This window comes from Cognatiyoonia sp. IB215182, assembly GCF_033963905.1.
Classification (GTDB): Bacteria; Pseudomonadota; Alphaproteobacteria; order Rhodobacterales; family Rhodobacteraceae; genus Yoonia.
Genome location: NZ_JAXBMB010000007.1, coordinates 111757 through 342442, shown reverse-complemented (window position 1 = coordinate 342442; position 230686 = coordinate 111757). Strand labels below are relative to the sequence as shown.

Genomic DNA, 230686 nt, shown 5'->3' with positions numbered 1-230686 from the left:
GCACCGGTGCGACCGAAGCCGACATTGCCGAGGCGTTCCAGCACGTCGCGATCTATGCAGGTGTGCCGCGCGCCAACCACGCGCTGAAACTCGCCAAGCAGACCCTTGCGGAGATGTGCGCTGATGACTGACACCCCCTTCAAACCCCGCGATCTCAGCTGGCATCCGCCTGCGCTCTCAGAACGCTACCGCTCCACGCATTTGCGCGCGCCGCGTCAGCCGCTACTCCACATGCCGCAGACCGAGACAGAACTGACCGGGCCAACCTTTGGTCAAAACGATCTTGGTCCGCTGGATGATGACCTCATCACCAACTACGCAGCACCTGGCGAAACAGCGCAAGGGCCGCGCATTATCATCCATGGCACATTGCGCGATGAAGATGGCCGCCCCGTGCCCGGCAAGCTGATCGAGGTGTGGCAGGCCAATGCAGGCGGGCGCTACCGCCATGTGAATGATGGCTATCTGGCGCCACTGGACGCTAATTTTGGTGGCTGCGGGCGCTGCATGACCGACGATGAGGGTCATTATAGCTTTCGAACGATTCTGCCCGGGCCATATCCGTGGCCAAATGGCGGGAATGACTGGCGCCCGGCGCATATCCACTTCTCTGTCTTTGGTGACGGGTTTGCCCAAAGGCTGATTACGCAGATGTATTTTGAAGGTGATCCGCATATCGCGCTATGCCCCATCGTCCAATCGATCCCGTCTGATGACGCCATTGATCGCCTTGTTGCGAGGCTGGATATGGAGCGGACCATACCGATGGACATCCGCGCCTATCGTTTCGATATTGTCTTGCGCGGGCGCGATGCGACGATCTTTGAAAACCAGATGGAGGGGACGTGATGGCGTTAAAGGAAAGCCCGTCCCAGACAGCCGGGCCTTACGTGCATATCGGCTGCGCACCGAAAGCAGCCGGATTAGAGCCGCGCGGGATGGGCGAACCGCTGGGCGAAAACATGGTTCCCGTGGGCGGCGAGAGAGTGACGCTCGATATCAAGGTGTTTGACGGTGAAGGTGCACCTGTCAAAGACGCACTTATCGAAATCTGGCAGGCCGGTCCGGACGGGCGCTATGCGCCTTCTAGCAGGTTCCAAAACTGGGGCCGCCAGCCATCAGACCTGTCCACTGGCGTTGCACAATTCAAGACCTTAAAGCCCGGTGCCAGCGGCGATCAGGCGCCCCATATCCTCGTCTGGATCGTGGCACGCGGCATCAATCTGGGCCTGACGACCCGCATCTATTTCCCCGACGAAGATAATAGCACCGATCCGGTCTTTGCCTTGGCAGGTGAACGCGCCGAAACTCTGCTGGCGATCCAGACGGATACGGGCTACGCCCACACCATTCGCCTTCAAGGCGAAAACGAGACGGTGTTCTTCGATGTCTGATGTCGCGGGTAAGCCTTGTATCCTCTGCTGCGCCATCACCGGCTCCGTGCCGAAAAAGGCCGACAACCCTGCTGTCCCCATCAGTGTCAGCGAACAGATCGAAAGCAGCCACGCGGCGTTTGAGGCCGGGGCGAGCATCATTCACGCCCATGTCAGGAATGCGGACGAAAGCCCATCCAGCGATCCCGATAAGTTCGCGGCACTCAAGGAGGGCCTTGAGAAACACTGCCCCGATGTGATCGTCCAATTCTCGACCGGCGGGCGCTCTGGCGCGGGACAGGAACGTGGTGGCATGCTGCCGCTGCGGCCCGACATGGCCTCGCTCTCGGTCGGGTCGAACAATTTCCCCACGCGCGTCTACGAAAACCCACCTGATCTGGTGGCGTGGTTGGCGGGGGAGATGCAGCGATTTGACATCATGCCCGAGATCGAAGCCTTTGACCTTAGCCATATCCTGCAAGCGCAAGCGATGCATGGCAGCGGCGCTCTTTTTGGGAAGCTCTATGTGCAGTTCGTGATGGGCGTGAAGAACGCGATGCCTGCTGATAAAGAAGTCTTTGACTTCTATGTTCAAGTGATGCAATCGCGCGCGCCACAGGCTGAATGGTGCGCTGCAGGGATTGGCGCGGCCCAGATTGTTGTGAACGAATGGGCGATTGCCGCAGGCGGACATACGCGTGCGGGACTTGAGGATAATGTGCGGCTCGACAAGTCAACGCTCGCGCCATCGAACGCCGCACTCATCGCGCGGGCGGCAGCGTTGTGCGCCAAGTATGACCGCCCCGTTGCCACCCCAAGCCAAGCCCGCGACATTCTGGGCCTGCGCCCCGCATGATCGACATCGCAACCCATCCTTGGATGAGCGGTCTGCTCGGCGATGAAGAGATGGCTGCGACTTTCGCGCCCGCGGCAGAGTTGCAACGTCTGTTAGGGATCGAAGCGGCATGGACCCGTGCCTTGGGCGAAATCGAGGGTAACGCCGATGCTGAACACATCGCCCTATCCATCGAAGCCGCGCCGATTGATCCCAGTGACCTGAAAGCAGGTATGGCAAAAGATGGCGTGCCGATCCCGGCCCTGGTGCGCCTTTTGCGAGAGCATGTAGGGCCGGATCTGGCCAGCCATGTTCATACAGGTCTGACATCACAAGATGTGGTGGATACCAGTCTTGTTTTGGCGTTGCGGCAGGTTCTGTCGCTTCTTGGTACAAGACTGGACCTGCTTGATCAGCGCCTCACAGATCAGCAAAACACGTTCGGCTACCGCTCCATGACTGCCTATACGCGGATGCAGCCCGCGATGGAGACATCGGTCCACGTGGTCATCAACCGGTGGCGGCAACCGCTTTCGGCTCTGATCTCGGACATCAATGACGCGCAGAACAAGATTGGCATCGTGCAATGGGGTGGTCCGATTGGTGTGCGTGACCATGCCGAAGCCGACGCACTGGGTGTCGCCTTCGCCCGGCATCTCGGGCTAAGGGATCCGGAGAAGGCCTGGCATACCGACCGAACGGTTCTTCTTGAGGTCGCGCAGCTTCTGTCACGCGTTTCGATTGCAACCGGCAAGATCGGGGAAGACGTGGCCCTGATCGCTGTCGCCGGAACAGGTGATATTGCGTTCAAGGGCGGCGGCTCCTCGGCGATGCCGCACAAGAACAACCCTGTCAAAGCCGAAGCCCTGATCGCCTTGGCGGATTATGTCGCGACACTCTCTGCAACGATGCTTCGTTCAGCCCGCCACGAGGGTTTCCGTTCTGGCCGCGCGTGGCTCCTTGAATGGCTCACCTTGCCCCAAATGTGCGTTGCGGCTGGCGCAGGAACCCAACTGGCGGCGTGTCTGGTTAAAGAGGTAACTTGTATCGGCTCGACTGAGGAATCCGAACGAAAAGACCAGTAGACTATATTAGACCATCCATCGTCACGTCTTATGGAGCTAAGGCGACTTAGCTAATAAAGAGTTCTGCTCATTTTGTTGCTTTGATTAAGTCGTTGATTTCATGGTGCACCGGAGCGGAACAACCTAGAACCATCTGAGTGCGATCAGATCCTGGCGGAGTTGGAAGACTGGACCAGGATTCTTCGGGCTGAGCCGGACGTTATCCACAGGTTGGCGGCGTTTGCTGAAGTGGCGGAAAGTGCGTCGGCCGAGGAGTATGACACTCCGGGATTGGGCGTTTCCTTTGAGGAGCCAGCGCCATGACCCGCCTCGCATCCTCACATGAACCCAAAGTTAAGCCCGTGTTTGCGAAAGCGTCTTCTGGCAAAAGGCGCACGACGTTGTCACCACTTACCCTGCGCCTAACGCCGGAAGAACGGACGCGATTGGAAGAACTTGCCGCTGGCATGACGCTCAGTGCTTATGTGCGGGCCTGTGTATTTGCGGAAAATGCAAGTCGGCCAAAGTCGCCGGTCCAAGACAAGAAGACGGTTGCGGAGGCCTTAGCACTGCTCGGGCAGTCGCGGATTGCCAGCAACCTCAATCAGCTTGCCTATCACGCCAATATCGGCGCCCTCATGGTTGGTGAAGCAGAAAAGGCGCAGATCGCCGAGGCGAATGCCCATCTTGCCGCCATCCGCACGCTATTGTTGGAAGGTCTTGGGAAGAAACGGCGGGCGTCGTGATCCTCAAAGGCAATGAACGAGGCTATGGGGCGGAACTTGCGCGGCATCTGATGAACCCGCGCGACAATGACCACGTCACCCTGCATTCCCTGCGGGGGTTCCTTGCTGACGATTTGCTGGGCGCATTTGCCGAGGCCGAGGCGATCTCGAGCGTAACCAAGTGCCAGAAATATCTGTTTTCGCTGTCATTCAATCCGCCACCGAATGCAGACGTGTCGGTCACCCAATTTGAAGCCGCAGTCGGTCAGGCCGAGGAGCGACTTGGACTGACGGGTCAGCCCCGCGCCATCGTCTTTCACGAGAAGAATGGACGGCGGCATGCCCATGCCGTTTGGTCGCGGATCGATGGGCATGAATTGAAGGCAATCAACCTCCCGCACTACAAGCGCAAGCTGTTTGGCCTGTCGCGGGAAATGTATCTCTCTCATGACTGGGACATGCCCCAGGGCTTCAAAGATGCCAGCAAGCGTGACCCGTTGAATTATCAGCAACAGGAGGCCGGTCAGGCCAAACGTGCGCAGCGTGATCCCAAAGCACTCAAGGCGATGTTCCAAGGCTGCTGGGAAAGCTCAGACTCGCGGGCGGGATTTGAAGCTGCGCTGAAAGAACAAGGCTTTGTCCTGGCGCGTGGTGACCGACGCGGGTTTGTCGCTGTGGATGCCGAAGGCAAGGCCTGGTCGCTATCCCGCTGGTGTGGGGTGAAACCCAAGCAAATGCGCGCCCGGCTCGGCTCTGAGACAGCGCTGCTGTCGGTTGATGAGGTCGCGCATCAGACCCGTGACTTACCAAAGCAATCTGTAGAGCCGCAAAATGTTGCCTTTGAGGCGCGGCGGGCCAAGCTGGTCGCGGCGCAACGAGAAGAGCGTGCCGCTCTGTTGCAGCAGCAAGAACAGCAACGGGTTGCGGACTTCGCCACGCGCCGGGCAAGGCTGCCTAAAGGTCTGCGCGGTTTGCTCTCGCGTGCAACCGGGCAATATCAAAAGAACCTCGAAAAGATCGCAGAGGATGCAAAGGCCGCTGAGCTCCGCGATCGCGAGGCCCAGCAAGCGCTGGTGTCTAAGCACTTGGAAGAGCGACGCGCGCTCACCCGAGATGGTCAAAGGCAGGGACTTGCTTCGGCCTTCCACGCGCAAGTCAAACCCGATCCAAAGCAAACGCTTGTTCTGAACCACGATCAGCTGCCGCAGAGCAGCGCGCAATTGATTGCAAAGCCCGATTTGGTTCTTGGCCATATCTCCGAGAAAAAAGCCAGTTTCACCCGTGTCGATGTGTTGCGGGCGCTGGCGCAAAAGATCGACGACCCGATGGTACTGCAAAACGCGGCGCATCGCACGATGGCATCGCCGCAACTGGTAAGACTGTCAGAAGATGGCTGCACACCGCACTTTACCACCACAGACTATCAGGCAGCGGAAAAGACCTTGGATCGATCCGCACAGGCTTTGGCGACACAGCGCGGGCACAGCGTTGCCAATCATCACCTAACGTCAGCCGTCAGAGTGCAGAACGCAAAGATGAAGAGTGCCTTTGGCGGCCAATTGAGCCGTGAACAGCAGGCCGCCTTGCGTCACGTGCTCGGCGAAAAACAGTTGTCATCGGTGGTTGGTCTTGCAGGTGCAGGCAAGAGCACCATGCTGGCCACAGCCAATGACGCCTGGGCACGTCAAGGCATCACGGTGCATGGGGCGGCCCTCGCAGGCAAAGCCGCTGAAGAGTTACAAAGTGCTTCAGGCATTCAAAGCCGAACCCTCGCCTCACTAGAGCTGTCATGGAAAAACGGCCACGCGCCCATCAAACCGGGCGACGTGCTGGTGATCGATGAGGCAGGCATGATCGGCACACGCCAAATGGCGCGCATCACTGACAAGATGAACGAGATTGGTGCGAAACTGGTCCTTGTTGGCGATCCTGACCAGTTACAACCGATTGAGGCTGGGACCCCATTCCGGAGTATCGTCGATACCCACGGCACCGCGCGCCTGACTGAAATCCACCGTCAAAAGGCGGACTGGCAAAAACAGGCATCCCGCGACTTGGCCAAGGGTGACATATCAAACGCCGTCGACGCGTATCGTAAACGAGAGGCCGTCACCCAATCCGACACCCGTGCAGATGCCATCGAAGCACTTGTCGAAACCTACGCGATGGATGTTGCGGCACATGGAACTGCTAAGTCTCGCCTCGCATTCGCACATAAGCGCAAAGATGTGCACGCGCTGAACCAAGCGATCCGGGCCGCCTTACGCAGCGGGACTGACGCCCCGCCGCCGGAAACCCTATTCTCGACCGATACAGGACCTCGTGTTTTCGCAGAACATGACCGTCTCGTCTTCACCCGCAACGACAAGGATATCGGTGTCAAAAACGGCATGCTCGGTACAGTCACCAAGGCTCAAAACGGCGAAATCACTGTCGCACTTGATGGAGAGAACGAGCGCATTGTTTGCTTCAACCCGTCCGACTTCCGCAGCTTCGACCATGGCTTTGCCGTCACCATCCACAAATCACAAGGAACCACAGTCGACCAATCCTATGTCCTCGCCTCCCGTTCGATGGACCGCCATCTCGCCTATGTCGCCATGACCCGCCACCGCGACGACATGCGATTGTTTGTGAACACCAGAGACCGCCCCATCTGGGCGACACAACAACGACGCCATATCCAACCGACCCGCACGCGCAACCGCGATGGGCCATCTATGAGTTAAGTCTGTGATGGCCGTTTGGGGGCCATTCATAAAAATGCAGAGAAGGCTAACTTGAGCCCATGGCGGTCATCGTGATTTCTTGCTGCGCGCGCTCGCGGCACGAAAATTGATACAGTTGCTCGATTTCAGCCCTGAGCGGCAGCGTATGATCGGCTCTATCCAAGTTCGCGCGCAACTTGCACAATTCGTGGCAACAATTCTGAGCTAACACAACCTCTAACACTATGAACCGTTGACATGAATTCGCAGCTAATCGATGGTGAGGCGCATTTAGAGCCTCAATGTTGATGTCAATGAAAAAACAGTCCTTGATTAAGCATGTTTGGGTCCCAATCTTGAGTGACCACATTGGGACTTCGGTTGTTCTCATCTGCCTTGGTGTTTTGTTTGGATTGTTTGGTGTGTCTAGATTCCCAGCATTTGAAGGGTTCCTGCAGGCTGAGCTTTCTTGGCCAGCATATGCAACTCAGATTTTGTTCATGTCTTTCTTTTCATTTCATATCGTCTTTTCTAAATCAAAAGAGAACTATCTGAGTGTTAAAGAAGCAAGATTTCCGACCGTTATTTTTTTGTCTTTGACGACGCTGCTCTCAGTCACACTTGCTATTTATACTATCCAAGAAGACTGGCCCTGTGAGTTTAACTGGCCCGATTTCCGATCGTTTGTATTCCGAAGCGTATACTCTGGATGTGGAGCTGTTTTGGGACTAGTACTTCTGGGGTGGTTCCTCAAAACGTCATATCCTACGTTGCTTCAGCTTGGGCAAACAATGCATAGGATTGACGGATCCATTGCTGAATACAATAAAATTCATGAACCCTCTATTGAACAAATTCGAACTTATAGGGATGTATTAAACAGCGAGTTCTCAACGTTTTTTGTTCAACTGATGGACTTTCACAGCAAGTACCCAAATTTCGAAGTCCGCTTCTTTGATGAAATCAAGAAATTGGACCAGATACGAGGTTACACACAGCCTGATGTGTCCCCCACAACCTTTAGCAATTCAGTCGCGCAGATCAAATCTGATGCTGACGCACTCTTTGAGAGTATCCGAGAAAAGTTAGTTTAATGGTCGGTAATCCGAAACCTCCCAAAGTGCTAACCATAGTGGTTTTTGATGGAAAAACCCCCAGTACCTGGTCGCCATTTGAATGGCGTGGTGGCACAAAATCCCTTGCAGTGCTCGCGAATGAAGCTCTCGGTGGCTCCACTCTTACAAGCAAATCGGACAGTTCGAAAACATACTCGTGTCAGATCGAAGCCGTTCACAATTCAAGTATCGAAACATCTGAACTAAACAGTGTGGTTGGCTTCATTTTTGACTGCAAGAGAGATCAGGAATATCTGAAGGAAGTTGTGTTGACGGAGTTTAGACAGTTCTGTGCTAGAATGGCGGTGTGTCCTGGAGCAATTTACCGTCTTTTCGGTTTGCGTATCTACATGATTGCAGAGAATGAAGATGAAGAGATACAGCAGTTCACCGAGGTTGTGCGCGAAATTGCTTTTGCCAAACTGCACGTCGGGCCGGTTACAGAGCGCCTTATCGCAATGACTTCTGAAGAGATTGTGGATGAGGAAGACGTTTTGAAAAGGAAGATGTTCGAGCTTGCAAGACACTACAGGGATAGAGAAGGGTATTTCAGTCAAGGGGTCACATGAGCACCAAAGATATCAAATTTAACGGTGACGCCCAAAAGCGTATGCTTAGGGGTATCGACATTCTTGCTGAGGCGGTTGGCGTAACTCTGGGTCCAAAAGGCCGCAACGTATTACTGGAAAAGTCTTCTAGCGCACCACGGATCACGAAGGATGGTGCGGCGGTCGCTAGAGAAATCGAACTCTTGGACAAATTCGAAAACATGGGAGCTCAGATGGTACGCGAAGTCGCCGCGCGTACCAACGAAGAGGTAGGCGATGGTAGCACTACAGCTACCGTCCTTGCCTATGCGATCGTCAAGGAAGGTATTCGTCGTGTTGCCGCTGGCATGAACCCTATGGACTTAAGACGTGGTGCCGATATCGCCGCTAAGGCAATAGTAAAGTCTCTTCAAGGTCATGCTTGCCAAGCGGCAAACTTAGAACAGATTTCTCCTGTGCGTCTGATTGATTTTTGCGATGAGGCGGATGCTGCGTCGTTGTTAATGAGCATTCTACGCCAGAAAAATTTGCTCGAAGTAGTCCCAGCGGATGAAGCCGCAAAACTGAAGCGCTTTGAAGAGTTTTCTGTTGAAATCAGCGAATTTTTACTTGGCGGGCCAATAGAGCTGCCTCCTATGTTCTATGCAAAAGGTAAAGCAGCAGGATTGTCCACGAAACAATTATTCGGTTTGTCTGATTTTATTCTAGATGCGTCAGAGTCACTGACCGAAAAACAATTTGAGCAAGCCAATCAACCAGCCCTGTGTAGGTCAGTTTCTACACGAGATGAAATTCTTTTGGTCGCTACTTTGGCAGCGAATGGTGACGCCGACATCGGACGGATAGTCACTGACGCGATACAAAAGGTTGGCAAGGACGGTGTGATCAGCGTCGAAGTAAGTGGGGGCTTAGAGAGCGACACCAGCGTCGTCGAAGGAATGCAGTTTGATCGAGGATACTTATCGCCTTACTTCGTGACAAACGCCGACAAGATGATAGCAGAGCTTGAAGACTGCAAGGTGCTTTTGTACGAACAGAAGCTGTCGTCGTTGCGATCTATGGTGACCTTACTCGAATCGGTTATCGAGAAGCAGAAATCACTCTTAGTTGTCGCCGATGATGTAGAGGGCGAGGCGCTGAGTACTTTGGTTGTCAATAAGCTGCGCGGTGGCCTTAAGATTGCCGCGGTTAAAGCTCCCGGCTTTGGCGATCGTCGTAAAGCGATGCTTCAAGACTTAGCTATATTGACAGGCGGCGATGTCATTTCAGAAGAACTTGGTACTGACTTGGAAAATGTCACAATCGATATGTTAGGATCGGCCAAATCTATCTCCATCAGCAAAGAAGAAACCACAATCGTTGACGGAGCAGGCCACAGAGATCGAATAGACGAACGCGTATTACAGATCAGACGGCAGATTGAGAGCACAAAATCGGAGTACGATCGGGAGCAGCTGCAAAACCGTTTGGCAAAACTGTCAGGTGGTGTCGCAGTCATAGGCGTGGGTGGCATGACAGAGACAGAAGCGAGAGAACGTAAGGACCGCATCGATGATGCATTGAGCGCAACCCGCGCGGCCATGGAAGAGGGTGTAGTCGTCGGTGGTGGTGTTGCGATAGTACATGCTGCCAAGGTTCTGGATGGATTGACCGGCGCAAACCAAGACCAGCAAGCAGGCATAAACATGATCAAAAGGGCGATTGAAGCGCCCCTTCGCCAAATTGCCGAGAATGCTGGCTTAGACGGCGCCCTTGTAGCAGGGAAAGTTCGCGAAAGTGCTGACACCACGTACGGGGTCAACGTTTTGACAGAGGAATATGGTGATTTGTTCGCCTTAGGTATTATCGATCCGGTAAAAGTCGTCCGAACTTCGCTAGAAGACGCAGTCTCAATTGCGGGCATCTTGATTACGGCCGAAGCAACAATTGCGGATAAAGTCACCACAACGCACACAGCGCGAACGCGGTAACTCGGACTTCGTAATGCGGATATAGACGGGGCCATTTATTGCTGGCATCGCCATGGCTACTTTCACTAAACTGGCTGCAGCGTGGCAAATTATCCACTGCACCTGCGATCGAATGCTGCGCCAGCGAAGCGCAAGGACCCAATGTCGTAAATGGCCGCAAACTGGCGATTTAAGAATCATCAAACAAACGTCCGCAAACGCGCTCACGGCCTACTGATGATATCCTGATGTTTGACGATCGCACGGATTTCGACGGCTCAGTCATCAATGACATAGTAGATCGCATGTTTTTCGTAGACGGATCGCCGATAACCAGTGCGGATATGGTCGACTGTAGGGTACATCTTCGGATGTTCGCAAATGTGCGTGAAGCGTTCCAGCAAGCCATCATAGTAGCGGTCCGCCTGCGCTTCGCCCCATGTTTTGAAGCCTTCGCTGTAAAGATCGTCGAGGTCCTGATCCGCGACTTTGGTAATGCGGAGTGCCAATGTCGTCATACAGAGCTTTTCAGGCGCTCCTTCGCAGCAGCACGAATGTCGGTCGGGGTGCGATCACTCAGACCGCTTGCTTCGGAGGCCACCAGTTTCGCGCGCAAAGCATCAATTTCTGTCACACGCAGCTCTTTTTCCCGCAGAGCCTCGCGGATCACCTCGCTGTCAGTCGCGTAGCGACCAGACGCGACTTGACCTTGAATGAACGCGTCCTGACTGTCGGTGACGGTAATGCTCTTTTTGATCAAACTCATCATTGGGCTCTGCTGGCTTATACTATTTTATCCTACTTTATCGTACCATACGTTGATGATTAAGTGCAAATCCAACGCGGACAAGTCGTGAGAGCTGTCCGCGCGATTTTTATTCATCTACTTGGGCCACTCGGGATCAATGGGCACCAGCCTCCCGCCCAAGTCATGTGTGACATGGGCCCTAAGGATGCGACGTACTAAGCCGTCCACCATCAAACCCGGCACCGGCGGCACCGTGCATCCCAGAAAGCTGCGATAGCCCGTTGCACTCAGAAACGGTTTTGTCCGATCAACTGCGCGCGCGGCAAAGCCAAGGTACGGCATTGCGGTGGCACCAATGCCAAACATGCCACCCATCGTGACACGCACCTGCATGCCTGCCGCCTCAATCGCAAATGTGCCGCTTTGGCCCCACATCGGAATCAGCCCGTCTTGCGCTGCGGCTTGCCGATCCAGCTTGCAGCCCGGTGCATCATTTCCCGCCAGAATGCCGGGGTTGCCGTTGTTCAGTTTCTTGGCGAGCAGATGAGCTTCTTTCCTGATATCGATTGCGAGGTCCAGATCGCTGTTCAGCATGGCGGCGTGATGATTGGCAATCTGTTGGTTGTGGTAGTCCAGCGCTTCTGCCCATGTTCCGGGTAGATGTGTGGTCTCTTTGTCGAAGGCGCGGGCGGCGTTGTCACGCGCTGCATTGTGCAACATGTCGGCAAAGCCGAGTTGTTCGCTACTCATGCCGGCACCTGCTGGGCTTGGAACCGGGCCACACCTACCAGACGGGCTTTCCCCGTGACAACATGTTTGGGATCAATGTCGATACCGAGATAGTCGCGACCACAGAGCGCTGCCGCAACAGACGTACTCCCCGACCCGCTGAATGGATCGCAGACCAGATCACCGGGTATGGAGAAACTGCGGATCAGTGGGGTGATAATCTCGACGGCTTTCTCTGTCGGATGCCGTCTGTTCCCCGAATAGACCCAATCCATCACGCTCGGCAGCGGATGTGCTGGTTTGCGTGGATTGCCTTTCGCCAGCACAAAAGCACTTTCATGACGGTATTCTGTGAAGCTCTTGCGTGAGGCATAGCGCTTTTGCCAGATGATCTGGCTGACAATCCGCAAGCCTGCTGCGTCCCAAGCGGCGGTGAATTGCGGCAAGGCGGACCACCCGGCGAAGCAAACCGCATAGCTGTCCGGCTTCATGACACGGGCCATCGGGACAAAGACGGGCATCACGCCAGTTGCGTCATTATCGTTTCTGAGGGTGCGTCCATCACGGTCACGATAGTTCACCAGATAAGGCGGATCGGTGACAACCAAATCCACCGACCCTGCGGGCAGGTCCTTCAAGACTTGGGCGGAGTCACCTGCGATAATCTGATTTCTCTTCATCTTTCTGTCCTTCCTTGGATCAGGGGTTGCGTTTGCAACCCTTGGCCCTCGCCGAGAGTGGAGATGGGAGGGGACAAGAAAAATCGGCGCAAGGTTCTCTTCGTTGTGGGAGGGACCCGCCACTAGTGGGAGGAACCGGCAACGCAAGAACCTGTGCGATCTGTTTTTCTTGCGGGGAGAGAAGAGGCAAAGCCTCTCGGCCTCCCCGTCAAAATAAAGGGAGTGGCGACAACGTCGTCTCAGAAAAATGCGCGAAGGATCGATGCCGAATGGCCAAGACCGCTTGCGGGTTTGGTGCTTGCACAAGAGCCTGATCGGCACTGCCGATGCGCCAAAGAAAAAGGGCGACCCCACCGGATCGCCCTCTCCCCACGCAGTAAACTGGAAAACTATTGCGGTGTGCGGTCCAGAACCTCACCGGACTGACCGTCTTCGCGATCCCTGACGGTTCTCAAGACGACCCGCCCGTCTACCGGCAGCGCGTCCATCCGAACTTCATATCCTTGGCCATCTTTATGCGCCCAGGCCGCACCGATTTTGCTCCAGATGGCGTTCTTGCCGTCGTCAATGGGTTTGACACTATAGGCCAACATAAACGGACGCTTCAGTCCTGCTGCCTCACCCGCCGGGCGTTCTGTTTTCTTTTGTGCACTCATAAAATCTCCTTACTCAGTACAGTTCAACAAATAGGAACATATCAAGAACATACTGCAGAACAGAATGCAAGATCTGCATACAAGCGTATGATTTATCGAGGTATTTTATGCATGGAGGGCGGATTGCGGGCATTCGCTGCTACCGCAAGGCGATAAACCGAAAGAAGGAAAGCAGCCATTCACCGCCGGTGGGATCAAGACAATGATGCGATGATGCGCGTCAAACTCGGCAGCTCGCAGAACGTTAACTTTGGAGACTTCGCATGGAGGTGCAGATTTCCCTTGCATTTAAGAAATGCGACATCATATGATGTGGAAAATCTTAAAGGGGCTGAGCATTGCCGACATTCAACACCGTGATAGTCTCCACGCTGGTGGACGTAGAACACCGCCTTGAGGCCTTTGGCTTCACGCGCCACCAGATCATGGCTATCGGACAAACTGCCCGCGCCTACGCTGACGACGCTGGCCCTTCCATGCCGCTGAACGCGGCTGGCATGTTGTCCTACATTCACGGCGTTGGCGAACTCCGCCAACAGCTTGTCGGGTCCGACTACCTCCCCGACCGAGCCTGTGGTGTCGAATCCGTAATGCGTCGGGATCGTAGCGTGCGGATTGCGTTCCAAAATGTTGACAAGAGCTGCGCGGACATGCCGCCGCTGCCCCGGTCTGAAAAGGGTAGCGGTGCTGCTGCGCTATCGTCTCCCACTCTCTTTGAACATGCTGGCGTTGAACCCGGTCCCCTGACCGGGGTGCATGACGGTGTGCGGACATACTATGTTATGGTCGGTCTTGACGGCAGCGTTGAGCTTTCCTGCCCCGTTATCGAGAAGGGCAAGTACGTCGATTGGATCGAGCGCATCTACATCTACTCGCCCGACGGCGATTGGGAGGCAGCGCCGGATACCGATACCGGCCCCGTTGAAGATTTCGAAGTCCACGTTTCGTTCAAAGACTAATGTTCAACGCAGACCGTCTCAAAACAGCCCGCGAAAGGCGGATGCTGACTTCGAAGGGACTCGCAGAGCGCGTAGGCGTGTCTGCGGTCACTCTCTCGAAGTATGAAAACGGGCATCCGCCCGATGAAACGACGGCAAAGCGCCTTGCTTTGGCGCTTTCCTACCCCCTAGATTTCTTTTATAGGGACGCACCAGAACGCATTGATACCGATGCGGTGAGTTTCCGCAGTCTGGCTCGGATGAAGGCGAAAGAACGCCGCGCGGCGGAAGCGGCAGGATCGTTGGGAATCGAGCTTTACGAATGGATTGATTCCCGCTTCAATCTGCCCGCCGCTGACCTTATCGACCTGAGCAAAGAGCGCCGCCGCCCGTTTGTCGCGGCGCGCCTTCTGCGCCAGCATTGGGGGCTTGGAGACCGGCCAATTGGCAATGTACTCAAGCTGATCGAGTCCAAGGGTATCCGCGTCCTGTCTCTATCGGAAGCGACCAAGAACGTTGATGCATACTCTTTTTGGCGCGGGGAACATCCTTACGTTTTCCTAAACCAAGAGAAGACGGCGGAACGGTCCATCTTCGACACGGCGCATGAGCTTGGACACCTTGTCTTGCATCATCACGCGGACTCGAAGACTGATAAGGAAGCAGAGACTCAGGCCGACAGGTTCGCATCGGCGTTCCTAATGCCCGAAAGCGATGTAATGGATTATGCGCACTTGTTCACGGCGGGGCAGATCATCGCGGCAAAGAAACGGTGGAAAGTATCCGCCATGGCTTTGGCTTACCGGCTCAACTCGCTAGGCTACATCAGCGAATGGAACTACCGTTCATTGCTGATTGAGCTTGGGAAGCGGGGTTATCGCAGCGGCGAGCCTGACGGGATTGAGCGAGAGGTTTCGACTGTGCTCGCCAAGGTCTTGGCCGCTCTTTGGTCCAAGGGTATGACGAAAGAAGACATTGCTAAAGATCTTGGGATTCCGCTGGAAGAAATTGAAGCTCTGATTTTCCGACTATCGCCAGATAAATATGCCTCAATTGAGGTTCGCAAGCCTTCCCTGCGAGTGGTTAAGTAGAAGTATCGCGGTGGAGCAACGTAGCATTAGGAAATGCTCACTTCTGGGCTTCCACGCTAGCCGCAGGTGCCACGTTCTTCGCCGTCCGATACACAAACAAAGATGCCAGTGAGAACTCATGCGAGATCAGAACTTACTGTTTTTCGAAGAAGACTTGGATGGACAGCTGCGTGCCCGCCAGGGGCACGTCTCTGGGGCAACAGATGGTGTGCCCAAAGATCAATTCCTTGTTTCCAGCGACGAGGAGTTAATTGAGCACATCGCTGGATCCGTTCATGTGGAGCCATTGGTGCTGCACGAAGAAGCAATGTCCATGAGCCAGACCGAGACACAAATTGACGTTTCTGGAGATTCAAATAGGTATTTCAGTCGAGGTGGCGAACCTTTCCACATTCCTGGAACGCGAGTTGATATTACCATTCCTTTCACAGGTGATGAATGGATTTTTCGATATCGCACAAACCCATGGTCAACCGTCTTTCCGAGAGCAATCGTTCAGCGTGGCCACCTGAAAATGACAATTTCGCAGCCGCATGACGCCGATCCCAATTCGTTCAAGTCGTCTTACGATCGTGAAATCAATTTGATACGGGAGTACGTTGAACGCTCGCAGAAACAGGTCGAGGGTTATAACGCTAGCCTGCCGAACATAATACGAAGCGCCATTACACATAGGCGCGAACGCTTGACACGGCACGACAACATCGCAGCTCTTCTTGACATTCCTCTCGCAGCGAAACCGGGATCGCCTTCAATTGCCCCTGTGAGAATTGAGGTTCGCAAGCCACCGAAGCTGCCCGTACCGCCGAAGACTGGGCTAGCTCCAGAGCCCGGCATCACTGACGAAACCTACGAACAAATTCTGCGCTTCATTCGACATCAGGGACGTACCTTTGAACGCACGCCAAGCACCTATGCTGTTCACGGCGAAGAAGACCTCCGCAACATAATGCTGGCCCAGCTCAACGGTCATTTTCAAGGAGATGCCGTAGGAGAAGCATTTCGAGGCAAAGGCAAGACGGACATTTGTATTGAGCAAGACAACCGCGCCGCCTTTGTTGGAGAGTGCAAACTATGGTCCGGCCCGGCTGGCCTCACAGCAGCTCTCGATCAGTTGCTCGGCTATTTGACGTGGCGAGATAGCAAGGCAGCGCTGATCATGTTCAATTCAAAGAACAAGGACTTCACCAAAATTCTAGAGGCAATGCCCGAAACCCTAAGGGCGCACCAATTGTTCCTGCGTGACCTGCCCTGCAATGAAGCCGGTGAGTGGCGAATGCAAATGCGAAGCGAGGAAGATGCGGGGCGCCGCGTCACAGTCCACGCATATGTCTTCAACCTCTACCAGGGTGGCGAGCCGCGCATTAGATCGCTCTAATATCCGACTTTGACCGTTAAAGATCTTTTAGTTTCTTGCGTTGGTGCGAGCTTCCGTATCCTTCTCGAGGCGTTTTTCGCCACTGTCGAGTTGCTCTAGAGCCGCCAAATAGATCAGAGAGGTCAATGGATTTAACGCTCAAGTCAAAGCAGGCATGTCGACCTTAGGACGAAGACTCTTTGCTCCGCCAAGGTAACCCCGCGATGCAGAAGTGCGTTCAAGTAGCGGCGGCGCTTGTGACCCTCAACCAAAAAGTAAGGTGTTTGAATTTAGTCCCCTATGCAGTCGATGAACCCTTCTGGGGTTTCCAACACTACCAGCGGAAAGCCCCAATGACCTGAGTCCAGCGCCTTTGCCGTAAGAAGTTTTTCGCCAGTTTTTTGCCCGCTAAACACCTCGAAATCATGCTCTGGGTCCAGGGCCTCTTTGCCTCTCACGGTTCCAACTTGTGTGACGAAATCATCAGGAGGCCAAGTATCTTCGCGACATATCAGTTCTTCGATTGGGATGAACGAGGCTACGGAATCGCACCAATGCCGATGTATCCATTGTTCAGCGAGACGTTCCGGCAGGTGCTTGAGTTTCTCGCGATTTCGTTCCCACCAATTTCGGAAATCCTAAACGTTGAAGTCGCCATAACCCTCAGGTTTCAAGTCGTCAGGCCAGACGCAATCTTCGCCAATCTCTCGTAAATCAATCATAAGCTGTGATTTTCCTGCAGTGAGTAGCCGAGAACCCATTTAACGTACGCGAGATTAACTGGGAATGTCCGCTATGCTGAAGCTGCGCTGCCGCATGAGAACGTGAGGCGAAAGACTGGTATGGGCCGTTGTCGGTTCCTCTGACCAGCGCTAGGCTTCGAGTCACTTGGAAGGAGGCATGGCCTTGGCGGTTTCTAGAGTTGAAGTGGGAAGCCTGATAGTAGCAGCTGTCGCCGTGGTTGTGTCTATAGGTGTTGCGGTTCACCAATCCAATCAAACTCGAGATGCATTGTTTGAGTCGCGAATCCAATCAAGGGTAGCGTCTTGCGTTTCTCTGGGCGCGCTATACGCGAGCCAGAGTTGGGCGTATGATCCAATTGCCGAGGATGAGTACGAGAATTACGGCATCGCCTCGAACACACCGTATGATCCAGACGGTCCTAACCTCTTACTGGCCGGTTATAGCCACAGGGCGATAGCGACTGGGCGTGCGCTCCAACTGTGCCTCGTGGAGGCAGGCAACGTAGAAGCCTTGGAAAAATGTATTGCCACAAATGTCAATGGCGTTGATGGCCACAAAGTAGACGATAGCGTTCCACCAGATGGCACGTTGGACAACTTGATCTGTTGAAAAACGGGTATTCGCTTACGTTGAGATTTTGCAGTCGCAGCGAATGGCGGCTCTGACGGGCCGCGCCGCAGCATCTTGACCCATTGGCCAACGGCAGGAATGGGCAGAGTTTGATTGACTTAGAGAAAGTTCTAAAGTTCAGTATGGACAGATCGAATTCTAAAACTGACGTCTTATTAATAGAAAGAAATTTTTATCTATGGCAATTGTCAATAGCATCGAAGACATCCAAAAGAACGCTCGAAGTTATTGGTTGGCATTGATGCTAGTTTGTGCATATGCGCTCCTGACTTTGGGTACCATTGTCGACTCTCAGGTCATACTTGATAGTTCTTCATTCAAACTACCCGTTGTTGGAGCAGAAGTTAGGCTACGTGCATTCCTTTTGTTGACACCTTTGCTTCTATTGGGGCTACACTGCTTCTTCCATCTCTATCTTCAGCGTCTTTGGTGGATCATTTCGTCGGCCAACAAAGATGCAGACGCCGACACTTCGCGTGATGCGATATACGCATGGTCAACAGTCGATATAGTAAATGTTCTAAAGCCTTCTGATCCTCCCCTTATGCGAAGGGGAGAACTCACTTCTGTATTCGTTGCATTTTTTCTTGGTTGGGGATTGGTTCCTTTCACGCTGCTATTCATCTGGCTCCGGAGTATAGCTTTTCGAATGGATACTTTGACCGTCCTCCAGTCTAGCAGCATCTTACTCGCAATTCTTGTGAGTATCATCAGCTTTCGAGCAACAGTTTTGACGCTTTCGGACGGTGAGTTATCAATTCTCTGGCGGCATCGCATCAATAACAAACTACTTCCAACTGCTGCTTTGTTTTCACTCATTGTGTTTGGTTTATCCGTTATAGTTTTGAGATCTGATCTGCCTCCTGGAAAGTTGTTCAAGTTGGATCTCGAACAAGCGGAGCTAGCGCCACGCCCATCTGCGTGGTTCTCGCTTGATAGGCGCGACGCGGGATATCGACTCCAGTTTCGCAGGATAGGTGCTTTGCGCTCATCCGAGCAAGACCCACTTCCCTCCCCGCGTTCCGAGCAAGCTAGGCTGGCGATGGCGCAGCTACGATCACGGGTAGAAGCCGAATGGCGAGGCCTTGTTGTGCAAGTGCAGGCGCCATTCTTACAGTCACAGGACCTGCGTTATGCCAATCTAACTGGTTCCTTTGCTGTTCGTACCAACCTTGCAAATTCTCGATTTGACCATGCAGTCTTGGTAGGCACTTCACTTGAGTTCGCAAAACTATCTGGTTCGACGTTTAATGGCGCCCTACTGAGACAAACACAGTTTTACGAAGCGGATGCGACCGTTGCCAACTTCCGCGAAGCAACGGTGGAAGGCGCCAACTTCGAACGTGCACGTCTTGTAGGTGCTCGGTTTGCTAGTTCGCAAATTATGGCAGCAATCTTTGATGGTGCTGAATTGGCTGGCACGGATTTCACAAATGCTGTGTTTGTATCAACCAACTCTTTGACTGAGAGTGCGGTCTTAGGCCAGCCACAAAGTACGTTCAACAACACGCGTTTTAGCAATTTAAGTGTTTCGATTGAGGGAACACAACGCCGAATTCCAGTGATTTTCGCCGGTGCAGATTTAAGTGGCGCGCGGCTGTCAAAAAGTCAAATAATGGCATCCTGTGGCGATGAAAACACAAAGCTGCCACCAGGCATTGTTGAAATTCCGCATTGTCGGGATGTGATTGGTGTTTGGCCAATAGGTGAACGTGATTTTCAAAGCTATAGTAGCTTCTTACGGGAATCGCCATGAAATTGGACCTCGACCTGAGAGCAAGCAGTCGGGCCGATTGTTCGCCAATTCCGCCTCTGAAAAATGCGTGAGCCGCCGATTTTTTTCCTCATTTGGGGATAGTCTTGTTCACATCCCGTGAATTGACTTCCTTAGCGATTATCCCACCGCTATGAGCGTCGGCTATGACGAGCCGCGCCGCATCTCTAAGCAAGTCAGTTGGACGGCAGGAATGGGCCGTAACTGAGAAAGTGGCTGTGCCCGCGGCCAGATTTTAGATCTGTTTTCGTTGATGGTAATTCTCGAATATGTTTCGCTTTCGACAACTTGAGGGGACTACAAAGTTGCCAACGCGTTCTAGAAGCCATCAGTTAGAGGACATATCAATCCGCGAGTTTGAACGCCTTCTGCCAGATGCATGGGCCCTTCAGGCCGATCATTCAGCGATGCTTGGGCAACAATCCAAGATCAGTTACAACTCTACCTAAGAATGAGTCATGCGCCTCAAGGAACTCGCCTCGACTCACCCGGTCGGCGGACGGTACGAAGCGATCCCGCCAGTCCTCTGTCCAGTCTGACCTTTCCGCGTGCATCTCCACGTTGGCTTTCAGCTGCATAACAGTGCCCCGACCACGCCCTTCAACGAAGGCGACTAACGCGAAGCCGTCGTAGGCAGCCAAAGTTTCTTCCGACCACAAAAAACTGTTTCCACGAATCAAGCGGTCCAAGCGCCGTTTCGTTGCGATGACCGCATCGGGCGCCATCGACCTCCATTCACCCACGTAGGTGTAAAACTGCCTCAGCTCGTTTAACTCCATGGAGAGGTCTCGAAATACCTCTAACCGCCATTCGGCGGCAATGCGGCTCCGCGCCCGCCGATCCTCCACCCGCGCGCTATGCGCCGTGTAGCCCCAGCCAAGGAACAAGAGAATGATGGGTAAAGCTAGATCCCCGGCTAGCCCTAGCAATGTGATCGTTTCCTCAGACAACTGCACGGACGAACACCTTGTTGCGGCCACCGTTGCAAGATGCCTCTCTGAAAGCGCCTGGAAACACCTCATCGAGCCACGCGCCGACACGGTAAGCCGCAGCTCCACTTGGTGTTACCACCTCCTTTACGTACTCAAAGAAGTGGCCACCTCGGGGGCCGACCAGTACGACGCAGTCGTCCAGGATCGCTTCTTTGAAGTAACTCTGATCCGATCCATGCAGTGCGCGCCTTAAGTCTAGCCGATCCGCTTCTGTCTCAGAAGGGATCGCAGGATCCCCCTTACGCGCTGGTCCTAATGGCACCACGTTCAAATGAGCCCCATATCCACGAGTGATCCGCCATTCGCGTTGCTCATAATAAGCAAGGCTTCCCACCGAAGTCGCCGAGTCCGCTGTCTGCATCGCATCCATCAGCATCTCTAGATTGTCGGCCATCCGCCATGCCGCCGGTCGATCTGTTCTGACCAAATCGACGAAAGCTTGCAATAGGCTTGGATCAGCTTGCGTAATCCGGCTAATCGCGTCGGCCCCATGCGACGGCAAAAGGCCACGATCGTGCAGTGTGTTAATATCTACCGCGTCTGGCACACCAACTCGCGCTTCTAGCACTGCGAGGATCGTGAACAGTTCGTGGAACTCGCGGAGCCGGAACAGCATCTCATACGTCCGGTTCGCATCCTCAACGCCAGAATAGTAGTAGCTTACAGGCGTCAGACCAAAGAGCCGCGCGTCGACTGGGTCAAGCCCAATAGCGAAGGCTCCAAACAATTCTGCATGAGATTTCCCTGCTGACCGACCTGTCTTGGCGGAACCAGGCGCCCATAGCTCTTCTCGCTCGATGAGCGTGAAACAAGCACGGCACTGCGTGAAGCTTGTTTCCGCCGCGCCCACATTCGCAGTCGCCCGTGGATTGGCCGGGATGACTAAAGGTTCTGGCGTTAGAAGAAGACCATAGCCCGCGACAAAGCCCAATTGAAACAGCGCAGCGTGCAGTGCGTCGTCCGGCTGCGCGTTAAGAGAACGGCGCGGAAAGCTCTGATATAAAAGCATTCGCCGTCCTCAGCGTTCCAGCTCTGGGTAGAGTTCACCCACCGAGGCCGTATAATCCTGCCAGGGTTCAGGATTGGCTACAACGAGCGCTTCCGCAGAAAGCGATGTCAAAAATGCGACGAACGCCTCCTCGTCATGCGCCCGGGCTGATCGCAGAAGCGCAAGTGTTCCGAACAGATCGGTCATCTCATTCAGCACAGTCAGATCGTCCGCGTCGCAAGCAACCGGATCGTAAAGCTCAATATCAAAAACAGTTGCCACTGTTCCAGGCAAAGCACTCCAATAGTAGCGATGTAAAGCACCATCTAAAGAAACGCGGCCATTGGATATGGTGAGCTGAAATGGTCGCGCTAGGTCTGAAACGATATAGCTGTCATCGGATACTTCGAAAACAAACTCCGGGTCATTGGCCTCGGCTGCGAGCGCTTCGTTCAACTTCTCCAAAACGGATTGAGCCTCCGTGGGAACAATGCACGATTCCAATTCGAGGTCGAGTAGATAGAGGTTTCTACTATATTCCGCTGTGCGGAACTCAACCGCAATCATACCCTCCTCCGGCACAGCCGCAAGAAAACCGGCATCGCGTGCGAAGCCGTCTGGCAGAACTCCGTCGTCTTCGTCCCAGTAAGTGTAGAGAGACGTCCGGCCGCCATCTATGAATAGAGCAGCCCGTACCAGTTCGTCATATGTAACTTCCAAACTGCCTGTCATGCCTCCTATTGTGACGGAAATCTGTCCCGTGTAGCTTGCGGGGTCTGGTAGGCTGAGCAAGATGTCAGACATGCCACCTGTGTTTCGGGCGACGCCCTGAGCGACTACACCACCGATATTTGGAGCAACCAAAGCGTTGAAGACGGAAGCGCCCGACGGATGAAAACTGCCCGAATGCTGCCCAACATTTCTGGTCAAGAGGGTGTTGAGACCTTGGGCGACTGCAGCTGTCGCGCAAAAGGCGACCGCAATGCCAAAGAACAATTTTCGAAGTACTGCATTGGTCATAAGAAATTTCCCCTAAAAATTACCTCTACATAGTACCGATCAATTCCGATTTGGGAGGCTCGCGGTTTAATGTGATGGCCGCTGCCTGAATTGTATCACTCTCACTCGTCAGAGATGCCGCCGGGACTGGGTGAGAAACCCGAATTCTTTCGCCGAAAAGCTATAGAAATTCTCCTACTTTAGCCTCGATATGGTCAGCATGCGTATACGTCAGACCGTGCCCAGCACCGATGATGTCATCGCTGACTCCGCTAGGGTGCCATTGATCAAATCTTTTCCTGGCCCAGGGTGACGGAATCGTTCTGTCATTCGTTCCAAATATCGCGCGAACCTTCACGTTTGAACTAGCGATCTTAAGGTGCTCCATCTGCATGCTAGTGGCCAAAATACCCTTCAGGGATGACAGCAGGGCTGGTACATATCCCTGGTACAGCAGTTCGCGCTTCTGCATGCGAAGAATTTGCGCGACCTCAAGTACATTTTTGAAACCTTCCGCCTCTGAATCAAACTGTTTGGGCAGAAAGCGTGGTATGCTGTTTAGAATGTGTGGGTCGTTTGTTTTTGGCACAGCCCTCGCGATGAAGCGCGAAATCGGAAGTCTAACCACCATACCAGCGGGTGCGAGCAGTAGAAGCCGATCTACGCTTGCTAATCGCTGGCTAACGAAGCGCGCAGCAATTGCTCCCCCCATTGAATAGCCCAGAACGTTCAGCTTCTTGTCAGCAAGGTCCAAACGGTTGAGAAGCTGCGTTAGTTGGCATGTATAAAGTTCAGCGGTATGCGACACGCGCGGACGATCCGAAAAACCTCTCCCGTAGAGGTCGTAGGTCAATAGGCGGTATCCTTGTTTGCGAAGGAAAGGTCGCAATGGCTCCCACACATAGCTTGAGGTTGACCAACCATGAATACATATCAGCAAGGGTTTATTCGTGTCGGCGTCTAATTGATAGTGGGTCTGACCGTGGCGAAGCTTCATGAGCTTGCCAAGTCGGGTACTGCGTGCAGCGCCCGTCATCATCTTGAGACTTTGTTCACGTTCACGCCATGCGCGACTACTGAAGAGTGCCATAGTCTACCTGACCGAATTACCGAAGGAGGCGGCGATGTTTCATCCTGTTGAAAGCTCTGTAATGCATATCGCTACTATCTATATACGCGAAACTATGACGTCCGCTCCACCTTTAAGGTAACGCTTCCCTTATTATTAAAATAGAACTTCCAAGCGTCATTCGCATAGCAATAAAGGTATCCGCCTCTTGCTACGGTTTTTGCGACCTCGTCACCGATAAGAAAAGTATCATGTTCATTGATTTCGTTGGTGTTCTGGTCAACACCGGACCCATCTGCAACGACACCAATGAGTGCAAACCAGTTTGCGTATTCAAATCGACGAGCTGGTGAGTAGGTGCTGGGCTCTGCAGTAACGCCCGCCCAACGTCGTTCGACCTTGGCCCAAAAATCTCCAATCTTATGCCCACCCTGCCGCTTATTTCTTGGCGTTCCGGATGGTCCGTGCGCGACCTTTGCATCATACCATTTTCCATGAGCGGTAAACCGGTATGTCGCGCCGCCTTCCAAATAAAGGTTGGTTCGTACCCATTGCTCTTTTGAGCTTACCTCAAGCAAAATGCTTTCATCCGGTGCAAGGGTCGTAGTGGCCCAATAACCTTGGTTAGCCTGATGTCTAACGTGCGCCTCTTTCGCGATTTTCTCGCCGGCATCATGAAAATTTGGAACAGATCTAGGGCGTGACTTCAGCTTTCCGAAAAAGCCTGTATGCGAGTCCTCCAATTGCCCCATCGGTTTCGGATTCAAGGAGTCTTTGTATGAGGGATGAACCAATAGCCCGGCCGACTTAGCCTCATCAATCATCCATGTCAGCGTGATATCTGACAGGTCCCGAATGGCATAGCCCCCGCCAACATTCGCATGAACGCCGCTGAACCATACTTGCTTCATGTCCCTGTTGTTTTCGTCTTCCGCTTCATCCCACAAAGTTGGTGCGTATGCCCGGCGCTGTTCGTCAATTGACACCGCGTGCCGCGCCATCACCACGTTGTCGGATAGCTTAGTATTGTTGAACCGATACCTTTCTGGCTTAAGCCATTTCCGAATAATATTGACCTCGTCGGGTATGCCAAGTGCTCCAACAGTGTCCCAGCACCCCAAGAAATGGATATCGGGGGTTTCATGCGTTGCTGCACCAGCCAATTCTGATTGATCTCGCCCTCGGTCCCGGTATTTGGAGAATGCAATTTCAGATAGTTTACGCTTCGCCGATTTGGAAAGATCGTCGGATGAAAGATCCAAAAAACCTGAGCTGTTGATCATACCCACAAGACTGCGAACGGTATATGCTCCACGACTAAACCCTATTAGGATAATCCTATCTGAAGGTTTGTAATTGGAGGCGAGCCATATGTAAGCATCAATGATATTGTCGTCGAGGCCCTTAGCAAAGGCACCTCCAGTAAGGCGAGAGATGAAACCGCCCTCTGTTCCAACGCCGGTCTGATACTTCACTACTTGGGCGGATTCTGGAACGTCGGCATCCCGACACATCTTCCAAAGGAGATTGACGTTTGTGATACGCGAAGGATTGTCGTTGTCATTCCAAGTACCATCCGCAAAAAAAACCAAATTTCTCATCAAATCATGTCCACTCGCCAAAATAAATTGCATCGACAATAAGCCTGAGCCGACGGAACTTCACCACTATCTAAAGAGGTGCACTTGATTCTCAAAAATTACACATCTGATTATGCCTCGTCAGAACGCGTCTTCCAAGCCTAATCCGACCTGTTGACCTATCGCGAGGCGAAACTTTCGGTCCCGCCAATAGATCTAGTTTATCGACAAAGACTGTTTGCTCGTTTTCACAAATTTGCACCAAAAGCACGCTTTCTGGTATAATATTTGTGTGGAAATAACGAAAGACCAGAGAGAGTTAGCCGCAGCGCGACGCCGTGAATTTGATGATCTTCAGAACGAGATTGCGGGGCGCGAAACGGGGCGCAGAGCGCGTTTTTTGAAAGATGGCGCCGGCTCTGATAGCGAGAAGAAAAAGAAGCGTGAGGAGCAGCAAGCGTTGACGCGTTTGGCCCAACTGCTGAACGATCCCGTTTACCGCGCCAAATACGATAGTGTGGTGCACCTACTGGCCGAGGCAGAGCGTGCGACAGAAACGGCTATCGCACGGATCACAGATCAAATACGCGCTGCAGAAGCCGATCTAAATGACATTATGGAGCGCGCAGCACGCCTGCCGGATGGTACACGGGTCTACCGAGATGCAGAGGGCTTTGTGAGGCGCGAAGATGGCTCTGTGGTGGAAGATTACCTTGTCGATACGATCATCTGGACGGGCGATGAGCCGAGCTTTGAAGACCTACAGTCTGCGAAGACGCAGCTAGACGGTTTGCAAGCGGCGTTGGATGACGTCCAAGGCTATCAATACGATATCCTCGGTCCAGCGCGCGACGAGATCTCAGATCCTGACGATCCACCTTCGCTTAGCGATCTGGACGATATCGAAAATGCCATTCAGTCCCAGATGCCAAAAGCGGTACAAGAACAGATGCCGCAAACAAGCGCTGCCACACCCGAGGTAGCCACCCAGAGTATTGGACTACCCAAGCTGGGCGGCTGATCTTCAGTTCAAGGGTCCGCAGGCCTCGAGCAAGATCGCCAGAATTGTCCCACTAGGATGATAGCTGCCATATTCCGCAATGGTGTTGCGAATGTATGTGTTGCGATCAGCTTTCTGTGCCTCACCAAGATACCAGTTATCAATGCAAGCAGATTTCTCGGGATCAACTTGGCTGAACACCACCCCAGCCATGGTCAGCGATGTCTGGATGTAACTATCCTGGGCGGAGGTTTCCCATGTCGAAAAATCTGCGCCCGTGAACGCTTGCGCGTAAATTTCCTGTGGATGGATTGTCAGGGTTGCCCCCAACACTGTTGCCGTTGCCCATGACCTTATGCTGTTCATAAATCATGGTTTTTGTTCATACGTCACCGATAGGGGATTCCGCTCACACGGTAAATCACGTACCAATGAAACAGCGGTTTTGCAGGCGCAGCTATGTGCGCATGGCGTCGAACGGCGACCAGATCGGAAAGGATCGTTTTCGATCATCCAAGACGCCCGATCCGCGCCGCCTTGGCTACATTCGTGTCTCGACCCGCACGCAAGCCCCTGATCGTCAGATTGAGGTTCTGCGGGATCAATGCGATGAGTTGCATATCGAGCATGTGTCCGCGATTGCATCTGAACGGCCCGTCTTTGATGAGTTGCTCGCCGACCTCGAGCCGGGTGATACCTTCGTGGTGGTCGATCTCGACCGCGCGTTTCGTTCTGCAGTGGATGCCATCCTCACCAGCAGTGCGCTGGGTCAGCGTGGCATCAAGTTCAGAATCCTGAGCTTTCCGTTGGATACAACGAGTGATGAAGGCGAGCTTTTCTTCGGTATCGTCGCGCTCTTTGCCCAGTTTGAGCGTCGGATCATTTCACGCCGCACCCGAGAAGGGCTGGATGCCGCGCGCGCAAGAGGCGTTACGTTGGGACGCCGCCCGAAACTGACTGAGCAAGAGGTCCGCGCAGCTTACGATCAACTGACGACAACGAATTGCAAAGAGATTGCGTCCCGTCTTGGCGTCGCCCGGATCACCCTGCAGCGCAGCTTTCGGCGTTTAGGATTGCATTATCCCGTCCATGCAGCACACTCCAACAATGGAGGGCCGCATGCGTAAGGCGATATGCATATCGATGTCGATAATCCTGTTTCTGCTAGCATGTGCGCCAACCGGCAAGGTCGCCCTTCGTGTCATCGACGGCGACACTGTCGATGCCGGTCTCGAAACCAATGTCAGGCTGACGTTGAACGATGGGAGTGGTTTTGATACGCCGGAGACGTTTCGTGCGAGTTGTCCGGCAGAGGCAGACCTTGGGGTCCGCGCAACTCAGCGATTGAGGCAGCTTTTGGATGATGCGGTCACTACTGATCTCAAACTTGGTAGCCGGTCATGTGGTTTTGGCAGATACTGTGGTGTGCTCACGGCTGATGGGACCAATGTCGGAGAGACACTGATCAATGAAGGGCTGGCTAAACGTTCGCAAAACTTTGACTGGTGTAGTGCGATCTAAGACAGAACCGCGACAGCTCCGTATCCAACTCCTATTATATCCCGCATATATCCCCGACAGGGTAGAGCATCGATAACGTTACGCCTCTATTCCATCCTGTAGAGATTCATGGTGTATCTCGCGCCACTATTCATAAGGGACAAACAAATGAAACATGATCTGAAAGCGATGACGCGCAAGGAGTTGGAAAAACTCCTCGCAGATATAGACAAACAATTGGCACGGGTTGAAGGCAAAGAGAGGAAGTTGGCGTTGGCTGCCGCCGAAAGAGCCATGAAGAAGCATGGCTTTTCCTTGGCGGATATCACTGGTACCGACGGCACGCCTAAGAAGGCAACTCGCAAAACCGCGAAGAAGCCAAAGAATTCTGGGAAACCCAAATACGCCAATCCCAATGACAAGAAACAGACTTGGACAGGCAAGGGTCGTCGCCCTGATTGGTTCCTCAAAGCCATGGAGGCGGGCAAGACACCAGAGGAATTGACAGTTTAGACGGTAAACTGGTCAAGGGAAGGTGAACCCTTCCTTGGATGGCTTCATCCAGGATTGAACCAGCCCTCGTTGGAAGCGACGATTGACATGCCCGTCTCGACATTTGAACGGAACTTACGCCGGTCCGAGAAACTGTGGAAGGTTCAATTTCAAGCCATCTCAGCCAGTCATCCAACAGCGGGATGCAACGGGTCGCAGACCCTTGCCAAGTCGTGGACGTATTACGTCCACACATCTTGCATCATTTCTTAAGGCCCAGTTTTTGCAACAGTTCGGTCGCCGAGTTGACCGCTTGGCGCATGATTTAGCAGTGATACTTTAACCTCCAAGTCTCTGAGCGTAAGAAGGATCGGAACCGATGGCTGCATGGATTTCTGGACTACTAAAACGAGAAGAAAAAGAGCTGCCCCGAAGCGGTTCCAACGGACAAATTCTCATTGTATGTTGCTAGAGCAGTAGGGACGCTGTCGAGAGTTAGCATATGGAGTAAGGTGCCTGTCGAAGCGTCCCAAAGCCGGGCTGTACCGTCCTCGGAAGCGGTCAGGACATGGCGGCCATCTTTGGAGAAGACCGCGCTCGGCCCCCTGCCTAGATAGCCTTTGAAGCTACGGACTTCTGCGCCAGTCTCTGCGTCCCAAAGCCGGGCTGTGCCATCGGTGGAAGCGGTCAGGATGTGGCAGCCAACTTTAGAGAACACCGCACTCACGACGGGGCGTTTGTGGCCCTTGAAACTGCGGACTTCTGCGCCGGTCTTGGCATCCCAAAGCCGAGCCGTGCGGTCGGTGGAAGCGGTCAGGACATGGCGCCCATCTCGGGAGAGGATCGCGCTTAATACTTGACCGTCATGGCCCTTGAAGCAGCGGATTTCTACGCCGGTCTCGATATCCCAAAGCCGGGCTTTGAAGTCTTCTGAAGCCGTTAGGGCATGGCGGCCATCTTCGGAGAAGACCGCACTATGTACAAAGCCATCATGGCTCTTGAAGCATCGGATTTCTGCGCCGGTCTTGGCACCCCAAAGCCGGGCCGTACGGTCACCAGAAGCGGTCAGGACATAACGGCCATCTTTGGAGAAGACCGCACTGAATACCCCGCCTTGATGGCCCTTGAAGCAACGGATTTCTGCGCCGGTCTTGGTATCCCAAAGCCGGGCTATACCGTCCTCAGAAGCGGTCAGGATACTGGAGGCATCTTCGGAGAAGACTGCGCTCATGACCTCGTCTTTATGGCCCTTGAAGCAACGGATCTCTGCGCCCGTCTTGGTATCCCAAAGCCGGGCCGTACTGTCGCTGGAAGCGGTCAGGACATGGCGCCCATCTTCGGAGAAGACCGCGCTCCGTATCACACCATCCTGGCCCTTGAAGCTGGGGGTTTCCCCGCTGGCCTCGGTATCCCAAAGCCGGGCCGTTCGGTCATCGGAAGCGATCAGTATGTAACGACTATCTTCGGAGAAGACCGCGCTCCGCACCCAGTCATCATGGCCCTTGAAGCTGCGGATTTCCGCGCCGGTCGCGGTATCCCAAAGTCGGGCTGTGCGATCGGTGGAAGCGGTCAGGACATGGCGGCCATCTTTGGAGAAGACCGCGCTCCATACCCAGCCATCATGGCCCTTGAAACTGCGGATTTCCGCGCCGGTCGCGGTATCCCAAAGTCGGGCTGTGCGATCGGTGGAAGCGGTCAGGACATGGCGGCCATCTTTGGAGAAGACCGCGCTCCATACCCAGCCATCATGGCCCTCGAAGCTGCGGATTACTGCGCCAGTCTCGGTATCCCAAAGCCGGGCTGTGCGATCGGTGGAAGCGGTCAGGACATAGCGGCCATCTTTGGAGAAGACCGCACTGCGTACCCCGCCTTGATGGCCCCCGAACCTACGTATTTCTGCGCCCGTGTTGGTATCCCAAAGCCGGGCCATTCTGTCATCGGAGGCGGTTATGACATAGCGTCCGTCTTCGGAGAAGGCCGCGATCATGACGTCGTCTTCATGGCCCTTGAAGCTGCGGATTTCTGCGCCGGTCTCGGTATCCCAAAGCCGGGCCGTACTGTCGCTGGAAGCCGTCAGGACATGGCGGCCATCTTTGGAAAAGACCGCACTAAATACGATGCTTTGATGGCCCTTAAAGCTGCGGATTTCTGCGCCGGTCTCGGTATCCCAAAGCCGGGCCGTACTGTCATCGGAAGCGGTTACGATATAGCGGCCATCTTTGGAAAAGACCGCGCCATTTACGGTTCTGTGATGCCCCACGAAACGCATTTTCTCCGAACCGATCGGGGACAAATGGGGCCGGAGTGGGCTAGGAAAGCAGTCCGGGTCCTCATGCGCGGCATTGGCTATTGCTTTCAAGCGGGCCAAGTCATGGTGTCCGAGCCTGCCATAGAGTTGACTTGCAAACTCATTGCGACGTTTTGAAATGACAGCCAATGACAAAGCGATAGCTCGCCCAGCTTTCGCCGCATCGGCTCGCTTAGGTTCCGGAATGAAGGATCGGTATAATTCCTGAACACCAACGGCATTCAGCTTGCCTTTCAGCCAACGGAAATCGGTTCGGCAGTCGTCGGCAAGGTCACGTTGATCAGCTGCCTCAAGGTGGGCAAGTAAAAAATTCCATCCATACTGATGGTCAGTCGCCAAGGTTTCCCACTTGCCGCCGCAGTGGCGGGCAATTGCATCGACCATACTCTGATGAGAACGCCGTTTCGTTTCATCGTCCATCCGACGAGCCAAATAGTCGATAATGTTATCATGTAGAGCTACCTGACCGTTTTCGCCCAGCGTAAGCTGCAATAGAGACATATCGGCAAAAACCTCTAATAGTTCCCGGCCCTCATCGGCCACCGTCTCTTTTCCTTTTTTCCAGTAATCTGTAACCACATGGACCGGAATATCAGCGTCCTTTGGAAGTACGCCCAGTGCTTCGAAATGGTGCAATTCACGATCGTTCAGCATTTCTAAGCTCGCGTCCACGCAGAGGCGCATTGCGATTGCGCGGGCTTCGTTGGCTGACCCAGACAAGTCTCGACTGTCCGCGACAACAATGCCCCGCTTGTCGAGAAGGCTTAGATAATCTGATACGACGTCGCTGAGCGCTCCTCCATTTCTGAAACTGGTTCGTATGCGTCCGTTCGCGAGCGCAAGAAGCTGCGCCCAATATCCTAACCGCTTGGCTAAACGCTTAAGATCCGCAATTTCTGCATTCGATAGCTTTACCTGTTTGTCGTCATATTGAAGGTTGGCCAAAAGGCTGAACGCTTCGTCTGGCTGCATCGCATCTACGAAGATCGCTGACATCCCATCCGGAGCTAAATGCTTCATTCGAGTGGTCATCAAAACGACACAAGACGGGGGAAGGCCTCGAAATATTTCAGCGTGTGCATCGTACCAAACGTCATCGACGACGAGCAGCATGTGCTTGTCTCCGATGGCTCGCATCAGCTCCCGTTTAGCAGTGACTGGATCCGAAATCGCTCCCTTGTCCCGATCAGGGGCGAACACGTCTAAAAAAGACCCAACGATTGCTTCCGGTTTTAGCGTCAGGCTTTGCTGGCATTGAACCCAAAAAACGCCGTCCGTGAAGGAGGCTCGCACCACAGGATCGTTGTAAATCTCTTTGGCGAGCGTTGTTTTGCCGAAGCCTCCAAACCCGTGAAGAACCGTGGTTAATGCCACGTTTCGTGTTTTGCTTCCCGTCGCGAGGAGAGCTGACTTGATCTCCTCAAACTTCTTGGGGCGTGCGACGCAATCCGGTGTGGGTGCAATGAAATCGAGCTGCTTCGCTCCCGCTAGCTTTGCCCCATCAACTTTTTCTGGTCCCTGAACTTTCTCAGGTCTCAAATCTGCGCTTCGATGGCTCAACAGGTGTTGGAGCTTCGCCGGATCTGTGATCCGTCCCAAGTGATCCAGTAGGTTCTTCCTTTTTGTGAGAAATTCAAACGCATAGAGTGGCGGACTATCATCGATGCTTCGTTCACCTGCTTGGCACTGCCTCAAAAAATGTGTAGCACTTATGAAGTCTTGCTCGGCGTTAAAATACTCGGTCTTGTCCTTCTGTCTTTTGAGTTCCTCGAAAACATACGCGGCAATGGTACGGAGGCTTCCGTCGCGAGGCATCTGTTTGCCCGAAAACCAAAGACTCAGAGTAGTCTCGTTAGTTATTTTTGGCGCGATCCTAGACTGATTTGTGTGACCAGCCGTCTTAAAAACCATGTATTCTAGAAACTCGCCGTCGAGAGTTGCCAAGCCGACACCCAAAAATCACTTTCCGTTTCTGGAATGATTCACCGAATGAGTGGCAGCGGCAAGATTTAGTCTCGTTGACGCCCGGGAAAGCTGTCACCCAAGTCAGAGATCGGGCTGTCTAGATCATGATTGATCGAACCCATCGCAGCTTCGTAACCTGCCCTAAAGTCGGTCCGGAACTCCCCAAGATTTGCATCTGCCAAGTTGCGGTAAATTTCTGAGATCTGATGAATCCTGAGCAGGGTTTCATCACTGCAACCATCCTCCATCATTGTTTGTTCAAAGTGCGCTAAGAACCCGCCAAGCCTAGATCCAAGTGTACCATTCATAAACCTCTCACTTTCTAATATCCTGAATTATAACATGTTTTCGTCAAAACACAAAGGAAGCACAAAGGTTCTGTCGGCCAACGTAAATGCTCTCATCCCAGTTTCATGCCACCACAGAAGGGCAAAAACGACGGAGAAGCCCATGGACCAACCCAAACGCAGCATTCGGCTAGACACAACCGCACGGGTATCGGACCCGATCTGCCGCGCCCGGTTGAAGATTGCAGCCAGCAATATCGGGATCAGCGACCGCGAGTGGCCCACTGAGATCCAGAACATGCTCATGCAACTTGACCATGAGAATGTGGAAATCTGGACCCAGCCCGAGCGAATGCCGGTGCCGCTTATTGACGATGTGTGGAAGTCAGAACGCTACGTGCGTGACTTCCTGGCCAGCGAGACTTGCGAGTATCCCGAACGAGACCGCTGGTTGCTGCTGTACTTCAAAGTGATGATGCCGCGCATCTACCAGCACATCGTTCGCTGACCTTCTGCGCCGCCGCCGAAACTGTTGGCGGCGCAGCAATCCCACCTCGCTGACCGAAGCTGGCTAAGGTGGGTCGCAAGAGCTGAGTCGCCGACCTGGTCGGGCCAACCAACCGCAGCTCTTAATCACATCATACCCCAACCAACATGCCGAGGTGGCTTCGCCGCTCCTTTCGGCATGGGAGGACGGTTCTATGTCTACACCCCCAGAAATGTCACAACTTTGGCGGTCAATCTGGCTCTACAACTTTGCCGTTTGGTTCGACTCAGTTGCCAAGCCCGGTCTCGCGGGACTTGCGATCATCTCTTCTGGTACTGCCGTCATCGGCTTTGCCAGCCAATTCGAAGCTCCAGATCTCGGCATCTATCTGCGATGCGCCGCCATTGGCTTTGCGCTTTGGCTTATTAGCCGGACCTTCTGGGCTGGGAGCTGGATGATTCCTGCCTTTGAGACGAAACAGCCTTTGCTGATCTATGCAGGCGTTTCTACTGTCGGCTTCCTGATGTTCGCGACGGTATCGGTTCTCGGCAGCCTCAGCGCAACAGGCGGTGATATCAGTCGTGGACTGACCCAGAAGCAGGAAATCAACCAGTTCGAAAATACCGGCCAAAAATTCGTCGTCTATGTCGGTGAATTGTCGGTTGTGGGCGCTGCCTTGTCAGATCGCGCCGATCAAGCCTTCGCGTTTGAGGATGCAGAGATTGCGGGCGAAGGCCCAACGGGCCTTCCTGGCAAAGGATCGGTCTCCAACTCCTTCGGAGCATCGGGCCGTGCCTATCTTCAGGCGTCAGATTTGTTGGCCGACACGTTAGATCGCGCAAACGCGCACGTTAGTACACTTGAGGCTGCTATCGCTGAGGCGCGTTCTGTTCAAATCGATATTGAACTATCCGCTTCGGAACGCGATGCGCGTCTCAAAGTGCTTTCTGGCAAAGCTATCTCAGAAATGCGTGCATTGCTTGCTCTTGATCCTGCGCGTTCGATCCGGGCGGCGGCGGCCAAGATCGCAGAAGGTGTTCCGCCGCAAAGCCGGGCCAATGCCCAATCGCAGGCACGCATCCGGGAAATCTCCGCTTCCATGCAGACCGTCGCGAATGGCTTGATGGTCGAAGCGGACCGCATCGCCGGACTGGTACCAACGCTGCCGGAGCAAAAGTCCCTCAGCCCCGCTGAACGGCTGATCCAGACGATGTGGCGCATGCCTGGACTCACGATGGCAGCGATCCTCTTAGACGCCTGCGGATTCATTGCCATCGGTTTTCGGATCGCGATCTATCGCGCGCTGCGGGCAAAGCTAGCGGAAGAGAACGACCGGCCCGTTCCATCCTTCGTGACCCTCGAAGACTTCTGGCGCGTGGAAGAGTTCGTTGCGCGTGCTGAAGAGGCCAAGACGCGCGTGGAGACGGCGAAGGGCGCGCCAAAGCGTGGGCGGCCACGGGTGACCCGCCAGAATTCCCTGCCAAAGTCAAAACCTGCACCAAAAACATCCCGCAAGCCAAAAGGTGGCTCCAATGCGTAAACTGACTAGCGTTCTCAACGCATGGCCCATTCCAGCTGCTGCCATGATCAGTTGGGCGATGATCGCCGCCACGGTGTCCGAAGACGTTACCTTCCCTGACTGGATGGTGGAGGCGCTCGAAAATTGGTGGGAAGGCCCTGAACGAGGCGTTCCAGCACCCGATGCATCCTTGGCGATCCCTTACGCACCAGCACCGTCTCGGGACGACCGCACACCCATCGCGTACATCAGCCATGTGTTTGGTTTGGGTGATCCGGACCTGCCCACGAAGTTGAGCGGCATCGACCCGGTCTACTGGGATCATGGTGGCCGTGGGTCTGGCGCATTAATTGCCCCCAACTTGGTCCTCACCACCGGTCACCTCTTTGCCGATAGCGGAAAGTGGGAAGGCCCGTATGGTCTCACCCATAAGCCACCAGCGCCATCCGACGGGGACTTCTATGTGGAGGCCTGCGGCCAATCCTATGACCTCAAGGCCATCCATCTGGGCAGCATGACCCCCCGTGTGCGGCTGGGTCTCGACTATGCGATTGTCGAACTCGCGACGCCTGTGTGTGAGGAAGCAACGGCATTGACCGTAGCACGCACGCCCGACGACCTAGTCGGTGCGGAGGATCAGATCTTTCTCAACATCGGGGCATACGCCTTCGATAAAGTAGACCGGTATGCAGACCATCCCCTCTTTGCTGAGAGGGCGGTCAAATCGGCCCACCGCGAACGACAAGCTGTCTTTGGTGTGCGTTGCGAACCAACAGGCCGGGTTGGCACAGGCCGTGTCGCTGATGGCGACACCGGCGTCATCATCACCGAGGGCTGCGACGGTGTGCCCGGCGGCAGCTGCGGGCCAGTCATTCTTAGCCGCGATGGCGGTGCGACCTACAGCATCGTCGGCGTGGCCAACAGCTATCGTCCAAACACCGAATACAACAACTACACCCGTATCGAAGGCGCCTTTGCGGCGCATCTCGCCAGTTTTGTCGATGTTGGCGAATTGCCAGCGGCGTCCACGTTCTCCATTGCCCCATCCCACAGCGACTCTGCCGACGCGCTAGGCCCGTGGCAGGAAATCTCTCTATCGGAGGATCTGCAATGAACTGGTTGATGGGCATAGGTGGTGGGGGTCAGCGTCCACCAAACCCGCTGATTGCATCGAGTGGCAAGTGGTTGGCGACCTGTGTGGGCATCTATGCGGCAATCTTCTGGACGCCTGATGCCTGGGGTGCTTGGGAAGATACGATCACCACGGCCATCCTGGCCCGCTACGACGGCAATGCTGCTAGCTTCGTTTATTGGCTGCTGAAGATCGCAGCCTATCCGCTGATGTTCTTTGCCGTCCGTATGGGGCTGGGCATCGCTTTTGTCTCGCTTGTCATCTGGATCATGACTAATGTGTTTGGGCGTCACAAATGAGGTGGCGGTCGAACAACGCTGAGGATCGGCATGGGTCTAGCCAATGGGCCGATACCTCCCATCTCGCAATGGCGGCCCTCTTTGATCAGCAGCCAATGTCGATTTTCGTGGGCTATTTCCGGGGAAGGCGGGTCTATTTCCATGGTCCTGCGGGGCTTTGTATCACCGCAGGTGCAAGGGCCGGGAAATTTCGGGATGTGCTCTGCAGGAATCTGCTCTCAGGCACCTGTAAACACACGATCCTGATGCTCGATTTGAAAGGCGAAGGGGCTTATGTCAGCCAAGACCAGACGCGGGACGGCAAGTCACTGGCCTTCTGGAACCCAGCTAAGCTGCATGATCTTCCGCAAGACCGGATCAACTTCTTGGCCCATATGCGCCTTAAGAGCCCGGTGGTGGTCTCTGACGTTAAGGTGCTCTGGGAAAACCTGATCGCCCATGGCAACAGCTATGGCACCACATACTTCAAGGATCGTGCCCGCGCGTTTGGTGAGGCGCTGTCCCTCGCGATTATCGAACTCACAGGTGAATTGAGCTTTCCCGCTATCTATGAAGCCATCAATCTGATCCCCGGCGGGAATGATCAATGGCTCGACTTTGCCTTCCATATGTCCAAATCGCGCTTTCCCAACGTGCGCAGTATTGAAGCTGAGATTGCCGCGGGACGTGGGGAAAGTGGGGATGGCTTCCGGGGCATTCTCGGCGAGCTGATGCGCGCCGTCGCTTGCCTGTCCGACCCCCTTCTCATGGAGTCTGTCTCACCGCCATATACGACCACCATGGAAGAGATTGTCACCGGTGAGGCTGTCTGGCAGCTCTATTTGATGCCGCCAGCAGAGTTTGTCTCTGCCTGGGCACCTGTCATCAAATCCGCCTTTGTCTCAGCGATGCTTTTGAAAAGCCGCGCACCCATGGCGAAGCGCATCAGCTTCTTTCTGGATGAATGCGGCCAGCTAGGCGGGGAGAATGGCTTTCCACTTGCTCCCAAGCTCTTCACCTATGGAGCAGGAATCGGAATACAACCTATAGCTGTATTTCAGTCGAATGGGCAGATGAAGGGGTTAGGCCCCGGCGCAAAGGAGTTGATCCAGTCCAGCAGCGCTGCAACCCTCATGTTTGCCCTGCGCGGCGATCTGGAGAGCTGCCAGGATTGTTCGGCACGCCTCGGTACTCAAACACTGCGCTATGACGACACCCTAGCTCAGGAGCGCGCAGCACATCAGCGTAACCAAGCCTTGCAATCAGTCATCCAAGGCGGTGACCCGCTACAGGCGGCTCTGACGATGGCGCAGAGCGGCTTTGAGGAAACCCACCAGACCAAGCAGAGCCGTCCGCTACGCACCATCGACGAAGTGATGAATATGCCCAACGATCGGGCGTATTTCTTCCATGAAGATGTGCCGTTTCCGATTGAGTTAGAGCGGCAACCTTATTGGTTCTCCCGGGACTTGGCAGGTCTCTATCATCCGAACCCGTATCACCCACCGCTCATGGCGGTGAACGTCCAAACCCGTTGGGGGCAGCAGACCCGTCCGGTTGTTGTGGAGACGGTTCCAGCACGTTTTGCGCATCTGCCGCAGTACCGCGACGGGCTGTGGTCGCACGTAAGGATGTAAGCAATGCCAAAACGTGAACCCATCACCTATGCGGACTCCGTCCCTGACTTGCCGCAGAGCGACTTTGCCAAGCGGTTACAAAAGGTGCGCATCGCGCGGGTCTTCGCGATGAAGAGCGCGGCCAATGACAATCGCGGTCACGGTGTCACCAGAAGCCCAACCCACATCGCGGAAAAGACGATGGTAGAGAAAGATCATTCCCATCCCGTGTTGAAACCCTCACTCGGTCTGGCCGCAGACGTTGATGCCGCCGGGTTCAACGCGCGGTGGGAGGCCGAGCGCCTGCGCGCCACACAATCGCATTCACGCCAACCTCAAACAGGAGAAAATCCCATGTCTGATAATCAAGACGAAACTCGCCGTCCGGAAGAGACCTTGCGCGAAGGCCCACTCAAGGCTGCTATTTGGCGCAATGAAGGTGAGTCTGGGACCTATCACTCCGTCACTGTCGCCCGCACCTACAAGGATCGTGAGGGCAATCTACAAGACACCCAAAGCTTCCGCCCCAAGGACATGTTGGGGCTGTCAGAGCTGGCCCGCCGGGCGCATCACAATGCCCATGAGCTGGACCGGGAAGTCTTCAAAGAGCGTCGCATCGCCCAACAGGAACAGGGTCAGTCGCGCAAGCAGGGTCACAGCCACTAGCCCTCAAGCTTCTGGAAAATAGGAAAATATTCCTTGGCAGACAGCACAATAACGTATACGTTGTTCCTCTTTTGTTCTCATCAAGGAGGAACAACACGCATTTAGAAAGGACCGCATATGAAAGACACACCGCCAACACCGCCGCCAAAGCCAAGCATTCATCTGGATTGGGAGGAATGGGCCGTTTACCTCACCGAATGTGATGCAACCGACGAACAAAAGCGCGCCCTGATCGAAGCCGTATGGGGCATCGCGATGGGCTTCGTTGACCTCGGCTGGGACATCACCTCCGGTGAGAAAACCAGTGGACAAGAGATCGATCTTGCCGACCTTCTCCGTCATGCTGTGCTAAACTCAGACGACAAAGAAGAACAGCAAGAGGAGGAGGTATGAGCCAGAAGAAAGCCCTGATTTATTGTCGTGTCAGCGACATCAAACAAGCCAATGTGGGCGACGGCCTGAAGTCGCAAGAAACACGCTGTCGAGAACACGCGGAGGCCAATGGCTATGACGTCGTCATGGTCTTCCCAGATATCATTACCGGCGGCGGGGACTTCCTGAAACGCACCGGTATGGTCTCGCTGCTCGCTTTCATGGATGAGCACCCGGACGAAGAATTTGTCATCATCTTTGATGACCTGAAGCGCTTTGCCCGTGACCGTGATTTTCACTTTAAGTTGAGGGAGGCTTTCCGTGATCGCCGAGCGACCCTGGAGTGCCTCAACTACCGTTTTGATGACTCCCCGGAAGGTGAGTTTGTCGAGACCATCTTTGCGGCCCAGGGCCAGCTTGAGCGCAAGCAAAACGCCCGCCAGACACGGCAGAAGACCGAAGCCCGCATGAAGAATGGGTATTGGGTACATTCCGCGCCGCTTGGATATGCATATAAGGCCGTCAAGGGTCGCGGGAAGATGCTCTTCCCCGATGAGCCCGTGGCATCGATCGTCAAGGAAGCCTTCGAAGGGTATGCTTCGGGGCGCTTCGGGTCACAGGCCGAAGTCACACGTTTTTGTGCCAGCTTTCCCGAATTCCCACGCAACGGCAAAGGTAAGGTTGTGCAGGAGCTGATCTCCAAGATGCTCACCCGCCCCATCTACACAGGACACATCTGTTCGGATCACTACGACATTCACTGGCTCAAGGGACAGCATGATGCGCTGATCTCCATGGAGACCTTTGAGAAGGTCCAATCGCGCCGTGCAGGTGCCACCTACGCCCCTAAGCGCGCCAACATCGGTGATGATTTTGCGCTGCGTGGTGCGGTCGCATGCGGCTGCTGTGGTGTGGCTCTGCGGTCCTCTTGGACTAAAGGCAGCACAAAGAGATACCCTTACTACCTGTGCCAAACCAAAGGATGTGAGGCCTACGGCAAATCGATCCCACGTGACAAGCTGGAGAATGAAGTCGGTGAGATTATTAAGTCGCTTCAGCCCTCCAAGAGCCTTCTTGCGATGGCCGAGTCGATGTTCCGGTACATCTGGGAAGCTCGTCGGTCACAGGCCAAAGATGCCGTTGCGTCAGGCAAGCAGGAGATTCACCGACTAGAAAAGGAGATCAGTGGTGTTCTGGACCGGATCATGTCCGCCAGCAACGACACGATCATCCGTCGCTACGAAGACAAGGTCGAAATGCTAGAGCGGCAAAAGGCTATCATGGTCGAAAAACTGGGAAAGCAAATCGAACCCAAGGGTGCCTTCGACGAAAAACTAGAACTCGCCTGCAAATTCCTCTCAAACCCTTGGAAAATATGGGAGAACGGGACAACATCAGCACGTCGATTGGTGCTGAAATTGGCCTTCACAACGCCAATCCAATACTACCGAAATGAGGGTGCTAGAACTCCCGATTTGTCGTTACCGTTCAAAGCGTTAGGGGGGACTTCAGGATGTCAGTTCTGTTATGGTGCCCGGGGGCGGAATCGAACCACCGACACGAGGATTTTCAATTAGCCTTGATGTCCACGCAGGCTGTCTCAGGATCGCTCAACCTGTAACGCAGACGATTGAAAACCTTGATCTTTGGGCTTGGCACATCGTCTCGACCTGCCTCACGCCGGATCATTCAAGCACGCTGCTCCTGCTACCCCAGTGATACCCACGGACACCGAAGACCATACGGGTATCACGTTCCAGCGCAGGCCGATCCAAAACTCTGCAAACCTTCTAGGGTTGTCCCTGACGTGGCTCATCCGCCCATCTTATCATGGGCATCCCATGGGTGAGTTTTTCCAGCTTGATGACGAGGACATCACCGACACCCGTCAGCGACTGCTCATGCAGTTGAATACGTTGGTTTCCCAAATGGATGATCGTCAACTGAACTAATTGTTGAAGTTGGGTCAGGTGCTGCAGGAAGATGGCAAGAACTGACTTCGGCATGTATACTTATTCTTTAGAATGCCAAAACTATAGGCCAATGCAGCTCATAAGTTACTAGTCTATTCGATACATTGAGGCTTACTAGCTGGTTTATTTGTAAGCCTTTCTTGGACGGGGATAACTTTCCAAAAATTTCAAACCTAGCGACTGCAACCCACAGGATATACGCTATGACGACACCAGCAAACCAAAGCAGATTATGGTGCAGGTCAACTTTTTATACTATGTAAGCTGTCAAATTTAATTGACACTGTGTGTTTATGTGATTTTATTGCACTCGCTTTAAAAGTTACTTTTTACAGGAGATTGCTATGATCACCGTTACAATTGATGTTGCAGGCTTTTACTATGGGCGCGAGGTTCAAGTCGAAGAGGGAGCAACTGTTGAAGCGGCCATGCAGGCCGCAACTAATTTACCAAACACACCTAGCCTTTCATTCACTACAGAGACGCTGGCGAACAAGGTCTTTCTAGACAGCATAACAATTCAACACAATTACGGCTCTGCAAAATCGAGACAGTCGATACCCGAGCAAGGCGAACCAGACCTGCAACGGGTTTACCCTGACGGAATATATTCTGGCGCAGACGATGCAGTCGATTTTGACACCGCAGTCACGCCACCTCGGCTAGTGGCATTCGACCAGAATGCAACAAAAGTGAATGCTTGGCAGTACTATGTGTATGATCAGGACTTTGTTGATATAAACCGCAAAGCAGGTAGCCGACGAATTGTCCCATTTACCGAAGTTTTGACTGTTGATGGTGAGCCACGCGGACTGAAGAATAAAGATACCGTTGTATGGCGCAGGGTTACCATTTGCACCCGACCCGACGGCGGGCTTGGCCCAAAATTGAATTCGGCGGTTATGACCAACAGCTACCTTAGTTAGACTGATGAGAAACAAGGGGTCGTCTTTACTACCAAAGCAAAAAGTGCCGTCGGCCCCTTCCTACTTATCAACAAAGAGTATCCCCCCCAATCGTTAAGGATTGGTGGCCGCACTTGGCACAGCATAACGCTGTGCACTAAGCAATTAAGGGACGCTTTGTGCTCAGGGTACGGACATACTTTGCTGATTTGTTGCCGATCTTCATCCGAATCGTAGGAAAAGCTAAGAATGCCTGAGCTGGAAGCTCCACAATCAATTTTGACTTTGCTAGATGCAATCCGAACTCAAATTGATGTAATTACAACGCTCTCTTCAGGAGGACTTGGCGCAGTCATACTGACTTGGGGCCGCATACTGGGTATTCTGGATGATGCGGATTTGTCATCATTCAAGCGACCCGGGTTGCTGATTTTGCCAGCTCTCTTACTGCTTTGTGCGATTGTGTTGGGATACCTGACAGGTGCACAAACAACCGGATACCTAACCGAAGTTGCACAAGGCAGCAGCGCAAGCGGAACCGCGATCACTGATGCAAAGGAGCACTATTTTTTCGACTATCGCAACAAATTTGATAAAATGATGCAAGTGCAATTCTATGCCAGTATAACTGGTATCACTTTGTTAAAGCGTGTGGCCTGAAGTCTGAATCGTTTATGGCTTCCCCTGTTTGTGCTGGTGTGATTCAAGATGTTTAGGAGGACGTCTTATGCCAGCAGCCTTACCATCAGCGCTTCGGGCGCGTTTTGAAGAGTGCATTTCGGAGGGTCTGATCTGAGCGGTCGCGCTGCTGCAGCGCGGCTGAAGCTTTCAGCTGCGACTGGGGTCAGGTGGAAACGCAAGCTCCTCGAAACCGGGGCAATTGAACCCGCGCCCCGCGGCCGTCCCAGAGGGCATGGAAAGCTCGCGCCTCATCAGGCCTTCCTCGAAAGCCTGGTGGCCCAGGACGGTGACATCACATTGCCTGAGCTGGCAGGCGCGCTTGAGATGGCCACTGGCGTTGTCGCACATGCGGCTTCCATCGGGCGCTTTCTGCGCAAACTGGGGTACACGTATAAAAAAAATCGCTGGTGGCAGCCGAAAGGCTTCGCGCACGTGTGAAGCGTCTCCGACAGGGTTGGTTCAAACACCGTATGCCTGCCATGCGCGCACAGCCCGCGAGGCTTGTGTTCATCGACGAAACCTCCGTGAAAACCAACCTGACCCGGTTGCGAGGCCGCTGCCCTCGTGGGGAACGGTTGGAGATGAATGCTCCGTTCGGCGCATGGGGGACCCAGACCTTCATCGCGGGTCTGACACACCAGAGCCTCATCGCGCCGTGGGTCATCAGGGGGGCTATGGATGGGGCGGCTTTTGCAGCCTACATCCGCGAGGTTCTGGTTCCGGAACTGGAGCCGGGTACCGTGATCATCTGCGACAACCTCGCGACGCACAAAAACGTCGAGGCCGCCGCCGCGCTCAGAGCGCATGGCTGTTGGTTCCTTTACCTGCCGCCATACTCGCCCGACCTCAATCCGATCGAGATGGCCTTTGCAAAGCTCAAGGCGCATCTCCGGCGGATCGGAGCCAGGACATTCGACCAGATGTTCGGCGCCCTCGCCGAAGTCTGCGACCTCTTCACTCCAGATGAATGCTGGAACTACTTCCGACAGGCAGGATATGCGTCAAATTAAAGGCGCTATGCTTTAGCTGGGTGGTTTATCGGGAACGTGGCTTTTAGACCAAGGAGCTGGAAATGAGTGTTATTCGTTTAGTATTCAAGAGCTTTATGTGCATACCCTCATTAGTTGCAACGCAGGGTTCATCACAGGAAGCCCAATTGATAATTAACCAATATAAAACTGGCGCCCTACCGATCGAAGCAGCGGAGATTCCGCTCTTACTTCCCTTTGCTACAGAGTGGGACAGAGTGGCTAGAATGACAGAACCCAGCAGTGGCGCCGTGCAACTTGGCCAGTACCAAGCCTTGTCCATACCAAGCGATGACCGATTGAAGGAGGCAATGTCTGCACTTTCAAATAACGCACATGCCATAGAGTTTTTCACAAATGAACAGACCATTGCAGCCTTCAACCAAGCATACGAAGCAGCCCAAAATGATGGGTCACCAGTAGGGATGATCCCACACGATCAAGCCTTACGATTTTGGATGACCTCGAGAGCTATAACCGCCGGACCTGAAGCTATTGCTGCCTTTCCTCGTAACGGCCCTTCTGCTCAATGGTGTTTACCTCCATTAATCTTGTGCACACCTCCTACTCCAGTCCCTTCCGAAGACTGAGAGTTGTAAGCGCCAAACACTCTTCTGCTTTGCTGCAATCGGGTCGATTCATTGGTTTGTGCCGACGGCAATCTAGAGGTGGATTTTCATGAAACGCAACGGAATTGCTGTACTGCTTTCCTACGTGCTGAACTAAACTAGGAAAGTGTTCGGAATTCCCCAAGAAAACCCTTATCAGAACGTTCCTCACGAAAGGCTCTGTGAGTTCTTACGCGATGAGTTCACCACTCCTCAGCCAGCATGCTAAGGTCAGATGGGTCGTCGAAGCCTTTGGAATAGTTAGCGTCGCAGCAATCAACCTTCCAAAAAGTTGCTCACTGCGGAACTCTAACACACCGAAGTCATGTTGAGCCTTTGGCCAGTGTCTCACAAGGGAAGTGAACGTAAGAAGCATCGGTTGCCCCGGATGCGATTGACAATCAACGCATCACGTGTGCTGCTTTATTCAGATCTTTCCAAAGCAGGTTCCCCGTGGCAAACACCGATCAAGACCTCCTTGATAAGCTCAGCTTCTGGCACAAGCTTGAATTCTTTATCCCATTCGACCTCAAAGGTCGCGCAGAACCACAGGAGAACCGTAAAAAGTTTTGGCGATGCTATCGGGATACGTCACCTGTCGGTCTTACCGCCGTGCCGAAGGGCATGAAGGTAGCAGGCTATACACTTTTTCTCGGTGTTTTCGACAAATCAGAAATCAATGGAGTCGTCCCGAAGCAGGACAACTATTCTGACAACGACAAACTGGATGACGAGCAAGGCGCAGACTTAGAGGGCGAAACCTGCATGGCGAGCATAGGATTGTCTGCTGCCGGGGTTCCTATTTTTGACGATTTCCAAATCTCGACATTACCGTGGGCCATAGGCTGCAGTCGGAACCAGGGGGTTTCCTCTTTATCCAGTGAAGCCTTTAGTCGTGCGCGAGAGAAGCTAAAAAAGAAACTACAAAACTTCTCAGCCAATCGACCTGAGAATAATCAGACTGTTGACGGAGAAAATATCAAGGATATGTCTCTGTCACCCAACGAAGTCGATGACTTAGTTGACCTGTTATCAGATTGGAGTGGATTTCGTCCATCTGGAGAACACCCTGCCGCTCTACTTGAGGTCAGGCTTCAAAAGAAAGAACCAGAGACGAAGTCCGAAACTTCGGATATTTCCAAGAGTGAAAACGAAGAAGACGGCGAGGAAGAGGAAGAAGACAGCGAGGAGGAGGTAGAAGAAGTCCCAATTGAGATTGGCATCCTAAACAGCTTCTACATCGAAGATATTGAAATTGCGATCAAACTCGTTCGGGCCGGAGATGCCCCGACGGCACTGCGACAATACTTGTCCCCCTTGGACAAAGACTTGCGCTTTGATCTCTATTCCGAAGTCGGCTTGCAACACATCGTCAACGCTTTGAGTCCGGAGCGGATGAACGCTGGCCGTTGGCCCACTAATCCAAAACACTCAATGAGCCTGATGCAACAATTTGCAATCAACACTGGGCTGGATCAGTTGCGCGATGAAGGGTTGTTTTCAGTCAACGGGCCACCCGGTACAGGCAAGACAACGCTATTGCGTGATATGATTGCTGAAAACATCACTCTACGCGCTGCTGTTTTGTCAAACTTGCGCAAACCTTCCGATGCATTTCAGTCTGGTAGCGATGGAATACGACGGCTCATCCCAGAGCTGACCGGCTTTGAAATGGTGGTTGCATCATCAAACAACGCCGCCGTAGAGAACATATCTCGAGATTTGCCCAAAGGAGAGGCAATTTGGGGAAATGATCTGCGATATCTTCAGCCGGTTGCTCACAACATTGTCGGACGGGATAAGTTGGGAAAGCGGCGCAATCTATCCGATGCCGAGCGTCCTTGGGGCCTGATCTCGGCAGTTATGGGCAGGCGTAGCAACCGGTCTCAGTTCGTGAGCAAGTTATTCTTTGACAAAGCTTCTCGATCAGCTTGGCCAGAGGGAAACCGTCCACTTACATTATGGGAATGGCGTAGTGAGACTAACCCCGGCATCGATAAAAAACAGAATTTTCAACAAGCTAGTGCTGCGTTTAAAGCAGCACAGTCTAAAGTCAACGCAGCCATTTCTGTCATGCAGAAGTTTCACGAGTTGGCGCATCTGATTAAGGAACACACTGAGGAAAGCTGGTGTCACTCGGCTCAGCAAGCCGTCGATAAAGCCGAGCTTTCTGTTTCTGAAGGAAAATCACAACTCGAGGCGGCTGAGCAGGAATATGATGAGCTTCGAAGTGCTCTTGAGGACCTAGTCACGGAAGGTCAATTGATCGAGAAAACAGCGCCAACTTGGTGGAAGCGTTTACTCTCTACCAAAGACGCCCGCATCTACAAAAGACGCCAAATTCAGAACGCCGAGACACAGATCGAGCTATACCGTAAATCAAGAGCGCTTGCTTTGCACATTAAGGGCACTCTTTCGCCTGACGTCGAGTGCGCCAAAACGGCGCATACAACTGCACTTGAAGGCCTGAAATCCGCGCGTGCTGATTGGAAGCATAAGAGTGGCACCCATTCCGAACTAACGAAGCAGTTTGGTGACGTTGCTCCGCCATCAGACCTCAATGATCTGGAAGGTGACGAGATTCAAATCCGCGGAGTCTGGCATACGCAAGATCTTGCAGCGTTGCGTTCAGATCTGTTCAAAGCAGCATTGCGATTACATGAAGCATGGCTTCTGGCTGTGAGCCAAAAGGGCGGCGGTTTTGGTGCCAACCTCGGGGAACTCAAGGCCGTTTTGGCGAACCAGCACGATAACGATCCTGATATCTGCTTGGCTTTGTGGCAGAGCCTTTTCATGGTTGTACCGGTCATTTCCAGTACGTTTGCGTCGGTCTCTCGGCAATTCGGTGGGGTCCGGGAAAACAGCATCGGATGGCTTTTTGTTGACGAAGCTGGCCAAGCCGTGCCTCAGGCTGCCGTTGGCGCTTTGTTCAGGGCAAAACGTGCAGTTGTCATTGGAGACCCTCTACAGATCGAGCCGGTTTTTACACTACCTAAGAAACTGATTTCCGCGCTCGCGGAGACCTCTCCCATCACTGAAAACGGCGAATACTCCCCTAGTCGCGTTTCTGCACAGGTTCTGGCGGATCGCGCAAATCGCTTTGGTGCCTATGTGGACACTGGTGATGATGAGCCAACTTGGATCGGGAGCCCTTTGCGTGTTCATCGCCGCTGCATTGATCCCATGTTTAGCATTGCAAACCATATAGCATATGAAGACCAGATGGTGTTTGGTTTGCCCTCCCGCTCATCAGAGCCGGACCGGGCCCCGTTTTGGGGAGAGTCTTGTTGGATTGATCTTCGCGGCGCCGTTCAGGGTCGCCAAGTCGTTCCTGCGCAAATTGATTTTGTTGCGCAACTGATAGTTGATTATTGTTACCGACGTAAAAGTCTTCCGAAAATATACGTCATCTCACCATTCAAAGAAGTAAAGGAACATCTAGTCACCAAGCTACGCGCACCCGGCACCTGGTCAGGTTTGGACACTGCGATGCGAACAAAGAGAGCAATAAATGGTTGGGTATCAAAGCGCGTCGGCACTGTTCATACTTTTCAGGGCAAAGAAGAAGACGCTGTAATCATGATCCTTGGAGCAGACGACAAAAGACAGGGTGCTGCCATATGGGCAGCATCGAAGCCGAACATTCTCAATGTTGCACTGACAAGAGCGAAGCGTCGGTTTTATCTGATTGGAGATCGAAGTCTTTGGGGAAATCTGCCTTACTTCCAGGCTGCATCACGCGTTTTACCGATCAAGGAGGCGCAGAGTTTCTTGGAAGGCACTAGGCTTGAGCAGGATCCGTAAACAGGAGGCGAAGATTTGCACGTAAAACCGCGTAAGAACTGTAAGCGATTTTCAAAGAAAGCTCTGCCGCAAACTTTTGTGACGAAGGAAAAAGCGTCTTGACCGACAGTTGGGACAGATGACGCGAAAAACAGATGTCGTCCTATGAAATCAGAATCCTAGCTCCTATGCGTGCCTCTCTAACCACAATCAATAACGTCAGCATATAATACGTGCAGCACTATAAACACGGCAAGGAGCGTTGCTAGCGCGCTGTCCGACCTATGTAGACGGTATTGGTCGGGTCGCGCGAAGCATTCAAGCACGCTGCTCCTGCTACCCCAGTGATACCCACGGACACCGAAGACCATACGGGTATCACGTTCCAGCGCAGGCCGATCCAAAACTCTGCAAACCTTCTAGGGTTGTCCCTGACGTGGCTCATCCGCCCATCTTATCATGGGCTTATGAAACGCAAACTCACCAACAAGTTCATCGAAGGGCAGAAGCCTGATCCGTCTAAGCGTCTCGATTTTCGGGACGAGTTGGTGCCGGGTTTGGTCCTGCGCATCAGCACGTCCGGCACCAAAACGTTCTGCCTGCACAAGCGCATCAACGGCAAGATGCGTCGCCTGACCATCGGACGGTTCGGCGTCGTGTCACTGGCCGAGGCGCGCGAACGGGTGCGGCAGGTGCTCTACGAAATCGAGACTGGCCGGTTTGAGGCCAGCACCGGCATCGAAGTCGAAACGAAGCCCAGACTGAGCGATGTGATCCCCGATTATATCGAAAAGCACGCCAAGGTTCACAACCGGGACTGGAAGCGCAAAGAAGCCCTGCTGGCGAAGTTCACGACCCTCCACGGCAAACGCATAGACCAGATCAAGCGCGCTGATGTCGTGAAAGCCTGCGACGTGATCCACAAATGCGCGCCGATCAGCGCGAACCGGGCGCTGGCCCACCTCAAGCACCTGATGGGATGGTGCGTCGAGCGCGGCATGATCGATACCTCGCCCATCGCCGGGATGAAACCTTTGTCCAAGGAACGGTCGCGCGAGCGCGTGCTGACCGACGACGAGCTGGGCGCGCTGTGGGCGACCTGTGACGCCGAAGGCTATCCTTTCGGGGATTGCATGAAGCTGTTGATCCTCAGCGGCCAGAGACGCGCCGAGGTCGCCGAGATGCGCTGGTCGGAAGTCGACCTCGAAAAACGCTTGTGGACCCTGCCTTCGCAGCGCGCCAAGAACGGCAGACAGCACACTGTGCCGATCACCGACGCGATGCTGGACGTGCTGCGGAGAGTGCCGAAGTTCCTCGGGTCCGACTACGTCTTCACGACCACTGGCAAGTCGCCCGTTTCCGGCTTCGGTCGCGTGAAGAGGCGGCTTGACAAAGCGTTGCCCGAAAGCGCGGAATCTTGGATCATTCATGACCTACGCCGCACGATGTCCACGAACATGGCGATGCGGGGTGTCCCCCAGCCCGTGACCGAGGCGTTGCTGAACCACAAGACGGGTGTGGTCTCGGGCGTGGCCGCTATCTACAATGTTTATTCATACGCAAACGAAAAGCGCGAAGCGCTTGAGCTTTGGAATAACCATGTTGAAAACGTCACCAGATCAGCCGTACTACCTGAAATATAGCGACTTGGGATGGCTGGATCGGCCGCTCCCACCAGCGCCTGAGTTCTTTCCCCAGAAAACAATCGACCGGTTGTGTCGCATTGGTGGGGCGGACGATGAATCCGACCGGCCTCGCCTAGCTGATGAGCTTCGAACCATCGCCGATATCTATTGGGTCGCGGCTATGTCCAGCCCTCTCGGCGTTCGGGGTGGGGCAGAAGCACTAACGCCCAATGCCAGAAAACGAAAGATCAAGGGTTCGATTTTACATCCTGCCGAAAAGCTGATCGAGGCACTTTCCGATGAAAGCCTGCCCGTGCTTTCAGAATGGCCTGATGAATTGCCATCGCCTCCGCCGAACCGGCATGCACTGGTTGAAGAATTGACCAAACTCAGTAACCGAACCCGTGATCTGCTCGAGGTCTTGGACGATCGAAAACGAAAAGGTTCAGCGGTTTCGCAGGAATTCAAGATCGATTTTGCAAACGCGCTGGCAGGCGTGTTTGAACGTTACTTTCCACACGCGCAACCGTCACGCGGTGGCTATGATCGAACACCGAACCCCAGTAGCGAATATCAGGCTTTTCTGACGGCCTGTGCGCAGGAAGTGTTCGGCGACGACTTCAAGTTTTCGGGGAATATCTTGGACGAAGTCGCCAAGCTTCGTGGCAACCGTTAAACCTGCGCACCGAACGCGCAGCCTTGGCTACACCTTTGATTTCGCTGGATTTCATTCCGTCGTATATGTCCACACATAAGGTCGGCCCCTTTGTCAAACTGACGAAGGGGAAAATCCATGAAGGACGAAAGAGGGAGGAGGCGTCTATCTACAATGTCTACTCATATGCCGACGAAAAACGCGAAGCCCTGCAACTGTGGGCCGAAAGGATCGAGAACCTTCTGAATGAACGAAAAGCAATCAAAAACAAGACTATCAACAGGTCAGCTTCGACGTGTCTTCGGACCGCACAATAAGATCAACGTCTTTGATCTCTATTCTCCCAAAGATGTAAAGTCGATTGGTGCGGCCGTCGACTTAGATGACTCCCGAGAACTCGCTTTGCTTCGACGTGAGCTTCGCGGCGCTGCTGTTGCTTGTCTAGTGCATCGCAACCGCTTCGCTCGCAAAGAGACACCTACAGATCGAAGCAATTGGCTTCAGTCCAATATTATTAAGCCAGCCAAAGCGCTAAGGGCGTCAATTGCTAAGCTTGAATCCCCTTCCGATGGGTATTTGCAAGATTTGGTTAATTCGAATTCATACGGCGACAGCATGGGAGCGGCAGGCTTGTTTCTGCTTGACTTAAAAAAGAGTATTGTGAAATTGGAGCGCCTCGCGCAAATAGCAAGAGAAGATCTTAGGCCAAATGGTCAAATGACCTTTAAATCCCAATACCATCAATTCATCGTCGACCAGTTTTCGAAGGTTTATCTGCGGTACAAGCCTCAAGACAGCGTTGCGTTGAACAAGCGTTATCCTAAAAACAACCCCTACATGCAGTTCATAAGAAAGTCCGCAAAACCACTCATTGGATACGAGCACGGGCTGGTTGACCAGATGAAGGCGTTTCGCCGCAGCCTTTCATAGCGTAGGCAAAAACCACTTCTGGTTTCGGAAAAAACAACCACCCACGGGTCCGTTTATTTGTGCTTTTCAGGTCTTCAGGATCGTTTGAGGAGTCAAAAATGGACCAAGCTACATCAAAGCCCAACAACTTATCTGACACGTCTCAAAAGCGGCTCGCCACGCGCGCCGACTTAAAACGCATGGGCATCACACTGAGCAACACAACGCTGTTGAGGCTTGAGGCGCGGGGACGTTTTCCACGCCGCATCAGGATTGGCGGTACAAGTGTCGCGTGGCTCATGTCAGAGTTGAACGTCTGGCTTTCGGAACGTGCCGAGGAACGCGCCCGCACGCACTACGCCGACTACTGATCGACACCCCAATCAACTAGCTGGCACTACACCGGTTTTACCGAGCCGTGCCGCTATTCCTATGTGAGGAAATCAGCATGAACTATTGCTTGGACGACTATGCCACCCCCGCCCTTTGGAATGACGGGTGGCCGGAGCGCGTTGTTATCAAGGACCAAGAGGAATTTCTCGCCGCTCTTTGGGAACTCCATCTTGAATGCCCGGATGAGCTTTTCGTGAACCTGTGCTTTCGAAAGAGGGGAGCGCAAAGGATGATCCAAAAGTTTCGCCCCCTGAAACCGGACATGCGGCTATCAACGCTCTTATGGAAGTATGACCGGCACCATTATGATCAGTATTTCAGTCCGAACGTTTACGTGCGTCGGGACCGCCGCCTCGTCAGCGTCGCAGACTCATGGCTGGGCTGGTCTGATGTAGACAGCGCTGACCCATATGCCTTCCAGCCGCATCCTTCGGTGATCTGGCAGACGTCACCGGGGCGAACGCAGGCTATTTGGTTCTGGGACGCCTTTCACGACTCCACGGAGGCCTCGGCATTCTCCAAGGCGCTTGCCTACCGGCATGGCGGCGACAAAGCGGGAAGCGCTGCCAACAAGATCTTGCGCCTCCCCGGTTCATTCAACCACAAGCCGGAATATGGCAAGCCGTTCATACCGATGTTGCATTTTGCATCTGATCTGATCTCCGAACGGCCAACGCTGCTGGCATCGAGTATTAAGCAAAAGGCCGGAGCGGTTCCGCGCGGCAGTCTTGACCCATTCGAGCATGACCGGATGTCAGTTTTCAAAAAGTATCGAAGACACTTGAGCGCGTCCACCCGGTCACTCATCAGGCACACGGAAGTGAGGGCGGAAAACCGTTCCGACCGCATCTACGCGATGGTGGCTGGACTCGCAGAAGCGGGTGCTACACCCAACGAAATTGCGGCTGTGATCTGGGGCAGTCCGTATTTTCAAGACAAATACCATAGCAACCACGGCAAGCTGGAAGAGGAAGTGTTCCGCATTCTCGATAAGGTTGAGGTGGGTCGATGACAAAGGATGACACATTCCGCACACTCGCCGAAATCGAAGCCAAGGAAATCGATTGGCTATGGCCTTCGCTTATCCCTTACGAGAAGACCACAATCCTCGAAGGGGACCCCGAACTCGGCAAATCGTATTTATGTATGCACATCGCCGCGCTGGTAACGCGGGGCGGCAAGTTGCCGGATGGGTCACGCATTCAGAAGGGTAATGTCCTCTACATCAGTTCAGAGGATGACGCTGCCGACACAATCAGGCCACGCATGGAGCAAATGGGGGCGGACCTTACCCGGGTCCGCGTCCTTGATGACTTCATCGTGTTTGACGACAAGGGGCAAAGGCGTTTGCGGCAGGAACTGGAAGACCACACGCCGGACCTCGTGGTGATCGACACGCTCTATTCCTTCCTGTCGGACAAGGTGGACCTGGGAAAGCCCACCTCGATCCGGGCCGGGCTTCACCAACTCGACAAGCTGTTCAAGGAATACGGCCCGGCGGTCATCGTAATCCGCCACTGGACGAAGGGCGGCAAGGGGAAAGCCATATACCGGGGCGTCGGGTCAATCGACGTGATCGGGGTGGCCCGTACGGCACTTGCGGTGGCCAAGCACCCCGAGAACGAAAACTTGCGCATCCTTGCGCAGGTCAAGAACAACATCGGCGCGAAACCCCAAAGCTATGTCTATGAGATCGTGGCGCAGCCAGTTGGCCTGCCGGTGATCGAATGGCGCGGCACAACGCACTATTCCGCCGATGATCTTGAGCGGCAGGGCCAGGATGACCAGAGCGAGGAAGCGCGCGCCGTCGAGTTCTTGCGCGAGGTGCTGGCAAAAGGGCCGTTGCCGTCGGCGGAACTTTTCATTCGAGCCGCTGACGCCGAAATCTCGCGCCCGACGCTGAACCGGGCAAAGCGCGAGGCGGGCGTTAAATCCGAGAAGAATGGGAGGACGTGGGTTTGGAAACTCGCCAAGTCCTAGCGTCGAAGATGCTCAAGCTGATCAACTTTCTCAGAAATATCGTGAGCAACATCGAAATCGAAGGTTGTCACGTAATTCAGTGAGAAAGATGAGAAGCTTGAGCATCTTCATTTCGGGTGGCAGCAGCGGCTCAGGGCCGAAAATCTCGGCAGTCGATATGACCCCTCGTCTGCCTGAAGGGCGCATGCCGTTAAAAAAACGCCTCCCCCCAAACGCGAAATCTACAGCAACGCAAATGCCATACGCAAAGTGATCAAAGATGCGTTTATGGCCGCTGACCTGCAGACCTTCACTCCGCACGCTTTCCGCAAAACACTTGTGAAGTGGGGCAGAGAAACCTACCGGACCATCGAAAACTTCAAGGCATTTTCGCAGAACATCCGGCATTCCAGCGTGGTGACAACCGCCAGCGCTCACATGCCCGTTTCACTGGAACGCCAAGCCGAACTGATCAAGAAAGTGAATGAGCCGTAGCATTTCGGCTTTTCCCCATACCGCTAACGCGGCAAAATGATCAAAACAAAGGTGCGGGCATGTTCGAGCAAACCTTCAAGAACCTAGACGACATCATGTTTCAGGAACCGGGCTGTAACTCGGAACTGGACTATGCGGAGCAGACCTCTTGGATGCTGTTTCTCAAGTATCTCGACGATCTGGAACGCAACCGCGAACTGGAAGCGATGATGGACGGCACCACCTACCAGCCGCTGTTCGCCCCCCAATACCGCTGGTCAGAATGGGCCGTACCCAAGGACCAAGACGGAAAGCCCGACCTCGACAATATGCGGATCGGCCAAGACCTCGTGGATTTCGTCAACAATGACCTGATGGCCTATCTGCGCGGCTTCAAGCAAACCGCCACTGACCCCAATTCGATCCGATCCAAGATCGGGGAAATCTTTGGCGAGGTCCGCAACAAGTTCGGCAACGGCTACATGCTGCGCGACGCGCTCGACAAGGTCGACGAGTTGAACTTCGGCACACAGGACCAGAAATCCGAACTCTCCGACCTTTATGAGACCCGGATCAAGAACATGGGCAATGCGGGCCGCAATGGGGGCCAGTACTACACGCCACGCCCGCTGATCCGCGCCATGATCAAGGTGATCAATCCCAAGCTGGGCGAAACCATCTACGACCCCGCCGCTGGCTCTGCGGGCTTCCTGTGCGAGGCCTTCGAATACCTGCGCGACAAGGTCAAAAGCCCCGATGACCGCCAGACGCTGCAACAGCGCACCTTTTATGCTAAGGAACAGGCCCCGCTGGCCTATGTCATTGGGCTGATGAACATGATCCTGCACGGGGTCGAAGCCCCGAACTACCTGCGCACCGACACCCTGTCAGAGCGGATCGCGGATATCGAGGAAAAGGACCGCCATAACGTCATCCTTGCCAACCCGCCCTTTGGCACGAACAAGAACCGGCAGCTGCAACAGAACTTCCCGGTGAAGTCGTCGGAAAGCGCCTACATGTTCATGCAGCATTTCATCGAAAGCCTGAAAGCGGGCGGGCGCGCGGGGGTTGTCATCAAGAACACGTTTCTAAGCAACACAGACACCGCGTCGATTACCTTGCGTCGTCAGCTTCTGGCCGATTGCGCGCTGCACACTATTCTGGATTGCCCCTCTGGCACCTTTCTGGGGGCCGGGGTTAAGACGGTGGTGCTGTTTTTTGAGCGCGGGCGCGAGACGCAGGATATCTGGTACTACCAGCTTGATCCGGGCCGCAACATGGGCAAGACGAACCCGCTGAACGATGCCGATCTGGCGGAGTTTGTCGAGATGCAGCGCAGCCGCGCGCTGAGCGAAAAATCATGGCTGGTGAAGGTGGGTGATCTGGACGAGGCGACGGTTGATCTGTCCGTCAAGAACCCCAATGCACCCGAAGAAGCCCCCCTGCGCGCCCCGGAAGAGATCATCGCGGACATGTTGGCGCGGGATGCGGAGACGGCGAAGATTTTGGAAGACATCCGGGGGATGCTGTGAAGGTGGACTGGCGTTCGGAAGAGATATCGAGTCTATGCCTCGAATTCACTGACGGAAACTGGATCGAAACCAAGGATCAGTCAGACTCAGGTATTCGACTTGTTCAAACTGGTAATGTAGGTGAGGGCGAGTTTAAGGACCGTCGCGACAAGGCGCGCTGGATAAGCGAAGGAACCTTTCGGCGTTTGAAGTGCTTTGAAGTCTTGCCCGGTGACTGCTTGGTTTCAAGATTGCCTGACCCTGTTGGGCGTGCATGTGCAATCCCCGAGACTGGCGACAAGATGATCACGGCTGTAGATTGTACGGTCATTCGCGTAGATGAAGATCGGCTAAACCGCGATTTTTTCCTCTATTTTTCATTGTCCAAGGATTACTTGCGCGATGTGGACGACCGATGCACCGGGACGACTCGTCGAAGGATAAGTCGAAAGAACCTTGGCAAAGTGCCCATCCCCCTCCCGCCGCTGGAAGAGCAAAAGCGGATTGTTGCGGTTTTGGATGCGGCGTTCGAAGGTCTCGCCCGCGCGCGCACCCATATCGAATCCAACCTCCAAAACGTCCAAGAGTTGTTTGAGGGTTTCGTTGGAACATACTTCGAAAGTCAGACTGCCATAGATAGGGGGTATCGCATCGCTCCGCTTTCTAGCGTTGCTAAGCTATCATATGGATTTACAGAGAAGGCGGTCATGGAGCCCGTTGGCCCAAAGTTCCTCAGGATCACTGATATTCAAGATGGCCATGTGGACTGGGAAACTGTTCCACATTGTCGCATTCCCGAAGACATAAAGGAAAAATACCTGCTCAAAACCGGAGATATAGTTTTTGCTCGGACGGGTGCTACCACTGGCAAGAGTTACTTGATTGGCGAAGTAACTGATGCGATTTACGCGTCGTACCTTATCAGATTACAAACCATCAGCGACGAGTTGAATCCGGAGTTTTTGTCGTTCTATTTTCAATCGGCGAAGTATTGGGACGATGTTCGGGCCGGTACAGAGGGTGCTGCACAGGGTGGGTTCAACGCCAGTAAACTCGGAGCCATGGCTATTCCGATACCACCAATGTCTTATCAGTTGGAGATAGTAGGGCTGCTGAAAAATCAGGCCCATAAGAACGAGGAACTCAAGTCCTCCTACACTGCCAAGCTCCAAGACATCGACGACCTCCGCCAATCTCTCTTGAAAAAAGCCTTTGCGGGTGAACTCATCTAATGGTCATCAGTTCCACTATTTGTTCGAAATTAAAATGAAAGGTTGTCCTATTCATGTCTAAGCGAACCGTTTCTGAGAGAATGAAGCTTTTGGCAAGACTGGAACACATCGTTGGCAACAACTGCTACAACGGCAATATCCAAAACTGGGGGCCGGGTGGGCGATACGAAGGAGAGGGGCGTAGCTTCCGTTATCCGCTGACAATGACTGATGAGGACGGCAACAAAGCAAAGCGGAAGTATCCGGTTGCAAGTGATCTTCCTACAGAATTAATCGCAACAGGTCATTACGTCATGGGGGCTAATAAGCTTCACATCATCCGCGCATTGGACGACGTGCTAAAGTACCTAGAAGACAACAAGGGTCTGAAGCTTTAACCTCGCCGCATGGTCGATTACTCCAAAATTCATTCCGAGTTCATTCCAACGGAATCTGAAACAGACACCCGCGCCCGCCGGATCGACCCCGCGTTGCGTGACACCGGTTGGGACGTTGCCCAAGGCACCCGGATCGACCGGGAGGAAATCGCGCCGGGCCGTATCACTGCCACCGGCAAACGCGAAAACCCGATGGCCTGCGACTACGTGCTGGTCTACCGTGACCAGAAACTCGCCACCATCGAGGCCAAGCGCGCCGGGATCAGCGCCGCTGAAGGGGTCGCCCAAGCCAAGGAATACAGCCAACGCCTCCGCACCCGCTTCACCTATGCCACTAACGGGCTGGAGTGGTACGAGATGGACACCGTCTCCGGGGCTGAAGGCACGATCCCCGGCCCACCAAGCCCCGGTGACCTCTGGGCACGGACCTTTGAGTCCGAGAACGAATGGCGCAACCGCTTCGGCGCGGTCCCGTTTGAAACCGGCGGTGGCAAGTGGCAACCCCGCTACTACCAGCACAACGCCATCACCGCGGCGCTAGAAGCCATCGCAGAGGGCCGCGACCGCATCCTCCTGACGCTGGCCACCGGCACCGGCAAGACGGGCATCGCCTTCCAACTCTGCTGGAAGCTGTTCCAATCCAACTGGAACCTGACCCGCGACCCCACACGCCGACCGCGCATCCTGTTCCTCGCCGACCGCAACATCCTCGCCAATCAGGCTTACAATTCCTTCGGAGCCTTCGACGAAGGCGCGCGCATCCGCGTCGATCCGAAAGAGGTAGCGAAGCGCGGGCAGATGCCCACCAATGCCTCGATTTTCTTTACGATCTTCCAGACGCTCACCACCACGCAAAGCGACCGGCTAGGCTATGAACATTACGCCCCGGATTTCTTCGATTTCATCATCATCGACGAATGCCACCGAGGTGGAGCAAATGCTGAAAGTTCATGGCGGGAAATCCTGCAGCATTTCAGTCCCGCCGTGCAGCTTGGCCTGACGGCAACCCCCAAGCGCACCGACAACGTGGATACCTACGCCTATTTCGGCGAACCAGTGTACGAGTATTCGCTCAAAGAGGGGATCGAAGATGGCTATTTGACCCCGTTCCGCGTGCGCCAATTCGCATCCAATGTGGATGTCTACGAGTTCGACGGCAAGGACGAGGTTGTGACGGGAGAGGTCGACGACGGCACGCGGTTTGAGGAAAAGGATTTCAACCGGATCATCCAGATGCGTGAGCGAGAGTTGCACCGTGTTCGGACCTTCCTGCGCGAAGTGGACGTAAACGAAAAGGCTCTGGTTTTCTGCGCAACCCAAGCCCACGCAGCTTTGATCCGGGATCTGATCAGTCAAGAGGTTCAGCACCTCGATCCAAACTACTGCGTGCGCGTCACGGCGAATGACGGAGCGCTGGGCGAGGCGCATTTGGAGCGGTTTCAGTTGAACAGTCGGACGATCCCGACCATCTTGACGACCTCACAGAAGCTTTCAACCGGCGTAGATGCTCGCAACATCCGTAACATCATCCTGATGCGCCCCGTCAATTCGATGATCGAGTTCAAGCAAATCATCGGACGCGGCACACGGACTTTCGAGGGCAAGCACTATTTCACGATCTATGACTTCGTGAAGGCGCACAAGAACTTTGATGATCCAGCTTGGGATGGTGACCCTGCGGACATCATCGTTGATCCTCCAAAGTCACCCGGTGAACCGCCACAGGGCCCAGAGTCGGGAACGCCAGAACCCCTGACCGGGCCTGTCGACCCCGGCGAGCCAGGTGATCCACCGCCACGCAAGATGATCGAAATCAAGCTGGCTGATGATCACATCGTCAACGTTGCCGCAACAACCTTTTGGGGGCCAGACGGAAAGCCCATGAGTGCGCAGCAGTTCATAGAGCATATGTACGGCAAGGTTCCCGACCTGTTCAAAGATGAAGACGAGTTACGCGCGCTTTGGAGCGATCCCGACACCCGCAAAGCATTAATGGAACGACTGGCCGAAGAAGGTTTTGATGCCGTTGTCCTGTTGCAGGTTCAACAGGCATTAGATGCGAAGGATTGTGACATATTCGATGTGCTGGCCCACATCGCCTATTCTCGAAACATGATGACTCGGAAACACCGGGCAGACGTCGGGCGCAGGCGTATCGAGGACACGTACGACGTCAAGACGGTCGCCTTCATTGATTTCGTGCTTAACAGCTATGTCGAAGGCGGAGTGGCAAACCTAGACCGTTCAAAAATGCGCGACTATGCCATCATGACACACGGTTCACCTGCCGAACTTGCAAGCAACCTTGGCGGAATGCAGAACGCCATTGACGCATATGTAGGGTTCCAGAAGCAGCTATATCGGCCATCCAACTGACGTCTTGGGGGCATCGTCGGAGCGCAGCAAAATTCTTTTGTTTATTTGCAGCATACTAGTTAGTTTTTGCGATGCCGCCCCCGGCACTATGTATCTTTCTCATAGATAAACATACCTGAGCCAAATACCTTTGTTTTAAGGGCTGAAAAACTTAGCTGTATAAATAACCCCTTGCCTGCCTCCCGGGAGTTTGCCGCAAAAAAAGGCCCCACTCCTACAATCATTATGTGAAATCAAAGAAGTCAGCGTAAACTAAACCGTTTGCCGTCCGCGAGGTTGCATCCACCATTATGATCTCAGTGCCAACTGATCTGAGGGACTGAATAGCCTGATGCTGATCAGATTTTGAGAGGTAGTTTCCATGCCGATCTGGTGAGAGAAGAACTGCGCGAATCCGTTCGGGCGCAAACCGTTTCGCAAACGCGTCCACGATGTCAGTACCCTTTGCCAGCTTTGAACCGGCCGTCAACTGAAGCGCACCCGCGAAATTCCATCTGCTTGCTCGTAGCACATTGGAACTCATCTTGGCGTCACACTTTTCTAGAAAGTCGTCTTCTGTCTCGTCAGCCTCGTGTGGCGAAGTCAGTCGGACATACAGCCAGCGTTCATTGCTCAACGGATAGGTATCTTTCAGATTAGGTTTACGCGGTATCCTTCCGTTGCTTCCCAACCTTCTGTCGAGAAACAAGCTGCGTAGTTGGGTACTCTTTCCGGTGTCAGGCTCGCCAAGCAAAAATAACGCCCGCTCGATATGACTTCTGCCCATGCTAACCTCTTTAATCCACGCGGTAGACTTAGATCAGACTGCCGCATGGTCGCTGGTTCGTCAAACGCCGGACAACCTAAAGGACTAACCTGCCCCTTGTCATGATCGCCAGAAAAGGAAAACCCCGCCGACGATTGACAAAATGCGGTGGACCGACCTGCTGACTATGTATCAGTCTGTCGGATTCGTTCCGCAGCCAAATTGCCGAGTCTTTTCATGCGGTTCGAGTGCGCTCTCGGTTTTGAAGCTGATAGCTGGGTCTCACTCGGGTGGCAAACCACTCAGGCGGTCATTCTTGCACCCATCCCTTGCGATAGTAATGACGCAGCACGATGGCGCGATTGAACAGGGGGAAGCCGGCCCACAGGCCGCTGGCCGTCAACAAGGACAACAGTGCCCACAGGAACACGCCGTTGAACAGGTAGTGGAATGAGCCGAACAGTAGGCACCACAGCCGGTGCCAGTTTCCTAAGATGGTTTTCGCCTGGTCGTCAAAGGTCCACGTTGCGCGTATCGTCATGTCTGATGTCCTCTTTCGTGTAGTCAACATCAGCTGAATAAGACCATCGGAAAAGGCCATCAGGGTATTTCCCGGCTCGCTAGCCCCCCACTCCATCGATTTTTTGGTACTGCGCGGCCATCGCGAACCGCTGTGTCTCAATGCGCTGCAACGCGGCTCAGACGGTACGGCGAAACCGCTCGAGCGAGAGCCTAAGCTTGGATCACCAACACAAGAGGTCCAACCCATGGTTCATACTATGTTGCAATTTTATTCAGACACGGCTGACAAAAATTTCACTAGAGCCGTCCGTGATATCGCACGCAGGCAAAGCGTACTATTCCACGGAACAAGCCTTGGAAGCTTGATTGCACGGACCAATACGCTGCTCTACCCAACAGTGGGCGATCCAGCCATCAGTTTCACACGCTCACCAGAAACGGCCGTACACTTTGCGACCCTACCAAAGGATTTTGACGATGGGCTACCAACGGTGTTCGTATTCAACCGGCAATCCTTGAGGTCACGGTATCGGGTCGAGCCATACCAGTACCCACCTCCCGAGAACAACAAAGAGGGGAAGTTTGAAATGGAGGAAATAATCTGGCACCGGGATGTTGAGTGTGTGTCGCGGCACCTTGCAGCAATTGTATACTGCGTGGCGGACGATGTGTTCGTAGAGACAGACATTTCTGAGATGAGGCGCTCTTACAAACAGATTGCCGCAGCATGCGCCGAGGCAAACCTTGAATTCAGGTAGGCGCAAAACTCCTTTGAGCACGTTAGCGCAACGCACAGCGCGCCAGCCGGGATTGCGTCGGGATCGCTATGCGCGAGGCACGCCCCGGCACTGCTGGCTCAATACAACGCCGCCGCGTGTGCGTGTGGCTCTACCTGCTGGGGATTTATTGCGGGTCATTCCAAGTTGCACAACGGAAGCTTGCCGTGTTCCTCGACGAAGCGCCAGATCAGCAGCCGTTCGACAAACTTGATGTATGCCACTTGGATATCGAGAGCGTCACTGATCACCTGTGGAGTATGGTAACGAAGCAATAGCTTGGAAACATCCGGCCCAATTTTCCGGTGATAGGTTCTTCCGCCCGAATGCTTCTTGCCTGGATCGCTGGCGGCTTCTGAAAACGTCTTAACACGCTCCCGCAGGCCGGTGCTCTCGCCGATGTAGATGACGTTTTCGATTTTCTCTTGGCTGATGACGTAAACGCCCGGCACGGTAGGCAATTCTGATCGTTGGTCGAAAGGCAATGGGCCGAATAAATGAACCTGCATCTGTGCTCCGATCTGCGAGCGCCCTCGCTGTTGACTGGTGATCGGGGTGTTAGCAATCCGCACGTACACGGACCCTGTGCCTTTAGCCGGGGCCTGTTGTATAACACAGGCACCCCGACCATAGGGTCAAGGTTTCAGCCGGTTACTCGGCCTAGTACGCGAGGGGTTGCTACGCCCCAACGTGACCGCGTCTGCCACGTCGAGGTCAGTGGTAGCAGCAATTCAAGAAAAGCTAAAGATGCAATAGGGTTATCCCTGACAGGCGCGTGGCCCTCGTCTTATCGATCTTCATCAGAACCAAAGGAGGTCAGAAAATGGCTGATATCGTAACGCTCAAAGCACTCTGCGATGAACTCAAGCTCGATCCACGCGAGGCCCGTGAACGCCTGCGCGCCGCCGCCAGCGACGCCAAGGCGAACCCCGAATTGGCGAAGGCAAGGAAACCACGCACCCTGTGGCAGTGGGTGAAGGGATCGAAAGCACTTGCCGAGGCCAAGCTCGTCTTGCAGCCCCCCAAGGCGGGATAGACCGCCACCACAACATGAACAACCAGCAACGGGGGTGCACATCGCGCCCCCGAAGAGTGGTCAGGGCAGCGCGTAGGGCTGGATATCTTAAAGCTAGTGAAAAACTGTGCCAAAGCTGGCGGCGAGCCACAGCCGATGTCAATCAGCAGCCCAGAGCGGACCTTCGTCAGGGCAGGATAGACGAACGCCAAGCGGACGATCGCTATTTCGACGCGGCTTGTCCAATGGTCGTTAATGCTAGGGTTCATCATGCTAAGTTGAATACCTACCTATGGAATAGCCGCCGCCTGTTGGCACGCTCTCGAAACACCAAGGTCGCATGCTCTGATAAAGAGCTCTTTAGCTCTCTCTTGATCAGTTGCGACGCCGAACCCGGACTGGAACAATTCGCCAAGATTGCTACAACCTGGACCGTTCCCCGCATCACATGCTTGTTCATAAAGTTCGGAAGCCCGTTGAAAATCCAACTGCACCCCGTACCCATCAGAGTAGAAGCGTGCCAAGTTAACGCATGCTTCGCTCCTCCCACCGTCACAAGCTAGCTCAAACAATTCGACTGCTTGAGGGTCTGGGGGTCCATCATTCCTAACCAATGCAGTGGCAAGATCATTATACGCAGTCAGAGTTTCTGGATGATCAGAGCCCAGTACCCGAATACTTGTCTCAAGCGAAGCTCTGAGGAGGGTTATTGCTTCTGAGCTCTGCTGTAACTGCGCCAACAACAAGCCCAAGTTTCGTTGAATCAGAATATTGGAAGGATGATCAGTGCCGAGCAATCTTTGTCCCAAAGAAAGGGCTTCGCGATACAAAGCCTCAGCCTCATCCAATCTCCCCATTGATTGATACAGACTCGCTAGCGGAACGATTGAATTCATGAATTCAGGATGCTCAGCGCCATGACGGCCTCGAGTTATTGCAAGGGCTTGCAAATACAACGGCTCTGCTTCTAAGAAGCGCCCCAAAAGCTGATTTGCGGTGGCCAGATTGTTTAGAACGGTAGCGTACTGAACGCTATTCAAACCGTACACCTCCCGCTCATGCAGTGCTACTTGCTCAAAGACATAAATGGCTTGTTCATAGCGCCCAGCTCGAAGAAGGGAGTTCCCCTCCTCCGTCAACAACAAAATGCGCTGTTCGTTTTGCAGTGCTGTGTTTCTTCCCTCAGATTCCTTCAGAAAGCTATCATAGGAGAGGTATCCGAAGACGATCAAAGCAAGGCCAAACGTGGTAACAACACCAAGCAGTATTGAGATACGACGGCCGGAGCTGGAACGCGCCATAGCCTTCAATTCGATCTCTCGCAGCTTCTCTTCTGAAATTCGTTGTGTTGGGTCCTCCATTATTTACCTTCCAACCAATTCAAAATCTTTTCCTCTATTGCCTGTAGCAACCGATCAGGCGGAGGCCCAACTGCTTCAACGTAGTTGTCTTGCCAGTCTTGACCGGTGGCAATCCAGCTCCGCAAGTCCAGCGCGCGCTTCACTAGCGCCCCACCCAGACCCGTAGTCAACGCTCCGGTACCGATTCCGACCATCTGTTTGATGAGTTCCGTTTCGTCATTTCTGAAGTATTGGAAGATTATTGCCACTATCGCAGCCCCGAATATGAAAATTAATATCGACAAGAAAACGCACAGTCTAATCTCTGATCGAAGCGTAGCAACTCGACGCCCAATTGCGCCAAGAATTATGCTCTGGTCGTTTAAGCTATCGGACATCTTTAAGTCGAGAAATCGTTGAATGAGATACACCCATATCTTTAGCGATACTGCGACAACTGTCACCATCGGAGCGACGCGCTAAGACAATTTTTTTCTGGTGCTCCGTAAGTTTAGGTTTTGGGCCAAAACTAGTTCCGCGTGCCTTCGCATTCGCTCGTGGGTCGGCTAGGCCATAAAGATAGCCTACAGTTTGCAACTTTGCGGTGTCCGCTTTCTGCGCATCGTCGCGATTATGAGCGTTGGATGATGCTACAACATTGAAGTGCGGGATGTGGCCAACTCTTCCAAAATCTTCGTCAAGTTGTCCCGATTATCGTATCCCTGCGTCCCGAAGACTGCGTCCGGCTATAGAATGAACCGTCCATGCGCTCTTGATACCCCAGTGATACCCGAGGCCATATTCACAACACCTAAACCACCAGACATTTGGGTCAACCTGTTGATTTATATTGGTAAAAATGGTGCCCGGGGGCGGAATCGAACCACCGACACGAGGATTTTCAATCCACTGCTCTACCCCTGAGCTACCCGGGCACGGGCACCGTTGGTATTCATACCTCTGGTTGGGTAGCAGGCTTTTAGACTTGGTCCGCGGGGGTGTCTAGAGGGAAGTTGGATGAAACCGCCAGCCTAGTGCGGTTTGTCTCTGGCGTCCTCTGGCAACTGGTCTTCAGGCAGGTCAACATCGCTTTGGTCCTGCGACGGGATGGCGTAGCTGCCGTTGAACCACTTGGCCAGATCGACATCTGCGCACCGCTTTGAGCAGAAGGGTCGAAAAGCCTTTTCCGATGATCTGTTGCAGATAGGGCAGGGCATCAGAGGTCCTTGAGCAGGCTGGCTGGCAAGGGCAGGCGCTCGCGTTTGCGTTGCAGCTCAAACAGGCCCATCGGGCTCCATCCGACAAGCGAGGTTTCAATCGGGTCCGCTTTGAAGGCAGCGCGCAAGGACTGTTCCACCTGTCTGCGATGTGCCTTGGAGATCGACACGAAATCGACGACGACCTTTCCTGCCAAACCCCGCAATCGCAGTGCGCGGGGCAAGGCGCGTGCTGCAGCCAGATTTGCCTTCAGCGCAGCGGCGGGGGACATGTCGCCCCCTGTATTCACATCCACGGCGACCAGTGCGCGGGTGGGTTCGACATACATAAAGCCGTCGCCAAGATTGACCTTGGTCTGTTTCAATTCCGCCAACTGGTCCAGCACGCCGCCGCTTTCGAAACCGCCGGGTTGCGTGACAATATCGGATGTCCCATGCCATTCCCGCCAAGCGAGCAAATGTGGCCCGTCCCCTTCGGTAAGCGCGTCCGGTGCGTTGCCCTCAGCCTCTGCCAGAACGGTGTCGGCAAGGCTGGCCATGGCGGTGATGTCATCGGCGATCTCGGCCTCGTCGCCCGTTTCGCAGGAGGAGCGTAGGATCAGCCCGTGATCGCCCTCATAGGTCTCATGCGCCACGGCACGCAGCGTGTCGCGCTTGTCATCGTCGGTGATCTGGCGTGAGACGTTGATTCCCGGCTTGCCCGGCGTAATGATTGCAAAGCGGCTTTTGAGCAGGACACGGTCGGTTACCGGAATAGCCTTGCCGTCTTCCGCATAGCCCGTCACCTGAACAAGCAGGGGCTGACCCGGCCGCAACCCTTTGCCCTGCCGCAGAAAGCCCGTGGCGCCATCGGGCAGACGCATCATCATGCCGCCCTGGCCCTTGATCGGGCGATCACAAATGCCGCGGTAGATCGTGCCGGGACGCGGTCTGTCTTGATGATCGATCAACAGATCATCAAGTTTGCCATCGACCAAGAGCGCGGCCGCCTCAAGACCGTGAATATGATCGAGGATGATCGTGCGTCCTTTCATCTCTCTCTCCCATATACCGGATAACCTGCAGCGGTCAGCAGGCCCGCCGTTTCGGTTAGCGGCAAGCCGACGATGCCGGTGTAGGATCCGTTGATCCACGGCACGAATGCGCCGGCTGGTCCCTGAATGGCGTAACCACCTGCCTTGCCCCGCCAGTCACCGGAAGCGAGATAAGCATCGATCTCGCCCTTGCTAAGCGATTTCAGTGCCACGGTGCTTTGCACATCCTTTTGCCAGATCTGATCGTCGCGTTTGACGGCGACGGCGGTAATGACCTTGTGACGGCGTCCGGACAAGGCATGCAGGAAAGCGCGTGCCTCATCAGTATCGGCAGGTTTTCCCATGATCCTGCGACCAAGGGCGACGGTTGTATCGGCGCAAAGGGCAACCTCACCCGCTGAAATGGGGACAGCGGCGGCCTTTTCCGCGGCGATGCGGTTAACGTAATCGCGCGGTAATTCACCTTTGCGCACGTCTTCATCAATATCGGGTGGGCGTATCTCGGCGGGTGTGATGCTCAATTGGGCCAACAGCTCTCGTCGTCTGGGAGAACTGGAACCGAGGATAAGCCTAAGGGTGTGGTCGGGTGATTGCGTCGTCATATCAGTTAATGCACGCGCTCAGCCAACCGTGCCACGCGCCGTCGTGCAACGGCGGGCGGCCTATTTGAAGCGATAATTGATACGCCCTTTTGTCAGATCGTAAGGCGTCATTTCGACTTGCACCTTGTCGCCTGCCAGAACGCGGATGCGGTTCTTGCGCATCTTACCTGCCGTATGCGCGATGATCTCATGGCCGTTTTCCAGCTCGACCCGAAACGTCGCGTTTGGCAGAAGTTCTTTCACGACACCTGGGAATTCGAGCAGTTCTTCCTTGGCCATGTGGTCTCCTACATTTATCCGCGCAATCCTTTACGCGCCGCTTAAATGAGCCTGTACGCCAAGAATATCAAGGGCAAAGGCGGATTTCTGGTGCAATTCGACGTGACGATCTGGCGTCTTTGAGAGGTTCTCCACGCCTAGTGCGAAAATGCCACGCTGCTTAAGTCTTTGCGGGGCCGAACCGATCGGTCAGGCGCTTTATGATCTGATCGCGCGCTTCGCGGTAAGCGGTCAAGCGTGCCTCACGCGCGTCACCAAGGCCGGTTGGGTCAAGGATCGGCCAGTATTCGACGTCGATATGATAAAACTGTGTGAGGTCGAGTGCACGGCGCTGGCTGGCGGGGGACAGGGCAAGAACGAGATCGAACGACGAAAGATCGTCGCCCCATTCTTCCATCTCGTCGAATGAGCGGGAGCGGTGACGCGACAGTTCCACCCCGATCTCAGCACAAACTGTAATGGCGAAACCGTCAATCTCCAGATCGTTTTTGACGCCTACGGACTGGATATAACACTCTGTTCCATAAAGCTTCTTCATGATCCCTTCGGCCATGGGGGATCTGACGGCGTTGTGGTCGCAACAAAAAAGGACTGATTGCGGAAGCGTCTGATATTTTCCGCCATCCGCCATATCAGCCCCCGAAATGCAGCACGCAGATCAGTGTGAAAAGACGGCGGGCGGTGTCGATATCGACTTCGGCCTTCCCTTCAAGCCGCTCTTGCAGCACGCGCGCGCCCTCATTGTGGATACCTCGGCGCGCCATATCGATCGTCTCGATCTGACTGGGAGGCAGCGTCTTGACCGCGTCGAAATAGCTTTCGCAAATCTGAAAGTAATCTTTCACAACCTGTCGAAACGGTCCCAGGGACAGATGAAACTCGGTCGCGGGCGCATCATCTGCCTGCCGGATGTCAAAGACCAGACGCCGCTCTTTGATCGAAAGGCCGAGCCGGTAGGGGCCTGGCGGGATATCGCGCCCGTCACGCGCGGGCATGGTAAAGCTGTTGTCTTCTAACAGATCAAACATCGCCACCTTCCGCTCCTGATCGATCTCAGGTGTCGGGGGTGGCAGATTGCGGTCGTCAATTTCGATATGAACGATTTTTGTCATGGGTCGCCCCTGTTCAATCGATCAAGGCGCGCGCGCACAGATAATCCATGCGCCTCGAGGCTTTCAGATTGCGCAAGCCGCTCTGCTGCAGGGCCAATCGCGGCCAGTGCCTCTGGCGTCATGCGTGACAGCGTTGTTCTTTTCAGAAAGTCCATCACGGATAGCCCACTCGAAAAACGGGCCGATCTGGCCGTTGGCAAGACATGGTTCGGACCTCCAATGTAGTCGCCGATGGCCTCAGGTGTCCAACCCCCAATGAAGATTGCGCCAGCATGGGTGATCTGGCCGGCAAGCGCTTCCGCATCGCGCGTGCAAATCTCCAGATGTTCGGGCGCGATCCGGTCTGAGAGAGCAACCGCCTCATCCATTGATTGCACCGTGATCACAGCGCCGAAATCGCGCCAGCTGGCACCAGCAATCTCGCGTCTTTCGAGCGTTTCGAGTCGTTCTTCAACGGCCTCTGCGACGGCCTGCCCGAATGCCGCGTTGTCGGTGATCAGAATGGATTGCGCGCTTTCGTCATGTTCCGCCTGACTAAGCAAGTCCAGCGCGATCCAATCGGGGTCATTATCCTGGTCGGCGATGATGAGAATCTCCGACGGGCCCGCGATCATGTCGATCCCCACCTTCCCGAACACACGTCGCTTCGCTGCGGCGACAAAGGCGTTGCCGGGTCCGGTGATCTTGTCCACCGGGGCAATAGTTTCGGTGCCATAGGCCAACGCCGCCACCGCCTGCGCCCCACCGATGCGATAGATTTCGTCAACACCTGCAATCCTTGCCGCAAGCAGGACCAGCGGGTTCGTCTCGCCATCAGGGGTGGGGACGACAATGGCCAAACGCCCCACACCCGCGACTTTGGCAGGGATCGCATTCATCAGCACTGAGGAAGGGTAAGAGGCGAGCCCGCCGGGGACATAAAGGCCCGCCGCTGACACCGGCGTCCAGCGCCAGCCCAGTTCCGCCCCCGTCTCATCCATCCACATCGCATCGTTGGGCATCTGGCGCGCGTGATAGGCGCGGATCCGTTCGGCGGCGAGTTCCAGCGCGGTTCGGTCTTCATCAGAAACCTTGGCGCATTCTGCATCTATCTGGGACTGCGAAAACCGCATGGTTTCTGACGTCAGATCAAGCCTGTCGAACTTTGCCGTTAGTTCCAGCACCGCCGCATCACCACGGGCCCGCACATCGGCAATGATCTCGGCCACGATATGATCGACATCGGGGCTATCCTCGCGCTTTGCGCCCAACAGAGCACCAAAACGGGCCCCGAAATCCGGATCGGTCGTGGACAGGAATTGCGGCATCGGGATCTCCTTCGACGCCACGACATAGTTGGCGCACGACAATGCATCAATACACTCAAATGAGCTGTGGCAGACTTTCAATGGGTGAGGGGGCGAAGAACGGGACCATCCCCAGTCAGGATTACTTCGTTGTTCTCCAATTCCTCTTTAAATACGCGTACCAACTCCTCAATACCGGCTTCCTCACCATCTTCCCAAGCATCTACATAAATGGCCGTGAGCCGTGTACGAAGCAGATCGTCATGCAAGGCTCTAAGATCAGCTGAGATTTGATTGCGGCGTTTCTTTTGTGATGCGTTTAGTCCGCGCGCTGCACCCCACGCATACCACCAACCCATCTGATTGATGAGCTGATTGACGCAAAAGGGATCGTTGTTTCTCAATGACAGAAAATCATGTGCACCTTGCGCAAAACGCGTTGTGTCCATCGACAGAACATGAGGATCCCACGCATCAAGTACCGTGCGATACATGGTGAAATAGGCCGCCTCTCCCGTTACATCGTGCGTGTTGGCCGCTGCCTGTGATGCAGCAATCTGCAGATCGTGATCCGATCCAAACCAACGTGGCAACATCATCAGTGCGTGTTGCCTATGCGGTGTTTGGTTCTGCCGGTCCAGCTGGCTCCATTCGTGATAGAATTCGTAAACATATTTTTCCGCTCTGGGCATAAATGCCAACAGTTGATGGCGTGCTGCTGCGAGCAAGGGCGCATCGTCCCTGGCTGGGTCGTAGCGCTGCAGCAGCAGATCAGCTTGGCCAAAGCGTTCAGCCATCCCGAACCATCCATCATCGGACACGTAGTTTGCATAGTCTGACCCGCGATGAGTCCATCCTTGAAAACATCGCATGCGTGCAGCGATCACAGTCAATGGATAGCTTTGCGCATGTTGTGCGGCCTCCTGCTCATATCGGCTGACCAAAGCATCCTCAAAGAACAGGATATCATCCGGATGACAATCGTGGCCCTCGGTTCTGTATTCCGCCGTAGTATCCAAGAGGGTATCTATCGCCGTTTCTGCAAGACTAACATTCGCGTCACATCTGGCGCGCGATTGATCGAGGTTTTTGATCCAATCTGACAGTTCAAGCAGGTTATCAGCTTTGACCAAATCCGTCACGCGCGCCATCACTTCAGCATGCTGATCGAGCGATGGCGTCGATGTGACGACATCCGCTTTGATCCGCTCTTTCTGAGCAGAAGAACCGAAAGCGCGTTCGCCAGCATCAAAGACTTCATTACAGTATTTTCCGCGCGACAATAAGTTGATGACATACATTATCAGCACAATTGGCAGCGCAATCGGCATAATGAGCGCTGAGAGAATTCTTTCGGTCTTAGTCATTTCGACATTGCTATGTGGTTGCTACCTGCAAACAAGTCTACAGCTTTGGCGCAAGCACGCTATCCAAATATGTCTCGCACGGATACCCCAAGCGAGGAGGTCCAACAAGCTTCCCTACGTTAGCAGGGCGACGCTGAGCGGTCATTCTGGATGGGATGGTGCCTTGCCCGATGGGGCGGCATACGGCCGCGTGACGTCACGCAAAACGACCTCTAGTGCCTCTACATCCAGCGCGATCACCCCATCACCGGCAAGCGTCAATTCTACGCGGCCGGTGCCGTCTTCGTCCGGCGTGTAAGCGATTGAAAGCAGTGAAAACACCAGGTCAGGGTCAGACTTGTCGACGCCCTGCGATTGCACACGCAGCACATCCTCAAAGGCCAGTACCGCCTGCACACGTTCAAACGGGCGCTTGCGCGCTTGGGCCCTTGGCGCATCCTCCCAACGGAATCTGTTGAGCAGGATGGCAAAGCGCCGCGCTTTGCTGTCCCAGCGCATTTCACTGGCGGGAAAGACGGCGTCCTGCACAAGGCTGGCGATCACCGACAGGTCTTCGCCATCCAGCGCCTTCAACCGCAAGGGCGCTTCGCGACCATCTTCAAACGTTGCGTCTTCACTCATCCCGTCACGCGTTCAATTTGTGCCCCAACGGCGCCCAGCTTTTCCTCAACATGTTCATAACCGCGATCCAGATGATAGACGCGGCTGACGATCGTTTCACCCTCGGCGGCGAGACCGGCAAGGATTAGCGACACCGACGCGCGCAAGTCCGTCGCCATCACGGGGGCGCCCTTCAGCCTGTCGACGCCATGCACCGTCGCCGTACCACCATGAACCTCGATCTGCGCACCCATGCGCACGAGTTCCGGCGCATGCATGAACCGGTTTTCAAAGATCTTCTCTTCGAGGACGGACGTACCCTCGGCCGTGCACAACATCGCCATCATCTGGGCTTGCAAGTCGGTCGGGAAGCCGGGGAAAACCTCTGTTGTGACGTCCACGGCCTTCGCACGCCCATTCGCACGGCTGACCTTCAGCCCCGCCTGAGTCTCGGTCACCGATACGCCTGCAGCATCCAGTTTCTCAACAAAAGAGCCCACCAGATCCAGACGACCACCGAGGCATTCAACCTCGCCACCGGCAAAGACAGGGGCAAGCATGTAAGTCCCCAACTCAATCCGGTCAGTCACAACCGCATGGCTTGCCGCACCCAACCTGTCGACGCCCTCGACCGTGATCGTGCTGGTACCTTCGCCTTCGATCTGCGCCCCCATGGCCCGAAGGCATTTCACCAGATCGACAATCTCGGGCTCGCGCGCCGCATTCTCGATCACTGTCGTCCCTTTGGCGAGTGTCGCTGCCATCAGCACGTTTTCCGTGGCACCAACCGAGGCAAAGCGCAGCGCGACCTTGGCCCCTTTCAACCCACCTTTGGCAACGGCATGCAGATAGCCGTCCTTCAGCTCAATCTCGGCCCCCAAAGCCTCAAGTGCTGTGACATGGATATCCATAGGCCGCGCGCCAATCGCACAACCACCGGGCAACGAAACAACGGCCTGATGATGACGGGCCAGCAGCGGCCCCAGCACAAGGTTCGAGGCGCGCATCTTGCGCACGATATCGTAGTCAGCAGTCGTTGAGGTTAAAGCATGCGATGACAGCACCTGGACATTGCCGTCCTTCATGGCCGTGACCTCGACACCAAGGGATTGCAAGAGCGCGGTCATCGTCTTGATATCCGACAATCGCGGCGCATTGGTCAGCGTCAGCGGCTCTTCGGAGAGCAGTGTCGCCGGCATCAATGTCAGCGCTGCATTCTTTGCGCCCGCAATCTGTATCTGTCCGCTGAGCGGTTGACCGCCCTTAACGACAATGGAATCCATACCTGCCTAGTCTTTCTCTTTTGTTGTTTTGTCGGCCCTTGCACGGGCTTGCGCCTTTCTTTTTGCCATGTTTGCTTTCAGCGCGGCTTTCAACCTGTCTTCACGGGTCGCGGGCGCGCTGCTTTTGGCGTTGGGCGTTGACTTATTGCTCATGACCATGCTGTTACCAACTTGGTCAAAAAGGGTCCAGTCAGGGCTTGCGCCAATAGGCGATTGGGTCTAATTCACCGGCCACGGTAAGCTGCTGTAGCTCAGTGGTAGAGCGCACCCTTGGTAAGGGTGAGGTCGGGAGTTCAATCCTCCCCAGCAGCACCAGATGGACTCCGCCCAAAGTGATAGAACGTCATACCGCTTATTCGGCGGCGACTGCCTTCATGGCGTTTTGGGCTGGCACCTTGGTGTCTGGGGCCAGGACCAGCACATTCCGCTTCCGCCGGTAGAGAAGCGTGAATGCTGCCGGTGTGAAGAAGAATGAGATCACTGCTGAGAACATCACCCCGCCTGCGATTGCGACCGCAAAGGGGGGCCAGAAGCCGCCTCCGGCGAGGATCAAGGGTAGGAATCCTCCGAATGTCGTGATCGTGGTCGATGTGATGTGGCGGCTTGACCCTGTGACAACATCCGCGATCGCTTTGATGTCACCGGCTGCCGCATCCGGATTGGCCTTCAGCCCGGTCAGGATGATGATGGCCGCGTTGATGGAAACCCCTATGGAGCCGATCACCCCGATAATGGCATTGATGCCAAAGGGATATTGCAAGAGCGCGAGCGACAGCATCGATAGCCCCGCTGACAGAACGCAGACCACCAGGGCAATTGCGGTCAGGCGGAAAGAGTTGAATGTCAGCACAATTGTCGCAATCGTCAGGGTCACGATTAGCCCAACCGATGCCAAAAGGTTGCCAACTGTGCTGGAGCGCGCGTCGCTGTCACCGCCGAGTTCAATCCGGTAGCCACGTGGCACCTCAAAGCCCCTGTCATCAAGGGCCGCGAGCGCCATTTGCAACGCCTCTTCCGGCAGGACACCCGGTACGATGAAGGCCTGCACGGTGTTGATCCGCTCGCCATTGCGGCGGGTGATCACGCTTTCGGCAGGCTCAAGCACGGGATTTGCCAGTTCGGACAGGGGTACGATGGGCAGCGTCCCTGAGCCAGAGAGTGTACCGCCATTTGGCAGGATAATGGGCAGATCGCTGATTTCCTGCACGTCAGCGCGCAGATCGCTGCCGAAACGCACGCGGACCGGTAACTGATCGGTCCCTTCAACAAGACTACCGCCCGTAACACCCACCAAACCGGCCTCGAGTTGGGATGCCACATCGGTCAGGTTCAGACCCAACAGCCGCACCGCATTTTCGTCAATCTCATAGCGCAGCTGCGGTGCACCGCCCACAACCCCCGCGCGCACCTGTGTGATCAAAGGCAAGTCCGCGAGGATCGCGCGCGCCTCGTCGCCGAGGCTGCGCAGGACATCAAGGTCGGGCCCGACGAGGCGTACCTCAATCGGGGCTGCCACGGGCGGGCCCTGTACCAGATCGCGGACAATGATGCGCGCTGCGGGGTAGGTGGCCTCAAGCCTGCGCTGCAATGCTGGAACCAAACGTGCGGCGTCTGGTGCCGTGTCGGTCTTGACCATGGCTTGCGCATAGGCAGGCTCGGACGCGCGGCCGCCGGTGATGTTGTAATAGAAGGCCGGGCCCGATTGTCCGATGGACCAGTAGACGCGGTCGATCCCGGCAGTTTCGGCGAGAATCGTGTCAACCTCGGTCGCAATGGCGGCTGTTTCGGTGATGGATGTGCCGGGTGGCATGTCCATTTCGATGTAGAACTGATCACGCTCGACGCCGGGGAAGAATTGTGCGGTCAAAGTGGGGAATGCGGCGAAACCGAGCACCGGCAGGATTAGCGCTATGGCCATCGATCGCACCGGATTACGCACGGACAATCCGATCAGCCCATGAAATGCCCTGCCCAAGCGGGGCATCTGAATGCCGCCAGCGCGTCCGCTGCTGAGAAAGCGACCGGCAAGCGCGGGCGTGACCGTTAGCGCGATGAACAGCGACCAGATCAGCATCAGCACCACGGCAATGGCGATGGAGCCCACAAAGTCGCCCGCGGGGCCGGGCAAAAGGATCATCGGAGTGAAAGACAGGGCAGTTGTCACTGTGGATGCAAGCAGAGGTGCGGCCAGACGCGCGGTTGCGTCGCCGACGGCATCGATGCGTGCCATCCCCTTGGCTAAGCGTTGGCGTACCTCGTCGACCATGACGATGGCCGCATCGACCAAGAGGCCCAGGGCCACGATCAGGCCCGTCACGGACATTTGATGGATGGGCAAGCCAATGAAATTCATGCTGGCCAGCGTGGCGAGTGACACGACCGGCAGGACCAGCGCCACAATCGCGGCCGCCCGCACGCCCAATGTGATGAACAGGACCGCCACAACAAGGCTCACACCGATCGCCATGTTGGTGCCGACTTCGGCGAGCCGGTCTGCGGTGTAGGTGCTTTGATCGAACATCAAAGTCTCGGAGAGGCCCACCGGGATCTGCTCCGCGCCAGCAGCGAGTTCCTCGCGCACAAACGTCATCCAACGGTCAATCTGGACGCCATCCTGAGCCAGAACACCCACCAGAATGGCAGGTCGGCCATTTGCAATGGCCAATTCCGATGCCGGTTGCCGGTGGCCGCGCGTCACCGTCGCGATATCCGCCAAAGTCACCGTTGCACCCTGCGCATTCTGGCGAAGCACAACTTCGCTCAGACGATCCAGCGCCTCAATCGCACCAGAGATGTTGATGGTCAGGTCCACATCACTGCTTTGCAGCCGCCCCGCTTGCACTTTGCCATCTGCCGCCGTGATCAGACGCGAGATGTCTTGTGCTGTCAGCCCCAGGGCGGCGGCGGCTTGAGCGTCGACGGTTACCAGCACCTCATCCTCTGTCTCGCCAAAAAGGTCGACGGCGCGTGTCGAAGGGATGGCGCGCAAACGGTCGGCCAATGCGTCGGCATGGGCCTGCACAATTGTCATTGGCACCGTGTCGTGGTCAGCGGTGACCGCGATGACGCCTGAATAGGCCGAGATTCCTTCGGCATCGAAGTCAGGCGTCTGCACACCGGCGGGGAAGGTGCGACGCGCTGCCTCAACCGCGTCGCGCGCTTCTGACCAGACCTGCTCGATGGTTGCGTCATCCAGTGTTTCCAAAAGCTCAATTGAGACCACCGAAACGCCCGACCGCGAGACTGAGGTGATCACATCGACCTCTGGAATGGTGCGGAGTTCCTCTTCAATCTCGGCGGTCACCAGTGTTTCAACACGCGCGGGGTCAGCGCCCGGGAACTGCGTCGTCACCGTGGCAAAAAGGTTGGTAATTGTCGGGTCTTCCTGGCGACCAAGCGAGAGAAAAGAGGATAGCCCGGCGGAAATGAGAACCAGCAGGATCAGCGCCACAAGGCGTGGCTGGCGGAATGTGAGCGTGCGCATCGGACCTATCCTTTCGTCGCGAGGACAGAGACCTGCTGACCCGGCACCAGACGATGCGCACCGGATTTGATCAGCTGCGCCCCATCGGCGAACGTGCCGCGCACATAGGCGCGGTCGCTTTCGGCATGCAGGATCTCAACCGCCGCTGTGCGCACAACGCCATCGTCAACCACCAGTACGGTCCAAACGCTTCCAGCGCCTTCCTGCAAGGCATCAATCGGCACCCAGGCCCCACGCGCCTGAACCGGCGTCTGCATGGTCAAGATCGCCGTTTGTCCGAACGCTGGCGCAGTTGGTGCGTCGACGTGAAGCAATGCGGTGCGTGTACGCGTGACCGGGTCGATATCGGGTCGCAGCTGTTTGATCCGGGCCGGATAGCTGGTGCCTGCAATCTCAATCTCGGCGTTTTCCAGCATATCGGGCGTAATCTGCAGCGGCAGCCCGATGCGCACGACGGGCGCCGTCGTTTCGATTAGGGTGAGCACATGTTGGCCCGCGCCCAGCGTTTCATTCGCTTCAACGGCTAGCGTCCCGACGCGTCCTGAAAACGGGGCGTAGACGACCGATTTGTCGAGATTGATCTGAACGCTTTGTAAGGCCGCATCGATTTCGGCAATCCGCGCGACTAACTCGTCCCGGCTGGCGCGGGCCTGATCGAGCGTCTCCTGGCTGGAGAATCCGTCGCCTAAGAGTTCTGTTGCGCGGATCAGGCGCGCTTCGGCAAATGTCAGTTGCGCGATTGTTGCATCGCGCGAGGCATTCAGGCGGGCTACCTCGGCTTCAAGAAGGGCGGTGTCTAACCGCGCGATCACGTCGCCTGCAGAAACAGCGGCTCCTTCTTCAACAGGTAGGTCGGCAAGACGGCCCCCAAGTTCGAACGAAATCGCAACTTCGGTATTGGCCTCGACCTGGCCAAGAAAGCGGCGAGTCAGCATATAGACGTCTTCGAACCGCAACGTTTCAATAGCAACCGGTGTCAGGTCGGCGGCAGCGGGTGGCGGTGTTTGCGACGCGCGATCTGTCAGAATCTCCGCGCCAACACTGACGGCAGCGCCCGCGCCGACAATGACGACCAATGTCCCGATCCCTGTCAGGCCACGTTTGACGAAACTTGGTTTTGTCTTGTCTTGCATAGGATCACCTCGCACAATGCAATGTTAGCGCTTCTAACATATGTTAGAAACTCTTACTTTGACAAGTGTTACGTTCTTTGAAAAAGACTGGATCATGGAAAACGTAAAAGAACCGACAAGACGCGAGCGCTATCACCACGGCGATTTACGCGCGCAATTGATTGAGGCAACACGGGCTCTGGTCGAAGAGAAGGGGCCTGACAACTTCTCGGTGTCAGAGGCCTGTCGCCGCGCCGGGGTGTCGACGGCCGCGCCCTACAAGCATTTCAAGGACAAGACCGAGATGCTGCGCGAGGTGGCCATGGCGGGCATGATTCGTCAGTCCGAGCAAATGGTCGCCGAAATTGCCCCGCATCCTGAGGGCAGTCAGGCACGCATCGTGGCGCTTGGCCGTGTCTATATCCGCTTTGCCACGACTGAGCCCGGCGTGTTCAGGCTGATGTTCACCTGGTCGGGCGAAGAGGAGGCGGATGATCAACTTCAGGCGCTTGGCGACCAGAAGTTTGAATTCGTGCAGATGGAGGTCGCCAAGTGTCACGGCCGCACCGAGATCGCCGACGAAGACCGCAACAAGGCGTTTCTGCTATGGAGTTTCGTTCACGGGCTGTCGTTTCTCAGCATCGATGGCAAGCTTGCGGACAACAAGATGCCCCATGATCTGGAAGACGTCCTTGTCGAAATCGCCGAGCGGATTGTGCCAGAGGCCAGCTGAAACCACACCGCCCCTTGCGCTTTTGTGGCCATTCCTGCAGCAATTGGGCGCAAGGCAAACTCCAAGCGGGACAGGTGGTTGGTGACGGACCAAGAGCAAATCAAGGCAGAATTCGCGCTGCGTAAACCATTGCTGCCAAAATGTTTTCTGCATTGGACGGAGGCTGCTAACGGGCACGAGGACGAGACGCTGCGCTTTGTCTCGTGGCGGCGGAACCTGACCTTGCAGGGGCAGTCTTTTCGGGAATTTGAAGAGGTTGTTGTGCCGCTTTTGAACGGTCAGTTGGATATCGATGCGATTTGCGACAAGGCCGGGCATCTCTTTTCAAAGTCCGACCTTCTGGCATCGCTCAACACGTTGGTACAGCAGGGCATTCTGGTTGAGGGCGACGGCGTGCCAACGGAGCCGGGCGCCATCGACCGCACGCCACAACTTGGCTGGCTGTCAGAAACAGCGCATGAGGGCATGGCGGCGCAAAAGCGGTTGGAGGCGGCACATGTTGTCGTCTTTGGGGCAGGCATGCATGGCGCCGTCGCAGCGCGTGCTCTGGTTGCGGCCGGGATCGGTCAGCTGACGCTTGTTGATCCCAATGAGGTGGCGGCTAGTGATCTTTACTTCTCTGGCCTGTTTCAGAAATCTGATCTTGGCAGGAACCGGGCCATGGCCCTCGCCACAGCTTTGCAGGCGGCAGATGGGGCGACGCAGGTCACACATTATGATGTGCGCCCGGCAGATCCAAATGCGGTCATGCCTCTGATCTCTGGCGCGCATCTGGCGTTGTGCTGCGTCGAGTCAGGTGAGCAGGCAACCGCACTTTATCTCAACATGGCCTGCAAGGCGGCAAATCTGGCATGGATCGCGGCGTCGCTGGAAGGAACCAATATCGTCCTCGGTCCCGGCTTTTTCCGACATGATGCCGGCCCGTGCTACATGTGCTGGCGCATGCGCGAGATGTCGGCAGCCCAAAACCAGTTCGCCCATGGCAGTACCGAGGCCTATCTGGGCAATCTGCAAAAAGACCTTTCCGGCAAGCGCGAGAACTTGGCAGTCTCGGCGGATATCGCCGGCGGTATGCTTGCGGCTGAGGCATTGACTTGGCTGTCAGGAACGAGCCTTCCCAACCTTGATGGATGCTTTCTGCAAATCACGATCCCCGGTCTGCATATGGAAAAGCATACTGTTCTGCGCAAACCCGGTTGCTCCGCCTGCGCTGCGGCACAGGCTGCTGAATGAGTGATCAGGATGAGAGTGCGCGACTGATTGCAGCCCTAGTGAGCCCGCGCTGCGGCATCGTCACCAGCTTGATCCCGCAAATGCGTGGACCGCAAGAGCCGACTCCGCCCTACCTTTGGAACGCGACACTGGCCCATTTCGACAGCCAGCAGACCCAGATCGGGGTGCGCGTGACGGGCGGCAAAGGCCGGACCGAGGCGGAGGCCAAGCTGTCGGCCTTGGGTGAGGGGATGGAACGCTACGCCTCGTTTCAGTGGGATCCCGCCCGTGTCCGCGTCGGCCTTGTCACCGCGGATGCGATTACGCCCGATGATTGCGTGCTTTATTCCAGCGCCCAGCATGCGGCAGGTTTTCCCTTTCCGCCTTGGTCGCCTGACACCCCCACATCCTGGATCACGGGCATCGAATTGCCTGGCGGAGCGCCGATCGAGATGCCAGCCTCTCAGGTCTATGCGCTTGGGCCTCCACCACGGATGGAGGATTTCTATACGCCCTCCGCCTCTAACGGTCTTGCCGCAGGGCCAAATCTGGATCACGCGATTCTTGGTGGCCTGCACGAGGTGATCGAACGTGATGCGTTCATGCTGACCTGGCTCAACAAGTTGCCAGCCCGCAAGATCATTCCGCCGGAAAGCGGATGCAACGCCGCCCCAATCATCCGGCACTACCGCCGTTTCGGCGTGGCGGTGCGCCTGTTCTGGCTGCACTCGGATCAGGCGGCATACGTTATCATGGCTGTCGCTGAGGATCCTCGTGAAGGCGGCATCTTTCGGGTTGTCGGCCTTGGTTGTGACGCTGACCCGGTCGTTGCCGTCGACAAGGCGGTTTTTGAGCTATGCCAGCTGCGAGCCGGTATGGTGGTACGGATGCAGATGGATGATTACGCGACCCGCCTGACAGGATATGATCAGGTGCAGACGCTGAATGATCACCCGCTTTTCCATACGATCCCGGAAAACGCGGCGGAGTTTGATTTTCTCGTCGATGACACGCCGCCATACGACCTCGCCAGTCTCGCCCGCCCGGAGCCGACCGATCTGCAGGGGCAGATTGAACGTGTGGTCAAGGCGGCGACGGAGACGGGCGCCCGCGTGGCTTATACGGATATCACGCCACCTGACATTGCGTCGCTCGGCCCGCGCGTCGTGCGTGTGATCATCACTGGGTTTCAGCCCATTCACTTCGGATATGGTCAGGGGCGCTATGGCGGACGGCGCCTTTTTGACGCCCCTGTGGCGTGGGGACTGCGCGATGAGCCTTTGACCGAGGACACGCTGAACCCGTGTCCGCATCCTTTGGCATAAGACATGAGCACAAATATCTATGATCCGACCGGCCTGTCGCAGCTTTTTCACCTGAACTCCGAGCCGTGGATCAGGCAAGACCCACAACCGACGAATCCGTTTCATCAAAGAACCAAGTTCTACCCGGATGCAGAGCGCGTGGCCCTGCCTGAAACCTCACCGGGTGCGGTAGACCAGCTTGCGGTGGCGCGCGTCTCGCAGCGTGCCTTTGCGGATAAACCAATGCCGCTCAACACATTTGCTGGGCTTCTACGGACGGCCTATGGGGTGACCGGGCCAGCGAATGCATTGGGAAACACGATATTGCGTCGTCCGGTTCCATCGGCGGGGGCGCTTTACCCGCTGGAAGTCTATGCGCTGGTTAGGAATGTGAGTGGGATCGCCGCAGGCATCTATCACTACGACGCAATCGGCGACGACCTCGCCGCCCTTGGCGGAGAAGGATGGGATCAGGCCGCCGCCCATGTATTTCTGTCATGGGAGAGTGTCGCCACGGCGCCTGTCATTTTGTGCTTGGGGGCCGAATTTGCTCGAACGCAGGCTAAATATGGGCCACGCGGCTACCGATACGTGTTGTTTGAGGCAGGGCACGTTACCCAGAACCTGTGCCTCGCTGCAGAGGAACGGGGTCTCAGCAGCCTCTGTATGGGCGGCTATTATGATGCGGCGCTTAACAAGATGATTGGCCTTGATGGCACGAACGAGGCGATTGTCTACACCATCGCGATTGGTGAGGCAGCCTAGCCCTTCGGTTCGTCATGCCGCCGTGCTGCAGCCGGGTAGACGCCCATGACATGCAGATGGTCGGTGAAGTAGCGCAGCTCTTCCAGCGCCAGTTGCACGTTCCGGTCGTCGGGATGCCCCTCAATCTCGGCGTAAAACTGGGTTGCGGTGAAAGCACCACCAACCATGTAGCTTTCGAGCTTGGTCATGTTGACGCCGTTCGTGGCAAAGCCGCCCATGGCCTTGTAAAGGGCTGCGGGGATGTTGCGCACCCGGAAGACAAAGCTTGTCATCATCCCGAACGTGCCGCGCCGCCGGTAATCGGGCTCGCGCGCCATGATCAGGAAACGCGTGGTATTCCGGTCGTGATCTTCGATGTGACGGGCGAGGATCTTGAGGCCGTAAATCTCAGCCGCGAGTTCGGAGGCGAGTGCGGCCATGCGCTTGTCGTCGCCTGCGGCAACTTCGCGCGCGGCTCTTGCATTGTCTGAGCTTGTGCGACCCTTGATCTGATGGCTGCGTAAAAACGCCCCGCATTGCGGCAGGATGACCGGGTGGCCAAACGCCTCTGTTACATCGTCAAGAACCGCATCCTTTGTGCCGAGCAAATTGATATGCACGCGCACGAAAGTCTCATCAACGATATGCAGCCCACTTTCCGGCAGCAGGGAATGGACATCGGCCACCCGTCCATAGGTGGAGTTTTCGACTGCGATCATGCCCAGCTCTGCATCGCCGTCCCGCACCGCGGCGATGGCGTCTTCAAACGTGCTACAGGGCAGGGGATCAAAGTCGGGGCGGGCGGTCACACATGCCTCGTGCCCATAGGCGCCCAGTTCACCCTGAAATGCGATTTTCGATGCCATTCTGCAGCCTCCCCACATCACCCCGTCAAAATGGGCGTTAGGTCGCGCCACTATACCTTGCAACCCGGTGTTGGAAGCGGATAGATAGCGCCGAAACACGCAAATGAGATGGAACGCGACATGTTCGACACAATGACGATGACCAAAGCGGTTGGCGCGCTTTGCGGCACGCTTTTGGTTTACCTGCTGGGCGCCTGGCTTGCGGAAGAGATCTATCACTCCGGCGGCCACGGAAAGGACCATGCGCAGGCTTATGTGATCGAGGTCGCCGATGCGGAAGGCGCGGCTGAGGAAGAGGTCGAAGAAGTGCCATTTTCTGTCATCTTCGCGTCGGCGAGTGCCGCAGACGGCGAAGGACTATGGCGCGGATGCCGGTCGTGCCACGCGCTTGAGGCGGGCCAGCACGGTACCGGCCCCGCGCTTTACGGTGTCGTCAACCGCCCCGTGCAGTTTTATGATGATTTCAACTATTCCGGCGCGCTGATTGACGCAGCCGAGGTCTGGACACCAGAAGAGTTGAACGCGTTTCTGGAAAACCCACGCGGTTATGCGCCGGGAACGATCATGAGCTATAACGGTATGCGCAGTGCGGAAGATCGCGCTAATCTGATCGCCTATCTCGCGACATTTGCCGATTGATTTCAGTGACATGAATGTGTTTTGGGCCGTCCAATCTGGACGGCCTTTGCACATTTATGACGGTGTCTTCACCATCTGTTCAACTAATCGGAACTTGAATATTTGCCATCGTGTCTTCTAGCTTCATTTATAAGTAATATGCTTTCGCCCAAACCGGAGACTGTGATGCAAAAACACCCTGAACCCCGTGCGGTTGCCAAAAGTCGCGAAATGCAGGCTTTTCCGCTCAAACACTGGTTCTGGGGATCTGTTTTGGGGTTTGGCGCCGTTCTCGCAGCAGGTCAGGTCTTTGCGCAGGATGAGCCGGTGATCATCGAAAGCCACGGGTTTAACGAATATGGCGAGTTGAAATACGCGATCGATGCGCCGCATCTGGACTACGTAAACCCCGAAGCGCCGCTTGGCGGGCAGATCAGTCTGGCCGTGGGCGGCACTTTCGACAGCATGAACCCGTTTGCGACATTGTCGGGCACACCCGGTGCGCTGTCTTCGTCCATTTTCGAGCGGATGATGGACTCGACATCGGACGAGGTCGGCTCACTTTACTGCGTGCTCTGCACCACGCTCGAATATCCCGAAGACCGGTCATATGTGATCTTCAATTTGCGCGATGATGTGACATTCTCTGACGGCACACCGATGACCGCCCATGATGTCGTTTTTACCCATGAATTGTTCCGCGAACAGGGCACGCCGTCTTACGCCACCTACATCCAGCAACTCGTGCCGTCTTACGAAGCCGTTGACGATTACACCGTCAGGTTCGACTTCAATCCCGACTTTCCCCTACGCGGGCGGATCTCGCAAATGGGCACGACAATTGTAATGTCGAAGGCCTGGTTTGAGGAAACCGGTGCCCGCATGGATGAGGCACGGCTGGAAACGTCTCCCGGAACTGGTGAATACCGCATTTCTTCGGTCGATCCCGGTCGTCAGATCATCTACACCCGCAATCCCGACTATTGGGGCGCCGATCATCCGATGCGGATTGGTCGGGGAAATTACGATTCCATCCGGATCGAATATTTCGCCGACACCGATACGGCGTTTGAGGCGTTCAAAGCCGGTGAGTTCACATTGCGCCGCGAGACAAGCTCGATCAACTGGGCGACATCCTATGATTTCCCGGCTATCGAACGGGGGCAGGTGATCAAGAAAGAGTTTGCTGAGGGCACGCCGCCGCGTGCCAACGGCTTTGTCTTCAATATGCGGCTTGATAAGTTTCAGGATCGCAATGTGCGCCGGGCCCTGGGCCTGATGTATAACTTCACCTGGACCAACGAAAACCTGCAATATGGTCTGTTTCAGCAGCGCGAAGCCTTTTGGGAGAATGATCGTCTGAAAGCGGTGGGTTTGCCGGAAGGGCGCGAGCTTGAGATCCTCGAAACTGTGCGTGACCTGCTGCCAGAGGCGATTTTCACCGAAGAGGCCCTGTTGCCGCATGAAAGTGGTAACCGCCCGCTTGATCGCGGCAACCTGCGTCAGGCGCTTGCCCTGATAGAAGAGGCCGGCTTTACATCCGGCGATGACGGTCTTTTGCGCGATGCAAATGGCAACACGCTTGATGTCGAATTGCTTGAGACGCGGCAGTCCTTTGACCGCATCTTTAACCCCTATATCGAGAATCTGCAGCGGCTTGGGGTGAATGCCACCTATAACCGGGTGGACCCGTCCCAATATCAGGCACGGACCCAGAGCAACGATTTTGACATGATTTTTGACGGTTACCGCAACGGCCTGCAGGAAGGTGCGGGTCTTGGTCAAAAATATGGCTGTGAAGATCGTGATGACGTCTTCAACCCGGCCGGTTTCTGCTCTGAGGCCGTCGACGCCATTACCGAGCTTGTAAAGGTTGCCGAGAATTATGACGACATGGCAGCAGGCGTGCGGGCCATCGATCGGATCATGCGTTACGAGTACTTCATGGTGCCCACCTATTTTAACCCGACAAACTGGGTCGCCTATTACGACTTCTACGAATACCCTGAAAATCTGCCCGAATTTGGCCTTGGCCATCTGGATTACTGGTGGATCAACGAAGAAAAATTCGAAGCCCTGCGCGCGGCAGACGCGTTCAAGTAAGGCGCGATCATGGGCGCCTATATCCTTCGCAGATTGCTGCTTGTGATCCCCACCTTGCTGGGGATCATGATCGTCAATTTCGCCCTGATACAGTTTGTGCCTGGCGGTCCGATCCAGCAGATATTGGCCAATCTCGAAGGGCAGGGTGATGTCTTTGAAGCGATTGCCGGTGGCGCTGGTGATGCAGAGATCGAAAGCGATCTGGACAGCGATTATATCGGTGCACGCGGTCTCCCACCTGAGTTCATCGAACAGCTTGAGCGGGAATTCGGTTTTGACAAACCCCCACTTGAGCGGTTCCTGAACATGATGTGGGACTATATCCGCTTTGATTTTGGCGAAAGCTATTTCCGCTCGATCAGCGTGTTTGATCTGGTGATCGAAAAGATGCCGGTCTCGATCACACTGGGGCTATGGTCCACCCTCATCGCCTATCTGGTCTCGATCCCCCTGGGCATCAAAAAGGCCGTGCGCGACGGCACGCCATTTGACACCTGGACATCGGGTGCCATCATCGTCGGCTACGCCATACCGGGTTTTCTTTTCGCGATCCTGTTGATCGTGCTTTTCGCGGGCGGCTCCTATTTCCGCATCTTCCCGCTGCGTGGCCTGACCTCTTCCGACTGGGAGGCGATGACATGGCTGGGGCGCTTTGCGCTTTACCTGCCATGGATGCTGGCGATGCTGGCCGCGGCCTTTGTGGCGGCAAAGGCGCTGCGCCCACGCCTTGGCTACGGTTTGGGCGGCTTCCTTGGCGTGGCAGGCGCGGGGCTCGTCGCTGCACTGATCTCTGGCCAGACCTTCGGGTCGGACCGCGCGCATGTGGTTGTGCCGATGATCGTGGCCGCAGGCGGGTTTTGGGCCGCGCATCGCGCGCTGGCCGCACGCCCCGATGATGCCCACAAGAACAGGATTGATCCCTGGCTGGTCTGCGTCACGATCATGGGCCTGATCGGGGGGCTGATCGTCGTCGGTTTGGCTTTGGTGACGGGGCTTATCCCAGCAGTGCCGACGGGCATGGCTTCGGTCCCCAGCAACGCGTTATTCGGAAGGGTGGGCGACTATTTCTGGCACATCACGCTGCCGGTCGTGGCCTCGACCATCGCCGCCTTTGCAACACTCACTCTGCTGACCAAGAACAGCTTCCTGGACGAGATCAAGAAGCAATACGTGATGACCGCCCGCGCCAAGGGCCTGTCCGAGGCGCGCGTCCTTTACGGCCACGTCTTCCGCAACGGGATGCTGATCGTGATCTCAGGCTTTCCGGCATTGTTCATCGGTGTTTTCTTCGGTGGCTCGCTGATTATCGAGACGCTGTTTTCGCTCGATGGCTTGGGGCGTCTGGGGTTTGAGGCGGCGGTGGCGCGGGACTATCCGGTTGTGTTCGGCACGCTCTTTGCCTTTTCGCTGATCGGGCTGATCGTGGGGATCCTCACCGATCTCACTTACGTCCTGATCGACCCTCGCATTGATTTCGAGGCGCGAAACTGATGGCGCGTCGTCCGTTCCTCTCCCCCCTCAACCAGCGCCGCCTGCGCAATTTCAAGCGCAACAAACGCGCCTATTGGTCGCTCATCATCTTTGGTGTGCTGTTTGGCCTCTCGCTGATGGCGGAGTTCATCGCCAACGACAAGCCCATCGCCGTCAGCTACCGCGGCGAGATCCGCATGCCGATCTTTTCCTTCTATTCCGAGCGCGACTTTGGCGGCGATTTCCCAACCGAGGCAGGCTATGGCGAGGTTGAGGTTGATTGTCTGATCATCACCGGCGGGCTTGAGGCGTGTTTTGACGACCCTGAGGGCCTGATCGCTGCGGCGCAAGCGGGTGAGGTGCTTGAGGGTGATTTTCAGAAAGGGTGGATGCTCTGGCCGATCATTCCCTATTCCTACAACACGATCGTTGATGTGCGCGGGGTCGCGCCGTCGGCCCCCTCTGCGGATAACTGGCTGGGCACCGACGACACCAAGCGCGACGTCATGGCGCGGGTCATCTATGGTTTCCGATTATCGGTGACCTTCGCGCTGACCGTCACAATCGCGGCCTCGATCATCGGGATCATGGCGGGAGCGGTGCAGGGCTATTTCGGTGGCTGGACCGACCTTTTGTTCCAGCGCTTTATCGAGATTTGGAACGGCATGCCGTCACTTTACGTCATCATCATCGTCTTTGCGATTGTGGGGCGAAGTTACTGGCTCCTTGTCTTCCTGACAGTGCTGTTCGGCTGGCCCGCCCTGGTCGGGGTGGTCAGGGCCGAGTTCCTGCGCGCGCGCAATCTGGAATATGTGCGGGCGGCCAAGGCGTTGGGCGTGCGTGATCGCGTGATCATGTTCCGGCACATGCTGCCCAACGCGATGGTTGCCACGCTGACCATGCTGCCCTTCCTGATCACCGGCGCAATCGGCGGGCTCGCAGCACTCGACTTCCTGGGCTTTGGTTTGCCATCGTCAGCACCGTCTTTGGGTGAGATGACGCTGCAAGCCAAACAGAACCTGCAGGCCCCGTGGCTCGCCTTCACCGCGTTCTTTACATTTGCGATCATGTTGTCGCTGCTCGTGTTCATCTTCGAAGGCGTGCGCGACGCGTTCGACCCGCGCAAGACGTTCGTAGCGGATGGCGATGCTGTCATTGACCAGACCGTATTTGAGGCCGAGATGCCGCTCGCTAAGACCGGGACCGATGCCAGATGAGTGACACGGTTCTGGACGTCCGCAACCTGCGCGTGGCTTTCCGACAGGATGGTGCCACGACCCATGCGGTGCGCGGCATCTCGTTTCAGATCAACAAGGGTGAGACGGTCGCGATTGTGGGCGAAAGCGGGTCTGGCAAATCCGTCAGCGCGCTGTCCACCGTACAATTGCTGGGCGACAGCGCCGTCATGGCCGGTTCCATCCGCTATCAGGGGCAGGAGATGGTGGGCGCAGATACCGCCACTTTGCGCCGCGTCCGGGGCAACGATATCAGCTTCATCTTTCAAGAGCCGATGACATCGCTCAACCCGCTCCACACGATTGAAAAGCAACTGGCCGAAAGCATTGAACTGCATCAGGGCCTACGCGGCGCCGCTTTGCGGAACCGCATTATTGAGCTTTTGAACCGTGTCGGCATCCGGGACGCTGATAACCGGCTGACATCTTATCCGCACCAACTTTCGGGCGGGCAGCGACAACGCGTCATGATCGCCATGGCCCTTGCTAACGGACCAGACCTCTTGATCGCGGATGAGCCGACGACCGCCCTCGATGTCACGATCCAGGCCCAGATCCTCGACCTTCTTGCCGAGTTGAAACGTGATGAGGGCATGTCGATGCTGTTCATCACCCATGACCTGACCATTGTCCGCAAGATCGCCGACCGAGTCTGTGTGATGAAGGATGGTGAGATTGTCGAAAGCGGCGCAACCGATCAGATTTTCGGCAGCCCGCAGCACCCTTACACACAAATGCTCCTGGCCTCGGAATCGGCGGGCGGACCTGCCCCCGTTGAACCCGACGCGCCAGTGGTGCTGGAGACGGATAATGCGAAGATCTGGTTCCCGATCCAGCGCGGGCTGCTGCGGCGCACGGTAGGGCATGTGAAGGCCGTCAATCAGGCCACGCTGACATTGCGCGCGGGCGAAACGCTGGGCGTGGTCGGCGAAAGCGGGTCGGGCAAGACGACGCTGGCGCTTGCCGTGATGCGACTGATCCAGTCCGAAGGGCGCATCGTGTTTCAGGGCCAGGAAATTCAGGGCTTCAATCAGCGGCAGATGCGCCCCCTCCGCAGTGATATGCAGATCGTGTTTCAGGACCCGTACGGATCGCTCAGCCCACGCATGACGGTGGCCGAGATCGTCGCTGAGGGCTTGGGCGTGCACGATATTGATCCTGGCCGCAACCGACGCGACATGGTGGCGGAGATTTTGCAGGAGGTCGGGCTTGATCCGTCCCTGATGGATCGATATCCGCACGAGTTTTCAGGCGGCCAGCGCCAGCGCATCGCGGTCGCGCGCGCCATGATCCTGCGCCCGAAACTGCTGATCCTGGATGAGCCGACAAGCGCGTTGGATATGACGGTTCAGGTGCAGATCGTGCACCTTTTCCGCGAATTGCAGCAGCGGCACGGGCTTGCCTATCTCTTTATCAGCCATGACCTCAAAGTCGTGCGCGCGCTGTCGCACAAGGTGATGGTGATGAAGCAGGGGGACGTGGTCGAGGCGGGCGATGCCGATGCAATCTTTGACGCGCCACAGACCGAATATACGAAGGCGTTGATGGCTGCCGCCTTTGATGGAAAGGTGGCGTAGGGGCGCGCAATCATCTGGGACCTTCAGATGCCGATCGTTGAAATCTCAACCCATTTTGACGCCTCTCCAGATCAGGTTTGGGACGCGCTGCAAAAGCCACGCCTGCTGCAATTCGTGGCGCGTCCTATCCTGCACTTCACACCCATTGATCCTCCGCAATTTCCAGAGCGGTGGACGCCGCGGGATTACACCGTGCGCATGTGGTTTTTGGGCGTTCTGCCGGTCGGGCGTCAGATCATCGGCCTGTCGCATCCGCCAGCGGAAAGGGATGAGCGCCTTATTCGCGATAATGGCCGCAGTGCGATCATCAAGCGCTGGGACCATCTGATCTCAATCGCGCCGGAGGATGGCGGCACCCGCTACACAGACCGGGTCGAGATTGAGGCCGGGCTGTTCACGCCCTTCATAGTGGCCTTTGCTCAAATCTTTTATCGGCACCGCCAGCGGCGATGGCGGCACCTGATTGCCAAGGATTTCAACGATCCGCGTTTCTAGTGCGGGTGGTCTAGCTATCCGAGCCAATCATGAAACACGTCGTCCCGCGTGCCTGCAGCCTGCGGCAGGCCAGATCTGCGCCCTCGCGCGTGAGACCCATGAAATTTGCATCAAACCCGCCAGAGCGTTGCACGACCCGGCGCAATGCCCCGTCGAGCGAGCTCATCTCGTTCAGGGCAACTCGCAAGAGCACCCGTTCGGCATCGTAACGCGTGTTGTAGCGGCCCACATTCACGCCCCAATGCCGTCCGCCAGACGTGGAAATCCGGGTTACCACTTCGGGTTCGGTGTTGACGACAGGGGGCGGTGGGGGTGCCGCGGCAGCCACCACCGTTTCAGCCGGGCGCGTTGCGGGTGTTACCGCAGGCGTGGCCGTCGCGACGGCTGTAGTCTCGGCCGGGGCGGATGCGCCAAGCGCCTCGGCCACGGCCGCATCAACGGCGCTCGCCAACACCGCATCGATGCTGTCTGTATCGACGGCGGCAACGAGCGCTTCCGGCTCAGGCGCCTGGGGTAAAGGTCTGGCGATGGGGCGCATGCTGGTTGCGACCAGCCCATTGACCCGAACAATCTTGCCGCCCGGAATGGCGCCACCGCTGTTGCCGCTGTTGCTCGAGAGCATCGCAACAGGTGGGTTGGGCCGGCGGATCGTTGCGCGTGACGGCGCGCGATTAAAGCCCATATCCATCAGTTCCGTGATCCGCGCATTTCGCGCGGCTGTTGATGATCCGCCAAAGACAGTTGCAATGATCCGCTCCTGCCCGCGCTGGGCAGAGGCAACCAGATTGAAACCTGCCGCACGTGTGTAACCCGTTTTGATGCCGTCGCCGCCTTCATAGGCATCCAGCCAACGGCGGTTTGTGTGGCGCACGGTCGCAATGCCCGCATCAGCCGAACGACGCGAGAAGAGGTTATAGTATTGGGGGAAATCGTAGATCACGTGCCGCCCCAGGATCGACATATCTCTTGCTGTCGAGAGATGGCCCGATTGCGTTAGCCCGTGGGCATTCCGAAAGGTTGTGTTGCGCATCCCCATCGCCCGAGCGGTGCGGTTCATGCGTGTGGCAAAGGCTTCTTCTGAGCCCGATATCGCCTCGGCAATGGCGGTCGAGGCATCATTGGCCGATTTCACTGCTGCTGCACGCAGCAAGAACCGCAGACGGATCGTTTGCCCCTGCCGCAAGCCCAGCTTCGACGGCGGCTCTGACGCGGCCAACCGGCTAATCGTCACCGGCGTATCAAGCGAGATCTCGCCCCTCTGCACCGCCTGAAACGCGATGTAAAGCGTCATCATCTTGGTCAGCGATGCGGGATGCAGCCGCGTGTCGGCATTGCGCGAATGCAAAACCTCACCGGTACGCGCATCCATCACCATGGCCGCATAAGGCGCGCTGCCCGCCCTGATCGGCGCGAGCATCAATGACATCAACAATACACAAAGAAATAGACCCTGCAGGGCCACCTGTCCCGAACGACTTGCCACGTCGCTTGCCTCTTTTTCTGCCTCAATGGCCCCGAATTTTTCCGGTGGCCTTATTGTTATGACGTTACGCTAACATAAGTCTGATTTTCAGAAAATACCCCAATTTCAAAGACTTTGGCGCTGACTCTGAAGTGTAGACGCAAGATTTCGTTGTCGCTGGAACAGATGCCACAAAAAGCGCGATTTGCCCCTGAAAGTGACACCGCGGCTTTGTGAGAAGGATGGGGTTTTCACAAAAGTCCTGTGCCTTATATATAGGCCCATCGGATTCAAGGATGCTATATGCAATCGACGGTTTACATGATGGCTGGAAAAGACGACGCGGATGACGGTGACGTCGGAGTCGTGCTGGAAACAAAGCCCAAGACAAAACGTCCGCCGATGTACAAGGTTCTGATTTTAAACGATGATTTCACGCCGATGGAATTTGTCGTGCATGTGTTGGAGCGGTTTTTCGGGCTGTCGCACGCGCAAGCCTTTGAATTGATGCTAACCGTTCACAAAAAAGGTGTGGCGGTTGTGGGTGTCTTCAGCCACGAAATAGCAGAAACGAAAGTGGCGCAAGTGATGGACTTTGCGCAACGCCACCAACACCCCCTGCAATGCACGATGGAGAAAGAATAGCGGCACGCCGCTTTCTTGACTGATGTCGCAATCCCGTCTCAGCAGCGCCCTTGATGATGGCAGTATCACGTTGCCAAACGGCAACATTGCCCTGATGCGCCCTCCTGCGACTTATGATGTCGCGGCATTGCCGCGCGACTGTCTGCAGATCGTTCACGGCTTCTATCCGGATCATGCCGCCTGGCAGGGGGCGGGTTTTGAGGTCTCCCAAAGCCTCGGCCCGGCTGCGACGGCCATGGTCGTCGTGCCGCGTGCCAAGGCGCTGGCCCGCGCCATGATTGCAGAGGCTTGTGCCACAGCCGAATTTGTCATCGTAGATGGGCAAAAGACGGACGGCGTCGACAGCCTTTTTAAATCCTGCCGCGCCGTCTTGGGGGACTTGCCCTCCATCACCAAAGCGCATGGGCGGCTCTTCTGGTTTCCGGCCACAGACGCCTTCGCAGATTGGGCCGCACCACCGCCCGCCAAGGGGCTGCATGGGTTTTTCACAACCGCAGGTGTGTTCTCGGACGGGGCGGTTGATGCAGGTTCGGCACTGTTGGCCGATCTACTGCCCGCAAAGCTGCCTGCGCGCATGGCGGACCTTGGCGCGGGCTGGGGGTATTTGGCGCAAGCGGCACTCACCCGCGACGGCATCCAGTCCATCGACCTGATTGAGGCCGAGGCCCTGTCCCTCGATTGCGCGCGGCTGAATGTTACCGACGGCCGCGCGCAATTTCATTGGGCCGATGCCACGCATTTCACCGCCGATCCGCCCTATGGCGGCATCGTCATGAACCCGCCCTTCCATAACGGTCGCGCGGCTGATCCATCGCTTGGGCGGCGCTTCATTCAGGCGGCTGCGCGCCTTTTGGCGCCGCATGGCAAGCTCTGGATGGTGGCAAACCGTCATTTGCCGTATGAAGCAACGATGACCGAATGTTTCCGCAATGTAGACATCATTGGCGGCAATGGTGCCTTCAAGATCTTTCATGCGACCCGGCCCCAGCGCTGAGCGGTCAATAGGAGCAACCCCATGTCATTTTCAATCTCTGGCAAAACCGCCGTCGTCACGGGCGCGGCAAATGGTGTTGGCCTCGCCATCGGGCGGCACTTTGTCAGCAAGGGTGCCAATGTCGTTTTTGTCGATATGGATGAGAAGGCGCTTTGCCACGAAATGGGCGAAGAAGCCAAAAAGGAAGAAAATGTGCGCATCTTCGCGGGTGATCTGCGCAAGAAGCTGACCATTGCCAATCTCTTGTCCACAACCATCGATGCGTTTGAGCGGGTCGATATCCTGGTCAACGCGGCCCGCCAGGTCATGACCACCGATCCGCTTGATCCCGAAGACAACAGTGTCGAAGAGCTTTTACAGCAGAACACGTTGACGGCCATGCGGGTCAGTCAGGCCGTTGCGCGCAAGATGATCAAACAGGCCGGTGATGGAACACCTGATGGACCAATCGGTTCCATCGTAAACCTCAGTTCCATCGCGGCCCGCCGCACCCATCCCGATCTTCTGGCTTATTCAGTGAGTTCCGCGGCGCTGGATCAGATGACACGCTCCATGGCCGTTTCGCTTGCGCCCAAAGGTATTCGCGTCAATGCAGTTGCCTTCGGCAGCGTGATGAGCGCGAGCCTCAAGGGATCGCTGAAGGATCAGGACGACGCGCGCGAGGCAATTGTCGAAAATACACCGCTCAACCGGATCGCCAGTGCAGGCGAGGTTTCCGATGCGGTGCAGTATCTGGCCTCGGACGCGTCATCCTTCGTGACCGGCCAGATTATCACCGTTGACGGGGGCCGTACGCTGATCGACCCGGCTGATGTGGCGGTGCACTAAGCCTGTCACTCTGGGTGAATGGCGATGCACTGGAGAACCGCCTGGTCAGAGCTTGCTTGCGCCAGCGTGAACCGCTCTTGCAGCGATTCCAGCTTGGCTTGCTCTGCCCGTAAATCAATCGCAACGGGTACCGTTGTTGTGAACGTCTCGGTCTCATTGCATGGGAAGAAGAATGTGGAGCCGTCATCATTCTTGCCACGGCAACTCCGCTGCAAGGTGCGCACGTCCTGACGTTCCTCAATCGCATAGCCTCTGGCCAGATTGGCCTGTGTCTCGTTGATCAGCTGTGACAGAACCTTTGTGTCCCGCGTCGCGTCCGCGATGCATTCCTCGCGCGGTGTGGCGCAGGCGGCCAGGGCCAGGACAGGCAAAATGATAAAGGCAGGGCGCATCGCATTCTCCGGGTTTGGTATGGATCATCACAGCATGATCAGTATGGTGCACGAAAGCTAACACACCGTGTTATTCAATATCAGGGCATAAAGGGTGGGCATGTCAGACGGGTTTGAGGCAGAGAAAAGCCAGGCGTCGCAGTGGTTTCGGAGCCTGCGGGACGAGATTGTTGCGGCCTTTGAGGGTCTGGAAGACAGCCATCAGGGCGAAGGTGAACCGGGCCGGTTTGAGGTCTCTGAGACCAAGCGCGCCGCACCCGATGGCGGTGATGCGGGCGGTGGCCTGATGTCCGTGATGCGCGGCGGACGCGTCTTTGAAAAGGTCGGCGTCAATGTCTCAACCGTCTATGGTGAGCTGGGCGATGCTGCGCAAAAGGCGATGGCGGCACGCGGCGTGCCCGGCATGGCGGATGACCCGCGTTTCTGGGCCTCTGGCATCTCGCTTGTCGCGCATATGCAAAACCCGCATGTCCCCGCCGTTCATATGAATACCCGCATGTTCTGGACACCGCATGCCTGGTGGTTCGGCGGCGGGTCCGACCTGAACCCCTGCATCGAATACGATGACGACACCGCGCATTTTCACGCCACGCAGAAGGCGCATCTCGACCCGCATGGATCAGATCACTACCCCAAGCTCAAGGCCTGGGCGGATGAGTATTTCTTCATCCCCCACCGCCATCGTGCGCGCGGGGTGGGTGGCATCTTTATGGATGATTACTGCACCGGAGATTGGGAGGCGGATTTCAAGCTCACCCAGGATATTGGTCGCGCGTTCTTGCCCGCCTATGTGCCCCTCGTCGAAAAGCGGCGGGATACGCTGTGGACCGAGGCGGACAAGGACACACAGTTGGTCCATCGCGGCCTCTATGCCGAATACAATCTTGTCTATGATCGCGGCACGAAGTTCGGCCTCGCCACCGGCCACGATGCAAACGCTGTACTGATGAGCCTGCCGCCGCTGGCGAAGTGGGTCTAATCCACCGTCACGAACTTGGCGCCACCGACAGAACGGGTGTTGCTCGTTGTCCCTACCACCTCGAACTGAGGGTTTTCCTGGGTATTGTTCCGCGCAATATCTCGCAGCAACATCCCCGCCAATTCGGGCGAGATGTCACCACCGCTGGCCCGGCTCAGCAGGTTTGCCGCGCGTTCCGGTGCGAAATGGACGACGATGCGTGCGATCCGCATCTGCGACAAGGCGAATGACGTTCGTGCCAAAGGATCATTGCCCAACGCCGCGCGTTCCGCTTGTGACGCTGGCACCAGCGTCAACCAGGCGATGAGCGCCAGCAAAGCCGCCACCCACAAACTGCGGATGCCGTGAAACAGAAGGCGAAAGGTCAATGGCATACCCATCTCCCGATTGGTGACGGCAGGTTGACGCAGCAATGCGGCAAAACTAGGACCCGCGTACGGTGTCGATCATCAATTGCACATGGTCGGGGTTGGCATCCGGCGTGATCCCGTGGCCAAGATTGAAGATATGCGGGCCCTTGCGAAAGGCGTCACAAATGCGCTTGGTCTCGTCAACCAGCGCCTGCCCGCCGGTGACCATATGCGATGAGGCGAGGTTGCCCTGCACACAGCCGTCGATCTGCACATGCTCTGCCGCCCAGGCTGCATCGATCCCGTCATCAAGTGCCACACAATTGGCGCCCGTTGCGCGGTGCACACCGGCGTAGCGATGGTCCGCACCGCGTGGAAAGACGATGACGGGGATGCCGGGATGCCTGTCATTGATCGCGTGGGTGATGCGCTGCATCGGATGGATTGAGAACTCGGTAAAGTCATCCCTCTGCAATGAACCCGCCCAGCTGTCGAACAGTTTGACGACTTCGGCTCCGGCCTGGATCTGCATCGACAGATACTCAATCGTGGCCTCCGTCAGCCGGTGAATGATCCCTTCAAAGACGGGGCGGTTTTCGGCCTTGAGGGCATGGGCCGGGCCCTGATCCGGTGTGCCGCGCCCGGCGATCATGTAAGTCGCTACGGTCCATGGCGCGCCGGCAAAACCGATCAGCGTGGTTTCCGCAGGCAATTCGCGCGACAGGATTTGCACAGTTTCATAAACCGGGCGCAGTGTCTCGTGGATGTCGTCAACAATCTTCAGTTCGGCGAGTTCGTCCGCCGTCGTGATCGGCGTCAGACGCGGGCCTTCGCCTGTGACAAACCACAATTCCGCACCAAGCGCCTGTGGCAACAACAGGATATCGGCAAACAGGATCGCAGCATCAAAGCCGTAACGCCGGATCGGTTGTAACGTGACCTCAGCGGCAAGTTCTGGATTGTAGCAAAGCGATAGAAAATCCCCGGCCTGGGCTCGCGTTGCCTTGTATTCCGGCAGATACCGGCCCGCCTGACGCATCATCCAGATGGGTGGCGTGGGAAGGGTTTCACCCGCGAGGGCCCTCAGGATCGTCTTTTGCTGCGCCATGGAATGTCCTTTTTTATCAGTCCTGTGGTCCCAATTGCAGAAGATGTTGTCAAGGGAGTTGTCAGGCTAGGTTGACAGGTCTAACAATCACGTCATGACAATGCATCTGCCCACCCCCAAGAACCCGTTCAGAATTGGCACGCGCGGCTCTCCGCTGGCATTGGCCCAAGCGCATGAGACCCGAGACCGGCTCATGACCGCCTTTGATCTGCCCGACGAAGCGTTCGAGATTTGCGTGATCAAGGTGACCGGGGATCAGATTCTTGACAAGCCATTGCGCGAGATCGACGGGAAAGGGCTCTTTACGCGCGAGATCGAAGAGGCGTTGCTTGACGGCTCCATCGATATCGCGGTGCATTCGACGAAAGATATGCCCGTAGAACAACCCGGCGGTCTGATCCTCGATACGTTTCTGCCACGTGAGGATGTGCGCGACGCATTTGTGTCGCTCAAGTTTGATGGCCTTTCGGCGCTTCCTGATGGCGCGGTGGTTGGCACCTCATCAACCCGCCGGCGCGCCCAGCTCGCCGCACGTTTTCCAAACCTGCGGGTAGTGGAGTTTCGCGGCAATGTGCAGACCCGTCTGAAAAAGCTGGGCGACGGCGTAGCTGACGCGACATTCCTCGCAACCGCCGGTCTGCGGCGGCTGGGGATGGACGATGTGCCCTATTACCCGATTGACCCTGATGAGATGCTGCCCGCCATCGCACAAGGCGCCATCGGGATTGAGCGGCGCCTGAATGACACCCGCGCCGCCGATCTTTTGGCGGCCATACATCACAAAGAGACCGGCCAAAGACTGCAGGCCGAACGCGCGCTTCTGGGCGGCCTTGACGGCTCTTGCGAGACGCCGATTGGCGGCTTGGCCGAGCTTTCGGGTGGATCACTGCGGCTGCGGGGCGAGATCCTGCGGCCCGACGGGGCAGAGGTCTTGGCCGACGATATCAGCGGTGCGGTCGAGGATGGGGCCGAGATCGGACGGGCCATGGCGGACGGGCTGCTGAAACAAGCAGGTCCCGATTTCTTTGCTGTCACCGCCTAAGGGGCGTCACGCAGACGGAATGACCTTACCGGGGTTCAGGATGTTGCGCGGATCAAGCGCCATCTTGATGGCGCGCATTGCATCAAGTGCGACCGGGTCCTTCCGCCGTTTCATCGTCTCAAGCTTTGAGACGCCGATGCCATGCTCGGCGCTGAACGAGCCGCCTAACTCCTGCACCACGTCTTCGACGGCAGCAACAAGCGCATCTTTCGCGTCAGGATCGTTGCGGCTGATGTAGCTGGTGTGATGAATGTTGCCGTCACCGAGATGCGCGACCATCACCTCTGTCGCGTCAGGATCAATCGCCTTTACACGCGGCGTCAGCTTCTCTTCAAAAGCGGCCACCTTATCGACCGGGACCGCGACATCCGTGTTGACTAAAACCCCGCCGAAGAAGGCGACTTCGCCCGCATCCTCGCGCCGTTTCCACATGGTGCGACGCTGCGCCTCATTCTGGGCGATGACGGCGTCAAGCACCGCACCATCTTCCAGCATCTGGCCCAATGTTTGCTCCAGAAGGGCAACAACCGGAACCTGCCCGCTTTCATCGGGTGTTGCATCTGCCAGCGTAATTGCGGCCACTTCGATCATGACATTCACGTCATAGCCTTGCTCGAACGCTGGTGGAAAATCGGGAAACAACGCGTGGTGCTTCTCCATATAACTGCGCGGCATGTATTCGAATGCCTCGACCCCGCCGCCCGTGACATCCTGCAGCTTGTGCAAAAGCGTCAGTGCATCTTCCAGGCTGGGAACCGCCACCATGGCCGTTGCATAGGCCTGCGGTTTTGGCTCAAGCTTCAGAACCGCTGCCGTAATCACACCCAGCGTGCCTTCGGCGCCGATCATCAGATTGCGCAGATCAAGGCCGGAATTGTCTTTGTGCAAAGCGCTCATCAGGTTCATGATGCGGCCATCGGCCATCACGACCTCCAGTCCCAGACAGAGGCCCCTTGTGCTGCCATAACGCACCACGTTTGACCCGCCCGCATTCGTGGATAAGAGCCCGCCGATCATTGCAGAACCGCGCGCGCCGAGCGTCAGCGGAAAGATCAGATCATGTTCCTCCGCCGCATCGTGCAGGTTGGTCAGGATCACACCCGCACCCACCGTGGCCGTACGCCCGGCAACGTTAATCTCGGTAATTTCATTGAGACGCTCAACCGACAGCATCAGCGCATTTTGTGCCAGCGTCGCGCCGGTCAAGCCGGTTCGTCCGGACACCGGTACAACGGGTGTCCCCGTTGCATGTGCGATCTTCAGGATTTCAGAGACGTCTTGCGTGGTTTTGGGCCGCAACACCGCCAATGGTGTTGAGGTATACGCTCCCGTCCAGTCCTTGCCATAAGGTGCTGCATCATCGCCGGTCAGGATACTCTCCTCACCGATTGCGTCGCGCAGCTGGCCCAGTACCGACATGCTCACTCCCCGTCTTCTTGGCTGAAAAACTACCTGTAAATAATCGGGGACAAAAGGGAAAATGCCCGCGCGCAAGAATGATACGCGCGGGACTAGATTGTTTTAGTCGACGACCGGCGTCGCGCCGATCCAGCGTGCCACATCTGGCAAGTCAGGTGCAGTACCCAGCGCCCGGTCCTGCAGGTTGCTTGCGCCAAAGCGAATGCGCATGCCAAGCCCGACGCTCAGATCATTGGCACGATCAATATCGCCATCTTCATCAGTTTCGGCGATGTCGAGGTGGTAGGCCGATCCATATACCGATGTTGTGCCGCCGAACATGTCGATGCCGAGCATCTGTTCAAACTCCATACCGTAGCGAGTGAATTCCATCTCGTCCGGCGTGTCGCTGTCCGCGTCTTGTTCACCCTCGGCGAATGCGACATCAAGCAGCAGTTTGGACTGCCCGTTATTGAAGAAGCGTTGCCCGATAATGCGGCCAAATGTGACGTCAGAGGGTACTTCGGGGTCCTCTGCCTCGCTGTCGAATTGTCCGACCTGCGCACCAAGCAACCAGTCGCCAGTGGCCCATTGTCCACCGAGACCAGCGATGGTGTAGTCCGCGTCCTGCTCACCGTCGGTATCAGAGCTGTCGACTTCACCCACACCAGCAAAACCACCGACATAGCCCTGATTGAACTGGTAGCCGAATTGCAGACCAAGATTGCCGCTGGCGTCGTAGGTATCGTTTGCCTCGTCACCGCCAACCGTGGATGGATAATCGGTACCCTCAACATCAATTTCGATCTGTGCTAGCAGGTTTTGCCCAAGTGGAACAGCGGCAAGTCCACTGATCGCAAATGTCGTAACATCCTCAATTTCGGCCAGCGGCGAACCAGAGGAGTTAACGGCAGTTCCGCTACGCGAAATCTGCCCAAAGGAAAGGTCTCCTTCGAAGATCATGTTGCGGGTTGCGGTGCTATCCGCCATTGCTTCTACCGCCGTCAACGCCACAGCACATGCTGCAGTGCCCAAGATTCTTTTCATTTTTGGTCCTCGTTACCAAATCGTTAATGGGAGGGAGCTAGGCGGCAAATAAGGCAGGAACAAGCCTGACCTTGGGGGACTTCAAGGCTCTTGTGTCACCGCCCAACGATGGGATGAGGTTGGTGGCGCGGGGGAGACTTGAACTCCCCAGTCAAGGTGGCTGGCGCAGCAAACGCCCAAAGTCGGGCCTGCTGCTATTTGAAACGTTGCGAATGTGTTCGGAGCATGTGTTTTGGTGGCGCGGGGGAGACTTGAACTCCCGACTCAAGGTGGCTTGCGCAGCAAACGCCCAAAGTCGGGCCCGCTGCTATTTGGAACGTTGCGAATATGTGCGGAGCTTGTGTTTTGGTGGCGCGGGGGAGACTTGAACTCCCGACCTCGCGATTATGAGTCGCGCGCTCTAACCAGCTGAGCTACCGCGCCGCACCACGCACGCCCGATTACGCAAAGGGTGCAGTGCTGTCAAACCGATTCTGGGTTTTGTGACGCAGGAAATCAGCGGCGCTACGCAATGTCCCGCAGGATGGGTGTTTGTGCTCATCTGCATCAGTCATAGCGCAGCTCGGTCGCCTTTCCCCGGAACACCGTGTAGGCGAGGATCGTGTATCCCATGATTGTTGGCAACACGACGCATGTCCCGATCAGGATGATAAACAGGCTCTCTGGCGCGCTCGCCGCCTCGTAGATCGTCAACTGTTCAGGCACCACGTAAGGGTAAAAGCTGTACGCCATGCCCGCAAAGGCCAATACCCACAGGGCTGTTGCGGCCGCAAAGGGCAGCCAGGAATAACGGTCCTCTGCGAATGGCATGCGGCGCAGCATTGACCACAGCCAGACGACGAGAAGTCCCGACAGAATCGGCAAGGGCGCCAGATAAAGCGCCTCGGGCCAGCTGAACCATTTGTCAAAGATCCGCGCGCTCACAAAGGGTGTGGCCAGTGAAATTGCGCCGATGCCAAGCACCAGCCCCCAAATGCCGCCCTTGGCCCAGTCCACCGCCTTGCGCTGCAGATGTTCATCCGTCTTGTGGATCACCCATGTGGCGCCGATAAAGCTGTATCCCACTGTCAGGAAAACGGCTGTCAGCACCGCAAAACCAGTATTCAGCCACGTCCATTCCAGCCCCATCACATACATGCCCAGCATGAAGCCCTGGCTGAGCGATGTCATCAGAGAGCCCGCGAAGAACGCGTTGTTCCAAGCCCGTTTATGCGGGGCGGGGGCTTTCGCTCGAAACTCGAACGCGACCCCGCGCAGGATCAGCCCGATCAGCATGATTGTGACAGGCAGGTAAAGCGCCGTCAGGATCTCACCGTGTGCTGCCGGAAAGGCTACAAGCATGAGGCCAATGGCCAGCACCAGCCATGTTTCATTCGCATCCCAGAACGGCCCGATTGAGGCGATCATGCGATCCTTTTCATCCGCCTCCGCGAATGGAAACAACACGCCAACCCCAAGGTCAAACCCGTCCAGAACCACATAGATGAGGATCGAGGCCCCCATCAGTGCGGCAAAGACGAAGGGCAGCCAAATCTCTGGATCGCCGAAATAATACATCTGCGTTACTCCGCCGGAACCGCACGAGTGATGGCGGCCTCGGATTGGGGGACATTGGGTTCAATCGGCTCCCCACGCGACATACGGCGGGCAAGGAAGAAGATCACGTAGATATAGGCGATCAGCAGCACCGCATAGATCGCGAGATAGGCGATCAGAGATGACAGGACCAGCGGCGCAGGCACATCGGCCACCGCCTCTTTCGTTGTCATCACGCCCTGTACCAGCCACGGCTGGCGCCCGATCTCGGTAGTGTACCAGCCGGCAAGTGTGGCGACCCAGCCGCTGAAGCTCATCCCGATGAGGCCGTAAAGCATCGGTTTCGGCAGCCCCTCCACCCCGCGTTTGCGGCGCAGGATCATGTAGGTTGCGGTCCAACTGACCAGCAGCATGAGCAGTCCGGTTCCCACCATCACGCGGAAAGACCAGAAGACCGGGGCCACACGCGGATGCAGCACCTCACCATCCTCGGTGACAAAATCGTTCAGCCCCTGTACCTCACCGTCCCACTCATGGGTCAGGATGAAGGATGCGAGGTTGGGAATACCGATCTCAAAGCGGTTTTCGCGCGCCTCTTCATCGGGAATGGCGAACAGGATCAGCGGCACACCGGTATCCGTCTCCCAATTGCCCTCCATCGCGGCGACTTTGGCGGGCTGATATTCCTTTGTGTTCAGCCCATGCATATCGCCCACAAAGATCTGCACCGGGATCAGCAGTGCCGCCATGAAGACACCGGTCTTGAGCGCCACCCGCACCCCTTCGGTGCGCCCACCGATGAGCCAGCGGAAGGCGCTGACACCCGCGATTAGGAAGCTGACGGTCAGGAAGCTTGCCAGCACCATATGGGTAAAGCGGTAGGGCATCGATGGGTTGAAGATAATCGCCCACCAATCGGTCGCATGGGCCACACCGTCAATCATTTCAAAGCCTTGCGGGGTGTGCATCCAGGAATTCAGGACGATGATCCAGAACGCCGACATCATCGTGCCGAAGGCTACAAGGAACGTCGCCCCGGTATGCAGCCAGTTCGGCACACGGCTGAAGCCAAACAGCATGATGCCGAGGAACACGGCCTCCAAAAAGAAGGCCGTCATGATCTCATAGGCCAAAAGCGGCCCCGCGATGTTTCCCACCGTTTCCATGAAACCGGGCCAGTTCGTGCCAAACTGGAACGACATCGTGATCCCCGAGACGACGCCCATCGCGAAGGACAGTGCGAAGATTTTGACCCAGAAGCGATAGGCCTCCATCCAGCGTTCTTGCTTCGTCCGATTGTACTGGATCTTGAAGTAGAGCAGCACCCAGCCCAAGGCGATGGTGATCGTCGGGAACAGGATGTGAAATGAGATATTCGCCGCAAATTGGATCCGCGACAGCAGCAGGGTTTCCATGCCGGGCCTCAATCGTCTTGTCTTTGTCAAATCACATATAGCCGCCTGTCGCCGGGCTTCATCCCGGTGCGACAGCAAGGCGCGGGTCGGCGAAGTCTCAAGAAATTGTCACAAATTCATGCTATGGTTGAACTGTTGAACCAAAGGATTTTGATGATGGATTTTACCAATTTCACCGCGCGGGTGGACCGCGTTGTCGACGGCGATACGCTGCGTGTTTTCCTCAAGCCAGATGATGAAAACAGCGAAAGCCTGCGTATTCTTGCCCTTGATACCGAAGAGGTCTCACCCGGCACCAAACCCGTCACGCCCTTGGGCCGTGTCGCCTCGGACCGTGCAAAGGTGCTCTTTGCGGAGTGCGATGATGTAACGGTGACCTTGCCGGGTACTGAACCGCTGGAGGCAGCACTTGAGAAATATCGCGGCAATTTCGGGCGTCTTCTGACCTATCTAAACCTTGCCGATGGCACCGATTTTCAGGAACTGATGATCCGCGAGGGGCTTTCGCCCTACTTCGTCAAATATGGCCGGGCGCAAGGCGACGACCGTCACGCCCGCTACACCGGGGCCGAGCGTCAGGCTCAGTCGGCGGGCCTTGGGATCTGGGATCAGATCGCCAATAACGGTTCGGTTTTGCGCGATTATGGGTTTCTGTCGTCCTGGTGGGAGTTGCGGGGCCGGATCATCGAGGAATATCGCAGGCTGAAACTAGCCCAGCCCGATCTTGGCTTGCTGAACACGCGCCTCGACTATGCCGAACTGGTCGAGATTGCGAAGGCCGAAGGCACCGCAACGGTCTTCATGGAACTGCGCGACTTCCGCCCGGCAGGCTCGGACCATATCATCTTTTCCACCGGCTCACTCTCGCAGCCCTATTCGTTGTTCATTCCGGGTGGAAATACCGAGAGCGGGGCCGATGTGATGCGGCTGATCCTGACGCGCTATCGCCCCGACGGCGAAAGCCAGCCGCGCCGCAGCTATGCCTATGTGACCGGTCCGACCAAGATGTTTCCCGATGAAAACGGAACGCCCGAGATCATCGTGACTTCACCCGATCAGATCACGGATCTGCCAGCCGGCGCGGCTCCGCTTGCTTGACAGTGGCGGCACGCTGTCCCTTTCTGGCGCTGGCAACGAAAGGGGCAGCAGATGGCGCAAGGGTTTCTGACAACACATGTTCTTGACACCGCAAATGGTGTGCCCGCCGCCGGGATGGTCATCGACCTCTACCGGCTTGAGGGTGATACACGGACGCATCTAGCGAAGATGCAGACCAATGCCGATGGCCGGACCGATACGCCGATCCTGCCAAAAGAGCATTTTGCTGTCGGACGCTACGAACTGGTCTTTCAGGCCGGCGCCTATTTCGGTCACAGCGGTGATCCGACATTCCTTGATGACATCCCCATCCGGTTCGGGATCAATGACGCCACCTCGCATTATCACGTGCCGCTCCTGGTCTCGCCATTCAGTTTCTCGACCTATCGCGGAAGCTGACACCGTCATCTGCGTTTCATGAAGGCAGACCAGATTGCACGCGAGCAATGTCGGTGGAGGCCAAAATCGACTTACTTTTTCGCCATTCACCTCCTGGTCTGTCAGGATTGCATCATGCGCTCAGCCTCATGGCTGCGGATAAAGAGCAGGTTTCGGTCGCCCAAATTCTGAAAATCCTGGGCGCGCGGGGTCATGGGCCGATCATCCTGACCCTCGCGGGTCTGATGATGCTCCCTACCGGCATGCTGCCCTTCATGCCCTCAATCATCGGTATCCTGATCTCCCTGACCGCGTTTGAGATGCTGGTCGGTGGGCAGGGCGTTTCCGTTCCCGGTCGCGTGGGTCGGATCATGATCAATGCGCAGATGCTGCGCGCAGGGTTGGACAGGGCTGCGCCGATTTTTGACCGACTTGGCCGCCTGATGCATCCACGCGCCCAGTTCTTGGTCCACAACAAGCTTGCTCTGACTGCGATCGCGGTCGTGCTTTTGATGATTTCCGGCACGATGATTATCGTCGGCGCGATCCCAGGACTGCCATTCATTCTTTGCGTTCCGGTCCTTCTCTTTGGTCTTGGCCTGACGGCAGGGGATGGTGTGGTGGTGGCTCTGGCTCTTGTTGCCTGCATCGGCGCCGGTTTGGGTGTGGCATGGCTGCTCTGAACAAATGCATGAATTAGCAAAGACTTAAGCGAGCGTACGTCTTCCCTGCGGGGAAGGTCTTAAAACCAGCGCTAGGCTCCGGGCCCTGAGAACGTCCAACGCGTGGTTTGCTGGTAAGTCTCGCCCGGCGCCAGCAGGATGGATGGGAAGTGTGGGTTGTTGGGCGCGTCCGGCCAATGCTGCGCCTCAATGGCCAGTCCTTCATAGAACTTTTGCCCTGGGCGTTGTGCCGCGCGCCCGTCATAGATCTGAATACCCGGGGCGGTCGTCCCGACCGTCATGTTCACACCACTTTGCCCCTGCAACCAAAGAACATCGCGCAACGCTTCATCCGTTTCGGACAGACAAAAATTGTGGTCCAGATTTGGCGCGCCGGGGTTGATTTGCTGGGCCTCGCGAAAGTCCATCGCAGTGTCTGTAACCCCCGCGATTTCTCCTGTCGGGTAATCATCGGGCGTGCTCGGCAGATAACGATCAGCAGCGATCTGCAGCCTGTGGCCCGCCCAGGTGTCGGTGCCGTCCAGGTTCCAGTAGCTGTGATTGGCAAAGTTCATCAGCGTCCGGGCATCTGTTGTCCCGGTGATGTGCATGGTCAGTGTTGCGGGCGGGGTGAGTGTGTATGTCACAGTGATCTGGCGGTTCCCCGGCAAGCCGCACATCCCATCCGGCAGGGCCAGACCCAGAGTCAGGCTATCATCGCTGACGGTCTCGACATTCCACACCTGATGCTGTGCAGCTTTGACGCCGGAATGCAGGTGAATCCTGCCTTTCTCATTGCGTTCCAGTTCGTAGACCATCCCGTCAATGCGCGCGCGGGCATTGCTGATCCGGTTAACCACCGGGCCGATCAAGGGCCCGTGATAGCACATGGCGCCCTCATAGTCGGACAAAAGGTCAGAGCCCAGTGTTAGCGGGTGATCAATGCCGTCCAGACGCAAGTCCTGCAGGATCGCACCGTAAGTCAGAAGGCTGACGGTCAGATTGCCGGCGGTCAGGGTGATCTTGTGGACCTTCCTGCCATCCACGGTCGTGCCAAATGGCGTCACGCCAAGGCTTCCCAATGCACGCCCGCAGGTTTGATCGTCGTGCCCTGCCAATTCAACGCAGTTGGTGCGTAGTTAAAGACGAAGCGATGTGTCATCGTATCGCGGATGCGCAGCCCGTCAGGCAGGTTGTGCGTGTCGATAGCGAGCGTGCTGCAGAGGTCACGGATGATCCTGTCGAAGGTTGCATCATCCGGCCATCCGGCCAGATAGCGCAGGTTGTCATTCCCGATGATCGCTGGTTGGCCTGTCCCGGTACTCAGATATGTCGTGGCATCGCCTTCCAGATGCTCGAACCAATGCAGGAATTGTCCCTCACCCTCCAGCGGTATGGTGTCATCGGGCGGAATGCTCTCCGTCAGGGCGACGCTGATATCAAGGTTCGGCAGGTCCGGGCCGAGAGGCACTTTGACGGCGAGTTCGTTGGTCTTTGTATCGCTGCGTGGACCGATCAGCGCGATGCCTTTGAACGTGCTGAGCGCTCTGCGGAATTCATCAGTCAGCGTCATGAGACCCGGTGCAAGCACCAGCTTGTAGGGTGCAAGGTCGCTTGTGTCGGGCGGCAGGATATCGACGTTGAGCCCTGGGCGCCGCAACGCGCGATAGGCGGCGAAGGCAAGGCGGAACATCTCGAAATCCGCACCTTGCGGTTGCGCGTCCCAGGCCCAGGCGCTTTCGTAATCGAAAACCAGCGCCGCTTGCGCTTGCGCTGTCCCAACCTCCGGCAACCCGGCGATCTCATCGGCGACTTGGCGGGCCTCTTCGAGCGCCGGGGCGGGCGCGTTGTCGGGCCGCAAGAGCCCCGCATGCATCTGCTCTTGCGCAAAGGGCGCCTGCCGCCAGCGGAAATAGCAGACCGTTTCGGCACCATGGGCAAACGCCTCCCACGCCCAAAGCCGCGCCATGCCGGGCAGGGGGGCGGGGTTGTAGGGCGCCCAGTTCACCGGGCCGGGCTGTTGCTCCATGACCCAAAGCCGTCCCTTGCCCACAGCCCGATAAAGGTCGTGATGAAAGGCCTGCATGTCAGGATGCCCTTGCCGCAGGAATTTTTTCTTTTGTTCTGAGGAGCCTTCGAGCCGATCTGAAAGAAAGCCAATCGGGTAACTATCCCACGACGCGATGTCGAGATCCGCGCCCACCTTCCAGTGATCAAAGGCCGTGATCCGGCCCATGTAATTGTGGATCAGCGGGGCGTCGGTATGCTTGCGCAACTCATCCACCTGCACCTTGTTGAAGGCGACAACCTGATCTGAACTATAGCGCCGGAAGGCCAGTTGATGAGGATGGTTCGGCTCGGTGACCGTCAGGTTCGGCAGGTCGATCTGGTCGAAACTGTCATACTCCATCGACCAGAACACATTGCCCCAGGCACGGTTGAGCGCGTCGGTCGATTGGTATTTCTGTGCGAGCCAGTCCTGAAACCCTTTCCGCGCGGTGTCCGAATAGCTGAGCGTCGTTTCATGGCAATCATATTCATTGTCGATCTGCCACGCAGCAATATGGGGGTTCTTCCCATAACGTTCGCCCATCAGCCGCGCGATCCGGCGGCATTCGTCGCGATAGCCCAGATGGCTGAAATCGTAGTGACGACGCGAGCCAAATTTGCGCGGGCGGCCTTCAGCGTCGACCGCCAGCATGTCGGGATGCTTATCCACCATCCAGCGCGGCGGCGTCGCGGTTGGCGTGCAAAGGATGATCTGCAACCCGGCCTCACCCAAAACCTCGATCGCCCGGTCGAGCCAATCCCATGTGAACGTGCCGGGGCTGGGCTCCATCCGGCTCCACCCGAACTCGCCGATGCGGACCCAGGTCAGGCCGGTTGCAACCATACGCGCGGCGTCATCGGCCCACTGACAATCGGGCCAGTGTTCGGGATAGTAGCAGACGCCGAGCGTGCGTTTCATGGTCGTCCTTTTGAGTATTTTTGGCGAGATGATAGGGCAAATCAGGGTCAGAGGATAACCCGATACTCTTTCTGGCCAGTGATATCTGTGGTGACGGCGAAGGTTTTGCCCTCATCCGGGCCGTCAAGCCCGACGGCGGCGGATGTACAGTAAAGTGTGTTGCGATCCGGACCGCCAAAGGCGGGGCAGGAGGTTTGCTGCGCCGGAAAGTCGTAGGCCTTGATGAAGCTGCCATCCGGCGCGTAACCGGCAACACGTGCAGCGCCCCATTGCGCGTTCCAGAGGTTCCCTTCGGTGTCGACCACGGCGCCGTCGGGGCGGAAATCAGTGCCAGTCAAATCGATATGCAATTGCGACTCATCTCTGGGCCAGCCGTCCGCATCAAGTTCCACACGCATGATCTGTTGCGTCGGTGTGTCGGTGAAATAGGCAGTCTTTCCGTCAGGTGCGAAACAGATCGCGTTGCTGATGGTGATGGGCGCGTAAAGCTGGCGCAGTTCGCCCTTGTAATAGCGATAGATCGCGCCCGCGCCCTCTTCGGCTTCGATCCCCATCGTGCCGATCCAGAAACCACCCTGCGGGTCGGCGCGCCCGTCATTGGAGCGGGTGACTTTGTTGTCGGCCTCAAGCGGGCAGAGTTCGACATGCTCGCCCGTAGTAATGTCGAACCGATGCAGCGCGCGGGCCGAGGCAATCAGCAGCGTGTCGCGGTCCACCCAGCCAGCCGCGCTGACATACGTGTCAAACTGCCAGTGCTTGCCCTTCGTGTGTAGCCTGTGGCCGAGGATATCGAACCAGAACAACTGCTCCCGCTCCGGATGCCAGAGCGGGCCTTCGCCAAGCTGGCATTGCGTGTCGTCAAAGATCATTGGCGGCCTCATCATATGCGGCGACCATGTCCTTGGCGCGGACCGCGACCTCGGCCATGGACAGGCCCGGTTTGTAGAGGGCCGAGCCGATACCGAAACCATCCGCGCTCGCCGCCAGCCATGTCGCGAAGTTGTCAGCTCCCGCACCGCCCACGGCGTAGACCTGCGTTCCTGGCGGCAGCACCGCACGGATCGCCTTGATCCCGTCGGGCCCCAACAGACTGGCGGGGAAAATTTTGAGCCCGTCGGCACCCCATTTCAGCGCCTCAAAGCATTCAGTGGGTGTCATCACACCCGGCCAGCTTTGCATGCCCGCTGTCTTTGTGGCGACAATCACACGCTGGTCGCAGTTGGGCGACACGATCAGCTTGCCCCCCATCTGCGCGACCCGGCCCACATCGTCGGTCGTCAAGACCGTACCGGCGCCGATCAGCGCGTCTTGTCCATGTTCGTCGACCATCCGCTTGATGCTGTCGAACGGATCGGGGGAGTTCAACGGCACCTCAATCCTTGTGATCCCAGCCTCGATGAGGGCAGCGCAGATCGGTACCGCCTCATCTGGTGTAACACCGCGCAGGATGGCGATCAGGGGGCGTGACATAGGCTATCCTTTCAAGCGTTGATATGCGGCCGTCAGACCCGCGACGGTGATGGCACTGGCCTGCACCTGTGTTGCCGGAGCATGTAGCAGGGCAAGTGCGTCGACGTAGCGCTTTGATATCCCGCTGGCACCGATCACGGCGATCTGCTGACCTAGCCAATAGGGTTTGGCGGCAGCAAGTTCAGCACCGATCAACAGACCCGACAGGCGCGCGCGCGCAGAGACGGCTGAAAGATCGTTCAGCAGCCCGTCCGCGCGCAAAGAGAAAAGACGCGCGGCAAGCCGTTCGGGGCGAGCCATCGCCTCTTCAACGGCGTTTGAGAAGGCGTCATCGTCCCATCCTTCTGTCGCGAGGGAATGGCGCAGGACGGTGTGTTCGCTGATCGTGGCGAATAACTCGCCTGTCATGAAGGTCTGAAAGCTAACAACCTCATCCGCGCTGACATGGACCCATTTCGTGTGCGTGCCGGGTAGACAGATGACGCCATCCCAGTTCTTGTTCCGCGCGAGGAAACCCGCGATCTGGGTTTCTTCGCCTCGCATCACATCGGCCGGATCGGTCTGTTTGATGCCCGGTATGACATGGACCTGCAGATCGGGGTTCTGCACCGGGGCGCGCGCGAGTCCATCGGGCAAGGCAGGGCAGGGGACGCTTGCATAAGGCGCCTCCACCCAGCCCTGGCGCGATCCGACCATGCCGCAGGCGACAACCGTCATCGGGCCGCTGATCCAGTCGCCGACGGTGCGCAGCAGTTCAAGTTCGAATTCATCGCGGGCCAATTCGCCCATGCCCTTGTCCGACCGTGCCTCTGCCAGAACCGTGCCAGAGGCTGACATGGCCCAGGCCCGCATGTTCGACGTACCCCAATCAACGGCGATCCAGTCTGGTGTCACATTACTCATCCTGCATGCACCACGCCAGCATCAACAACCATGACCTGGCCGGTCATCATGGCCGAAGCCTCGGAAGCCAGAAATAAGGTCGGCCCCACCATATCGTCGGGCTGTATATGTTCCTTGAGGCATTGTTTTTCGATGAATTCCGCTTTGGCTTCGGGCGTCGCCCACATGGCTTCTTGCTTTTCGGTCATCACCCAGCCGGGGGCGATGGCATTGACCCGTAGGCCTCGCGTGCCCCATTCGCGGGCGAGCGCGCGGGTCATGCCAACGATACCGGCCTTGGCGGTCACATAGGGCACCATGCCAGCGGCGCCCATCATGTAGGTGATCGAGGCGTAGTTGATCATCGCACCTTTGGGTGCCATCAGGCCCGCCGCCTTTTGGACGGCGAAGAATTGTGCCCTGAGGTTCACGGCCTGTGATGCGTCCCAGATGTCGGGTGTGATGGCATCCGCGTCATAGCGCATGTCATTTGCCGCATTGTTGATCAGAGCGGTGAAATGGCCGTGTGCGGCATGCGCCTGTTCCATCGCGGCGTGAAGCGCGTCGGTATCGGTGACGTCGCACTTGATAAAGAGCGGGGCATGGGCGCTAGTTGCGGCAAGTGTGTCGACCAGCGCGCTGGCGTCACAGAAATCGACAAAGGCCACCTTGGCCCCTTGCGCGAGGAAACCGGCCACAAGTGCCGCACCAATCCCGCTGCCGCCGCCGGTGAGAAAGATTGAGGCACCGTCAAGATCAGGATAGATCGCCGTCATAGACGCTCCCCCTCAAGCACCCACATCCGTTCGGGGAACGACCAGGGCAGGGTCACGCCGTGGCGCATCAGGTACGTGCCCGAGACCTCAATCGCGCGTTCTTTCAGGATCGGATTGCCGCGCGACAATCCCGGGGCGCTGTCGCGGTTGATCAGGCGGATACGGTAGGTCGCATCGGGGCTGAGGGCTGTCAGGCGCAAGGGTCGGGGCGAGATCTGGGCGCTGGTCGCGGCCTTGCCTGCGAAGACGACAAAGCGGTCCTGCTCAAAAGACAGATGTTGTTCGGCCATGACCGCTGGGTCAGCGCTGTCAAGCCGTAAGATATCTGCGCGCTGCAGCCAGTGACGGTGATGTTTCCACCAACTTGTGACCTCTTTGAGCACAGCCGCCTCATGGTCGGTCAACTCCCGCGGGTCCATCTCGAACCCCATATGGCGCTGGGCGGCGACCCAGGCCCGGAAAGAGATATCGAGAGTGCGGCCCGACGTATGACAGACGCGCGGACCAACATGGGACCCGGTAACGGCCAGAGGTAGGAACAACGCGGCGTCATGCTGAATGCGCAGCCGTTCCAGCGCATCATTGCTGTCGGATAGCCAGACCCGCTGGGTGCGCTCCAGAATGCCGAAATCGATGCGGCCCCCGCCCGAGGCGCAGCTTTCGATTTCCACATCCGGGAAATCGGCGCGCAGCCGGTCGATGAGCGCATAGGACCCGCGCGTCTGCGCCGCATCCGGCATCGGCAGCACCCGGTTATGATCCCATTTGATGTAGTCGATATGGTGATCGCGCAGGATCGCCGACATGCGGTCATAGAGAAAATCGCGCACCTCTGGCAGAGCCATATTCAGCGCCTTTTGCTGGCGGCCCAGCGTCTGGTCGGCGGCCCCGAACACCCAATGCGGGTTGGCGCGGTGGATGTCGCTGTCCTCATTAATCATCTCGGGCTCGAACCAGAGGCCGAATGTCATGCCCAGCCCATGCACATGGTCGATCAGCGGATGCAGCCCGTCAGGGTATTTCCTGGCGTCCACCGTCCAGTCTGACAGGCTGCGGGTGTCGTCGTCGCGGTTGCCGAACCATCCATCGTCCAGCACGAAACGCTCTGCCCCCAGTTCCGCCGCCCGATCCGCGATGTCCTGCAGGACGGGCAGCTTATGGTCGAAATAGACAGCCTCCCAGCAGTTGTAGTGCACCGGACGCGGCGCGCTGGGTTTGGGCCAGGTGACGATCCGGTCGCGCAGGTGGCGTTGGAAAGCGACGGCACAGCCGTTCAGCCCGCGGTCGGAATAGGCGATGTAAAGCGGGGCGGTTTTGAATTGGGTGGCGGGTGCAACCTCCATCCTTGCAGCATGGCCCCATTGGATCTGGCGACGGCCATCCTGCAATTCCTCGGCGATCATCTTGTGCCCGCCTGACCAGCCATAGTGGAAGGCGTAGGCCTCGCCCTCAGTATTCGTCGCCCCGCGACAGGGTACAATCAGCCCTGGGAAATGCTCATGCCCGGTGCGCCCTGTCCGGTTTTCGCGATAGCGCATGCCGGGGGCCCAGGCGATGCGGGACAGCTGGAATTCCCCGCACCAGCGCCCCGAGACGTCGATCATCTCGTCCGATTGCTGCGGGCCGGACAAAACCGGCGCGGCGAGCCAGTGCAGGTGCACGGGCCGATCCGCGTCCAGTTGGGTTTCGCACGTAATAACATGTGTCTGGTGGTCGTGCTTGAATGCAAACTTCAGTCCCAACCGGTTCGTTGCGTCCCAGTAACTCAGGCAAAGAAGCCCGTCTTTCTGGACCGCGTCAGAGAAATGAAATTTGGGCAAAAGCGGCGTGCCATCGCTGTCCCGCACGATCAGACCTGGCTGGCCGGGGAAACTTCGCACCGCTTCGGGGCAGAGTGAGAGGTCCGGATTTTCGTCCAGCATGCCGCCGGTGACATCAATGGTCGCCGCGGCGTGCAGCGTCTCAAGGTCTTCCTGTTCCGGCAGGCGGGCGCCCCAATAGACAACCTGCGGCAAGCGGTCATTGGTGGACGTCAACACTAGCGTCTGGCGCCCGTCATCAACGCGCCAGACATGTTGTGCGGTACGCAGTTTTTCGCGCCCCGCAGGCGCAGAGACGTCAGAGGGAACAGGACCAGACCCGGCACCGCTGCGCGCGACAATATCCGTTGTCATTTCGGTAACGCTCCGAAAAATGAGTTACTTGACCGCGCCGAGTGTCAGACCGGCGATGAAGTGTTTCTGCATCAAAAAGAACATGAGCACTGGCGGCAGGGCAGCCACGATCGAGCCCGCACTCATCAGATGATAAGCCGCACGGAACTGGGAGTTGAACTCTGTAATGCCCGCTGTCACGGGCTGGGCATCTGGCCCTTGCGTGAGCACTACGGCCCAGAAATAGTCGTTCCAGATGAAGGTGAAGATGAGCACGGCCAATGCGGCTAGCGCGGGCTTCATCAGCGGCAAGACGACATAGAGGAAGATGCGCCATTCGGCGACGCCTTCGACCCGTGCCGCCTCGATCAAGGGGAAGGGTAAGGCGCGGATGAAGTTCCGCATGAAAAGCGTGCAGAACCCGGTCTGGAAGGCGATGTGGAACAGGACCAGACCCAGTTTGGTGTCGTAAAGGTTGAGGTTCACCGTGAGGTCACGCACCGGCACCATCAGGATCTGGAAGGGCACGAAGTTACCGGCGATGAAGATGAAAAAGATCAGAAGGTTGCCCTTGAACTTGTAAACCCCCAGCGCGAACCCGGCCATGCAGGACAAGGCCACCGCGCCGATGACCGTCGGCACTGTGATCAGTAGTGAGTTCCACAAGTAACGCGGCATGTTCGATTCAAAGAACACCTTGCCGTAGTTGTTCAGCGCCTCGAAGCTGCTGGGGATGCCCCAGTAATTGCCGTTGACGAAATCGGCCTCTGGCTTGATCGAGAAATTCGCAACGGCAATCAGAGGCAACAGCCAGATGATCAACGCAAGTGGCAGAAACGCCTGATAAGTGATCTGCGCGGACCGGGGCCGTTTTTCGATTGGCGTGGGAAACATCAGCGTGCCCCCTTCTCATCCTGGTACATGGACCAGAGGAAATAGGCGATAAAGCCCAGCATGATGAAGAACAGGACCACGGCGATGGCCGCCCCGTATCCCATGCGGAAGCCGAACTCGGAAAGCGATTCCTCGAACATGTAGAACGACAGAACCCGGGTAGAGCCGAAGGGCCCGCCATTGGTCATCACGCTGATCAGATCGAATGAGCGCAGGGCGCCGATGATCGTCACAACAAAGGCGATGAACGTGGCGGGTTTCAGTTGTGGCAGGATCACGTACCACAGCATTTTCCACCCCTTCGCGCCATCAAGGCGCGCGGCCTCAACCTGTTCGGGGTCCACGGCATTGAGACCCGTCAGGTAAAGGATCATGCAATAGGCCGTCTGCGGCCAGAGGCCCGCCGCGATAATCCCGTAAGTGGCCAGCGTCGGATCGCCAAGAATGTTCACCGGGCCTGCGCCGAAAACGCCGAGAATGGCGTTCAGAAGCCCCTCTCGCGGCAGGTAGAACCAGCTGAAAACAAGGCCGACGACAACCTGGCTGATCACAAAGGGAAAGAAGAACAGCGACTTGTAGACCCTGATCCCGCGGACCGTCTGATTAAGAAAGAGCGCGATGAAAAGGCCCGCCGGGATCGCCAGAAGGTAAAGCACCAGCCATTTCAGGTTGTTCCAGAACGAGGTTTCGAACTTGCGATCCATGTTCTGGTCGCCCCAGCCCAGAAGGCGTTCGTAGTTCGCAGTACCAACCCATGTCTTCTCGCCCAGCCCGTCCCATTGGTGGAATGAAATCCAGAAAGACTGGCCAATCGGAATAATGACGTAAACCGCGAAGAACAGCATCGCGGGCAGCAGGAACAGCCACGGCGTGACCGCAATTTCATTGCGTTTGTACCAACTGCGCGAAGGTGCAAGCTCAGTGTCGGGGACGGCCGTACTTGTCATGGTCCTGCCTCTCTGACGGGGTCAACACATGCGAAAAGCCGAAGGGCCTTGCGGATGTGTTGGGCGGTGGGGTGCACCCACCCTACGTCAGGGTGGGTGCCAGGGGATGGGTGAACTCACCCATCCTGCAATTTACTGATAGATGCGCTGACGTGTCTCTTCGAGACGGGCCAGAATGTCATCCAGGTTGTCCGGGAACACCATGAATTCCTGCAGGCCTTCCATGCCGACCGATGCCATCTCGGCAGAGAAGTCGCGGTCGAAGAACTGCATGATGCCGCCGCCCGCATTCGTTGAGAGCATTTCGAAGCCTTCGGCCAGGAACTTGTCATCATCGATGGAGGCGTTGGCGTTCACGGGCAGCTGACCAAGCGCATCACCGCCATTGATCTCGGTCTGGACTTCAGCAGAGGTCACGAACCGCAGGAATTCCTTCGCCGCATCCATGTTCTGTGCACCGGATGCGATGTGGAATGTGTCGGTTGGCGCATCTTCGGCATAGTCCACGTCAGGGTTGATGACTGGGAACTGGTAGAAGTCCAGCTGATCGTCGGTCAGGCCACCGTCGCGGAACGCCGCGACCGAGAAGTTGCCCATCAGGTAAGCCGCCGCTTCACCATTGACCATAAAGGGCAGGGCTTCCTGCCAGCTATAGGTCTGGTGATCGTCGATGAAGGCACCCATATCAATCAGCTCACGCCAATTGGCGAAGGTCTGGCGGACACGGTCATCGGTCCATTCGATCTCACCCCGGGCCAGTGCGATGTGGAAATCATAGCCATTGGTGCGGCTGTTGATGTAGTCAAACCAGCCACCAGCGGTCCACAGGAACTTGGTGCCGATCGTGTAGCACTTGATGCCGTTATCCAGCAGCGTCTGACAATTGGCCTTTTCCTCGTCCCAGTTGCTGGGCTCTTCCAGACCGAATTGTTCAAAGATGTCTTTGCGGTAGTAAACGCCCCACTGATAGTAGGTGTAGGGGACACCCCATTGCGCGCCATCAAGCGTCATTGCCCCTTTGGTCGAGGCGAGCGCTTCGAAAGCGGGCTCTTCCCACAGGTCAGAGACATCGGCAAAGAGGCCTGCATCCACATAAGGGCGCATCCGGTTTGCGGCATACCAGTTCACCACGTCGGGTGGGTTGGCGCCAAGCGCGTTGCGGATCTGTGTCTTCCACGCTTCGCGGTCAACGATTGTCAGGTTGACCTCAAGATTGGGGTGCAAAGCGTCAAAGTCCGCTGCCAGACCTTCCATCACGGCGCGCGGCGCGGGGTTTGACATGTCAGAGATGATGTTCAGCTCGCCAGACAGATCCTGTCCATAAGACATTGTCGCTGATGACGTGATGCCAGCCGCAACAAACGCCGCAAGCGACGTTTTCAAAGTGGAATGCATGGTGTCCTCCCAGTATGCTTCCGTATCGTTCCGAGTTTCATTATTTGAAACTCAGTTTTGGATGTTGATACTAAACAGCGACTCGGCTAGCCTTGTCAACAGCCGAGGGCAGCGTGGGTAAGGAGGCTCGCGCCTGAATCCAACCGGCATGTGGGAGGAAATATGGGACGTGTGACCGGTGACGGCACGGTCGGCAAGGCGCTTGAAGTCCTGGATCAGGTGGCCGCGTTTGGCCGACCTGTGAAGTTCAGTGAGCTTCTGGCGGGCTCTGCCTTTCCCAAACCCACACTTTACCGGTTTGTGCAGACGCTCACCAATCAGCAGATGCTATCCTACGACCCCGAACGGCAGACATACGCGCCCGGCGTCCGGCTGGTGCGGCTGGCCCATGCAGCGTGGGAGCAATCAACGCTCGCGCCATTGGCCCGCCCACATATCGATGCGCTGAGCAGGGCAGTTGGCGAAACCGTGCATCTGGCGCAGCTCGATCATGCGCAGGTCCTCTATATCGATAAACGCAATGCCGGAAATCCGGTGCAGATGTACAGTCAAGCGGGCAAGGTCGGGCCGGCCTATTGTACCGGCGTTGGCAAGGTCATGTTGGCCTTTTCAGATGCGTCGCTTGTCGACACGATCATCGAACAGCAATCCTTTCACGTCTTCACGCCACAGACCTTGTCCACACCGGATGCGCTGCGCGACGAATTGCAAAAGATCAAAGCCAATGGATACGGCTTTGACCGCGAAGAGCACGAACCGGGGATCATCTGCGTGGCGGTACCGATCCTGACCGAAAACGGACGCGTGCTGGGCGCGCTGTCGGTGACAAGCACCACAAGTCGCACGAACCTCGCCGGTCTGGAAGGCTACGTGCCGATCCTTCAGGACACCGCCGAAAAAATCGCACGGGATGCCCGGAACTGGAGCTTTCCCGACTACGACACGAAAGAAACAACAAGGACTTGATTGCCATGACGGGTGTTACGCTGAACAAAGTGATCAAACGCTACGGCGATGTGCAGGTCATCCACGGGATTGATCTGGATATTCAGGATGGCGAATTCTGCGTTTTCGTCGGGCCATCGGGTTGCGGCAAGTCCACCTTGCTGCGGATGGTGGCGGGGCTTGAGGAAACCACCGAAGGCCAGATGCATATCGGCACACGCGATGTCACGCGCATGGACCCGGCTGAGCGTGGCGTGGCGATGGTGTTTCAGACCTACGCGCTTTATCCCCACATGACCGTCCGCGACAATATGGGGTTCGGGCTAAAGATGAACGGCCATCCGAAGTCCGAGATCGACTCCAAAGTGGCCGAGGCGACGCGCATCCTGAAGCTGGAACAATATCTGGATCGCAAGCCATCCGCCCTGTCAGGCGGGCAGCGCCAGCGTGTGTCGATTGGCCGTGCCATTGTGCGCGGGCCAGAGGTCTTTTTGTTCGACGAACCACTGTCGAACCTTGATGCCGAGCTTCGGGTCGAAATGCGGGTCGAAATCGCGCGCCTGCACAAGGAAATCGGCGCGACGATGATCTATGTCACCCACGATCAGGTCGAGGCGATGACACTCGCCGACAAGATCGTGGTGTTGCGGGCAGGCAATATTGAACAAGTAGGCGCGCCCATGGATCTCTACCGCGATCCGGATAACAAGTTTGTCGCAGGCTTTATCGGATCGCCGGCGATGAATTTTGTCAGCGGCGCGGTGAAGGATGGCCGCGTGGACGCGCCCGGCCTTGGTGCGCAATTCGATGGGCTTGTCAGCACGGCTTACGAGGGCAAGGCGCTCAGCGTCGGTGCGCGGCCCGAACATCTGAGCATCGACCCGGCAGGGGATACGCACAAGGTTGAACTGACCGAAAGCCTCGGTGGGGTGTCATTTGCTTATCTGACCAGCGCGACGGGCGAGCGTGTTGTGGTCGAGGAACGCGGCGATGAACGGTCCGTTGAAGGGTCACAGGTGGGAGTCAGAATTGATGCAAACCGCATTTACCTATTTGATGCTGAGACCGAGCAACGCATCAGGTCGTGACGCCGGAGTTATCGGGCACTCTTGGCAAGAGTCTCTGAATATTCTTCGGCAATCTGTGGATGGCTCGCAGTAAATGCGAGCCATATTCATTGCGGTAGCGGAGTTACTTACGCTCTCCAAAAGTAGTGGTCCCGCCGACCGCCATCATACCTGCCGCCTTTCATGCAACACTTTTTGAAACGCCGTCCCGAACCGCAGGGGCAGGGGTCATTGCGACCCAGTTTTTCGCTTAGTTCAACATCGCCCATGCACCATGCGCGGACCGGTCTTTACATGAGTTTCAGACGGGAAAGACTTACGCCGTTTCGATATTACCTCGAAAGGAGGGGCGATCTTCTGGTTTGATACGTTTTGCCATAACAGCCTCCATCACTCGTGTTTGCGTGGGACGCGCGTATCACGGGCACCGAAGGAAGGCGACGAATTTTATGCGTGATGGGTCATCGTTTTCCGTAGTAAAGGCCAACGACATGCTCGGCCTCTGCAAAGAAGAGCCAGCGTAGCGCGAGTACGCCGAGGATATGGCTGAGCACTGCAACAGCCGCGCCCAGATGCCCGGATGTGATGAGCAGGACGATCACCGGTACACCAAATCCGAGGATCAACGACAAGGCGCGCAATTGCTGCGCGTGTTTGCGGCCCACCTGATGGATGAATTCGCGCATCAGGTAGTTGGTGCCGGTATGCGGCGGCTCAAACGCGCGGACCTTCCCGATCTTACCGAGCCCCGTCGCGGTTGACATATCGGTTCCCGCTTCAGCGAACCGCGTATCACCCGAATACCACGCGAAGAACTGCAGGCCCGCGCCGATCAGCAAGAGCATGCCTGCGGTTGTGATCTGCCCGCGCAACAACGCACCACCGCCAAGCGCCAGAACCAGAAAGAGTGCTGGCGTTGTCCAATGCCGCCATCGGGGGACGGTCTTCAGCTGTGCGTAAATCATCGATGTCGTGAACACGGTCAGCAGCGCAAAGACCGCGCCGAGTACGCCAAAGAGGTTCCAGCGTGCACCGAAAAACACAAGGCCGAGCCCGTAGATCCCCATCAGAACAAGGGTAATAACGGCGCAAATGGCCTCGCGGCTGAGCCAGCTGGTTTGCCATTGGCTGAATGCCTTCATCGCCCGCTCCGGGTGGCCAAGGTGAAACGTTGATGCAAGAAGTCCACCAACGGCAAAGATATAGGCGAGGGCGAACCAGATGAAGGCGGCAAGACCCGTTGGTGCGCTCAACCCGATGCCAAGCCAGAACAAGAGGCCAAATCCAAGGCCAGAGAACGTGGTGAAAATGATAACGCTTGGGGCGGGATGCATTACTTGGCACCTCCGGGCAGAGCGGAAAGGGCCTTGTCCAGCCAATGGGCAAAGCCCGCACCATCCTGTGCGACAGGCTCCAGATAGGGTGCCAGCACGTCAAATTCCGGCATTTCGTCTTTGGGCCGTGGCGGCAGGTATTTGTTGACGGGCTTTGTTCCCTGTTCGGGCATCAGATCAAAGCCGCCACGTTCGGCGACGAGTTTGGACACGTCGCTCTCCGCATCGCCGAGATCCCCGAAATGCCGCGCGCCCGCGGGGCAGGTGCGCACGCAGGCGGGCTGCCGGTCTTCCTCGGGTAGGTTTTCGTTGTAGATCCGATCCACGCAAAGCGTGCATTTCTTCATCACGCCTTCCTTGGCGTCCAACTCACGTGCACCATAAGGGCAGGCCCAGGCGCAGAGGCCGCAGCCGATGCAGTCGGTTTCGTTGACCAGAACGATGCCATCCTCGGAGCGCTTGTAGCTGGCCCCCGTGGGGCAGACGGTCACGCATGGGGCATCTTCGCAGTGCAGGCATGACTTCGGGAAGTGGATCAGTTGGGCGGCACCCTGATCCGGCTGCACCTCATAGGAATGAACCCGGTTGAGGAAAGTGCCCGACGGGTTCGCGCCATATGGCTCCTGATCAGAGAGCGGTGCACCATAGTTCTCAGTATTCCAGCCTTTGCACGAGACGACACAGGCATGGCAGCCAACACATGTGTCAAGATCAATGACAAGCCCAAGCTTCTTTTCTGATGGCGGCGGGAGTTGGGTCATGACGTGGCCCTTTCGATTTGAGCTGGCGCGTGCTGGCCAATCGGTTGTCTGTTTTCAGGGTCCCAGGTCGCGGCGAACCAGATGAAACTGCCAAGCGTCAGGGTGACAAAGGCGGCGATCAGCAAAAGAGTACGGCGTGTTGTCATGATCGCCCCCGCACTGATGTGGTGCGTGTTAAATGGTGTGAGAAATGCCAGATCATGTTTCCCACGCCAGTTGATCAATCGCGAAATACGCCCATGCCTTTTCATTCACCTTTGCACGGTAGACCATCGGATATCCGGCAAGGAATGCGGCAAGGTCGGTCAGATGCCAAGCCTCGTCCGCGTTCAAAAGTAGCGAAGGCGTGGTCAGGCATGGCCAGCCCTCGGCCTCGCCTTTGGCGCGTGCAAGGTCACTGGCTTTGCGATTGGCGGGTGTGATGTGGGTATCAGGCAGGTTCCAGCCCCACATCCACGAATGTGTCGCCTCAATCCATGATCCAACTAGGCTGAAATCTGCAAAACACCGGCGACCGTCAGAGTTGGTGAAACAAAAAATGCCCTCCTCTGGCAGCATGTCCCAGCGTCCATCTGAACTAAGGCAATTATATTCCGAGTAGCTTTTCTGCGTTGTCGCGCCGACGGTTTCGCAGGCCAACCGAATGGCGGCATCAAATGAGGGGATATCGGGTGACCGGTGATAGTTATCACAATCTGGGCATTTTAGAAAAATACCCTCGCCCTCATACACCTCCGGTTTTTGCCCGGATCTTTTGAACCAGCCGAACATCAGTCTTGGACCTTCCATGCCAAGGCTTCAGGCCCCTTGCCAACGGGTGATTTGATGGCTGGCATCGCCGGTTGCGCCTCGTTCGGTACGGCCGATTTTTCGATCTTCACGCGCAGGTCGAACCAGGCTGCCTGACCGGTGACCGGGTCGGAATTTGCCCAGCGCAGTCCATCACCCTTTTCGGGCAAGAGTTCGTGGATCAGGTGGTTGAGCAGGAACCCTTTCGTAGCTTCCGGCGCGTTTTCGTCCAGCGCCCAGGCTCCTTTGCGTTTGCCGATCGCGTTCCATGTCCAGACCGTGTTTTCGTTCAGGCTCGCCTGATGCGCGACGGGTACCACTATGCTGCCATGGGCAGAAGAGACTTTGGCCCAATCACCGTCTTTGAACCCGTTTGTCTCCCAGATCTTTGTTGGCACGTAGAGCGGGTTGTGCCCGTGGATTTGTCGGAGCCATGCGTTTTGGGTTCCCCAGGAATGATACATCGCCATTGGGCGCTGGGTGAGGGCGTGGATCGGGTATTCTTCCGGATCGACCGCTCCGTCCTCAAATGGTGGGTACCATATCGGCAGCGGGTCCATCGTGGTCTTCAGGCGCTCGCGCAGGTGCTCGGGCGGTTGGCGTTCGCCGATGCCTTCGGCGGCGGCCTGGAACTTGCGCAATGGTTCCACATAAAGCTGGAAGATGTAGGGCTGCACCACATCATAGAACCCCATCCTGACCGCCCAATGCTGATAGGCGGCGTTGAAGGGTTTGTAGAAGGCGGCTTCATCCGGAACATGTTCCATCCAGAAGCCGCCATTCTCGATATAGCGGTCTATCTGGTTGGGGTTGACCTCGCCTCGGCCATGGTCATCGCCGTTGCCCCGGAAGCCTGCGAGCGGCCCGACGCCGGGGCGGCGGATGTGGTTGGTGATGTAGTCGGCGTAGTCCTTGTACTTCGCCGAGCCGTCGTCATTGATGAAACCCGGCATGCCGAGCCGCGCGCCGAGATCGCAGAGAACCGACTGGAAGCCACGCACATCCCGGTCAGGCTCCACCACCGGCCACCGGATGGCGTCGGCAACCGCGTCGCCCTCGCAGATCGGACGGTCGAGAAGCGAGATGCAATCGTGCCGCTCCAGATATGTCGTGTCGGGTAGGATCAGGTCGGCATAGGCCACCATCTCCGACGAATAGGCGTCGGAATAGATGATATGCGGGATCACGTAGTCGCCGTTTTCTTCCTTGTCCGTCAGCATCTTATGGACGCCGCCGGCATTCATCGACGAGTTCCACGACATGTTGGCCATATACATGAAGAGCGTGTCGATTTTGTACGGCACACCCGCATGCGCGTTTGAGATCACCATGTGCATCAGCCCATGGGCCGACATCGGGTTTTCCCAGGAATAGGCCTTGTCGATCCGCTTGGGCGTGCCGTCATCCGCCAAGAGCAGGTCTTCGGGGCCGTTCGTATAGCCCAGATGCGGGCCGTCGAGCGGCGCGCCGGGGGTCACCTTGCCATGCGGCTTGGGGTGCGCCGTTGCAGGTTTGGGGTAGGGCGGTTTGAAACGCATTCCGCCCGGCACCTCGACCGAGCCGAGGATGATCTGCAGCACATGTAGCGCCCGGCAGGTCTGGAAGCCGTTGGAATGGGCCGAGATGCCGCGCATGGCGTGGAATGACACGGGCCGACCGACCATCTTGTCGTGCTTTTTGCCGCGGAAATCGGTCCAGGGTTGGTCGATTTCAATCGCCTCATCAAAGGCGACCCGGGCGAGGTCAGCCGCAATCGCGCGAATGCGCTCGGCGGGGATGCCGCAGCTTTCGGCAACAGCCTCGGGCGCGTATTCGTCCGACAGATAGCGGTCGGCCATCAGGTGAAAGACCGGGCGATGCGTCACACCGGCGGAGCGATAGGTGGCGGCGAGATCCGGCTCGACCCCTTCACCATTCCACGGCGCCAGTTGCCCAGTGCGCCGGTCTATTACCTGCGGCTGACCCTCCGCATCGCGCAGGAACAGGCCATATTGCGGTGAGTTCTCATCTTCGTCGATCAGCACCGACGCATTGGTGAAGCGCGCAAGATAGTCCAGATCGACCTTGCCCGCCTTCATCAGGCAATGGATGAGAGCGAGGATGAACTGCCCGTCCGTTCCTGGCGTGATGCCAACCCAATCATCCGCAACCGCGTTATAGCCCGTGCGGATCGGGTTCACGCCGATCATCCGTGCGCCGCGTGCTTTCAGCCGACCAATGCCCATTTTGATCGGGTTGCTGTCATGGTCCTCGGCCACGCCAAACAGCATGAAAAGCTTCGTGCGCTCCCAATCAGGCTGGCCAAACTCCCAGAACGCGCCGCCCATTGTGTAGATGCCAGCGGCGGCCATGTTGACCGAACAGAACCCGCCATGGGCGGCGAAATTGGGCGTGCCGTAGGCCTGCGCCCAGAAGCCGGTGAAAGACTGCGACTGATCGCGGCCGGTAAAGAAGGCCAGCTTTTCGGGGTGTTTCTCCCGGATGGGCTGCAGCCAATCAACGGCCTGACCCAGCGCCTCTTCCCACGAAATCTCTTCGAACTCTCCCGATCCGCGCGGACCAATCCGCCGCAAGGGCGCGCGCAGCCGTGAGGGCGCGTTGTGCTGCATGATCCCCGCAGAGCCCTTCGCGCAAAGCACACCCTTGTTCACCGGATGATCGCGATTGCCTTCGATATAGGCGACCTTGCCGTCCTTCATATGCACATTGATCCCGCAACGGCAGGCGCACATGTAACAGGTCGTCTTGCGCACCTCGTCCGAGACCTTGGGCGAGGTATCAAGCGGCGGCTGATCAAGTGACATGGGCGAACCTTTCGGGCGGCTATCAGGTGAGGAAGTAAACCCCGGATAGGATGATGCTTGCAATGAAAATGGTCTGGGTGACGATCAGGGCGATGGCCGAACCACCGACGGCCAAGACCTTCTTGAGATTGGTTTTCATGCCCACGGCGGCGATGGCCGTGAGGAGCAACCAGCGCGAGGCTTCGGACAAAAGGTCCGCGATTGTGCCGGGGATCCACCCCAGTGAATTGAGGGTGGCGAGCACAAGGAACCCGATGACAAATGCCGGGATGATCGGCGGGCGCTCACCGCTTTCATCAGGCGTTGCAAAGCTGCGGATCAGAAGGGCGGCGATGATCACGACGGGGGCCAGCAGTGACACGCGGATCAGTTTCACGAGGGTCGCGGTGTCGCCCACATTCTCGGACACCGAGAAACCGGCCCCGACGACCTGCGCCACATCATGGATAGTGCCGCCAAGGAAAACACCGGCGGCCAGATCGTTCAGGCTCAACAGGTTCACGATGATCGGATAGACGATCATGGCGATGGTCGAGAGGACCGTGACGCCCATCACTGTGAACAAGAGACGTTGTTCAGACCGCTCGTCCTTTGGCAAGATCGCGGCGATGGCCAAGGCGGCAGAAGCACCGCAAATCGCCACAGAGCCTGCCGTCAGGAATGAAAACCGCCATTTTGACCCAAAGAACCGGCCCACCAGAAGCCCGAACGCAATCGTCGCGGCCACCGCTCCGATGATCAGCAAGACCAGTGGCAAACCAAGTTGCGCGGTCAGTTCCATGCTGATCCGTGCGCCCAGAAACGCGATCCCCAAACGTAGCAAGGTGCGTGCGGCAAAGCCGACCCCTTCGACCGTTTTGCCCTCTTCCCCCAAAAAGGACAGTGCAATACCCAACAGAAGCGCCAGCAGCATGGCCGGCGTCGCGTAATGCTCGGCCAGCCATTGGGCGGCGATCGCGGTGAGGCCCGCGACCACGACGCCGGGAAACAGCACTTTGCTGCGTGCCGAAATCGCTGCGGGGCTGAGCGACGCGATCATGTGACCTGTGTCCGGATCAGGCTCACCACTGCCAGCGCGCAAAGCAGCGTGAGGCAAAACGGTCGATAGTATTGCGCAAGCCCGGGGATAAAGAGCTTTTGCCCCAAATAGACGCCGATCATCGTGGGTACCGCAAAGATGAGCCCACGCGTGACGCCGGAGAAATCCATAACCCCAAAGATCAACAGGGTGATCATCGAGGTCAGTGAACCGAGAAAGAGAAATAGAACAAGCGAGGCGCGCATCTGGCGGGCGGGTGCGTCGCTTGCCAGCACATACAGCGCCACAACCATACCGCCTACATGGGCAAGACCGCTGACGATCCCGGCGACGATGCCTGTCCCGTAAAGTCCCGGTCTGGTCGCCAGAAACGACAGCTTCAGTTTGCCAAGTTGCGATATGGCCAACACGATGATGATGCTGAGTGCGATCAGCTTGGAGGTCTCAACCGGTAGCGTCACGGTCAGCCAAAGGCCGAGCGGCCAGCCCGCAGTTGAGCCGATGACAAGGCCAATCGCCGTTCCGCGATCTGCTGCGGCCCAGCCTTCCTTGATCATCAAAATCGATGCGCTCAGTTCGAGCCACCAGAGCATGGGCAAAAGCTCAACGGGCGGCAGGATCAGGACTGCCGTTGCCATAATCAATGCGGAGAGTGCGAACCCCGAAAAGCCTCGGACAATCCCCGCCACCAAAACGATCAACGTCAGGATCAGAAACTCCTGCGCGCTGAGATTGGTGAGGGTCAGAAGGCTCTCCATCGTTCAGCGCCCCGCCTCCATCAAGCTGAGCGCGTCACGTGCAATCTGCTTTTCCTCATCAGCGACGACGACATGTACGGGCACATCTCCGAAACAGGCGAGATGCTCCATGATCCGGTCGCGGATCGGTGCCGCGTTTTCGCCGATCCCGCCGGTAAAGGCGACAGCGTCCACACCACCCATCGCCACGATGGCAGACCCTGCGTGGCGCGCCGCCCAGTAGCAGAAATGATCGACCGCGAACTTCGCCGCGTCGTCATCACGCTCCAGCAGGGTTTTCATGTTGTTGTCGCCCGCCAGCGCCTGCAGGCCACTGTCTTTGTTGAGCATCCGGTCCGCCTCGGTCGGGCCGATATCGGTGGCGATGCGCAAAACGGCGGCCCCATCGATATCGCCTGACCGCGTGCCCATCGTCAGACCTGATAGCGGCGAATACCCCATCGAGGTCGCGACGGAGCGTCCTTTGTGAATGGCACAAAGGCTTGCCCCGTTGCCCAGATGCAGGGCCAGCAAGCGGTCGGGCAGGGCATCGCCAAATGCGTGAACCATGTTGGCATAGCTCAGCCCATGAAATCCGTAACGGCGGATGCCAGCAGAGTGCAGCTCAACGGGGATCGCATAGCGGCTGGCGACATTCGGTATGGTCGCGTGAAAGGCCGTGTCAAAGCTGGCATATTGCGGCAAGTCTGGGTGGCTGGCGGCCAGCGCCTCAATCGCGGTCAGGTTGACCGGGTTATGCAGCGGTGCCAGCGGAATGCAGCCGCGGATATCTGTGAGCACATCGGGGGTGATCCGCGACGGTGCTGTTACAATGGTGCCGCCATGCACCACGCGATGCGCCGCGGCGGTGAATGCGCTGTGTCCGGCCTCGGCCAATGCGGCGAGCATCCGTGCCAACGCGTCGGCATGGTCAGCCGTTGTGACCGGCGCCTTTGTGCCGTCCAATGCCAGCACCCCGTCCGTGCCGATATTGCTGATCATGCCATCCGCAATCCGGGTCAGGTCGGGCTGATAAACGCTGACCTTCAGCGAGGAGGAGCCTGCATTGACGACAAGGATCATGATGCCGCCGCCACAACAGCGCCCAATGCGGCTGAACAAATGCGATCCGGGGCCTTCTGGCTGCGCGAGGTCAAGAGAACCGGCACTTTCAGCCCCATGACCAATCCGCCGGCGCAGCAACCCATGCCCAGCACCATCAGCTTGAACAGCGCGTTGCCCGAGGTGATGTTGGGGACGAGCATGATGTCGGCATCGCCCGAGACGTCGGAGGCGTAGTTTTTCAGGTCAGCCGCCTCTCGGCTGAAGATCAGATCAAGCGCCATAGGTCCCTGCACGGTCGCGTTTGGCAGCGCGTCTTTGGCCCAGGCGGCGATTTCAGCCGCTTCCATCGTGTTGGGGACAGATGGGATCGGGTCTTCGGTTGGGGCAAGGATCCCGGCCTTGATATCTGTATCGCCCAGGATCTCGGCCAGACGGATCGCGTGCATCAGACACGCCTTGCGCGTTGCTACATCGGGGTCCACATTCAGCGCGGCATCGGTCAGGAATAGCGGCCGGTCGCTGCCGGGTTTTGTGATGTGAAAGACATGTCCGCAGCGCGTGCCCTTGTCGCGCAGGCCAGCGGCGGAGGGCATCAGGCCTTTCAGAAAGGTGGACGTGTGCACCTGACCTTTCATGATGCTGTCCACCTCGCCCGCCCTCGCGAGCGCCGCGGCGCGCGGCGAAGCCTCGGCATGCGGCGCATGTTCAAGCCGATAGGGCCTGATGTCCCAGCTGATCTTCTCTGCTGCCGTGGCGATTTTGGTGCGGTCGCCGATCAGAACCGGCTCTGCCAGTTCCAGTTCCACTGCTTCGCGCAGACCGCGTAAAGGCACTTCGCTGCCCGCATTCACAAGGGCAACGCGGGGTGTCGGCAGCGCTTGCGCGCGGGACAAAAGGCTTGCAGGGCAATCGGCGGTGTCAGTGGCGAGGAATGGAAATGGGTGGTTCATCAGGTCAGACCTTTCACATGAGCATCGCGCGCATAAGGCCCAGACCGGACAGGATCAGCAACAGCAAAACGGCGAATTTGCGAAAGGTCTCTGGCGGGGTGCGCATGAACTCGCGGCCGCCCAGCCACACGCCGAGGCCGAGGATCGGGAATGCCATTGCAGCGGCCAGCGCCGTGTCCCATGTCACCAAACCGCCCGCCCACATGAGCGGGAGTGTGATCAGATCGAGCCCCGTCAGATAGACGATCATCGTCGCGCGAAAAACGGGTGGTGCAACCGGCTGCGCCGACAGGAATGCGGCAACCGGCAACCCCCCGACGCCTGCGCTGTTGATCGCACCCGAAATTGCGCCGACGCTCGCATGACCGGCCATGCCAATCGGACGTTGCAGTGTCCAACCGGACAGAAGCACCAGCGCCATGAGGCCGACGATCAGCGATACGATCACGCGTACATTCTCGGCACCCGCTGACAGGATCAGCGAGACTGCGACTGGTAATACGAGCGCCGCGCCCACTAGCAAGGCCGAAACACGTCGCCAGTCTATATGACCAGCGATGCCGCGCGCCTGAAAGAGGGTCATGAGCATTTCGCATAAGAACACCACCGGTATCAGCGGCAATGGGTTGGTCACCAGCGCGGCGAAAGCGATGAAAATCGCCGAAAACCCAAAGCCCGAATAGCCACGGACAAAAGCAGCGCCCAGCAAAGCAAAGGCGAGCGCCGCCGCAATGCCGGGGCCAAGGTCGAATGGCAACGATTACTCGGCTGCCATATCGGCCTTGTCGATGCCCGCCACACGCACAGGTTTCTTCATCGCGTCGCGGCGGAAGGGCTCGCCCAGTTCCTGGTTGAGGATGACTTCGATCAGCGTGGTTTTGTTGTTTTCCATCTGATCCTTGATCGCCTGGTTCAGCATCTCGGTCAGCTCGGTCATTGTCCTAGCCTGCACGCCTTTCAGGCCGCAAGCTTCTGCGATCCCCGCATAGGACACTTTCATGTCCAGCTCGGTCCCGACGAAATTGTCGTCAAACCACAGGGTCGAGTTCCGCTTTTCCGCGCCCCATTGGTAGTTGCGGAAGACGATCTGGGTGATGGCAGGCCATTCGTCACGACCGATGGCCGTCAGTTCGTTGACTGCGATGCCGAACGCACCGTCGCCAGCAAAGCCAATCACTGGCACGTCCGGCTGGCCGATCTTGGCACCGACGATTGAGGGCAGACCGTAGCCGCAGGGACCAAAGAGGCCCGGTGCCAGGTACTTCCGACCTGTCGGGAAGCTTGGATAGGCGTTCCCGATGGCGCAGTTATTGCCGATATCGGACGAGATGATCGCGTTTTCGGGCATTGCGGCTTGAATGGCGCGCCATGCCTGACGGGGCGACATCCAGTCGGGGCGGGCGGCACGGGCGCGCTCGTTCCATGTGGTGCCAGGGTCATCCTGCTCGTGATCCAACGACGACAATTCCTGCGCCCAGGCCGATTTGGTCTGCGCGATCATGGCCTTGCGCTCATCACGGCCCGCATCGCCTGCCGTATCGGCCAGCATTTCGGTGATGCCTTTTGCAACCTTCGCCGCATCGCCGACGATGCCGACAGTGACCTTTTTGGTCAGGCCAATCCGGTCGGGGTTGATATCGACCTGAATGACTTTGGCCTCTGTCGGCCAATAATCGATGCCGTATCCGGGGAGGGTGGAGAAGGGGTTGAGACGAGTGCCGAGGGCCAGCACCACATCGGCCTTGCTGATCAACTCCATCCCGGCCTTGGACCCGTTATAACCCAGTGGACCTGCAAAGAGTGGATGGGAACCCGGGAAGGCATCATTGTGCTGATAGCCCACGCAAACGGGTGCATCGAGCTTTTCGGCCAACACTTTCGATGCTTCGATGCCACCTTCGGCAAGGACAACGCCTGCACCGTTCAGGATCACGGGGAACTTCGCTGTCGACAGCAGGTCCGCGGCCTTCGCGATGGAGCTTTCACCGCCGGGGCTGGCCTCAAACTCAATCGGTTCTGGAATTTCGATGTCGACCACTTGCGTCCAGAAGTCACGCGGGATGTTCAGTTGCGCGGGGCCAGAGAGACGCTTCGCCTTGGCGATCACACGGGCCAGCACTTCGCAGACACGGGACGGATCGCGGACCTCTTCCTGATACGCCACACAATCGGCGAACAGGTTCATCTGTTCCATCTCCTGGAACCCACCCTGGCCGATGGTCTTGTTGGCCGCTTGTGGTGTGACCAAGAGGCACGGCGTGTGGTTCCAATAAGCTGTCTTGACCGCCGTCACGAAGTTCGTGATACCCGGGCCATTTTGCGCGATCATCATCGACATTTCACCGGTCGCGCGGGTGTAGCCATCGGCCATCATGCCGGCGGAACCCTCATGTGCGCAGTCCCAGAATGTGATGCCCGCAGCGGGGAAGATGTCGGATATGGGCATCATGGCCGATCCGATAATCCCGAAAGCGTGCCGGATCCCGTGGGCCTGTAGTGTTTTGACAAAAGCCTCTTCGGTGGTCATCTTCATGGATGCGATCCTCCCCAGTTAATACGATGATTGACCGCACGTCATGCGGCTTGCAGCTTGGCTCGGAAACTAGAAAGAGTTGCTGTGGATCGTTAGGTCCAATTAGTGATATGCTTTATGGCCAGAGTGATAATTTTTGATACCAGAAGTCTCAAAAATCAGCCATATCGGATTGCGTCGCCCAGCAGACGGATCCCTTCCGGGATGCGCGATGCGGGGATCGAGGAATAGGCGAGGCGCAGATAGTTTTTCGGCGGTTCACTTGCCGCGAAGAACGGAGCGCCCGGTTCGGCAAGAACGCTGTCATGGCGCAGTTTTTCGGCCAAAATCGTCGTGTCGACATCTTCCGGTGCGCGCAGCCATACCGATGATCCGCCATAGGTCCCCTGACCCGCCACGGTCAGATCCTGATTGCGCAGTGAATCCTCCATGACCTGCCGCCGCTCATGATACGCCTTGCTCATCCGGCGGATCAGCGCGTCATAATGTCCAAGGGACAGGTAATAGGCGACCGTGCGCTGGATATGCCCCGGCGGGTGCCGCAGGACTGTGGCACGCAGCGCCCGCGCCTCTCGGATAAAGGGGGCAGGGCCAACCAGATAGCCAAGGCGCAGCCCCGGAAACAGCGACTTCGAGAATGACCCGACATAGATCACCCGGCCATTGTCATCGAGCGATTTGAGCGATGGTGACGGAGATTTGAGAAATGACATCTCGAACTCGTAATCATCCTCGACGATCAGGAAATCCTGCGCCTCGGCCTTTTGCAAAAGCGCCTGGCGGCGCGACAATGGCATCGTTGCGGTGGTGGGGCATTGATGGCTGGGTGTGGTGAAGACCACGTCAGTGTCAGCGGGCAGCGCCTCAGGTGGCAGCCCGTCCCTATCGACCCGCACCATGCTCAGCTGGCAGCGCGATTGGGTCAGGATGTTGCGCAGGGCCGGATAGCAGGGATCCTCAATCGTGGCCCGTCTGCGGCTGTTGAGCAGCACCTGTGCTGACAGCCAAAGCGCATTCTGCGCGCCCATGGTCACCAGAATTTCATCGCTATTGGCCAGAATGCCCCGCCGAGGGAGGGTCTGTCTAGCGATGAACTCAACCAGTTGTGGGTCGTCACCGTCGAAGTAATCCGCCGTCAGCGCGCCAAAATCGCGCATGCCCAAGGCGCGCAGGGCGCAAAGCCGCCAATTGGCGCTGTCAAAAAGCGTCTTGTCGGCCTGTCCGTAGATGAACGGATAGCGAAAGCTGGCCCAATCGGCTGGCTTGTCGAGGCTGAGGCCCGGCGTGAACCGTTGCCCAATCGCCCGGCTCCAGTCGACTGTTCCTATTGTGGCACGCTGGGCCGGAAATGCGGGCGGTTCCGGCGCGTTTTCAGAGACGAAATAGCCCGACCGCCCGCGCGAGCGCAGGTAATCATCCGCGACCAGCTCGGTATAGGCCAGTGTCACGGTGATCCGGCTGACACCCAGATGTGCGGCCATCTTGCGCGAGGATGGCAGGCGTTCGCCGGGCCGAAAACGACCAGCCAGAATACCTTGCGCAATCATCTGCTGAATGCGCGCCTGCAACGTGCCCTCACCCGAGGGATCAAGAAAGAAGGTTTCGACAGAGATCGACATGGTCTGGCCTTAACTGCGTGCCAGACTGGATATAATACGCCAGCAATGCAAGGCATCACCGGCGTATTGCTTTATCTACCCCAGAACGCGGGTGATCGCCTGATCCACCGCATCGGTCACGTGGTCCAGATCATCCGTGGTCGCGATCAGGGCCGGTGCGAACAACAACGTGTTGTTGTATCCGGGCAGCGAGCGGTTCGTCGCCCCAATAATGACGCCCTGCGCCATGCAATCGGCAACAATCGCCATCGCGTGCTTTTCATCGATGGGTTCCTTGGTTTCGCGGTCCTTGACCAGTTCGATCCCCGCGAAAAGGCCCATGCCGCGGATGTCACCGACCCAAGCATGTTTATCCATCAGTTCCGACAGATTACCCATCAGGTGCTCACCCATCGCGGCGGAATTGCCCAGCAGGTCTTCCTCTTCAATGATCTTCATGTTCTCGATGGCCGCAGCGGGGCCACCGGTGCAGCCGCCAAAAGTCGAGATATCGCGGAAATAGCTCATCTTGTCGGTGTCGTCCTTGAACATCTCAAAGACCCGGTCGGTCGTGACACAGCACGAAATCGCAGCATAGCCAGAGGCGACACCCTTGGCCATCGTCACGATGTCGGGCTGCACACCAAATTGCTGATAGCCGAACCATGTGCCGGTGCGACCGAGCCCGCAAACGACCTCATCAATATGCAATAAGATATCGTATTTGCGGCAGATCTCCTGCACACGCTCCCAATAGCCCTTGGGCGGCACGATGATCCCGCCACCCGCTGTGATCGGCTCAAGACACAGTGCGCCGATCGTGTCGGGACCTTCGGCGAGGATCACATCTTCGATGGCCTGCGCGGCCTTGGCGCCATATTCTTCGCCCGTTGATCCGTCTTGCGACCGATATTCGAGGCAATGCGGCACCCGCACAAAGCCAGGGGCGAAGGGTCCATATTGCGCGTTGCGCTCGTCCTGGCCACCCGCAGACATCGCGGCGATGGTGGAGCCGTGATAATCACGCTCGCGATAAAGGATCTTTTGCTTCTTGCCGCCATAATGCTTGTGGCTGATCTGGCGGACCATCTTGAACGCCTTCTCATTCGCCTCAGAGCCTGAATTGGCATAGTACACACGGTCCATGCCCGGCATCTTGTCCATCAGCATCTCGGCAAACTGCGCACCAGGGATCGACCCTGCCGTGCCGCCGAAAAAGCACATCTTGGTCACCTGCTCGGCGATGGCCTTGCCGATGCGCTCGCGACCGTACCCCACATTCACGGTCCAGACCCCGCCCGAGACGGCGTCGACATGCTCTTTCCCCTTGATGTCCCAAACGCGCAGGCCCTTGCCCTCGACGATGATCCGGGGATCGGTCGTCTCGAACGGTTTGTGCTGGATCAGATGATGCCACACATGGGCGCGGTCAGCCTCGACCACATGTTCGGGATCATTTGCGAAGTGTTGCGTGTCCATATCCAATGCTCCTGCAAGAAAATCAGCGGCGGCGCGAATCCTCGCAAGTATACCGCATTTCGCATCAGCTTGCCTCTACGGCAGACAGAGACAATAGGGCCAGGCGCAAGGCATGTTTAGGTCCAAACAGGCGCCGCCCGCACCGGGACATGCTGGATCCTAGCGATTGCACCTTGACCTTCCCGTCACTGGAACCCCTATCTGGGACGCAGAGGTGCATGATGGCTCAGACAGCTGACTTGAAATTTGACGTTCAGGGGATGAATTGCGGTTCATGCGTTGGCCGTGTGGAAGCGGCCTTGCGCAAGACACCCGGCGTGATCGCGGCGAATGTCAATCTGGCCAGCGGCGTCGCGACCGTCACGACGACGGGCGACCATGCAGCACCGCTCAGGTCGATGGCCGAGATCGGCTATGCGGCGTCGCCTGTTGAAACGGTGACGGACAAAACCGAAGCACAGGATGCCGAGACGGAAATCGCGCTGCAGCGTTTTCGGTTGGCGGCGATCCTGACCTTGCCGGTCTTCGTGCTTGAGATGGGCGGGCATCTGTTCGCTAGCCTGCATCACCTGATCGCGCGCACCATCGGGATGGAGGTCAGTTGGAACATTCAGTTCGTCCTGACCCTGCTGGTGCTCGTTTCTCCGGGGCGCGTGTTCTTCGAAAAAGGCGTGCCATCTCTGATCAAACGCGCGCCTGATATGAACGCGCTGGTGGTGCTGGGGGCAGGGGCTGCTTTTCTGTTTTCGACGGTCGCGCTTTTTGCGCCGGGATTGCTACCAGCCGCCGCGCGTGCCGTGTATTTCGAGGCGGCAGCGGTGATCGTCACACTCATCCTGCTCGGCCGCTGGCTTGAGGCGCGGGCCAAGGGTCGAACGGGTGCGGCAATCAAGCGCCTTTTGGGGCTGCGTCCCACGACCGCGCGCCTTGTCCGCGAGGGGCAGGAGACTGACATCCCGCTGGCCGCGGTTGTGGTGGGCGATGTCCTGCGAGCCCGTCCCGGCGAGCGCATCCCGACCGATGGAGAACTCGTCGAGGGCCATGCCTTTGTCGATGAAAGCATGATCACGGGTGAGCCTGTCGCCGTTGAGAAATCTCCCGGCGATCCGCTGGTTGGCGGCACGGTCAATGGCACTGCTGTAATTCTCATGCGCGCAACGGCCATTGGTGAAGAAACGATGCTTGCCCGCATCATCGCGATGGTGGCGGACGCCCAAGGCGCGCGTCTTCCGGTGCAGGATATCGTGAACCGGATCACGGCCTGGTTTGTGCCCGCCGTGATGGTGCTTGCCGTTGCCACGGTGCTCTTCTGGCTGGTCTTAGGGCCCGACCCGGTTCTGTCCTACGCGTTGGTGGCAGGTGTCTCTGTCCTGATCATCGCCTGCCCCTGCGCGATGGGTCTGGCCACGCCGATGTCGATCATGGTCGGCACCGGACGCGCGGCGGATCTCGGCGTGCTGTTCCGCCAAGGTGATGCGTTACAGGCCCTAGAGGGTGTTGATGTGGTCGCCTTTGACAAGACCGGGACATTGACGAAGGGCGAACCCGTGGTGGCGCACATCGCGGCGCTGGAAGGCGATCAATCCAGCATGCTGCGTCTTGTTGCAGCGGTTGAGGCGCAATCGGAGCATCCGCTGGCGCAGGCCATCTTGGCAGAGGCAACGGGTCCATTGCCGGATGCGAAAGATGTCACCGCTATTCCGGGTCATGGTTTGCGCGGGCAAGTTGAGGGCCATGTCGTGCTGGTTGGCAATGCTGCGCTGTTGCAACGCCACGACATTGATCCGTCACAGCTTGCGCAGATGGCAGAAGAGGCCGCCTCAGCTGGCCAAACCCCCGTCTATGTCGCGATTGATGAGCGCGCTGTGGGCGTTATCGCGATTGCGGACAGCTTGCGCGACAGTGCTGCTGGTACGGTAACGGCGCTGCGCGAGATGGGGCGCGATGTCGTCCTTGTCACCGGCGACACGCGGGCGGCGGGTCTAGCGATTGGTGAGAGGTTGGGTGTCAGCGATGTGGTGGCCGAGGTCTTGCCAGAAGGGAAGGTGGACGCCATCCGCGCACTGCAGGCGGCAGGCAAAAAGGTCGCTTTCGTCGGTGACGGCATCAATGACGCGCCGGTTCTGGCGACAGCGGATGTAGGTATCGCTCTGGGCACCGGAACGGATGTGGCGGTGGAAAGCGCGGATGTCGTGCTGATGTCGGGCGACCCGTTTGGCGTGGTCAAAGCGATCCGCATCAGCCGGGCTACGCTGCGAAATATCTGGCAGAACCTTGGCTGGGCCTTTGGATACAACGTGCTCCTGATCCCGGTTGCGGCGGGTATCCTTTTCCCGATCTGGGGTATCTTGTTGTCCCCCGCACTTGCGGCAGGGGCGATGGCGCTCTCGAGCGTGTTGGTCGTGACCAATGCCCTGCGTCTGCGGAAGGTGGGCGCATGAATATCTCGGATGTTGCAGAGCAAACCGGATTGCCCGCCAAGACGATCCGGTATTATGAGGAAATTGGGCTCGTCACGCCGCAGCGTAGCGCCAACGGATACCGCGTTTTTGCCGAAAGCGACGCGCATAAGTTGACGTTTCTCGCGCGAGCGCGGAACTTGGGTTTTTCGATCGAAGATTGCCGCAATCTGCTCGCCCTGTGGGAGGATCGCAGCCGCGCGAGCGCGGATGTGCGCAGGATCGCAGCACAGCATCTGGATGATATTGAGCGCAGAATCAATGACTTAGCGGCGATGCGCGATACCTTGTCCGACCTTGTGCAGAAATGCAGCGGAGATGATCGGCCCGACTGCCCGATCCTCGCCGATTTGGCGGGGTCATGAAATTGTCCTGATCCCGCCTTTGGGTGGTAAAGATTCCCTTTCATCAACGCACCAGAACAACAAGAGGCGTGTGATGACGGTTTTGAAATCCCTTTGTTTTGGACTTGTGGTGATGATGGTTCTGGCCGCTGTGATCCTGCCGGAAGATGCGCAAAAGGCCATGGTCATCGATATGATCGGCAAGGGAGTTTTCGTCAGCTTCGGGCTTTTGTTTACCGGATACGTGCTTCGTTTTTTGCGCTGGCGGTCGGCTAAACCTACGCCGCAACCAGAAGTGCGGGTGAGCGGTCAGGCGGTTATCGTGGATGGCGCCAATGTCATGACGTGGGGTGGTCAGCCATCGGTCGAGGTTCTTTCCAAAGTATTGAAAGAATTGAATTATCGTGGTTTGAGCCCGGTTGTTTATTTCGATGATGAAGCGGCGCGGAAGCTAACTGGCAAGCGCATGCGCCCCGCCGCGATGGCCGCGGAACTGGGCCTGCCGCAAGAGCAGATCGTCTTTGCGCCCAAGCGAATGACGGCGGATGAGGTGCTGCTCGAACACGCAGTCAACGACAATCTGCGCGTCGTTACCAATGACACATTCGGCGATCTGGCACAGAAGTTCCCAAAGGTCGCCGAGGCCGGCTTCCTCATCAAGGGGATGTGGAAAGGCGGCAATGTGATCCTTCTTGGGCTGGGCCGGTCGTCGCCGGTCTAATGGCTCATTAACACAGGGATTGTTGCGCGCGACGCGATCTCTTGCGTAACGCCGCCGATCAGCCCTTCGCGTAAGGGTGAATGTTCATAGGCGCCCATGACCAGCAGACCGGCGCCGACACTTTCGCAATGATCCATCAGTGTGTGTGCGATTGAGCGGCTGTCACGGGTGAGCTCGGTCAGAGTGACGCGCAGGTCGTGGCGTTCGAAGAACTGCGCGATGTCGAATTCGGGCAAGGTTTGTGCGAAAGGGAGTCGCCCGACTGAGACGATTTCGATCTTGTCGCTCGTGTCCAGAATTTGCATCGCATCGGCGAGCGCCCGTGCAGCGGCACGGCCCCCATCCCACGCGATGACAATATGACGCCCCGTCAGCGCGCCACTATAGTCAGCGGGGAAGCTGATCACAGGCCTGCCGCTGTCGAGCGTGACCCGTTCGGGGTGGATTTCCAGATGCTCTTGTCCGTAGGCCGGATCTTCATGCATGCCCAGCACGGTTACATCGTAAAGCCGGGCGTAAGCGGCAAGGGTGCGGTGGACCGGGCCCTTGTTTTCGATCCAGTGCCGTTTGTCTTCAGGGATGTCGGCGCAGCGTTCCATGAATTTGTCGCGGATCATCTGGATGGCCTGCGTGTCGATCTCCAGAATGGCGTCCTGAACCATTTGCGGCATCCAGGGCTGGATGCGACCGGCGAGGTTTGAATCGCCGTACGCAAAAAGGCAGGTCAGATGCGCGTCATAATGCTTTTGCATCGCGATGGCGCCTTGCAGCGCCGCATCCGCGCTCGGTAGGCCGTTATAGGCCACGAGGATGTTCTTGATGCTCATCCGTAAAGTCCAGCGGAGCGTCCGCGCAGTTGGATGAGCGCCAGCACAGTGTCGATTGTGGGTGTGGGCGTGTCGGTGACGCGGCCGAGTTCCTGTACCGATCCGACCAGTGCGTCGATCTCCATCGGGCGGCCTGCGTCGAGGTCTTGCAGCATGGAGGTGCGGTGGGCGCCGACGTCGGCACCGCCATCGATGCGGCGGTCGACGTCGATAGGGAACTTCACGCCGAGCTTCTCGGCGATCTCCTGTGCCTCGACCATCATGCCGCGTGCGACGGCGCGCGTGCCGGGGTCTGTGCAGAGGACGTCGAGCGTGGCATGTGTGAGCGCGGAGATCGGGTTGAAGGAGAGATTACCCCAGAGTTTGACCCAGATTTCGTCCCGCAGGCGCGGCCTGACAGGGGCTTTGAGGCCAGCGGCGGAGAGCGCTTTGGACAGCGCCATCGCCCGGTCGGATTTGCCGCCATCGGGCTCACCAAGGCTGAACCGGTTGCCTTCGATATGTTTGATCGTGCCGGGTTCAGAGACTTCCGCCGCCGGATAGACCACGCACCCCAGCACACGATCGGGGCCGAACCCGTCCCACTGCGCGTTGCCGGGGTCGACGCTTTCGAGGCGCGTGCCTTCGAGGTCGGTCCCGATCTTGTGGAAGTACCACCAGGGCACGCCGTTCACACCGCTGACGATGGTTGTGTCGTCATCGATGAGCGGCTGCATCTTGTCCACGATGGGTGGGACGGAATGCGCCTTGAGCGTGACGATCACATAATCCTGTGGGCCGAGGTCAGCCGGGTTGTCGCTGGCCGTGACCGTGACGGTGACCGGGTCCTGATCTTCTTCGATCAGGGTCAGGCCCTTGTCTTTCATGGCCGCCAGATGCGGGCCGCGTGCGACGAGGCTGACATCTGCGCCAGCCTGAGCCAATTTCACGCCCATATAGCCGCCGATGGCGCCTGCGCCGAAAATACAGATCTTCATTTTATGCGCTTTCCACCAGCCCGAGTTTTTCGGCTAGGCCGATGCGTTGCATCTTGCCGGTCGCACCTTTGGGGATTTCGTCCATGATGACGACTTTGCGCGGCACCTTGAAATCCGCCATGCGTTCGGCGGCGAAGGCGCGGATGTCTTTTTCCGTCGCCTCCGAGCCTTCGGTCAGGACGATGGCGGCGGCGACTTCTTCGCCCAGTTTGGGGTGCGGCAGGGCGAAGGTGACAACCTGCGCGACGTCAGGGTGGTCGAGCAGGACGCCATCCACCTCCAGCGGGCTGATCTTTTCGCCGCCGCGGTTGATGATCTCTTTCAGGCGACCGGTGAGGTGCAGGTAGCCTTCGTCATCGAACGCCCCCTGATCGCCGGTGCGGAACCAGCGGGCGCCCTCGGCCTCAAAGAAGTTCTTCGCATTGGCGTCAGGATTGGATTCGTAGCCGGGTGTGACGTTGGGGCCGGAGATGACGACCTCTCCCGTCCCCTCGATCAGCGCATTATCCGTCTCATGCGCGATGCGGATCGCGGGGCCTGCGGGCATGCCGACGGCACCGGGTTTCTGACGTCCGGCGCTGAGCGGGTTGCAGGCCATCTGGTGGGCGGCTTCGGTCATGCCATAGGCTTCGACGACCGGGGCGTTGAAGGTCTCATTGAGCGCGACCATGACCTGCGCGGGCAGGGAGGCGGAGGAAGAACGGAGGAACCGCAAGGGGTTCGCGGCGATGATTTCGGCGTTGCGACTTGCGCGGCTGAGGATCGCCTGATGCATCGTGGGGACGGCGGTGTACCAGGTGGGCTGCGCTTCTTTCATCCAGGGGAAGAATTGCAGGGCGTTGAAGCCGGGCGCGCACCAGATCGATGCTCCAGCGGCGAGGGAGGCCGCAACGGCCGCGATCAGGCCGTGGATGTGGAAGAGTGGCATCACGTTCAGGCAGCGGTCGGCGTTCGTGAGTTCCAGCGAGGCGCGGATATGCTCGGCGGAGGCTGCCACGTTCGATTGCAGCAGTGGGACGATCTTGGGCCGCGATGTCGTGCCGGAAGTGTGCAGGATCAGGGCAACGTTGTCGGCGGTTGGCGCGTCAGTGCTGGCGCTGCCGGTCGCGTCTGAGGTGAGGGTGAAATGGCCGGCGGGCGCGCCTTCGGCCACGTGCAGCCGGATGATGGCCATGCCTGCCTTGGCGGCGGCGGCCACTGCGGGGCCATCGTCTTCGGCAGTCACGACAAGCGCCTTCGCCTGCAGATCTGAGAGGTAGAAATCATACTCCTCTTCCCGGTAGGCGGGGTTCAGCGGCGCGGTCGTGGCGGTTTGCGCAATGGTGATGAAGGCCGTCGCCATTTCTGGCCCGTTGGGCAGAACGATGGCCACACGGTCACTGGCGCCAATCCCCATGCCATGCAGGGCACCCATGACGTCGCAACTCAGTTCACGCAGGCCGTCGTAATCCAGCCAGGGCCGTCCGGGGGCGCCGATGGCAGGGCTGTCGCCCCGGTGACCGGTTAAAAGTGCGCTCATCGTTGTGTGCATTGGGGTATTCCTATCTTATTCAGCCGGGTTTCCGGCGGTCGTTTTGGGGCGCATCCGGCGGCGCAGGACATTGAGCAAGGGCAACAGGAAGAAAATCACGCTTAACGCAATGAAGGTAGCGGAAAGCGGACGTTCGACAAATGCCAGCACATTACCTTGCTCAGAAATCAGGGTCTGGCGGAAGCTACGCTCCATCAGCGGGCCAAGGACGAGGGCCAGAACCAGTGGTGCCATCGGGTAGTCGGCCTTGCGGAGGAAGTAGCCCACAACGCCGAAGCCTACGATCAGCCAGACATCGTGCAGCTTCTGGCTGGGTGCGAAACCGCCTACGAGGCAGAGGATTAGCACGATGGCGCAAAGCACCGTGAACGGCATGCGCAGGGCCCAGACAAAGATCGGGATCAGCGCGAGGTTCACAAGCACCGCCGCGAGGTTTGCGGTGTAAAGGGATGAGATCAGGCCCCAGACGAAATCGGGTTGGTCGATGAAGAGCATCGGTCCGGGCACAAGTCCCCACATCACCATGCCGCCCAAGAGGAGGGCTGTTGTGGGCGATCCGGGAATGCCGAGTGTCAACATTGGCAACAATGATCCTGTTGAGGCCGCATTGTTCGCCGTTTCGGGGGCGGCAACCCCTTCGATATTGCCTTTTCCGAAGGTGGCAGAGGTTTTTGAGGTCAGTTTGGCCAGTCCGTAGGCCATCAACGCGGCCGGGGTGGCCCCTGCTGCAGGCAGCATGCCGACAAAGAAGCCCATGAAGGACCCAAAGCTCATGGTCCGCCAGAGCTTGTTCATTTCCTTGAAGCCGTATTTCAGCTCTTTGAACGTGATCTTTGCGGGGGTCACGGATGGGGCGGATTTGGATGTCTCGATCGTGTAAAGGATTTCGCCAACGCCATAGATCCCGATCGCAAGCACAAGGAAGCTGATACCGGCATAGAAGCCGGGCTGATCGAAAAAGATCAGCCTTGGCTGGCCAGAGATCAGGTCAAGGCCGACCGTCGACAGGACCAGCCCCAGACAAATCATGATGATGGTCTTCAGGACGTCATCGCCACCAAGGCCGACAAAGGTGGTGAAGGCCAGCAGGACGAGGGCGAATTCTTCCGGTGGGCCAAAGGCGAGCGCAACGTCAGCCAATGGCGCTGCAAAAAGCGTGAAGAGGACCACGGAGATCGTCCCGCCCACAAAGGAGGCCGTCGCGGCGGCAATCAGGGCGAGGCCTGCCTTGCCCTGTTGCGCCATCGGTCGCCCGTCAAAGGTGGTGGCAACGGCCGTAGAGGCACCGGGTATGCCGAGCAGGATCGAACTGATCGCCCCGCCATACATCGCGCCGTAATAGATCGCGGCGAGCAGGATGATGGCCGATGAGGGCGGTACGATGAAGGTGAGCGGCAGCACGATGGCCACACCGTTGACCGAACCAAGGCCCGGCATGGCCCCGATAAAGAGGCCCGCCGTGACGCCGAGGATCACGATCATCAGGTTCAGTGGTGACAGGGAGGTGGCAAAGCCGTCTGCGAGATGTCCAAGGAGTTCCATGCGCGCCGCCCCTTAGAAGAAGTAAGCGTAAAGCGGCACGAAAAGCGGCTGCGTCAGCCCCTTCGGCAGCAGGATTTTCAGCGTCACCTCGAAAAACATGAACAGAAAGATCGGCGTACCGATGGTCACGCAGATTGTCAGAAGCCAGCTGTGCTTGCCAAAGATCTTCAGGTACCAGAACAGGAAGAGCGGCAGCACGATGTAAGCGCCGAGCCACGACATGAGGGCAACCGTGACGGTCAATGCGATAACCACGCTGACAACGGAGCCGAGTGTTTCGGTATCGAAAAACGCGCCGGTATCGGGGATGGCCCCGCGGAAGGACCTGATCAGAATACCTGCCGCGCAGATAAACATGATGGCTGACAGCCAGAACGGAAATGCGCCACCGCCCGGACCGCCCGTCATCCCGTTCCAGCCGATGGGCAGCGCGTAGGCGTGCCACATGAAGTAAGCGGACAGGGCCATCAGGCCCACGGCGATTAGACGGTCAGCCAGCAGCATGAGGTGTCTCGTTTCTTGGCAGTATTCTTGAAATGGGCATGGCGCGAGGGACGCCATGCCCGCTTGGGAGGGGAAGGATTAAGAGCCTTCGCCCATCGTGTTCAGAAGGTCGGCGTGCTTCTCGCGCTCTTCGAGGAAGTAGGCCTGCAGTTCTTCACCCGTCAGGAAGTCCGCCATCAGGGCCTTTTCCTGTGTGTAAGTCTGCCACTCTTCGGAAGCGCTCAGATTCTCGAACATTTCCGTGTAGTACGCCACGGCCTCTGGTGCCATGCCAGCAGGAGCCACGAAGGACCGCTGCATCCAGTAAACCAGATCATGACCAAGCTCACCCATGGTTGGTGTGTCGGGCAGCGCCGGAATGCGCTCTGGCGTGAAGGCCGCAATCGGGCGCACCTGTCCAGCCTGGTAGAAGCCCAGAGCCTCGGACGGGTTGTTTACGGAAGAGTCGATATGACCACCCACAAGGTTGCGGGCCACATCACCACCGCCGGAGAATGGTACATAGGTCACCGAGATGCCGAATTCGTTTTCAAGCATCGCTGTGACAAGGCTGTCTTCCTGACCTGTCCCTGTGCCGCCCATTTTCCAGGTGCCGCCGGAGGCTTGCACTGCTGCAACATAGTCTTCCAGCGTTTCAATATCGCTGTCGGCATTCACCCAAAGCACGAATGTGTCCAAGGCCATGCGGGCAATTGGTGTGAATTCCTCGATATCGACGCCAATATCGTTGCGCAAAGGCGTTGTGTAATAGCTGTTCAGCGTTGCCATGATGAGGTGGTTTTCACCTTCGTTATCGGCAAGATAGCGCAGTGCTTCAGCACCTGAACCGCCGCCCTTGTTCACGGGCAGAATGGGCATTGTTGACAGGTTTTCTTTTTGGATGATGGACTGGAACAAGCGTGCAAGCCGGTCAGCACCACCACCTGTGCCTGCCATGATGACCATTTCGACAGGACGTTCAGGCGTCCACCCTTCGGCCGCGGCTGGCGCTGCAGACAGAAGGCCGAGTGATGCAGCAGCAGCAATGGCGAAACGACGGGTGATTGGATAAGTCATATTGTTACTCCCTTAGACTTCAGAGGCGAGTAGCAGAAATACGAATCAATCAGGAATAATGAGAAACAACGCCTCTACAGAATTGAAGCTAGGCCGCAGCAGCAAAACTTCACCAAAAATAGCGTTCATCTGTTAATTGTTGCGTCTACAATCAGAAGTATTGTAATGTTGTAAACATGACAAAAACGCTTGTTGGCCCGCAATTGCGGCAGTTACGTAGATCTTACAACCAAACACAGGCGGAAATGGCGCGCAACCTGAACGTGAGTGCGTCTTATGTTAATCTGCTTGAGAATAATCAACGTAGCCTTTCGGTGAAGGTTCTGCTTGCGCTGACAGAATCATATGGCGTCGATTGGCGTGCTTTGGTGAATGATCACAGCGCGACGCAACTGGCCGATTTGCGTGCGGCTGTCCGGGACCCGGCCCTGTCGACCGACCGCCCGGATTTGCAGGAACTGCGCGCCGCACTTGATCACGCGCCACGCCTGGTGGCGCAATTTCTTGAACTGCATCAAAACCACCGGGCCATGCTTGGCAACCTGCAGCACATGCATCAGCCCGGCGCACGGTCAGATCTGCTCGCCACGTCGGCAGAAGCCGCCATCCACGATTTTTTCCGCCAGAACAGCAACCATTTTCCCGCGCTCGAAGCCGCGGCTGACACGGCTCGCAATGCGATCGGAGGCGCGCGCGACGATATATATGCAAACCTGAAGATGTACCTGCATGACCGGTATCACATCGATGTTGCCGTCAAATCGTATGATGAGATGCCAGATACGCTGCGCATCTTTGATCGCAAACGCGGGGTCGTCACCCTGTCGGAGATGTTGGACCCGATTAATCGCTGTTTTCAGTTGGCCCATATCGTGGCGCTGGTCAGCTGTGCTCATCTGCTTGATGATCTGGTAGCTACATTTGGCCCGGCCTCAGAAGCGGGGCGCGCGCGGTGCCGTGTGGAACTGGCCAACTATTTTGCTGCCGCCGTGTTGATGCCCTACGATCCGTTCCTCAGCCAGGCGGCATCATGCCGCTATGATGTGGATCGTATCGCGGCAGCCTTTGGCGTGACCTTTGAGATGGCGTGCCAGCGTTTGACGACCTTGCAGCGGCAAGGGGCGCAAGGCGTGCCATTCTTCTTCTTGCGCATTGATGAGGCGGGCAACGTCACCAAACGGTTCAACGCGACCCCCTTTACACTGGCCGAACAGGGCGGGTCTTGTCCTGTCTGGAACATTCACACGGCCTTTGCGGCACCCGGGACGATTGTGACCCAGTTTGTCGAGCTGCCTGATTCCGGCCAATTCTTTACCTTCAGTCGCACTACGGATCGTCCGCGCATGGATCGCAGGACGGCGCATCGCCGCCTCGTTGTCGCACTTGGCTGTGAGCGGGCGCATGTCAAACGTGTCGGCTATGCCGATCCGTTTGATCTGAGCGATGAGACGCAGATCGCCAAGATCGGAATTAACTGCCACATTTGCCCGCGCCAGGCCTGTGCGCAGCGTGCGCATGAGCCCTTACATGTGCATTTGCCAGTCGATGCCAATCGGCGCGGCTCGACCCGATACGAAAGCTGAGTTCTGCCGCCCCGCCCGTGCATCAATTGTTGCTGACTGACGAGTTCTGTGGCATGACGAGATCAAAGCTACTGAACGAAAGAGTTTAGATCGTGACCGACTACACCGCCCGCCGCACCATGATGGTTGATACGCAGGTGCGTCCTTCGGACGTCACGAAGTTTCCGATCATTGATGCGATGCTGTCGGTGCCACGCGAACCCTTCGTTCCCGATCGCCTGCGCGAGGCAGCTTATATCGGCGAAAACCTCGATATCGGCGGTGAACGGGTCCTGCTTGAGCCGCGGACATTGGCAAAGATGCTGGACGCCTTGGATATCCAGCCGACCGAGGTCGGTCTCGATATTGCATGCGGGCTTGGTTACTCCACGGCGCTTCTGGCCCGTCTTTGTGACTTTGTTGTCGCTGTTGAGGATGATGCAGGCCGTGCAGAAGAGGCGCAGGCGCTCTTGTCCGAACACGGGGTTGATAATGCAGCCGTTATGCACGGCCCCCTTGCAGAGGGCGCGGCAAAGTCTGGCCCCTATGATGTGATCATTATTCAGGGCGGTGTGGCCGAAGTACCCGCTGCTTTAGAAGATCAGTTACGTGAAGGCGGTCGGATCGCCTGTGTTTTTGCGGAAGGGACATTGGGTGTCGTCCGCATCGGTTACAAGCTTGATGGTGTGGTCAACTGGCGCTTTAGCTTCAATGCAAGCGCGCCAGTCTTACCGGGTTTCGAAAAACAGGACGTATTTGCGCTCTAGGTCATCCACTTTGCGTGTTGGTACGTTTCAATAACAACGATGTAGGTGAGAGCAGAACATGATGAAACGGACCGGACTTGCGGCGGCGGCCATTGTCGCATCGCTCCTATCAGCTTCGATGACCAAGGCAGAGACGCTGGCTGACGCGCTGACGTCTGCTTACAACAATTCAGGCCTTTTGGAACAGAACCAGGCCCTGCTGCGCGCGGCAGATGAAGACGTCGCACAAGCAGTTGCCGCTACGCTGCCGGTTGTGGATTGGTCGCTGCAGGCCAATCGCACTTGGAACAATTCGCAGCCTTCGGGTGATTTCGCCGTTGTGAATTCGCGGACGTTACAATTCAACGCTGCGATGACGCTTTACGATTTTGGCGCGAACGCCTTTGCAATCGAATCCCAAAAAGAGATTGTGCTCAGCACCCGCCAGACCTTGCGCGGGATCGAGCAGGATGTGCTTCTGAACGCGGTGCAGGCCTACGTGAACGTGCTGCGGGATCGTGAATTTGTTGAGCTTCGTCAGAACAACGTGCGCCTGATCACCCAGGAACTTCGCGCCGCCCAGGACCGGTTTGATGTTGGCGAAGTCACCCGGACCGATGTGGCATTGGCTGAGGCGCGTCTTGCATCGGCACGCAGCCAATTGGCAAGCGCTGAAGGCACGCTGGCTATTTCAATCGAAGGTTTCCGGGTGGCCGTTGGTCGCGCGCCGGGAACGGTTTCCGCCGTGAGCCCTGCACCAGTGTCGCGCAGTTTGGCGGACGCGCGCGCCTTTGCGGTGCGCAACAATCCGAGCGTGCTTGAGGTACAGCACAGCGTCGCTGCAGCGGAACTGGGCATTCGCCGTGCAGAGGCCGCGCTGGGGCCGCGTGTGTCGCTGAATAGCTTTGTCGCCACTGACCAGGATTCCAATGAAACCGTGCAACTCGGTGTTAATGTCGGGCAGACGATTTATAGCGGCGGTGCGTTGACCAGTCAGATCCGACAGTTGAAAGCCAATCGCGATTCGGCCCGCGCCGGTCTGCACCTGACGGTTCTGAGCGTTGAACAGGCAGTGACGAATGCCTTTGCATCACTTCAGGTGGCGCGGGCGGCAAGGCAGGCCTCGAACGAGCAAATTCGGGCGTCACGCGTTGCCTTTCAGGGTGTGCGCGAAGAGGCGACACTGGGCGCGCGCACCACATTGGATGTATTGGATGCCGAACAGGAGCTTCTCGATGCAGAAACGAACCTCATTTCTGCACAGGCAGATGAGGTGTTCGCATCTTATCAGCTCCTTTCAGCCATGGGCCTGCTCACTGCAGATCACCTGAACCTGCCGGTCCAGCAATATGATCCATCGGTCTATTACAATCTGGCCAAAGACTCGCCGGAGCTTTTATCCCCTCAAGGCCAGGCGCTTGAACGTGTGCTTGAGGCAATTGGACGCGAATAAGGAACGTTCCGTTCTGCAGCCACCTGTTGTTTGCGCCTTGCGTATGCGCTAGCGTTAACCAGGTGGGGTGCGGAAACGGTGATGTCTTTATGTCCGATAGTATACGCACAGATGAAATCGAGAAATTTCTCTCTTCAGTACGTGGTTTTGTAAGCAGTCAACCGGCAGCGCCTCAGCGCCGCCGCGTTAAGTCAGAGTTGCTGGTGCTGACACCGGCCAACCGGGTTGACGATGATGCTGATGAAATGGCTGAAACCCCAATGGAATATAGCCGGATCACGCCCGAGCCGGTGTCGAATGTCCACCATCTGGACGTCGCAAAACAGCCTGATCGTGAAAATCTTGAGGCGACAATTGCGGAGCTTGAAGCTGCCGTAACGTCGCCTGAAGATACGTGGGACGATGATGATGCCGAGGATTTCCCGGTTGAGGTCTGGGACGATGAGGTTACTGACAGCGACGATGCCGATTCGGAAGAGGCGGTTGCTGAAACCGCGGATACGCCCATCGCCGCGTTGGCCGAGCCTGATCCGTCAACATCGCCACCCGAGGTTGAGCAAGAAGACGCTGACCCTACGTTAAGCCCGCCCGATATCGCATCGCAGATCGCGCAGGAGGTGGCCAAAGCCTTTGGCGTTCGAGAAGTCGCCCACAATATCATGAATGATATGGAGGACGACACCTTGCGCCTGATGGTGACCGAGATCATTCGTGATGAGCTGGCAGGCGAATTGGGCGAAAAGATCACCCGCAATGTGCGCAAACTGGTGCGGCGCGAGATTAACCGCGCCTTTATGGCACGCGGGTTGGACTAAACGTCTTCGGCAAGGGCAAGGAACTGGTCCAGATCCATATGTGTCTTAAGATGCTGTGCGAGGGCATCTAGTGTGCCTTCCAAGCCTGCGGCGTAATCATGCGCGGCAACCGGTTGGCCCAAATCGGCCAGAAAGCCTTGGCGAAACCCGTCGCCGCTGAAGAGCCCATGTAAATAGCAACCCTTGATCTGCCCGTTGCGGGTTGCAGCACCTTCGGCCCGGCCATCGATCTTCAGCCAGGCCCGCTCGCAATCGGCGCCGGTTGTTTCGCCGATATGGATCTCGTAGCCATCCAGCGTTTCACCAGTTGCAAGATGGATCGCCTTTGACCGGGCCAGCCGCTTTTGCGGCTTCATGATTGTGCGGATATCAAGATGGCCAAGCCCTGCTACGGTACTGGGCGCACCTTCGATCCCTTCAGGATCAGCAATTTCGCGGCCCAGCATCTGATACCCGCCACAGACGCCCAGCACATGCCCGCCGCGCCGGATATGCGCCAACAGATCAACATCCCAGCCTTGCGCGCGGAAATGGGCGAGGTCGGCGATGGTGGATTTTGAGCCGGGGATCAGGATCAGATTGGCATCACCCGGCAGTGGCCGTCCTTCGGGGATGATCTCGACCGAGACACCCGGTGTGGCCGAGAGCGGGTCAAGGTCATCAAAATTCGCAATCCGGTTCAGACGCGGAACGGCGATTTTGAGCGTGCCACCCTTTCTGCTGGCGATGTCCATCACGTCTTCGGCAGGCAGTTTCCAGGCATCGGCGAACCAGGGCACGATCCCCAGGGGCGCCCAATCGGTCCGCTCTGCGATCATTGTCATGCCGTCATGAAACAGCGTGGTGTCGCCTCGGAACTTGTTGATGGCAAAGCCCTTAATGCGTGTGCGGTCATTTTCTGGCAGCACCGCATGGGTTCCGACCATCTGGGCAATCACGCCACCCCGGTCGATGTCACCGATCAGGACGACCGGCACATCTGCCGCTTCGGCGAAACCCATGTTGGCGATGTCACCGGCGCGCAGGTTGACCTCTGCCGGGCTGCCGGCCCCTTCGATGAGGATCAGGTCGTGGACCGTAGCCAGCCGCCCAAAGCTTTCCAGAACCGGCGGTAAAAGCTTCGATTTCTGTTTGCCGTAATCGCGTGCCTTCATTGTGGCAACGCGCTGGCCCTGCACGATCACTTGTGCCCCGATATCTGTTTCGGGTTTCAGGAGGACCGGGTTCATATCCACGCGCGGCTCCAGCCCGCAGGCAAGCGCCTGTAGCGCCTGTGCCCGCCCAATCTCGCCACCATCTGTGGTCACAGCGGCATTGTTGGACATGTTTTGCGGCTTGAAGGGCGCGACAGATAGCCCGCGTTTGCGAAAAGCCCGTGCAATGCCGGCCACTAGAATGGATTTGCCGACATTGGAACCGGCACCCTGTATCATGATGGCCTTTGTCATCTGCCCTCCGTCAGCTAGCTTGATATGCGCGCATCCGGCGCGAGGGAAGAGGATGAACACTCCAGCGCATTTGATTTTTGGCCTCGCGGCATTTGGCAAACCCAACGCGCCGCGGGTCAATGCCGCCGCGCTTGCGGGGGCCGTGCTGCCTGACCTGTCGCTTTACATTCTGGCGGGATGGCATTTGCGGGGTTTGGGCACACCGGCGGATATCGTTTTCGGGCAGCTGTACTTTTCGGATGCCTGGCAAAGCATCTTTCGCATCGACAATTCGATGGTGTTGTGGGGCATCGCGCTTGTTATTGGACTGATCTGGCGTGCGCCCGTGATGATAGCACTCTGCGGTGCAGCTATGCTGCATCTTGGTCTTGATTTCCTGCTCCACAATGATGACGGACGCGCCCATTTCTGGCCCATCAGCACCTGGATCTTTGAAAGCCCGGTGAGCTACTGGGACGGTGACCATTACGGCAACATCGTTGGTCCGCTTGAGGTTGTATTATGCCTGTTCCTGTCACGTCTACTATGGCAGCGGTTTACAGGCTGGGGGATGCGGTTTCTGATCGTCGCACTTATGGTCGCAGAGGCCGCGCCAGTCGTCATCTTTTGGATCATGTTTGGCGGCTCCGCATAAAAAAACGCGGCCCACCCAGAGCCGCGTTTTTTCAATGGTCAGACCGGAAGCCCTTATGCTGCGCGCGCTTCCTGCTCGGCAGCATTCCGACGTTCGCTCTCTTCGCGGGATAGGGCGACGGATGTCCGCACACCTTTGCCTACGAATTCCATCAATCCTTCGACAACCCGTTCATTGGGGTCGATCCCGGCGCAAGACAGAACCTCGCGACCGTCGCGCGACCGTGCCCAGCGGGCGATCTGTTCGGGGCCGTTTCCGTATTTCTTGTCATCGGCGATGGCATCGTCGAGAGCGGCGAGTACGACGGCGGCAAACAGCTTGCGTGCACGGTTGCCCTGTTCGTTATTGAACGCTGTACCGTCGACAAAATCTCTCATTCTGTTTCCCTTTTTGCTCTTGTAGTTCTCGCGTGACCGCCTTTATGCAGTGTCCGAACCGATTCGGGGATTTTCTTTTTGCATAGCAGCCATGCACTCAGTGCATAGCGAGAGGTCCCTGGTGGCTATTGTGTGGCCTTGTCAGCACCGCACCGTCGCGATATAGGCCGGATTAACCATTTTTTCAACCACTTGCCACAATTTGGCCAGGATCGGACTATGCCCAAGATTAACGGTAACGAAATTCGCCCAGGAAATGTGCTGGAGCATGATGGCGGCCTGTGGGCGGCGGTGAAGGTCGACCACGTGAAGCCCGGCAAGGGCGGTGCCTTTGCCCAGGTCGAACTGAAAAACCTGCGCGATGGGCGCAAACTGAACGAACGGTTTCGGTCCGCTGACAAGGTTGAGCGGGTACGTTTGGATCAGAAGGATCAGCAGTTTCTTTTCGAGGATGGCGACATGCTGACCTTCATGGATAGCGAAACATATGAACAGATCGCCCTCCCTTCCGACATCCTGGGTGAGCGTCGCCCTTTCCTGCAGGACGGCATGGTCGTGCAGATCGAGTATTACGGTGAAGAGGCGCTGAATGTCAGCCTTCCGCAAAAGGTGACCTGCAAGGTGGTTGAGACCGAACCTGTGGTGAAGGGTCAGACTGCTGCCAACAGCTTCAAGCCAGCGGTACTGGATAATGGTGTGCGCGTGATGATCCCACCCTTTGTTGCGCAGGACGAGGACATCGTCGTCAACACGGAAACCTTCGAATATACCGAACGGGCTTAACAGCAGTTCAGAGCGTCGACCGAACCGCACCGCTGATACCTTTGCACAATTTAAGGTTGCGGATGCAAAGACCTGTAAAGATCAGTTGATCCGGCCCATGCATCACGCAATGCGGTTCGCTTTCTTGAGGCGCATAGGGCGCAACGCGGGTCAAACACTACTCGTTACGATGCCGTGGCCGGGTGCATGTTCAGACATACACCCTGCCGCTTGTTACGTTAGAAATCGAAGCGAACACTAATGCGTATGGCGTTTTGGGTAACATCGACGGGCATCTCTACGCCAGGAAAACCAGGTTCAAGATCGCCTTTGGCTTCACCAAAGTCGGTATAGCGATACTCAGCGCGCAGAGCGGCTTGTGGCGCAAACCGCCAATCCAAGCCAACGCCAGCCGTTGGGCCCTCCATCCTTTCGTCGTACCCGTCGTCCAATGGACTGCCTGCGGGACCACCACGAAAATCGAACTCACCGACGGCATATCCCACGGTGCCGTAGAATAGGGCAGGGCGACCGCCGAGTTGGCTCGCATAGCCCAGAACTGCACGGATAGAGCCCTGCCATTCGCCATCTATCTGACCTGCAGAGGTTGAACCGGAGGTTTCTGCAAAGGAACCTGAGAAATCAGAGGTTTCAAGGTCAATCTCGCCACCCCAGACTGTGTTGCCGTTCTGGTATCCAAACCCGAGAAAGCCGCCAAGAAGGGCGCCGTCTGGTTCAGAATTGCCGTCGGGGGCGCCATTGCTGAAGGAATGATCGGCATCCCCTGCGGCATAACCAAGTGTCAAACCACCATATAAGCCGTCCCAATCCTGTGCGGCGGCGAGGCCCGGCATGGTCACAAGGGCAGTGGCTACTAGCGCTGCTTTGGCAGAATACGTCATCATGAAAAATGCTCCTCACTTTGCGGCGCAGCCTTCCATTCACCATGAAACTGGTCAGCGCCATCATTTCACATATTCATATTATAAGATGTGTTAGGGGGTCATTAATGATTAATGTCAATTCGTTCGTTGGCTTTCCTGATGGGTTGCAGTCTGGCGATTGCGGGCGCCAGAGCGCAAACGGGCAATTGCTCGACAATCATCGCCGGTGACCTGATTGGTCTTCATGCCGACGTTCAATACCGATTTGATCTTTGATTAACCTGCCTAGGGGGCAGGATAGTCTGATACGGGAATGGAGCTTTCTGGGTCTTGTCCGGTATCGCGTCAGCGCGTGCGGGTGAGCGTTGCGTTACCCGCCTGCATCGGGCCAGCGGCGCGGTCGAAACGCAGATAGGCAAGCGCCTTGTCTCCCGCTACCGTGTGAAGGGTGCCAGCCGGTTTGCCGTTGAATGTGATCGCATCGCCCGGCTGTGCCGCGCCCTCAATACTGACTTGCGCGAGGCCTTTCTTCAGTTCTGTCTTGTGCTTCATGCGGGCCACGATTTCCTGACCGACGAAACACCCTTTCTTGAAGTCAACACCATTCAGCGCCTCAAACCCCGCCTCCAGCACGTAAGTGTCAGGCGTCAGTTCCGAACCCGTCTCGGGGATCATCAGGTCAACGCGCAGCGCGTCCCAGTCAGTATCGTCGCTGATATCGCTGTCGCCATAGGCTCGCCAGCCAAGGTCGGGATGGCGTGGGTCGGGCAGGGCGCCTTTGGGTGGTGTTCCACGCCCGCGTGAGACGACGATGTCGGTCTCGGCAATGTCCACATCCGCCCGCAACCGGTACATCATCAGCCGCTGGGCAAGCGGTGCGGCATGGCTCTTGGCCACGTCGATCAACAGGCGCTCTGCCTCGCCCAGCACAAAGAAATCAGCAATGAACTTGCCCTGCGGTGTCAGAAGGGCAGTGTAGATGATCCCGTCTTGCGCGCCTTCCACGTCATTTGTGACCAGGCCCTGCAAAAACGACACCCGGTCTGCGCCGCTCAGCGCGATGACTGTCCGATCATGCATTGGGGTCATCCTCGTTTCGCTTGAATTGCATGTTGTAAAGATCGGCATAGATACCGCCCCTTTCAAGAAGCGCATCATGCGTGCCCTGATCGACGACCTGACCCTGGTCCATCACAACAATGGAATCCGCATTGCGCACAGTAGAAAGGCGATGTGCGATGACAAGCGTAGTGCGCCCCTCTGACAGACGTTCCAGCGCCTCTTGCACAATCGCCTCGGATTTCGTGTCAAGCGCGCTGGTTGCCTCGTCCAGAAGCAGGATCGGCGTATTGCGCAAGAGAGCGCGGCCAATTGCAACCCGCTGTCGCTGCCCGCCTGAGAGCTTGGATCCCCGCGGCCCGGCCTGACCGTCCAACCCGTCTTCCAGCTTGCCGATAAAGTCGCTGATATGCGCCGCCTCCAGCACTTTGTTTAGTTCTGCCTCGCTCACATCTGTACGGCCGAGCAAGATGTTGTCGCGCACGGTTTCATCGAAAAGTGCTGAATCCTGTGAAACGACCGAAAAGAGGCTGCGTAGGTCGTGAAGATCGAGCGCATCGACCGGCAGCTCGTTGATTTTCACCTCACCACTTGCGTGTTCAACAAGCCGCGTGAGCACGTTGAATACCGTGGTCTTGCCCGCCCCCGACGCGCCAACGAGCGCTGTGGTCTTGCCTGCCTTCGCCGTAAAACTTGCGCCGCGCAAGACTGGCAGTTCGCCGTAGTTCAGATGCACATCGTTGAAACTGATCTCCGGCGAGCCTTCTGGCCGGGCCTTTGGTTCTGCTGGCGACAGGATGGTTGGCTTCAGATTGAGGATGTATTGCAACCGCTCAACGCTTGCTGCGGCCATTTGCCATTGACCGGACATCGCGCCGAGGCGCCGCAACGGGTCAAAGGCCAGGCCCATCGCGGTAAAGAACTTCATGAACTCACCGCTGGTCTTTTCTCCCGCGATGATCTCGGACCCGCCATAGATCAGAACACCCAGAAAGCCGATGCCGCTCATGATATCGATCAGACCAGGAACGGCCGCTTGCCCGGCAGCGGTTTTCACGTTTACCTCAATCGACTTTTGCAGAAGGCCGTCATAGCGCTTCGCCTGATACTCTTCGAGCGCGTTGAGCTTGATCGGGTTGATACCGTGAAAGACCTCATCAAGGCGGGTTGAGATCTGCCCGGCGATCTGTCTGGCTCGGCGTGACCGCCGCCGGATATAGGACTGTACGAGAAGCGAAGGTAGGATGAGTAGGGGGATGCCGACGACGGCCATGAGCGCCCACCTCCAGTCAACCGATACGGCCACACCCATCAGTGCGACCAGTGCAATAAGGTCTCGTGAGAGCGCTGTTAATATGCTGCCCCAGACCGAGTTGATGACATTCACGTCCCCTTGTACCCGCTCAATCAATTGGCCCGGGGGGTTGGTTTGGTAAAACGCGCTATCGAGCGAGATGAGGTGCCGCAAAAGCTCGCGCCGCATCGACGCCGATGCCAATTGTTTGATATAGGCCATGAGGATTTTTTGACCGGATGATGTGAGTGCGCGGACGATAAAGACCGTCATCACCCCCAAACCAACCCAATAGAGCGCATTGGTATTTCCTGCCGCGAAGACCTCATCAAACATCGGCTGAACTAAATTGGCGAGCAATGCCAGCATTGAGCCTTCTATGGCCATTAGTATCATGGCCGCGACCAGCAGCCATTTGTGTTCGCGCAGATAGTCCTTCCACAGCCACCAAAACAGCGTCACTGCCGATTGCGACTTCTCTTTGCCGGTTTCGGGGATGGGCGGTGCCATGAAGAAAGCCTTTTGCCGTCGCGCGATACTTGCGTCTAATCGCAAATCGGGCGGTAGGGCAAGTTGGCGTGCTTGACGGGCAGAATGCGGGCGTTACTGTCCCGTCAGATTACAGCGAAAGTCCCTCACTTCATGTCCCTTTCCAACGGTCGTGCCTATCTTGCCATTCCCGGCCCATCAGTCATGCCTGATGCGGTGCTTCAAGCCATGCATCGCGCCTCTCCCAACATTTATGAGGGCGAGTTACATGACCTGACCGACGGGTTGATCCCGGACCTGAAAAAGGTCGCGATGACGGATCAGCATGTGGCCATCTACATTGGCAACGGCCATGCGGCTTGGGAAGCCGCCCTTGCAAATGTGCTATCGCGTGGCGACACGGTGCTTGTGCTTGCCACGGGACGCTTTTGCGTCGGATGGGGTGAGATGGCCGCAGGCATGGGTGCCAAGGTCGAGACCATTGATTACGGTCCGGCGGCACCCATCGATCTGGCCCAGGTGCAGGATTGCCTCGCCGCCGACAAGGACCACCGGATCAAGGCCGTGCTCGCGGTCCACGTCGACACCTCAACCAGCGTGAAGAACGATATTGCAGGCCTTCGCGCGGTGATGGATGCCACGGGCCACCCCGCGCTTTTGATGGCCGATTGCATCGCTTCCCTGGGTTGCGACCGGTTTGAGATGGACGCCTGGGGAGTTGATGTCATGGTATCGGGCTGTCAGAAGGGCCTGATGACGCCAGCCGGGATCAGCTTTGTCTGGTACAATGAGAAGGCAGATGCAGCGCGCGGCGATTGCGTGACCACCTATTGGGACTGGCGCCCGCGTACCCGGCCAGAGATGTATTTCCAGTATTTCGACGGCACCGCCCCGACCCATCATCTTTATGGGCTGCGCAAGGCCCTCGATATTATCATGGATGAGGGGTTAGAGGCCGTTTTTGCCCGGCATGCAACCCTTGCCCAAACGATCTGGGCGGCGTTTGACAAATGGTCCTCCAGGGGGCCGATGCAGTTGAACATCGCTGATCCCCCCTGTCGGTCTCATGCCGTGACGGCGGTGGCCATCGGATCACCGCTTGGCGACAAGCTGCGTTACTGGTGCGAGCATACATGCGGGCTGACCCTTGGCATCGGTCTGGGCCGAGAACCTGCAGACGCATTTTTCCGCATCGGCCACATGGGCCATGTGAACGCGCATATGATCATGGGGGTTCTGGGCACGATTGATGCGGGATTGAAGGCGCTAGAAATCCCGCATGGCAACGGCGCGCTGGAAGCAGCGGCGCAGGTGATTGCCAAGGCTGGAACTGCAGATGTCGGCGCAGTCCGGCAGGTGGGTGACGCGTGCTGCGGCTAAACGAAATTTAGCCTTTCATTGACGACGCAGGCAGCGCGGAGAAGCACGCCTCCAACATGACGCCTGAGGCCATTTGTGCCTGAAACAGCCACCAATTCTTCTGTTTCCAATGCCGTCCTCTGGTCGCCGGCTGACAACAACTCGGGTGTCGTTCTAACTCGGCTTCATTTGCCGTTAGCTTCTTTGCAGTAATCCCTATGCGGACTGATCTGATTACGAGGTCCCGCCTTATGGATACTCTTGTTCGCATGTTCGCGCCGATTGGATGGTGGGGGTGGATATCGCGCTGGTTTCTGTTTTGGCTACTCATCAATGGGCTGAATATCGGCGTTGAATTGTCGATGAACGGCGCGCTAGAAAGTCCTTTGCCCGAGCAATTGCTGACAACAACTATTGTGGCCACACCATTTATCATTCTGGCACTTGCCCTCATTGGCCATCTCGACCGGCTTCAGGGTCAATTGGCGCAACTCGCAACCACTGACATGCTGACCGGTCTGCCGAACCGCCGGGCATTTCTTGATCGCGCGGCCGGGGCCGCGCATGATTGCGGCGGTGTGGTTCTGATGCTGGATGTCGATCACTTCAAGCAGGTCAATGATGTTTATGGGCATGCCGTTGGCGACATCTGCCTGCAGGCCGTCGCACGGCGGATCGAGCAATTGGTGCGCCAGCACGACGTTGTCGGGCGTCTTGGCGGTGAGGAGTTTGGCATCTACCTCGTCGATGCACCGGTTGAGATGGCGCGCGAAATCGGTGAGCGTTTGGCACGTGGTGTCCGTGTTGAAGCGGTGGAACTACCACAGGAAGTGACGGTTACAATCTCGGTCGGCGCTGTCCCATCGCAAGCCGCCAGCACTCTGGCCGAACTGCTCGCCCGCGCGGATGAGGCACTCTATGAGGCAAAGGCCGCAGGCCGCGCCAGGCTTGTTCTGTGGGAGGAAGCCGCGGCTGCGTGAGACCCATAGCATTGCAAGGCCCAGGGCCGATTGTGAAACGACAGTCAGCAATGTCCAGCAGTGGCGAAGATCATCCTTACTGGTCCTGTCGCCGTCCCTTAATCTTAATCGTCGCGCAAATGCCCGATCCATTTAAAGGAAAGGTCCAGCCCATAGGCCGCAATCACAACCCACACATAACCCAATGCCGCCGCGATCATCCAAAAAACCATGAAGAGTAGCACGCCCAACGTGGTCAGGAATGCGTCCGTATAATCCTCAACCCTCTGGATCGGCTGGCGGTGTGACATGGGGCCTCCGTGGCTGACACCGCAAACCTAGCTGATAGGGTCTGAAAATCACCCTAATTTTTCGTGTGCGCGGGACAACGCCGATGGCAAGGCCCCCGCAAAGGCCGTCATTTCGCCGGGTTTGCCGCAACTGACCCGAATGCAGCGGTCTTGTGGGGCCACAAAGGGCATGCGGACAAAAATCCCCGCATCGATCAACTCGGCCAGTACAGCCTTGGCAAAGGCCCCGTCGCGCCCGCAATCGATCGTGACAAAGTTTGTGGCCGATGGCAGAGCCGTCAGCCCATTCGCCTCCGCCGCTTGCACGATGGCCTGTTTGGCCACCGCGACCTCTGCCCCCACATGGCTGAGCCAGAAGTCATCCTGTAGGGCCGCAATAGCACCCGCTACGCTGATCCGCGACATGCCGAAATGGTTGCGCACCCGGTGAAAGCCCGCGATCACCTCCGCCGCCGCAATCCCGTAACCGACCCGTGCCCCGGCCATCCCGTAAGCCTTGGAGAAGGTGCGCAAGCGAATGACATTGGGCGCGGAAAGGTCAAATGGCGGTGCCGTGCCTGCAGGCGCAAGCTCGATATAGGCCTCATCAATGATCAGCAGGCAATCGGCAGGCATCGCGGCGATCATCTGGGTCATGACAGCCGCATCGTGCCAACTGCCCATCGGATTGTCGGGGTTGGCGATATAAACCAGTTTCGCCCCCGTCGCGATGGCCTTTTCGACCAGAGCCACCGGGTCTTCATAATCCTCGGCATAAGGGACAGTGTGGATCTGCCCGCCGAAACCCGCGACATGGTAATTGAAAGTCGGATAAGCCCCGGCAGAAGTCACAACCGCGTCGCCCGGCCCGACGTAAAGCCGCACCAGCAGCCCCAACAGCCCGTCGATCCCCTCTGCAATGATGATATTGTCCATCGGCACCTGATGATGGATAGCCAGCGCCTGGCGCAGATCATGGCTCTCCGGATCGCCATACATCCAGACCTCTTCCGCCGCCGCCATCTGCATCGCCTGAATGGCCTTGGGAGAGGGGCCGAACGGGCTTTCATTGGCCCCGACGCGGGCGAGAAATGGCCTGCCTCGCTGCCGCTCCTGACTTTCAGGTCCCACAAAGGGCACAGTGGCAGGCAGCGATTGGGCGAGCGGGGTGAGTTGAGGCTTGGTCATGGGCGGTAGATAAGCCGGGCGGGGAACCGGGTGCAAGCTGGCCCGAAAATGTCGACTGCGTGACCGTAATGCGCAGTCAGGGCAACGGGTGCGTGCTTTCTTCAGTCTTATTTGTCGAAAACGCCGGGTGAAACCCGTCTTTTACCTGTCGTCCGCCCAATTGATCCCGTCGCATGACATCAGCCACTCACCTTGTGGTTCGCCCAGAATATCGACGCTTTCGGTCGCGACATGCCTGAACCCGCAGTACTTGTAGCAGCGAATGGCGCGGGTGTTGAAGGACAGAACCCTCAGATCGACCCGGTTGAGGAGATACGTATCAAATGCTGCGGCGAGCGTGAGGCGGATGGCCCGCCGCCCGATACCCCCGCCCAAATGCCGCGTCGCGAAAAGGCCAATCGCGAGGCTGGCCGACTTTTCATCATCCCGAAAAGTATGCAGCCGGACCTCGCCAACAGGTTTGCCATCCGCAAGAATGACCCGCCCAAAACGGTGGTCTTGCAGCCACGCTAGCCACCCTTCCGAGCGCGCCATGTCGGCCCGCGGTGGATGCGCGGGATCGCCGCCATACATCCGCACGATCTCTGCCTCGGGCGGGCGAAGCGTGACGTCAGCCAATTTCCTGCAACCGCGCGATGGCGGCTTTGATCTGGGTTTCCTCGTTTTCGCGTAGGCTGAGATTTTCGCGGGCCTCAGTGACGACCTCATCCGGGGCGGAGGCGATGAATTTGGGGTTGTTCAACCGTCCCCGCAGACCACCAAGTTCCTTACCCAGCTTTTGCAGTGTCTTTTCCAGCCGTGTGATTTCTTCGCCCACATCAATCAGGTCAGCCAGAGGGATGCCGAAGGTGCCGCCCTCCATGGGGACGGTGACACAGCCTTTGGGGAAGCTCTCCACATGTTCAAGGCTTTCGACGCGGGCGAGCCGTTTGATCATCGCCTCGTTGTTGTCCCACGCGCCCTGACCCTTGGCATCAAGCCCGGTCGCCAAAAGCGGCACCTTCGCCCCGGCAGGCACGTGGCTTTGCGCGCGGGCGGAGCGGGTGTTCTCGATCAGGCCGATGACCCAGTTCATTTCGCGGTCGGCCTCCGGGTCGACCAGCTCGGAGCCATAGGTCGGCCAGTCGGCGTGGACGAGCATCTTGGGCCGCGCCTCGGCCAGCCCCCACAGCTCTTCGGTGATGAAGGGCATGATCGGGTGCAAGAGGATCAGGCATTGGTCAAGGACCCAGCGTAAGGTTGCTTCGGTCTCGGCCTTGGCCGCCGCATCATCGCCCTGCAGGATGGGTTTGGAGAATTCCAGATACCAGTCGCAGACCTTGCCCCAGGTGAAGGCGTAAAGCGCGTCGGCGGCGTCGTTGAAGCGGTAGGCCTCCAAGGCGGCGTCAACGGCTTCGCGAACCTTGCCGACCTCGCCGATGATCCATTTGTTCAGCGTCTGCGTGGCCTCTGGCCGGGCGGTGTTGCCGGGATAGGCGATCTCGTAATGGTCGGCGAAGCTGAACGCGTTCCAGAGCTTCGTGCCGAAATTGCGGTAGCCCTTGATCCGGTCTTCGCTGATCTTCAGCACACCGCCGAGGGCGGCCATCGCAGCGTTGGACATGCGCAGGGCGTCGGCGCCATAGGCGTCAACCATATCGAGCGGGTCGATGACGTTGCCGCGCGTCTTCGACATCTTCTCACCCTTCGCGTCGCGCAGAAGCTGGTGGAGATAGACGGTGTGGAACGGCTCCTTGTGCAGAACCGCCTCGGACATCATCATCATGCGGGCGACCCAGAAGAACAGGATGTCCTGCCCGGTGATCAGGACGTCACCGGGGAAGTATTTCATCGCCGGATCGTCAGCGGGCCAGCCGAGCGTGCCGAAGGGCCAGAGGCCGGAGGAGAACCACGTGTCGAGGACGTCGGGGTCGCGGTGCAGACCTAACTCCTTACCAGGCGTGTAGCCTTCATCATCATATTCTTTGATGGTGTCAAAGAATGCTTCGTCAGCAAGTATCTTGGTTCGATAGTATTGGAGTGCCTGTTCTTTAGCTTCGGCCCAATTGGCGCCGCAGAATGCAATCTCTTGATGATGATCCCAAGCGGCTTTTGATTTCTCGATCGGTTCGGAAGGTTCTTCCCACTTTTCGCCGAGAGCACCTTGCTGAACCACTCTCGGCCCATACCAAACCGGAATCTGGTGCCCCCACCAAAGTTGGCGTGAGATGCACCAGGGTTCGATGTTTTCCAGCCAGTGGTAAAAGACCTTTTCGCCGCTCTCGGGCATTATCTTGACCCGGCCTTCGCGGACGCTTTCGAGCGCGGGGCCGACGATCTTGGCGCTGTCGACGAACCATTGGTCGGTCAGCATCGGCTCAATCACGACCTTGGAGCGGTCGCCGAAGGGCTGCATGATTTTCTTGGCTTCGACGAAGGGAATTGTCTCAGTTGTTTCCTCGCCTTCGACCTCCTTGGTCGCGGTGGTCATCACCGCGTTGCCTTCTGCCGTGATGTCGGCGACGACGCGTTTGCGCGCCTCGAACCGGTCGAGGCCGCGATATTCATCCGGCACCAGGTTCATGGCGGCGATCATGTTTTCGTCGAAATCCTGTTCGCCATTCGCGATGCGCTGGGCCACGGCGGCCTCTTCCGCATAAGGCTTCCCGTCGTCCCGCATCGCCCCTTTAGTGTCCATCAGGTTGTACATCGGGATATTGCCGCGCTTGGCAACTTCGTAGTCGTTGAAGTCATGCGCGCCGGTGATCTTGACCGCGCCGGACCCGAATTCTGGGTCCGGATAGAGATCGGTGATGATCGGGATCAAGCGGCGGTGTTCCTTCGGGCCAACCGGAATCTCGCAAAGTTTGCCGACGATGGGGGCGTAACGCTCATCCTTGGGGTTCACCGCAACGGCGCCGTCGCCCAGCATCGTCTCAGGCCGGGTCGTGGCGATGGAGATGTAGTCGCGGGTTTCGCGGAGCGTGACGTTCCCGTCTTCGTCCTTTTCGACATATTCATAGGTCTCGCCACCCGCGAGCGGGTATTTGAAGTGCCACATATGGCCGTCGACCTCGATATTCTCAACCTCAAGGTCAGAGATCGCGGTTTCGAAATGCGGGTCCCAGTTGACGAGGTATTTGCCGCGATAGATCAGGCCTTTGTTATACATCTCAACAAAGACCTTGAGCACGGCGTCATGGAAATTGCCGGGCTTCTCGGTCGCTGGCGCGCTCTCGGCGCCGGACATGGTGAAGGCGGAGCGCTCCCAATCCATCGAGTCACCTAAGCGGCGGGCCTGTTTTTCGATGACGCCGCCATTGTCGGCCTTCCAGTCCCAGACCTTGGCGAGGAATTCGTCGCGCGGCATCTCGGACCGCTTCCGGTTCTCGCCCTTCGCCGCCATATCCTTTTCGACCATCAGCTGGGTCGCGATGCCTGCATGGTCCAGCCCCGGCTGCCAAAGCGTGTCATAGCCCTGCATCCGCTTCCAGCGTGTCAGGATATCCATCAGCGTGTGGTTGAAGGCGTGGCCCACATGCAGGTGGCCGGTCACATTTGGCGGGGGGAGCTGGATGCAGAAAGTCTCGTCGCGGCTGGCGTTCGCGCCCGCTTTGAACGCGCCGCTCTCTTCCCACATCTTGTAGATGCGCGGCTCCGCCTCGGCGGCGTTGAATGTCTTTTCCATCGGCATGATCGAATGTCCCAATTCGGTTTGGGGTCAGATAGCCGAGGGGCGCAGGAAGGAAAAGGGTTTGTGCGGTGGGCAATAAAAAACGGCCTGTCGCAGGGAATAGAAGCGACAGGCCGCTCACTGGGGGACGAATGAATTTTGGGGAAATTAATTCTTGGAATGAAGGGTTAAGGTCTTGCGAGGTGCCAGTTGCCGCCAACACCGTCGCCGGTTCTATCGCCGGGGCGGCGGTCGTTCACCCACAGATAAAGGGGCTGGCCGTCATAGGCCCATTGCTTGGTCCCATCGATGCGGGTGATTGTGGAGAACTTGTCGCTCTCAACTGCATTTGCGGGCGCCGTGAGTGGTGGCCAATTGCGCGCGCAGCTTGCGTTGCAGGCCGATGCATTCGCGGTGTCAGGGTCAAATGTATAAAGGCTCATCTGGTTGGCATCGACGAGGATGCCATTGACAACGGCAACAGGCGGTGTGGGATTGCTGCTGGCGTAAGCATCACAGGCGGCAAGGCCGAGGACGAGGGAAAGCGCGATAGCTGAAAGTCTCATATTATGTCTCTTTGCAAGTTCAATCTGTGTCGGGCTAGTTGGGTAGGATCTGGAATTCGACGCGCCGGTTCTGGCTGCGCTCTTCTTGTTGCTGCTCGATAGCCGCGCCTTGTTCGGCATCAGCCTGATTGGCCGCAGCGGTGTGTCCAGCGGTCAGGCTCAGAAGCCATGCGGTGATCAAGACGGTGCGTAACATGTGCGGTCTCCTTGTCTGTTGGGCGTCTGCAGGTGGCGCAGCTGCCAGTCACAAGGTCTACGCAGGCAGTCGATGGTTTATTCCAGACATCTCGAAAAAAAGATCCAATTATTTTATAAATTACTGAAAAATATATGAATTTACTTGATCCGTTTGTCTGCTGCGCATCATTTTATAGGGGGCTGTGCCTGGTTTTTCAGACCTGCGTGCGACAGGGGCACGATGATGCTGGACTTGACGCGCCTGCCCGCTAGGGTCTGCCTCGCAGCGACGTAAGAGGGTGCTATGGAAAAGTTCGGCAAAAGTCAGTCCGTCAAACGGGTTGAGGATCTGCGGTTTCTCACCGGTCATGGTCGCTATGTCGATGATATCGCGCCCGAAGGTGCGCTTTGCGCTTACTTCCTGCGCGCCTCCGTCGCGCATGGCGAGATCACTGAACTCGACATCACCGAAGCGAAAGACATGCCCGGCGTGCATCTTGTGGCAACGGCAGATGATCTTGTGGCCGCTGGCGTCCGGTTAGGTATGGCGGGCGTGACAGTGACAAACCGCGATGGCTCCAAAGGGGCAGCACCAATGCGTCCCATCCTCGCGCAGGCCCGCGTGCGGCATGTGGGCGAGGCTGTGGTGATGATCGTGGCCGAGACCCCGGAACAGGCCAAGGATGCAGCCGAGGTCGTGATGCTTGAGATCGACGATTTGCCGGTCCATGTCGACCTCGCCATTGGTGGTGACGCGATCCATCCAGAGGCGCCTGACAACCTCGCCTTTGATTGGGCCATGGGCGATGCGGATGCTGCGCAGGCCGCGATTGCCAATGCCGCCCATGTCGTCACTGCCGAAGTTTTCGATAACCGCATCATCGTCAACGCGATGGAGCCGCGCGGCTGTTACGCGGAAATGACAGACGGACGGCTGCACGTGGCCTTCAACGGGCAGGGCGTTTGGGGCACCAAAAGCGATCTGGCCCGGCATTTCGATCTGCCAGAGGATCAGATACGCGTCACAAACCCCGATGTTGGCGGCGGTTTTGGGATGAAGGCGATGCGCTATGCCGAGCCGTTCTGCGTCGCGCATGCCGCCCGCGTTCTGGACCGGCCCGTGCGCTGGATGTCTGAACGGACCGAGGCCATGCTGTCGGACAATGCAGGCCGCGACCTGACGACGACGGCAACACTTGCCTTTGACGCTAACTATCGCATCACCGCCTATCACGTTGATACGATTGCGAATATGGGCGCGTACAACTCCCAATTCGCCCAGGCCATACAGACCGATCTTTTCGCCAAGGTCCTGATGGGCACCTACGATGTGCAGACGGCCTATATGCGCACACGCGGTATCTTTACCAATACAACACCAGTTGATGCCTACCGTGGGGCCGGGCGGCCAGAGGCGATCTTTGTGTTAGAGCGCATCATGGACGAGGCTGCCCGCCAGTTAGAGGTAGACCCTTGGATGTTGCGGGAAAAGAACTTTATCGCGCCAGCGCAGTTTCCTTACACCACGGTCAGCGGTGTGACCTATGATGTGGGCGATTTCATGCAGGTCCTGAATTCTGCCGCGCGCGAGGCGGATCGTGAGGGCTTTGCTGCGCGCAAGGCCAAGTCAGAGGCGGCGGGGCGGCTGCGCGGGCAGGGGCTTTGCTACTATATCGAAAGCATTCTGGGCGACCCCGCCGAGACGACGACAGTTGAGTTCGCAGGCGATAGTGCGGTGATCTATGTGGGCACGCAATCCAACGGGCAGGGGCACGAGACTGTTTATGCCCAGTTCCTGAGTGATCAGACCGGTATCCCCGCCGAAAAAATTTCGGTTATCCAGGGCGACAGCGACCGCATTGCCGTTGGTGGGGGCACAGGCGGCTCCCGCTCGGTCACGGTGCAAAATACCGCCACCCTTGCGACGGTCGAAAAGATGGTCACCTCCTTCTCTACATTTCTTGCTGATGCGGAAGGTGTCGACTCTCAGGATGTCAGCTTTGACGACGAACGCTTTCGCATCGCCAATTCAAACCTGAGCCCCACGATGCTTGAGGCGGCAGAGATGGCGCGCGAGGCCGGACGCGATGATCTTCTGACGCATTCCGCGCGGATCAAGCTGGATAATCGCAGCTTTCCCAATGGTGCCCATGTGGCCGAGGTTGAGATTGATCCCGAAACCGGCGTTGTCACCGTTGACCGCTACACGGTCGTGGACGATTTCGGCAATCTGATCAATCCGATGCTGGTTGAGGGGCAGATACATGGCGGTGTGGCGCAAGGGATCGGTCAGGCACTGACGGAACGCGTGGTGTTTGATGAAGACGGACAACTTCTCACCGCAACGTTTATGGACTACGGCATGCCGCGTGCCGATGATATACCCATGATTGGTTTTTCGACGGAATGCACCCCATCGCTTTACAATCCTATGGGGATGAAAGGTTGCGGTGAGGCGGGCACGGTCGGCGCGCTTGCCGCTGTCAGCAATGCCGTGATTGACGCGCTGTGGGAGATTGGCGTGCGGCAAGTCGATATGCCGTTCACGCCGCACCGGATCTGGCAGGCCATTCAGGCCGCCAAGGATGACAGTGCAGCTGCGTGACTGGTTCTTTGGCCTCTTCGGGCGCCGTGCGCGGACCGAAGAAGGCGGCGTCCGCGGGCGCGGAAAGGCCATACATGTGGTCATTCTGGATGGCACGATGTCTTCGCTGGAACCGGGGGCCGAGACCAATGCTGGTCTGACATTCAAGCTCCTCCGCGAAGTCAGCCAAAGCGCCAACCTGACGGTTTACTACGAGGCGGGTATCCAATGGCGTGACTGGCGCGGCACATGGGGCGTGATGACCGGCAAGGGCATCAACCGACAGATTGAGCGTGCTTATGGTGTTGTCGCGTCCCGCTATCGGCCCGGCGATGACATCATTCTGATCGGCTATTCGCGCGGGGCCTACGCGGTCCGGTCCTTGGCGGGGGTCATTGATCTCGTGGGTCTGGTCAAGGCTGATTGTGCGACGGTCCGCGCCGTCCGGCAGGCCTACCGCCACTATCGCACTGGCGCGCGCAGTCCCATCGCGCAGGATTTTCGCGACCATTATTGCCACCCGGACGTGCAGGTCGAGGCGGTGGCGGTCTGGGACACGGTCAAAGCACTGGGGTTGCGCCTGCCCATCATCTGGCGCTGGGCGCAGGCGACGCATGACTTTCACAACCATGCCCTGGGCGGCCATATCCGCAATGGGTTTCATGCGCTCGCCATGGACGAGCGGCGCGAGGCTTATGCGCCGGTGATGTGGTCCTGCCCGCCCGGCTGGCAGGGCAATATGGAGCAGGTCTGGTTTCGCGGCAATCATGGCGATGTGGGCGGGCAGGTCGAACTGCGCCCGGCGGCACGGCCGCTCGCGAATATTCCGCTGGTCTGGATGCTGGAAAGGCTGGAAATGTGTCAGGTCCCGTTGCCCGACGGGTGGCGGGGGAGGTTTCCATGCGACCCGAATGCCCGGTCGGTTGGGAACTGGATCGGGTGGTCAAAAATCTTTCTGTCGCGCCGCAAACGCCTGATCGGGCGCGATATGTCCGAAAGCATCCATCCAAGTGTCGTGGAGGCGGGAAAGGCGCCTTCAGTCCCTCTTGATCTGCATAATCAGACAAGTGGTTGATCCGGTTGCATAAAGCTTGCCGTCGGCGGCACCACGTATCTCGCCATGTGAGATACCGGTGGACCGTCCGGCATGGTCGATCACACCGGTTGCGATAATCTCGGTATCCAGTGGGATCGCGCGGGTCAGGTTCACCTTGTATTCCAGCGTCGTGTAAACCGACCCTTTCGGCACCATCGTCATCACCGCGCAAGCCATGCAACTGTCCAACAGCGTGCCGTACCAGCCGCCATGCACGCCGCCCATCGGGTTGGTGTGGTCGAAAGTCGGCGTGCCGCGAAAGCTGACCTTGCCCTTTTCCACACTGTCGAGCTCATAGTGCAGCAAGGCGGAAATCGGTGGGCGCGCGATTTTCCCCGCCAGAATGCCTTGCATGAATTCAAGGCCCGACATGGACAGGATCGCATCCTGATCTGGCAGTTCTGCGAGCGATTGGGCGGCGAACATCGGCTTTCTCCGGGCGTGATTTCCGCCGGAGGCTCGCCCGTCAGGCGACGTTTTGCAACCGCACTTTTGGTGTTACGCCAAGGGCATGGCACACATCGCGCGTCAGCTCGGGCCGGTTCAGCGTATAGAAATGCAAATGCTCAACCCCGCCCGTGATCAGATCATCGCAAAGCTCTGTCGCGATTGCGGTCGCGAGCAGCTCTGTCGTGCCGTCACGCGTCGCGTGGGCAAAACCATCGCAGATCACCTGCGGGATATGCGTGCCGCATTTCGCCGCGAATTTCTGCGTGCCGGTCCAGTTTTCGATGGGCAGGATGCCGGGGATGATGGGGGCGTCAATGCCCGCTTTCACGCAGGCATCGCGAAAGCGAAAGAAGGTCTCGGCCTCAAAGAAAAACTGGGTGATCGCCGCAGAGGCACCCGCATCAATCTTGCGCTTGAGAAACGCAATGTCCGCCGCCTGATCGGCTGCTTCGGGGTGTTTTTCAGGGTACGCACCGACGCGGATGTTGAACCGCCCGGTATCTGCTAAGGCGGCAATGAGGTCCACAGAGCTGGCGAAACCTTCAGGATGAGGCGTAAACTTCGCGGTTCCCTGCGGTGCATCACCGCGCAGGGCCACAATGTCGCGCACGCCCGCATCCGCATAGCTTTGCGCGATGGCCAGCGTCTCGGCCTTTGTGGCGTCTACGCAAGTCAAATGCGCGGCCACGTTTAGCCCGCTGGTTTTGTGAATGGTGCTGACGGCTTCATGGGTCAGTTTGCGAGTGGCGCCGCCAGCACCGTAAGTAACCGAAACAAAGTTGGGCTCAAGCGGGGCGAGCGTGTTCACGCAATCCCACAACCGAAATGATCCCTCCAATGACTGGGGTGGAAAAAATTCGAACGAGACGGATGGGGTCGGCATGGGGCACCTCTTGCTTGCCTCTGCTGTGTGACAGCCTTAGATACTTGAGGCAACTTCATAAACTTCACGAAGGTCATGAGGACCGCTCACAATGCATATAGAGTTCCGCCATCTGCGTACGATCAAGGCCATTCATGACACCGGTGGGCTGGCGCGTGCGGCAGACAGTCTCAATATCACGCAATCCGCGCTGTCCCATCAGATCAAGGGGATCGAAGATCAGGCGGGTGTGGAGCTGTTCGTCAGGCGTTCGAAACCGCTGAAACTCTCGGCTGCGGGGATGAAGATGCTGGCTGCGGCCGAAGAGATCCTGCCGCGCGTCGCCTCGCTTGAGGCAGAGTTTTCGGGTATCGTCGCAGGCAGTGCAGGGCGGCTGCATATCGCGATTGAGTGCCACGCCTGTTTTGAGTGGCTGTTTCCGGTGTTGGAGCAATTCCGTAAGACCTGGCCCGATGTCGATGTCGACATTCGGCCCGGTCTCGCCTTTGACGCGCTACCAGCATTGCACAAGGAAGAGGTGGATCTCGTCGTTTCTTCAGATCCTGAGGATTTGCCGGAAACCGACTTCACCCCGCTTTTTGATTATGAGCCTGTCTTTGTCGCCGCGGCCCAGCATCCGCTTGCGCAGAAAGAGGCGATCGAAGCGGAGGATTTTCTCGATCAGACGCTGATCACATATCCGGTGGAGCGTGCACGGCTGGATGTGTTTTCGCAGCTTTTGATCCCGGCAAAGGTGGAGCCAGCGGCCATTCGGCAGGTCGAGCTAACGGCCGTCATCTTGCTCCTCGTTGCGTCAAACCGCGGCGTTGCAGTCTTGCCCGATTGGGTGGTCCGGCAGGTGCGCTACAATTCGGATTACGTCACCCGACCGCTTACAAAAGGTGGCATGACCCGCCGCCTTTACGCAGCCACTCGGGCGGATGATACGACCTTGCCTTATATGGCGCATCTCATCCGGCTCGCGCGGCAAGAGGCGGTGAAGCTGCAGCGTGCCTAAGCCACATCGTTGCGGTTTGGGTTTCGCATGACGAAGTTGTACCCCTCCGCCTCAAGCCGGATCATCACCTCGGATGCCGGGATCGCTGCGCCGTATAGATAGCCTTGGACGACATGGCATCCCATTTTGCGCAGCGTTTCGCGCTGCTCAGATGTTTCGACACCTTCGGCCACGACTTGCACGCCAAGACCTTTTCCCATGCTCAAGAGGCCCTGCACGAGAACATGCGCTGCCGGGTCGATGCCAAGGTCACGAATAAAGCCGGTATCGAGCTTCAGCTCATCAAAATCGAGGTCCTTGAGGTGCTGAAAAGAGGCAAAACCAGTGCCGAAATCATCCAGCGATATCCGAACGCCGGACCAGCGAAAGTTTGTGATCGACTTTTGGATCACGTCGCTTGATCGGGCGATGAAGATGTCCTCGGTAATCTCGAACGTCAGGTGTTGGCGCAGATGCGGATAGCGATCGATCATCGCCAAAAGGTCGTTATGCCCCGATAAAGTGGCCAGCGTGACTTCGGCAACATTGACGGAAATCTGGCCAGGGTCCAGACCTTCGGACGTCCATCGTTGAATGTCTTCAAGCACGCGCTCCGCCGTGTGGATCATGAACTCGCCCTGCAAGCCCAACTCATTGATTTGTGGAAGGAATTCTGCAGGCGGCAAGATGCCCCGGGTCGGATGTTCCCATCGGGAAAGTGCCTCAAACCCGATGATCCGATTTGTATCGAGTGACACCTTGGGCTGGTAGTAAGGCACAATCTCGCCCCGCCGCATTGCATTTGACAGGATGTTGCGATCTTCCAGACTGGCACGCACGGGGAACGCGCTTTTGTCAAAGATCATCATCCGTTTATCAGGGTCGTTTTTGGCCAGATACATCGCTTGATCCGCGCCCGACATCAGCGCGGCCAGCGTTGGCGCATCATGCCCCTGCCTTGCAATGCCAAGGCTGACGCCGACTTGCAGTTTTTTCTGTTCGAACGGTATCGGCTCTTCAATTGCGGCGATGATCCGTTTCGCAAATGCATTTGCCTTTTTGCTGGATGTGATATCGGTGGTCACAATCGCAAACTCGTCTCCGCCCAGCCGTGCCACCTGTGCATCCTTGTTCGCCAAGCCCTGCAATCGCTTTGCGACTTCACACAAGACCGCGTCACCAGCGGTGTGGCTGTAGCTGTCGTTGATCGGTTTGAAACCATCCAAATCCAGAAGAAAGACGGTCACGCCAAGGCGATTTGCATGCTGGCGCATCAGGCTTTCCACCTGTTCGTCAAAGGCGCGCCTGTTCATCAGACCCGTTAGCGGGTCGTGTCGCGACAATCGTTCTAACTCCAATAGTCTTGCATTTGCCTCTTCACGTGCACGCTTCAATGCCTGATGCGTGTCGTTTTGCCGGTTCATCGTGTCGGACGTATTGACGATGTAGACGACGAATGTTGCCGCTGCGATGAGCCATTCCATCTGCGTTGCCGCATGAGAAGGGCTTTCCGATTTGATCCACAGCATCACAAAAATCGTCGCAAATGCGGGGATCATCTGGCTCCAGTTATAGAACGGGAGCAATCCGAACGTATTGGTGACATGCACGAAGATGCCAAATATCCAGACATAGCCACAAATGATAAGGGGTGTGGCATCGCTTTGCGACAAAATGAGTGAGAAGGACAGGAATGGCAGCATCGCCGCCCAATTGACGGCGAAGACGGCGACAGCGGTAGACAGGCTGAGCTGTTTGTCGAATTCACTCGCGCGCTTGTTCAAGGGATACGCGATGATTTCCAGGGCGATGATGCAGGCCATGGCGGCCATCGCCTGCGTCGTGAATCCCGCAAAGATGCAGATACCCGTGATCAGCCCAGCCGTCGCCACACGCTTCGCGATATCGCGGCCCGAAATGTGGCCCGCGATCTGCGTCTGGTGCAGAAAATGATCAATCATATGGCGACGCATTCAGCCGTTTAGCCTCCTGCGCTGCTTATGACGAAATCACACCAACAACTCGTTAAGCCGGGAATAGTCCGGAGGTGTTGGTTAAGGTGCAGTTACCCCCTTGTTCCAACGCGCTCTTCCCCCTATACGCCGCCTCTGATCCCGATACGGAGACCCCCAAAATGGCTGGCAGTGCTAATCTGAACGTGATGATGAAAACCGCGCGCAAGGCAGGCCGGGCGCTGGTCAAGGATTTTGGCGAGGTTGAGAACCTGCAGGTCAGCGCCAAAGGACCGGGTGATTTTGTCAGCCGCGCTGATAAGGCGGCAGAGGCGATGATCCGCAAAGACCTGCTGCATGCCCGTCCGTCTTACGGGTTTCTGGGCGAAGAAGGCGCGGAAATTGAAGGCGATGACCCGACGCGCCGCTGGATCGTTGATCCGCTCGATGGCACCACGAATTTCCTGCATGGGCTTCCCCATTGGGCGGTCTCGATCGCGTTGGAGCATAAGGGCCAGATCGTTGCGGGCGTGATCTATGACCCAGTGAAAGACGAGATGTTCTATGCGGAAAAAGGGGGCGGTGCCTGGATGAACGAAAGCCGCCTGCGCGTCTCGGCCCGGCACCGGATGATCGAAAGCATCTTTGCAACCGGTCTGCCCTTTGCGGGTATGGCGCATCTGCCTGACGCGCTACAGGACCTTGCTCGGCTTTTGCCTGCAACCGCGGGCGTACGTCGGTTCGGCGCGGCAGCGCTCGATTTGGCCTATGTCGCTGCGGGCCGCTATGACGGTTTTTGGGAACGCAGCCTGAATGCCTGGGACATTGCAGCCGGCATCATCATCGTCCGCGAAGCGGGCGGTATTGTTGAGGCGCTCGACCTCGATACTGACATGATGGAAACCGGCTCGATCATCTGCGCGAATGAGCCGATTTTTAACGCCTTTGCCAAGGTGATCCGCGACGCTTAGAGCCGCTGCGCTGTACTGTTGGAATGCTGCTGCGGCCATAGGTCGCTTCGGGGTGGGGCGGATGCCCTTCGGTGCGGGTCCAAAACTGAGGGCCGCCCAATCGCAGCCACAAAGGCAACGTGCCAATCAGCCCGATGACGAACCCGCCCGCATGCGCCCAATAGGCCACGCCACCGCCTGAGATATCGGCCGTCACACCGTTCAGCAATTGCAGGCCAAACCACAGGCCCAGCATGATCCAGGCCGGGATCGGGAAGATGCGGAAGAACACGATGAAAAAGATAAAGATATCCACTCGCGCCTTGGGAAACAGCAGCAGGTACCCGCCCATCACCCCTGCAATCGCGCCCGATGCGCCGACCATGGGGATGACGGAAGTGGGCTCTGCGGCGAATTGTGCAAGGCTCGCCAGCACACCACAGGCCAGATAGAAGATGAGGAAAGGGACATGCCCCATCTCGTCTTCCATGTTATCGCCGAAAATCCATAAAAACAGCATGTTACCGGCCAGATGCATGAACCCGCCATGCAAAAAAACCGACGTCACAAGCGCGGCATAATTCTCGCCCTCCGCCAGTCGCGCGGGGATGAGGGCATAGTCGAAATAGTATTGCGCAAGCTGCCTTTCGGTCTGGACCAGCGCCATTTCGGACAGAAAGACAATGACGTTGATCGCAATCAACGCCAGCGTCACATAAGGCACGCGTTCAGACGGGTTATGATCTCGGATCGGAAACATGGGCGCGACCGTCGTGTATGTCGGGGCAGCGGTCAAGCCATTGTGGCACCTGCAACCTCGGCCAGCAGGGCCGCATTGCCGCCTGCCGCGGTCGTGTCGATGCAGACATGCCGTTCCAGCATGACATGCGCCGTGTCAGGCAGGCCCGTGATCAAGGGGATAATCGGCCCCGCGCGCTGGCTGAGCGCGGTTTCGATGGCGCGCGCCGTTTCCTCATCACCCCACCACAGGATACCGGCGAGGGGGGTAAGTTCTGTAAGGTGTTCAGGGGGCAAATCCCCCTCCGTGCTGATACCGACACCGCCAAGGGTCGCGACAGCCTTCACCTGATCTTGTGCGGCCTGAGCGCCGGGTCCCATGCATAGGATCGGGCCGCGCGGATGTAAGCTATGCCGGTTGGACTCACCCGTTGGTCCGGGCAGATCGGTTGACGGCAGTGGGGGCGGTGAAGGGGCATTCTCCAGCCGTTTCTGCAATGCCTTCAGGTTGGCACCTCCCGCCCAATGGCCGGAAGCGGCAGGCGCTGGATTTGCGGTAAAGCGCGGCAGATAATGCGGGCCACCGGCTTTGGGGCCGGTCCCCGAAAGCCCTTCGCCGCCAAAGGGTTGACTGCCCACAACAGCGCCAATTTGGTCGCGGTTAACGTAGACATTGCCCGCATCCACACGCTCCACAATCGTCTGGACCCGGTCATCAATCCGCGTATGCAGCCCGAAAGTCAGCCCGTAGCCTGTGGCATTGATCTCGGCGATGACCTGATCCAGCGCATCGCCTTTGAACGTCGCCACATGCAGGACGGGGCCAAAGATCTCACGCGTCATGTTGGCGATACTGCCTACGCGAATGGCCGTTGGCGGGATGAAATGGCCCGTTGGCGGTGCGGTGATCTGATGAATGATCCGCCCGTCTGCACGGGCCTCTGCAATGTGATCGGCGATTGTCTTATGGGCTGCGGCGTCAATGACCGGCCCCAGATCGGTGGAGAGGTGCCAAGGGTCGCCGACGGCCAATTCATCCATCGCGCCTTTCAGCATCTCCAAGAGATTTTCAGCAATATCCTCCTGCACATACAGGCAACGCAAAGCCGAACAGCGCTGCCCCGCAGAGCGGAAGGCCCCATTGATGATATCGCGCACCGCATGTTCGGGCAGGGCGGTGCTGTCGACGATCATCGCGTTCAGCCCGCCGGTTTCGGCGATCAGCGGTGTACCGGGCGTGCAATGCCGGGCCATATTGGCGCGGATTTTCAGCGCAGTGGCAGTTGAGCCGGTGAAGGCCACGCCGTTGATGCGCGGGTCGGCGGTGAGCGCCGCGCCGACGTCTCCGCCGCCGGGCAAAAGCTGCAGCGCCGTGACCGGCACACCGGCGCAGTGCATCAATTCCACCGCGCGGGTCGCGATCAATGGGGTCTGCTCGGCCGGTTTCGCCAAAACGGCGTTACCGGCCGCCAATGCTGCCGCGCTTTGTCCGGTAAAGATCGCCAGCGGAAAATTCCACGGGCTGATACAGGTCCAGACGCCACGCGGGCGCTGCTCTGGCGTGGCCTGCGTGGCGTAGTACCGCAGAAAATCAACCGCTTCGCGCAATTCGGCAACCACATCGGGCACGGCCTTGCCCGCCTCGCGGGCGAGAATGGCAAAGAGTTCATTGGCATGCGCCTCATAGGTATCTGCCGCGGCGTTGAGGATTTTGGCGCGTTCGGAGGCGTTTGCCTGCCATGGTTGTGCGTGCTTCAGGGCGTGGGCGATATCGTCTTGCGTGGCCTCTTGGACATGCCCGACCGTGTCATCCGGATTGGCAGGGTTGGTGATGGGTGTTGGCGGCGGGAGCCTCCGGCGGGAGTTTTTTGGCCAAGATGAAGGGAGCGGGTGCGCGCTGAATGTGGCCGTTGCGAAGGGTCTGCGGCCCTCTTCGATCTGTTGCAGGGTGGGGGAGCGTGTCAGGTCCCAGCCCTTTGAATTCCGCCTTGCGGGGGCGAAAAGATCCGGACCATTGGTCAGCTGTTGTGCCCCGCTTAACGCGTCGAAGGGGCAAGCTGCGACTATCTCAGGTGGGACATCCGCATCGACAATCTGGTTGACGAAGCTCGAATTCGCGCCGTTTTCCAGAAGCCGCCGCACCAGGTAGGCCAGCAAATCCTCATGTGCGCCTACGGGGGCATAGATCCGGCAATGGGTCTGCTCGGATTGTAGCACCAGCGTATGCAGCACCTCACCCATCCCATGCAGACGCTGGAATTCATAATCGGCGGGTGCGCGACCCATCTGCCCGGCTAAGTCGAGAATAGCGGCAACCGTATGGGCATTATGGGTGGCGAATTGCGGGTAAATCCGATCTGTCATCCCAAGCAGCTTGCGCGCGTTGGCGATGTAACTGATATCGGTATGCGGCTTGGCCGTGAAAACAGGAAAGCCATCGATGCCTTCGACCTGCGCGCGCTTTATCTCGGCATCCCAGTAGGCGCCCTTGACTAGCCGCACCATGATCTTGCGGTCCAACCGCGTGGCGAGATCATGCAGATAGTCGATCACAAGCGCCGCCCGCTGCCCATAAGCCTGCACGACCACGCCAAATCCGTCCCACCCGGCCAAGGCAGGCTCGGCCAGTACCGCCGCGATCACGTCCAGCGACAGCGATAGCCTATCCGCCTCTTCCGCATCGACGTTGAACCCCATCCCCGCCGATTTCGCGAGCATCGCCAGCGCGCGCAGGCGGGGCACCAATTCCGCCATCACGCGCGCCTTCTGGGCCACTTCATACCTTGGATGCAGGGCAGAGAGCTTGACCGAGATACCGGGGTTCTCCGCCACGCTGTCATGAACGCAGTGATCCGCAATCACGCTGATCGCGCGGGAATAGGCCAGATGATAGCCGCGCGCATCGGCATCCGTCCGCGCCGCCTCACCCAGCATATCATAGCTGTACGTAAAGCCCTTCGCCTGCATCCCCTCTGCGCGTTTCATGGCCTTGTGAATGTCCTCACCCAGCACAAACTGGCGGCCCATTTCGCGCATGGCGCGCGCCACCGCCGCACGGATCACCGGTTCGCCCAATCGCTTGATCGCGCCCCGTAACGCGCCGGTGACGCCCGGTTGGTCATCGGCCAGCACGCGGCCCGTCAGCATCAGCGCCCAAGTCGAGGCATTGACCAGCGAAGACGCCGAATGCCCCAGATGCTTGCCCCAGTTCGACGGCGCGATCTTGTCCTCGATGAGCGCGTCGATTGTGTCCGCATCCGGCACGCGCAAAAGCGCCTCGGCCAGGCACATCAGCGCGATGCCTTCATCGGTGGAGAGGCCATATTCCGCCAGAAACACCTCCATCAGCCCGGGATCGGCGCTGGCGCGGATATCGCGGACGAGATCGGTTGCGCGGGCATGGATTCGAGCGCGATCCGCCTGAGACAGATTGGCCGCCGTGACGAGGTCCTGCACCACCGCCATTTCGTCGGCATAGGTGGCGGCATCGATCTGGGCGCGCAGGTCGCTGGTGTCATCGCGAGGCATTGGCGGCTCCTTTCACTTTCTCCCAGAATAGCGGATTGTTCGCAGGCATTTTGACTGCTATGCCGTCCATGGGAGAGGAATATGCCTGAAATTGGAGGTGTACATGGGCGAAATGGATCGTCAGATTGATGGCTTTGACCGCAAGATTCTCGACATCATGGCCGTTGAAGGCCGGATCAGCGTCACCGAACTTGCCCGCCGGATCGGCCTGTCAAAATCGCCCACACAGGCGCGGCTGAAACGGCTGGAGGATCAGGGGATCATCCAGGGCTATACCGCATTGTTCGACCCGATCCGGCTGGGGCGCGATCACGTGGCCTTTGTTGAGGTGAAGCTGACCGACACGCGCGAGGCCGCTTTGGCGGCGTTCAACAAGGCGGTGATACAAGTGCCGGAGGTTGAGCAGTGTCACCTGATCGCGGGCGCGTTCGACTATCTGTTGAAGGTCCGCACGGCGGGCATGCCCGGCTATCGCGCGGTGCTGGCCGAGAGAATCTCGACCCTGCCGAATGTGGCAAATACCTCCACGTATGTTGCGATGCAGACGGTCAAGGAGGAGGGGTTGGCGCCGCTTTAGCTTGACCAATCCGCAGCAAGGCGCAGTTTGAAGGCCATGAAATGGTTTATCGCGCTGCTCTTCACTGCCCCCGCCGCCCTCGCGGAAATCTGCCCACCCGTCGCGGACCGGTCCGATGAATTGGCGGGCATCTATGCCGAACTCGCCCGATCACAAAGTGAGGCCGAGGCGCAGCCGCTCAATGCACAGCTTTGGGAAATCTGGACCAATGCCCCGGATGCGCGGGCCCAGGACCTGCTTGATGAGGGTATGCAGCGGCGTGCCGGATTTGATTTTCTGGGCGCACGAGATGTGCTGGACGAGCTGGTCGAATACTGCCCCGACTACGCCGAAGGCTACAACCAGCGCGCCTTTGCCAGCTATCTGCGGCAGGACTTCGCGGCGGCACTGGTGGACCTTGACCGCACGCTTGAAATCAACCCCCGCCATATCGGCGCGCTGTCCGGCAAGGCGCTTACGCTGATGGGACTTGGCCGGCAGGACGACGCGCAGGTTGCCCTGCGCGAAGCACTTGCCCTGAACCCCTGGCTGGGTGAGCGGGCGCTATTAATCGATCTACCCGGCGAAGACATCTGATCACCGCTTGCCGCCGCGCGTTCCACGGCATAGGAATACCCGCGTGCCCGCGTGGTGGAATGGTAGACATCGGAGACTTAAAATCTCTTGGCCGAAAGGCCGTGCCGGTTCGAGTCCGGCCGCGGGTACCACCCCAGAACAAGCGTATTGGAGCCTGACATGACATCCCGTTTTCCAGCCTTGCCCGATGCGCCGATGGCCGAAAAACGCCCGACCACAGCCGCATTCCACGGCGTGACCCTGCACGACGATTACGCGTGGCTGCGCGCCGATAACTGGCAGGAGGCGATGCGCGAACCGGACCTGCTGCCTAACGATATCAAAGCGTATCTGGAGGCCGAGAACGCCTACTACGCACGGGCGATGGCCGGTACCGAAGACCTGCAAGAGACACTCGTGGCCGAGATGCGCGGACGCATCAAGGAAGACGACAGTAGCGTGCCGATGAAAGACGGCCCCTTTGCCTACGCCCGCCGTTACACCGAAGGGGCCGAGCATCCGTTGATCGTCCGTACGCCCCGCGATGGCGGGGACGAGGATATCTTGCTTGACGTGAATAGAGAGGCTGCAGCCCATGACTATTTCGTGCTTGGCGGCACGGCGGTTTCACTCGATCACGACGTCCTGGCGTGGAGCGCCGATACAAGCGGCGCGGAATACTACACGCTGCGTTTCCGCGACACCGAAACAGGACAGGACGCCGACCAGACCATCCCGGATGTGGGATCCATTGCATGGGCGGATGCCCAGACCTTCTTCTATGTCCGGGTTGACGAAAACCACCGGCCAAACAAGGTTTTCCGTCATCGTCTCGGCAGTGATCCTGCTGAGGACGTACTCGTCTACGAAGAGACCGACCAGCGCTACTATGTTAGCGTAACCCGCATGCGCTCTGGCGCCTTCATCGCGATCTATACCGGCATGAATGACGAGACCGAGGTCTGGGTGATCCCGACCGACGCGCCGGACACCGCACCCGCTGTAATCGAACCCCGCACAACGGGCATGGAGTATCAGATCGACCATCAGGGCGATCAGTTTCTGATCCTGACCAATGCCGATGACGCGCTCGATTTCAAGATCATGACCGCCCCGGTCGCGGCCCCATCGCGCGCCAACTGGACCGATGTACTGCCTCATGAGGCCGGTCGGATGGTTATCGATGTGGCGACATATGCCGATTGGACCATCTGGATGGAGCGTCAGGACGCCCTTCCGCGCATCTGTTATGCCCGCACCGGTACGCCTCTGGCGGAGGGGCAGGAGATCACGTTCGATGAAGAGGCCTTTGCCCTCGGCCTGCAGCCCAGCCCCGAATATGAAACGGATCTGCTGCGCTTTACCTATACATCACCGACGACGCCCGCGCAGATCTTTGATTTCGATCTGAGCGATGAAAGCCGCACCTTGCGCAAAACCACCGAAATCCCATCGGGCCATGACCCTGCCGACTATGTGACCCGTCGGATCACCGCGCCCTCCCATGACGGGGCCGAGGTACCGGTGACGATCCTTTATCACAAAGACACTGCTCTCGACGGCTCCGCCCCCTGCCTGCTTTACGGCTACGGTTCCTACGGTGCGAGCATGCCTGCCTCGTTCTCTGGCAACCGCTTGTCGCTGGTGGATCGCGGCTTTGTCTACGTCATCGCCCATATCCGCGGGGGCGAGGAAAAGGGCCGCGCCTGGTATGAGGACGCGAAATTCGGCAAGAAGGTGAACACGTTCCACGATTTCATTGCCGCCGGTGAAGCACTGATCAAAGGCGGTTACACAAGTGCAGGGCAGATCGTGATCCAGGGCGGCTCTGCTGGTGGTTTGCTGGTGGGGGCCGTGGTCAACATGCGCCCTGATCTGCTGGCTGGCGTGATTGCAGATGTGCCCTTCGTCGATGTGCTCAACACCATTCTGGACGAGACCTTGCCCCTAACTCCCGGTGAATGGTCGCAATGGGGCAATCCGATTGAGAGCAAAGAGGCTTTCGACGATATCCGTGGCTATTCGCCTTACGACAATGTCACGGCACAGGACTACCCGCCGATGCTGGTCACCGCCGGTGTCTCGGACCCGCGTGTGACCTATTGGGAGCCGGCGAAATGGGTGGCCAAGTTGCGGGTGACCAAGACCGATGACAACATCCTGATGCTGAAAACAAACATGTCATCTGGCCATTTCGGCAAATCCGGACGGTTTGCGATGCTGGAGGATTCCGCGCGTTCATATGCCTTTGCACTCAAGGCAGCGGGGCGCGCCTGACGCCTTTGCCGCTCAGGAATGCTGGCCAAAGCGTATTATTTTAGAATAATTCTAAAAGCTCTCTTGTCCCGCGCTGACCTAGCGTTATCTTGTCATGGCAAGCAAGCGGAAGCCAGCCAGCACCAGACCAGAAAGACAGAGAGATTTGGACATGACCCAAACAGCAAGTGCACTCAACACCGATGCCAGAACGGCCATTGCCGAGGCGCTGAACCAGTCGGTCGCCGAGACGGCGGTGACAACGATGCTGGCGCAAAACTTCCACTGGAATGTCACCGGCATGGCATTTGGCCCGCTGCACGAATTGTTCCAGACGATTTATGAGGATCACTTTACCGCACAGGATGACCTGGCCGAACGGATCAAGGCGCTGGACGCCCATGCCGAGGGCATGCTGGCCGGCATGCTCAAACGCTCCAAAGTGTCCGAACATGACGGTCACGCCAGCGACAAAGAGATGATCAAGGCGATGATCGACGCGCAAGAGACTTTGGCGGCAACGCTTGCGGGATGCGGTGAGTTGGCTGCCGCGCATGGCGATACGCTGACCGAAGACTTGTGCATCGCGCGCGGCCAGACCCATGAAAAGTTCGCCTGGATGCTACGGTCGCATCTGCGCTAAGCGGGCCTGCAGCCTTCAGGCGATTTTCTTGGCAACCTGATCAAAAGGCGCTTTGGCGCCTTTTTTCTTGCACTTCTTGGCGTAGGCGGCCTCCCAGGCACTGTATTTGCCCATGATCTGCTGCTGCGCGATCAGCATCTGCACGAAGCCTTCGCGCTGGCTGTCTTTCTTGAGCGCCTTGAACGCCGATTTCTGCGCCTTGGTCATCGAGCAGCCAATGCAATGGCCGCCGCGCTTGTACTTGCAGACATCGATGCAGGGATTCGGTGTTTTGCTCATGTTAGCTCCGTGCGACGCATCATATTTCTGATAGAATTAGTCAGTTTTCAAGGAAAACTCGAAAACATGCTACAAAATGTCCATTGTACACATTTGTATGCAGAAAATGCATCTGACCTATTCCCCTTTGCGCGCTGATCTTCTAGTGATCTGGATCAAGCGCAGGTGGGTCGCTTATGGTATTGCATGAAGGCCCATCGCCACGAATACAGACGATCAGCCAAAGGACATGTCCATGTCAGACCAGACTACACCCGACATCATCTACACCAAAACCGATGAAGCGCCGCAGCTTGCCGCGGCGTCGCTCTTGCCAATTATCAAGCGGTTCCTGTCGGCCCTGGATATCTCGGTCGGTACTCGTGACATCTCGCTCGCCGGGCGGATCCTGGCGGCCTTCCCCGAAAAGCTGACAGCAGAACAGAAAATCACTGATGATCTGGCTGAGCTGGGCCATCTGGTGAAGGAACCGCAGGCCAACGTCATCAAGCTGCCCAATATCTCGGCCTCTGTCCCGCAATTGGTGGAGGCGATTACCGAATTGCAGGGACAGGGCTACGACATCCCCGATTACCCCGCCGATCCGCAAACAGATGCCGAAAAAGACACCCGCGCGCGCTTTGACGCAATCAAGGGCTCTGCCGTGAACCCGGTCCTGCGCGAAGGCAATTCAGACCGTCGCGCGCCATCCTCGGTCAAGGCTTATGCGAAGGCCAACCCCCACCGCATGGGCGTCTGGTTGTCCGACAGCAAGACCAAAGTCTCGACCATGGGCGCGAATGATTTCCGTTCAAACGAAACATCCGTGACGCTGAGCGCCGCACAGGCCGCAGGCCCGATCAAGATCACGCATACCGGCGCTGATGGTGCTGTAGCGACGCTTAAAGATGGGCTGAGCATGCCCGAAGGCACGATTGTCGATGCCACCTTCATGTCGGTCGCCGCACTCCAGCAGTTCTATCAGGACCAGATCGCAAGCACCTTGGCTGACGGCACGCTTTTCTCGCTGCATATGAAGGCCACGATGATGAAGGTGTCTGACCCGATCATCTTTGGCCATGCGGTGCGCGCCTATCTGGCACCTGTGTTCGAGAAGTATGCCGATGCCTTCGACAAGGCCGGGATCAACCCCAATGGTGGTTTCGGTACGCTCTTTGACGCCATCGACGCCCTGCCAAACGGGGCCGAAATCCGCGCTGAGATTGACGCACTCCTCGCCGAACGCCCGCCGCTTTACATGGTTAATTCCGACCGTGGCATTACGAACCTTCATGTCCCATCGGACGTGATCATTGATGCCTCTATGCCCGCCGTGATCCGCGCGGGCGGCAAGGGCTGGGGCCCTGACGGGAATGAGGATGACACGAACTGCGTGATCCCCGATAGCTCTTACGCGCCCGTCTATGATGCCGCCGTGAAATTCTGCAAAGCCAATGGCGCGCTTGACCCCGTCACCTCTGGCACGGTGCAAAATGTCGGCCTGATGGCCCAAAAGGCCGAGGAATATGGCTCGCACCCCACCACCTTTGAAATCCCCGCTGATGGCGTGGTGCGCGTTGTGGCCGCAAATGGTGATGTGCTGCATGAACATCAGGTCGCCGCTGGCGATATCTGGCGCATGGCCTCCACCAAAAAGGCGCCGATTGAAAACTGGATTGGGCTGGCGCTCGACCGGATGGCGACCACCGGTTATGACACGATCTTCTGGCTCGACCGCAGCCGCGCCCATGATGCGGAGCTTTTGAAATATGTCGAACCGGCGCTGAAGGCGGCTGGCGTGGCCGACAAGGTGCGGATCATGGCCCCCGAAGCCGCAACAACCGCATCCTTTGAAACCATCTACAAAGGCGAGAACACCATCGCGGTCACCGGCAACGTGCTGCGCGACTACCTGACCGACCTCTTCCCGATCCTTGAGGTCGGCACATCGGCCAAAATGCTTTCGGTCGTCAAACTGATGCAGGGCGGGGGCCTGTTCGAAACCGGAGCTGGCGGCTCCGCGCCCAAACATGTGGAGCAACTGGTGGAGGAAAACCACCTGCGCTGGGACTCCCTGGGCGAGTTTTGTGCCTTGGGCGAGTCTCTGCGCTTTCTGGCGACTGCCCAATCGAACAAGGCAACTGCGGTACTGGGTGATGCGGTTGACGCCGCGACCGAGCGCCTTTTGACCGAAGGCCGCTCCCCCCAGCGCAAGGTTGGTCAGCCTGACAACCGCGACAGCCATTTCTGGTTCGCGCGCTACTGGGCGGAGGCACTGGCCAACCAGACGGCAGATGCCGAGATTGCGGCAAAGTTCAAGGACCTCTCTGAGGCGCTACAGGCGAACGAGGCCGCGATCCTTGCGGAATTGTCATCGGCACGCGGGAACGCGGTCGATCTGGGTGGTTACTATAACACGTCGGACGCAAAAACCGCCGGTATCATGCGCCCGTCTTCGACGTTGAACGGCTTGATGGATGGCTGAGCTGACATTTGCTGGGGCAGCAAGAAAGGTTGCCCCGGCGTTTCCCCTTCCGGCGACGTCGCCGCGACATCTGCAAGTTGCGCAGTAGTGCCCGCGGACCAGGGCAAATGGAACCCTGTAAAAGGCACTAAGTGCGCCAAGCAAGCCTCCACAATTCGGACCGCGCGATCATGCAAATGAACTCGCGTGGATCGCAGGGCGAAGATGCGGTTTTTGCCACCTAGCTCGCGCTCTGCACTTCAAAATTCATAAATCGTCACTTCTCGCGGCGGAACTTGCTGGCTGCTGCGTTAAACCTAACCAATGGCACCCGCATGCGGGCGCTTTTGCAACGAACAACCATAAAACGTTGCAAAAGCGCTCTAGCGTTGCGCTGTCGACAAGTCACGTTCCCGGGGGAGCCACGAATGAATTTGAAACCGCTTCTGATCCTGCCACCGCTTATCTTGGGTGTTGCGGGCTACATCTGGATGACACAACCAGATGCGACCGCTGCGGAACCGGTTGAAGAGGCGCGGTTGGCGGTCCGTGTGATGACCGTCGAACCTGCGGCGCATGTGGTGTCGGCGACGGGCTTTGGCCGCGTCGAGGCCGTGCGGTCGTGGTCGGCCATCTCCCAGGTGGATGGGCGCGTGACCCAGACGCACACCGATCTGTCCGTTGGCACGGTGGTTGATGAGGGCGCGCTGCTGATCCAGGTCGACAAAACGGACTATGAGCTCGCCGTGCAAAAGAGCGAGGCGAACATTGCTGCGGCAGAGGCGCAGCTGGCCGAACTCGACGGACAGGAAGAGAATTCGCAAAATCTGTTGGCGCTGGAACAGCGCAGCCTTGATGTGGCGCAGGCCGAATTTGACCGCAATCAGAACCTCTTTGACAGTGGCACGGCCAGTGCAGCGACACTCGATGCGGCGCAAAAGACGCTTTTGGCGCAAGAGAATGCGGTCACCAACCTGACCAACACCATCGCCCTCTATCCGGCGCAGCGCCAATCTGCGGAGGCGACTTTGGCCGTGCGCGAGGCAGAGCTTGCCGAGGCAGAGCGCGGGTTGTCCAACACAACAATTACCGCCCCTTTCCGCGGGCGTGTCTCTGCAGAAATGGTGCAGGTGGGACAGTTCATTCGCACGGGCGAACAGCTCGTGACCATTGATGCCATCGATACCGCAGAAGTTGTCGGCGCCTTTCAACCGCAGGCTTTTGCATCGGTGGTGAGCGCGGCATTTGACGGAAGAAATCCTGATGTGACCGAGGTCGATGCAACGCAGGTCATCGAGATCATGAGGCGCGGCGATATCAAAGCCTATGTCGCACTGGATTTCGCAGGGGTGCAGGCCCGCTATCCTGCCCAGCTAGCCCGGTTTCGCGGGACCATCGACAGTGAAACCGGCACGATCGGTCTCGCCGTCCGCATCGATGATCCACTGGTCGTAAACACCAATGGAGGTCGGCCACCGCTTGAATTTGGCGCCTTTGTCGGCGTTGTTCTTGAAGGGACAACACCCGCCGAAGCCATTGCTATTCCGCGCACCGCAATTCGGCAGGGTGATGATGGCGCACCCTTTGTCTACACCGCGACAGCGGATGATCGGTTGGCCATCACGCCCGTCGTTCTTGGGCCCGTCGCGGGGGACATGATACTCGTGCAGGGCGGTCTCGCAGCCGGTGACCGCGTGATCCTCTCGGCACCCCGCCCCCCGATTGAAGGGCTTGCCCTGACGCTGATTGAAGATACGGGCGTCACCCAATGATCCGTTATTTCGTCCGGCATCCGGTCGCCGCAAATATCCTGATGTTGCTCTTTGTCGTGCTGGGCATCGCCGTGCTCAGCAATCTGGAGCGTGAGACATTTCCTGAATTCACCGCCGATAGCGTGGTGATCACCGTGCCCTATCCGGGAGCCTCTGCCGTCGATGTTGACGACGAAATCTGCGCGCCACTTGAAGATGCGGTGAGCGGCATCACCGGGCTTGTGGATTTTCAATGCGACTCGCTTGATGGACGGGCCTCGGCAACAGCGGAACTCGATGAGGGTGGCAACCTGATCCAGTTCTTCAATGATGTGTTTTCGGTCGTCTCAGGTATCAACGACTTTCCGTCCGACGCAGAAACCGCAAGTGTTGAGATTGCGGCCCAGACCGATCTGGTCGCGCTGATCGCGATCTCAGGCATCAGCGGGAAAGAGGGGCTGGTCGCCTATGCCGATGAACTCTCTGACCGTTTGCTGACGGTGCCCGGCGTGGCCGAAGCCACCGTGACCGGCATCACGGATCGTGAGTTGCAGGTGACCTTTGACGAGCACACCCTGCGCCGCTTTGGATTGTCGAGCCAGGAACTGGTCGATGCGATTGAGGCCCGTTCTTTCCGGCAACCGCTTGGCTCTGCCGCGCTGGAAGACAGCGATCTGGTGCTGCGCTATGTCGGCGCGACCCGGACCATTGCGGAACTTGAAGACCTGATCATCATCGAAAACGCCGATGGCGGGATCGTGCGCCTGTCCGATCTGGCGACCATCAGCCTCGTCGATAGCGATGAGACCCGGCAAAGCTTCATCGATGGGGCACAAACGGCGATTATCTCGATCTCGAAGACCGCGGATGACGACAGTATCGATGTGTTTGACCGGGTCGAGGACGTGATCAACGCCGAACTCGCGACCTATCCGGACCCGTTTGATATCGTTGTCATCAACAACCTCGCTGACCTTGTGTCCGAGCGTCTGACCCTGATCACGCAGAACATCGCGGTCGGTTTGGTGCTGGTCTTTGTGACGATGTGGCTCTTCTTTTCGCTCCGCGAAGCACTCTGGATTTCGGCAGCTTTGCCCGTGTCCTTTCTCGGCAGTTTTTTTGTGATGAGCCTGCTGGGCATCACAATCAACATGATCACGCTGATCGCGCTCTTGATGGCTGTTGGGCTTATCATGGACGACAGCATCGTGATTGCGGAAAACATCGCGAAATGGCGGCGCAAGGCTCCACCGCTGGTGGCCGCCGCAAAGGGCACGATGGAGGTTCTGCCGGGTGTGATGTCATCCTTCATCACGACCGCCTGTGTCTTCGGTCCGCTCATGTTCATCTCGGGCGAGTTGGGGCAGATCCTGCGGTTCATCCCGATGGTTTTGCTGATCACGCTCGCGATTTCGCTGATCGAGGGGTTTCTGATCCTGCCGCATCACCTCAGCCATTCCGGCGGAGCGGGTGATCAGCCGCCTCAACAACGCCCCGCTGACCGGGCATTGGAATGGGTGCGGGAACAGATTGTTCTGCCCGTGGCCACCGCATTGGTGAAGCTGCGTTACCTGACGCTGGGCACGGTGATAGCAGCATTGATCTTATGCGTGGGCCTCGTGACCTCTGGCACGGTCAAGCTGATCGCCTTTCCCTCAACCGAAGGCGACACCGTCGTTGCGCGTGTTGCGTTGACGTCCGGTATTGCCCGCGAGCGGACCGTCGCAACGGTCGAACAATTGCTCGACGGTCTTGAGACAGTGGATGCGGATCTGACACCCGGAACCACCGATGGCGTCCCGTTGGTTGAGCGTGTTCTGGTGCAATATGCGGTCAACGCCGATGTTCGCGACAATGGTTCGCACACGGCGACCATTACCGTTGATCTGTTGGAAAGCTCGCTGCGCAATGTCACCGCAGATGACATGTTGGCCGCCTGGCGCGCGGCGGCTGGGCCGCTCCCTGACGTGGTGCAGATCAGTTTCTCGCAATCTGAACTCGGCCCCGGCGGCCTGGACCTTGATGTAGAGCTTCTGGGCCGTGACCTTGCCGAGCTTGAAGCGGCGGCGGGGCTCCTGTTGAGCGATCTTCTGGCCCGCGAGGATGTGACCGAAGCGTTTCAGGATTTCTATGGCGGGCGTGAAGAGGTGCAGATCGCCCTGAATGAATATGGCTATTCCATCGGCCTGACACCGCAAGCCTTGTCCGCGCAATTGCGTACCGCCTTCGAAGGCTCTGAAACCGACAACTTCCGCCAAGGGGCTAGTACCCGCACGGTGCGGGTACAACTGGCCGACACAATCGCCAGCGTCACCGAGCTAGAGCGCTTCCCCATCGTCCTGCCAGGCGGTGCACAGACCAGCCTGTCGACTGTCGCTGACCTAACCGCCTCGGCCAGCTATCCCAACGTGACCCGCAAAAACGGCCAAGCGGTGGCGCGCATTCAGGGCAAGATCGATCGCTCTGTCACTACATCCACCGCGATTTCAGGCGTGATCCTCAACGAACTCGCCCCGCAACTCGCGACGGCTTACCCGGACATTGAGGTCAAAATTGGCGGCGCGACAGAGGAACAACGGGAATCGCAACAATCCATGGCGACTTATCTCAGCATCGGGCTGGTTGGCGTTTACATGGTGCTGGCGTTCCAGTTCCGCTCTTACAGCCTGCCTGTCGTCGTGATGCTGTCGATCCCCTTTGCGCTGATCGGGACGATCCTCGGGCATCTGGCCCTCGGCATGGATCTTTCGATGCCCAGCCTTGTGGGCTTTGCGTCTTTGGCGGGGATTGTGGTGAATAACGCGATCCTGTTTTTGACCTTTTTTCAGACGAACCTGCGGGGCGACGATTACGTTTCTGCTTCGCTTGATGCAGTGCGCGACCGGTTCCGCCCGATCCTTTTGTCGAGTGCCACGACCTTTGTAGGTCTTTTGCCCATCATCTTTGATACCAGCCCGCAGGTGCAGACGCTGGTACCGCTTGTCGTCGCTGTCGCCTTCGGCTTGCTCGCCGCGATGGTGCTTGTGGTGCTCGTGCTGCCATCCGTCTTGTCGATCTATTTCGACATGTTCAGCGTGCGGCACTGGATGGATCAGTTCGACGATCAGGATCAGCAGAGATCAGAAGATGTGAAGACCACAAAGGCGCATACCGCCTGAGCCGAAAGGGAAAGAATGATGAAATATACCTTATTTTGCCTGACCGTGGGGCTTGGCGTATTTGCGATAAGCCCCGCATTAGCCCAACAGATGTCGGAAGCCGACAGACAAAAAATCGCCGAAAATCTGGCTCAGGCAGATGCAAATGGCGATGGTGCGATGAACAGTGATGAGTTCCGACAGCTGATCGATCTGAACGCGGCCGACAATCTGGGCCGTGCCAGCAGGGTGATGAATGCCGGCCTCTATGACCGCGTCTTTCAGCGGCTCGATGCCAATGGGGACGGCCTGCTGACCGAGCAGGAAATGCGCGACATGGCCGCCGCGAGGGGAAACTGACCCGGATCAGCTTTACCCCCGTTGCCGAAAAGGGATTTTTGCATTAGAACAAAATAAGAACATTAGTGTAGATTCGGTGTCTCGTGTATGGGGTCGCTCAGGGTTCAGCAGCGTTTGGCAGGTCAGGCGAACGGCCCTGGCCCGATGATGCATACCCTGTCCGAAGCCTTTCCCGACACGGCGACCGATGCGGCAGCTGTGGGGTTCGTGCTTGCCCGTCTGCCGCGCAGCACCGCCCCGATCCTGTGGGTGCAGGACCGCCTGTCGCGCAAGGAGGCGGGGCGGCCATATCTGCCGGGGATTGGGACGGATCGCCCCCTGATCATGGTCGATCTGTCCCGTGCGGCGGATGTGCTTTGGGCGATGGAGGATGGATTGCGATGCAAGGCATTGGGTGGCGTGATTGGCGAGGTGTGGGGCGATCCTGCGGCACTCGATTTCACCGCAACCAAGCGTCTTGCAATGCGGTCCGAGGCGGCGGATGTGCCTTGTTGGCTGATCCGGCGCGCGGCCTCGCCGGACCTCAGCGCGGCCCGCGAACGTTGGCGCATCGCATCGCTGCCTGCCGCACCGCATCCGCACGACGCACAGGCTCCGGGCCTGCCGCGCTGGTCGCTCGACCTCTTCCGCTCACGCCGGCGCCCGCCAGGGCAATGGGTGGCGACCTATGACCGGGCGGCGGATCGTCTCGATCTCGCTGCCCCAGTTCGCGATGGAACGCTGGCAACGGGTGATGGAGCGGCAGGGCAACGCGCCGCCGGATGACATTCCAATCGTGCTGGCGCGGGAGGGGCATCATGGCCCCGTCATCCACGCCGCCAACCGGGCCGCGCGCCTGAATGGCATCCATCCGGGGTCGCGTGTCGTCGATATGCGCGCGATCTGCCCGGAGTTGCAGGTGGAATATGCCGATCCTGCAGGGGATCGCGCGGCGCTGGATCGGCTGGTGCTTTGGGCGCGACGCTGGTGCCCTTGGACCGTGCGCGATGGCGAGGATGGACTGATCCTCGACACCACCGGCTCTGACCATCTGATGGGCGGTGAGGCCGCGATGCTGGTTGAGATGGAGACGCAATTGTCCTTGCTGGGCCTCTCCGCGCAACTGGCCGTGGCACCGACCTGGGGTGCGGCCTGGGCTTTGGCACGGTTTGGGCCGGTCCGCGCGATTTGCGGGCCGGATGAGGTGGGGGTGAAGCTGGGGGCTTTGCCGGTGACCGGGTTGCGGCTCGATGGAGAAACGGTGCTGCTCTTACGCCGTTTGGGTCTAAAAACCGTTGGTGCAGTGATGGATGTGCCGCGCCTGTCGCTGACCCGGCGCTTTGTGAAAGCGGGGCTGGAGGCGAACCCGCTCATGCGGCTCGATCAGGCCTTGGGCAAGCTCGCGGAACCGGTGGCGAGCGTCGATGCGCAGCCGCGTTTCCGCGTGCAAAGCCGGTTGGCCGAGCCAATCTTTGACCCAACGCCTTACCTGCCGGAGCTTTGCGAAAACCTCTGCGAGGCATTGAAACAGGCCGGCCAAGGCTGTCGTCGCCTGCATCTGACCGTTTACCGCACGGATGGGGATGTAAGCCACGTGGATGTGGCGACCTCGGCCACGACCCGCGATCCGGGACATCTGCATGGCCTCTTTCGTGATAAGGTTGAGCGGATCAATCCCGGTTTCGGCTTTGATCTGATCACGCTGGAGGCGGGCGGTGTCGAAGAGATGCAGGAACGCCAGAACCGGCTGGATGGCGGATCGGATGATGATCTGCATCTGACCCGGCTGGTGGACCGCTTGAGCGCGAAATTCGGGCCCCGCGCGGTGACCCGACCCGTCCTGCGCGAAAGCCATATCCCCGAACGGGCCGAAGGGCAGGTGGCCGCTTTGGCCGCTTTGGCCGAGACGGGGGAGGCGGTGGCGAAGGAACGCCCCTTGCGCCTGTTTGATCATCCTGAAGAGGTGCGCGTGCTTTATGCCGTGCCCGAAGGCCCACCCGCGCAGTTTGTCTGGCGGCGGCAGACCCACCGTGTGGCGCGTTATGCCGGGCCGGAACGGATCGCGCCGGAATGGTGGAAAGATCGGCCGGGTACAAGGTTGCGCGACTATTTCAAGGTCGAGGATCAGGCGGGGCGGCGCATCTGGCTTTATCGCGAAGGTTTGCACGAGGATGGGCGCGGCGGTGACCCGCGCTGGTTTGTGCATGGGTGTTTTGCGTGATGAGGTGGGCGTCTTTATTGGCGCGGGTCCTGAAAGGGCCCGGGCCGCGCCCGACCCTCCCCCCGGGAGGGCGCATTTCATGCACCCTGCGCTCCCGCGCGCTACGGCCTCAAAAGGTCCACTGGACCTTTTGCAAGACGGCCTTCGCCCCAGGGTCGGGCGCGGCCCTAAGGTCTCGACATGCCTGAAATGGACAACCAGCGCCCACGGCGCACAATCGAAGACGATGGGTTCACACCCAATGCAAAAGCTCCTTTCGTCGAACTTGGCCTCACTACCTGTTTCTCCTTCCTGCGGGGAGCATCCGACGCGGTGGACCTTGCCACGACGGCTAACGCCTTGGGTTATGACAAGCTGGGCTGCGCCGACCTGAACACCATGGCCGGTGTTGTCCGGCTCCATGCCGAGGCGCTAAAGGCGCAAATCACTCCGGTGATCGGTTGCCGTCTGCAACTGGTCACCGGCGAGGAATTCCTCGCCTATCCGCGTGACCGTGAGGCTTACGGACGGCTTTGCATGCTGCTCTCAAAAGGCAAGATGCACGACACTAACGGTGAATGGCAGGCCAAGGGCGTCTGTGACATCACCCTGGGTGATCTCGCCCAGCACAGTGAACGCGTCCAACTCATCGCCATCCCTGGCCCGCAACTCGACCATTTCGAAGCCGGGTTTCGCAATCTCAAACGTACCCTGCCGACGCTGAAATACATCGCGGCCAGTTACCTTTACCAAGGCGACGACCGGTCGCGGATCAACCGGCTCGACAAGCTCGCCAAGGCGCATGGCCTGTCGATCCTTGCGACCAACGATGTCCGCTACCACGCACCCGACCGACGGCCCCTGCAGGATGTGATGACCTGCATCCTGCACAAGACGACGATCCACAAGGCGGGGTTTTTGCTGGACGCGAACGCCGAACGCTACCTCAAATCCCCTGATCAGATGGTCCAGCTATTCGCTGATTGGCCTCACGCGATCCGGGCCACGCGCGATGTGGCTGATGCCTGCCAATTCGATCTGCGTGAACTGGCTTATGAATACCCCAAGGAGACGGTACCAGAGGGGCGCACGCCGCAAGAATATCTGGAGGAACTCACATGGGCAGGGGCCTCACAGCGCTACCCGGATGGCGTGCCCGCGTCGCTGAAAGAGACGCTGCGCAAAGAACTGACCCTGATCGGCAAGCTGGAGATCGCGCAGTATTTCCTGACAATCCAACAAGTTGTGAACTACGCCCGTTACGACTGCGAACCGCCCATTCTGTGTCAGGGCAGGGGGTCGGCGGCGAACTCTGCCGTCTGCTACGTGCTTGGCATCACAGCTGTGGACCCTGACAAGAACGATCTCCTTTTTGAGCGGTTCATCAGCGAAGAACGCAAGGAACCGCCCGATATCGACGTCGATTTTGAACATGAACGGCGTGAGGAGGTGATCCAGCATATCTACGAAAAATACGGGCGTGACCGAGCTGCGCTTTGTGCCACCGTCATCCATTACCGCCCGCGCATGGCCGTGCGCGAGGTGGGCAAGGTCATGGGGCTTTCCGAGGACATCACCACGGCCCTCGCCAAAACCATCTGGGGGTCATGGGGCCGCGAAGTGGGCGCGAAGGAAGCCGCCGAGGCGGGCATCGACCTCAAAGACCCGCTGATGGCGCGCACGATCAAGCTCGCCGATCAGATGATCGGGATGCCGCGCCATCTGGGCCAGCATGTGGGCGGGTTCATCCTGACCGAGAAAAAGCTGATCGAAACCGTGCCTGTGGGCAACGGCGCCATGCCCGACCGGACATTCATCGAATGGGACAAGGATGATATTGATGAGCTGCGCATCCTCAAGGTCGATGTGCTGGCGCTGGGCATGCTCACCTGCATCCGCAAGGCGTTTGACCTGATTGAAGCGCATTATGGAGAAAAACTAACCCTCGCGAGCATAAAAGGCGGCGATAAAGCCACATATGATATGCTCTGCAAGGGCGACAGCCTCGGTGTGTTTCAGGTGGAAAGCCGCGCCCAGATGAACATGCTCCCCCGCCTGAAACCCCGCGAATTCTACGACCTCGTTATCCAGGTCGCTATCGTCCGCCCCGGCCCGATCCAGGGCGACATGGTCCACCCCTATTTACGCCGTCGCAACGGGCTGGAGGCCGAGGATTACCCATCCCCCGCACCGCCGCATGACCCGGATGAACTGCGCCAGGTCCTCTCACGCACCAAGGGCGTGCCGATCTTCCAGGAACAGGCGATGAAGCTCGCCATGGTCGCCGCCGAATTCAGTCCCGATGAGGCGAACCAGCTGCGCAAGGCGATGGCGACGTTCCGGTCCAAGGGAACCATCGGAGAACTTGAGGACAAGATGGTCAGCCGCATGATCGGGCGCGGTTATGAACCGGAATTTGCCGCGCGCTGTTTCAACCAGATAAAGGGTTTCGGCGATTATGGCTTCCCCGAAAGCCATGCGGCGAGCTTTGCCCATCTGGTCTATGTGTCCAGCTGGATCAAATGCCATTACCCGGATGTGTTCTGCGTCGCCCTGCTAAATTCCCAGCCCATGGGATTTTACGCCCCCGCCCAGATCGTCCGCGATGCGCGCGAGCACGGGGTGATCGTCCGCGCAGCGGATGTCAATTATTCCAACTGGGACAACACATTGGAACCTGTTGGCCCTGACACCTTTGCCATCCGGCTGGGTCTGCGTCAGATCGATGGCGTGCGGGAGGATGCCGCGCACCGGATGATGGCCGAACGTCACACGCCCTTCACCGACCTTGCTGATCTGAAAAAGCGCGCACGGGTCGACGCGGGCACCATGCGCAAACTGGCCGCCGCGGATGCGTTTCGGTCCATGACGCTCGACCGGCGGCAAGCGCTCTGGGATGCGCGGGCGCTGCGGGATGCGCCGGACCTGCCGCTTTTTGCAGAGAAAAAGGATGAGGGCGAGGAAATCCGCTTTGATCTGCCGCAGATGCCGGTCTGTGAACATGTGGTGGCCGATTACCAGACGACGCGCCTCTCGCTGAAGGCGCATCCGCTGTCATTCCTGCGCAAAAGCATGGCAAAACAGGGCTATACGCGCACCGATGAACTCGAAACCATGCGCAATGGGCAATCACTGAAGCTCGCCGGGATCGTCCTGATCCGCCAGCGCCCAGGCAGTGCAAAGGGGGTCTGTTTCATCACTGTCGAGGATGAAAAGGGCGTCGCCAATCTGGTTGTCTGGCCCAAGGTGATGGCGGCCTATCGCAAGGTCATCATGCAGGCCCGCGTCATCGATGTGCGTGGGATCATTCAGAAAAGCGATGATGTGATCCATGTGGTCGCCCACCACCTGGCCGACCGCAGCGACGCGCTGGCGCGGCTGTCAAATGATGTGATGGAGCCGCCCTTGGCCCATGCGGATGAGGTCAAGCGCAATATCGATGTCGATCACCGCATGCGGCATCCACGCGATGTGCGGGTCATCCCAAAGTCGCGGGATTTTCATTAGAAAACGTAGACAAAACCTGGTGATCAGGGAGCCACCCTCTCGCCCGGTGGTCCCCACCGGGCAGCGCCCGTCCGCCCCCATGGGCGGGCGCGGCCCTCTGCCCGAAACTGCAAAAATGAATGCTAACGGGCAGTTAACCCACCGTACGCCTTCCCCGCGGGGAAGGTTGCTCAGAAAGCGCCAAACCATGTCGCTAACATGAGCGTCACCAGCAGCGCCACTACCGGGATCGCTACGGCGACGACGAAGATCGGCCCGTAGGCCTCGCGATGGGTCAGCCCTGCAATCCCCAAAAGTGTCACCACTGCCCCATTGTGAGGCAATGCGTCCAGCCCACCTGTCGCCAGCGCCACGATCCGATGCAGGGCGGCGGGGTCCATCCCCTCGGCCAATGCGGCCTCCAGATAGCGCGGGCCAAGTGTGTCCAGCGCGATCGACATACCGCCCGAAGCTGACCCGGTCAGCCCCGCAAGCAAACTGGCCGAGGCTGCGAGGCTCGTGAGTACCCCGCCGGGGATGTCGTTGGTCAGCGCGTTGACGGCTGCGAAGGCAGGCAAACCTGCGACCACCGCGCCGAAGCCCACAAGTGCCGCGGTGTTAAAGAGCGGCAGCAAGGCCGCCTGCGATCCGGCGCTCAGCGTTTGCCGCTGATCCTCCAGCCGGGTCCATGTCATCGCCAAAAGCAACAGGATCGCGAGCGAAATCGCCCCAATCAGCGCCCAGACGCCGATCACCTCGGATGCCGTCACGCCGCCCCACGCCGGATCCGCGAGATAGGATAGATCGACGTTCGGCAATACTAGCTCGGCCAGTACCCAATTGGCGGCAAAGACAGTCAAGATGGGCGCAACAGCACACCAAAGCGAGGGCAGGTTGAGGATGGGCCGGTCGGCACCCGTTTCAGACAAGGCAGGCGAGACAGGAGCCTGCACCCGCGCTGCGAATTGCAGGTAGGCCAGCCCTCCCAAAGCCATAATCAGCCCGGCAATGATCCCCAGACCGGGTGCGGCAAATGCTGTCGTCCCAAAGTAAGGCATCGGGATCGCGTTCTGGATCGCGGGCGACCCGGGCAGGGCGCTCATCGTGAAGGTAAATGCCCCCAGCGCGATGGCAGCCGGGATCAGGCGCTGGGCGATCTGTCCTTCACGGAACAGCGCGACAGCCAGCGGATAGACGGCAAAGGCCACGACGAATAGCGACACACCGCCATAAGTCAGGACCGCGCAAGACAGAACAACAGCGGGCAAGGCCTGTGCCGGGCCAAGGCGCGAGACGATAAAGCGCGCCAGTGCCATGGCCGCCCCTGAATCCTCCATGACCTTGCCAAACACAGCCCCCAGCAGGAAAAGCGGCAGAAACGCGATCACAAATCCGCCCGCAGCGGGCATGAAGCGTTGGGTCAGCGTGGCAAAGATCGGGTCTGCCGCCAATCCGGCGGCAAACAATGCCATCACCGGTGCTGCCAGCAGCACGGGCCAGCCGCGATAGACGGACCAGATCAACAGGCCCAACGGCAAAAGAAGGGTCAACAGGATCGACATTTTTGCGGGTTTCAGCGTGGCTGGAATGCGGTTGCGGTATCACTTTGCCGCAGTGCAGCAAGACTTGCAATCGTTGTGGTCGCCCCGGTGCTCACATGTCGCGGTGCGTATCCAGATATGTCCGTACGCGTTCGAGCGCGGGCAGCAATTCAGTGAACAGTTCAGCCCCCAGATCGTCCGCCATCTGCCGCAATGGACCGTCCATACTGCTGATGGCATCCCGCTGCATCTGCCGGCCTGCGTCAGTTAGAAAAACGACCTTGCTGCGCCCGTCTGTTTCATGCGGCGCCATGCGGATAAAGTATCGTTTTTCCAGCACCGCCAACGTGTGGGTCATTGTGGTCTTGGGTACCTGAAACGCATTCGCGATGGCGAGCGGTGTCTTCTCATCGCCAAGGCGGACCAGATGGTTGAGCACCGCGAAATGCGACACATGCAGCCCGTCGGGCAGGCGGGCCTGAAACAAGGCGCTGCTGAGCTGATTGATGATCCCGATCTCGTTAAAGAACTGAAACAGCGACTTGTCTTCTGTGTTCATCCGGCCCTCAGATCAATTTGGCCTCAAGCGGCCAGCGCGGGCTCGGCCCAATCGCCACGCCATAGCCCAGACGGCACAGCATTTGCACGGTCTCCCCCTCTTGCGCAAGCATCTGGTGGATCTGCGCATAATGCGAGGCCATCTCGGGATATTCCTGCAGCGCCTGGCTCAGCGGTTGCATACCGACCCCAAGCGCTGTCGCTGCAAGGTTCAGCCTGACCCAATCACGGCCCGCATTGATCTGATCAAGCCGCGTATTGCCTGGCGTTGCTTGCCAAAGATGTCCCATTGCCGTCTGCGTGTTTTCAAGAACCGCCGCCTTACCTTGGGCGAACATGGTCGATGTTGGGTCAAGCGTGCCTTCGCGTGTCATCAGACCTAAAGCGCCAAGGGTCTCGAACATGGGCCCGGAGAAGTCTATGCCGTCGGGGTTTGCCTCAATCTCGGCCTTGCCGATCCGGAAAAGGTCGACGCTTTCCTTGAACGTGTGGGGCGTCTCAATCTCAACGATCAGCGCATCGGTTGTGATTTGCCGCAAAGCTGCGATGCTGCTTTCGCTGACGTCCCCCGCAACGCGGCTGCCATGGCGCGCCGCTGCACGAAGGGTGTCGACCGTTTCGACGGACAAAGCGCGGCTTGTATCAAATGGCTCCTTGTTGGAACGGCGGTCCATCACATGTGCGAAAAGCGGATCGGGCGTGACGCTACCATCCTCCCGAAACGTGGCAACAGCAACCGGGCGGTCATCAAGGGCATTGAGGTCTGAGCCATCTGGAAAGACCTGCAGATCAATGGCGTATCCGTCTTCTGCCGCGGCCATGACCATCAGTTCCAGAAAACAACCAAGCCCGATTGTGATCTGCCGGTTCAGCGGGTCTGTATGCGGTAGCAACCTGCTGTGATCCACGTGCAGAACCACCGTGTCGCGGGCAGATATGTCGACAAGCCACGGCTGCTGATTATGGGGATTTGGCGCGAGGATCGCATAGGACAGCGCGCGCATGCGCGGCTCTTCATAAAGTGATCCGGCATCACCCCATGGTGCCAGCGCGTCGGTCGGTTGCCGGGTTGCGATGGGACCAAATGTCGCCGTTGCTGCCAGCACAACACCACCACCAGCGAGGGTCAGGAACTTGCGTCGTTGCATTGCCTTATCTCCATATAGTTCGACATCGTACAATATGATACGAAATCGAACTATATCAAGTCTCTTTTTTGTTTTTCGATCATGCAGTCATCGCTCAGGAGGGCGATGGAAATGACCACTAAAGCGTTGGCATTCATCATTTTTGTCGCCTAGTCTGACGAAACATCGGGGAGAGGATGCTCATGCGGGGCCAATTCAGACTGGGCGTTGATATCGGCGGAACCTTTACCGACGTTGTGTTGGAGAAGGATGATTCGCAGTTTTCAACCAAGGTCCTGACCACATATGCCGCGCCTGAAGATGCCATCATTGACGGGATGCATCAGGTGTGCGCCAGGGCTGATATTGACCCATCACAGATTGCACAGATCATTCATGGGACCACGCTTGCAACAAACGCCCTGATCGAACGGCGCGGCGCGAAGACTGCCTTGATCACGACCGAAGGTTTCCGTGATGTGATCGAGATACGCACCGAAAGCCGGTTTGAGCAATACGATCTGAACCTGACCTTGCCAGAGCCGCTGTTGCCGCGTCAGCATCGGTTCACTTTGTCCGAACGGGTGGATGCAAGCGGCAATGTACTCATCCCTCTTGAACGGGATGAGATCGCGGCGCTTGTGGATCGGATCCGATCCTACGGTTTTGAAAGTATCGCGGTTGGTTTCATCCATGCCTATCTGAACGATGCGCATGAGAAACAGGTGCGCGATGTGCTGGCCGCGCAGATGCCTGATGTGATGGTGTCGCTTTCGTCCGAAGTCTCCCCGCAGATGCGTGAATATGAGCGGTTCAACACCACCGTCGCCAACGCCTATATCAAGCCGCTGATGAAATCTTATCTTGGGCGGCTAAAGGGGCGGTTGGCGTATGCGGGTGCGGATTGCCCCGTTTTCCTGATGCATTCCGGCGGTGGGATCATAAGCCTCGAAAGCGCTGCAGAGTTCCCCGTGCGGCTGGTCGAATCCGGGCCCGCCGGTGGGGCGGTTTTTGCTGCGGACATCGCTGCGCGTTATGAGCTGGATAAGGTGCTGAGCTTCGATATGGGCGGTACAACAGCCAAGATTTGCCTGATCAAGAGCCAGACGCCCAAGACCGCCCGGGTGTTCGAAGTCGCCCGCACCTATCGGTTCAAGAAGGGTTCCGGCATGCCGATCTCAATCCCCGTGATTGATATGGTCGAGATCGGGGCGGGGGGCGGCAGCCTCGCGCATGTGGATGCGCTGCGCCAGATCAGGGTCGGGCCGGAAAGTGCGGGGTCAGAGCCGGGGCCCGCCTGTTACGGGCGCGGGGGCGACAGGCCTGCTGTCACCGATGCCGACCTGCTGCTGGGCAAGTTGGATCCTGAGAATTTCGCGGGTGGGTCGATCCCGCTTGATCCTGGCGCGTCTCAAACGGCGCTGGGCGCGTTGGGCGAACCGTTGCAGATGGATGCGCAAACGGCGGCTTATGGCGTGGCCGAGGTGGTGGATGAAAACATGGCCAATGCGGCGCGGGTCCACGCGGTGGAAAATGGTGAGGACCTTGCAGATTACACGATGATCGCCTTTGGCGGCGCGGCCCCGCTCCATGCGGGGCGGCTTTGCGAAAAGCTGGGGATGAGCAGGCTCTTGGTGCCGACCGGGGCTGGCGTCGGATCAGCCATCGGGTTTCTGCGGGCGCCGTTCAGCTTTGAGGCGACTCGGAGCGTCTATATGAAGCTGTCGGATTTCGCGCTGGACACGGTCAAAACCCTGCTGGAGGACCTGCAGACCGAGGCGGCGGGATTTGTACGGACCTGTGACGCGCAGGCGCCAATCCGTTCCGAATACAAGGTCTATATGCGCTATACCGGGCAGGGCTGGGAAATTCCGATCAGCCTGACGGTGGATCAGGCGAGGACCCCGGATGCGGCAACTTTTCAGACGCTGTTCGAGGCGGACTATACGGCGCTGTTCGGGCGGACAGTTGCAGGGATGGATATCGAAATCACCGTCTGGGCGGTGAATGCGACGACGGATGCGGCCCCGCCCATGGAGCTCGACCCCACACCTGCTGCGAAAAGTGCCAATAGGCACGCTGAGCGCACCTTGTTTGACCCCGCTTCTGGTGAGATGCGCCAGGCCGCCGTCATTTTGCGAGACGGGCTCCTTCCCGGTCAGACCATCAATGGTCCCGCCTTGATCACAGAGGATGAGACGACGATTGTCATCCCCACCAGTCGCACCGCGATTGCCCGCCCCGACGGCACCATCGACATCACAGAGGTTGCGCCATGAGCAGTGTCGCCTATCAGGTCATGTGGAACCGCCTGATCTCAGTCGTGGAGGAGCAGGCACAGGCGCTGGTGCGCACGGCGTTTTCGACCTCCGTCCGTGAAGCCGGCGATCTTTCGGCGGGCGTCTACAACGCGGCTGGGCTGATGCTGGCTCAGGCCGTGACCGGCACACCGGGCCATGTCAACGCGATGGCCGATGCGGTTGCCCATTTCATCCGCCGGATTGGCCGCGAGAACATCCATGAGGGCGATGTCTACATCACCAATGACCCGTGGGAGGGGACGGGGCATCTGCATGACATCACCGTCGTCACCCCGTCATTTCACAACGGCGACCATGTCGGGTTCTTTGCCTGCACGGCCCATGTGGTCGATATCGGCGGGCGTGGCTTTGGGGCCGATGCGGCAAGCGTTTATGAAGAGGGGCTTTACATCCCCATCATGAAATTCGCGGATCGCGGCGCGGTCAACGAAACCCTGATCCACATTGTGCGCGGCAATGTGCGCGAGCCGGATCAGGTGGTGGGCGACATGTTTGCGCTAGCCAGTTGCAACGAGATTGGCCAGCGGCGGTTGGCCGAGATGATGGATGAGTTCGGTCTGGATGATCTCGAGGGGATCGGAGACTTTATCCTCGACAATTCGCGGCGCGCGACGGAAGAGCGGATCGCTGCGCTGCCTCAGAAAGCGGCTAGCGGCGGCATGAGGATCGACGGGTTTGACCAGCCGATTGATCTGAAGGTGAAAATTGCAGTGGAGCCGGACAAGATCATCTGCGATTTCGCCGGAACCTCGCCCGTGGACAAAAAGGGCATCAATGTCCCGCTCGTTTATACCAAGGCCTATGCCTGCTACGCCCTGAAATGTGCTATTGCGCCGGAGATTCCTAACAACGCAGCGTCGCTGGCGCCGTTCGAGGTGACGGCGCCCGAAGGCAGCATCGTGAATGCGACCCATCCTGCGCCTGTCGCGCTGCGCCATGTGATTGGGCATATGATCCCCGATACCGTCTTTGATGCGCTGGACAAGATCCTGCCGCAGACCGTGCCCGCTGAAGGGGCGGGATGCCTTTGTAACTTCCAAGTCAGTCTGCGGCCCGTCCCGGGGCGCCATGGCCAGCGGGCCGAGGTGCTGACCTTCAACTCAGGAGGGGCGGGGGCGCGGCCCACGGTCGATGGGCTCAACGCCACGGCCTTCCCGTCAGGTGTGATGACCATGCCGATTGAAGCCACCGAACACACCGGCCCCGTCGTCATCTGGAGCAAAGAGTTGCGCCCGGATAGCGGCGGTGCTGGGCAGTTCCGGGGTGGTCTGGGGCAGTTTATGGAAGTGGGTGCCACCGAAGGCCATGAGTTCGACTTCTCTGCCATGTTCGACCGGGTCGATCACCCGGCGCGCGGTCGGCAAGGCGGTGCGGATGGTGCGCCGACGATGATTGCGCAGGATGACGGCACGCCCATGCGCGGCAAAGGCAAGCAGTTTGTGGGAACTGGGCGCCGCGTGTTGCTCGCCTTTCCGGGCGGCGCGGGCTACGGGGTGCCTGAGGACCGTGACCCTGACTTGATCAAACGCGATCTTGCGCGCGGCTATATTTCCGCCGAAGCTGCAATGCATGATTACGGGCTGAGCGCCGAAGATGTGGCGGCGGTGCAGGCCCTGGTCGCGCGGGGAGAAAGTGAATGACCCAAGCACCCAGCCAATCCAGCTATGATGTGGTCATCGTCGGTGGGGCAATGTTCGGGTCGTCGGTTGCGTGGTTTCTGACGGATAATCCGGATTTCGACGGGTCGATCCTGGTGGTGGAACGGGACCCGACCTATGAATTCGCCTCCACCTCGCACACGAATTCCTGCATGCGCCAGCAGTTCAGTGCAGAGATCAACGTGAAGGTGTCGCAATTCGCGGCGGAATACGTGAAGAACTTTCGCACCTTTATGGGCGACGACCCGCGTGTGCCGCATCCGCGTCTGCAAAGCTATGGATACATGTATCTGGCGGATAACGACGATTTCGCCGCGACTTTGCGCGAAAGCCAACGGATACAAGCCGCGTGCGGCGCAGGCACGAAACACATGACGCGGGACGAGATTGCCGCCGCCTATCCTTTCTACAACCTAGATGACATCATCGCGGCGAACCATAATCTGGTCGATGAAGGATATTTTGACGGTGCGACACTGTTCGACTGGTGGAAACGCGCCGCCCGCGAACGGGGCGTTGAGTACCTGACGAATGAAGTCATCGCGATGAACCGGAATGCCGCCAATAGCCGTGTGGAAAGCGTGATCCTGAAATCGGGAGAGGTGGTCAGCTGTGGGACCGTCGTCAATGCGTCGGGTCCACGTGCGGTGCTGACATCTCGGATGGCCGGGATCGAAATCCCAGTCGAGCCGCGCAAGCGCTATACCTTTATCTTTGAAGCGGAGAATCCGCTCGACCGTGATCTGCCGCTGACCATTGACCCGTCCGGCGTACATATGCGGACCGATGGCACATACTACCTTGCAGGTTGTCCGCCGGACGAGGACCCGGCGGTTGAATATGATGATTTCGTACAGGATCATTCACTTTGGGAAAACAAGGTGTGGCCCGTCCTCGCCACACGCATCCCGCAATTTGAGGCGATCAAGCTACGCAATTCGTGGGTCGGGCATTATGCCTATAACACGTTCGACCAGAACGCGATTTTGGGGCCGCATACTGAGGTCGAGAACTTCATTTTCGTTAACGGCTTTTCAGGCCACGGCTTTCAGCAATCCCCCGCAATGGGGCGCGGCACGGCAGAGTGGATCACCCATGGCACCTACCGCTCGCTTGATCTGACGCCCTTTCACTATGACCGGATCGAGAAGGGCGCGAAATTCGTGGAAAAGGCCGTGATATGAAGATGCCAGAAAACGCTTTTCTCCATGCGCTGCGCAATGGTGAGAAACAAGTCGGGCTGTGGGTGAGCATGGCCAGCAATTACGCCGCCGAAGTGACTGCGGGAGCCGGCTATGACTGGCTGGTGGTTGATATGGAGCATAGCCCCGGCAGTGTCGAAACGACGCTGAGCCAGTTACAGGCCATCGCACCCTATCCAGGCACGGCGATCGTGCGGACCCCTTGGAATGACCCCGTGATGGTCAAGCGGCTGTTGGATATCGGCGCGCAAGGCATGCTGTTTCCGATGGTCCAGACGGCGCAAGAGGCGGAGGCAGCCGTCGCGGCGACACGCTATCCGCCTGACGGCATCCGTGGTGTTGCGGGCTCGATGCGCGGTAGCCGGTTTGGCCGGATCGACGATTACTATGCCAAGGTAAACGACGAGACTGCTGTCATCGTGCAAGTTGAAACCTTGTCAGCCCTGCAGCAAGCGGAAGACATTTCAGGCGTTAAAGGTGTTGATGGCATCTTCTTTGGCCCGGCTGATATTGCGGCCGATATGGGTCTCATTGGCCAGCCGATGCATGAAGAGGTTTGGGCGGTGATCGTCCCCGTCGCACGTGCATTGATGGCGCGCGGTATGCCGGTGGGCACGTTGGTTACGGACCCGGACTTTGCCACCACGCTCTTGACCGAGGGTTTCACATTTGTCGCCTGCGGAACGGATACAGGGCTTCTGAGGAAGGCTACGGATGAATTGCTGGCGCAGATGCGGCAGGGAATAAAGGAAGAATGATGAAAAAACTGGTGTTGACGGGTGCTGCGGGACGGCTTGGATCATATTTGCGCGAACCGCTGACGAGGATGTGCGAGACGCTGGTCTCTACCGACCTCGCCGATGACATTGGCACGCTTTACCCGGGCGAGACCTATGTCAAAGCCGACCTTGCCGATCTGAGCGCTGTTGAAGGCTTCATGGAAGGCGCTGACATGGTGATCCATTTCGGGGCCATTGCTGATGAAGCCCCGTGGGAGGATATCCTGCACTCCAACATCATCGGCGCCTACAATGTGTGGGAGGCTGCCCATCGCCACGGCGTCAAACGTGTCGTCTATGCCAGTTCCGTCCACGCGGTGGGCATGCATAAAAAGACCGACACAATTGGGCTGGACGCGCCGCATCGTCCGGACACGTATTACGGCCTCGCGAAGTGTTTTGCCGAGGATCTGGCCAGCCTTTACTGGGACAAGCGCGGGATTGAGGCGGTGTGTTTGCGGATATTCTCCTGCGCGCCTGCCACAAATGCGCGCAGCATTGGCACGTGGCTGTCTTATGACGACATGATCCATCTGGTCGAACGGTCCATCGACAGCCCCGTGGTTGGTTTTACCATCGTCTACGGCATCTCGAACAATGACCGGGCGGTGGTGGACAATAGCAAGGCGGGCCATCTGGGATACAGGCCCAAGGACAATGCCGAAACCTTCGCTAAGAAGGTGTTTGCTGACACGCCGCCGCTCGACAACAAGGACCTTGGCAACCTCTGTATCGGTGGTCCATTCGCGACCGTCGAACTGGGGAATTCCGGTGTTGCCGCGCTGAACATCGTGGATGATCGGAAGGAGACTTAGGGCCGCAAGTTTAGCTTTGCGGAGCCTCTTCTTGCCGCGCGCCGTGGATCAGCCCCCATTGCCCCAGCGCGTCTAGCACGGGGATCAGTGTCCGTCCGTAAGCGCTGTAGCTGCAGACCATATGCGGGACGCCATCGCGCGTCTCTTCCTGCCGATCAATGATCCCGTCATCCTGCAGTTGTTGAAGCTGTTCGGTCAGCACTTTGGCCGAGACACCGGGCAAGGTGCGTTTGAGTTCGTTGAAGTGATGGGGCCTGTCGCGCAATAGCCAAAGGATGCGGGTCTTCCATTTGCCTGAGACAGCCTTGAGCGCCGTCAGGGCCGGACAGTGGAAGAGTTTGGCATCTGGGCCAGTCACCATTTTGTAACCTCTTGCGTGGCTGCGGCGTCGTGTTGATGTCTCTATCGAAAGGATAACAGATGACAACACCAACGCTCTTTGAATGGATCGGCGGCGCAGCGGTTTTGCGCGCGCTGACCGAGGATTTCTACACCCGTGTCAAAGCGGATACGCTGCTTGCCCCTGTCTTTGCCAAGATGGGCGAAGATCATCCTGCCCATGTGGCGGCGTTTATTGGCGAAGTGTTCGGCGGGCCGAAGGTTTACAGTGAACAGCATGGCGGGCATCCGGAGATGATCCGTCATCATCTGAAGCGTCACCTGACAGAGGCGCAGCGGCGGCGCTGGATCAACCTGCTCTTGGATGCTTATGAGGCATCGGATGCCCCGGATGATCCGGAATTTGCCTCAGCCCTTGTGGCTTATCTGGAATGGGGCTCGCGGTTGGCGGTGATGAATTCGCAGCCGGGCGCAAATGTGAATGAGCAGGCACCGATGCCGCAATGGGGCTGGGGCGAAACCGGCGGGCCATATCAGCCATAGGGGGATGCGATGATTGTGGAATACCTGAGATACGAGATTGATGCGGAACGGCAGGATCAGTTTGTTGCTGACTATCGTGCAGCTTCGGAACCGCTTTTGGCCTCGCCCTATGCGACGTCATTTGAGATGTGCCAATGTGTCGAAGATCCCAGCCAGTTCACGCTGAGGATTGCCTGGACGTCAGCCGACGATCATCTGAAAAGGTTTCGTGGCAGCGCGGAGTTCCGGGAGTTTTTCGGCCATATCAAGCCCTATCTAGGCGATATCAAAGAGATGCGGCATTACACGCAACTGATCTAGCGCTGTTTTGCTGGTTGGCCGACATACATGCCCGCAAGGATCAGGGCGACACCAATGATGCGCGCCCATGGGCTGCCCGGCGCGCCCATGATAAGGTCAAGCAGCACGCCAGAGATCATTTGACCGGCAATGATCAGCATGGCGGTTTGCGCGGCCCCGATCCGTGGGATCAGCCAGCTGCCCGCGGCGATGAAGATCACACCGACAGGCCCGCCGAGCCAGGCCCACCAGGGGGCGGCAAGCGGCTCACCCGCGAACAGGCCGCCGACAAGCAGGGCGGCGAGGGTGATGAAACCCAGACCCACGATGTGGTTCCAGAAGGACGATTCCATCGCCGAGGTAGAGAGCGCCAGCCGCCCATTGATTTGCCGGCTGAGCGAGACGAGTACGCCTGCCAGCACGGCCAGTGCTGCAAAAAGGATCACGCGCTGCCCCCGAAAAAGATCAGGATCAGGCTGCCCGTGAGGATCAGCGACAGCGCGGCATAGTCACGTGCGCTGGGCAGCCGCTTGGGCAAGCCAAAAAGTCCGCGCATGTCGGCAAAAAGGCTAAAAAACACCTGACCTGCAAGGCCAAGTGCAATGGTGCCGGAAAGCGCCAGAGCGGTATTCATGGTGGCCGAGGTCAGCATCACTGTAACCCCGCCTGACACCCCGCCCAGATAGGCCCAAAGCGGCGGGCGGGTCGCCGAGACCCGTTTCGGACGCAGGATGAGCAAAAGAAGGAGCGCGGCAAATGTCCCCGTCAGATGCGGCACCCAGGAGGCAAAGAAAAGCGAGCCGTGAACCGCCAGTGTCCCGTTGAACAGGATCATCAACGTCAAAAGCCCGCCTGCACCGAATGCGGCGGCGAAGTGGTAAAGGCGCGGCGCTGGAACAGATGCAGTGGACATGAAGCTCGTGTCTCACGCCTTGCAGTGCGGTTGCAATAGTGATCGCAACCTCCACACCCGGCAAATCATTGGGTGGTCCTTGCCTTTACCGGACTGAGCGATGTCAATCAAAAGAGGTCGGCAAGATGCTATGAATTGATTTGCCGGTCGATGCCATGGACGGACTTCTCATGCCATGTCAAACGAGGTCAGTTATGCAACGCGCAGTGATGATGATCCTCAAGTTCCTCGCCGCGATCGCGGCGACTGGGGTGCTGCTCTTTGCCTTCGGCTATCTTGCGACGATGGGTGAGTATGGGGTGCGCCAAACTGTGGCCGAAGACCCGTCACTTCCAAGTGTCGAATTGAACGGCGCGCTTTTTCACGCGCAGGATTTTGGCGATCCGTCTCAGCCGACAGTGATCGTCGTCCATGGCGGACCTGGCGGTGATCACCGCGCGCTTCTTCCGCTGCAGGCTCTCGAAGACTGGTATCATGTTGTTTTCTACGATCAGCGTGGCTCCGGGCTGTCGGCGCGTGTCTCTGCCGAACAGCTGAACCTTGATACCTTCGTGGCTGACCTTGATGCAATTGTTGCGCTCTACGGCCGGGGGCAACCTGTCCATCTGATTGGTCATTCCTGGGGTGGGGGGCTGGCGGCGATCTATACTGCGCGCCATCCTCAGAAAGTTGATCGCCTGGTTTTGGCTGAACCCGTCCCTTTGACACCAAGAATGGCGGAGGCCGCTGGCATCGTCTATGGCGCCTCGCTGGATCCGGAGATACTGCTTTCTGGGTTGCGCTTTTGGTTTCAATCGCTGCATGTCGATGGATCGGACAGCCATGCGCGGAGTGACTACCTTTTCACGCGGATGGCTCCCCGCGCCAATCCTGAACACCATTGCAGCGGCGCGATGAACTCGCCCGATACAGCGATGTGGCGTATGGGCACCTTGGCCATTCAAAGCGTGATGGCGTCCATTTTGGATGAAGAGGGGCGTCTACAAAGTGGCCTTTTGGACGGTATCGGCAACTATGCCGATGAGGTAATTCTTCTTGTGGGGGATTGCAGCTCCTTGATCGGGCCAGCGTTTCAGGAACAGCAGATGATGCTTTTTCCTGCTGCGCGCATGGCTGTAATCGAAGAGGCTGGCCATATGATGTTCATTGATCAGCCTGCTGCAAGTGTTGCTGCCATCCGTGCGTTTCTTGCTGCCGATCAATAGGAGTACCCGCTGCGATCAAGCCAATCCATGGGTTCTTGCACTTAGCCTTTTCGGCTGGCCTGCAATTGCTGCTGTTGCCGGATCGCACCGAAATGCTGCGCCTTCTTGGCAGGGCGTGAGGCTTTGATGTGGCGTAGCTGGTGAACGAGCTTGCGGTCCGAGCCGGGCAGGCGACGGACGGAATGGGCCACGACCCATCCGGGAAGCTCTTCGACCGCGAGGGCATGAAGTGCCAGCCGCTTTTCGCGCACAGTCAGGTCTTCATATGGCAGGCTGCTGCGCTTTTTGCGCGTCAGGTCAATGGCTAACGCAATGAGATGGGGCGCGTCTGTATCGTCGGGCGGAGCAGTGATCGCCCGCTGGTATGCAGCGGGCAGGCCCGTTTCAAGATCGCGAAAGCGACGCATCGCAACCATGTGCAAGAAAATGCAAACGACGGTCACACTCATTAACAAAACACTAACACCGACAGTCAAAATTAGTCCTTATCACTGCTCCTAAACCGGTGATATCGTTCGCATAAGGTGATAATTAGACGAAATATGTTCATTCTCGGTGTTTTTCGAAGACGCCGCCTTTGTGACGCCGCGACCATCGCCGATCAGGCGTTGACACACGCAAATTCCTGTCTATAAGCCGCGCATTCATTGGTGTTGGTGGCCCTCGCAAGAGGAAACCTGTCGCCCCGGCAAAATCCGGGGAGGAGGACAACGCCCTTCGACATAAACAGAAGGAGATCAGCCGTGACCAAACGCACTGCTGCCAAGTACAAAATTGATCGCCGTATGGGCGAAAACATCTGGGGTCGCCCCAAATCCCCCGTTAACCGCCGCGAATATGCGCCCGGCCAGCATGGCCAGCGCCGGAAGGGCAAGCTGAGCGATTTTGGCATCCAGCTGCGCGCCAAGCAAAAGCTCAAGGGTTACTACGGCGACCTGACCGAGAAGCAATTCCGCCGCATCTATGCCGAGGCTGAGCGGGTCAAAGGCGATACTGGTGAAAACCTGATCGGTCTGTTGGAGCGTCGTCTGGACGCCGTGGTCTACCGCGCGAAATTCGTGCCAACCATCTTTGCGGCTCGTCAGTTCGTGAACCACGGCCATGTCACCGTAAACGGCAAGAAGGTGAACATCCCTTCCTACCGCGTCAACGAGGGCGATGTGATCGCCGTGCGCGACAAGTCCAAACAGTTGGAAATCGTGCTCGTGGCCAGCCAGTTGCCAGAGCGTGACGTGCCAGATTACATGGAAGTCGATCACTCAAAAATGGCGGCGACCTTCGTGCGGACTCCAGGCTTGGGCGATGTGCCTTACCCGGTTACGATGGAACCCAACCTAGTCGTCGAATTTTACGCAAAGAACTGATCCGACCGGACCACAGTTTCGAAAGGCCGCATGTCCCATGCGGCCTTTTTTGTTTTACTGCCGTGTCTCTGCCCATGCGCTGCTATTTGCGCAGAGGCTTGAAGGCTTGTGATTTGGATCGTCTTTCAGCCGGAGCGTTGTGCGTGACGCAAGAAATGCCAGAACGGCAAAGAACCCCAGTGTGCCAAATGCAAGCATCGCCATGAGAGAACCCATTGGTGTTTTCCTTCTATTTGAACGGTTGCGGTTAATATTGCCTTCGATACGCAGCGACGTGGTCGTTGGATCTGCAAAATCCAATGTTTTCAATGGCATAAAAATGAACACTTGCGGAAAGCCGCGATAGATCAAGGCGTTATCATCGCTGTGTCAAGCCGTCGCAGGGTCAGTAGAAGAGCACCAGAACGCCCAGAAAATAGAGGCCAAGCCCGACCCAACCGAAGCTCGCGGCGAGTATTGCAAGGCCAAAGAGCACGGCCATGACACAGCCCAGTTCGAAATAGGATTTCATCCGGTCCTGTGATTTGAGCCGCGCGACCTCATCATGCAGATCACGCCGGAAGACGCGCGACATCACGTAGGCGGTGATGTTCATCCCCGCCTTGCCCAGACCTTGTAATTCTGGTGGCCTCCCTGACATGCGCGTACAGTATCAAGTCTGCGGTTCTGTTCCAAGCAAAACGGGTGCAAGTTGCTGCCCAATGCCCGCATTTTCATTTCTTCTGAACTCGCCTATCACTCTCCCCAACACAGGGAGATGAAAGGCGCATTGCATGACTTCGCAGGTTTACGGCCGCATTGAAGGCCATATCGTCATGATTGGTTTCGGCTCGATCGGGAAGGGCACGCTGCCGCTGATCCAGCGCCATTTTGATTATGATCCTGACAAATTCAGCGTGATTGATCCCGATCCAAACAGTGCCGCATTTCTGTCGGAGTCGGGCATCACGCATCATCAGGTGGCGCTGACCCCAGAGAACTATCGCGACGTGCTGCGCGCACGTTTTCCTGATGGCAAAGGGTTCTGCGTGAACCTGTCGGTTGATACATCCTCGCTCGATCTTATGAAGTTCTGCCGCGAGTTGGGCGTACTTTACATCGATACGGTGGTTGAGCCCTGGGCAGGTTTTTACTTTGACACAACCGATAATGCGGCACGCACCAACTACGCCTTGCGTAAGGCCGTGCGCGATGAAAAGGCTGCGAACCCAGGTGGCACCACGGCAGTGAGCTGCTGTGGCGCCAATCCCGGCATGGTTAGCTGGTTCGTCAAGGAAGGGCTGATGACCCTGGTCCGTGATCTGGGCCGGGACGATCCGATCCCGCAGGATCGCGCGGGGTGGGGCAGGCTCATGCAGTCGCTGGGCGTCAAGGGTGTGCATATTGCCGAGCGTGATACGCAGGCCCGTTACAAGCCGCGCCCACGCGATGTGTTTGTGAATACCTGGTCGGTGGAGGGGTTCATTGCCGAAGGGTTCCAACCGGCAGAGCTTGGCTGGGGTACGCATGAGACATGGATGCCCGACAATGCGCATGGCCATGAAGCCGGTTGTCAGGCGGCGATCTGGATGGAGCGCCCGGGGGCGATCACCCGCGTGCATACCTGGTGCCCGACGCCGGGGCCGCAATTCGGATTTCTGGTGACCCACAACGAATCTATCAGCATCGCCGACTATTTCACGGTCGGCGACCCCGCGAAGCCTGAGTTTCGCCCCACCTGTCACTACGCCTATCACCCCTGCGACGACGCGGTGCTGAGCCTGCATGAGATGTTCGGAGCGGGTGTGCAGCAGAAGGTGCATGAGATCCTGGACGTCGATGAGATTGTCACCGGCATCGATGAGCTGGGCGTGCTGCTCTACGGACACGAAAAGAACGCGCTCTGGTTTGGGTCACGGCTGTCGAATGAAGAGACAAAGGCGCTGGCGCCTTATCAGAATGCGACGGGTCTTCAGGTGACCTCTGCCGTACTGGCGGGCATGGTCTGGGCGCTGGAAAACCCCGAAGCCGGGATTGTTGAGACCGATGAGATGGACCATGTGCGCTGTCTTGAGGTGCAGACACCGTATCTTGGCCCGGTCGAGGCGCATTACACGGATTGGACACCGCTGCAGGACCGGTGGGAGCATTTCCCCGAAGACATCGACGAAAGCGATCCGTGGCAATTCAGGAACGTGTTGGCGACCTAATCAGAACGTGGCGGCTGATGCGCTGGAGCAAAGTGGCCGGCGGCGCGGCTGGACATTCGCTGTTTCGGAGCGGCCAATTGTGACATAACATCGGGGGCTTCGCATCCTCGAAGGAACGCGGTCATGTATGTTGGGGCGCTCACTGACCAGTTGCGTGTCGTGTGCGCATTTGAAGAGGAACTAGCAACTGACCGCGCATCGGACGCCGCCATGGCCTGCCGTCAATACATTTTCAAATTGGCTTGAGAGTAAGGGAATACGCAAATGAGATTCGTAATCGATTTGAGTGTCGCTCTCCGCCTGATCGAGGAGCGCGCGAAAATCCCGCCCCAAAACAGCCTCGTCGCCCCGACATTGCTAAGGTCGCAGATCCTGTCTGAACTCTTCGCGGCCGTCGAGGGCAAGGAATTCGATCGCCGAGAAGCGAATGCGCGTCTCAATCACATGAGGGCGCTGAAGATCCGATTTTTGGGGGATCGCGTTCTCCAGCAGGTTGCCTGGGATGTGGCCGACGCGCTTGGCTGGGACGATACGTTTCAGGCGGAATACGTTGCTCTGACCAAATTGCAGGCGGACGCCTTTGTCACGCTCCAAGACCCCTTGCAACGCGTGTTGGAAGGGGTGGTGCCGTTGGGATCGTTTGATGATCTATTCGCTTGACGCGGTTTTCATGGACGATAGCAGAAGGAATGCATCATGTTGAAAGGAACGTGCCACTGCGGTCAAGTCAACTGGACGCTGGATGACGACCCCGAGTCGATCACGGCCTGTAACTGCACGACTTGCAGACGCTACGGCGCGCTGTGGGCCTATGGCTACGTCGGCCACAGCGTTCATGTGGCCGGACAGACGGAAACCTATCGGCGCAAGGACGGCGGGACGATTGCATATCACTTCTGTCCTACCTGCGGCTGTCTGACCCACTACGTCGAGAATGCGGACAGCAAGACCGGCAAAAGCTGGACAGGTGTCAACACGCGCATGTGCGACCCCGCCGCGATCAGCGCGCTGCCGATCGATCATTTCGACGGGCTTAAGAGCTTTGACGACCTGCCGCGCGACGGGCGGACGGTGGCGGATATGTGGTTTTGATTATCGGACCAACTCTGCCGCGCTCGAAAGGCGGATCAATGTCACCCACGTCCGTCTTGCCGGCCACCGGATCAAAGGCGTTTGACGATTTCGGCTGAAATTGTTCAGTCGGACGGGGGTGCCGCGTCCAGCATCCGCAACGCTTTATGGTCCGGTGCCGTCCGGGCGTGCTGCCGTCACTTCAACCTCAACAAAGAATTCGGGGCGGGTGAAGCCTGTGACGATCAGCAATGTGGAGGCTGGCAAGACGTCGCGCGGACCAAGCCAGGCATCGCGCGCGGCCATGTAATCGGGCATGTGTGCACGGTCGGTGACATAGGCGGCGATGCGGATCACGTCGTCTGGTCCCATGCCCGCTTCGGCAAGGATGGCAGCGCAATTCTCAAAGCAAAGCGCGGCTTGCGCCCGCGCGTCTGCGGGCACGGACCCATCCGCTGCCAGCGGCAATTGACCTGATGTCATCGCAATGCGCCAGCCCGCGGGCACAGCGATGCCATGCGCGTATCGCCCAAAGGGTGCGGCAATCGTTGCCGGGTTCAGCGGGGTCAGCGCCATATCCTTGCTCCTCTTGTCCGTCGTCGCGCGCACCTGTCTTATCTGTCCAATGATTGCATCAGCAATGGCTGATGAATGATCACCTGCACAGATTTTCAGCAGAAGGGTGGCTCTGTCGCCTACCATTTGTGCGGCTCAGGCGTTAACCTTTTGTAAACCAGTCCTGCACTTGTGCCCTAACGTCACCCTGTCTTGTCTTGGGGCATCATTACCAGGGGATTGTTATGACAAAACGCGTCACTTCTGCCTGTGCCGCATCGGCCATCCTGTTTGGCCTGGCGACACAAGCATCTTCACAGGAACTCACACCGGTCACCTTCGGCACCAACTGGGTCGCCCAGGCCGAGCATGGCGGGTTCTACCAATCTGTTGCCGATGGCACCTATGAAGCATGCGGCCTTGACGTGACGATCCTGCCCGGCGGGCCGCAGGTGAACAACCAGGCGCTGATGCTAGCAGGCCGGATCGATTTCTATATGGGCGGGCATCTGGACGCTTACTTTGCGGTGCAAGAGGGACTGCCCATCGTCAATGTCATGGCGTCTTTCCAGAAAGACCCGCAGGTTCTGATGACACATCCAGGAAAGGTCGACAGCTTTGCAGGCATGCAAGAGGCCGATCTGACGATGATCGTGCAGGACGCGGCAACCTATTATGAATGGATGAAGGCCGCTTATGCCTTCACTGATGAAGTGCGCCAGCCCTACACCTTTAACTCCGCACCGTTCCTGGCGAACGAAGACAGTGCGCAACAGGGATATCTGTCGTCCGAGCCCTTCGCGATCCTGCAGGAAACCGGGATCGAAGTGGATGTCTGGCTGATCGCCGATGCTGGCTATGATGCCTATTCCACGACAATCCAGACCAAGCAGGAGGTGCTGGACGAACAGCCGGAGGTCGTCAGATGCTTTGTCGAAAGCTCTATTCTGGGGTGGTACAACTATCTTTATGGGGACAACAGCGCAGCCAATGAACTGATCTTGTCGGACAACCCCGACATGACGCAGGACAAGATCGATTTTGCCATCGAAGCGATGATCGAAAACGGGATCGTCGATAGCGGCGATACGTTAGAGTTGGGTATTGGCGCGATGACCGCTGAACGCTCCGAGTCGTTTTATAACGACATGGTAGAAGCTGGCGTCTTGCCCGCGGGGCTGGAATTCACCAAGGCCTATGATCTGACCTACATCAATCAGGGCTTGGGGCTTGAACTGCGACCGGAGTAAGCTGCCAGCATGCCTGTTGCCCCGTTAGGAGACCGCGCCCCGATCCTGCATATGCGCGAGGTTGACAAGACCTTCAGCGGGCAGGTCGTGGCGTTGCGCCGCATGTCATTGCAAGTCAATGAGGGCGATTTCATCTCGCTTCTGGGGCCGTCGGGCTGTGGGAAATCCACGGCCCTGCGTCTGATCGCGGGGCTGATGCCACCAACGATGGGCCGGATTGAGTGGGAGGCGGGTGCCGGTGCGGATGACATTGGTGTGGTGTTTCAGGAACCCACGCTGATGCCTTGGGCGACGGTCGAAAAGAACGTGTTTCTGCCGTTCCGTTTGCGGGGGCAGCGGTTTCCTGCGGTACGCGACCGGATTCACGAGGTGCTGGCGCTTGTGGGCCTGGAGAAATTCGGCAAGAGCTACCCCCGCGAATTGTCCGGCGGCATGAAGATGCGCGTGTCCATCGCGCGGGCCATTGCGACCAATCCGCGGCTGATCCTGATGGACGAGCCCTTTGCCGCATTAGATGAAATCACGCGCCAGAAGCTGAATGATGATCTGTTGGCGCTCAAGGCCAGCACTGGGGCGACGGTCATCTTTGTCACCCATTCGGTCTTTGAAAGCGTGTTCCTGTCGGACCGCATCCTTGTCATGGCCGCGCGCCCTGGACGCGTCATTTCGGAAATCGAGGTCACCGCACCTTATCCGCGCGGCCTCGAATGGCGCACATCGGCGAAATATGGCGAGGTTGCGCGGCAGACGTCAGATGCGCTCAACGGCGCGCTTCATCCGGTCGGAGGTTTGGTCGCATGACAATCAGCACAGATACCGAGACCGCAAAGCATGTGGCGCACGACAAGGGCCCTATGTATGACGCTGATGAGGAGCGACGCGCGCGGCGCAAGCGCAATGAAGAGATCGCGAAATACGTGATCCCGGTCGTTGTGATGTCGCTGGCCATCTGGTTCTGGGACAGGCTGGTGGTCTGGAACGAGATCGAGCCCTACATCCTGCCGCGGCCCGGTCTGGTTCTGTCGACCCTGATCGAAGATTGGGGGACCTTGTCATCGTCTCTGTTGGTGACATTGCAGATCACGGGGCTGGCTTTGCTTGTCGCGGTTGTGGGTGGCGTTGGCCTCGCGGTGCTGTTCTCGCTGTCACGCTTTGCAGAGATGTCGTTTTCACCCTTCGCGGTGATCCTGCAGGTGACGCCGATTGTCTCGATTGCGCCGCTGATCTTCATTTACGTGGAAAGTCGGCTGATCGGGTTGCTGCTGTGCGCCTGGATTGTCGCGTTCTTTCCGATCCTAGCCAACACCACGCTGGGGCTGAAATCGGCGGACCATAACCTGCGCGATCTGTTCACGATCTACCGGGCGACCCGTTGGCAGCGTCTGGTGCATCTGCAATTACCTTCGGCGCTGCCTTACTTCCTTGGCGGGTTGAAGATTGCTGGAGGGCTGGCGCTGATTGGTGCCGTTGTTGCCGAATATGTGGCAGGCACGGGCGGGATCGGATCGGGCCTTGCCTTCCGTATTCTCGAAGCGGGTTACCGGCTGCAGATCCCGCGTATGTTTGCGGCCCTCATCCTGATCGCGGTCACCGGTGTGATCATCTATGCAACAACCTCACTGATCGCGCATTTCGCGCTTCGCAAGTGGCACGAATCCGCGTTGAAAAGAGAGTAAGTCATGCCACTGCCGACAATACCCGATGGCCCGGTGCAACTGGACAATCTGCGCTTGCCCGCTGCCTGCTTAGGTGCGGGGCAGGGGTTGGTAGAGACCACATTGACCCTGGCTAGTGGGCAGATTGTGGATGCAGCTCAAGGCGCGGCACAGGTCGATATGCGCGGCGCCATAGCGTTCCCTGCCTTTGTCGACATGCACACACATCTCGACAAAGGCCATATCTGGCCGCGCAATCCCAACCCCGATGGCAGTTTCGAAGGCGCCTTAGGGGCCGTGCGCCGCGATACGGCGGCGAATTGGTCGGCCCCGGATGTAAGGGCGCGCATGGAGTTCTCGCTCCGTTGTGCTTACGCGCATGGGACACGCGCGATCCGCACGCATCTGGACAGCCATGCGCCGCAGGATGCGATCAGTTGGGGGGTCTTCCCGGAAGTGCGCGCGGCATGGGCAGACAAGATTGATCTGCAGGCGGTTTGCCTTGTCGCCTGCGATTACGCGCTGACCGATGAATTTGTGACCACTGCCGATCTGGTTGCAGGAGCTGATGGTGTCCTTGGCATGGTCACCTATCCGGGCGCCGACCTGCAGGCACAGCTTGATACCTTCTTCGCGGCAGCCGAGGCGCGCGGTTTGGCCGCCGACTTTCATGTTGATGAGACGATGGACCCGACCGTCAACACCCTGCGCGACATCGCCCAGACCGTCATTGATCGTGGCTTTGATCAGCCGGTCGTCGTGGGCCATCTCTGTTCGCTTTCGGTGATGGACGAAGCGGAGGCGCTGCATACGCTGGATGTCGTCGCACGCGCCGGGCTACATGTCGTCAGCCTGCCCATGTGCAACATGTATCTGCAAGACCGCCATGCCGCGCGGACCCCGCGCAATCGGGGGATTACGCTGGTGCATGAAATGGTGGCACGCGGCATCCCGGTCAGCTTTGCCTCTGATAACACCCGCGATCCGTTCTATGCTTATGGCGACATGGATATGCTGGAGGTCATGCGCGAGGCGACCCGAATCGGCCATCTGGACCATTCCGTTGTCGATTGGACGCGCGCCTATCTGCAGAACCCGGCCACCGCCTGCGGTTTCGCGCCGCCCAGCCTCAAACCCGGCGCACCTGACGATCTGGTCATCTGCAATGCCCGCAGCTGGACGGAGCTTTTCGCCCGTCCGCAATCTGACCGGATCGTGATCCGGGGCGGTCAACAAATCGACCGCACCTTGCCCGATTACGCCGAACTCGATCACCTGATGGAGACAGCATGAACATCGCCGCCGCAATCGCCGCCCTGACAGAGATGGGCATCGAAACCGACACAAACCCGGCCAGCGTGAAGGCCAAAAGCCGGGATTTCTTCTGGTACTCGCCCGTGCTCAAGGACCGCCTAGACCACGTTGTCGCCGATTTCGTGGCGACGCCAAAGAACGAGGCGGAGGTCATTTCCATCCTCAAAACCTGTTACGCGCATGACGTCCCTGTCACGACGCGCGGAACCGGCACGGGCAATTACGGGCAGGCCATGCCGCTCGCGGGTGGGTGTATCCTGCATCTGAACCAGATGAACGCGGTCAAGGAAATCCATCCCGGTCGCGTGATCTGTGAGCCCGGTGTCCTGCTGAAAGACCTTGATGCGGCCTGTAACGAGACAGGGCAGGAAATCCGGATGTATTCGTCCACCTGGGCGACGGCGACGATTGGCGGGTTCATCGCGGGCGGCTCTGGCGGGATCGGGTCGGTGCGCTGGGGCAGCTTGCGTGACCCCGGCAACATCATCCGTCTGCGGGTGGCGACGATGGAGGCGGAGCCGCGAACGCTCGAGATCACTGGCGACGACCTGCACCGCGTCAGCCATGCCTATGGGACCAACGGGATCATCACCGAAATCGAAATCCCACTGGCTCCGGCTTATGAGTGGAAGGGGATCTTCCTTGCGTTCTCGGATTTCGACGAAGCGTTGCAATATAGCTATGATCTCGCCTCGTGCGACGGGTTGCTGATCAAACTCGCCACCGTGTTTGAGGCGCCCATCGCCAAGGATTATTTCCAGCGTGTGGCTCCGCATGTCGAAGACGCCGACGCGCTAGTGGCGCTGATGATCGCCCCCCATGCAATGCCGGGATGGGAGACCTTTACCAAGGGCTATCCCGGTGCCCGCACGATCTATGTGCAAGGTGAAACCGACTGGCCGCGCGACCCCGGCCTCGTCTTTGAATACGGTTGGAACCACACGACCTTGCGCGCGCTCAAAGTCGACCCATCGATCACCTATCTGCAAATTGCCTATGGCACAGACGACCCCATCGCGCTGGTTAAGGCCGTCAAAGAGCGGCTGAGCCCCGAGGTGCTGCAGCATATTGAAGTGACCCGGATGAACGGCAAAGTGGCCATGGGCGGCCTGACGCTGGTGAAGTTCACCACCGAAGAGCGCCTCGACGAAATTATCGCCATCCATGAACAGATGGGGGCGATGAACTTCAACCCACACCGCTACACGCTGGAGGAAGGCGGGCGGCAGTCGGTCGATGAGCGGCAATTGGATTTCAAGCGCGAGGCTGATCCAAAGGGTCTTCTGAACCCCGGCAAGATGATCGCCTGGGACGACCCCAACTGGTCCTATGACCGTATGTATGCCTGGCCCGGTCTGCAACCGAAGACAGCGGCAGAATAGATGGCCCGAGCCTTTGTCGTTTTTGCCCATCCTGTTCCGGAAAGCCTAAATGCTGCGGCGCATCAGGTCGTGGTGGACACGCTGACGGAAAGGGGGTGGGAGGTTGATGATTGCGACCTTTACGCCGAAGGGTTCGACCCGGTTCTCAGCCGGCAAGAGCGTGAGAATTACCACGACACAACGATTAATTGCGGTCCCGTGCAGCCTTACGTTGACCGGCTGCGCGCGGCGGATGCCTTCATCCTGTGCCATCCGATCTGGAACTTTGGCTATCCGGCGATCCTGAAGGGCTTCTTTGACAGGGTGATGCTCCCAGGCGTAGCCTTTGATCTGCAAGACGGCAAGATCTCGGCGTGTCTCAACAACATCCGCAAGATCGCTGCAGTGACAACCTATGGCGCGACACCGATGCGGGCGTTCCTCGCGGGTGATCCGCCGAAACGGCTGTTCAAACGGGCCGTCTGGGGCACAATCAGGCCTGAAAAGATGCGCTACATCGCGCAATATGACATGAATAACATCACGCCCGCTGGCTGTACCGCGTATCTGGCCCGGGTCAAAAGGGAAATGGAGGCATTCTGACATGCGCGCCCTGGTCGTGTACTGCCATCCCCGCGAAGGGTCTTTCAGCGCTGCTGTGCGGAATACCGTATTGGAGCGCTTGCAGGCGGCAGGGGCTGAGGTGCGGTTGCATGATCTTTATGCCCAAGGGTTCCAGCCGGTGCTGACAACCGATGAATGGACAGACTATCTTGATTGCCCCGGCAATCAGGCACCCGTTGCGGATCAGGTGGCTGACGTGACGTGGTGCAATACGCTGATCTTTATCTATCCGACCTGGTGGTATGGGCTGCCAGCGATGCTGAAAGGCTGGCTCGACCGCGTGCTTTTGCCCGATGTGGCGTTCATCATGCCCAAAGGTGAGGGCGACAATATCAAACCGGGCCTGCATCACATCGACCGGTTGGGCGTCTTTACGACCTGTGGCGCGAGCCGCTGGCTGACCATGTTCATTGGCGCGCCGGGCAAGCGGACATTGATGCGGGGAGTGGGCCTTTTGCTGGCGCCGCGGACGCGCAAGGTCTTTGCGGCGCATTATCTGATGGACAGTGCGCAAGAGGATGCACTAAAGGCACATCTGGCCAAGGTCGCTCGGCAGGTCGACAAGCTGACGGGTGTCAAGACATCCTCTGCGATACCGCAGGCTCAGACGCAATGAGCTGCTACTGGATCGACTATCCGGCGACCGATCTGCGGATTGATCCCACCAAAACGATTGCGATCCTGCCCACGGCGGCGGTCGAACAGCACGGGCCGCATCTGCCGGTTGGCGTCGATACGATGATCAATCAGGGCCTTTGCGATCTGCTGGCCGAGCGTTGCCCGGCAGAGCTTGATATCCGACTGCTGCCGATCATGGCGGTTGGCAAGTCAAACGAGCACCTCTACGCCCCCGGCACACTGACCCTGACAGCCGAAACTGCGCTGAAGGCCTGGACCGAAATCGGGCTGTCTGTCGCCCGCGCAGGCGTGCGCAAGATGCTGATCGTCAATAGTCATGGGGGCAATACCGATCTCATTTCCATTGTCGCGCGGGAGTTGCGGGTGCAGGCGGGGATGTATTGCGTGCGCATGGGTTGGGGCGCTGGCGGTGTGCCCGATGGTGTCTACAGCGCGCAAGAAATGGCGCAGGGCATTCATGGCGGCGATAATGAGACTTCTCTGATGCTGCATTTCCGGCCCGATACGGTGGATATGGCGAAAGCGCAGGATTTCCGCTGGAGCCATAGCCAAGGCGATATCCCGCCCGTTGGTGCGGTCGCCCATGGCTGGATTGCCTCGGATGTGAACCCAGCCGGTGTGGCCGGCGAGGCGCATCTGGCGACGGCTGAAAAGGGGCGCAAGACGGCCGATCACTATGTCAGCCATGTGATCACCGTGCTGCAAAAGATCGCCGCGCAGGACATTAGCGGGTTTGAACCGATCTCGGACGCGCCAACAGCCCGCTAGGGCGTTGCCCGGGCGGCCAAGAACCGACTGCTGCTTACAGAATGAGGTGGGAAAACGCGCCGTGTGTTATGGCGCAAGCATGCACGCCACCTTCGCACTGGCCTTGCCTTTGACACGGCGATAGAAGGTCCCAAACGATCAAGGGACAGACCAGATGGAAACGGCGCTCAAACCGCAACCCGGCATCATGGAGATTGCGCTTTACAGGGGTGGCGCGTCGCATCTGGATGGGGTGAGCAATGTGCTCAAACTGTCGTCGAACGAAAACCCGCTGGGGCCGTCTGATGCCGCGAAAGAGGCTGCGATCCGGGCGAGCCATAGCCTGCATCTTTATCCGTCAACCGATCATGCGGCCTTACGTCAGGCGATTGCCGAAGTCTGGGATGTTGACCCGGCCCGCGTCTTTTGCGGCGTTGGGTCAGGCGAGGTGCTCAAGCTGCTGTCCGAGGCTTATGCCGGTCCCGGCGACGAGGTGGTTTTCACCGAACACGGCTTTTCGATGTACCCGATCTATGCGCGCGCCTGTGGGGCGACGCCCGTGGTCGTGCCCGAGAATGAGCGTGTGGTGGATGTGGATGCGGTTCTGGCCGCTTGCACTGACAAGACCCGGCTGGTCTTTATCGCCAATCCGGCCAATCCGACCGGTACGATGATCGGGCAAGCCGAGGTGGCGCGTCTGGCTGAAGGGCTGCCATCGCAAGCGCTTCTGGTGCTGGACGGGGCCTATGCGGAGTTCGTCGATGGGTTCGATGCAGGCAAGGCCCTGGTCGAGGCGCGCGAAAACGTGGTGATGTCGCGCACATTCTCCAAGATCTACGGGCTGGGCGGCATGCGCGTGGGCTGGGGTTATGGCCCGCAAGCGGTGATTGACGTGCTCAATAGGATCAGGGGGCCTTTCAACCTGTCGGCTCCTGCCCTCGCAGCGGCAGAGGCTGCGGTGCGCGATACGGCGCATACGGAAAAATGCCGGATCGAGAACGCCAAATGGCGCGACTGGTTGGCGAATGCGCTGGCGGAATTGGGCGTGCCTTCGGATACCTCGACGGCCAACTTCATCCTCGCGCGCTTTGCCGATGAGGCCGAGGCGAATGCCTGCGACGAGCACTTGCGCGGCGCGGGCATCATCGTGCGCAAGGTCGCAGGCTACGGCCTGCCGCATTGCTTGCGGATCACTGTGGGAGATGAAAGCGGCTGCCGCCGCGTGGCCCATGCGGTCGCGCAGTTTAAAGGTGTCGCCTGATGGCGCAGGTCTATGAACGGGTCGCGCTGATTGGGCTGGGGCTGATCGCCTCATCCATGGCGCATGCGATGCGGCGTGACGGGTTGGCCGGAGAAATCGTGGGCTATGCCAAATCCGCTGAAACCCGCGAGATCGCGCGCGAGATGGGGCTGTGCGATACAATTACCGAAAGCGCAGCCGAGGCGGCGAAGGACGCTGATTTGGTCGTCCTCTGCGTACCAGTGGGTGCGATGGGGGCTGTGGCGAGCGAGATTGGCCCGGTTTTGAAACCGGGGGCTACGGTCAGTGATGTCGGGTCGGTCAAGCGCAATGTGATTGACGCTGTGGGCCCGCATGTGCCTGAAGGTGTGCATTTCATCCCCGCGCACCCCCTCGCGGGGACGGAGCATTCCGGGCCACGGTCGGGCTTTGCTGAACTTTTTGATGACCGCTACACGATCATCGTCCCGGTTCCGGGCAGCGACGCCGACGCGGTGGGGCGCTTGACCGCGCTTTGGAAAGGCATGGGCGCGCTGGTCGAGGAGATGGACCCCGAACACCATGACCTCGTGCTTGCTGTCACCAGCCACACGCCACACCTGATCGCCTATACGATGGTGGGCGTGGCCGATGATTTGCGCCGGGTGACCGATAGCGAGGTGATCAAATATTCTGCAGCAGGCTTCCGCGATTTCACCCGCATCGCGGCCTCTGATCCGGTGATGTGGCGCGATGTGTTTCTCAGCAACAAGGAAGCGACGCTCGAAATCCTTGGCCGTTTCACCGAAGAGCTGTTCGCCTTGCAACGCGCCATCCGCCAGGAAGACGGCGATCACCTGCATGACTATTTCACCCGTACGCGCGCGATCCGGCGCGGGATCATTGAGGCGGGGCAGGACACGGACGCCCCGGACTTCGGCCGCGTCAAGGCGCGTCAGGGATGAGGGTTTGGGCAGGTCTTCTGGCCTGCCTGTTGGCGGGTCCGGTTGCTGCCCAGGATGTGCGCCCCATTGCGCGGCCGGTTGCCGCAACGGCGCCGGTGATCGTGCAAACACCAGACGAAAAGACGGTGCGACCGCTCATGCGCGGCTCCATAGCGGCAAAGCTGGCTGGGACTCCGTTGCGCCCGGTCCCTCGGCCCTATACCCGGCCTGATCTTGCCTTTGGCGCGCAGACGCGGGCGATTTTCCGCGCCGAACAGAACCTCTTCGCATTTAGCCCATTGGCCCTCAGGCAATCTATGCGTCCGCTTTTGCGGCCCGCGTCGATTGAAGCGGCGGCAGAAGAACGGCGGATCGCGCGGCTGCGTGGTCAGGTCTGCGGCGATCCTGCCATTCAAGGCACAGCGATTGGTGCGGTGCCTGGACCCGGTGCCTGCGGTATCTCGTCAGCGGTCAAAGTGCGGTCTGTGGCCGGTGTCGCGCTGAGCCAGCAGGCCACCATGGATTGCCGCACCGCCGCCGCTTTGAAAACCTGGGTGGAGCGTGGGGTGATCCCGGCGGTGGGCAGCGAAGGTGGTGGCGTGGCCGCCCTGCGGGTGGTCGGGCATTATTCATGCCGGACCCGCAACCATCAGCCGACTGCGCGTCTCTCCGAACATTCGTTTGGCCGGGCCATTGATATTGCAGGGATCCGGCTGCGTGACGGGAGCGAGATGACATTGCTCACCGACTGGAACTCGGCTGAGGACGGCGCGCAACTCCGCCAGATGTGGCGCGCGGCTTGCGGACCGTTTGGCACCGTTCTGGGGCCAGAATCGGACCAATTTCACCGCGGCCATTTCCATTTCGACACCGCACAGTATCGCAGCGGGCCGTTCTGCCGCTAGGCAGGCAGTCTCAGCAAAGTCTCGGCAATTTGCACGGCGTTCTGCGCGGCCCCTTTCAGCAATTGATCACCCACGATGAACATCGTGACAGAGCGGCCTGACGGATCACCCAAATCGGCGCGAATACGTCCGACCAGCACGTCTTCTCCGCCAGACGCCTCGCTGGGCATTGGAAAGTGGTTCGCAGCCCGGTCATCGACCAGCCGCAGGCCCGGCGCATCTGCAATTGCGCGCCGCACGCAATCGCCCGGAACGTGATCAGTAAACCGCACTGAAAGGGCGATGCCATGGGCGCGCAAAACCGGGACGCGAATGCAGGTCACGCCAATGGGCAGTTTGGGCAGATCAAGGATGCGGCGGGTTTCGGCGATGACCTTCAGTTCTTCGCCATTGTAGCCAGTTTCGGGGTCGACATCGGCGTTATGGCTGAAGAAGTTGAAGGCATAAGGGTGCGGCAGGACTTGCGGGCTGAAATCCTCACCTGCCAATGCGGCGCGTGTGCCGACCTCCAGTTCGTCCATCATCGCAGCTCCGCCGCCTGATGCGGCCTGATAGGTAGTTAGTGACAAACGCGTGATGGACCAAGCCGCGTGAAGCGGGGCGAGGGTTGTGGTCAAGATCGCGGCAATGCAGTTGGGGTTGGCGATGATGGGGGCCTCTTTTGCGAGCGCATGTGCATTTGCCTCCGGCACCACAAGTGGCACCTGATCGTTCATGCGAAAGGCCGAGGAGTTGTCGATCACGCGCGCGCCCGCAGCGACGGCGAGCGGCGCGAATTTCTTTGAGATCGTGGCGCCTGCCGCAAAAAAGGCGACATCGACGCCATCAAAGCTTGTCTCACTCAGCGCTGCCACGACAATGGCCTGATTGCCAAAAGCAATTGACGTGCCCGCTGATCGCGGTGAGGCCAGAAGGCGAAGTTGCCGCAGCGGAAAGTTGCGTCGGAGCAGGCTGTCTATCAGGGCCTGACCAACAACACCGGTTGCGCCGACGATGGCGATTACGGGCAGGTCTATGGGGTCTGGAGTAAGTGCGTTCATATCTGTCTTCCTGTGTTTTGGCGGAAGACGGGGTGATGGTCAGCGTCGCCCCGTCCGGTCCGGCGGGGCTTTGTCTGGCTTTTCCTAGCGGTGATGCACCCATGCCAAACAAACCTCCGCCAGAGCGGTGGTCTTTGTGGTCATGGTTTTCTTGGTCATCATCGCCATGTGCGCCGTCTAGCGGTTTGCGGCTTTGACGGCAAGCCTCTCCTGTGATGCGCGCGTTGAAAGCCGCCCAGTGGGTGGCAGCATTGTGCCGCAGACAATGGCAGTGAGGATGCTGGGTCCGGGCGGGACCTGCGATAGCGGGTAAAGCACGCGGTCCCGCAAAGCAGGGAGCCAACGGCTATCGGATTGATATTGCGGGGTGAATGCGGCGCTCATCGCTTGATAGACCATGACGTGCCAGCGCCGCGCCCTGGCATAAAGGGCGAGGGCCGCGTCGCCCTCGGCCACTTCCAGCGCTTGAGAGAGCGCCAGCGCATCAAGCAGCGCCATGTTAGCCCCCTGGCCTAATTGCGGGCTCGCCCGGTGCGCGGCATCGCCGATATGGACAAGACCCGACGACCAAGGTTTGCGCATCGTGCCATGGCTGTAGCGCGCCATCGTCATCTGGGACGGGTCGGTGATCTGCGTCGCAAAGGGGGCGAAATCGGGCCAAAGCGCAGTTGCCTCATCAACCCACGCCGCAAGACCGGCATCCTGCCAGCGCTGATGCCCATCACGCGGCAGGGACCAGAAAATCGCGGCTTTCGGGTTTGTGTCGCCGGGCAAAGTGCCGATGGGCAGGACACCCATCATCCGATCCGCCCGGCGGTAGCATTGGCGTAGTTGATCAATCGGCAGGTCGGTCTCCGGCCAATCGACCGTGCCCCAAATCGCGCCGTAGAGCAGGTCATATCCTTTCAGCGGAGACAGGGCAGAACGGGCACCGGCACTATCGATGATCAAATCAAAGGGGCCCTGCGGTTCGCGCCCGTCAAAGCTGACATATCCCTTGTCGGCACCCGTGGCCAAATGACCTGATTTGATCGGAATTTCCCGTGTTCCTACCGCGTCAAAAAGGGTCGCAAAGAGCGACGCACGGTGAATGCCAAGGCCACAATTCTCGCGCCCTTGCCGGTCATACCAGACATTCAGCACCCGCCTGCCGTGGTCTGCTTCGTGGCCTAGCATACGACTGATCTTTTGGCCCTTCTTGCGCGCCATTAGACCAGCGCCGATCACATCGAGCACCGCCTGACCAACCGGCTGGATCACCAGGCCCGATCCCACCGGTTTTGGTTGTGCGAATTGATCGAAGATCTCGACGTTGTGTCCCTGATCGGACAGCAGCGCGGCGGCAGTGAGCCCGCCAATTCCGGCGCCGATGATGGCGATATTCCTGCGCGGTGTCATTTGATCTTGATGACAAGCCTGTCAGATGCGCGCAATGCGTGATTTTGGCTGCTCCCCGGTTTCCTTGGGCTGAAATGACGTTAACTTCTGACCTGACAAAAGGAGAATCCGATGGAAAGCCTCGCCCAAGATCTCACCACGATGGTGCGCACCCCTTTGCATGACAGTCATGTTGCTGCCTTGCGCGAAATCGGGGTCGAGCGGGAATGGGAAGCGGGTGCAATGCTGCAGGAATATGGCAAGCCTGCCGTGACCTTCCACTATGTGGTTGAGGGCGCGGTTGAAGCGGTCGATCCTCGCACCGGCGGCCGCTATGGCGGCGCGTTTCTGGGGCCGACGCAGTTTTTCGGTGAGATCAGCTTTCTATCCGGCGGCAAGGCGATGATGGGCGCGCGTTGCATAGAAAAATCCCGTGTCATCACGGTGGAGCGGGAACCGATGCTGGAACTGATGGGGCGCGTTCCAGAGATGTCCGATATCATCATCACGGTTTTTGCGGCCCGCCGCCGGCGCCTTTTGGAAAGCGGCGAGGCGAGCCTGACGCTGATCGGAGCAGAGGCCGACCGCAATATCCGGCAAATCGCCGCCTTTGCCGGACGCAACAAGATCCCATTCCGCAGTCTGACCTTGGGAGAGCACGAGGCAGAGGCTGTCGCCCATTCCTGCAATATCGGGGCGGCGAAGCCTGCGGTCATTTTTGGCAAGCATGATGTTGTTCCCGACCCCACGCCAAGCAAGATCGCAAAAATGCTGGGCCTCGATATGGCAGTGCGCGACGACCGGGTTTTTGATGTGCTGATCGTGGGCGGCGGCCCTGCAGGTGTGGCAGCGGGCGTTTATGCGGGGACCGAGGGCCTTTGTGCGCTGGTGGTTGAGGATCTGACCATCGGCGGGCAGGCGGGGACGTCCTCGCGGATCGAAAACTACATGGGGTTTCCGACGGGTATTTCGGGCGCGGATCTTGTTTGGCGGGGCGAGGTGCAGGCGATGAAGTTCGGCACGCAATTCGCGGTACCGCGTCGCGTGCGTGCGCTCATGCAACGCGAGGACGGCGTGTTTTGCGCAACACTTGATGACGGCGATGAGGTGTGTGCCAGGGCGGTCGTCGTTGCGACGGGTGTCCAGTATCGCAGATTGCCGCTCGACGGGCTTGAAGAATTTGAGGGGGCGGGCATTTATTACGCCGCTACTGATGTGGAGGCCCGCTATTGCCGCGACACCGATGCCGTTGTCGTCGGGGGCGGCAACTCGGCAGGACAGGCGGCGATGTATCTGTCGCGCACGGCCCGCCATGTGCATGTGGCTGTGCGGGGGCCAAGTCTTGCCGCCTCTATGTCGGATTACCTTCTGTCGCGTCTTGAGGCGGATCCGGCGATCACCATCCATTATCAGTGTGAGATCTGCGCGTTGGAGGGCGATACACATCTTGAGAGAGTAACGGTCCTGCACAAGGCAGATGGCAGCAAGCAAGAGATCGATGCGCGCGCGGCCTTTATCATGGTGGGCGCCGCCCCGAATACCGGCTGGTTATCGGGGTTGGTGGAATTGGATGAAAAGGGCTTTGTCCTGACCGGCGAGGCAGTGGGGCGCCAAACCCCCTATGAGACATCGCATGATGGCATTTTTGCGGTTGGTGACGTGCGCGCGGGATCGGTCAAACGCGTGGCCTCTGCCGTGGGCGAAGGCTCGGTCGTGATTTCCAAGGTCTGGGACGTTGTGAACGCTTGAAAAAATGGTGCGCTGCCGCGCATGCCCGGTTCTGCCAGTGGCACGGCGACGCTTCCTGTCGGGTCTTCCGCATGTTGGGCGGTCGGATGCCTCCGGCGGGGATATTTGGGGCCAAAAGAGGATGTGCGTGAAGTCTTTACCCTTCTCAACGCTGGTCCTATAAGCGCGCGCATGCTGAGCCTGATGATCATACGCATTAGTTGCCCGGCGGTCTGACGCTTGGACCGGCCGGGAAAAGGTGTCTGCGTTTGCGCACCGCTCCTACACCCTTTCATGATGATTGCCTCAAAGGACGCAACCGATGTGCGCCGACACACCTGACTATAAAGACACCCTGAACCTGCCCCAAACCGACTTCCCGATGCGCGCGGGCCTGCCCAAGCGCGAACCTGACTGGCTGGCCCGTTGGGAAGAGATTGGCGTTTATGACCGCCTGCGCGAAAAGGAGGGTCGCCCGCCTTTCACCCTGCATGACGGCCCGCCTTATGCAAATGGTCATTTGCATATCGGCCACGCGCTCAACAAGATCCTGAAAGATATCGTCGTCCGCTCGCGCCAGATGATGGGCCATGATGCGCGGTACGTTCCCGGCTGGGATTGCCACGGCCTGCCCATCGAATGGAAGATCGAAGAGCAGTACCGCGCTAAGGGCCAGAACAAGGACGATGTCGATGTCGTCGATTTCCGGCAGGAATGCCGCAAGTTCGCGGAGCATTGGGTGGATGTGCAGCGCGATGAGTTCAAGCGGCTGGGCGTGACCGGCAATTGGGCCGACCCTTATCTGACGATGAATTTCCACGCCGAACGCGTGATCGCCGAGGAGTTCCAGAAGTTCCTGATGAACGGGACGCTTTATCAGGGGTCAAAGCCGGTCATGTGGTCGCCGGTGGAGAAGACGGCGCTGGCCGAGGCGGAGGTGGAGTATCACGACCGCCAGACCGACGCGATCTGGGTGCGGTTTCCCGTTGTGCCGAAGTCCGAGGCGCTGGCGCTTTTGGACGAGGCGACGGATTTCGATGATGCGCTTTTCGATATCGCGACCGATCTGAAAAAGGCGAAGGTCCTGATCTGGACGACGACCCCCTGGACCATCCCGCAGAACCGGGCCGTCTGTTATGGGCCGGATATCTCTTATGGGCTTTACGAAGTGATCGGGCGGCCCGAGGAATGCTGGGCCACCATCGGTGAAACGATGATCGTGGCGGATAAGCTGGCCGAAGAAGTCTTTGCCGCTGGCCGTTTGCAGGGTGATGAGATGATCCGGCGTTTGCGGGACGTTTCGGTGGATGAGCTTGCCATGCTGACGCTGGCCCATCCGTTGCGCGGTGCTGTTGGCGCGGACGGCGAATGGGATTACGACGTGCCGATGCTGTCCGGCGATCATGTGACCGATGATGCGGGTACGGGCTTTGTCCACACGGCCCCCTCGCACGGCGATGATGACTATGCCATCGGGATCAAGCATAGCCTGCCGATGACCTATAACATCCTTGATGACAGCTCTTACCGCGCTGATCTGCCGTTCTTTGCCGGTGAGGCAATCCTCAAGACGAACGGCAAACCGGGCGGTGCCAACAAGGTGGTTATCGACAAACTGGTTGAGGTCGGCGCGCTGCTCGCGCGCAAGCGTATCACGATCTCGGATGCCCATTCCTGGCGGTCGAAGGCGCCGGTGATCCGCCTCAACCGGCCCCAGTGGTTCGCCGCCATCGACAAGCCGGTGGGTGATGGGAATGACACCTATGGCACGACGATCCGTGAGCGGGCGTTGAAATCCATTGATGAGCTTGTGACATGGACGCCGAAGACTGGTCGCAACCGGCTTTACTCCATGATCGAAGCGCGGCCTGATTGGGTGCTGTCGCGCCAACGCGCCTGGGGCGTGCCGCTGACATGTTTCGTCAAGAAAGGGGCTCAGCCGACCGACCCGGATTATCTGCTCCGCAATGAGGCGGTGAATGCCCGCATTCTGGAGGCGTTTGAGGCCGAGGGTGCGGATGCCTGGTATCAGGACGGCGCGAAGGCGCGGTTCCTGGGCAATGACGTGCCGCATGACGAGTATGAGCAGGTCTTTGACATTCTGGATGTGTGGTTCGATTCAGGGTCCACCCATGCATTCGTGCTGCGCGACCGCGCGGACGGATCGGATGACGGGATGGCCGATGTCTATCTGGAAGGCACCGACCAGCATCGCGGCTGGTTCCATTCCTCAATGCTGCAGGCCTGCGGGACGATGGGCCATGCGCCTTATCGGGCGGTTGTCACCCACGCCTTCACGCTGGATGCAAAGGGCGAGAAGATGTCCAAGAGCCTCGGCAACATCATCGCACCGGCAGAGGTCGTGAAGCAATACGGCGCGGATATCCTGCGGCTCTGGGTCGCGACGACCGATTACAAGCATGACCACCGGATCGGCGACGAGATCCTGAAAGGGGTGGCCGACAGCTATCGCCGGCTGCGGAATACGTTGCGGTTCATGCTGGGGTCGCTAAGCGATTTCACCGAAGCTGACCGGGTTGAACCGGCAGAGATGCCAGAGCTTGAGCGTTGGGTGCTGCACCGACTGGCCGAACTCGATGGGGTCGTACGGGACGGTTATGCGAAGTACGATTTCCAAGGCGTGTTCCAGGCGATCTTTACCTTCGCGACGGTGGACCTCTCGGCCTTCTATTTCGATATCCGCAAGGATGCGCTTTATTGCGACGGCGACACGCCGCGCCGCCGGTCGGCGCGGACGGTTCTGGATATCCTTTTCCACCGCCTGACGCGTTGGCTCGCCCCGATGCTCACTTTCACGATGGAAGAGGTCTGGCTGGAGCGGTTCCCCGGTGACGACAGTTCCGTGCATCTGGAGGACTTCGCCGAGACGCCTGCCACCTGGCGCGACGCGGAACTGGCCGAGAAATGGGCAATCGTCCGCAAGGCGCGCCGGGTTGTGACCGGGGCATTAGAAGTTGAGCGGACAAACAAGGTCATCGGCGCCTCGCTTGAGGCCGCGCCAACCATCTATGTCCCTGTCGATGTGGCGACGGTGCTGGAAACGGTCAGTTTTGAGGATCTTTGCATCACCTCCGGCATCAAAATCAGCACCGAAACCGCGCCCGCAGATGCGTTCCGGTTGGAAGATGTGGCGGATATCGCGGTAGTCTTCGCCCACGCCGAAGGCACCAAATGCCAACGCTGCTGGAAGATCCTGCCGGATGTGGGCATGTACGCCTATGACGGTGTCTGTGGCCGTTGCAACGACGCGCTGGGCGGATGAACTACCGCAATCCAGAGGCTGTCGCGCGTATGAGGGCGGATTTTGACCGTCAGGGCGCGATGGCCGCCATGGGGATTACGGTTGGCGATGTGGCACCGGGGCGCGTGGTGCTGGAGATGCCGTTCAACGCGGATTTCGGCCAGCATCACGGTTTCATGCATGCTGGTGTGATCACCACAGCGATGGACA

214 protein-coding genes and 4 tRNA genes (2 of these 218 running past the window's edge) are annotated in these 230686 nt (G+C 57.9%); 117 read left to right on the top strand and 101 right to left on the bottom strand.

Annotated features, from left to right (window positions below; all coding sequences use genetic code 11):
* From pcaC to SLH47_RS16660, 10 genes are all read left to right on the top strand, one after another.
* A protein-coding gene (gene pcaC, locus SLH47_RS16705; RefSeq protein ID WP_320240993.1) for a 4-carboxymuconolactone decarboxylase crosses the window boundary here: on the top strand, positions 1-131 show its final stretch. 241 nt of this gene lie to the left of the window's left edge; the window shows 131 of its 372 coding nt (coding positions 242-372); its start codon lies off the left edge, out of view; the stop codon is at positions 129-131.
* Positions 124-849, top strand: a complete 726-nt coding sequence (gene pcaH, locus SLH47_RS16700) for a protocatechuate 3,4-dioxygenase subunit beta (RefSeq protein ID WP_320240919.1) — start codon at positions 124-126, stop codon at positions 847-849. Before pcaC ends, pcaH begins: the two co-directional genes overlap by 8 nt.
* Complete coding sequence (gene pcaG, locus SLH47_RS16695) at positions 849-1394, top strand: protocatechuate 3,4-dioxygenase subunit alpha (protein WP_320240918.1); 546 nt, start codon at positions 849-851, stop codon at positions 1392-1394. The genes pcaH and pcaG overlap by 1 nt, the downstream gene beginning before the upstream one ends.
* Complete coding sequence (locus tag SLH47_RS16690; RefSeq protein WP_320240917.1) at positions 1387-2229, top strand: 3-keto-5-aminohexanoate cleavage protein; 843 nt, start codon at positions 1387-1389, stop codon at positions 2227-2229. The genes pcaG and SLH47_RS16690 overlap by 8 nt, the downstream gene beginning before the upstream one ends.
* Entirely contained in the window at positions 2226-3293 is a 1068-nt protein-coding gene (locus tag SLH47_RS16685; RefSeq protein WP_320240916.1) for a lyase family protein, read from the top strand. The genes SLH47_RS16690 and SLH47_RS16685 overlap by 4 nt, the downstream gene beginning before the upstream one ends.
* Before the next feature lie 380 nt (positions 3294-3673).
* Entirely contained in the window at positions 3674-4018 is a 345-nt protein-coding gene (locus tag SLH47_RS16680) for a plasmid mobilization protein (RefSeq protein WP_320240913.1), read from the top strand.
* Entirely contained in the window at positions 4015-6726 is a 2712-nt protein-coding gene (locus SLH47_RS16675) for an AAA family ATPase (RefSeq protein WP_320240911.1), read from the top strand. The genes SLH47_RS16680 and SLH47_RS16675 overlap by 4 nt, the downstream gene beginning before the upstream one ends.
* A gap of 293 nt (positions 6727-7019) precedes the next feature.
* Positions 7020-7799 carry a hypothetical protein gene (locus tag SLH47_RS16670; RefSeq protein ID WP_320240909.1) on the top strand — a complete coding sequence of 260 codons (780 nt, stop codon included), beginning with the start codon at positions 7020-7022 and terminating at the stop codon, positions 7797-7799.
* Positions 7799-8389 (top strand): hypothetical protein, encoded by a 591-nt coding sequence (locus SLH47_RS16665; RefSeq protein WP_320240907.1) that lies wholly within the window; start codon positions 7799-7801, stop codon positions 8387-8389. Before SLH47_RS16670 ends, SLH47_RS16665 begins: the two co-directional genes overlap by 1 nt.
* A complete protein-coding gene (locus SLH47_RS16660; RefSeq protein WP_320240905.1) occupies positions 8386-10338 on the top strand; it encodes a chaperonin GroEL in 1953 nt (650 codons plus the stop codon). The genes SLH47_RS16665 and SLH47_RS16660 overlap by 4 nt, the downstream gene beginning before the upstream one ends.
* 257 nt (positions 10339-10595) lie before the next feature.
* Here SLH47_RS16660 and SLH47_RS16655 read toward each other — a convergent pair whose 3' ends face one another.
* The 5 genes from SLH47_RS16655 to SLH47_RS16635 all read right to left on the bottom strand — a co-directional run bounded on the left by SLH47_RS16655 (position 10596) and on the right by SLH47_RS16635 (position 13130).
* The gene (locus tag SLH47_RS16655) at positions 10596-10835 is read right to left on the bottom strand and encodes a type II toxin-antitoxin system RelE/ParE family toxin (protein ID WP_320240903.1); all 240 of its coding nucleotides are present in this window, start codon (positions 10833-10835) and stop codon (positions 10596-10598) included.
* The gene (locus tag SLH47_RS16650) at positions 10832-11083 is read right to left on the bottom strand and encodes a type II toxin-antitoxin system ParD family antitoxin (RefSeq protein ID WP_320240901.1); all 252 of its coding nucleotides are present in this window, start codon (positions 11081-11083) and stop codon (positions 10832-10834) included. Before SLH47_RS16650 ends, SLH47_RS16655 begins: the two co-directional genes overlap by 4 nt.
* A 117-nt stretch (positions 11084-11200) precedes the next feature.
* Complete coding sequence (locus tag SLH47_RS16645; RefSeq protein WP_320240899.1) at positions 11201-11815, bottom strand: hypothetical protein; 615 nt, start codon at positions 11813-11815, stop codon at positions 11201-11203.
* The gene (locus SLH47_RS16640) at positions 11812-12474 is read right to left on the bottom strand and encodes a DNA methyltransferase (protein WP_320240897.1); all 663 of its coding nucleotides are present in this window, start codon (positions 12472-12474) and stop codon (positions 11812-11814) included. The genes SLH47_RS16645 and SLH47_RS16640 overlap by 4 nt, the downstream gene beginning before the upstream one ends.
* Positions 12475-12863: 389 nt before the next feature.
* Positions 12864-13130 (bottom strand): hypothetical protein, encoded by a 267-nt coding sequence (locus SLH47_RS16635; RefSeq protein WP_320240895.1) that lies wholly within the window; start codon positions 13128-13130, stop codon positions 12864-12866.
* Positions 13131-13468: 338 nt separating this feature from the next.
* Here SLH47_RS16635 and SLH47_RS16630 point away from each other — a divergent pair, with 338 nt between their 5' ends.
* The 4 genes from SLH47_RS16630 to SLH47_RS16615 all read left to right on the top strand — a co-directional run bounded on the left by SLH47_RS16630 (position 13469) and on the right by SLH47_RS16615 (position 19646).
* Complete coding sequence (locus SLH47_RS16630) at positions 13469-14089, top strand: hypothetical protein (RefSeq protein WP_320240894.1); 621 nt, start codon at positions 13469-13471, stop codon at positions 14087-14089.
* On the top strand, positions 14089-15159 hold the full coding sequence (locus SLH47_RS16625; protein ID WP_320240892.1) for an ImmA/IrrE family metallo-endopeptidase: 1071 nt from the start codon (positions 14089-14091) through the stop codon (positions 15157-15159). Before SLH47_RS16630 ends, SLH47_RS16625 begins: the two co-directional genes overlap by 1 nt.
* A gap of 118 nt (positions 15160-15277) precedes the next feature.
* Positions 15278-16537, top strand: a complete 1260-nt coding sequence (locus tag SLH47_RS16620) for a hypothetical protein (RefSeq protein WP_320240890.1) — start codon at positions 15278-15280, stop codon at positions 16535-16537.
* 1531 nt (positions 16538-18068) lie between these two features.
* Positions 18069-19646: a pentapeptide repeat-containing protein gene (locus tag SLH47_RS16615; protein ID WP_320240888.1), complete on the top strand. Its 1578-nt coding sequence runs from the start codon at positions 18069-18071 to the stop codon at positions 19644-19646.
* A 419-nt stretch (positions 19647-20065) separates the two neighbouring features.
* Here the strand turns inward: SLH47_RS16615 and SLH47_RS16610 are convergent, their stop codons facing one another.
* From SLH47_RS16610 to SLH47_RS16590, 5 genes are all read right to left on the bottom strand, one after another.
* Positions 20066-20620: a hypothetical protein gene (locus tag SLH47_RS16610; RefSeq protein WP_320240886.1), complete on the bottom strand. Its 555-nt coding sequence runs from the start codon at positions 20618-20620 to the stop codon at positions 20066-20068.
* A complete protein-coding gene (locus tag SLH47_RS16605) occupies positions 20607-21665 on the bottom strand; it encodes a hypothetical protein (protein ID WP_320240884.1) in 1059 nt (352 codons plus the stop codon). The genes SLH47_RS16610 and SLH47_RS16605 overlap by 14 nt, the downstream gene beginning before the upstream one ends.
* 9 nt (positions 21666-21674) lie before the next feature.
* Positions 21675-22664 (bottom strand): hypothetical protein, encoded by a 990-nt coding sequence (locus SLH47_RS16600; RefSeq protein WP_320240882.1) that lies wholly within the window; start codon positions 22662-22664, stop codon positions 21675-21677.
* 160 nt (positions 22665-22824) lie between these two features.
* Positions 22825-23640 carry an alpha/beta hydrolase gene (locus SLH47_RS16595; protein WP_320240992.1) on the bottom strand — a complete coding sequence of 272 codons (816 nt, stop codon included), beginning with the start codon at positions 23638-23640 and terminating at the stop codon, positions 22825-22827.
* A gap of 185 nt (positions 23641-23825) precedes the next feature.
* Entirely contained in the window at positions 23826-25346 is a 1521-nt protein-coding gene (locus SLH47_RS16590) for a DUF2235 domain-containing protein (protein WP_320240880.1), read from the bottom strand.
* A 238-nt stretch (positions 25347-25584) separates the two neighbouring features.
* On the opposite strand from SLH47_RS16590, the gene SLH47_RS16585 reads away from it, so the two are divergent.
* Positions 25585-26313, top strand: coding sequence for a hypothetical protein (locus SLH47_RS16585; RefSeq protein WP_320240878.1), 729 nt, complete (start codon positions 25585-25587; stop codon positions 26311-26313).
* 3 nt (positions 26314-26316) lie between these two features.
* On the opposite strand, the gene SLH47_RS16580 is transcribed toward SLH47_RS16585, so the two are convergent.
* Positions 26317-26625 (bottom strand): hypothetical protein, encoded by a 309-nt coding sequence (locus tag SLH47_RS16580; protein ID WP_320240876.1) that lies wholly within the window; start codon positions 26623-26625, stop codon positions 26317-26319.
* A 134-nt stretch (positions 26626-26759) separates the two neighbouring features.
* Between SLH47_RS16580 and SLH47_RS16575 the strand changes: the two genes are divergently transcribed.
* The 3 genes from SLH47_RS16575 to SLH47_RS16565 all read left to right on the top strand — a co-directional run bounded on the left by SLH47_RS16575 (position 26760) and on the right by SLH47_RS16565 (position 28305).
* Positions 26760-27419: a recombinase family protein gene (locus SLH47_RS16575; RefSeq protein ID WP_320240873.1), complete on the top strand. Its 660-nt coding sequence runs from the start codon at positions 26760-26762 to the stop codon at positions 27417-27419.
* The gene (locus SLH47_RS16570; RefSeq protein WP_320240871.1) at positions 27412-27813 is read left to right on the top strand and encodes a thermonuclease family protein; all 402 of its coding nucleotides are present in this window, start codon (positions 27412-27414) and stop codon (positions 27811-27813) included. Before SLH47_RS16575 ends, SLH47_RS16570 begins: the two co-directional genes overlap by 8 nt.
* 147 nt (positions 27814-27960) lie before the next feature.
* Positions 27961-28305 carry an H-NS histone family protein gene (locus SLH47_RS16565; protein WP_320240870.1) on the top strand — a complete coding sequence of 115 codons (345 nt, stop codon included), beginning with the start codon at positions 27961-27963 and terminating at the stop codon, positions 28303-28305.
* 382 nt (positions 28306-28687) lie between these two features.
* Here SLH47_RS16565 and SLH47_RS16560 read toward each other — a convergent pair whose 3' ends face one another.
* Positions 28688-32536 (bottom strand): NB-ARC domain-containing protein, encoded by a 3849-nt coding sequence (locus tag SLH47_RS16560; protein ID WP_320240868.1) that lies wholly within the window; start codon positions 32534-32536, stop codon positions 28688-28690.
* 65 nt (positions 32537-32601) lie between these two features.
* Positions 32602-32865, bottom strand: a complete 264-nt coding sequence (locus SLH47_RS16555) for a hypothetical protein (RefSeq protein ID WP_320240867.1) — start codon at positions 32863-32865, stop codon at positions 32602-32604.
* Between the two features lie 142 nt (positions 32866-33007).
* Between SLH47_RS16555 and SLH47_RS16550 the strand changes: the two genes are divergently transcribed.
* The 8 genes from SLH47_RS16550 to SLH47_RS16515 all read left to right on the top strand — a co-directional run bounded on the left by SLH47_RS16550 (position 33008) and on the right by SLH47_RS16515 (position 40491).
* On the top strand, positions 33008-33352 hold the full coding sequence (locus SLH47_RS16550) for a hypothetical protein (RefSeq protein ID WP_320240865.1): 345 nt from the start codon (positions 33008-33010) through the stop codon (positions 33350-33352).
* 193 nt (positions 33353-33545) lie between these two features.
* The gene (locus tag SLH47_RS16545) at positions 33546-34871 is read left to right on the top strand and encodes a hypothetical protein (protein WP_320240863.1); all 1326 of its coding nucleotides are present in this window, start codon (positions 33546-33548) and stop codon (positions 34869-34871) included.
* A complete protein-coding gene (locus SLH47_RS16540) occupies positions 34864-35964 on the top strand; it encodes a hypothetical protein (protein ID WP_320240861.1) in 1101 nt (366 codons plus the stop codon). Before SLH47_RS16545 ends, SLH47_RS16540 begins: the two co-directional genes overlap by 8 nt.
* Complete coding sequence (locus SLH47_RS16535; RefSeq protein WP_320240859.1) at positions 35961-36281, top strand: hypothetical protein; 321 nt, start codon at positions 35961-35963, stop codon at positions 36279-36281. The genes SLH47_RS16540 and SLH47_RS16535 overlap by 4 nt, the downstream gene beginning before the upstream one ends.
* Positions 36278-37897 carry a type IV secretory system conjugative DNA transfer family protein gene (locus tag SLH47_RS16530; protein ID WP_320240858.1) on the top strand — a complete coding sequence of 540 codons (1620 nt, stop codon included), beginning with the start codon at positions 36278-36280 and terminating at the stop codon, positions 37895-37897. The genes SLH47_RS16535 and SLH47_RS16530 overlap by 4 nt, the downstream gene beginning before the upstream one ends.
* 3 nt (positions 37898-37900) lie before the next feature.
* Positions 37901-38542, top strand: a complete 642-nt coding sequence (locus SLH47_RS16525) for a hypothetical protein (protein WP_320240857.1) — start codon at positions 37901-37903, stop codon at positions 38540-38542.
* A gap of 117 nt (positions 38543-38659) precedes the next feature.
* A complete protein-coding gene (locus SLH47_RS16520) occupies positions 38660-38935 on the top strand; it encodes a hypothetical protein (RefSeq protein ID WP_320240856.1) in 276 nt (91 codons plus the stop codon).
* Positions 38932-40491: a recombinase family protein gene (locus SLH47_RS16515; protein WP_320240855.1), complete on the top strand. Its 1560-nt coding sequence runs from the start codon at positions 38932-38934 to the stop codon at positions 40489-40491. The genes SLH47_RS16520 and SLH47_RS16515 overlap by 4 nt, the downstream gene beginning before the upstream one ends.
* A gap of 213 nt (positions 40492-40704) precedes the next feature.
* Here SLH47_RS16515 and SLH47_RS16510 read toward each other — a convergent pair whose 3' ends face one another.
* Positions 40705-40920, bottom strand: coding sequence for a hypothetical protein (locus SLH47_RS16510; protein ID WP_320240853.1), 216 nt, complete (start codon positions 40918-40920; stop codon positions 40705-40707).
* A gap of 311 nt (positions 40921-41231) precedes the next feature.
* Between SLH47_RS16510 and SLH47_RS16505 the strand changes: the two genes are divergently transcribed.
* From SLH47_RS16505 to hsdR, 16 genes are all read left to right on the top strand, one after another.
* Entirely contained in the window at positions 41232-41813 is a 582-nt protein-coding gene (locus SLH47_RS16505) for a hypothetical protein (RefSeq protein WP_320240851.1), read from the top strand.
* Positions 41814-42041: 228 nt separating this feature from the next.
* On the top strand, positions 42042-42452 hold the full coding sequence (locus SLH47_RS16500; RefSeq protein ID WP_320240849.1) for a hypothetical protein: 411 nt from the start codon (positions 42042-42044) through the stop codon (positions 42450-42452).
* Between the two features lie 111 nt (positions 42453-42563).
* Positions 42564-43483 (top strand): IS630 family transposase gene (locus SLH47_RS16495; RefSeq protein WP_320240847.1). Its coding sequence is split into 2 segments (ribosomal slippage): positions 42564-42866 and positions 42869-43483, totalling 918 coding nucleotides; the frame shifts between segments, so codons are not numbered across the junction.
* A 62-nt stretch (positions 43484-43545) separates the two neighbouring features.
* Entirely contained in the window at positions 43546-44091 is a 546-nt protein-coding gene (locus SLH47_RS16490; RefSeq protein ID WP_320240846.1) for a hypothetical protein, read from the top strand.
* A 471-nt stretch (positions 44092-44562) separates the two neighbouring features.
* Positions 44563-47913: a DEAD/DEAH box helicase gene (locus tag SLH47_RS16485; RefSeq protein WP_320240845.1), complete on the top strand. Its 3351-nt coding sequence runs from the start codon at positions 44563-44565 to the stop codon at positions 47911-47913.
* Between the two features lie 446 nt (positions 47914-48359).
* On the top strand, positions 48360-49535 hold the full coding sequence (locus tag SLH47_RS16480; RefSeq protein ID WP_320240844.1) for a tyrosine-type recombinase/integrase: 1176 nt from the start codon (positions 48360-48362) through the stop codon (positions 49533-49535).
* Complete coding sequence (locus SLH47_RS16475; RefSeq protein ID WP_320240842.1) at positions 49492-50193, top strand: hypothetical protein; 702 nt, start codon at positions 49492-49494, stop codon at positions 50191-50193. Before SLH47_RS16480 ends, SLH47_RS16475 begins: the two co-directional genes overlap by 44 nt.
* A 225-nt stretch (positions 50194-50418) precedes the next feature.
* Entirely contained in the window at positions 50419-51102 is a 684-nt protein-coding gene (locus tag SLH47_RS16470) for a hypothetical protein (protein WP_320240840.1), read from the top strand.
* 98 nt (positions 51103-51200) lie between these two features.
* Positions 51201-51452 carry a helix-turn-helix transcriptional regulator gene (locus tag SLH47_RS16465; RefSeq protein WP_320240838.1) on the top strand — a complete coding sequence of 84 codons (252 nt, stop codon included), beginning with the start codon at positions 51201-51203 and terminating at the stop codon, positions 51450-51452.
* A 284-nt stretch (positions 51453-51736) separates the two neighbouring features.
* Positions 51737-52486, top strand: a complete 750-nt coding sequence (locus tag SLH47_RS16460; protein ID WP_413785653.1) for a DNA-primase RepB domain-containing protein — start codon at positions 51737-51739, stop codon at positions 52484-52486.
* Positions 52483-53454, top strand: coding sequence for an AAA family ATPase (locus tag SLH47_RS16455; RefSeq protein ID WP_320240835.1), 972 nt, complete (start codon positions 52483-52485; stop codon positions 53452-53454). The genes SLH47_RS16460 and SLH47_RS16455 overlap by 4 nt, the downstream gene beginning before the upstream one ends.
* Positions 53455-53721: 267 nt before the next feature.
* On the top strand, positions 53722-53928 hold the full coding sequence (locus tag SLH47_RS16450) for a hypothetical protein (protein WP_320240834.1): 207 nt from the start codon (positions 53722-53724) through the stop codon (positions 53926-53928).
* A 59-nt stretch (positions 53929-53987) separates the two neighbouring features.
* Positions 53988-55439, top strand: a complete 1452-nt coding sequence (locus SLH47_RS16445) for an N-6 DNA methylase (protein WP_320240833.1) — start codon at positions 53988-53990, stop codon at positions 55437-55439.
* 2 nt (positions 55440-55441) lie between these two features.
* The gene (locus SLH47_RS16440; protein ID WP_320240832.1) at positions 55442-56650 is read left to right on the top strand and encodes a restriction endonuclease subunit S; all 1209 of its coding nucleotides are present in this window, start codon (positions 55442-55444) and stop codon (positions 56648-56650) included.
* A 53-nt stretch (positions 56651-56703) separates the two neighbouring features.
* Positions 56704-57027, top strand: coding sequence for a hypothetical protein (locus tag SLH47_RS16435; protein ID WP_320240831.1), 324 nt, complete (start codon positions 56704-56706; stop codon positions 57025-57027).
* A 9-nt stretch (positions 57028-57036) separates the two neighbouring features.
* Complete coding sequence (gene hsdR / locus SLH47_RS16430; RefSeq protein WP_320240830.1) at positions 57037-59403, top strand: EcoAI/FtnUII family type I restriction enzme subunit R; 2367 nt, start codon at positions 57037-57039, stop codon at positions 59401-59403.
* Between the two features lie 223 nt (positions 59404-59626).
* Here the strand turns inward: hsdR and SLH47_RS16425 are convergent, their stop codons facing one another.
* The 3 genes from SLH47_RS16425 to SLH47_RS16415 form a co-directional block, all read right to left on the bottom strand.
* Positions 59627-60169 (bottom strand): hypothetical protein, encoded by a 543-nt coding sequence (locus SLH47_RS16425; RefSeq protein WP_320240829.1) that lies wholly within the window; start codon positions 60167-60169, stop codon positions 59627-59629.
* A 289-nt stretch (positions 60170-60458) separates the two neighbouring features.
* On the bottom strand, positions 60459-60689 hold the full coding sequence (locus SLH47_RS16420) for a hypothetical protein (RefSeq protein ID WP_320240827.1): 231 nt from the start codon (positions 60687-60689) through the stop codon (positions 60459-60461).
* Positions 60690-61583: 894 nt separating this feature from the next.
* Positions 61584-62024, bottom strand: a complete 441-nt coding sequence (locus SLH47_RS16415; protein ID WP_320240825.1) for a hypothetical protein — start codon at positions 62022-62024, stop codon at positions 61584-61586.
* A gap of 245 nt (positions 62025-62269) precedes the next feature.
* On the opposite strand from SLH47_RS16415, the gene SLH47_RS16410 reads away from it, so the two are divergent.
* Positions 62270-62482 (top strand): hypothetical protein, encoded by a 213-nt coding sequence (locus SLH47_RS16410; RefSeq protein WP_320240823.1) that lies wholly within the window; start codon positions 62270-62272, stop codon positions 62480-62482.
* 269 nt (positions 62483-62751) lie between these two features.
* Here the strand turns inward: SLH47_RS16410 and SLH47_RS16405 are convergent, their stop codons facing one another.
* The 13 genes from SLH47_RS16405 to murA all read right to left on the bottom strand — a co-directional run bounded on the left by SLH47_RS16405 (position 62752) and on the right by murA (position 72581).
* Positions 62752-63822: a tetratricopeptide/SEL1-like repeat protein gene (locus SLH47_RS16405; protein ID WP_320240821.1), complete on the bottom strand. Its 1071-nt coding sequence runs from the start codon at positions 63820-63822 to the stop codon at positions 62752-62754.
* Positions 63822-64070 carry a hypothetical protein gene (locus SLH47_RS16400; RefSeq protein ID WP_320240820.1) on the bottom strand — a complete coding sequence of 83 codons (249 nt, stop codon included), beginning with the start codon at positions 64068-64070 and terminating at the stop codon, positions 63822-63824. The genes SLH47_RS16405 and SLH47_RS16400 overlap by 1 nt, the downstream gene beginning before the upstream one ends.
* 591 nt (positions 64071-64661) lie before the next feature.
* Positions 64662-64736, bottom strand: a tRNA-Phe gene (locus SLH47_RS16390).
* A 96-nt stretch (positions 64737-64832) separates the two neighbouring features.
* On the bottom strand, positions 64833-65018 hold the full coding sequence (locus tag SLH47_RS16385; RefSeq protein WP_320240816.1) for a DNA gyrase inhibitor YacG: 186 nt from the start codon (positions 65016-65018) through the stop codon (positions 64833-64835).
* On the bottom strand, positions 65018-66052 hold the full coding sequence (locus SLH47_RS16380) for a ribonuclease E/G (protein ID WP_320240814.1): 1035 nt from the start codon (positions 66050-66052) through the stop codon (positions 65018-65020). Before SLH47_RS16380 ends, SLH47_RS16385 begins: the two co-directional genes overlap by 1 nt.
* A complete protein-coding gene (locus tag SLH47_RS16375; RefSeq protein WP_320240812.1) occupies positions 66049-66654 on the bottom strand; it encodes a nucleoside triphosphate pyrophosphatase in 606 nt (201 codons plus the stop codon). The genes SLH47_RS16380 and SLH47_RS16375 overlap by 4 nt, the downstream gene beginning before the upstream one ends.
* A gap of 60 nt (positions 66655-66714) precedes the next feature.
* On the bottom strand, positions 66715-66933 hold the full coding sequence (gene infA, locus SLH47_RS16370) for a translation initiation factor IF-1 (protein WP_007205486.1): 219 nt from the start codon (positions 66931-66933) through the stop codon (positions 66715-66717).
* Between the two features lie 160 nt (positions 66934-67093).
* Positions 67094-67564, bottom strand: a complete 471-nt coding sequence (locus tag SLH47_RS16365; protein ID WP_320240793.1) for a low molecular weight phosphatase family protein — start codon at positions 67562-67564, stop codon at positions 67094-67096.
* Between the two features lies 1 nt (position 67565).
* Positions 67566-68045 carry a UPF0262 family protein gene (locus SLH47_RS16360; RefSeq protein ID WP_320240791.1) on the bottom strand — a complete coding sequence of 160 codons (480 nt, stop codon included), beginning with the start codon at positions 68043-68045 and terminating at the stop codon, positions 67566-67568.
* Positions 68042-69352 (bottom strand): histidinol dehydrogenase, encoded by a 1311-nt coding sequence (gene hisD / locus SLH47_RS16355; RefSeq protein WP_320240788.1) that lies wholly within the window; start codon positions 69350-69352, stop codon positions 68042-68044. The genes SLH47_RS16360 and hisD overlap by 4 nt, the downstream gene beginning before the upstream one ends.
* A gap of 77 nt (positions 69353-69429) precedes the next feature.
* The gene (locus SLH47_RS16350) at positions 69430-70698 is read right to left on the bottom strand and encodes a hypothetical protein (protein ID WP_320240787.1); all 1269 of its coding nucleotides are present in this window, start codon (positions 70696-70698) and stop codon (positions 69430-69432) included.
* A gap of 141 nt (positions 70699-70839) precedes the next feature.
* Positions 70840-71319 (bottom strand): DUF2948 family protein, encoded by a 480-nt coding sequence (locus SLH47_RS16345; RefSeq protein WP_320240785.1) that lies wholly within the window; start codon positions 71317-71319, stop codon positions 70840-70842.
* A complete protein-coding gene (murA, locus tag SLH47_RS16340) occupies positions 71316-72581 on the bottom strand; it encodes a UDP-N-acetylglucosamine 1-carboxyvinyltransferase (protein ID WP_320240783.1) in 1266 nt (421 codons plus the stop codon). Before murA ends, SLH47_RS16345 begins: the two co-directional genes overlap by 4 nt.
* A gap of 240 nt (positions 72582-72821) precedes the next feature.
* Between murA and SLH47_RS16335 the strand changes: the two genes are divergently transcribed.
* Positions 72822-72896: transfer RNA gene (locus SLH47_RS16335), tRNA-Thr, on the top strand.
* A 37-nt stretch (positions 72897-72933) separates the two neighbouring features.
* Here the strand turns inward: SLH47_RS16335 and SLH47_RS16330 are convergent.
* Positions 72934-76065 (bottom strand): efflux RND transporter permease subunit, encoded by a 3132-nt coding sequence (locus SLH47_RS16330; protein ID WP_320240781.1) that lies wholly within the window; start codon positions 76063-76065, stop codon positions 72934-72936.
* Positions 76066-76070: 5 nt separating this feature from the next.
* A complete protein-coding gene (locus SLH47_RS16325) occupies positions 76071-77198 on the bottom strand; it encodes an efflux RND transporter periplasmic adaptor subunit (RefSeq protein WP_320240779.1) in 1128 nt (375 codons plus the stop codon).
* A 94-nt stretch (positions 77199-77292) separates the two neighbouring features.
* On the opposite strand from SLH47_RS16325, the gene SLH47_RS16320 reads away from it, so the two are divergent.
* The 4 genes from SLH47_RS16320 to SLH47_RS16305 all read left to right on the top strand — a co-directional run bounded on the left by SLH47_RS16320 (position 77293) and on the right by SLH47_RS16305 (position 81191).
* Positions 77293-77910, top strand: coding sequence for a TetR/AcrR family transcriptional regulator (locus tag SLH47_RS16320; protein ID WP_320240777.1), 618 nt, complete (start codon positions 77293-77295; stop codon positions 77908-77910).
* An 81-nt stretch (positions 77911-77991) separates the two neighbouring features.
* Positions 77992-79143, top strand: coding sequence for a TOMM precursor leader peptide-binding protein (locus SLH47_RS16315; RefSeq protein ID WP_320240775.1), 1152 nt, complete (start codon positions 77992-77994; stop codon positions 79141-79143).
* Positions 79140-80447, top strand: a complete 1308-nt coding sequence (locus tag SLH47_RS16310; RefSeq protein ID WP_320240774.1) for a YcaO-like family protein — start codon at positions 79140-79142, stop codon at positions 80445-80447. The genes SLH47_RS16315 and SLH47_RS16310 overlap by 4 nt, the downstream gene beginning before the upstream one ends.
* A gap of 3 nt (positions 80448-80450) precedes the next feature.
* Complete coding sequence (locus tag SLH47_RS16305) at positions 80451-81191, top strand: SagB/ThcOx family dehydrogenase (RefSeq protein WP_320240772.1); 741 nt, start codon at positions 80451-80453, stop codon at positions 81189-81191.
* Here SLH47_RS16305 and SLH47_RS16300 read toward each other — a convergent pair.
* Entirely contained in the window at positions 81188-82036 is an 849-nt protein-coding gene (locus SLH47_RS16300) for a prephenate dehydratase (RefSeq protein ID WP_320240770.1), read from the bottom strand. The genes SLH47_RS16305 and SLH47_RS16300 overlap by 4 nt on opposite strands.
* 120 nt (positions 82037-82156) lie before the next feature.
* Between SLH47_RS16300 and SLH47_RS16295 the strand changes: the two genes are divergently transcribed.
* The 6 genes from SLH47_RS16295 to SLH47_RS16270 all read left to right on the top strand — a co-directional run bounded on the left by SLH47_RS16295 (position 82157) and on the right by SLH47_RS16270 (position 89534).
* Positions 82157-82675, top strand: a complete 519-nt coding sequence (locus SLH47_RS16295; protein ID WP_320240769.1) for a c-type cytochrome — start codon at positions 82157-82159, stop codon at positions 82673-82675.
* 165 nt (positions 82676-82840) lie between these two features.
* A complete protein-coding gene (locus SLH47_RS16290; protein WP_320240768.1) occupies positions 82841-84757 on the top strand; it encodes an extracellular solute-binding protein in 1917 nt (638 codons plus the stop codon).
* Positions 84758-84766: 9 nt separating this feature from the next.
* Positions 84767-86248 carry a microcin C ABC transporter permease YejB gene (locus tag SLH47_RS16285; protein ID WP_320240766.1) on the top strand — a complete coding sequence of 494 codons (1482 nt, stop codon included), beginning with the start codon at positions 84767-84769 and terminating at the stop codon, positions 86246-86248.
* Positions 86248-87444: an ABC transporter permease gene (locus SLH47_RS16280; RefSeq protein ID WP_320240764.1), complete on the top strand. Its 1197-nt coding sequence runs from the start codon at positions 86248-86250 to the stop codon at positions 87442-87444. Before SLH47_RS16285 ends, SLH47_RS16280 begins: the two co-directional genes overlap by 1 nt.
* Complete coding sequence (locus tag SLH47_RS16275; RefSeq protein ID WP_320240762.1) at positions 87441-89039, top strand: ABC transporter ATP-binding protein; 1599 nt, start codon at positions 87441-87443, stop codon at positions 89037-89039. The genes SLH47_RS16280 and SLH47_RS16275 overlap by 4 nt, the downstream gene beginning before the upstream one ends.
* A 27-nt stretch (positions 89040-89066) precedes the next feature.
* Positions 89067-89534 (top strand): hypothetical protein, encoded by a 468-nt coding sequence (locus SLH47_RS16270; RefSeq protein ID WP_320240760.1) that lies wholly within the window; start codon positions 89067-89069, stop codon positions 89532-89534.
* A gap of 10 nt (positions 89535-89544) precedes the next feature.
* Here SLH47_RS16270 and SLH47_RS16265 read toward each other — a convergent pair whose 3' ends face one another.
* Positions 89545-90960, bottom strand: a complete 1416-nt coding sequence (locus SLH47_RS16265) for a D-alanyl-D-alanine carboxypeptidase family protein (RefSeq protein ID WP_320240758.1) — start codon at positions 90958-90960, stop codon at positions 89545-89547.
* Positions 90961-91299: 339 nt separating this feature from the next.
* Here SLH47_RS16265 and clpS point away from each other — a divergent pair, with 339 nt between their 5' ends.
* The 3 genes from clpS to SLH47_RS16250 are packed head-to-tail and all read left to right on the top strand — an operon-like array spanning position 91300 to position 93463.
* Complete coding sequence (gene clpS, locus SLH47_RS16260; protein ID WP_320240756.1) at positions 91300-91641, top strand: ATP-dependent Clp protease adapter ClpS; 342 nt, start codon at positions 91300-91302, stop codon at positions 91639-91641.
* A gap of 22 nt (positions 91642-91663) precedes the next feature.
* A complete protein-coding gene (locus SLH47_RS16255; RefSeq protein WP_320240754.1) occupies positions 91664-92635 on the top strand; it encodes a class I SAM-dependent methyltransferase in 972 nt (323 codons plus the stop codon).
* A 21-nt stretch (positions 92636-92656) separates the two neighbouring features.
* Positions 92657-93463: an SDR family oxidoreductase gene (locus SLH47_RS16250; RefSeq protein WP_320240753.1), complete on the top strand. Its 807-nt coding sequence runs from the start codon at positions 92657-92659 to the stop codon at positions 93461-93463.
* Positions 93464-93468: 5 nt separating this feature from the next.
* On the opposite strand, the gene SLH47_RS16245 is transcribed toward SLH47_RS16250, so the two are convergent.
* On the bottom strand, positions 93469-93855 hold the full coding sequence (locus SLH47_RS16245) for a hypothetical protein (RefSeq protein WP_320240751.1): 387 nt from the start codon (positions 93853-93855) through the stop codon (positions 93469-93471).
* Positions 93856-93955: 100 nt separating this feature from the next.
* On the opposite strand from SLH47_RS16245, the gene hemF reads away from it, so the two are divergent.
* The gene (hemF, locus tag SLH47_RS16240) at positions 93956-94834 is read left to right on the top strand and encodes an oxygen-dependent coproporphyrinogen oxidase (protein WP_320240749.1); all 879 of its coding nucleotides are present in this window, start codon (positions 93956-93958) and stop codon (positions 94832-94834) included.
* Here the strand turns inward: hemF and SLH47_RS16235 are convergent.
* Entirely contained in the window at positions 94831-95208 is a 378-nt protein-coding gene (locus tag SLH47_RS16235) for a hypothetical protein (RefSeq protein WP_320240747.1), read from the bottom strand. The two genes, hemF and SLH47_RS16235, sit on opposite strands and share 4 nt — an antisense overlap.
* 49 nt (positions 95209-95257) lie before the next feature.
* Positions 95258-96292: a uroporphyrinogen decarboxylase gene (hemE, locus tag SLH47_RS16230; RefSeq protein WP_320240746.1), complete on the bottom strand. Its 1035-nt coding sequence runs from the start codon at positions 96290-96292 to the stop codon at positions 95258-95260.
* Positions 96293-96386: 94 nt separating this feature from the next.
* Between hemE and hemC the strand changes: the two genes are divergently transcribed.
* A complete protein-coding gene (gene hemC / locus SLH47_RS16225; RefSeq protein WP_320240745.1) occupies positions 96387-97334 on the top strand; it encodes a hydroxymethylbilane synthase in 948 nt (315 codons plus the stop codon).
* A 6-nt stretch (positions 97335-97340) separates the two neighbouring features.
* Here hemC and SLH47_RS16220 read toward each other — a convergent pair whose 3' ends face one another.
* The 5 genes from SLH47_RS16220 to SLH47_RS16200 form a co-directional block, all read right to left on the bottom strand.
* Entirely contained in the window at positions 97341-98753 is a 1413-nt protein-coding gene (locus tag SLH47_RS16220; protein WP_320240744.1) for an FAD-binding oxidoreductase, read from the bottom strand.
* 102 nt (positions 98754-98855) lie between these two features.
* Positions 98856-99779 carry a hypothetical protein gene (locus tag SLH47_RS16215; protein ID WP_320240743.1) on the bottom strand — a complete coding sequence of 308 codons (924 nt, stop codon included), beginning with the start codon at positions 99777-99779 and terminating at the stop codon, positions 98856-98858.
* Positions 99780-100125: 346 nt separating this feature from the next.
* Positions 100126-100202, bottom strand: a tRNA-Met gene (locus SLH47_RS16210).
* Positions 100203-100325: 123 nt separating this feature from the next.
* Positions 100326-101336, bottom strand: coding sequence for a cytochrome d ubiquinol oxidase subunit II (locus tag SLH47_RS16205; protein ID WP_320240741.1), 1011 nt, complete (start codon positions 101334-101336; stop codon positions 100326-100328).
* Between the two features lie 5 nt (positions 101337-101341).
* Entirely contained in the window at positions 101342-102730 is a 1389-nt protein-coding gene (locus tag SLH47_RS16200; protein ID WP_320240739.1) for a cytochrome ubiquinol oxidase subunit I, read from the bottom strand.
* Positions 102731-102886: 156 nt separating this feature from the next.
* On the opposite strand from SLH47_RS16200, the gene SLH47_RS16195 reads away from it, so the two are divergent.
* The 3 genes from SLH47_RS16195 (at position 102887) to SLH47_RS16185 (ending at position 104889) form a co-directional block, all read left to right on the top strand.
* The gene (locus tag SLH47_RS16195) at positions 102887-103828 is read left to right on the top strand and encodes a thermonuclease family protein (RefSeq protein WP_320240737.1); all 942 of its coding nucleotides are present in this window, start codon (positions 102887-102889) and stop codon (positions 103826-103828) included.
* Between the two features lie 51 nt (positions 103829-103879).
* Complete coding sequence (gene uraH / locus SLH47_RS16190; RefSeq protein WP_320240735.1) at positions 103880-104227, top strand: hydroxyisourate hydrolase; 348 nt, start codon at positions 103880-103882, stop codon at positions 104225-104227.
* Between the two features lie 128 nt (positions 104228-104355).
* Positions 104356-104889 carry an exopolysaccharide biosynthesis protein gene (locus SLH47_RS16185; protein WP_320240733.1) on the top strand — a complete coding sequence of 178 codons (534 nt, stop codon included), beginning with the start codon at positions 104356-104358 and terminating at the stop codon, positions 104887-104889.
* Positions 104890-104960: 71 nt separating this feature from the next.
* Here the strand turns inward: SLH47_RS16185 and SLH47_RS16180 are convergent, their stop codons facing one another.
* The 10 genes from SLH47_RS16180 to SLH47_RS16135 all read right to left on the bottom strand — a co-directional run bounded on the left by SLH47_RS16180 (position 104961) and on the right by SLH47_RS16135 (position 116353).
* Positions 104961-105950, bottom strand: a complete 990-nt coding sequence (locus SLH47_RS16180; RefSeq protein ID WP_320240731.1) for an aldose epimerase family protein — start codon at positions 105948-105950, stop codon at positions 104961-104963.
* Complete coding sequence (locus SLH47_RS16175; RefSeq protein ID WP_320240729.1) at positions 105932-107836, bottom strand: beta-galactosidase; 1905 nt, start codon at positions 107834-107836, stop codon at positions 105932-105934. Before SLH47_RS16175 ends, SLH47_RS16180 begins: the two co-directional genes overlap by 19 nt.
* Before the next feature lie 47 nt (positions 107837-107883).
* Complete coding sequence (locus SLH47_RS16170) at positions 107884-108705, bottom strand: SMP-30/gluconolactonase/LRE family protein (protein ID WP_320240728.1); 822 nt, start codon at positions 108703-108705, stop codon at positions 107884-107886.
* Positions 108695-109306 carry a 2-dehydro-3-deoxy-6-phosphogalactonate aldolase gene (locus SLH47_RS16165; RefSeq protein WP_320240727.1) on the bottom strand — a complete coding sequence of 204 codons (612 nt, stop codon included), beginning with the start codon at positions 109304-109306 and terminating at the stop codon, positions 108695-108697. The genes SLH47_RS16170 and SLH47_RS16165 overlap by 11 nt, the downstream gene beginning before the upstream one ends.
* A gap of 3 nt (positions 109307-109309) precedes the next feature.
* Positions 109310-110209 (bottom strand): 2-dehydro-3-deoxygalactonokinase, encoded by a 900-nt coding sequence (locus SLH47_RS16160; RefSeq protein WP_320240725.1) that lies wholly within the window; start codon positions 110207-110209, stop codon positions 109310-109312.
* On the bottom strand, positions 110206-110964 hold the full coding sequence (locus tag SLH47_RS16155) for an SDR family oxidoreductase (RefSeq protein WP_320240724.1): 759 nt from the start codon (positions 110962-110964) through the stop codon (positions 110206-110208). The genes SLH47_RS16160 and SLH47_RS16155 overlap by 4 nt, the downstream gene beginning before the upstream one ends.
* Positions 110961-113138, bottom strand: coding sequence for an alpha-galactosidase (locus SLH47_RS16150; RefSeq protein WP_320240723.1), 2178 nt, complete (start codon positions 113136-113138; stop codon positions 110961-110963). Before SLH47_RS16150 ends, SLH47_RS16155 begins: the two co-directional genes overlap by 4 nt.
* Before the next feature lie 24 nt (positions 113139-113162).
* Complete coding sequence (locus SLH47_RS16145) at positions 113163-114011, bottom strand: carbohydrate ABC transporter permease (protein ID WP_320240721.1); 849 nt, start codon at positions 114009-114011, stop codon at positions 113163-113165.
* Entirely contained in the window at positions 114011-114958 is a 948-nt protein-coding gene (locus SLH47_RS16140) for a sugar ABC transporter permease (RefSeq protein ID WP_320240719.1), read from the bottom strand. Before SLH47_RS16140 ends, SLH47_RS16145 begins: the two co-directional genes overlap by 1 nt.
* Positions 114959-115090: 132 nt before the next feature.
* Complete coding sequence (locus SLH47_RS16135) at positions 115091-116353, bottom strand: ABC transporter substrate-binding protein (protein WP_320240718.1); 1263 nt, start codon at positions 116351-116353, stop codon at positions 115091-115093.
* A 162-nt stretch (positions 116354-116515) separates the two neighbouring features.
* On the opposite strand from SLH47_RS16135, the gene SLH47_RS16130 reads away from it, so the two are divergent.
* Together SLH47_RS16130 and SLH47_RS16125 are read left to right on the top strand one after the other, a co-directional pair.
* Positions 116516-117319, top strand: a complete 804-nt coding sequence (locus tag SLH47_RS16130) for an IclR family transcriptional regulator (RefSeq protein WP_320240716.1) — start codon at positions 116516-116518, stop codon at positions 117317-117319.
* A 5-nt stretch (positions 117320-117324) separates the two neighbouring features.
* Positions 117325-118386: a sn-glycerol-3-phosphate ABC transporter ATP-binding protein UgpC gene (locus SLH47_RS16125; protein WP_320240714.1), complete on the top strand. Its 1062-nt coding sequence runs from the start codon at positions 117325-117327 to the stop codon at positions 118384-118386.
* Positions 118387-118493: 107 nt separating this feature from the next.
* Here SLH47_RS16125 and SLH47_RS26385 read toward each other — a convergent pair whose 3' ends face one another.
* The 14 genes from SLH47_RS26385 to SLH47_RS16060 form a co-directional block, all read right to left on the bottom strand.
* A complete protein-coding gene (locus SLH47_RS26385; RefSeq protein ID WP_413785652.1) occupies positions 118494-118634 on the bottom strand; it encodes an SEC-C metal-binding domain-containing protein in 141 nt (46 codons plus the stop codon).
* A 192-nt stretch (positions 118635-118826) separates the two neighbouring features.
* Positions 118827-119699, bottom strand: coding sequence for a dimethyl sulfoxide reductase anchor subunit family protein (locus tag SLH47_RS16120; RefSeq protein WP_320240713.1), 873 nt, complete (start codon positions 119697-119699; stop codon positions 118827-118829).
* Complete coding sequence (locus tag SLH47_RS16115) at positions 119699-120460, bottom strand: 4Fe-4S dicluster domain-containing protein (protein WP_320240712.1); 762 nt, start codon at positions 120458-120460, stop codon at positions 119699-119701. Before SLH47_RS16115 ends, SLH47_RS16120 begins: the two co-directional genes overlap by 1 nt.
* Positions 120457-120606 carry a hypothetical protein gene (locus tag SLH47_RS16110; protein ID WP_320240710.1) on the bottom strand — a complete coding sequence of 50 codons (150 nt, stop codon included), beginning with the start codon at positions 120604-120606 and terminating at the stop codon, positions 120457-120459. Before SLH47_RS16110 ends, SLH47_RS16115 begins: the two co-directional genes overlap by 4 nt.
* Positions 120607-120658: 52 nt before the next feature.
* Positions 120659-121249, bottom strand: a complete 591-nt coding sequence (locus SLH47_RS16105) for a DUF6882 domain-containing protein (protein ID WP_320240708.1) — start codon at positions 121247-121249, stop codon at positions 120659-120661.
* The gene (locus SLH47_RS16100; protein ID WP_320240707.1) at positions 121231-124053 is read right to left on the bottom strand and encodes a molybdopterin oxidoreductase family protein; all 2823 of its coding nucleotides are present in this window, start codon (positions 124051-124053) and stop codon (positions 121231-121233) included. Before SLH47_RS16100 ends, SLH47_RS16105 begins: the two co-directional genes overlap by 19 nt.
* Before the next feature lie 22 nt (positions 124054-124075).
* Positions 124076-125092, bottom strand: coding sequence for a YeiH family protein (locus SLH47_RS16095; protein ID WP_320240991.1), 1017 nt, complete (start codon positions 125090-125092; stop codon positions 124076-124078).
* A complete protein-coding gene (locus SLH47_RS16090; RefSeq protein WP_320240706.1) occupies positions 125089-125850 on the bottom strand; it encodes a sulfite exporter TauE/SafE family protein in 762 nt (253 codons plus the stop codon). The genes SLH47_RS16095 and SLH47_RS16090 overlap by 4 nt, the downstream gene beginning before the upstream one ends.
* A 3-nt stretch (positions 125851-125853) precedes the next feature.
* On the bottom strand, positions 125854-126912 hold the full coding sequence (locus SLH47_RS16085) for an acetate kinase (protein ID WP_320240704.1): 1059 nt from the start codon (positions 126910-126912) through the stop codon (positions 125854-125856).
* Complete coding sequence (locus SLH47_RS16080; RefSeq protein WP_320240703.1) at positions 126909-127844, bottom strand: phosphate acyltransferase; 936 nt, start codon at positions 127842-127844, stop codon at positions 126909-126911. The genes SLH47_RS16085 and SLH47_RS16080 overlap by 4 nt, the downstream gene beginning before the upstream one ends.
* Positions 127845-127857: 13 nt before the next feature.
* Positions 127858-128601 (bottom strand): sulfite exporter TauE/SafE family protein, encoded by a 744-nt coding sequence (locus tag SLH47_RS16075; protein WP_320240701.1) that lies wholly within the window; start codon positions 128599-128601, stop codon positions 127858-127860.
* Positions 128602-128604: 3 nt separating this feature from the next.
* Complete coding sequence (gene xsc, locus SLH47_RS16070; protein ID WP_320240699.1) at positions 128605-130377, bottom strand: sulfoacetaldehyde acetyltransferase; 1773 nt, start codon at positions 130375-130377, stop codon at positions 128605-128607.
* 158 nt (positions 130378-130535) lie between these two features.
* Positions 130536-131996: a PLP-dependent aminotransferase family protein gene (locus SLH47_RS16065; RefSeq protein WP_320240697.1), complete on the bottom strand. Its 1461-nt coding sequence runs from the start codon at positions 131994-131996 to the stop codon at positions 130536-130538.
* A gap of 75 nt (positions 131997-132071) precedes the next feature.
* Complete coding sequence (locus tag SLH47_RS16060) at positions 132072-133454, bottom strand: aspartate aminotransferase family protein (RefSeq protein ID WP_320240695.1); 1383 nt, start codon at positions 133452-133454, stop codon at positions 132072-132074.
* A gap of 221 nt (positions 133455-133675) precedes the next feature.
* Here SLH47_RS16060 and SLH47_RS16055 point away from each other — a divergent pair, with 221 nt between their 5' ends.
* The 3 genes from SLH47_RS16055 (at position 133676) to SLH47_RS16045 (ending at position 136978) form a co-directional block, all read left to right on the top strand.
* On the top strand, positions 133676-135895 hold the full coding sequence (locus SLH47_RS16055) for a heavy metal translocating P-type ATPase (protein ID WP_320240693.1): 2220 nt from the start codon (positions 133676-133678) through the stop codon (positions 135893-135895).
* Positions 135892-136278, top strand: coding sequence for a Cu(I)-responsive transcriptional regulator (gene cueR, locus SLH47_RS16050; protein ID WP_320240691.1), 387 nt, complete (start codon positions 135892-135894; stop codon positions 136276-136278). Before SLH47_RS16055 ends, cueR begins: the two co-directional genes overlap by 4 nt.
* 73 nt (positions 136279-136351) lie before the next feature.
* Positions 136352-136978, top strand: coding sequence for an NYN domain-containing protein (locus SLH47_RS16045; RefSeq protein ID WP_320240689.1), 627 nt, complete (start codon positions 136352-136354; stop codon positions 136976-136978).
* On the opposite strand, the gene SLH47_RS16040 is transcribed toward SLH47_RS16045, so the two are convergent.
* The 6 genes from SLH47_RS16040 to SLH47_RS16015 form a co-directional block, all read right to left on the bottom strand.
* A complete protein-coding gene (locus tag SLH47_RS16040) occupies positions 136975-137805 on the bottom strand; it encodes a universal stress protein (RefSeq protein WP_320240688.1) in 831 nt (276 codons plus the stop codon). The genes SLH47_RS16045 and SLH47_RS16040 overlap by 4 nt on opposite strands.
* Positions 137802-138782: a 2-dehydropantoate 2-reductase gene (locus tag SLH47_RS16035; RefSeq protein ID WP_320240687.1), complete on the bottom strand. Its 981-nt coding sequence runs from the start codon at positions 138780-138782 to the stop codon at positions 137802-137804. The genes SLH47_RS16040 and SLH47_RS16035 overlap by 4 nt, the downstream gene beginning before the upstream one ends.
* Before the next feature lies 1 nt (position 138783).
* Positions 138784-140313 (bottom strand): acyl--CoA ligase, encoded by a 1530-nt coding sequence (locus tag SLH47_RS16030; RefSeq protein WP_320240686.1) that lies wholly within the window; start codon positions 140311-140313, stop codon positions 138784-138786.
* A gap of 15 nt (positions 140314-140328) precedes the next feature.
* On the bottom strand, positions 140329-141855 hold the full coding sequence (locus SLH47_RS16025; protein ID WP_320240685.1) for a tripartite tricarboxylate transporter permease: 1527 nt from the start codon (positions 141853-141855) through the stop codon (positions 140329-140331).
* Between the two features lie 12 nt (positions 141856-141867).
* Positions 141868-142359 carry a tripartite tricarboxylate transporter TctB family protein gene (locus tag SLH47_RS16020; RefSeq protein WP_320240683.1) on the bottom strand — a complete coding sequence of 164 codons (492 nt, stop codon included), beginning with the start codon at positions 142357-142359 and terminating at the stop codon, positions 141868-141870.
* A gap of 78 nt (positions 142360-142437) precedes the next feature.
* Positions 142438-143415 carry a tripartite tricarboxylate transporter substrate binding protein gene (locus SLH47_RS16015; RefSeq protein WP_320240680.1) on the bottom strand — a complete coding sequence of 326 codons (978 nt, stop codon included), beginning with the start codon at positions 143413-143415 and terminating at the stop codon, positions 142438-142440.
* Between the two features lie 176 nt (positions 143416-143591).
* Here SLH47_RS16015 and SLH47_RS16010 point away from each other — a divergent pair, with 176 nt between their 5' ends.
* From SLH47_RS16010 to SLH47_RS15995, 4 genes are all read left to right on the top strand, one after another.
* Positions 143592-144998, top strand: coding sequence for a helix-turn-helix domain-containing protein (locus SLH47_RS16010; protein ID WP_320240678.1), 1407 nt, complete (start codon positions 143592-143594; stop codon positions 144996-144998).
* 92 nt (positions 144999-145090) lie between these two features.
* The gene (locus SLH47_RS16005) at positions 145091-145744 is read left to right on the top strand and encodes a protein-L-isoaspartate O-methyltransferase (protein WP_320240676.1); all 654 of its coding nucleotides are present in this window, start codon (positions 145091-145093) and stop codon (positions 145742-145744) included.
* Between the two features lie 58 nt (positions 145745-145802).
* Positions 145803-147176 (top strand): TolC family outer membrane protein, encoded by a 1374-nt coding sequence (locus tag SLH47_RS16000; RefSeq protein WP_413785651.1) that lies wholly within the window; start codon positions 145803-145805, stop codon positions 147174-147176.
* An 89-nt stretch (positions 147177-147265) separates the two neighbouring features.
* Positions 147266-147991, top strand: coding sequence for a hypothetical protein (locus SLH47_RS15995; protein ID WP_320240672.1), 726 nt, complete (start codon positions 147266-147268; stop codon positions 147989-147991).
* Here SLH47_RS15995 and SLH47_RS15990 read toward each other — a convergent pair.
* On the bottom strand, positions 147988-149439 hold the full coding sequence (locus tag SLH47_RS15990) for a cobyric acid synthase (protein ID WP_320240670.1): 1452 nt from the start codon (positions 149437-149439) through the stop codon (positions 147988-147990). The genes SLH47_RS15995 and SLH47_RS15990 overlap by 4 nt on opposite strands.
* 52 nt (positions 149440-149491) lie before the next feature.
* On the opposite strand from SLH47_RS15990, the gene SLH47_RS15985 reads away from it, so the two are divergent.
* Complete coding sequence (locus tag SLH47_RS15985) at positions 149492-150073, top strand: cobalamin biosynthesis protein CobQ (protein WP_320240669.1); 582 nt, start codon at positions 149492-149494, stop codon at positions 150071-150073.
* A 53-nt stretch (positions 150074-150126) separates the two neighbouring features.
* Here SLH47_RS15985 and SLH47_RS15980 read toward each other — a convergent pair whose 3' ends face one another.
* Complete coding sequence (locus tag SLH47_RS15980; protein WP_045998630.1) at positions 150127-150450, bottom strand: DUF6280 family protein; 324 nt, start codon at positions 150448-150450, stop codon at positions 150127-150129.
* A gap of 219 nt (positions 150451-150669) precedes the next feature.
* On the opposite strand from SLH47_RS15980, the gene efp reads away from it, so the two are divergent.
* Positions 150670-151233 (top strand): elongation factor P, encoded by a 564-nt coding sequence (gene efp / locus SLH47_RS15975; RefSeq protein ID WP_320240665.1) that lies wholly within the window; start codon positions 150670-150672, stop codon positions 151231-151233.
* A gap of 218 nt (positions 151234-151451) precedes the next feature.
* On the opposite strand, the gene SLH47_RS15970 is transcribed toward efp, so the two are convergent.
* The 3 genes from SLH47_RS15970 to SLH47_RS15960 all read right to left on the bottom strand — a co-directional run bounded on the left by SLH47_RS15970 (position 151452) and on the right by SLH47_RS15960 (position 154959).
* A complete protein-coding gene (locus SLH47_RS15970) occupies positions 151452-152117 on the bottom strand; it encodes an outer membrane protein (RefSeq protein WP_320240664.1) in 666 nt (221 codons plus the stop codon).
* Between the two features lie 324 nt (positions 152118-152441).
* On the bottom strand, positions 152442-153176 hold the full coding sequence (locus tag SLH47_RS15965; protein WP_320240663.1) for a folate-binding protein: 735 nt from the start codon (positions 153174-153176) through the stop codon (positions 152442-152444).
* Entirely contained in the window at positions 153169-154959 is a 1791-nt protein-coding gene (locus SLH47_RS15960; RefSeq protein ID WP_320240661.1) for an ABC transporter ATP-binding protein, read from the bottom strand. Before SLH47_RS15960 ends, SLH47_RS15965 begins: the two co-directional genes overlap by 8 nt.
* A 132-nt stretch (positions 154960-155091) precedes the next feature.
* Here SLH47_RS15960 and SLH47_RS15955 point away from each other — a divergent pair, with 132 nt between their 5' ends.
* A complete protein-coding gene (locus tag SLH47_RS15955) occupies positions 155092-156318 on the top strand; it encodes a pyridoxal-phosphate-dependent aminotransferase family protein (RefSeq protein ID WP_320240659.1) in 1227 nt (408 codons plus the stop codon).
* A 230-nt stretch (positions 156319-156548) separates the two neighbouring features.
* Positions 156549-157277, top strand: a complete 729-nt coding sequence (locus SLH47_RS15950; RefSeq protein ID WP_320240658.1) for a GGDEF domain-containing protein — start codon at positions 156549-156551, stop codon at positions 157275-157277.
* Between the two features lie 104 nt (positions 157278-157381).
* Here the strand turns inward: SLH47_RS15950 and SLH47_RS15945 are convergent, their stop codons facing one another.
* From SLH47_RS15945 to SLH47_RS15920, 6 genes are all read right to left on the bottom strand, one after another.
* Positions 157382-157567 (bottom strand): hypothetical protein, encoded by a 186-nt coding sequence (locus tag SLH47_RS15945; RefSeq protein WP_320240656.1) that lies wholly within the window; start codon positions 157565-157567, stop codon positions 157382-157384.
* A 48-nt stretch (positions 157568-157615) separates the two neighbouring features.
* Complete coding sequence (locus SLH47_RS15940; RefSeq protein WP_320240654.1) at positions 157616-158734, bottom strand: pyridoxal phosphate-dependent aminotransferase; 1119 nt, start codon at positions 158732-158734, stop codon at positions 157616-157618.
* A gap of 141 nt (positions 158735-158875) precedes the next feature.
* On the bottom strand, positions 158876-159352 hold the full coding sequence (locus SLH47_RS15935; RefSeq protein ID WP_320240652.1) for a GNAT family protein: 477 nt from the start codon (positions 159350-159352) through the stop codon (positions 158876-158878).
* Positions 159345-162407: a valine--tRNA ligase gene (locus SLH47_RS15930; protein WP_320240650.1), complete on the bottom strand. Its 3063-nt coding sequence runs from the start codon at positions 162405-162407 to the stop codon at positions 159345-159347. Before SLH47_RS15930 ends, SLH47_RS15935 begins: the two co-directional genes overlap by 8 nt.
* A 167-nt stretch (positions 162408-162574) precedes the next feature.
* The gene (locus tag SLH47_RS15925) at positions 162575-162952 is read right to left on the bottom strand and encodes a hypothetical protein (RefSeq protein ID WP_320240648.1); all 378 of its coding nucleotides are present in this window, start codon (positions 162950-162952) and stop codon (positions 162575-162577) included.
* 34 nt (positions 162953-162986) lie between these two features.
* Entirely contained in the window at positions 162987-163148 is a 162-nt protein-coding gene (locus SLH47_RS15920) for a hypothetical protein (protein ID WP_320240646.1), read from the bottom strand.
* A gap of 285 nt (positions 163149-163433) precedes the next feature.
* Here SLH47_RS15920 and SLH47_RS15915 point away from each other — a divergent pair, with 285 nt between their 5' ends.
* Positions 163434-165734, top strand: a complete 2301-nt coding sequence (locus SLH47_RS15915) for a xanthine dehydrogenase family protein molybdopterin-binding subunit (RefSeq protein ID WP_320240643.1) — start codon at positions 163434-163436, stop codon at positions 165732-165734.
* A complete protein-coding gene (locus SLH47_RS15910; protein WP_320240989.1) occupies positions 165721-166788 on the top strand; it encodes a DUF2235 domain-containing protein in 1068 nt (355 codons plus the stop codon). The genes SLH47_RS15915 and SLH47_RS15910 overlap by 14 nt, the downstream gene beginning before the upstream one ends.
* On the opposite strand, the gene SLH47_RS15905 is transcribed toward SLH47_RS15910, so the two are convergent.
* Both SLH47_RS15905 and metF read right to left on the bottom strand, forming a co-directional pair.
* Entirely contained in the window at positions 166750-167235 is a 486-nt protein-coding gene (locus SLH47_RS15905) for a PaaI family thioesterase (RefSeq protein WP_320240641.1), read from the bottom strand. The genes SLH47_RS15910 and SLH47_RS15905 overlap by 39 nt on opposite strands.
* 40 nt (positions 167236-167275) lie before the next feature.
* Positions 167276-168142 carry a methylenetetrahydrofolate reductase [NAD(P)H] gene (gene metF, locus SLH47_RS15900; protein ID WP_320240639.1) on the bottom strand — a complete coding sequence of 289 codons (867 nt, stop codon included), beginning with the start codon at positions 168140-168142 and terminating at the stop codon, positions 167276-167278.
* A 91-nt stretch (positions 168143-168233) separates the two neighbouring features.
* Between metF and SLH47_RS15895 the strand changes: the two genes are divergently transcribed.
* A complete protein-coding gene (locus tag SLH47_RS15895; RefSeq protein WP_320240636.1) occupies positions 168234-169139 on the top strand; it encodes a LysR family transcriptional regulator in 906 nt (301 codons plus the stop codon).
* Here the strand turns inward: SLH47_RS15895 and SLH47_RS15890 are convergent.
* Positions 169136-171079, bottom strand: a complete 1944-nt coding sequence (locus SLH47_RS15890) for a putative bifunctional diguanylate cyclase/phosphodiesterase (RefSeq protein WP_320240635.1) — start codon at positions 171077-171079, stop codon at positions 169136-169138. The two genes, SLH47_RS15895 and SLH47_RS15890, sit on opposite strands and share 4 nt — an antisense overlap.
* Before the next feature lie 173 nt (positions 171080-171252).
* Between SLH47_RS15890 and SLH47_RS15885 the strand changes: the two genes are divergently transcribed.
* Entirely contained in the window at positions 171253-172041 is a 789-nt protein-coding gene (locus SLH47_RS15885; protein ID WP_320240633.1) for an inositol monophosphatase family protein, read from the top strand.
* On the opposite strand, the gene SLH47_RS15880 is transcribed toward SLH47_RS15885, so the two are convergent.
* Positions 172007-172780 (bottom strand): rhomboid family intramembrane serine protease, encoded by a 774-nt coding sequence (locus SLH47_RS15880; protein WP_320240631.1) that lies wholly within the window; start codon positions 172778-172780, stop codon positions 172007-172009. The genes SLH47_RS15885 and SLH47_RS15880 overlap by 35 nt on opposite strands.
* Before the next feature lie 32 nt (positions 172781-172812).
* Positions 172813-176286 (bottom strand): bifunctional proline dehydrogenase/L-glutamate gamma-semialdehyde dehydrogenase PutA, encoded by a 3474-nt coding sequence (gene putA / locus SLH47_RS15875; RefSeq protein ID WP_320240629.1) that lies wholly within the window; start codon positions 176284-176286, stop codon positions 172813-172815.
* 103 nt (positions 176287-176389) lie between these two features.
* Between putA and SLH47_RS15870 the strand changes: the two genes are divergently transcribed.
* The 5 genes from SLH47_RS15870 (at position 176390) to SLH47_RS15850 (ending at position 180317) form a co-directional block, all read left to right on the top strand.
* On the top strand, positions 176390-176863 hold the full coding sequence (locus SLH47_RS15870; protein ID WP_320240628.1) for an Lrp/AsnC family transcriptional regulator: 474 nt from the start codon (positions 176390-176392) through the stop codon (positions 176861-176863).
* 36 nt (positions 176864-176899) lie between these two features.
* Positions 176900-177439: a hypothetical protein gene (locus SLH47_RS15865; protein WP_320240626.1), complete on the top strand. Its 540-nt coding sequence runs from the start codon at positions 176900-176902 to the stop codon at positions 177437-177439.
* 45 nt (positions 177440-177484) lie between these two features.
* Positions 177485-177570, top strand: a tRNA-Leu gene (locus tag SLH47_RS15860).
* A gap of 28 nt (positions 177571-177598) precedes the next feature.
* On the top strand, positions 177599-179695 hold the full coding sequence (locus SLH47_RS15855; protein WP_320240624.1) for a S9 family peptidase: 2097 nt from the start codon (positions 177599-177601) through the stop codon (positions 179693-179695).
* A gap of 151 nt (positions 179696-179846) precedes the next feature.
* Positions 179847-180317: a DNA starvation/stationary phase protection protein gene (locus SLH47_RS15850; RefSeq protein ID WP_320240622.1), complete on the top strand. Its 471-nt coding sequence runs from the start codon at positions 179847-179849 to the stop codon at positions 180315-180317.
* Positions 180318-180332: 15 nt separating this feature from the next.
* On the opposite strand, the gene SLH47_RS15845 is transcribed toward SLH47_RS15850, so the two are convergent.
* Positions 180333-180596 carry a DUF1289 domain-containing protein gene (locus SLH47_RS15845; RefSeq protein ID WP_320240620.1) on the bottom strand — a complete coding sequence of 88 codons (264 nt, stop codon included), beginning with the start codon at positions 180594-180596 and terminating at the stop codon, positions 180333-180335.
* A 235-nt stretch (positions 180597-180831) separates the two neighbouring features.
* Between SLH47_RS15845 and SLH47_RS15840 the strand changes: the two genes are divergently transcribed.
* The 7 genes from SLH47_RS15840 (at position 180832) to SLH47_RS15810 (ending at position 193973) form a co-directional block, all read left to right on the top strand.
* Entirely contained in the window at positions 180832-183060 is a 2229-nt protein-coding gene (locus SLH47_RS15840) for an NADP-dependent isocitrate dehydrogenase (protein WP_320240619.1), read from the top strand.
* Between the two features lie 407 nt (positions 183061-183467).
* Entirely contained in the window at positions 183468-184811 is a 1344-nt protein-coding gene (locus SLH47_RS15835; protein WP_320240618.1) for an efflux RND transporter periplasmic adaptor subunit, read from the top strand.
* On the top strand, positions 184808-187948 hold the full coding sequence (locus SLH47_RS15830; RefSeq protein ID WP_320240617.1) for an efflux RND transporter permease subunit: 3141 nt from the start codon (positions 184808-184810) through the stop codon (positions 187946-187948). Before SLH47_RS15835 ends, SLH47_RS15830 begins: the two co-directional genes overlap by 4 nt.
* A gap of 18 nt (positions 187949-187966) precedes the next feature.
* Positions 187967-188287: a hypothetical protein gene (locus SLH47_RS15825; RefSeq protein ID WP_320240616.1), complete on the top strand. Its 321-nt coding sequence runs from the start codon at positions 187967-187969 to the stop codon at positions 188285-188287.
* 144 nt (positions 188288-188431) lie between these two features.
* Complete coding sequence (locus SLH47_RS15820) at positions 188432-189052, top strand: hypothetical protein (RefSeq protein ID WP_320240614.1); 621 nt, start codon at positions 188432-188434, stop codon at positions 189050-189052.
* The gene (locus SLH47_RS15815) at positions 189021-190487 is read left to right on the top strand and encodes a DNA polymerase Y family protein (RefSeq protein WP_320240988.1); all 1467 of its coding nucleotides are present in this window, start codon (positions 189021-189023) and stop codon (positions 190485-190487) included. The genes SLH47_RS15820 and SLH47_RS15815 overlap by 32 nt, the downstream gene beginning before the upstream one ends.
* Before the next feature lie 180 nt (positions 190488-190667).
* Positions 190668-193973, top strand: a complete 3306-nt coding sequence (locus SLH47_RS15810) for an error-prone DNA polymerase (RefSeq protein ID WP_320240613.1) — start codon at positions 190668-190670, stop codon at positions 193971-193973.
* Between the two features lie 170 nt (positions 193974-194143).
* Here SLH47_RS15810 and SLH47_RS15805 read toward each other — a convergent pair whose 3' ends face one another.
* From SLH47_RS15805 to SLH47_RS15795, 3 genes are all read right to left on the bottom strand, one after another.
* Complete coding sequence (locus SLH47_RS15805) at positions 194144-195514, bottom strand: GntP family permease (RefSeq protein WP_320240611.1); 1371 nt, start codon at positions 195512-195514, stop codon at positions 194144-194146.
* 91 nt (positions 195515-195605) lie between these two features.
* The gene (locus SLH47_RS15800) at positions 195606-196052 is read right to left on the bottom strand and encodes a MarR family winged helix-turn-helix transcriptional regulator (RefSeq protein WP_320240609.1); all 447 of its coding nucleotides are present in this window, start codon (positions 196050-196052) and stop codon (positions 195606-195608) included.
* Positions 196053-196059: 7 nt separating this feature from the next.
* On the bottom strand, positions 196060-197199 hold the full coding sequence (locus SLH47_RS15795; RefSeq protein WP_320240607.1) for an Acg family FMN-binding oxidoreductase: 1140 nt from the start codon (positions 197197-197199) through the stop codon (positions 196060-196062).
* A 182-nt stretch (positions 197200-197381) separates the two neighbouring features.
* Between SLH47_RS15795 and SLH47_RS15790 the strand changes: the two genes are divergently transcribed.
* Genes SLH47_RS15790 through SLH47_RS15770 form a run of 5 tightly spaced genes read left to right on the top strand, consistent with a single transcriptional unit; the run spans position 197382 to position 203953 of the window.
* On the top strand, positions 197382-199457 hold the full coding sequence (locus SLH47_RS15790) for a hydantoinase/oxoprolinase family protein (RefSeq protein ID WP_320240605.1): 2076 nt from the start codon (positions 197382-197384) through the stop codon (positions 199455-199457).
* The gene (locus SLH47_RS15785) at positions 199454-201139 is read left to right on the top strand and encodes a hydantoinase B/oxoprolinase family protein (RefSeq protein ID WP_320240603.1); all 1686 of its coding nucleotides are present in this window, start codon (positions 199454-199456) and stop codon (positions 201137-201139) included. Before SLH47_RS15790 ends, SLH47_RS15785 begins: the two co-directional genes overlap by 4 nt.
* A complete protein-coding gene (locus SLH47_RS15780) occupies positions 201136-202341 on the top strand; it encodes an FAD-binding oxidoreductase (protein ID WP_320240601.1) in 1206 nt (401 codons plus the stop codon). The genes SLH47_RS15785 and SLH47_RS15780 overlap by 4 nt, the downstream gene beginning before the upstream one ends.
* On the top strand, positions 202338-203117 hold the full coding sequence (locus SLH47_RS15775) for an HpcH/HpaI aldolase/citrate lyase family protein (RefSeq protein WP_320240599.1): 780 nt from the start codon (positions 202338-202340) through the stop codon (positions 203115-203117). Before SLH47_RS15780 ends, SLH47_RS15775 begins: the two co-directional genes overlap by 4 nt.
* Positions 203117-203953, top strand: a complete 837-nt coding sequence (locus tag SLH47_RS15770; RefSeq protein WP_320240598.1) for an NAD(P)-dependent oxidoreductase — start codon at positions 203117-203119, stop codon at positions 203951-203953. Before SLH47_RS15775 ends, SLH47_RS15770 begins: the two co-directional genes overlap by 1 nt.
* A gap of 10 nt (positions 203954-203963) precedes the next feature.
* Here the strand turns inward: SLH47_RS15770 and SLH47_RS15765 are convergent, their stop codons facing one another.
* Positions 203964-204311, bottom strand: coding sequence for a helix-turn-helix domain-containing protein (locus SLH47_RS15765; protein ID WP_320240597.1), 348 nt, complete (start codon positions 204309-204311; stop codon positions 203964-203966).
* Positions 204312-204373: 62 nt separating this feature from the next.
* Between SLH47_RS15765 and SLH47_RS15760 the strand changes: the two genes are divergently transcribed.
* Positions 204374-204835 (top strand): group II truncated hemoglobin, encoded by a 462-nt coding sequence (locus SLH47_RS15760; RefSeq protein ID WP_320240596.1) that lies wholly within the window; start codon positions 204374-204376, stop codon positions 204833-204835.
* A gap of 9 nt (positions 204836-204844) precedes the next feature.
* Positions 204845-205135, top strand: a complete 291-nt coding sequence (locus tag SLH47_RS15755; RefSeq protein WP_320240594.1) for a putative quinol monooxygenase — start codon at positions 204845-204847, stop codon at positions 205133-205135.
* Here the strand turns inward: SLH47_RS15755 and SLH47_RS15750 are convergent.
* A complete protein-coding gene (locus SLH47_RS15750; protein WP_320240593.1) occupies positions 205132-205560 on the bottom strand; it encodes a DMT family transporter in 429 nt (142 codons plus the stop codon). The two genes, SLH47_RS15755 and SLH47_RS15750, sit on opposite strands and share 4 nt — an antisense overlap.
* Positions 205557-206027 carry a DMT family transporter gene (locus tag SLH47_RS15745; protein WP_320240592.1) on the bottom strand — a complete coding sequence of 157 codons (471 nt, stop codon included), beginning with the start codon at positions 206025-206027 and terminating at the stop codon, positions 205557-205559. Before SLH47_RS15745 ends, SLH47_RS15750 begins: the two co-directional genes overlap by 4 nt.
* Before the next feature lie 194 nt (positions 206028-206221).
* Between SLH47_RS15745 and SLH47_RS15740 the strand changes: the two genes are divergently transcribed.
* Positions 206222-207232, top strand: coding sequence for an alpha/beta hydrolase (locus tag SLH47_RS15740; protein WP_320240591.1), 1011 nt, complete (start codon positions 206222-206224; stop codon positions 207230-207232).
* A gap of 41 nt (positions 207233-207273) precedes the next feature.
* On the opposite strand, the gene SLH47_RS15735 is transcribed toward SLH47_RS15740, so the two are convergent.
* Entirely contained in the window at positions 207274-207648 is a 375-nt protein-coding gene (locus SLH47_RS15735; protein ID WP_320240589.1) for a hypothetical protein, read from the bottom strand.
* A 327-nt stretch (positions 207649-207975) separates the two neighbouring features.
* On the opposite strand from SLH47_RS15735, the gene rpsD reads away from it, so the two are divergent.
* A complete protein-coding gene (gene rpsD / locus SLH47_RS15730) occupies positions 207976-208596 on the top strand; it encodes a 30S ribosomal protein S4 (RefSeq protein ID WP_320240587.1) in 621 nt (206 codons plus the stop codon).
* 54 nt (positions 208597-208650) lie between these two features.
* Here rpsD and SLH47_RS15725 read toward each other — a convergent pair whose 3' ends face one another.
* On the bottom strand, positions 208651-208947 hold the full coding sequence (locus SLH47_RS15725; protein WP_320240585.1) for a hypothetical protein: 297 nt from the start codon (positions 208945-208947) through the stop codon (positions 208651-208653).
* Between the two features lie 34 nt (positions 208948-208981).
* Positions 208982-209236: a hypothetical protein gene (locus SLH47_RS15720; RefSeq protein WP_320240583.1), complete on the bottom strand. Its 255-nt coding sequence runs from the start codon at positions 209234-209236 to the stop codon at positions 208982-208984.
* A 133-nt stretch (positions 209237-209369) separates the two neighbouring features.
* Between SLH47_RS15720 and SLH47_RS15715 the strand changes: the two genes are divergently transcribed.
* From SLH47_RS15715 to SLH47_RS15705, 3 genes are all read left to right on the top strand, one after another.
* Positions 209370-210785, top strand: a complete 1416-nt coding sequence (locus SLH47_RS15715) for a homospermidine synthase (RefSeq protein ID WP_320240581.1) — start codon at positions 209370-209372, stop codon at positions 210783-210785.
* Positions 210786-211049: 264 nt separating this feature from the next.
* Complete coding sequence (locus SLH47_RS15710; protein WP_320240579.1) at positions 211050-211445, top strand: hypothetical protein; 396 nt, start codon at positions 211050-211052, stop codon at positions 211443-211445.
* Between the two features lie 36 nt (positions 211446-211481).
* The gene (locus SLH47_RS15705) at positions 211482-211877 is read left to right on the top strand and encodes a GFA family protein (RefSeq protein WP_320240577.1); all 396 of its coding nucleotides are present in this window, start codon (positions 211482-211484) and stop codon (positions 211875-211877) included.
* A 144-nt stretch (positions 211878-212021) separates the two neighbouring features.
* On the opposite strand, the gene SLH47_RS15700 is transcribed toward SLH47_RS15705, so the two are convergent.
* On the bottom strand, positions 212022-212432 hold the full coding sequence (locus tag SLH47_RS15700; protein ID WP_320240576.1) for a RidA family protein: 411 nt from the start codon (positions 212430-212432) through the stop codon (positions 212022-212024).
* Positions 212433-212656: 224 nt separating this feature from the next.
* Here SLH47_RS15700 and SLH47_RS15695 point away from each other — a divergent pair, with 224 nt between their 5' ends.
* From SLH47_RS15695 to SLH47_RS15645, 11 genes are all read left to right on the top strand, one after another.
* Positions 212657-213661 (top strand): ABC transporter substrate-binding protein, encoded by a 1005-nt coding sequence (locus tag SLH47_RS15695; RefSeq protein WP_320240575.1) that lies wholly within the window; start codon positions 212657-212659, stop codon positions 213659-213661.
* A gap of 9 nt (positions 213662-213670) precedes the next feature.
* The gene (locus tag SLH47_RS15690) at positions 213671-214462 is read left to right on the top strand and encodes an ABC transporter ATP-binding protein (RefSeq protein ID WP_320240573.1); all 792 of its coding nucleotides are present in this window, start codon (positions 213671-213673) and stop codon (positions 214460-214462) included.
* The gene (locus tag SLH47_RS15685; protein ID WP_320240572.1) at positions 214459-215337 is read left to right on the top strand and encodes an ABC transporter permease; all 879 of its coding nucleotides are present in this window, start codon (positions 214459-214461) and stop codon (positions 215335-215337) included. Before SLH47_RS15690 ends, SLH47_RS15685 begins: the two co-directional genes overlap by 4 nt.
* Before the next feature lie 3 nt (positions 215338-215340).
* Entirely contained in the window at positions 215341-216609 is a 1269-nt protein-coding gene (locus SLH47_RS15680) for a cytosine deaminase (protein WP_320240571.1), read from the top strand.
* Positions 216606-218012 carry an FAD-binding oxidoreductase gene (locus SLH47_RS15675; protein WP_320240570.1) on the top strand — a complete coding sequence of 469 codons (1407 nt, stop codon included), beginning with the start codon at positions 216606-216608 and terminating at the stop codon, positions 218010-218012. Before SLH47_RS15680 ends, SLH47_RS15675 begins: the two co-directional genes overlap by 4 nt.
* The gene (locus SLH47_RS15670) at positions 218013-218594 is read left to right on the top strand and encodes an NAD(P)H-dependent oxidoreductase (RefSeq protein WP_320240568.1); all 582 of its coding nucleotides are present in this window, start codon (positions 218013-218015) and stop codon (positions 218592-218594) included.
* A 1-nt stretch (position 218595) separates the two neighbouring features.
* Entirely contained in the window at positions 218596-219231 is a 636-nt protein-coding gene (locus SLH47_RS15665) for an NAD(P)H-dependent oxidoreductase (RefSeq protein WP_320240567.1), read from the top strand.
* Complete coding sequence (locus tag SLH47_RS15660) at positions 219228-220022, top strand: creatininase family protein (RefSeq protein WP_320240565.1); 795 nt, start codon at positions 219228-219230, stop codon at positions 220020-220022. Before SLH47_RS15665 ends, SLH47_RS15660 begins: the two co-directional genes overlap by 4 nt.
* 154 nt (positions 220023-220176) lie before the next feature.
* Complete coding sequence (gene hisC, locus SLH47_RS15655) at positions 220177-221262, top strand: histidinol-phosphate transaminase (RefSeq protein ID WP_320240563.1); 1086 nt, start codon at positions 220177-220179, stop codon at positions 221260-221262.
* Positions 221262-222185: a prephenate/arogenate dehydrogenase family protein gene (locus tag SLH47_RS15650; RefSeq protein WP_320240561.1), complete on the top strand. Its 924-nt coding sequence runs from the start codon at positions 221262-221264 to the stop codon at positions 222183-222185. The genes hisC and SLH47_RS15650 overlap by 1 nt, the downstream gene beginning before the upstream one ends.
* Positions 222182-223069, top strand: a complete 888-nt coding sequence (locus SLH47_RS15645) for an extensin family protein (protein WP_320240560.1) — start codon at positions 222182-222184, stop codon at positions 223067-223069. The genes SLH47_RS15650 and SLH47_RS15645 overlap by 4 nt, the downstream gene beginning before the upstream one ends.
* Here the strand turns inward: SLH47_RS15645 and SLH47_RS15640 are convergent.
* Together SLH47_RS15640 and SLH47_RS15635 are read right to left on the bottom strand one after the other, a co-directional pair.
* Positions 223066-224109, bottom strand: a complete 1044-nt coding sequence (locus SLH47_RS15640) for an aspartate-semialdehyde dehydrogenase (protein WP_320240559.1) — start codon at positions 224107-224109, stop codon at positions 223066-223068. The genes SLH47_RS15645 and SLH47_RS15640 overlap by 4 nt on opposite strands.
* Before the next feature lie 177 nt (positions 224110-224286).
* Positions 224287-225507, bottom strand: coding sequence for an NAD(P)/FAD-dependent oxidoreductase (locus SLH47_RS15635; protein WP_320240557.1), 1221 nt, complete (start codon positions 225505-225507; stop codon positions 224287-224289).
* Positions 225508-225618: 111 nt separating this feature from the next.
* Here SLH47_RS15635 and SLH47_RS15630 point away from each other — a divergent pair, with 111 nt between their 5' ends.
* The 3 genes from SLH47_RS15630 to SLH47_RS15620 form a co-directional block, all read left to right on the top strand.
* Positions 225619-227235, top strand: a complete 1617-nt coding sequence (locus tag SLH47_RS15630) for an FAD-dependent oxidoreductase (RefSeq protein ID WP_320240554.1) — start codon at positions 225619-225621, stop codon at positions 227233-227235.
* A 301-nt stretch (positions 227236-227536) separates the two neighbouring features.
* The gene (gene ileS, locus SLH47_RS15625; protein WP_320240552.1) at positions 227537-230497 is read left to right on the top strand and encodes an isoleucine--tRNA ligase; all 2961 of its coding nucleotides are present in this window, start codon (positions 227537-227539) and stop codon (positions 230495-230497) included.
* A protein-coding gene (locus SLH47_RS15620) for a PaaI family thioesterase (protein ID WP_320240550.1) crosses the window boundary here: on the top strand, positions 230494-230686 show its start. It continues 242 nt past the right edge of the window; the window shows 193 of its 435 coding nt (coding positions 1-193); the start codon lies at positions 230494-230496; the stop codon falls past the right edge of the window. Before ileS ends, SLH47_RS15620 begins: the two co-directional genes overlap by 4 nt.

Bases quoted from the DNA above. Each gene is read 5' to 3' on its own strand.
- pcaH (WP_320240919.1), top strand. From the start codon at position 124: ATGACTGACACCCCCTTCAAACCCCGCGATCTCAGCTGGCATCCGCCT.
- pcaG (WP_320240918.1), top strand. From the start codon at position 849: ATGGCGTTAAAGGAAAGCCCGTCCCAGACAGCCGGGCCTTACGTGCAT.
- SLH47_RS16690 (WP_320240917.1), top strand. From the start codon at position 1,387: ATGTCTGATGTCGCGGGTAAGCCTTGTATCCTCTGCTGCGCCATCACC.
- SLH47_RS16685 (WP_320240916.1), top strand. From the start codon at position 2,226: ATGATCGACATCGCAACCCATCCTTGGATGAGCGGTCTGCTCGGCGAT.
- SLH47_RS16670 (WP_320240909.1), top strand. From the start codon at position 7,020: ATGAAAAAACAGTCCTTGATTAAGCATGTTTGGGTCCCAATCTTGAGT.
- SLH47_RS16665 (WP_320240907.1), top strand. From the start codon at position 7,799: ATGGTCGGTAATCCGAAACCTCCCAAAGTGCTAACCATAGTGGTTTTT.
- SLH47_RS16660 (WP_320240905.1), top strand. From the start codon at position 8,386: ATGAGCACCAAAGATATCAAATTTAACGGTGACGCCCAAAAGCGTATG.
- SLH47_RS16655 (WP_320240903.1), bottom strand. From the start codon at position 10,835: ATGACGACATTGGCACTCCGCATTACCAAAGTCGCGGATCAGGACCTC.
- SLH47_RS16650 (WP_320240901.1), bottom strand. From the start codon at position 11,083: ATGAGTTTGATCAAAAAGAGCATTACCGTCACCGACAGTCAGGACGCG.
- SLH47_RS16645 (WP_320240899.1), bottom strand. From the start codon at position 11,815: ATGAGTAGCGAACAACTCGGCTTTGCCGACATGTTGCACAATGCAGCG.
- SLH47_RS16640 (WP_320240897.1), bottom strand. From the start codon at position 12,474: ATGAAGAGAAATCAGATTATCGCAGGTGACTCCGCCCAAGTCTTGAAG.
- SLH47_RS16635 (WP_320240895.1), bottom strand. From the start codon at position 13,130: ATGAGTGCACAAAAGAAAACAGAACGCCCGGCGGGTGAGGCAGCAGGA.
- SLH47_RS16625 (WP_320240892.1), top strand. From the start codon at position 14,089: ATGTTCAACGCAGACCGTCTCAAAACAGCCCGCGAAAGGCGGATGCTG.
- SLH47_RS16620 (WP_320240890.1), top strand. From the start codon at position 15,278: ATGCGAGATCAGAACTTACTGTTTTTCGAAGAAGACTTGGATGGACAG.
- SLH47_RS16615 (WP_320240888.1), top strand. From the start codon at position 18,069: ATGGCAATTGTCAATAGCATCGAAGACATCCAAAAGAACGCTCGAAGT.
- SLH47_RS16605 (WP_320240884.1), bottom strand. From the start codon at position 21,665: ATGCTTTTATATCAGAGCTTTCCGCGCCGTTCTCTTAACGCGCAGCCG.
- SLH47_RS16600 (WP_320240882.1), bottom strand. From the start codon at position 22,664: ATGACCAATGCAGTACTTCGAAAATTGTTCTTTGGCATTGCGGTCGCC.
- SLH47_RS16595 (WP_320240992.1), bottom strand. From the start codon at position 23,640: ATGAAGCTTCGCCACGGTCAGACCCACTATCAATTAGACGCCGACACG.
- SLH47_RS16590 (WP_320240880.1), bottom strand. From the start codon at position 25,346: ATGCAATTTATTTTGGCGAGTGGACATGATTTGATGAGAAATTTGGTT.
- SLH47_RS16575 (WP_320240873.1), top strand. From the start codon at position 26,760: ATGGCGTCGAACGGCGACCAGATCGGAAAGGATCGTTTTCGATCATCC.
- SLH47_RS16570 (WP_320240871.1), top strand. From the start codon at position 27,412: ATGCGTAAGGCGATATGCATATCGATGTCGATAATCCTGTTTCTGCTA.
- SLH47_RS16565 (WP_320240870.1), top strand. From the start codon at position 27,961: ATGAAACATGATCTGAAAGCGATGACGCGCAAGGAGTTGGAAAAACTC.
- SLH47_RS16555 (WP_320240867.1), bottom strand. From the start codon at position 32,865: ATGAATGGTACACTTGGATCTAGGCTTGGCGGGTTCTTAGCGCACTTT.
- SLH47_RS16550 (WP_320240865.1), top strand. From the start codon at position 33,008: ATGGACCAACCCAAACGCAGCATTCGGCTAGACACAACCGCACGGGTA.
- SLH47_RS16545 (WP_320240863.1), top strand. From the start codon at position 33,546: ATGTCTACACCCCCAGAAATGTCACAACTTTGGCGGTCAATCTGGCTC.
- SLH47_RS16540 (WP_320240861.1), top strand. From the start codon at position 34,864: ATGCGTAAACTGACTAGCGTTCTCAACGCATGGCCCATTCCAGCTGCT.
- SLH47_RS16535 (WP_320240859.1), top strand. From the start codon at position 35,961: ATGAACTGGTTGATGGGCATAGGTGGTGGGGGTCAGCGTCCACCAAAC.
- SLH47_RS16530 (WP_320240858.1), top strand. From the start codon at position 36,278: ATGAGGTGGCGGTCGAACAACGCTGAGGATCGGCATGGGTCTAGCCAA.
- SLH47_RS16525 (WP_320240857.1), top strand. From the start codon at position 37,901: ATGCCAAAACGTGAACCCATCACCTATGCGGACTCCGTCCCTGACTTG.
- SLH47_RS16520 (WP_320240856.1), top strand. From the start codon at position 38,660: ATGAAAGACACACCGCCAACACCGCCGCCAAAGCCAAGCATTCATCTG.
- SLH47_RS16515 (WP_320240855.1), top strand. From the start codon at position 38,932: ATGAGCCAGAAGAAAGCCCTGATTTATTGTCGTGTCAGCGACATCAAA.
- SLH47_RS16510 (WP_320240853.1), bottom strand. From the start codon at position 40,920: ATGCCGAAGTCAGTTCTTGCCATCTTCCTGCAGCACCTGACCCAACTT.
- SLH47_RS16505 (WP_320240851.1), top strand. From the start codon at position 41,232: ATGATCACCGTTACAATTGATGTTGCAGGCTTTTACTATGGGCGCGAG.
- SLH47_RS16500 (WP_320240849.1), top strand. From the start codon at position 42,042: ATGCCTGAGCTGGAAGCTCCACAATCAATTTTGACTTTGCTAGATGCA.
- SLH47_RS16490 (WP_320240846.1), top strand. From the start codon at position 43,546: ATGAGTGTTATTCGTTTAGTATTCAAGAGCTTTATGTGCATACCCTCA.
- SLH47_RS16480 (WP_320240844.1), top strand. From the start codon at position 48,360: ATGAAACGCAAACTCACCAACAAGTTCATCGAAGGGCAGAAGCCTGAT.
- SLH47_RS16475 (WP_320240842.1), top strand. From the start codon at position 49,492: ATGTTGAAAACGTCACCAGATCAGCCGTACTACCTGAAATATAGCGAC.
- SLH47_RS16470 (WP_320240840.1), top strand. From the start codon at position 50,419: ATGAACGAAAAGCAATCAAAAACAAGACTATCAACAGGTCAGCTTCGA.
- SLH47_RS16465 (WP_320240838.1), top strand. From the start codon at position 51,201: ATGGACCAAGCTACATCAAAGCCCAACAACTTATCTGACACGTCTCAA.
- SLH47_RS16460 (WP_413785653.1), top strand. From the start codon at position 51,737: ATGCGGCTATCAACGCTCTTATGGAAGTATGACCGGCACCATTATGAT.
- SLH47_RS16455 (WP_320240835.1), top strand. From the start codon at position 52,483: ATGACAAAGGATGACACATTCCGCACACTCGCCGAAATCGAAGCCAAG.
- SLH47_RS16450 (WP_320240834.1), top strand. From the start codon at position 53,722: ATGGCCGCTGACCTGCAGACCTTCACTCCGCACGCTTTCCGCAAAACA.
- SLH47_RS16445 (WP_320240833.1), top strand. From the start codon at position 53,988: ATGTTCGAGCAAACCTTCAAGAACCTAGACGACATCATGTTTCAGGAA.
- SLH47_RS16435 (WP_320240831.1), top strand. From the start codon at position 56,704: ATGTCTAAGCGAACCGTTTCTGAGAGAATGAAGCTTTTGGCAAGACTG.
- hsdR (WP_320240830.1), top strand. From the start codon at position 57,037: ATGGTCGATTACTCCAAAATTCATTCCGAGTTCATTCCAACGGAATCT.
- SLH47_RS16425 (WP_320240829.1), bottom strand. From the start codon at position 60,169: ATGGGCAGAAGTCATATCGAGCGGGCGTTATTTTTGCTTGGCGAGCCT.
- SLH47_RS16420 (WP_320240827.1), bottom strand. From the start codon at position 60,689: ATGACGATACGCGCAACGTGGACCTTTGACGACCAGGCGAAAACCATC.
- SLH47_RS16410 (WP_320240823.1), top strand. From the start codon at position 62,270: ATGGCTGATATCGTAACGCTCAAAGCACTCTGCGATGAACTCAAGCTC.
- SLH47_RS16405 (WP_320240821.1), bottom strand. From the start codon at position 63,822: ATGGAGGACCCAACACAACGAATTTCAGAAGAGAAGCTGCGAGAGATC.
- SLH47_RS16385 (WP_320240816.1), bottom strand. From the start codon at position 65,018: ATGCCCTGCCCTATCTGCAACAGATCATCGGAAAAGGCTTTTCGACCC.
- SLH47_RS16380 (WP_320240814.1), bottom strand. From the start codon at position 66,052: ATGAAAGGACGCACGATCATCCTCGATCATATTCACGGTCTTGAGGCG.
- SLH47_RS16375 (WP_320240812.1), bottom strand. From the start codon at position 66,654: ATGACGACGCAATCACCCGACCACACCCTTAGGCTTATCCTCGGTTCC.
- infA (WP_007205486.1), bottom strand. From the start codon at position 66,933: ATGGCCAAGGAAGAACTGCTCGAATTCCCAGGTGTCGTGAAAGAACTT.
- SLH47_RS16365 (WP_320240793.1), bottom strand. From the start codon at position 67,564: ATGGCGGATGGCGGAAAATATCAGACGCTTCCGCAATCAGTCCTTTTT.
- SLH47_RS16360 (WP_320240791.1), bottom strand. From the start codon at position 68,045: ATGACAAAAATCGTTCATATCGAAATTGACGACCGCAATCTGCCACCC.
- hisD (WP_320240788.1), bottom strand. From the start codon at position 69,352: ATGCCGCAATTCCTGTCCACGACCGATCCGGATTTCGGGGCCCGTTTT.
- SLH47_RS16350 (WP_320240787.1), bottom strand. From the start codon at position 70,698: ATGACTAAGACCGAAAGAATTCTCTCAGCGCTCATTATGCCGATTGCG.
- SLH47_RS16345 (WP_320240785.1), bottom strand. From the start codon at position 71,319: ATGAGTGAAGACGCAACGTTTGAAGATGGTCGCGAAGCGCCCTTGCGG.
- murA (WP_320240783.1), bottom strand. From the start codon at position 72,581: ATGGATTCCATTGTCGTTAAGGGCGGTCAACCGCTCAGCGGACAGATA.
- SLH47_RS16330 (WP_320240781.1), bottom strand. From the start codon at position 76,065: ATGCGCACGCTCACATTCCGCCAGCCACGCCTTGTGGCGCTGATCCTG.
- SLH47_RS16325 (WP_320240779.1), bottom strand. From the start codon at position 77,198: ATGCAAGACAAGACAAAACCAAGTTTCGTCAAACGTGGCCTGACAGGG.
- SLH47_RS16320 (WP_320240777.1), top strand. From the start codon at position 77,293: ATGGAAAACGTAAAAGAACCGACAAGACGCGAGCGCTATCACCACGGC.
- SLH47_RS16310 (WP_320240774.1), top strand. From the start codon at position 79,140: ATGAGTGATCAGGATGAGAGTGCGCGACTGATTGCAGCCCTAGTGAGC.
- SLH47_RS16305 (WP_320240772.1), top strand. From the start codon at position 80,451: ATGAGCACAAATATCTATGATCCGACCGGCCTGTCGCAGCTTTTTCAC.
- SLH47_RS16300 (WP_320240770.1), bottom strand. From the start codon at position 82,036: ATGGCATCGAAAATCGCATTTCAGGGTGAACTGGGCGCCTATGGGCAC.
- SLH47_RS16295 (WP_320240769.1), top strand. From the start codon at position 82,157: ATGTTCGACACAATGACGATGACCAAAGCGGTTGGCGCGCTTTGCGGC.
- SLH47_RS16290 (WP_320240768.1), top strand. From the start codon at position 82,841: ATGCAAAAACACCCTGAACCCCGTGCGGTTGCCAAAAGTCGCGAAATG.
- SLH47_RS16285 (WP_320240766.1), top strand. From the start codon at position 84,767: ATGGGCGCCTATATCCTTCGCAGATTGCTGCTTGTGATCCCCACCTTG.
- SLH47_RS16280 (WP_320240764.1), top strand. From the start codon at position 86,248: ATGGCGCGTCGTCCGTTCCTCTCCCCCCTCAACCAGCGCCGCCTGCGC.
- SLH47_RS16275 (WP_320240762.1), top strand. From the start codon at position 87,441: ATGAGTGACACGGTTCTGGACGTCCGCAACCTGCGCGTGGCTTTCCGA.
- SLH47_RS16270 (WP_320240760.1), top strand. From the start codon at position 89,067: ATGCCGATCGTTGAAATCTCAACCCATTTTGACGCCTCTCCAGATCAG.
- SLH47_RS16265 (WP_320240758.1), bottom strand. From the start codon at position 90,960: ATGTCATTGATGCTCGCGCCGATCAGGGCGGGCAGCGCGCCTTATGCG.
- clpS (WP_320240756.1), top strand. From the start codon at position 91,300: ATGCAATCGACGGTTTACATGATGGCTGGAAAAGACGACGCGGATGAC.
- SLH47_RS16255 (WP_320240754.1), top strand. From the start codon at position 91,664: ATGTCGCAATCCCGTCTCAGCAGCGCCCTTGATGATGGCAGTATCACG.
- SLH47_RS16250 (WP_320240753.1), top strand. From the start codon at position 92,657: ATGTCATTTTCAATCTCTGGCAAAACCGCCGTCGTCACGGGCGCGGCA.
- SLH47_RS16245 (WP_320240751.1), bottom strand. From the start codon at position 93,855: ATGCGCCCTGCCTTTATCATTTTGCCTGTCCTGGCCCTGGCCGCCTGC.
- hemF (WP_320240749.1), top strand. From the start codon at position 93,956: ATGTCAGACGGGTTTGAGGCAGAGAAAAGCCAGGCGTCGCAGTGGTTT.
- SLH47_RS16235 (WP_320240747.1), bottom strand. From the start codon at position 95,208: ATGCCATTGACCTTTCGCCTTCTGTTTCACGGCATCCGCAGTTTGTGG.
- hemE (WP_320240746.1), bottom strand. From the start codon at position 96,292: ATGGCGCAGCAAAAGACGATCCTGAGGGCCCTCGCGGGTGAAACCCTT.
- hemC (WP_320240745.1), top strand. From the start codon at position 96,387: ATGACAATGCATCTGCCCACCCCCAAGAACCCGTTCAGAATTGGCACG.
- SLH47_RS16220 (WP_320240744.1), bottom strand. From the start codon at position 98,753: ATGTCGGTACTGGGCCAGCTGCGCGACGCAATCGGTGAGGAGAGTATC.
- SLH47_RS16215 (WP_320240743.1), bottom strand. From the start codon at position 99,779: ATGAAAAGAATCTTGGGCACTGCAGCATGTGCTGTGGCGTTGACGGCG.
- SLH47_RS16205 (WP_320240741.1), bottom strand. From the start codon at position 101,336: ATGTATTATTTCGGCGATCCAGAGATTTGGCTGCCCTTCGTCTTTGCC.
- SLH47_RS16200 (WP_320240739.1), bottom strand. From the start codon at position 102,730: ATGGAAACCCTGCTGCTGTCGCGGATCCAATTTGCGGCGAATATCTCA.
- SLH47_RS16195 (WP_320240737.1), top strand. From the start codon at position 102,887: ATGGATTTTACCAATTTCACCGCGCGGGTGGACCGCGTTGTCGACGGC.
- uraH (WP_320240735.1), top strand. From the start codon at position 103,880: ATGGCGCAAGGGTTTCTGACAACACATGTTCTTGACACCGCAAATGGT.
- SLH47_RS16185 (WP_320240733.1), top strand. From the start codon at position 104,356: ATGGCTGCGGATAAAGAGCAGGTTTCGGTCGCCCAAATTCTGAAAATC.
- SLH47_RS16175 (WP_320240729.1), bottom strand. From the start codon at position 107,836: ATGAAACGCACGCTCGGCGTCTGCTACTATCCCGAACACTGGCCCGAT.
- SLH47_RS16170 (WP_320240728.1), bottom strand. From the start codon at position 108,705: ATGATCTTTGACGACACGCAATGCCAGCTTGGCGAAGGCCCGCTCTGG.
- SLH47_RS16165 (WP_320240727.1), bottom strand. From the start codon at position 109,306: ATGTCACGCCCCCTGATCGCCATCCTGCGCGGTGTTACACCAGATGAG.
- SLH47_RS16160 (WP_320240725.1), bottom strand. From the start codon at position 110,209: ATGAGTAATGTGACACCAGACTGGATCGCCGTTGATTGGGGTACGTCG.
- SLH47_RS16155 (WP_320240724.1), bottom strand. From the start codon at position 110,964: ATGACGGCGATCTATCCTGATCTTGACGGTGCCTCAATCTTTCTCACC.
- SLH47_RS16150 (WP_320240723.1), bottom strand. From the start codon at position 113,138: ATGACAACGGATATTGTCGCGCGCAGCGGTGCCGGGTCTGGTCCTGTT.
- SLH47_RS16145 (WP_320240721.1), bottom strand. From the start codon at position 114,011: ATGTTTCCCACGCCAATCGAAAAACGGCCCCGGTCCGCGCAGATCACT.
- SLH47_RS16140 (WP_320240719.1), bottom strand. From the start codon at position 114,958: ATGACAAGTACGGCCGTCCCCGACACTGAGCTTGCACCTTCGCGCAGT.
- SLH47_RS16135 (WP_320240718.1), bottom strand. From the start codon at position 116,353: ATGCATTCCACTTTGAAAACGTCGCTTGCGGCGTTTGTTGCGGCTGGC.
- SLH47_RS16130 (WP_320240716.1), top strand. From the start codon at position 116,516: ATGGGACGTGTGACCGGTGACGGCACGGTCGGCAAGGCGCTTGAAGTC.
- SLH47_RS16125 (WP_320240714.1), top strand. From the start codon at position 117,325: ATGACGGGTGTTACGCTGAACAAAGTGATCAAACGCTACGGCGATGTG.
- SLH47_RS26385 (WP_413785652.1), bottom strand. From the start codon at position 118,634: ATGGGCGATGTTGAACTAAGCGAAAAACTGGGTCGCAATGACCCCTGC.
- SLH47_RS16120 (WP_320240713.1), bottom strand. From the start codon at position 119,699: ATGCATCCCGCCCCAAGCGTTATCATTTTCACCACGTTCTCTGGCCTT.
- SLH47_RS16115 (WP_320240712.1), bottom strand. From the start codon at position 120,460: ATGACCCAACTCCCGCCGCCATCAGAAAAGAAGCTTGGGCTTGTCATT.
- SLH47_RS16110 (WP_320240710.1), bottom strand. From the start codon at position 120,606: ATGACAACACGCCGTACTCTTTTGCTGATCGCCGCCTTTGTCACCCTG.
- SLH47_RS16105 (WP_320240708.1), bottom strand. From the start codon at position 121,249: ATGGAAGGTCCAAGACTGATGTTCGGCTGGTTCAAAAGATCCGGGCAA.
- SLH47_RS16100 (WP_320240707.1), bottom strand. From the start codon at position 124,053: ATGTCACTTGATCAGCCGCCGCTTGATACCTCGCCCAAGGTCTCGGAC.
- SLH47_RS16095 (WP_320240991.1), bottom strand. From the start codon at position 125,092: ATGATCGCGTCGCTCAGCCCCGCAGCGATTTCGGCACGCAGCAAAGTG.
- SLH47_RS16090 (WP_320240706.1), bottom strand. From the start codon at position 125,850: ATGGAGAGCCTTCTGACCCTCACCAATCTCAGCGCGCAGGAGTTTCTG.
- SLH47_RS16085 (WP_320240704.1), bottom strand. From the start codon at position 126,912: ATGATCCTTGTCGTCAATGCAGGCTCCTCCTCGCTGAAGGTCAGCGTT.
- SLH47_RS16080 (WP_320240703.1), bottom strand. From the start codon at position 127,844: ATGAACCACCCATTTCCATTCCTCGCCACTGACACCGCCGATTGCCCT.
- xsc (WP_320240699.1), bottom strand. From the start codon at position 130,377: ATGAAGATGACCACCGAAGAGGCTTTTGTCAAAACACTACAGGCCCAC.
- SLH47_RS16065 (WP_320240697.1), bottom strand. From the start codon at position 131,996: ATGTCGATCTCTGTCGAAACCTTCTTTCTTGATCCCTCGGGTGAGGGC.
- SLH47_RS16060 (WP_320240695.1), bottom strand. From the start codon at position 133,454: ATGGACACGCAACACTTCGCAAATGATCCCGAACATGTGGTCGAGGCT.
- SLH47_RS16055 (WP_320240693.1), top strand. From the start codon at position 133,676: ATGGCTCAGACAGCTGACTTGAAATTTGACGTTCAGGGGATGAATTGC.
- cueR (WP_320240691.1), top strand. From the start codon at position 135,892: ATGAATATCTCGGATGTTGCAGAGCAAACCGGATTGCCCGCCAAGACG.
- SLH47_RS16045 (WP_320240689.1), top strand. From the start codon at position 136,352: ATGACGGTTTTGAAATCCCTTTGTTTTGGACTTGTGGTGATGATGGTT.
- SLH47_RS16040 (WP_320240688.1), bottom strand. From the start codon at position 137,805: ATGAGCATCAAGAACATCCTCGTGGCCTATAACGGCCTACCGAGCGCG.
- SLH47_RS16035 (WP_320240687.1), bottom strand. From the start codon at position 138,782: ATGAAGATCTGTATTTTCGGCGCAGGCGCCATCGGCGGCTATATGGGC.
- SLH47_RS16030 (WP_320240686.1), bottom strand. From the start codon at position 140,313: ATGCACACAACGATGAGCGCACTTTTAACCGGTCACCGGGGCGACAGC.
- SLH47_RS16025 (WP_320240685.1), bottom strand. From the start codon at position 141,855: ATGGAACTCCTTGGACATCTCGCAGACGGCTTTGCCACCTCCCTGTCA.
- SLH47_RS16020 (WP_320240683.1), bottom strand. From the start codon at position 142,359: ATGCTGCTGGCTGACCGTCTAATCGCCGTGGGCCTGATGGCCCTGTCC.
- SLH47_RS16015 (WP_320240680.1), bottom strand. From the start codon at position 143,415: ATGACTTATCCAATCACCCGTCGTTTCGCCATTGCTGCTGCTGCATCA.
- SLH47_RS16010 (WP_320240678.1), top strand. From the start codon at position 143,592: ATGACAAAAACGCTTGTTGGCCCGCAATTGCGGCAGTTACGTAGATCT.
- SLH47_RS16000 (WP_413785651.1), top strand. From the start codon at position 145,803: ATGATGAAACGGACCGGACTTGCGGCGGCGGCCATTGTCGCATCGCTC.
- SLH47_RS15995 (WP_320240672.1), top strand. From the start codon at position 147,266: ATGTCCGATAGTATACGCACAGATGAAATCGAGAAATTTCTCTCTTCA.
- SLH47_RS15990 (WP_320240670.1), bottom strand. From the start codon at position 149,439: ATGACAAAGGCCATCATGATACAGGGTGCCGGTTCCAATGTCGGCAAA.
- SLH47_RS15985 (WP_320240669.1), top strand. From the start codon at position 149,492: ATGAACACTCCAGCGCATTTGATTTTTGGCCTCGCGGCATTTGGCAAA.
- SLH47_RS15980 (WP_045998630.1), bottom strand. From the start codon at position 150,450: ATGAGAGATTTTGTCGACGGTACAGCGTTCAATAACGAACAGGGCAAC.
- efp (WP_320240665.1), top strand. From the start codon at position 150,670: ATGCCCAAGATTAACGGTAACGAAATTCGCCCAGGAAATGTGCTGGAG.
- SLH47_RS15970 (WP_320240664.1), bottom strand. From the start codon at position 152,117: ATGATGACGTATTCTGCCAAAGCAGCGCTAGTAGCCACTGCCCTTGTG.
- SLH47_RS15965 (WP_320240663.1), bottom strand. From the start codon at position 153,176: ATGCATGATCGGACAGTCATCGCGCTGAGCGGCGCAGACCGGGTGTCG.
- SLH47_RS15960 (WP_320240661.1), bottom strand. From the start codon at position 154,959: ATGGCACCGCCCATCCCCGAAACCGGCAAAGAGAAGTCGCAATCGGCA.
- SLH47_RS15955 (WP_320240659.1), top strand. From the start codon at position 155,092: ATGTCCCTTTCCAACGGTCGTGCCTATCTTGCCATTCCCGGCCCATCA.
- SLH47_RS15950 (WP_320240658.1), top strand. From the start codon at position 156,549: ATGGATACTCTTGTTCGCATGTTCGCGCCGATTGGATGGTGGGGGTGG.
- SLH47_RS15945 (WP_320240656.1), bottom strand. From the start codon at position 157,567: ATGTCACACCGCCAGCCGATCCAGAGGGTTGAGGATTATACGGACGCA.
- SLH47_RS15940 (WP_320240654.1), bottom strand. From the start codon at position 158,734: ATGACCAAGCCTCAACTCACCCCGCTCGCCCAATCGCTGCCTGCCACT.
- SLH47_RS15930 (WP_320240650.1), bottom strand. From the start codon at position 162,407: ATGCCGATGGAAAAGACATTCAACGCCGCCGAGGCGGAGCCGCGCATC.
- SLH47_RS15925 (WP_320240648.1), bottom strand. From the start codon at position 162,952: ATGAGACTTTCAGCTATCGCGCTTTCCCTCGTCCTCGGCCTTGCCGCC.
- SLH47_RS15920 (WP_320240646.1), bottom strand. From the start codon at position 163,148: ATGTTACGCACCGTCTTGATCACCGCATGGCTTCTGAGCCTGACCGCT.
- SLH47_RS15915 (WP_320240643.1), top strand. From the start codon at position 163,434: ATGGAAAAGTTCGGCAAAAGTCAGTCCGTCAAACGGGTTGAGGATCTG.
- SLH47_RS15905 (WP_320240641.1), bottom strand. From the start codon at position 167,235: ATGTTCGCCGCCCAATCGCTCGCAGAACTGCCAGATCAGGATGCGATC.
- metF (WP_320240639.1), bottom strand. From the start codon at position 168,142: ATGCCGACCCCATCCGTCTCGTTCGAATTTTTTCCACCCCAGTCATTG.
- SLH47_RS15895 (WP_320240636.1), top strand. From the start codon at position 168,234: ATGCATATAGAGTTCCGCCATCTGCGTACGATCAAGGCCATTCATGAC.
- SLH47_RS15890 (WP_320240635.1), bottom strand. From the start codon at position 171,079: ATGATTGATCATTTTCTGCACCAGACGCAGATCGCGGGCCACATTTCG.
- SLH47_RS15885 (WP_320240633.1), top strand. From the start codon at position 171,253: ATGGCTGGCAGTGCTAATCTGAACGTGATGATGAAAACCGCGCGCAAG.
- SLH47_RS15880 (WP_320240631.1), bottom strand. From the start codon at position 172,780: ATGTTTCCGATCCGAGATCATAACCCGTCTGAACGCGTGCCTTATGTG.
- putA (WP_320240629.1), bottom strand. From the start codon at position 176,286: ATGCCTCGCGATGACACCAGCGACCTGCGCGCCCAGATCGATGCCGCC.
- SLH47_RS15870 (WP_320240628.1), top strand. From the start codon at position 176,390: ATGGGCGAAATGGATCGTCAGATTGATGGCTTTGACCGCAAGATTCTC.
- SLH47_RS15865 (WP_320240626.1), top strand. From the start codon at position 176,900: ATGAAATGGTTTATCGCGCTGCTCTTCACTGCCCCCGCCGCCCTCGCG.
- SLH47_RS15855 (WP_320240624.1), top strand. From the start codon at position 177,599: ATGACATCCCGTTTTCCAGCCTTGCCCGATGCGCCGATGGCCGAAAAA.
- SLH47_RS15850 (WP_320240622.1), top strand. From the start codon at position 179,847: ATGACCCAAACAGCAAGTGCACTCAACACCGATGCCAGAACGGCCATT.
- SLH47_RS15845 (WP_320240620.1), bottom strand. From the start codon at position 180,596: ATGAGCAAAACACCGAATCCCTGCATCGATGTCTGCAAGTACAAGCGC.
- SLH47_RS15840 (WP_320240619.1), top strand. From the start codon at position 180,832: ATGTCAGACCAGACTACACCCGACATCATCTACACCAAAACCGATGAA.
- SLH47_RS15835 (WP_320240618.1), top strand. From the start codon at position 183,468: ATGAATTTGAAACCGCTTCTGATCCTGCCACCGCTTATCTTGGGTGTT.
- SLH47_RS15830 (WP_320240617.1), top strand. From the start codon at position 184,808: ATGATCCGTTATTTCGTCCGGCATCCGGTCGCCGCAAATATCCTGATG.
- SLH47_RS15825 (WP_320240616.1), top strand. From the start codon at position 187,967: ATGAAATATACCTTATTTTGCCTGACCGTGGGGCTTGGCGTATTTGCG.
- SLH47_RS15820 (WP_320240614.1), top strand. From the start codon at position 188,432: ATGATGCATACCCTGTCCGAAGCCTTTCCCGACACGGCGACCGATGCG.
- SLH47_RS15815 (WP_320240988.1), top strand. From the start codon at position 189,021: ATGGAGCGGCAGGGCAACGCGCCGCCGGATGACATTCCAATCGTGCTG.
- SLH47_RS15810 (WP_320240613.1), top strand. From the start codon at position 190,668: ATGCCTGAAATGGACAACCAGCGCCCACGGCGCACAATCGAAGACGAT.
- SLH47_RS15805 (WP_320240611.1), bottom strand. From the start codon at position 195,514: ATGTCGATCCTGTTGACCCTTCTTTTGCCGTTGGGCCTGTTGATCTGG.
- SLH47_RS15800 (WP_320240609.1), bottom strand. From the start codon at position 196,052: ATGAACACAGAAGACAAGTCGCTGTTTCAGTTCTTTAACGAGATCGGG.
- SLH47_RS15795 (WP_320240607.1), bottom strand. From the start codon at position 197,199: ATGCAACGACGCAAGTTCCTGACCCTCGCTGGTGGTGGTGTTGTGCTG.
- SLH47_RS15790 (WP_320240605.1), top strand. From the start codon at position 197,382: ATGCGGGGCCAATTCAGACTGGGCGTTGATATCGGCGGAACCTTTACC.
- SLH47_RS15785 (WP_320240603.1), top strand. From the start codon at position 199,454: ATGAGCAGTGTCGCCTATCAGGTCATGTGGAACCGCCTGATCTCAGTC.
- SLH47_RS15780 (WP_320240601.1), top strand. From the start codon at position 201,136: ATGACCCAAGCACCCAGCCAATCCAGCTATGATGTGGTCATCGTCGGT.
- SLH47_RS15775 (WP_320240599.1), top strand. From the start codon at position 202,338: ATGAAGATGCCAGAAAACGCTTTTCTCCATGCGCTGCGCAATGGTGAG.
- SLH47_RS15770 (WP_320240598.1), top strand. From the start codon at position 203,117: ATGAAAAAACTGGTGTTGACGGGTGCTGCGGGACGGCTTGGATCATAT.
- SLH47_RS15760 (WP_320240596.1), top strand. From the start codon at position 204,374: ATGACAACACCAACGCTCTTTGAATGGATCGGCGGCGCAGCGGTTTTG.
- SLH47_RS15755 (WP_320240594.1), top strand. From the start codon at position 204,845: ATGATTGTGGAATACCTGAGATACGAGATTGATGCGGAACGGCAGGAT.
- SLH47_RS15745 (WP_320240592.1), bottom strand. From the start codon at position 206,027: ATGTCCACTGCATCTGTTCCAGCGCCGCGCCTTTACCACTTCGCCGCC.
- SLH47_RS15740 (WP_320240591.1), top strand. From the start codon at position 206,222: ATGCAACGCGCAGTGATGATGATCCTCAAGTTCCTCGCCGCGATCGCG.
- SLH47_RS15735 (WP_320240589.1), bottom strand. From the start codon at position 207,648: ATGGTTGCGATGCGTCGCTTTCGCGATCTTGAAACGGGCCTGCCCGCT.
- SLH47_RS15720 (WP_320240583.1), bottom strand. From the start codon at position 209,236: ATGTCAGGGAGGCCACCAGAATTACAAGGTCTGGGCAAGGCGGGGATG.
- SLH47_RS15715 (WP_320240581.1), top strand. From the start codon at position 209,370: ATGACTTCGCAGGTTTACGGCCGCATTGAAGGCCATATCGTCATGATT.
- SLH47_RS15710 (WP_320240579.1), top strand. From the start codon at position 211,050: ATGAGATTCGTAATCGATTTGAGTGTCGCTCTCCGCCTGATCGAGGAG.
- SLH47_RS15705 (WP_320240577.1), top strand. From the start codon at position 211,482: ATGTTGAAAGGAACGTGCCACTGCGGTCAAGTCAACTGGACGCTGGAT.
- SLH47_RS15700 (WP_320240576.1), bottom strand. From the start codon at position 212,432: ATGGCGCTGACCCCGCTGAACCCGGCAACGATTGCCGCACCCTTTGGG.
- SLH47_RS15695 (WP_320240575.1), top strand. From the start codon at position 212,657: ATGACAAAACGCGTCACTTCTGCCTGTGCCGCATCGGCCATCCTGTTT.
- SLH47_RS15690 (WP_320240573.1), top strand. From the start codon at position 213,671: ATGCCTGTTGCCCCGTTAGGAGACCGCGCCCCGATCCTGCATATGCGC.
- SLH47_RS15685 (WP_320240572.1), top strand. From the start codon at position 214,459: ATGACAATCAGCACAGATACCGAGACCGCAAAGCATGTGGCGCACGAC.
- SLH47_RS15680 (WP_320240571.1), top strand. From the start codon at position 215,341: ATGCCACTGCCGACAATACCCGATGGCCCGGTGCAACTGGACAATCTG.
- SLH47_RS15675 (WP_320240570.1), top strand. From the start codon at position 216,606: ATGAACATCGCCGCCGCAATCGCCGCCCTGACAGAGATGGGCATCGAA.
- SLH47_RS15670 (WP_320240568.1), top strand. From the start codon at position 218,013: ATGGCCCGAGCCTTTGTCGTTTTTGCCCATCCTGTTCCGGAAAGCCTA.
- SLH47_RS15665 (WP_320240567.1), top strand. From the start codon at position 218,596: ATGCGCGCCCTGGTCGTGTACTGCCATCCCCGCGAAGGGTCTTTCAGC.
- SLH47_RS15660 (WP_320240565.1), top strand. From the start codon at position 219,228: ATGAGCTGCTACTGGATCGACTATCCGGCGACCGATCTGCGGATTGAT.
- hisC (WP_320240563.1), top strand. From the start codon at position 220,177: ATGGAAACGGCGCTCAAACCGCAACCCGGCATCATGGAGATTGCGCTT.
- SLH47_RS15650 (WP_320240561.1), top strand. From the start codon at position 221,262: ATGGCGCAGGTCTATGAACGGGTCGCGCTGATTGGGCTGGGGCTGATC.
- SLH47_RS15645 (WP_320240560.1), top strand. From the start codon at position 222,182: ATGAGGGTTTGGGCAGGTCTTCTGGCCTGCCTGTTGGCGGGTCCGGTT.
- SLH47_RS15640 (WP_320240559.1), bottom strand. From the start codon at position 224,109: ATGAACGCACTTACTCCAGACCCCATAGACCTGCCCGTAATCGCCATC.
- SLH47_RS15635 (WP_320240557.1), bottom strand. From the start codon at position 225,507: ATGACACCGCGCAGGAATATCGCCATCATCGGCGCCGGAATTGGCGGG.
- SLH47_RS15630 (WP_320240554.1), top strand. From the start codon at position 225,619: ATGGAAAGCCTCGCCCAAGATCTCACCACGATGGTGCGCACCCCTTTG.
- ileS (WP_320240552.1), top strand. From the start codon at position 227,537: ATGTGCGCCGACACACCTGACTATAAAGACACCCTGAACCTGCCCCAA.